The organism is Nocardia sp. NBC_01377, assembly GCF_045040005.1.
Classification (GTDB): domain Bacteria; phylum Actinomycetota; class Actinomycetes; order Mycobacteriales; family Mycobacteriaceae; genus Nocardia; species Nocardia noduli.
The window spans coordinates 3,049,964-3,280,649 of the sequence record NZ_CP109566.1 but is presented as its reverse complement, the minus strand read 5'-3'; the positions used below and the strand labels follow the sequence as shown (position 1 = coordinate 3,280,649).

General features: G+C 67.9%; 188 protein-coding genes and 14 pseudogenes (2 of these 202 cut by a window edge). 104 read left to right on the top strand and 98 right to left on the bottom strand.

The annotated features are described in order from the left end of the window. The 9 genes in view from OG225_RS15215 to OG225_RS15175 are tightly spaced (at most 55 nt apart) and all read left to right on the top strand, a layout consistent with a single transcriptional unit that may run on beyond the window. Window positions 1-6,656, top strand: partial view of a type I polyketide synthase gene (locus tag OG225_RS15215; protein ID WP_405182250.1) — the 3' end only. The gene continues 7,336 nt to the left of window position 1, outside the view; 6,656 of the gene's 13,992 nt are visible here — the last part of the coding sequence; its start codon lies beyond the left edge, outside the window; the stop codon is at window positions 6,654-6,656. Window positions 6,657-6,669: 13 nt separating this feature from the next. Beyond that, window positions 6,670-21,558 carry a type I polyketide synthase gene (locus tag OG225_RS15210; protein ID WP_405182249.1) on the top strand — a complete coding sequence of 4,963 codons (14,889 nt, stop codon included), beginning with the start codon at window positions 6,670-6,672 and terminating at the stop codon, window positions 21,556-21,558. Window positions 21,559-21,565: 7 nt separating this feature from the next. Beyond that, entirely contained in the window at window positions 21,566-33,511 is an 11,946-nt protein-coding gene (locus tag OG225_RS15205) for an SDR family NAD(P)-dependent oxidoreductase (RefSeq protein WP_405182248.1), read from the top strand. Between the two features lie 55 nt (window positions 33,512-33,566). Further along, window positions 33,567-44,066, top strand: coding sequence for a type I polyketide synthase (locus tag OG225_RS15200; protein WP_405182247.1), 10,500 nt, complete (start codon window positions 33,567-33,569; stop codon window positions 44,064-44,066). Between the two features lie 25 nt (window positions 44,067-44,091). Next, the gene (locus OG225_RS15195; protein ID WP_405182246.1) at window positions 44,092-50,223 is read left to right on the top strand and encodes a type I polyketide synthase; all 6,132 of its coding nucleotides are present in this window, start codon (window positions 44,092-44,094) and stop codon (window positions 50,221-50,223) included. 29 nt (window positions 50,224-50,252) lie between these two features. Next, a complete protein-coding gene (locus OG225_RS15190; protein ID WP_405182245.1) occupies window positions 50,253-51,125 on the top strand; it encodes a 3-hydroxyacyl-CoA dehydrogenase family protein in 873 nt (290 codons plus the stop codon). Between the two features lie 10 nt (window positions 51,126-51,135). Continuing rightward, window positions 51,136-51,411, top strand: a complete 276-nt coding sequence (locus OG225_RS15185; protein WP_405182244.1) for an acyl carrier protein — start codon at window positions 51,136-51,138, stop codon at window positions 51,409-51,411. Beyond that, window positions 51,408-52,517: an acyl-CoA dehydrogenase family protein gene (locus OG225_RS15180; RefSeq protein ID WP_405182243.1), complete on the top strand. Its 1,110-nt coding sequence runs from the start codon at window positions 51,408-51,410 to the stop codon at window positions 52,515-52,517. Before OG225_RS15185 ends, OG225_RS15180 begins: the two co-directional genes overlap by 4 nt. A gap of 13 nt (window positions 52,518-52,530) precedes the next feature. After that, window positions 52,531-53,637 (top strand): HAD-IIIC family phosphatase, encoded by a 1,107-nt coding sequence (locus tag OG225_RS15175; protein ID WP_405182242.1) that lies wholly within the window; start codon window positions 52,531-52,533, stop codon window positions 53,635-53,637. Between the two features lie 128 nt (window positions 53,638-53,765). Here the strand turns inward: OG225_RS15175 and OG225_RS15170 are convergent, their stop codons facing one another. Then, window positions 53,766-54,431 (bottom strand): class I SAM-dependent methyltransferase, encoded by a 666-nt coding sequence (locus OG225_RS15170; protein ID WP_405182241.1) that lies wholly within the window; start codon window positions 54,429-54,431, stop codon window positions 53,766-53,768. 218 nt (window positions 54,432-54,649) lie between these two features. Here OG225_RS15170 and OG225_RS15165 point away from each other — a divergent pair, with 218 nt between their 5' ends. Both OG225_RS15165 and OG225_RS15160 read left to right on the top strand, forming a co-directional pair. Then, complete coding sequence (locus OG225_RS15165; RefSeq protein ID WP_405182240.1) at window positions 54,650-55,552, top strand: metallophosphoesterase family protein; 903 nt, start codon at window positions 54,650-54,652, stop codon at window positions 55,550-55,552. Window positions 55,553-55,580: 28 nt separating this feature from the next. Next, window positions 55,581-56,357, top strand: a complete 777-nt coding sequence (locus OG225_RS15160) for a thioesterase II family protein (protein WP_405182239.1) — start codon at window positions 55,581-55,583, stop codon at window positions 56,355-56,357. Between the two features lie 22 nt (window positions 56,358-56,379). On the opposite strand, the gene OG225_RS15155 is transcribed toward OG225_RS15160, so the two are convergent. Continuing rightward, window positions 56,380-58,245 (bottom strand): BTAD domain-containing putative transcriptional regulator, encoded by a 1,866-nt coding sequence (locus OG225_RS15155; RefSeq protein WP_405182238.1) that lies wholly within the window; start codon window positions 58,243-58,245, stop codon window positions 56,380-56,382. A 1,562-nt stretch (window positions 58,246-59,807) separates the two neighbouring features. On the opposite strand from OG225_RS15155, the gene OG225_RS15150 reads away from it, so the two are divergent. After that, window positions 59,808-60,062: a hypothetical protein gene (locus OG225_RS15150; protein WP_405182237.1), complete on the top strand. Its 255-nt coding sequence runs from the start codon at window positions 59,808-59,810 to the stop codon at window positions 60,060-60,062. Window positions 60,063-60,248: 186 nt separating this feature from the next. Here the strand turns inward: OG225_RS15150 and OG225_RS15145 are convergent, their stop codons facing one another. Then, window positions 60,249-61,277, bottom strand: coding sequence for a phosphotransferase (locus OG225_RS15145; RefSeq protein ID WP_405183277.1), 1,029 nt, complete (start codon window positions 61,275-61,277; stop codon window positions 60,249-60,251). A 253-nt stretch (window positions 61,278-61,530) separates the two neighbouring features. Between OG225_RS15145 and OG225_RS15140 the strand changes: the two genes are divergently transcribed. Further along, the gene (locus OG225_RS15140; RefSeq protein ID WP_405182236.1) at window positions 61,531-62,526 is read left to right on the top strand and encodes a LacI family DNA-binding transcriptional regulator; all 996 of its coding nucleotides are present in this window, start codon (window positions 61,531-61,533) and stop codon (window positions 62,524-62,526) included. Between the two features lie 88 nt (window positions 62,527-62,614). Here the strand turns inward: OG225_RS15140 and OG225_RS15135 are convergent, their stop codons facing one another. Next, window positions 62,615-63,994, bottom strand: a complete 1,380-nt coding sequence (locus tag OG225_RS15135; protein ID WP_405182235.1) for a bifunctional lysylphosphatidylglycerol flippase/synthetase MprF — start codon at window positions 63,992-63,994, stop codon at window positions 62,615-62,617. A gap of 244 nt (window positions 63,995-64,238) precedes the next feature. Here OG225_RS15135 and OG225_RS15130 point away from each other — a divergent pair, with 244 nt between their 5' ends. Then, window positions 64,239-64,886, top strand: a complete 648-nt coding sequence (locus OG225_RS15130) for a pentapeptide repeat-containing protein (protein WP_405182234.1) — start codon at window positions 64,239-64,241, stop codon at window positions 64,884-64,886. Window positions 64,887-65,015: 129 nt separating this feature from the next. Continuing rightward, window positions 65,016-66,116, top strand: a complete 1,101-nt coding sequence (locus OG225_RS15125; RefSeq protein ID WP_405182233.1) for an AraC family transcriptional regulator — start codon at window positions 65,016-65,018, stop codon at window positions 66,114-66,116. A 13-nt stretch (window positions 66,117-66,129) separates the two neighbouring features. Here OG225_RS15125 and OG225_RS15120 read toward each other — a convergent pair. Together OG225_RS15120 and OG225_RS15115 are read right to left on the bottom strand one after the other, a co-directional pair. Next, window positions 66,130-66,406 (bottom strand): annotated as a pseudogene (locus OG225_RS15120) (enoyl-CoA hydratase/isomerase family protein); the annotation flags it as partial. 28 nt (window positions 66,407-66,434) lie between these two features. Then, a complete protein-coding gene (locus OG225_RS15115; RefSeq protein ID WP_405182232.1) occupies window positions 66,435-67,358 on the bottom strand; it encodes an SEC-C metal-binding domain-containing protein in 924 nt (307 codons plus the stop codon). A gap of 109 nt (window positions 67,359-67,467) precedes the next feature. Here OG225_RS15115 and OG225_RS15110 point away from each other — a divergent pair, with 109 nt between their 5' ends. Beyond that, complete coding sequence (locus OG225_RS15110; RefSeq protein WP_405182231.1) at window positions 67,468-68,214, top strand: hypothetical protein; 747 nt, start codon at window positions 67,468-67,470, stop codon at window positions 68,212-68,214. Between the two features lie 44 nt (window positions 68,215-68,258). Here the strand turns inward: OG225_RS15110 and OG225_RS15105 are convergent, their stop codons facing one another. Beyond that, window positions 68,259-68,726: a hypothetical protein gene (locus tag OG225_RS15105; protein WP_405182230.1), complete on the bottom strand. Its 468-nt coding sequence runs from the start codon at window positions 68,724-68,726 to the stop codon at window positions 68,259-68,261. Window positions 68,727-69,154: 428 nt separating this feature from the next. Here OG225_RS15105 and OG225_RS15100 point away from each other — a divergent pair, with 428 nt between their 5' ends. The 11 genes and pseudogenes from OG225_RS15100 (at window position 69,155) to OG225_RS15050 (ending at window position 80,460) form a co-directional block, all read left to right on the top strand. Beyond that, window positions 69,155-70,426, top strand: a complete 1,272-nt coding sequence (locus tag OG225_RS15100) for a hypothetical protein (protein ID WP_405182229.1) — start codon at window positions 69,155-69,157, stop codon at window positions 70,424-70,426. Next, window positions 70,423-71,388 carry a glutamate ABC transporter substrate-binding protein gene (locus OG225_RS15095; RefSeq protein WP_405182228.1) on the top strand — a complete coding sequence of 322 codons (966 nt, stop codon included), beginning with the start codon at window positions 70,423-70,425 and terminating at the stop codon, window positions 71,386-71,388. Before OG225_RS15100 ends, OG225_RS15095 begins: the two co-directional genes overlap by 4 nt. A gap of 1 nt (window position 71,389) precedes the next feature. Continuing rightward, window positions 71,390-72,604, top strand: a complete 1,215-nt coding sequence (locus OG225_RS15090; RefSeq protein WP_405182227.1) for a hypothetical protein — start codon at window positions 71,390-71,392, stop codon at window positions 72,602-72,604. Continuing rightward, window positions 72,601-74,988, top strand: coding sequence for a tetratricopeptide repeat protein (locus tag OG225_RS15085; protein WP_405182226.1), 2,388 nt, complete (start codon window positions 72,601-72,603; stop codon window positions 74,986-74,988). The genes OG225_RS15090 and OG225_RS15085 overlap by 4 nt, the downstream gene beginning before the upstream one ends. Beyond that, window positions 74,985-76,250, top strand: a complete 1,266-nt coding sequence (locus OG225_RS15080) for a phosphatase (protein ID WP_405182225.1) — start codon at window positions 74,985-74,987, stop codon at window positions 76,248-76,250. Before OG225_RS15085 ends, OG225_RS15080 begins: the two co-directional genes overlap by 4 nt. A gap of 22 nt (window positions 76,251-76,272) precedes the next feature. Then, a complete protein-coding gene (locus OG225_RS15075) occupies window positions 76,273-77,559 on the top strand; it encodes a VWA domain-containing protein (RefSeq protein ID WP_405182224.1) in 1,287 nt (428 codons plus the stop codon). A gap of 3 nt (window positions 77,560-77,562) precedes the next feature. Further along, window positions 77,563-78,252, top strand: coding sequence for an FHA domain-containing protein (locus OG225_RS15070; RefSeq protein WP_405182223.1), 690 nt, complete (start codon window positions 77,563-77,565; stop codon window positions 78,250-78,252). 101 nt (window positions 78,253-78,353) lie between these two features. Further along, a pseudogene (locus tag OG225_RS15065) lies at window positions 78,354-78,773 on the top strand (FAD-dependent oxidoreductase); the annotation flags it as partial. Window positions 78,774-78,822: 49 nt separating this feature from the next. After that, window positions 78,823-79,482 (top strand): hypothetical protein, encoded by a 660-nt coding sequence (locus tag OG225_RS15060; RefSeq protein ID WP_405183544.1) that lies wholly within the window; start codon window positions 78,823-78,825, stop codon window positions 79,480-79,482. Between the two features lie 89 nt (window positions 79,483-79,571). Then, a pseudogene (locus OG225_RS15055) lies at window positions 79,572-80,063 on the top strand (sodium-independent anion transporter); the annotation flags it as partial. Between the two features lies 1 nt (window position 80,064). Next, window positions 80,065-80,460, top strand: coding sequence for a MerR family transcriptional regulator (locus OG225_RS15050; RefSeq protein ID WP_405182222.1), 396 nt, complete (start codon window positions 80,065-80,067; stop codon window positions 80,458-80,460). Window positions 80,461-80,480: 20 nt separating this feature from the next. Here OG225_RS15050 and OG225_RS15045 read toward each other — a convergent pair whose 3' ends face one another. The 5 genes from OG225_RS15045 to OG225_RS15025 all read right to left on the bottom strand — a co-directional run bounded on the left by OG225_RS15045 (window position 80,481) and on the right by OG225_RS15025 (window position 84,960). Continuing rightward, on the bottom strand, window positions 80,481-81,482 hold the full coding sequence (locus OG225_RS15045; RefSeq protein WP_405182221.1) for a glycosyltransferase family 9 protein: 1,002 nt from the start codon (window positions 81,480-81,482) through the stop codon (window positions 80,481-80,483). Continuing rightward, window positions 81,479-81,784 (bottom strand): hypothetical protein, encoded by a 306-nt coding sequence (locus OG225_RS15040; protein WP_405182220.1) that lies wholly within the window; start codon window positions 81,782-81,784, stop codon window positions 81,479-81,481. Before OG225_RS15040 ends, OG225_RS15045 begins: the two co-directional genes overlap by 4 nt. Window positions 81,785-82,148: 364 nt before the next feature. Beyond that, complete coding sequence (locus OG225_RS15035) at window positions 82,149-82,433, bottom strand: hypothetical protein (protein ID WP_405182219.1); 285 nt, start codon at window positions 82,431-82,433, stop codon at window positions 82,149-82,151. Window positions 82,434-82,617: 184 nt separating this feature from the next. Further along, window positions 82,618-83,613 carry a CAP domain-containing protein gene (locus OG225_RS15030; protein ID WP_405182218.1) on the bottom strand — a complete coding sequence of 332 codons (996 nt, stop codon included), beginning with the start codon at window positions 83,611-83,613 and terminating at the stop codon, window positions 82,618-82,620. Between the two features lie 132 nt (window positions 83,614-83,745). Next, entirely contained in the window at window positions 83,746-84,960 is a 1,215-nt protein-coding gene (locus OG225_RS15025; RefSeq protein WP_405182217.1) for a glycosyltransferase, read from the bottom strand. Between the two features lie 257 nt (window positions 84,961-85,217). On the opposite strand from OG225_RS15025, the gene OG225_RS15020 reads away from it, so the two are divergent. From OG225_RS15020 to OG225_RS14975, 10 genes are all read left to right on the top strand, one after another. Then, complete coding sequence (locus tag OG225_RS15020; protein WP_405182216.1) at window positions 85,218-85,643, top strand: ATP-binding protein; 426 nt, start codon at window positions 85,218-85,220, stop codon at window positions 85,641-85,643. A gap of 3 nt (window positions 85,644-85,646) precedes the next feature. Further along, entirely contained in the window at window positions 85,647-86,429 is a 783-nt protein-coding gene (locus tag OG225_RS15015) for an RNA polymerase sigma factor SigF (protein ID WP_405182215.1), read from the top strand. A 532-nt stretch (window positions 86,430-86,961) separates the two neighbouring features. Continuing rightward, on the top strand, window positions 86,962-87,372 hold the full coding sequence (locus tag OG225_RS15010) for a hypothetical protein (RefSeq protein ID WP_405182214.1): 411 nt from the start codon (window positions 86,962-86,964) through the stop codon (window positions 87,370-87,372). A 244-nt stretch (window positions 87,373-87,616) separates the two neighbouring features. Continuing rightward, the gene (locus tag OG225_RS15005; RefSeq protein WP_405182213.1) at window positions 87,617-88,330 is read left to right on the top strand and encodes a response regulator; all 714 of its coding nucleotides are present in this window, start codon (window positions 87,617-87,619) and stop codon (window positions 88,328-88,330) included. A 170-nt stretch (window positions 88,331-88,500) separates the two neighbouring features. Next, the gene (gene ectA / locus OG225_RS15000) at window positions 88,501-89,025 is read left to right on the top strand and encodes a diaminobutyrate acetyltransferase (RefSeq protein ID WP_405182212.1); all 525 of its coding nucleotides are present in this window, start codon (window positions 88,501-88,503) and stop codon (window positions 89,023-89,025) included. Then, complete coding sequence (gene ectB, locus OG225_RS14995) at window positions 89,022-90,332, top strand: diaminobutyrate--2-oxoglutarate transaminase (protein ID WP_405182211.1); 1,311 nt, start codon at window positions 89,022-89,024, stop codon at window positions 90,330-90,332. The genes ectA and ectB overlap by 4 nt, the downstream gene beginning before the upstream one ends. Continuing rightward, window positions 90,329-90,724: an ectoine synthase gene (locus tag OG225_RS14990; protein WP_109524693.1), complete on the top strand. Its 396-nt coding sequence runs from the start codon at window positions 90,329-90,331 to the stop codon at window positions 90,722-90,724. The genes ectB and OG225_RS14990 overlap by 4 nt, the downstream gene beginning before the upstream one ends. Window positions 90,725-90,742: 18 nt before the next feature. Then, the gene (gene thpD, locus OG225_RS14985; RefSeq protein WP_405182210.1) at window positions 90,743-91,612 is read left to right on the top strand and encodes an ectoine hydroxylase; all 870 of its coding nucleotides are present in this window, start codon (window positions 90,743-90,745) and stop codon (window positions 91,610-91,612) included. 163 nt (window positions 91,613-91,775) lie between these two features. Then, the gene (locus OG225_RS14980; protein WP_405182209.1) at window positions 91,776-93,842 is read left to right on the top strand and encodes an AMP-binding protein; all 2,067 of its coding nucleotides are present in this window, start codon (window positions 91,776-91,778) and stop codon (window positions 93,840-93,842) included. A 249-nt stretch (window positions 93,843-94,091) separates the two neighbouring features. Continuing rightward, complete coding sequence (locus OG225_RS14975) at window positions 94,092-94,460, top strand: FCD domain-containing protein (protein ID WP_405182208.1); 369 nt, start codon at window positions 94,092-94,094, stop codon at window positions 94,458-94,460. Here the strand turns inward: OG225_RS14975 and erm are convergent. Beyond that, entirely contained in the window at window positions 94,429-95,280 is an 852-nt protein-coding gene (gene erm / locus OG225_RS14970; RefSeq protein WP_405182207.1) for a 23S ribosomal RNA methyltransferase Erm, read from the bottom strand. The genes OG225_RS14975 and erm overlap by 32 nt on opposite strands. A gap of 429 nt (window positions 95,281-95,709) precedes the next feature. Here erm and OG225_RS14965 point away from each other — a divergent pair, with 429 nt between their 5' ends. Next, on the top strand, window positions 95,710-96,276 hold the full coding sequence (locus tag OG225_RS14965; protein ID WP_405182206.1) for an NADAR family protein: 567 nt from the start codon (window positions 95,710-95,712) through the stop codon (window positions 96,274-96,276). Here the strand turns inward: OG225_RS14965 and OG225_RS14960 are convergent. Further along, window positions 96,261-97,262: a tetratricopeptide repeat protein gene (locus tag OG225_RS14960; RefSeq protein ID WP_405182205.1), complete on the bottom strand. Its 1,002-nt coding sequence runs from the start codon at window positions 97,260-97,262 to the stop codon at window positions 96,261-96,263. The genes OG225_RS14965 and OG225_RS14960 overlap by 16 nt on opposite strands. A gap of 281 nt (window positions 97,263-97,543) precedes the next feature. Between OG225_RS14960 and OG225_RS14955 the strand changes: the two genes are divergently transcribed. The 6 genes from OG225_RS14955 to OG225_RS14930 all read left to right on the top strand — a co-directional run bounded on the left by OG225_RS14955 (window position 97,544) and on the right by OG225_RS14930 (window position 104,330). Beyond that, window positions 97,544-98,623, top strand: coding sequence for a dihydrodipicolinate reductase (locus tag OG225_RS14955; RefSeq protein ID WP_405182204.1), 1,080 nt, complete (start codon window positions 97,544-97,546; stop codon window positions 98,621-98,623). Then, entirely contained in the window at window positions 98,620-99,099 is a 480-nt protein-coding gene (locus tag OG225_RS14950; RefSeq protein WP_109524702.1) for a carboxymuconolactone decarboxylase family protein, read from the top strand. Before OG225_RS14955 ends, OG225_RS14950 begins: the two co-directional genes overlap by 4 nt. 61 nt (window positions 99,100-99,160) lie before the next feature. Further along, complete coding sequence (locus tag OG225_RS14945) at window positions 99,161-99,598, top strand: helix-turn-helix transcriptional regulator (RefSeq protein WP_109524703.1); 438 nt, start codon at window positions 99,161-99,163, stop codon at window positions 99,596-99,598. Window positions 99,599-99,615: 17 nt separating this feature from the next. Further along, on the top strand, window positions 99,616-100,026 hold the full coding sequence (locus OG225_RS14940) for a VOC family protein (RefSeq protein WP_405182203.1): 411 nt from the start codon (window positions 99,616-99,618) through the stop codon (window positions 100,024-100,026). A 144-nt stretch (window positions 100,027-100,170) separates the two neighbouring features. Beyond that, entirely contained in the window at window positions 100,171-102,558 is a 2,388-nt protein-coding gene (locus OG225_RS14935) for an ATP-binding cassette domain-containing protein (protein WP_405182202.1), read from the top strand. Window positions 102,559-103,088: 530 nt separating this feature from the next. Then, window positions 103,089-104,330, top strand: coding sequence for a cytochrome P450 (locus tag OG225_RS14930; protein WP_405182201.1), 1,242 nt, complete (start codon window positions 103,089-103,091; stop codon window positions 104,328-104,330). 80 nt (window positions 104,331-104,410) lie between these two features. Here OG225_RS14930 and OG225_RS14925 read toward each other — a convergent pair whose 3' ends face one another. From OG225_RS14925 to OG225_RS14910, 4 genes are all read right to left on the bottom strand, one after another. After that, the gene (locus OG225_RS14925) at window positions 104,411-106,231 is read right to left on the bottom strand and encodes an acyl-CoA dehydrogenase family protein (protein WP_405182200.1); all 1,821 of its coding nucleotides are present in this window, start codon (window positions 106,229-106,231) and stop codon (window positions 104,411-104,413) included. An 890-nt stretch (window positions 106,232-107,121) separates the two neighbouring features. Further along, window positions 107,122-107,868, bottom strand: coding sequence for a GntR family transcriptional regulator (locus OG225_RS14920; protein WP_405182199.1), 747 nt, complete (start codon window positions 107,866-107,868; stop codon window positions 107,122-107,124). A gap of 46 nt (window positions 107,869-107,914) precedes the next feature. Beyond that, window positions 107,915-109,093: an acyl-CoA dehydrogenase family protein gene (locus OG225_RS14915; RefSeq protein ID WP_405182198.1), complete on the bottom strand. Its 1,179-nt coding sequence runs from the start codon at window positions 109,091-109,093 to the stop codon at window positions 107,915-107,917. 24 nt (window positions 109,094-109,117) lie between these two features. Then, window positions 109,118-110,308, bottom strand: coding sequence for a CaiB/BaiF CoA transferase family protein (locus OG225_RS14910; RefSeq protein ID WP_405182197.1), 1,191 nt, complete (start codon window positions 110,306-110,308; stop codon window positions 109,118-109,120). Window positions 110,309-110,644: 336 nt separating this feature from the next. On the opposite strand from OG225_RS14910, the pseudogene OG225_RS14905 reads away from it, so the two are divergent. Continuing rightward, window positions 110,645-111,264 (top strand): annotated as a pseudogene (locus tag OG225_RS14905) (TauD/TfdA dioxygenase family protein). A gap of 80 nt (window positions 111,265-111,344) precedes the next feature. Further along, window positions 111,345-111,443: pseudogene (locus OG225_RS14900) on the top strand (NAD(P)-dependent oxidoreductase); the annotation flags it as partial. A gap of 81 nt (window positions 111,444-111,524) precedes the next feature. Here the strand turns inward: OG225_RS14900 and OG225_RS14895 are convergent. The 3 genes and pseudogenes from OG225_RS14895 to OG225_RS14885 all read right to left on the bottom strand — a co-directional run. Next, on the bottom strand, window positions 111,525-112,094 hold the full coding sequence (locus OG225_RS14895; RefSeq protein ID WP_405182196.1) for a carboxymuconolactone decarboxylase family protein: 570 nt from the start codon (window positions 112,092-112,094) through the stop codon (window positions 111,525-111,527). Window positions 112,095-112,176: 82 nt separating this feature from the next. Next, on the bottom strand, window positions 112,177-112,719 hold the full coding sequence (locus OG225_RS14890) for a VOC family protein (RefSeq protein ID WP_405182195.1): 543 nt from the start codon (window positions 112,717-112,719) through the stop codon (window positions 112,177-112,179). A gap of 95 nt (window positions 112,720-112,814) precedes the next feature. Next, window positions 112,815-113,471: pseudogene (locus OG225_RS14885) on the bottom strand (acyl-CoA thioesterase); the annotation flags it as partial. Between the two features lie 29 nt (window positions 113,472-113,500). Between OG225_RS14885 and OG225_RS14880 the strand changes: the two are divergent. Next, the gene (locus tag OG225_RS14880; RefSeq protein WP_405183276.1) at window positions 113,501-114,094 is read left to right on the top strand and encodes a TetR/AcrR family transcriptional regulator; all 594 of its coding nucleotides are present in this window, start codon (window positions 113,501-113,503) and stop codon (window positions 114,092-114,094) included. Between the two features lie 48 nt (window positions 114,095-114,142). On the opposite strand, the gene OG225_RS14875 is transcribed toward OG225_RS14880, so the two are convergent. The 4 genes from OG225_RS14875 to OG225_RS14860 form a co-directional block, all read right to left on the bottom strand. Continuing rightward, complete coding sequence (locus tag OG225_RS14875; RefSeq protein ID WP_405183275.1) at window positions 114,143-115,357, bottom strand: CaiB/BaiF CoA transferase family protein; 1,215 nt, start codon at window positions 115,355-115,357, stop codon at window positions 114,143-114,145. A 77-nt stretch (window positions 115,358-115,434) separates the two neighbouring features. Continuing rightward, window positions 115,435-115,611, bottom strand: a complete 177-nt coding sequence (locus OG225_RS14870; protein WP_405182194.1) for a hypothetical protein — start codon at window positions 115,609-115,611, stop codon at window positions 115,435-115,437. A 25-nt stretch (window positions 115,612-115,636) separates the two neighbouring features. Beyond that, window positions 115,637-116,707, bottom strand: coding sequence for a tartrate dehydrogenase (locus OG225_RS14865; protein WP_405182193.1), 1,071 nt, complete (start codon window positions 116,705-116,707; stop codon window positions 115,637-115,639). Then, window positions 116,704-118,176 (bottom strand): NAD-dependent succinate-semialdehyde dehydrogenase, encoded by a 1,473-nt coding sequence (locus OG225_RS14860; protein ID WP_405182192.1) that lies wholly within the window; start codon window positions 118,174-118,176, stop codon window positions 116,704-116,706. Before OG225_RS14860 ends, OG225_RS14865 begins: the two co-directional genes overlap by 4 nt. A 143-nt stretch (window positions 118,177-118,319) precedes the next feature. Between OG225_RS14860 and OG225_RS14855 the strand changes: the two genes are divergently transcribed. Together OG225_RS14855 and OG225_RS14850 are read left to right on the top strand one after the other, a co-directional pair. Further along, window positions 118,320-119,561 (top strand): aspartate aminotransferase family protein, encoded by a 1,242-nt coding sequence (locus tag OG225_RS14855; protein ID WP_405182191.1) that lies wholly within the window; start codon window positions 118,320-118,322, stop codon window positions 119,559-119,561. Window positions 119,562-119,590: 29 nt separating this feature from the next. After that, a complete protein-coding gene (locus tag OG225_RS14850; RefSeq protein WP_405183274.1) occupies window positions 119,591-120,085 on the top strand; it encodes a DUF3830 family protein in 495 nt (164 codons plus the stop codon). A 64-nt stretch (window positions 120,086-120,149) separates the two neighbouring features. Here OG225_RS14850 and OG225_RS14845 read toward each other — a convergent pair whose 3' ends face one another. Both OG225_RS14845 and OG225_RS14840 read right to left on the bottom strand, forming a co-directional pair. Continuing rightward, window positions 120,150-121,550, bottom strand: coding sequence for an amidase (locus tag OG225_RS14845; protein ID WP_405182190.1), 1,401 nt, complete (start codon window positions 121,548-121,550; stop codon window positions 120,150-120,152). A gap of 13 nt (window positions 121,551-121,563) precedes the next feature. Continuing rightward, window positions 121,564-122,469, bottom strand: a complete 906-nt coding sequence (locus OG225_RS14840) for a D-2-hydroxyacid dehydrogenase (protein WP_405183273.1) — start codon at window positions 122,467-122,469, stop codon at window positions 121,564-121,566. 146 nt (window positions 122,470-122,615) lie between these two features. On the opposite strand from OG225_RS14840, the gene OG225_RS14835 reads away from it, so the two are divergent. Genes OG225_RS14835 through OG225_RS14825 form a run of 3 tightly spaced genes read left to right on the top strand, consistent with a single transcriptional unit; the run spans window position 122,616 to window position 124,768 of the window. Continuing rightward, on the top strand, window positions 122,616-123,356 hold the full coding sequence (locus OG225_RS14835) for an Asp/Glu/hydantoin racemase (protein WP_405182189.1): 741 nt from the start codon (window positions 122,616-122,618) through the stop codon (window positions 123,354-123,356). Between the two features lie 13 nt (window positions 123,357-123,369). Next, on the top strand, window positions 123,370-124,116 hold the full coding sequence (locus OG225_RS14830) for a maleate cis-trans isomerase (protein WP_405182188.1): 747 nt from the start codon (window positions 123,370-123,372) through the stop codon (window positions 124,114-124,116). Then, window positions 124,103-124,768 (top strand): GntR family transcriptional regulator, encoded by a 666-nt coding sequence (locus tag OG225_RS14825; protein WP_405182187.1) that lies wholly within the window; start codon window positions 124,103-124,105, stop codon window positions 124,766-124,768. The genes OG225_RS14830 and OG225_RS14825 overlap by 14 nt, the downstream gene beginning before the upstream one ends. Here OG225_RS14825 and OG225_RS14820 read toward each other — a convergent pair. Further along, the gene (locus OG225_RS14820; protein WP_405182186.1) at window positions 124,765-125,409 is read right to left on the bottom strand and encodes a TetR/AcrR family transcriptional regulator; all 645 of its coding nucleotides are present in this window, start codon (window positions 125,407-125,409) and stop codon (window positions 124,765-124,767) included. The two genes, OG225_RS14825 and OG225_RS14820, sit on opposite strands and share 4 nt — an antisense overlap. 138 nt (window positions 125,410-125,547) lie before the next feature. On the opposite strand from OG225_RS14820, the gene OG225_RS14815 reads away from it, so the two are divergent. Continuing rightward, complete coding sequence (locus tag OG225_RS14815; protein ID WP_405182185.1) at window positions 125,548-126,408, top strand: TauD/TfdA dioxygenase family protein; 861 nt, start codon at window positions 125,548-125,550, stop codon at window positions 126,406-126,408. 29 nt (window positions 126,409-126,437) lie between these two features. Here the strand turns inward: OG225_RS14815 and OG225_RS14810 are convergent, their stop codons facing one another. Then, complete coding sequence (locus tag OG225_RS14810) at window positions 126,438-127,268, bottom strand: acyl-CoA thioesterase domain-containing protein (RefSeq protein WP_405182184.1); 831 nt, start codon at window positions 127,266-127,268, stop codon at window positions 126,438-126,440. 218 nt (window positions 127,269-127,486) lie between these two features. Between OG225_RS14810 and OG225_RS14805 the strand changes: the two genes are divergently transcribed. Further along, entirely contained in the window at window positions 127,487-127,666 is a 180-nt protein-coding gene (locus tag OG225_RS14805; protein WP_405182183.1) for a hypothetical protein, read from the top strand. A 12-nt stretch (window positions 127,667-127,678) separates the two neighbouring features. On the opposite strand, the gene OG225_RS14800 is transcribed toward OG225_RS14805, so the two are convergent. The 4 genes from OG225_RS14800 to OG225_RS14785 form a co-directional block, all read right to left on the bottom strand. Further along, complete coding sequence (locus OG225_RS14800) at window positions 127,679-128,821, bottom strand: hypothetical protein (protein WP_405182182.1); 1,143 nt, start codon at window positions 128,819-128,821, stop codon at window positions 127,679-127,681. Between the two features lie 853 nt (window positions 128,822-129,674). Next, a complete protein-coding gene (locus tag OG225_RS14795) occupies window positions 129,675-129,995 on the bottom strand; it encodes an amphi-Trp domain-containing protein (protein ID WP_405182181.1) in 321 nt (106 codons plus the stop codon). A gap of 198 nt (window positions 129,996-130,193) precedes the next feature. Beyond that, entirely contained in the window at window positions 130,194-130,541 is a 348-nt protein-coding gene (locus OG225_RS14790) for a hypothetical protein (RefSeq protein ID WP_405182180.1), read from the bottom strand. Between the two features lie 116 nt (window positions 130,542-130,657). Further along, window positions 130,658-132,517: a DUF4153 domain-containing protein gene (locus OG225_RS14785; protein ID WP_405182179.1), complete on the bottom strand. Its 1,860-nt coding sequence runs from the start codon at window positions 132,515-132,517 to the stop codon at window positions 130,658-130,660. Window positions 132,518-132,896: 379 nt separating this feature from the next. On the opposite strand from OG225_RS14785, the gene OG225_RS14780 reads away from it, so the two are divergent. Then, window positions 132,897-133,679: a class I SAM-dependent methyltransferase gene (locus tag OG225_RS14780; RefSeq protein WP_405182178.1), complete on the top strand. Its 783-nt coding sequence runs from the start codon at window positions 132,897-132,899 to the stop codon at window positions 133,677-133,679. 64 nt (window positions 133,680-133,743) lie between these two features. Here OG225_RS14780 and OG225_RS14775 read toward each other — a convergent pair whose 3' ends face one another. From OG225_RS14775 to OG225_RS14745, 7 genes are all read right to left on the bottom strand, one after another. After that, window positions 133,744-134,796 carry a fused (3R)-hydroxyacyl-ACP dehydratase subunits HadA/HadB gene (locus OG225_RS14775; protein WP_405182177.1) on the bottom strand — a complete coding sequence of 351 codons (1,053 nt, stop codon included), beginning with the start codon at window positions 134,794-134,796 and terminating at the stop codon, window positions 133,744-133,746. A 169-nt stretch (window positions 134,797-134,965) separates the two neighbouring features. Further along, complete coding sequence (locus OG225_RS14770) at window positions 134,966-136,192, bottom strand: cytochrome P450 (RefSeq protein ID WP_405182176.1); 1,227 nt, start codon at window positions 136,190-136,192, stop codon at window positions 134,966-134,968. After that, window positions 136,189-137,475, bottom strand: coding sequence for a cytochrome P450 (locus tag OG225_RS14765; RefSeq protein WP_405182175.1), 1,287 nt, complete (start codon window positions 137,473-137,475; stop codon window positions 136,189-136,191). The genes OG225_RS14770 and OG225_RS14765 overlap by 4 nt, the downstream gene beginning before the upstream one ends. Continuing rightward, window positions 137,472-138,047 carry a GTP-binding protein gene (locus tag OG225_RS14760; protein ID WP_405182174.1) on the bottom strand — a complete coding sequence of 192 codons (576 nt, stop codon included), beginning with the start codon at window positions 138,045-138,047 and terminating at the stop codon, window positions 137,472-137,474. Before OG225_RS14760 ends, OG225_RS14765 begins: the two co-directional genes overlap by 4 nt. A 52-nt stretch (window positions 138,048-138,099) precedes the next feature. Then, window positions 138,100-138,477, bottom strand: coding sequence for a DUF742 domain-containing protein (locus OG225_RS14755; RefSeq protein ID WP_109524743.1), 378 nt, complete (start codon window positions 138,475-138,477; stop codon window positions 138,100-138,102). Further along, entirely contained in the window at window positions 138,474-138,890 is a 417-nt protein-coding gene (locus OG225_RS14750) for a roadblock/LC7 domain-containing protein (RefSeq protein ID WP_405182173.1), read from the bottom strand. The genes OG225_RS14755 and OG225_RS14750 overlap by 4 nt, the downstream gene beginning before the upstream one ends. Then, window positions 138,890-140,224: a sensor histidine kinase gene (locus OG225_RS14745; RefSeq protein ID WP_405182172.1), complete on the bottom strand. Its 1,335-nt coding sequence runs from the start codon at window positions 140,222-140,224 to the stop codon at window positions 138,890-138,892. The genes OG225_RS14750 and OG225_RS14745 overlap by 1 nt, the downstream gene beginning before the upstream one ends. 507 nt (window positions 140,225-140,731) lie before the next feature. On the opposite strand from OG225_RS14745, the gene OG225_RS14740 reads away from it, so the two are divergent. The 3 genes from OG225_RS14740 (at window position 140,732) to OG225_RS14730 (ending at window position 144,407) form a co-directional block, all read left to right on the top strand. Then, entirely contained in the window at window positions 140,732-141,448 is a 717-nt protein-coding gene (locus tag OG225_RS14740; RefSeq protein WP_216914172.1) for a metal-dependent hydrolase, read from the top strand. 789 nt (window positions 141,449-142,237) lie between these two features. Then, window positions 142,238-143,146 (top strand): SMP-30/gluconolactonase/LRE family protein, encoded by a 909-nt coding sequence (locus OG225_RS14735; RefSeq protein WP_405182171.1) that lies wholly within the window; start codon window positions 142,238-142,240, stop codon window positions 143,144-143,146. A 49-nt stretch (window positions 143,147-143,195) separates the two neighbouring features. Further along, window positions 143,196-144,407: an esterase/lipase family protein gene (locus OG225_RS14730; protein WP_405182170.1), complete on the top strand. Its 1,212-nt coding sequence runs from the start codon at window positions 143,196-143,198 to the stop codon at window positions 144,405-144,407. 21 nt (window positions 144,408-144,428) lie between these two features. Here OG225_RS14730 and OG225_RS14725 read toward each other — a convergent pair whose 3' ends face one another. Continuing rightward, window positions 144,429-145,523: a hypothetical protein gene (locus tag OG225_RS14725; RefSeq protein ID WP_216914176.1), complete on the bottom strand. Its 1,095-nt coding sequence runs from the start codon at window positions 145,521-145,523 to the stop codon at window positions 144,429-144,431. 289 nt (window positions 145,524-145,812) lie between these two features. On the opposite strand from OG225_RS14725, the gene OG225_RS14720 reads away from it, so the two are divergent. Further along, the gene (locus OG225_RS14720; protein WP_405182169.1) at window positions 145,813-146,610 is read left to right on the top strand and encodes a HugZ family protein; all 798 of its coding nucleotides are present in this window, start codon (window positions 145,813-145,815) and stop codon (window positions 146,608-146,610) included. An 11-nt stretch (window positions 146,611-146,621) separates the two neighbouring features. Here OG225_RS14720 and OG225_RS14715 read toward each other — a convergent pair whose 3' ends face one another. The 3 genes from OG225_RS14715 to OG225_RS14705 form a co-directional block, all read right to left on the bottom strand. Next, window positions 146,622-147,008 (bottom strand): VOC family protein, encoded by a 387-nt coding sequence (locus tag OG225_RS14715; protein ID WP_405182168.1) that lies wholly within the window; start codon window positions 147,006-147,008, stop codon window positions 146,622-146,624. 83 nt (window positions 147,009-147,091) lie between these two features. Further along, a complete protein-coding gene (locus OG225_RS14710; protein ID WP_405182167.1) occupies window positions 147,092-147,628 on the bottom strand; it encodes a hypothetical protein in 537 nt (178 codons plus the stop codon). A 43-nt stretch (window positions 147,629-147,671) separates the two neighbouring features. Continuing rightward, window positions 147,672-148,982 (bottom strand): hypothetical protein, encoded by a 1,311-nt coding sequence (locus OG225_RS14705; RefSeq protein ID WP_405182166.1) that lies wholly within the window; start codon window positions 148,980-148,982, stop codon window positions 147,672-147,674. A 324-nt stretch (window positions 148,983-149,306) separates the two neighbouring features. Here OG225_RS14705 and OG225_RS14700 point away from each other — a divergent pair, with 324 nt between their 5' ends. From OG225_RS14700 to OG225_RS14690, 3 genes are read left to right on the top strand one after another with little or no spacing between them, the layout of a single operon-like run. Continuing rightward, complete coding sequence (locus tag OG225_RS14700; protein ID WP_216914196.1) at window positions 149,307-149,756, top strand: DUF6325 family protein; 450 nt, start codon at window positions 149,307-149,309, stop codon at window positions 149,754-149,756. A 19-nt stretch (window positions 149,757-149,775) separates the two neighbouring features. Beyond that, a complete protein-coding gene (locus OG225_RS14695; RefSeq protein WP_405182165.1) occupies window positions 149,776-150,042 on the top strand; it encodes an SHOCT domain-containing protein in 267 nt (88 codons plus the stop codon). Between the two features lie 3 nt (window positions 150,043-150,045). Further along, window positions 150,046-151,662 (top strand): MFS transporter, encoded by a 1,617-nt coding sequence (locus OG225_RS14690; RefSeq protein WP_405182164.1) that lies wholly within the window; start codon window positions 150,046-150,048, stop codon window positions 151,660-151,662. 30 nt (window positions 151,663-151,692) lie between these two features. Here the strand turns inward: OG225_RS14690 and OG225_RS14685 are convergent, their stop codons facing one another. Both OG225_RS14685 and OG225_RS14680 read right to left on the bottom strand, forming a co-directional pair. Continuing rightward, a complete protein-coding gene (locus OG225_RS14685) occupies window positions 151,693-152,556 on the bottom strand; it encodes a hypothetical protein (protein WP_405182163.1) in 864 nt (287 codons plus the stop codon). A gap of 255 nt (window positions 152,557-152,811) precedes the next feature. After that, window positions 152,812-153,036 carry a hypothetical protein gene (locus tag OG225_RS14680; protein WP_216916863.1) on the bottom strand — a complete coding sequence of 75 codons (225 nt, stop codon included), beginning with the start codon at window positions 153,034-153,036 and terminating at the stop codon, window positions 152,812-152,814. Between OG225_RS14680 and OG225_RS14675 the strand changes: the two genes are divergently transcribed. After that, on the top strand, window positions 153,035-153,415 hold the full coding sequence (locus OG225_RS14675) for a hypothetical protein (RefSeq protein ID WP_405182162.1): 381 nt from the start codon (window positions 153,035-153,037) through the stop codon (window positions 153,413-153,415). The two genes, OG225_RS14680 and OG225_RS14675, sit on opposite strands and share 2 nt — an antisense overlap. Window positions 153,416-153,431: 16 nt before the next feature. On the opposite strand, the gene OG225_RS14670 is transcribed toward OG225_RS14675, so the two are convergent. Together OG225_RS14670 and OG225_RS14665 are read right to left on the bottom strand one after the other, a co-directional pair. After that, window positions 153,432-153,629 (bottom strand): hypothetical protein, encoded by a 198-nt coding sequence (locus OG225_RS14670; protein ID WP_405182161.1) that lies wholly within the window; start codon window positions 153,627-153,629, stop codon window positions 153,432-153,434. A gap of 116 nt (window positions 153,630-153,745) precedes the next feature. Further along, window positions 153,746-154,324 carry a PadR family transcriptional regulator gene (locus tag OG225_RS14665; protein ID WP_405182160.1) on the bottom strand — a complete coding sequence of 193 codons (579 nt, stop codon included), beginning with the start codon at window positions 154,322-154,324 and terminating at the stop codon, window positions 153,746-153,748. A 91-nt stretch (window positions 154,325-154,415) separates the two neighbouring features. Here OG225_RS14665 and OG225_RS14660 point away from each other — a divergent pair, with 91 nt between their 5' ends. Beyond that, complete coding sequence (locus tag OG225_RS14660) at window positions 154,416-154,832, top strand: nuclear transport factor 2 family protein (protein WP_405182159.1); 417 nt, start codon at window positions 154,416-154,418, stop codon at window positions 154,830-154,832. A 5-nt stretch (window positions 154,833-154,837) separates the two neighbouring features. On the opposite strand, the gene OG225_RS14655 is transcribed toward OG225_RS14660, so the two are convergent. Beyond that, window positions 154,838-155,212, bottom strand: coding sequence for a TetR/AcrR family transcriptional regulator (locus OG225_RS14655; protein WP_405182158.1), 375 nt, complete (start codon window positions 155,210-155,212; stop codon window positions 154,838-154,840). Between the two features lie 44 nt (window positions 155,213-155,256). Between OG225_RS14655 and OG225_RS14650 the strand changes: the two are divergent. From OG225_RS14650 to OG225_RS14640, 3 genes and pseudogenes are all read left to right on the top strand, one after another. After that, window positions 155,257-155,697, top strand: a pseudogene (locus OG225_RS14650) (VOC family protein); the annotation flags it as partial. Window positions 155,698-155,775: 78 nt separating this feature from the next. Continuing rightward, complete coding sequence (locus OG225_RS14645; protein ID WP_405183272.1) at window positions 155,776-156,651, top strand: TIGR03619 family F420-dependent LLM class oxidoreductase; 876 nt, start codon at window positions 155,776-155,778, stop codon at window positions 156,649-156,651. Window positions 156,652-156,813: 162 nt separating this feature from the next. Beyond that, the gene (locus tag OG225_RS14640; protein ID WP_405182157.1) at window positions 156,814-157,731 is read left to right on the top strand and encodes a fructosamine kinase family protein; all 918 of its coding nucleotides are present in this window, start codon (window positions 156,814-156,816) and stop codon (window positions 157,729-157,731) included. 65 nt (window positions 157,732-157,796) lie between these two features. Here the strand turns inward: OG225_RS14640 and OG225_RS14635 are convergent, their stop codons facing one another. The 16 genes from OG225_RS14635 to OG225_RS14560 form a co-directional block, all read right to left on the bottom strand. Then, a complete protein-coding gene (locus OG225_RS14635) occupies window positions 157,797-158,630 on the bottom strand; it encodes a DUF6390 family protein (RefSeq protein ID WP_405182156.1) in 834 nt (277 codons plus the stop codon). A gap of 15 nt (window positions 158,631-158,645) precedes the next feature. Beyond that, on the bottom strand, window positions 158,646-159,716 hold the full coding sequence (hypE, locus tag OG225_RS14630; protein ID WP_405182155.1) for a hydrogenase expression/formation protein HypE: 1,071 nt from the start codon (window positions 159,714-159,716) through the stop codon (window positions 158,646-158,648). Window positions 159,717-159,723: 7 nt separating this feature from the next. Further along, window positions 159,724-160,836 carry a hydrogenase formation protein HypD gene (gene hypD, locus OG225_RS14625; RefSeq protein ID WP_405182154.1) on the bottom strand — a complete coding sequence of 371 codons (1,113 nt, stop codon included), beginning with the start codon at window positions 160,834-160,836 and terminating at the stop codon, window positions 159,724-159,726. Further along, window positions 160,833-161,162 (bottom strand): HypC/HybG/HupF family hydrogenase formation chaperone, encoded by a 330-nt coding sequence (locus tag OG225_RS14620; protein ID WP_405182153.1) that lies wholly within the window; start codon window positions 161,160-161,162, stop codon window positions 160,833-160,835. The genes hypD and OG225_RS14620 overlap by 4 nt, the downstream gene beginning before the upstream one ends. Before the next feature lie 16 nt (window positions 161,163-161,178). Then, window positions 161,179-163,452: a carbamoyltransferase HypF gene (hypF, locus tag OG225_RS14615; RefSeq protein ID WP_405182152.1), complete on the bottom strand. Its 2,274-nt coding sequence runs from the start codon at window positions 163,450-163,452 to the stop codon at window positions 161,179-161,181. Beyond that, window positions 163,449-163,691 (bottom strand): HypC/HybG/HupF family hydrogenase formation chaperone, encoded by a 243-nt coding sequence (locus OG225_RS14610; protein ID WP_216916851.1) that lies wholly within the window; start codon window positions 163,689-163,691, stop codon window positions 163,449-163,451. The genes hypF and OG225_RS14610 overlap by 4 nt, the downstream gene beginning before the upstream one ends. A gap of 2 nt (window positions 163,692-163,693) precedes the next feature. Beyond that, window positions 163,694-164,185: a hydrogenase maturation protease gene (locus OG225_RS14605; protein ID WP_405182151.1), complete on the bottom strand. Its 492-nt coding sequence runs from the start codon at window positions 164,183-164,185 to the stop codon at window positions 163,694-163,696. A gap of 1 nt (window position 164,186) precedes the next feature. Further along, entirely contained in the window at window positions 164,187-164,306 is a 120-nt protein-coding gene (locus OG225_RS14600) for a DUF6893 family small protein (protein WP_405182150.1), read from the bottom strand. A 7-nt stretch (window positions 164,307-164,313) separates the two neighbouring features. Next, on the bottom strand, window positions 164,314-165,666 hold the full coding sequence (locus OG225_RS14595; RefSeq protein ID WP_405182149.1) for a hypothetical protein: 1,353 nt from the start codon (window positions 165,664-165,666) through the stop codon (window positions 164,314-164,316). After that, entirely contained in the window at window positions 165,663-166,322 is a 660-nt protein-coding gene (locus OG225_RS14590) for a DUF6084 family protein (protein ID WP_405182148.1), read from the bottom strand. Before OG225_RS14590 ends, OG225_RS14595 begins: the two co-directional genes overlap by 4 nt. Next, complete coding sequence (locus OG225_RS14585) at window positions 166,319-166,954, bottom strand: DUF5947 family protein (RefSeq protein ID WP_405182147.1); 636 nt, start codon at window positions 166,952-166,954, stop codon at window positions 166,319-166,321. The genes OG225_RS14590 and OG225_RS14585 overlap by 4 nt, the downstream gene beginning before the upstream one ends. After that, a complete protein-coding gene (locus OG225_RS14580; RefSeq protein ID WP_216916847.1) occupies window positions 166,951-167,898 on the bottom strand; it encodes a NifU family protein in 948 nt (315 codons plus the stop codon). Before OG225_RS14580 ends, OG225_RS14585 begins: the two co-directional genes overlap by 4 nt. A 4-nt stretch (window positions 167,899-167,902) precedes the next feature. Then, window positions 167,903-169,699, bottom strand: coding sequence for a nickel-dependent hydrogenase large subunit (locus OG225_RS14575; RefSeq protein WP_405182146.1), 1,797 nt, complete (start codon window positions 169,697-169,699; stop codon window positions 167,903-167,905). Between the two features lie 11 nt (window positions 169,700-169,710). After that, on the bottom strand, window positions 169,711-170,766 hold the full coding sequence (locus OG225_RS14570) for a hydrogenase expression protein HypE (protein ID WP_109524774.1): 1,056 nt from the start codon (window positions 170,764-170,766) through the stop codon (window positions 169,711-169,713). Between the two features lie 92 nt (window positions 170,767-170,858). Continuing rightward, on the bottom strand, window positions 170,859-171,665 hold the full coding sequence (gene hypB, locus OG225_RS14565; RefSeq protein WP_405182145.1) for a hydrogenase nickel incorporation protein HypB: 807 nt from the start codon (window positions 171,663-171,665) through the stop codon (window positions 170,859-170,861). Beyond that, window positions 171,623-172,000: a hydrogenase maturation nickel metallochaperone HypA gene (locus tag OG225_RS14560; protein WP_405183271.1), complete on the bottom strand. Its 378-nt coding sequence runs from the start codon at window positions 171,998-172,000 to the stop codon at window positions 171,623-171,625. Before OG225_RS14560 ends, hypB begins: the two co-directional genes overlap by 43 nt. A 176-nt stretch (window positions 172,001-172,176) precedes the next feature. Here OG225_RS14560 and OG225_RS14555 point away from each other — a divergent pair, with 176 nt between their 5' ends. Then, window positions 172,177-172,986 carry a thioesterase family protein gene (locus OG225_RS14555; RefSeq protein ID WP_405182144.1) on the top strand — a complete coding sequence of 270 codons (810 nt, stop codon included), beginning with the start codon at window positions 172,177-172,179 and terminating at the stop codon, window positions 172,984-172,986. 16 nt (window positions 172,987-173,002) lie between these two features. Here the strand turns inward: OG225_RS14555 and OG225_RS14550 are convergent, their stop codons facing one another. The 6 genes from OG225_RS14550 to OG225_RS14525 all read right to left on the bottom strand — a co-directional run bounded on the left by OG225_RS14550 (window position 173,003) and on the right by OG225_RS14525 (window position 177,439). Next, a complete protein-coding gene (locus OG225_RS14550) occupies window positions 173,003-173,365 on the bottom strand; it encodes an RskA family anti-sigma factor (RefSeq protein ID WP_405182143.1) in 363 nt (120 codons plus the stop codon). After that, window positions 173,362-174,075, bottom strand: coding sequence for a sigma-70 family RNA polymerase sigma factor (locus OG225_RS14545; RefSeq protein ID WP_405182142.1), 714 nt, complete (start codon window positions 174,073-174,075; stop codon window positions 173,362-173,364). Before OG225_RS14545 ends, OG225_RS14550 begins: the two co-directional genes overlap by 4 nt. Window positions 174,076-174,327: 252 nt before the next feature. Continuing rightward, complete coding sequence (locus OG225_RS14540) at window positions 174,328-174,678, bottom strand: aldo/keto reductase (RefSeq protein ID WP_405182141.1); 351 nt, start codon at window positions 174,676-174,678, stop codon at window positions 174,328-174,330. A gap of 482 nt (window positions 174,679-175,160) precedes the next feature. Further along, complete coding sequence (locus OG225_RS14535; RefSeq protein WP_405182140.1) at window positions 175,161-175,301, bottom strand: hypothetical protein; 141 nt, start codon at window positions 175,299-175,301, stop codon at window positions 175,161-175,163. Continuing rightward, window positions 175,267-175,590, bottom strand: a complete 324-nt coding sequence (locus tag OG225_RS14530; RefSeq protein WP_405182139.1) for a hypothetical protein — start codon at window positions 175,588-175,590, stop codon at window positions 175,267-175,269. The genes OG225_RS14535 and OG225_RS14530 overlap by 35 nt, the downstream gene beginning before the upstream one ends. Before the next feature lie 322 nt (window positions 175,591-175,912). After that, complete coding sequence (locus OG225_RS14525; protein WP_405182138.1) at window positions 175,913-177,439, bottom strand: aldehyde dehydrogenase (NADP(+)); 1,527 nt, start codon at window positions 177,437-177,439, stop codon at window positions 175,913-175,915. A 114-nt stretch (window positions 177,440-177,553) separates the two neighbouring features. Here OG225_RS14525 and OG225_RS14520 point away from each other — a divergent pair, with 114 nt between their 5' ends. The 5 genes from OG225_RS14520 to OG225_RS14500 are packed head-to-tail and all read left to right on the top strand — an operon-like array spanning window position 177,554 to window position 182,355. After that, on the top strand, window positions 177,554-178,711 hold the full coding sequence (locus OG225_RS14520) for a mandelate racemase/muconate lactonizing enzyme family protein (protein ID WP_405182137.1): 1,158 nt from the start codon (window positions 177,554-177,556) through the stop codon (window positions 178,709-178,711). After that, entirely contained in the window at window positions 178,708-179,733 is a 1,026-nt protein-coding gene (locus OG225_RS14515; protein WP_405182136.1) for a zinc-binding dehydrogenase, read from the top strand. The genes OG225_RS14520 and OG225_RS14515 overlap by 4 nt, the downstream gene beginning before the upstream one ends. A 14-nt stretch (window positions 179,734-179,747) precedes the next feature. After that, on the top strand, window positions 179,748-180,740 hold the full coding sequence (locus OG225_RS14510; RefSeq protein WP_405182135.1) for a hypothetical protein: 993 nt from the start codon (window positions 179,748-179,750) through the stop codon (window positions 180,738-180,740). Beyond that, window positions 180,737-181,507 (top strand): IclR family transcriptional regulator, encoded by a 771-nt coding sequence (locus tag OG225_RS14505; RefSeq protein WP_405182134.1) that lies wholly within the window; start codon window positions 180,737-180,739, stop codon window positions 181,505-181,507. Before OG225_RS14510 ends, OG225_RS14505 begins: the two co-directional genes overlap by 4 nt. Next, complete coding sequence (locus OG225_RS14500; protein WP_405182133.1) at window positions 181,504-182,355, top strand: SMP-30/gluconolactonase/LRE family protein; 852 nt, start codon at window positions 181,504-181,506, stop codon at window positions 182,353-182,355. Before OG225_RS14505 ends, OG225_RS14500 begins: the two co-directional genes overlap by 4 nt. Before the next feature lie 186 nt (window positions 182,356-182,541). Here the strand turns inward: OG225_RS14500 and OG225_RS14495 are convergent, their stop codons facing one another. The 3 genes from OG225_RS14495 to OG225_RS14485 all read right to left on the bottom strand — a co-directional run bounded on the left by OG225_RS14495 (window position 182,542) and on the right by OG225_RS14485 (window position 184,127). After that, window positions 182,542-182,895: a helix-turn-helix domain-containing protein gene (locus OG225_RS14495; protein WP_405182132.1), complete on the bottom strand. Its 354-nt coding sequence runs from the start codon at window positions 182,893-182,895 to the stop codon at window positions 182,542-182,544. A 603-nt stretch (window positions 182,896-183,498) separates the two neighbouring features. Then, the gene (locus OG225_RS14490) at window positions 183,499-183,792 is read right to left on the bottom strand and encodes a hypothetical protein (RefSeq protein WP_405182131.1); all 294 of its coding nucleotides are present in this window, start codon (window positions 183,790-183,792) and stop codon (window positions 183,499-183,501) included. A 164-nt stretch (window positions 183,793-183,956) separates the two neighbouring features. Continuing rightward, entirely contained in the window at window positions 183,957-184,127 is a 171-nt protein-coding gene (locus tag OG225_RS14485; RefSeq protein ID WP_216916841.1) for a hypothetical protein, read from the bottom strand. Between the two features lie 135 nt (window positions 184,128-184,262). Here OG225_RS14485 and OG225_RS14480 point away from each other — a divergent pair. The 3 genes and pseudogenes from OG225_RS14480 to OG225_RS14470 form a co-directional block, all read left to right on the top strand. Next, a pseudogene (locus tag OG225_RS14480) lies at window positions 184,263-184,574 on the top strand (hypothetical protein); the annotation flags it as partial. A gap of 94 nt (window positions 184,575-184,668) precedes the next feature. Further along, window positions 184,669-184,812 (top strand): hypothetical protein, encoded by a 144-nt coding sequence (locus OG225_RS14475; protein ID WP_405183543.1) that lies wholly within the window; start codon window positions 184,669-184,671, stop codon window positions 184,810-184,812. 14 nt (window positions 184,813-184,826) lie between these two features. Next, window positions 184,827-185,492, top strand: coding sequence for a helix-turn-helix domain-containing protein (locus OG225_RS14470; protein ID WP_405183270.1), 666 nt, complete (start codon window positions 184,827-184,829; stop codon window positions 185,490-185,492). A gap of 341 nt (window positions 185,493-185,833) precedes the next feature. On the opposite strand, the gene OG225_RS14465 is transcribed toward OG225_RS14470, so the two are convergent. From OG225_RS14465 to OG225_RS14400, 14 genes and pseudogenes are all read right to left on the bottom strand, one after another. Then, the gene (locus OG225_RS14465; RefSeq protein ID WP_405183269.1) at window positions 185,834-186,118 is read right to left on the bottom strand and encodes a nuclear transport factor 2 family protein; all 285 of its coding nucleotides are present in this window, start codon (window positions 186,116-186,118) and stop codon (window positions 185,834-185,836) included. 1 nt (window position 186,119) lies between these two features. Continuing rightward, window positions 186,120-186,947, bottom strand: a pseudogene (locus OG225_RS14460) (amidohydrolase family protein); the annotation flags it as partial. Between the two features lie 175 nt (window positions 186,948-187,122). Continuing rightward, window positions 187,123-187,611: a hypothetical protein gene (locus OG225_RS14455; RefSeq protein WP_405182130.1), complete on the bottom strand. Its 489-nt coding sequence runs from the start codon at window positions 187,609-187,611 to the stop codon at window positions 187,123-187,125. A 216-nt stretch (window positions 187,612-187,827) separates the two neighbouring features. Beyond that, window positions 187,828-189,003 carry an acyl-CoA dehydrogenase family protein gene (locus tag OG225_RS14450; protein WP_405182129.1) on the bottom strand — a complete coding sequence of 392 codons (1,176 nt, stop codon included), beginning with the start codon at window positions 189,001-189,003 and terminating at the stop codon, window positions 187,828-187,830. After that, the gene (locus OG225_RS14445; protein ID WP_405182128.1) at window positions 189,000-190,550 is read right to left on the bottom strand and encodes an aldehyde dehydrogenase; all 1,551 of its coding nucleotides are present in this window, start codon (window positions 190,548-190,550) and stop codon (window positions 189,000-189,002) included. The genes OG225_RS14450 and OG225_RS14445 overlap by 4 nt, the downstream gene beginning before the upstream one ends. Further along, the gene (locus OG225_RS14440; RefSeq protein WP_216917081.1) at window positions 190,550-190,870 is read right to left on the bottom strand and encodes a hypothetical protein; all 321 of its coding nucleotides are present in this window, start codon (window positions 190,868-190,870) and stop codon (window positions 190,550-190,552) included. Before OG225_RS14440 ends, OG225_RS14445 begins: the two co-directional genes overlap by 1 nt. A 26-nt stretch (window positions 190,871-190,896) precedes the next feature. Then, window positions 190,897-192,141 carry an amidohydrolase family protein gene (locus OG225_RS14435; protein ID WP_405182127.1) on the bottom strand — a complete coding sequence of 415 codons (1,245 nt, stop codon included), beginning with the start codon at window positions 192,139-192,141 and terminating at the stop codon, window positions 190,897-190,899. After that, window positions 192,138-192,473 (bottom strand): hypothetical protein, encoded by a 336-nt coding sequence (locus OG225_RS14430; protein WP_216917079.1) that lies wholly within the window; start codon window positions 192,471-192,473, stop codon window positions 192,138-192,140. The genes OG225_RS14435 and OG225_RS14430 overlap by 4 nt, the downstream gene beginning before the upstream one ends. Further along, a complete protein-coding gene (locus tag OG225_RS14425; RefSeq protein WP_405182126.1) occupies window positions 192,470-193,741 on the bottom strand; it encodes an aromatic ring-hydroxylating dioxygenase subunit alpha in 1,272 nt (423 codons plus the stop codon). Before OG225_RS14425 ends, OG225_RS14430 begins: the two co-directional genes overlap by 4 nt. 33 nt (window positions 193,742-193,774) lie before the next feature. Continuing rightward, window positions 193,775-194,614: a TauD/TfdA dioxygenase family protein gene (locus OG225_RS14420; protein WP_405182125.1), complete on the bottom strand. Its 840-nt coding sequence runs from the start codon at window positions 194,612-194,614 to the stop codon at window positions 193,775-193,777. A 61-nt stretch (window positions 194,615-194,675) separates the two neighbouring features. Then, a complete protein-coding gene (locus OG225_RS14415) occupies window positions 194,676-195,011 on the bottom strand; it encodes a hypothetical protein (protein ID WP_405182124.1) in 336 nt (111 codons plus the stop codon). Beyond that, a complete protein-coding gene (locus OG225_RS14410) occupies window positions 195,008-196,315 on the bottom strand; it encodes an aromatic ring-hydroxylating dioxygenase subunit alpha (RefSeq protein WP_308165567.1) in 1,308 nt (435 codons plus the stop codon). Before OG225_RS14410 ends, OG225_RS14415 begins: the two co-directional genes overlap by 4 nt. After that, complete coding sequence (locus tag OG225_RS14405) at window positions 196,312-196,932, bottom strand: carboxymuconolactone decarboxylase family protein (RefSeq protein WP_405182123.1); 621 nt, start codon at window positions 196,930-196,932, stop codon at window positions 196,312-196,314. Before OG225_RS14405 ends, OG225_RS14410 begins: the two co-directional genes overlap by 4 nt. Then, entirely contained in the window at window positions 196,929-197,657 is a 729-nt protein-coding gene (locus tag OG225_RS14400; protein ID WP_308165566.1) for an SDR family NAD(P)-dependent oxidoreductase, read from the bottom strand. Before OG225_RS14400 ends, OG225_RS14405 begins: the two co-directional genes overlap by 4 nt. Before the next feature lie 504 nt (window positions 197,658-198,161). On the opposite strand from OG225_RS14400, the pseudogene OG225_RS14395 reads away from it, so the two are divergent. Both OG225_RS14395 and OG225_RS14390 read left to right on the top strand, forming a co-directional pair. Further along, window positions 198,162-198,338, top strand: a pseudogene (locus tag OG225_RS14395) (helix-turn-helix domain-containing protein); the annotation flags it as partial. A 294-nt stretch (window positions 198,339-198,632) separates the two neighbouring features. Continuing rightward, window positions 198,633-199,466: pseudogene (locus OG225_RS14390) on the top strand (IS256 family transposase); the annotation flags it as partial. A gap of 15 nt (window positions 199,467-199,481) precedes the next feature. On the opposite strand, the gene OG225_RS14385 reads toward OG225_RS14390, so the two are convergent. Continuing rightward, window positions 199,482-201,554, bottom strand: coding sequence for an ISAzo13 family transposase (locus OG225_RS14385; protein ID WP_405183268.1), 2,073 nt, complete (start codon window positions 201,552-201,554; stop codon window positions 199,482-199,484). 62 nt (window positions 201,555-201,616) lie between these two features. Here OG225_RS14385 and OG225_RS14380 point away from each other — a divergent pair. The 4 genes and pseudogenes from OG225_RS14380 to OG225_RS14365 all read left to right on the top strand — a co-directional run. After that, a pseudogene (locus OG225_RS14380) lies at window positions 201,617-201,763 on the top strand (transposase); the annotation flags it as partial. A 41-nt stretch (window positions 201,764-201,804) separates the two neighbouring features. Then, on the top strand, window positions 201,805-202,851 hold the full coding sequence (locus OG225_RS14375; protein ID WP_405182122.1) for an IS630 family transposase: 1,047 nt from the start codon (window positions 201,805-201,807) through the stop codon (window positions 202,849-202,851). An 8-nt stretch (window positions 202,852-202,859) separates the two neighbouring features. Continuing rightward, window positions 202,860-203,177: pseudogene (locus OG225_RS14370) on the top strand (transposase); the annotation flags it as partial. Window positions 203,178-203,308: 131 nt separating this feature from the next. Continuing rightward, window positions 203,309-203,572, top strand: a complete 264-nt coding sequence (locus tag OG225_RS14365) for a hypothetical protein (RefSeq protein WP_405182121.1) — start codon at window positions 203,309-203,311, stop codon at window positions 203,570-203,572. Window positions 203,573-203,614: 42 nt separating this feature from the next. Here the strand turns inward: OG225_RS14365 and OG225_RS14360 are convergent, their stop codons facing one another. Beyond that, entirely contained in the window at window positions 203,615-203,752 is a 138-nt protein-coding gene (locus OG225_RS14360; RefSeq protein WP_405182120.1) for a hypothetical protein, read from the bottom strand. A 392-nt stretch (window positions 203,753-204,144) separates the two neighbouring features. Between OG225_RS14360 and OG225_RS14355 the strand changes: the two genes are divergently transcribed. Then, the gene (locus OG225_RS14355) at window positions 204,145-205,521 is read left to right on the top strand and encodes an alpha/beta hydrolase-fold protein (RefSeq protein ID WP_405182119.1); all 1,377 of its coding nucleotides are present in this window, start codon (window positions 204,145-204,147) and stop codon (window positions 205,519-205,521) included. Window positions 205,522-205,789: 268 nt separating this feature from the next. Continuing rightward, window positions 205,790-207,049: an acyl-CoA dehydrogenase family protein gene (locus OG225_RS14350; RefSeq protein ID WP_405182118.1), complete on the top strand. Its 1,260-nt coding sequence runs from the start codon at window positions 205,790-205,792 to the stop codon at window positions 207,047-207,049. Between the two features lie 104 nt (window positions 207,050-207,153). Here the strand turns inward: OG225_RS14350 and OG225_RS14345 are convergent, their stop codons facing one another. Then, window positions 207,154-207,297, bottom strand: coding sequence for a hypothetical protein (locus OG225_RS14345; protein ID WP_405182117.1), 144 nt, complete (start codon window positions 207,295-207,297; stop codon window positions 207,154-207,156). Between the two features lie 267 nt (window positions 207,298-207,564). Beyond that, a complete protein-coding gene (locus OG225_RS14340; RefSeq protein ID WP_405182116.1) occupies window positions 207,565-207,846 on the bottom strand; it encodes an ANTAR domain-containing protein in 282 nt (93 codons plus the stop codon). 320 nt (window positions 207,847-208,166) lie between these two features. On the opposite strand from OG225_RS14340, the gene OG225_RS14335 reads away from it, so the two are divergent. The 5 genes from OG225_RS14335 to OG225_RS14315 all read left to right on the top strand — a co-directional run bounded on the left by OG225_RS14335 (window position 208,167) and on the right by OG225_RS14315 (window position 212,324). After that, window positions 208,167-208,844, top strand: a complete 678-nt coding sequence (locus tag OG225_RS14335; RefSeq protein WP_405182115.1) for a phosphodiesterase — start codon at window positions 208,167-208,169, stop codon at window positions 208,842-208,844. Between the two features lie 159 nt (window positions 208,845-209,003). Next, window positions 209,004-209,819, top strand: coding sequence for a SigB/SigF/SigG family RNA polymerase sigma factor (locus tag OG225_RS14330; RefSeq protein WP_405182114.1), 816 nt, complete (start codon window positions 209,004-209,006; stop codon window positions 209,817-209,819). Between the two features lie 316 nt (window positions 209,820-210,135). Next, window positions 210,136-210,486: a hypothetical protein gene (locus OG225_RS14325; RefSeq protein WP_405182113.1), complete on the top strand. Its 351-nt coding sequence runs from the start codon at window positions 210,136-210,138 to the stop codon at window positions 210,484-210,486. Window positions 210,487-210,903: 417 nt separating this feature from the next. Next, the gene (locus tag OG225_RS14320) at window positions 210,904-211,440 is read left to right on the top strand and encodes a phosphatase PAP2 family protein (protein WP_405182112.1); all 537 of its coding nucleotides are present in this window, start codon (window positions 210,904-210,906) and stop codon (window positions 211,438-211,440) included. After that, complete coding sequence (locus OG225_RS14315) at window positions 211,344-212,324, top strand: phosphatase PAP2 family protein (protein ID WP_405182111.1); 981 nt, start codon at window positions 211,344-211,346, stop codon at window positions 212,322-212,324. Before OG225_RS14320 ends, OG225_RS14315 begins: the two co-directional genes overlap by 97 nt. A gap of 19 nt (window positions 212,325-212,343) precedes the next feature. Here the strand turns inward: OG225_RS14315 and OG225_RS14310 are convergent. After that, a pseudogene (locus OG225_RS14310) lies at window positions 212,344-212,545 on the bottom strand (gas vesicle protein K); the annotation flags it as partial. Between the two features lie 342 nt (window positions 212,546-212,887). Next, window positions 212,888-213,016: a hypothetical protein gene (locus tag OG225_RS14305; protein ID WP_405182110.1), complete on the bottom strand. Its 129-nt coding sequence runs from the start codon at window positions 213,014-213,016 to the stop codon at window positions 212,888-212,890. A gap of 272 nt (window positions 213,017-213,288) precedes the next feature. Here OG225_RS14305 and OG225_RS14300 point away from each other — a divergent pair, with 272 nt between their 5' ends. The 6 genes from OG225_RS14300 to OG225_RS14275 are packed head-to-tail and all read left to right on the top strand — an operon-like array spanning window position 213,289 to window position 220,818. Further along, window positions 213,289-214,611, top strand: coding sequence for a nucleotide disphospho-sugar-binding domain-containing protein (locus OG225_RS14300; protein WP_405182109.1), 1,323 nt, complete (start codon window positions 213,289-213,291; stop codon window positions 214,609-214,611). Then, a complete protein-coding gene (locus tag OG225_RS14295) occupies window positions 214,608-215,717 on the top strand; it encodes a polyprenyl synthetase family protein (protein ID WP_405182108.1) in 1,110 nt (369 codons plus the stop codon). Before OG225_RS14300 ends, OG225_RS14295 begins: the two co-directional genes overlap by 4 nt. A 10-nt stretch (window positions 215,718-215,727) precedes the next feature. After that, on the top strand, window positions 215,728-217,257 hold the full coding sequence (crtI, locus tag OG225_RS14290) for a phytoene desaturase family protein (RefSeq protein ID WP_405182107.1): 1,530 nt from the start codon (window positions 215,728-215,730) through the stop codon (window positions 217,255-217,257). Continuing rightward, a complete protein-coding gene (locus tag OG225_RS14285) occupies window positions 217,254-218,237 on the top strand; it encodes a phytoene/squalene synthase family protein (protein ID WP_405182106.1) in 984 nt (327 codons plus the stop codon). Before crtI ends, OG225_RS14285 begins: the two co-directional genes overlap by 4 nt. After that, window positions 218,234-219,811, top strand: a complete 1,578-nt coding sequence (locus tag OG225_RS14280; protein WP_405182105.1) for an FAD-dependent oxidoreductase — start codon at window positions 218,234-218,236, stop codon at window positions 219,809-219,811. Before OG225_RS14285 ends, OG225_RS14280 begins: the two co-directional genes overlap by 4 nt. After that, window positions 219,808-220,818, top strand: coding sequence for a DUF5914 domain-containing protein (locus OG225_RS14275; protein ID WP_405182104.1), 1,011 nt, complete (start codon window positions 219,808-219,810; stop codon window positions 220,816-220,818). The genes OG225_RS14280 and OG225_RS14275 overlap by 4 nt, the downstream gene beginning before the upstream one ends. A gap of 21 nt (window positions 220,819-220,839) precedes the next feature. Here OG225_RS14275 and OG225_RS14270 read toward each other — a convergent pair whose 3' ends face one another. Continuing rightward, the gene (locus OG225_RS14270; RefSeq protein ID WP_405182103.1) at window positions 220,840-221,172 is read right to left on the bottom strand and encodes a hypothetical protein; all 333 of its coding nucleotides are present in this window, start codon (window positions 221,170-221,172) and stop codon (window positions 220,840-220,842) included. A gap of 394 nt (window positions 221,173-221,566) precedes the next feature. On the opposite strand from OG225_RS14270, the gene OG225_RS14265 reads away from it, so the two are divergent. After that, window positions 221,567-222,778: an alkane 1-monooxygenase gene (locus OG225_RS14265; protein ID WP_405182102.1), complete on the top strand. Its 1,212-nt coding sequence runs from the start codon at window positions 221,567-221,569 to the stop codon at window positions 222,776-222,778. An 88-nt stretch (window positions 222,779-222,866) separates the two neighbouring features. Here the strand turns inward: OG225_RS14265 and OG225_RS14260 are convergent, their stop codons facing one another. Together OG225_RS14260 and OG225_RS14255 are read right to left on the bottom strand one after the other, a co-directional pair. Continuing rightward, on the bottom strand, window positions 222,867-223,724 hold the full coding sequence (locus OG225_RS14260) for a cyclopropane mycolic acid synthase family methyltransferase (protein WP_405182101.1): 858 nt from the start codon (window positions 223,722-223,724) through the stop codon (window positions 222,867-222,869). Window positions 223,725-224,018: 294 nt separating this feature from the next. Then, window positions 224,019-224,339, bottom strand: a complete 321-nt coding sequence (locus OG225_RS14255; RefSeq protein WP_405182100.1) for a MerR family transcriptional regulator — start codon at window positions 224,337-224,339, stop codon at window positions 224,019-224,021. Window positions 224,340-224,476: 137 nt separating this feature from the next. Between OG225_RS14255 and OG225_RS14250 the strand changes: the two genes are divergently transcribed. The 3 genes from OG225_RS14250 to OG225_RS14240 all read left to right on the top strand — a co-directional run bounded on the left by OG225_RS14250 (window position 224,477) and on the right by OG225_RS14240 (window position 226,028). Continuing rightward, window positions 224,477-224,911, top strand: coding sequence for an Hsp20/alpha crystallin family protein (locus OG225_RS14250; RefSeq protein ID WP_405183267.1), 435 nt, complete (start codon window positions 224,477-224,479; stop codon window positions 224,909-224,911). A gap of 95 nt (window positions 224,912-225,006) precedes the next feature. After that, window positions 225,007-225,162: a hypothetical protein gene (locus OG225_RS14245; RefSeq protein WP_405182099.1), complete on the top strand. Its 156-nt coding sequence runs from the start codon at window positions 225,007-225,009 to the stop codon at window positions 225,160-225,162. 131 nt (window positions 225,163-225,293) lie between these two features. Next, entirely contained in the window at window positions 225,294-226,028 is a 735-nt protein-coding gene (locus OG225_RS14240) for a PAS and ANTAR domain-containing protein (RefSeq protein ID WP_405182098.1), read from the top strand. A 119-nt stretch (window positions 226,029-226,147) separates the two neighbouring features. Here the strand turns inward: OG225_RS14240 and OG225_RS14235 are convergent, their stop codons facing one another. Then, complete coding sequence (locus OG225_RS14235; RefSeq protein ID WP_405182097.1) at window positions 226,148-226,327, bottom strand: hypothetical protein; 180 nt, start codon at window positions 226,325-226,327, stop codon at window positions 226,148-226,150. A gap of 384 nt (window positions 226,328-226,711) precedes the next feature. On the opposite strand from OG225_RS14235, the gene OG225_RS14230 reads away from it, so the two are divergent. The 5 genes from OG225_RS14230 to OG225_RS14210 form a co-directional block, all read left to right on the top strand. Then, the gene (locus OG225_RS14230) at window positions 226,712-228,544 is read left to right on the top strand and encodes a hypothetical protein (RefSeq protein ID WP_405183266.1); all 1,833 of its coding nucleotides are present in this window, start codon (window positions 226,712-226,714) and stop codon (window positions 228,542-228,544) included. Further along, window positions 228,541-228,726: a hypothetical protein gene (locus OG225_RS14225; protein ID WP_405182096.1), complete on the top strand. Its 186-nt coding sequence runs from the start codon at window positions 228,541-228,543 to the stop codon at window positions 228,724-228,726. The genes OG225_RS14230 and OG225_RS14225 overlap by 4 nt, the downstream gene beginning before the upstream one ends. Beyond that, window positions 228,723-229,109 carry a hypothetical protein gene (locus OG225_RS14220; RefSeq protein ID WP_405182095.1) on the top strand — a complete coding sequence of 129 codons (387 nt, stop codon included), beginning with the start codon at window positions 228,723-228,725 and terminating at the stop codon, window positions 229,107-229,109. Before OG225_RS14225 ends, OG225_RS14220 begins: the two co-directional genes overlap by 4 nt. Continuing rightward, window positions 229,106-230,437: a hypothetical protein gene (locus tag OG225_RS14215; RefSeq protein ID WP_405182094.1), complete on the top strand. Its 1,332-nt coding sequence runs from the start codon at window positions 229,106-229,108 to the stop codon at window positions 230,435-230,437. The genes OG225_RS14220 and OG225_RS14215 overlap by 4 nt, the downstream gene beginning before the upstream one ends. Window positions 230,438-230,545: 108 nt before the next feature. Further along, window positions 230,546-230,686: the beginning of a glycosyltransferase gene (locus OG225_RS14210; RefSeq protein ID WP_405182093.1), read on the top strand. The gene runs 606 nt beyond the window's last position; 141 of the gene's 747 nt are visible here — the first part of the coding sequence; the start codon lies at window positions 230,546-230,548; its stop codon lies beyond the right edge, outside the window.

Here is a 230,686-nt window from a genome sequence, read left to right as displayed (position 1 = left end):
CACCGGCGCTGGCGTCGCTGCTGGATATCGACGTCGACACGCCGCTCGATCGGGCGCTGCCCGCGCTGGCCGCATGGCGCGCCAGGGCCGAGCGGGAATCCCTGGCCGCGACCCGGCGCTACCGCGTCACCTGGGAGCCGCTGACCGCCGCGGCCCGATACCGGCTGACCGGCCGGTGGACGCTGCTGGTCCCGACGGCCGCCGAGCTCGCTGCCGCGCAGCCCGGAACGGAGGCCGCAGCCGTGTCTGTGGAGATTACCGCCGGGTCGGCGGTGGCGGAGACCGTGCGGGCGGTGGCGGAGATGTTCGCGACCCATAGTGCCGAGCTGACCGTCCTCGACGTCGGCGCCGGGACGACCCGCGTGGAACTCGCCGATCGGCTGCGCGATGCGGCACCGGCGGGAGTACTGTCGCTGCTCGCCCTGGGGGCGGACCCGCTGGCGTCGACCCTGCGGCTGGTACAAGCCGCGGGGGATACCGGCGCGGATCTCCGGCTGTGGTGTGTCACGTCCGGTGCTGCCCAGGACTCGTGGCCGGTGCCGGAACAGGCGGAGATCTGGGGTTTCGGCCGGGTCGCCGCGCTGGAGAGTCCTGGTGTCTGGGGTGGGCTCGTCGACCTGCCCGCGACCGTGGACGACGCTGCCCGGGCTCTGCTCGCGACCGTGATCTCCGGCGGGCTGGGCGACGAGGATCAGCTCGCGATCCGGCCGTCCGGGCTGTTCGGCCGCCGCCTCGTCCGGGCCGTACCGAGCGTGATGACGGATCGGGCACGCTGGATGCCGACCGGCGCCATCGTGATCACCGGCGGCACCGGCGGGATCGGCGCCGAGATCGCTCGTGACCTGGCCGCCGACGGCGCCGAGCACCTGGTCCTCGTCGGTCGGCGCGGGCCTGCCGCCCCCGGCGCGGCGGCGCTCGCCGCCGAGCTGGAACGCACGGGTGCCAGAGTCACGGTGGCGGCCTGCGATATCACCGATCGCGCCGCCGTCGCCGCACTGCTGGAGGCGTTGCGAGCGGCCGGTGATCCGCCGCGCGCCGTCTTCCACGCGGCGGGCGCGGTGGCTGTCACCCCGATCGAGGACCGAACCGCCGATGATCTGGCGACCGAGCTGGCCGCCAAGGTCATCGGCGCGTCGCACCTCGATGACCTGCTCGACGGGGAACCGCTGGAGGCATTCGTACTCTTCTCATCGATCGCCGGGATTTGGGGTAGCGGGGGGCAGAGCGGTTATGCGGCCGCCAACGCGCACTTGGACGCGCTGGCCGCACGCCGCCGCGCCCGTGGACTGCCCGCCACCTCGGTGGCCTGGGGTCCGTGGGCCGGCATCGGAATGGCGAGCGGTGACGCGGGCGCCACGTTACGCAGGCACGGATTGATCGGACTGGAACCGGGCGTTGCCGTCGCGGCACTGCGGCAGGCCATCACCCTCGGCGACACCAATGTGGTCGTGGCCGAGGTGGACTGGGCACGGTTCGCGCCGACGTTCACCACGGGCAGGCCCAGCCCGCTGCTGCGCGGCATTCCGGAGGCCACGTCGGTCGGCGCCGGAGGCGACGTCCAGCGCGATACCGCCGACGGGTGGCGGGATCGGCTCGTCGGTCTCGGCGAGTCCGAACAGCGTGATCTGCTGCGGGAATCGGTGAATCTGGAGGTCGCGAGGGGACTCGGTCACGATGCCGGTCACGCGTTCGATCCCGAGCGGCCACTGCGCGAACTCGGCTTCGACTCCCTGACCACCGTCGAGGTCCGCAACCGGCTGACCGCCGTCACCGGACTGACACTGCCCGCCTCGCTGCTGTTCGATCACCCGACCATCGCCGCGCTGAGCGCACATCTGCACGCGCTGCTGACCGACAGTGCGACCGCCGCGTCCGCGACGGTCGCCGCAACCGCGGCCGATCCGTCGGAGCCACTCGCCGTCGTCGCCATGGCCTGCCGTTTCCCGGGCGGAGTGCGAACGCCCGAAGACCTGTGGGAGCTCGTCGTCGGCGAGGTCGACGCACTGTCGCCGATGCCCGCCGACCGCGGCTGGGACCTGGGCGCGCTCTACCATCCTGACCCGGACAACCCGGGCACGAGCTATGCCACCGGCGGCGGATTCCTCACCGATGCGGGCGATTTCGATGCCGCGTTCTTCGGGATCTCGCCACGGGAGGCGCTCGCGGCCGACCCTCAGCAGCGGCTGCTGCTGGAGACCGCGTGGGAGGTGCTGGAACGCGCCGGGATGGATCCGCTGCGGCTCGCGGACAGGACGGGCGGTGTCTTCGTCGGCGTCGCCGGACAGGGGTACGGCTCCGGGTCGACCTCGGCCGATGTCGAAGGGCATCTGCTCGCGGGCACCGTGACCAGCGTCGCCTCCGGGCGCATCGCCTATCAGCTCGGACTCGAGGGCCCCGCTGTCACACTCGATACCGCCTGCTCCTCCGGACTGGTCGCCCTGCACCTGGCCGGGCAGGCGCTGCGATCGGGGGAGTGCTCATTCGCCCTCGTCGGCGGGGCGGCGGTAATGGCGGTACCGGATGTCTTCGTCGAATTCAGCAGGCAGCGCGGTCTTTCCGCGGACGGTCGCTGCCGCTCGTTCGCCGAGACGGCGGACGGCACCGGCTGGGGCGAGGGCGCGGGCATGCTGCTGGTCGAGCGGCTGTCCGACGCGCGCCGCCACGGTCACCCTGTGCTCGCGGTGATCCGCGGCAGCGCCGTCAACCAGGACGGTACTTCCAACGGCCTCACCGCACCGAACGGACTCGCCCAGCAGCGGGTGATCCGGCAGGCGCTAGCCAATGCTGGACTGGAGGTCTCCGATATCGACCTGGTGGAAGCGCACGGGACGGGCACCGTGCTCGGTGACGTGGTCGAGGCACAAGCGCTGCTCGCCACCTACGGCGCCGACCGCAGGGGCCGGGGACCGCTGCGATTGGGTTCGCTGAAATCCAATATCGGCCACACCCAGGCCGCCGCCGGTGTGGCGGGCATCATCAAAACCGTGCAGGCCATGCGGCACGGCCTGCTGCCCCGCACGCTGCACATCGACGAACCCACCTCCCGCGTCGACTGGTCCGGGGGCGAGGTCGAACTACTGACCGAGGCATTGCCATGGGAGACCGACGGACGCCCGCGTCGCGCCGGGGTCTCGGCATTCGGGATGAGCGGTACGAACGCGCACGTTCTGCTCGAAGAGGCGGTTCCGGGCCGACGTTCCGCCGGGTCGCGCGGCGGGCAGGTCGCTGGGGTGCCCGGCGAGGAGTTCGCCGCCGTGCCAGGCGAGATCGCGGACCCGGTGCCCTGGATGCTCTCCGCGCGCACCGAGGCGGCGTTGCGGGGGCAGGCCATCCGGTTGCGCGACCATCTGATCGCCGAACCGGATCTCGAAATCTCGCAGGTGGCAAGGGAATTGACGCTGCGGTCGGCCTTTCCTGTCCGCGCCGTCGTGGTGGGGGCGAATCGGGAATCTCTGCTGCGGTCGCTGACCGATCTCGCCGAGAATCCGGCCGCGCCGGGGGTTGTACGAGGTGCGGCCGGGACGGGCCGTACGGCGTTCGTTTTCCCGGGGCAGGGTGCGCAGTGGCGGGGGATGGCCGCCGAATTGCTCGGCACCGAACCGGAATTCGCCGCGAGTATCGCCGAATGCGAAGCGGCGCTCGCGCCGTGGGTCGACTGGTCGCTCACCGACGTGCTGTGCGACCGGCCGGGCGCGGCCTCGCTCGAGCGAGTCGACGTCGTGCAGCCCGCGCTGTTCGCCGTGATGGTGGCGTTGGCCGCTCAATGGCGTGCCGTCGGTGTGCGTCCCGATGCCGTGATCGGCCACAGTCAGGGGGAGATCGCGGCGGCGTGTGTCGCCGGTGTGCTGTCGCTCGCCGACGCGGCCGCGATCGTGGCCCTGCGCAGCGGAGTGCTGCGCGGTCTGTCGGGTGCGGGTGCCATGGTGTCGCTGGCGGTCGGGCGGCAGCGCGCGGAGCAGCTGATCGCCGCGCAGGGTGACAGCGTCGGTATCGCCGCTGTCAACGGTCCGGCCGCCGTGGTCGTCGCGGGAACGCCGCGGGCATTGGCCGTGCTGCTGGCCGATTGCGAACGCGAGGGTGTCCGTGCCCGCGAGATCCCGGTGGACTACGCCGCGCATTCCGCTCAGGTGGAGCGGCTCCGGAGTGAATTGCTCGACGCGCTCGCCGATATCCGGCCGCGAGCCGGTGAGATCCCGCTCTACTCGACGGTGACCGGCGAACGTGTCGACGGGGCGACGCTCGACGCGGACTACTGGTATCGGAACCTTCGAGCGACCGTCGAATTCGACAGCGGCACCAGAAATCTGCTCGACACCGGCATCACCAGATTCCTCGAGATGAGCCCGCACCCGGTGCTCACGGCCGCGATCGAGGACACCGCGGAGGAGACCGGCCGCACCGTCACCGCCATCGGCTCGCTGCGCCGCGACGACGGTGGCCGCCGACGCCTGCTGACCTCGTTGAGCGCGGCATGGTGCGACGGTGCGAGTGTGTCGTGGGGCCGGGTATCCGCGCTGGGCGGCCGACCAGCGGACATCGATGACGCCGCGCGAAGCAAGCCCGCCGTGCCGCTGCCCACCTATGCGTTTCAGCGCGAAAGGTTCTGGCTGCCGTCGCCGGGCCGGTACACGCTCGCGCGCGGCGGTACGCCCGCGACCGCCGACCAGGGCACGACCTACCGGATCGGCTGGCAGCCGGTCTCCGATCTGCCCGGTGGACGCCTTTCCGGTGATTGGCTGCTGCTGGTGCCGTCCGGCCGTCCGGAGCATCCGGCGGTCGAAATGTGTGCGCGGGCGCTGCGCCGCGCAGGCGCACGGCCCATCACGGTCACTATGGCGACCGACTTGCTGGGGACCGATCTACTGAGGACCGATGCGCTGGCGACCGATGCGCTCGGGTCTGGCTCCGAACACACCCTGCCGCGACAACCAGCGGGAATCGTCTCCTTACTCGGACTCGACGAGAACCCGGCCCCCGGCCGCCGCGCCGCGCCCGCCGGGCTGGTCGCGACCGTGGAGCTGCTGCGGGTACTCGAAGCGCGAGGTGTCACGACACCGTTGTGGTGCGTGACCACCGGCGCGGTCGCCGTCGGCGAAGACCCCCCGGCACACGCGGATCAGGCGTGCCTGTGGGGGCTGGGCCAAGTCCTGCTATTGGAACAGGAGCCGCGCTTCGCGGGTCTGCTCGACCTACCGGCGACGGCCATGGACGAATTCGCCGACCGGGTGGCGCGGGTGCTGGCGGGCGGCCACGGTGAGGACCAGATCGCGCTCCGATCCACGGGAACGTATGCGAGGCGCTTGCGGCGCAACGACATATCCGACGGGCCGGTGCGCCGCGACTGGTCGCCCGCAGGTGGCGCTGCGGTGATCACGGCTGGCATGAGCGATCTGACGGCAGAGCTGGCCCGATGGCTGGCCGCGGCGGGTGCCACGCACATCCTGATCACCGGCGGTGGCCGGACCGACGACACCGCTCCCGACGTGCAGCGCGAAATCGAGACGCTCGGCAAGGAACTGGCGGAACTGGGCGCGAGCCTGAGCGTGGTCGATCGTGCCGCGGCCGATCCGGACCTGCGGGCCGAGCTGGCCGGTGCGCCACCTGTCCGCATCGTCGTGCATTCGGCGGTGCCGGATGAGCCCGGCGCGACCGTCGCCGCGCTCACCGCCGACGAGATCGACGACACCGTGCACGCGGCGCTGGCGGCGGTGCGAAACCTGGAGGCGCTGAGCGTATCCGGCGACGCGACCTTCCTCGTGCTGACCGCCCTGAGCGGTATCTGGGGTGCGGCCAGGCACGGCGCGGCCACCGCCGCGTGCGCGGCGGTCGGAGCCAGGCTGAGTCAGCGCCGCGCGCGGGGGGCCCACTCGCTGGTTGTCGCGCTCGGTGGCGGGGACACCCGGTCGGTGGCGACCGAACGGCCGATGTCCGCCGGGACCGTCACCGCGATCCTGGGGCGGCTGCTCGACCGCGACGAGGCCGACGGTTTCGTCGCCGATATCGACGTGGAACGGATCATCGCCGCGGTGCCGAGCCGACGCGCTCTCGGCCTGATCCGGGAACTGCCGGAGGTCGTGCGGGCACTGGGCGAGCAACCGGCGGCGGATGTCGCGCCCACCGCGCTGGCAGGCCGGTTGGAACCGCTCGACGTCGCGGCACGGCACCGGATGCTGCTCGATCTGGTCACCGGTCACGCGGCGGCGGTACTCGGTCACAGCGACCGCTCGGCCGTCCGGCCGGAGCAGGCGTTCGCGGACAGCGGATTCGACTCCATGCTCGCCGTCCAGTTCCGCAACCAGTTGCGCACCGCCACCGGGGTGGCGCTGCCAGCCACGGTGGTCTTCGACCACCCGACGCCGCGCGCGCTGGTCGAGGTGCTCTACGCCGAGCTGTGCTCCGATACCGCGGCAGGTACGCGGGCGCTCACCGAACTGGAGCGCCTCGAGTCGGCGCTCACCGGTCTCGGCCCTGACGTACCGGGCGGGCTGGAGATCGGTATCCGCCTACAGCAGCTCGTCCGCCGGTGGACCGAGTCCACCGCACCCGCCGCGGATGCGGACACGCTCGAATCCGCCACCGCGGACGAACTCTTCGACCTTCTCGACAGCAACTACGGCGACAGCAACTACGGCGACAGCAACTACGGCCAGGCCTGAGGACGGACAACATATGCCGAACGACGACAAACTGCTCGAGTACCTGCGCCGTGCCACCGCCGACCTCGGTGACGCGCGACGCCGGCTCCGGGACGAACAGGACTCCCGGCACGAGCACATCGCGATCGTCGGAATGGGCTGCCGGTATCCGGGCGGCGCCGATTCGCCGGAACGATTGTGGGATCTGGTCACCGCGGGCACGGACGCCATCACCGAATGGCCGGCGAACCGTGGCTGGGACGTCGATGGGCTGTACGACCCGAATCCGGACAACCCCGGCACCTCCTACACCAGAAGCGGCGGATTCCTCTACGACGCGGGCGAATTCGATCCGGGATTCTTCGGGATCTCGCCGCGCGAGGCGCTGGCCATGGACCCGCAGCAGCGACTGCTGCTGGAGGTGGCCTGGGAAACCGTGGAACACGCGGGCATCGTGCCCGCCGCGCTGCGCGACAGCGCGACCGGCGTCTTCATCGGCGCCATGGTCAACGGGTACGGCGCCGGATGCGCGACGGTTCCCGAGGTCGAGGGCCTGCTGCACACCGGAACCACCGGCAGTGTCGTCTCCGGGCGGCTCTCGTATGTATTCGGCCTGACCGGCCCGTCCTTGACGGTGGACACGGCATGTTCCTCCTCGCTGGTCGCGTTGCACCTGGCGGTGCGGTCGCTGCGTTCAGGGGAGTGCTCGATGGCGCTGGCAGGCGGTGTGACCGTCGGGGCCGAACTCGACGCGTTCGTCTCCTTCAGCCGTCAGCGCGCTCTCGCGCCGGACGGCCGCTGCAAGGCGTTCTCCGATTCCGCCGATGGCACCGCCTGGTCAGAGGGCGTCGGTGTACTGCTGCTGGAACGGCTGTCGGACGCGGTGGCCAACGGCCACCGGGTGCTGGCGGTGGTGGCCGGTTCCGCGGTGAATCAGGACGGCGCGTCGAATGGTCTGACCGCGCCGAACGGTCCCGCCCAGCAGCGGGTGATCCGGGCAGCGCTGGCCGATGCCCGATTGTCCACGGGCGATGTGGATGTGGTCGAGGCGCACGGGACCGGAACCCGATTGGGTGATCCGATCGAGGCGCAGGCCCTGCTGGCGACCTACGGCCGGGCCAGGTCCGACGCGCGACCGCTGTGGCTCGGGTCGCTGAAATCGAATATCGGGCACACCTCCGCGGCCGCGGGCGTCGGCGGGATCATCAAGATGGTGCAGGCGCTGCGGCACGGTGTGCTGCCGCGCACACTGCACGCGGATAACCCCTCCTCGCAGGTGGATTGGTCGTCGGGCGCGGTGCGGCTGCTGTCGGAATCGCGGGTGTGGCCGGACGCGGAACGGCCACGGCGTTCGGCGGTGTCCTCGTTCGGCGTGAGCGGAACCAACGCGCACGTGGTGCTGGAACAGGCACCGGAATTCGGCACCGGTGGCTCCGCGACAGCTCTTGGCGCCGCGCCGCGCCGCTGGCCGTTCGTCGTATCCGCGCGCACCGAGGCGGCACTGAGCGCGCAGGCGCGCGCCCTGCGCACCGCGCTCGATCATGATCGCGACACGGAATTGACTGCGGTGGCAAGGGCATTGGCCACCGATCGGACCGCGTTCGAACACCGCGCCGTGGTGATCGACGACGACCGCGACGATCTGCTGGCCGGATTGCGCGCGCTCGAAACGGGTGACGACGCGCCCGCACTGCTTCGCGGTGGTGGAATCCACACCGGCCGAACGGTTTTCGTGTTCCCTGGTCAGGGTTCGCAGTGGGCGGGGATGGCGAGGGAGTTGTGGGAGCAGTCGCCGGTTTTCGCGGCGCGGATGGCGGAGTGTGAGGTGGCGCTGGCTCCGTTCGTCGAGTGGTCGTTGCGGGAGTGGGTGTTCGGGGGTGGTTCGTTGGATCGGGTGGATGTTGTTCAGCCGGTGTTGTTTTCGGTGATGGTGTCGTTGGCCGCGGTGTGGCGGTCCTTCGGTGTGGAACCCGCGGCGGTGGTGGGTCATTCGCAAGGAGAGATCGCCGCGGCGGTCGTGGCGGGTGGCTTGTCGTTGGTCGATGGTGCGAAGATCGTCGCGTTGCGGAGCCGGGCGATCGCGGCGCTCACGGGGCGCGGCGGCATGGCCTCGGTGCCGCTGCCCGCCGCCGAGCTGACCGATCGCCTGCGCGAGTGGTCGGGCCGGATCAGCGTCGCCGCCGTCAACGGGCCATCATCGACCGTGCTGGCCGGTGACGTCGATGCCATCGAGCGATTCGTCGCCGACCTCCGCGCCGGGGACATCAGGGCCAGGGTCGTCCCGGTCGACTACGCCTCGCATTCGCCGCAGGTCGAGGAGATCCGCGAGCGGCTGCTGACCGTGCTCGCCGATATCGCGCCCGTCGCCGCCGATGTGCCGTTCTTCTCCACCGTCGATGCCGCCTGGCGCGACACCCGGACCCTCGACGCCGATTACTGGTACCGCAACCTGCGCCGGCCCGTGCGCTTCGCCGACGCCACCAGAACCCTGCTGGAGGAGGGCTACACCTTCTTCATCGAGCCGAGTGCCCATCCGGTGCTCACCGTCGGCGTGACGCAGACCGCCGATGCGGCCGGCATCGATGCCACGGCCGTCGGCACGCTCCGGCGCGATCAGGGTGGTCTCGACACCGCGTTGCGCTCGTTCGCGGAAGCGCAGGTGCGGGGACTGTCCCCGGACTGGTCCGTATTCTTCGCGGGCATTCCCGACGACGGCGTGCCGCTGCCGACCTACGCGTTCCAGCACAGCTGGTTCTGGTTGCAGGGGCCAGAGGACGCCGTCGGCACGCTACCGGCCGCCCACCCCGCCGAGACGGCCTTCTGGGCGACCGTCGACGACGGTAATCTCGCGGCGTTCACGGCCACCCTCGGCCTCGAACCCGCGGATCCGGCAAGTGCTGTGCTGCCCGCCCTCGCGGCCTGGCGCGGCGGGCTGGCGGACCGCGCCACCGCCGACTCCTGGCGCTACCGCGTCGACTGGGAACCCCGCCCCGACCGGCCCGGCACCGCCCCGACCGGTACCTGGCTGCTCGTGCTGTCCGCGGCGACCACCGGCGACGCGCTGCCCGACGCCTGCGGGCAGGCGCTCACCGCGGGCGGCGCCACCCTGGTGCCGATCGTGCTCGGCCCGTCCGCCGATGACAGAGCGGCGCTGACTGCCCTGCTCACCGAGCGCATCGCCGAACTGCCGAAGCCGGTGTCCGGTGTCCTCTCGCTGCTCGGTCTCGACGAATCCCCGCACCGCCGCAATCCGCGGATGACCTCGGGCACCGCGCTGAGCCTGGTGCTACTGCAAGCGCTCGGTGACTGCGGTTGCGCGGCCCCGATGTGGTGGGCCACCAGGGGCGCCGTGACGACCGCTTCCGGCGATGTGCTGAGCTCCCCGGCCCAGAGCCTGCTGTGGGGGCTCGGACGCGTTGCTGCACTGGAACATTCGGTACGCTGGGGTGGTCTCGTCGACCTCCCTGAGATCTTCGACGACCGCGCCGCGCAGCGACTGCGTCAGGTGCTCGCCCGCCCCGACGACGAAGACCAGGTGGCGATCCGGCCCGCCGGGCTGTACGGCAGACGGCTGGTCGACGCCGGACTCGGCGACACCGTGGCCGCACCGCCCTGGCAGCCGCGCGGCACGATTCTGATCACGGGCGGCACCGGTGGTGTCGGCACCCAGCTGGCCCGCTGGTTCGCCGATCGCGGCGCGGAACACCTGGTGCTGATCGGCCGCCGCGACCCGGAGACCGTGGACGGTCTGACCGAACTGACCGAGCTATTGGCCGCCACCGGCACCCGGGTGACGACGGCCGCCTGCGATGTCGCGGACCGGGCGGCGCTGACTGAACTCGTCGCCGAATTGCGCGGCGGCGGAGCCGATATCCGCACCGTGATCCACGCCGCCGGTGCGGGTGTGCTGATCCCGCTCGCCGACACCGATCCCGATCACTTCGCCGAGACGCTGGACGCGAAGGTCGGCGGCGCCGACAATCTCGACGCGATCTTCGGCGCCGACCAGCTCGACGCGTTCGTCCTGTTCTCCTCCATCTCCGCGGTCTGGGGCAGCGATGAGCATGGCGCGTATGCCGCCGCCAACGCCTATCTCGACGGGTTGGCGGAGAATCGCCGGTCGCGCGGCTCGACCGGCACATCGATCGTCTGGGGTATCTGGGATCCGGCCGATGGCGGCGGTATGGCGGCCAATCTCGCCGAGGAACAGTTGCGGGGCCGCGGGATCCCGTTCATGCCGCCCGCGGTGGCACTCGACGCGTTCGGCCGGGTGCTGGACAACGACGACACCGTCGTCCTGGTGGCCGCCGTCGACTGGGAACGTTTCGCGCCCGTGTTCACCTCGGTGCGGCCGAGCCCGCTCATCGGGAGCCTGCCCGAAGTGCGCCGCGTCCTCGCCGTCGAGGCTGCGCCCGTCGCGGACACCGGGAGCGGCGCGGCCCTGCGCCGCAGGTTGCGCGAGGCCGTGCAGGCCGACCGCGACCGCATCCTGATAGATCTGGTGCGCACCAACGCGGCGGGCGTACTCGGCCACGACTCCACTGCCGGTGTCGACCCCGAAAAGGCCTTCCGCGACCTGGGTTTCGATTCGCTGACCGCCGTCGAGATGCGTAACCGGCTCAATACCGCCACCGGGCTGCGGTTACCCGTGACGGTGATCTTCGACTACTCCTCGGTCACCGCGCTGGCCCGGCATGTGGGTGAGCTGGTGCTGGGCACCGGGGCCGACGCGCCCGAGCCGCCGCCGGTTGTCTCGCTGGACGACAGGGACCCCATCGTGATCGTCGGCATGGCCTGCCGCTACCCGGGCGGCGTGCGCGATCCGGACGGGCTGTGGGACCTGCTGGTCGACGGCCGCGACGCCGTCGCCGAACTCCCGGCGGACCGTGGCTGGAACCTGGCGGCGCTCTACGACGCCGACCCGGCCCGGCCCGGCTCGACCTATGCGGTCGAAGGCGGATTCCTCGACGACGCGGCGGAATTCGACAACGGATTCTTCGGCATCTCGCCGCGCGAGGCACTGGCCATGGATCCCCAGCAGCGGCTGCTGCTGGAGACGTCATGGGAGGCGCTCGAGCGCGCCGGTATCGATCCGGCGACCCTGCGCGGCAGCCGGACCGGCGTTTTCGCCGGTGGCGCCTACCAGGGTTACGGCAACCACGAGGTGCCGCCCGAAGTGGAAGGCCATCTCATCGCGGGCGTGTCCACCAGTGTGCTATCCGGCCGCGTCGCCTACAGCCTCGGGCTGGAGGGGCCTGCCATGACCGTGGACACCGCGTGTTCGTCATCGCTGGTGGCGGTGCATCTGGCCGCGCAGGCACTGCGTCGCGGCGAATGCGCGCTCGCCCTGGCCGGTGGCGTCACCGTACTCGGTTCGACACTGTCGCTGACCGGTTTCAGTCGCCAGCGTGGCCTGGCGGCGGACGGCCGGTGCAAGTCCTACGCCGCCGCCGCGGACGGGTTCGGCATCGCCGAGGGCGTCGGTGTCCTCGCACTGGAACGACTTTCGGATGCCGAGCGCAACGGCCATCCGGTACTCGCCACGGTCAGGGGCTCCGCCGTCAACCAGGATGGCGCGAGTAACGGCCTCACGGCCCCGAGCGGGCTGGCGCAGCAGCGGGTCATCCGCGCGGCGCTCGCCGATGCCGGGCTGGCCGCGGCCGATGTGGACGTGGTGGAGGGACACGGCACCGGCACGAAACTCGGTGACCCGATCGAGGCCGACGCGCTACTGGCCACCTACGGGCAGCACCGGCCCGCCGACCGGCCGCTGCGCCTCGGCTCGGTGAAATCGAATATCGGCCACACCCAGGCCGCGTCGGGCGTCGCGGGCATCATCAAGATGGTGCAGGCCATGCGGCACGACCTGCTGCCCAGGTCGCTGTATGCCGCCGAACCCACACCCGATGTGGACTGGTCCGCGGGCGCGGTCACCCTGCTGGCCGAGAGTGAACCGTGGACGTCAGACGGCGCGCCGCGCCGCGCCGGAGTCTCCTCCTTCGGTCTCAGCGGCACCAACGCCCACGTCATCGTCGAGGCACCGGAACCGGCTGGCCCCGAGCCGCGGGCGGCTCTTCCGATACCGGAAACAGCGGAGCCGCAGCCTGTTCGGCCGCTGCTCTGGCCGCTCTCCGGCCGCACCGAGCCCGCGCTGCGGGCACAGGCCGCCCGGCTGGCCGAGTACCTCGCGGACCGTCCTGCGCTGTCCGCCTCCGATATCGGATACTCGCTGATCGAGCACCGGACGCGGTTCGAGCACCGGGCCGTCGTCGGCGGTGGCGATCGCGATGCCATGGTGGAGAGCCTGACCGCACTGGCCGCGGGACGCGCGGACGACCTGCTCGTGCGGGGCACGGCCGGTGCTGTCGGCCGAACGGTTTTCGTGTTCCCTGGTCAGGGTTCGCAGTGGGCGGGGATGGCGAGGGAGTTGTGGGAGCAGTCGCCGGTTTTCGCGGCGCGGATGGCGGAGTGTGAGGTGGCGCTGGCTCCGTTCGTCGAGTGGTCGTTGCGGGAGTGGGTGTTCGGGGGTGGTTCGTTGGATCGGGTGGATGTTGTTCAGCCGGTGTTGTTTTCGGTGATGGTGTCGTTGGCCGCGGTGTGGCGGTCCTTCGGTGTGGAACCCGCGGCGGTGGTGGGTCATTCGCAAGGAGAGATCGCCGCCGCCGTGGTCGCGGGCGGGCTCTCCCTCGCCGACGGCGCGCGCGTCGTGGCGCTGCGCAGCAAGGCGCTGCTCCCCCTGGTGGGACGCGGCGGGATGCTCTTCGCCGCCGTTGCGGTGGCCGCGATCACCGAATACCTGGCGCCGTGGGCGGATCGGGTCTCGGTGGCGGCGGTGAACGGTCCCGGTTCGGTGACGGTGTCAGGGGATCCCGCCTCGCTACGCGAGTTGAGCGAGCGGCTGGCCGACGCCGGAATCATGTCGTGGTCCCTGCCCGGTGTCGATTTCGCCGGACACTCCCCACAGGTGGAGACGCTTCGGGCCGAACTGGATACAGCCTTCGCCGGGGTGACGCCCCGGTCTTCGGAGATCGCCTTCTACTCGACGGCGGCGGGCGCGCGCCTCGACACCGCCGCGCTGGATGCCGGGTACTGGTACCGGAACCTGCGCGAACCGGTCCTGTTCTCGGCCGCGGTCGACGCGCTATTGCGGGACGAGCACACGGTTTTCCTCGAGGTCAGCCCGAATCCGGTGCTGTCGGTGTGGCTGCGCCAAGCGCTGGAGTCGGCGGAGGTGGCCGGATGTGTCACCGGGACCATCGCCGACGGTGACGGCGGTCTGCGGCGCTTCCTCCTCTCGCTCGCCGCGTTGCACACCTGCGGCGGTGATATCGACTGGGACGCGGTGCTTTCCGAAACCGGTGGTCGTCGCGTCGAGCTGCCGACCTACGCGTTCCAGCGTTCGCGCTACTGGCTGGAGCCGCCGGTCACAGACAAGGGCGATGCGGGCTCGGCGCTCGCCGATCCGGTCAGCGCCGGTTTCTGGATGGCGGTCGAACGCGGTGACGTCGCGACCGTGGCGAGCACATTGCGGATGGCGGACGGGGCATCGCGGGATTCGCTGCGCGCGGTGCTGCCCGCGCTGTCGTCGTGGCACCGCGACCGCATGGACCGCTCGGTGCTCGATACCTGGCGGTACCGCGTGATGTGGAAGCCGCTGCCGACCGCGGCGGAAAAGCCGGTGCTGCAAGGTATCTGGTGGCTGATCGTGCCGTCCGCTGCCGCCGATACCGATGCTGCCGATCCCGGCGTCGCGGCCTGTGCGAGCGCGCTGGAGCGGCACGGCGCGACCGTCGTCACCGTGTCGCTCGGCGACGAGGACCGGGTAGCCGTCACCGATTCCCTGCGCGAACACCTGCGCACCGGCGCGCCCGACGGCGTGCTGTCGCTGCTCGGGCTCGCGTCCGGCGGGCACGCGTCGGCGCCGGTCCTGCCAACCGGACTGGCGATGACCGTGACCCTGGTGCAGGCGCTCGGCGATGCCGGTGTCGCCGCACCGGTCTGGGGCGCGACCCTCGGCGCGGTGCGGGTGGGACGCTCCGATCCGGCCCCCGCCCCGGATCAGGCCATGACCTGGGGGCTGGGCGCTGTCGCGGGGATGGAGTATCCGCAGCGCTGGGCGGGCCTGATCGATCTGCCGACGCGGTGGAACCACCGGGTGCTGGACCGGCTGGTCCGCGTGCTCGCCGGATTCGACGGTGAGGACCAGCTCGCCGTGCGCGCTTCCGGCGTGTTCGCCCGCCGCGTCGTCCGGGCCGAGCCGGTCGCGTCGGACGCGGTATGGAGCACGTCGGGGACCGCCCTGATCACCGGCGGCACCGGGGCGCTCGGCGCGCATGCCGCCCGGTGGCTGGCGGGTGCCGGGGCACAGCACATCGTGCTCGCGAGTCGCAAGGGATCCGCCGCGCCCGGCGTCGCCGCGCTGGTGGCCGAACTGGTGGAACTCGGTGTCGACGCGACGGGTGTTGCCTGCGATGTCACCGACCGCGACGCCGTCGCCGGGCTGCTCGCCGCGCTGCCGTCGGACCGGCCGCTGCGCACCGTGGTGCACGCGGCGGGTGTCCTCGACGACGGCGTGCTCGACGCACTGACCCCGGAGCGGGCCGCCGCCGTGCTGCGCCCGAAGACCGAGGCCGCCGCGCACCTCGACGAACTCACCCGCGGTCTGGAACTGGACGCGTTCGTCCTCTACTCCTCCCTCGCCGCCACCCTGCCGGGAACCGGCCAGGGTAGTTACGCGGCCTCCAATGCCTACCTGGACGCTCTGGCCGAGCAGCGCCGGTCCCGTGGCCTGCCCGCCACCTCGATCGCCTGGGGACTGTGGGCGGGCAACAGTGCCGCCGCCGCGGTGGGAGATCGGCTCGTGCGGGCCGGGCTGCGACCGATGGAACCCGAATCGGCGCTGGCCGCGCTCGGCGCGGCGCTGGCGCACGACGAAACGCGGCTCATCGTCTCCGGTTTCGACTGGGAGCGGTTCACGCGCACCTCGGTCACGTTGCGGCCCAACACCGTTCTGCGCGATCTACCCGATGCGGTGCCGTTCCTCGGCGCCGGCCCCGCCGACTCCATCGCGGGACGATCGGCCGGACTGTCCCCGGTCGAACTCGAGGAGGAATTGACCACCATGGTCGGTGCGGAGGTCGCCGCGACGCTCGGCTACCCCGACGCGGCGGGTATCGAACCCGGCCGGGTGTTCAAGGATCTCGGCTTCGATTCACTGACCGCTGTCGACCTGCGCAACCGGCTGGCGGCCGCCACCGGGCTGCGGCTGTCGGTCACCCTCGTCTTCGATCACCCCACGATCACCGCGCTCGTGCGCCATATCGCCGAAGTACTCGGTGTCGACGCCACATCAGCGACTCCCGCCGGGAGCGTGGCCGAAACACCCGCTGTGACAGCGACCGCCATGGCCCCACCGGCCGATGACCCGATCGCGATCGTGGCGATGAGCTGCCGTTTTCCCGGCGATGTCGAATCGCCCGATGATCTGTGGCAACTCGTCGTCGACGGCGTCGACGCCATCTCGTCGTTCCCGGTGGGCCGCGGCTGGGAGCTCGACGGACTCTATTCCGACGATCCGGAGCAGCTGGGCACCTCGTACACCCGACACGGCGGATTCCTGCACCGCGCCGACGAATTCGATCCGGCCTTCTTCGGCATTTCCCCGCGCGAGGCGCTGGCGATCGATCCGCAGCAGCGGCTGCTGCTCGAAATCGCCTGGGAGGCGTTCGAAAGGGCCGGTATCGATCCGCTGTCACTGAAGGGCAGCAGGGCCGGTGTGTTCGTCGGCTCCAGCTACCACGACTACGGCGCGCGGGTGCGCAAGCCGTCCGAGGAACTGGAGGGCTACCTGGGTCTCGGCAGTTCGGGCAGCGTCGCTTCCGGCCGCATCGCGTACACCTTCGGACTGGAAGGACCTGCGGTGACGGTCGATACGGCGTGCTCTTCCTCGCTGGTGGCCATCCACCTGGCCGCGCAGGCGCTGCGCGGTGGTGAGTGCACACTCGCCCTGGCCGGCGGGGTCGCGGTCATGTCCACCCCCGGCTCGTTCGTCGAATTCAGCCGTCAGCGCGTGCTCGCCGAGGACGGACGCTGCAAGCCGTTCGCCGCCGCCGCCGACGGCACCGCCTGGGCCGAGGGCGCGGGTATCGTTGTGCTGGAACGGCTTTCCGATGCCCGTCGCAACGGTCATCCGGTGCTGGCATTGGTCAGGGGCTCGGCCGTGAATCAGGACGGCGCCAGCAACGGTCTCACCGCGCCGAACGGCCCGTCCCAGCAGCGCGTCATCGCCCAGGCGCTGGCGAGCGCGGGAGTCACCGCCGCCGGGATCGACGCCGTCGAGGCGCACGGCACCGGTACCCAGCTGGGTGACCCGATCGAGGCGCAGGCGCTGCTGGCCGCCTACGGGCCGGATCGGCCCGCGGACCAGCCGCTGCTGCTCGGCTCGCTGAAATCGAATATCGGGCACGCCCAGGCGGCCGCCGGTATCGCGGGCGTCATCAAGATGGTGCAGGCCATGCGGCACGGCGTACTGCCGGGCACGCTGCACGTGGACCGGCCGACCCCTCTGGTCGACTGGTCGTCGGGTGCGGTGCGCGTACTGACCGAGAACACCGAGTGGCCCGAAACCGGGCACCCGCGCCGGGCCGCGGTGTCCTCCTTCGGCGTCAGCGGCACGAACGCCCACACCATCCTGGAACACGTTCCCGCAGAGATCGATTCGCTCGCCACGCCGGATGGCGACAGCGGCGGGCTCTGGCTCGTATCGGCTCGCAGCGCGGCGGCCATGCGGGCGCAGGCGCGACGGCTGCTCGACTGCGTCGACGACCGGCCAGCGCTCGACCCGGCGGCGATCGGCAGGGCGCTGGCCATGCACCGCAGCGCCTTCGAGCACCGTGGCGCCGTCGTCGCGGACAACCGGCAGAGCCTGCTGGCGGGTCTGCGCGCGCTGGCGGCGGACGGCACCGCGCCTGGCGTGCTGCGCGGCAGGTCCGGCGCGGGTAAGACGGCCTTCCTCTTCGCGGGCCAGGGCAGTCAGCGCCCGGGCACGGGTGCGCAGCTCTATCGTGTGCACCCGGTCTTCGCCGACGCGTTCGACGCGGTGTGCGCCGAGTTCGACACCGTCCTGGACCGGCCGTTACACGAGGTGGTGTTCGCCGAGGCGGGGTCGCCCGATGCCGCCCTGCTCGACACCACCGCCTTCACCCAGCCCGCCCTCTTCGCGCTGGAGACGGCCATGTTCCGGCTACTGGAGCACTGGGGCGTGACACCCGCGCTGCTACTGGGGCATTCGGTCGGCGAACTGGCCGCGGCGCACGTCGCGGGCGTCTTGTCGCTGCCCGACGCCGCCCGGCTGGTCGCGGCTCGCGGACGGCTCATGCAGGCGCTGCCCGACGGCGGCGCCATGATCGCACTGACCGCATCGGAGGAAGAGGTCCTGGCGCTGCTGGCGGGGCTGGAAGACCTGGTGTCGATCGCGGCGGTGAACGGCCCGGCATCGACGGTCGTGTCCGGTGACGCCGACGCCCTGCTCGACATCGCCGCCCGCTGGCAGTCGACCGGCGGCAAGGCGCGACGGCTGACGGTCGGCCACGCCTTCCACTCGCCGCGCATGGACGCGATGCTCGACGATTTCCGCCGGGTGGCCGAAACCGTCGACTTCCTGGCGCCACAGATCCCGGTGGTATCGAATCTGACCGGCCGGGTGGCTACCGCGGAGGAGATCCGCAGCGTCGACTACTGGGTCGCCCACGTGCGCGAAGCCGTTCGCTTCCACGACGGTATGGCGTACCTGGCCGACCACGGCGTCACCCGATTCCTCGAACTGGGACCCGACCAGTCGCTGACCACCCTGGGGCGCGACAGTCTGGCCGACCACGGTACCGATCCGGACGCGCTGGTCTCGCTGCTACGCCGGGACCGGACCGAGACGATGTCGGTGACCACCGCGCTGGCACAGCTGCACACCCGGGGTGTGCCGATCGATTGGGCGCGGTACTTCGACGGACCAGCAGGCGGGCACGTGGAACTGCCCACCTACCCCTTCCAGCGCGAACGCTACTGGCTGGAGGCCGACGCCGCTCCCGGTGATGTGGGGGCGACGGGCCTGCGTCCCGCCGGGCATCCGCTGCTGGGTGGTCTGGTCGAACTACCGGACTCCGGCGGGTTCCTCTGCACAACCAGGCTTTCCATTCGCAGTCACCCCTGGCTGGCGGACCACGCCATCCTGGGCTCGGCCTTGTTCCCGGCCACGGCCTTCCTCGAACTGGCCATCCGGGCCGGGGACGAGGTGGGTTGCGACGAGGTCGAGGAACTGTTATTGGAAGCGCCCCTGGTGATAGCGCCGGACAGCGCTGTGCTGCTCCAGGTTTCGGTCGGCGCGCCCGACGCGGACGGCAGGCGTCCGATCGCCGTGTACTCCCGGCCGGAGACCACGGCCCCTGGACAGTCGTGGACCCGGCACGCGAGCGGCCTGCTCACCGCCGCCGAGCCGAATGAACCGGCGGTAGCGGGCGAGTGGCCACCGCCCGGTGCCGAGCCGATCGACGTCGCGGGTCTCTACGAGCGGTTCGAGCAGGGGGGATTCGCCTACGGGCCGGCTTTCCAGGGGCTGCGGGCGGCTTGGCGGCTCGGCGACGACGTGTATGCCGAAGCTAACCTGCCGCAATGGCACCTGAGCGAAGCGGCCGGATTCGGGCTGCATCCCGCGCTGCTGGACAGCTCCCTGCACGCGTTGACCTTCGGGATACTGGCGGGCTCGACACAGAGCTGGCTGCCGTTCTCCTGGAACGGCGTTCGACTGCACGCCGCGGGCGCGTCGGCGCTGCGCATCCGGCTGCGACCGGTGGGCCGCGACGCCGTGGAAGTGCTGGCGTCGGACGCCGCGGGCGATCCCGTCGCCTCGGTGCGCTCGCTGGTCCTGCGGCCGGTATCCGCCGATCAGGTCGGCGCGGCCGGCCCCGCCGCCGACGGGCACGAGGAGCTGTTCCGGGTCGAATGGCCCACTGTTCCCACGAAAATGCCTGGCGCGGTCGGCGACTGGGTCGTCCTCGGCGACGATATCGCCGAGTGGGCGTCGGCCGGGGTCACTCGCGCGGTCGGCTCCCTCACCGAACTGGCGGAGGGGGAGCTGCCCGCCGTCGTGGTAGTCCCGATCCCGTCCGGTCCAGCGGGGCGGGATGCCGATTCCGCGGTGTCGGCGCGGGGCGACCGGGCCTCGTCGTCTGCTTCGGATTCGCCGTACCCGCCTCCGCGCGACGAGATCACCGCGGTGCGGTCGGCCACCGAGTACGCGCTCGCGCTCGTTCAGGATTGGCTCGCGCTGGAGCGGTTCCGGGCCGCCACCCTGCTGCTGGTGACGCGTGACGGTGTGGCAGTGCGGCCGGACGCCGACGTGCCGGATCTGGCGCACGCGGCGGTGTGGGGTCTGGTGCGCACCGCGCAGGCCGAGCATCCCGGCCAGTTCGTGATCGCGGATCTGGACGGCGACGCCGCATCGGTGGCGGAACTGCCCGCCGTCGTCGGCTCCGGTGAGCCACAGCTGGCCGTGCGGTCCGGTGTCGTGCGTCAGGCCCGGCTGACCCGTGTTCCGCGCGCCGACACGCCCGCCGCGCCCGAGTGGGAGCGCAAGGGCACCGTCCTGATCACCGGTGGCACCGGTGCGATCGGCGGGCATATCGCCCGGCACCTGGTCCGCGAGCACGGCGTGCGCAGGTTGCTGCTGACCGGCAGGCGCGGACTCGCCGCCGATGGCGCCGCCGAACTGCGCGACGAGCTCACGGCGCTCGGCGCGGAGATCGAGATCGTCGCGTGTGATATCGCCGACCGGGACCGGGTCGAGGGCTTGCTCGCCGGGATCCCGGCGGAATATCCGCTCACCGCGGTGGTGCACGCCGCCGGCGTGCTCGCCGACGGCGTGATCGGCGCGCTGACCCCGGATCGGTTGCGAGAAGTGTTGCGCCCCAAGGTGGATGCCGCGTGGCACCTACACGAGCTGACGTCGGGCATCGAGCTGTCGGCGTTCGTCCTGTTCTCGTCCATCGCCGGTGTCTTCGGCGGTATGGGACAGGCCAACTACGCCGCGGCCAATGCCTTCCTCGACGCACTGGCGCATCGGCGGCGGGCGCGGGGCCTGCCCGCCGCCGCTCTCGACTGGGGGTTGTGGACCACCGAAGGCGGGATGAGCGGTTCGCTCGACGCCGCGGATCTACGCCGCATCGCCCGCGGCGGCATCTTGGCCTTCACCCCGGTGGACGGCGTGCGCCTCTTCGACCTGGCGGTCGCCGCCGACGAACCTGCCGCGCTGCCGCTGCGCCTGGATCTGGACGCGACAGCGGCTGCCGGATACCCGCCCATGTTGCGCGGTCTGATACTGCCGCGGTCCCGGCGGGTGGCGGGCACCGCCGCCACCGAATCCGTCACCCAGCGACTGCGCGGCCGGAATGCGGGTGACCGCGAACGCATCCTGTTCGAACTGGTCCGGTCGCAGGCGGCCACCGTCCTCGGGTTCGCCGACCCGGAGGCGGTGGACGACGATCGCGGGCTGCTGGAAATTGGTTTCGATTCGCTCACCGCGGTGGAACTGCGCAACCGGCTCAATGGCGCGACCGGGTTGCGTCTGCCTGCCACACTGCTGTTCGACTACCCGACATCGATGGGTATCGCCAAATATCTGGCCGCCGAACTGGCACCGGACGGCGCCGAGCCGGTCGCGGGCGGGCTGGCCGAGCTGGAGCGGCTGGAGCAGGCGTTCGCCGGCGCCCCGGCCGATCCGCTGGTGCTGGACCGATTGCAGATCCTGCTGGACAGCCTTCGCGCCGAAGCCGATCCGGACGCCGCCGTGCTGGCGCAGCGCATGGACCAGGCGACCGACGACGAACTCTACGACTTCATCGACAACGAACTCGGGACGGATTTCCGTGACTGATCATTCCGTGACTGATCACAAGCTTCGTGACTACCTCAAGCGGGTAGCGGCAGATCTGCACCACACCCGGAACCGGCTCGCGGAGGTCGAGGCGAAAAGCCGCGAGCCGATCGCCGTCATCGGCATGGGCTGCCGATATCCGGGCGGCGTCGACACCCCCGAAAAGCTCTGGCGCATGGTCGAATCCGGCACGGACGCGATCACCGAGTTCCCGGACGATCGCGGCTGGGATCTGGCGTCCCTGTACGACCCGACCCGCCAGCGGCCTGGCAGCACCTACGCGGCAGAGGGCGGGTTCCTCGACGCGGTCGCCGATTTCGAACCGGGGTTCTTCAATATCTCCCCCCGCGAGGCGCTGGCCATGGATCCGCAGCAGCGGCTGCTGCTGGAGACGACGTGGGAGGCGTTCGAGCGGGCCGGGATCGACCCGAACGCGTTGCGCGGCAGTGATACCGGAGTCTTCGCCGGTGTGATGTACCAGGACTACGCGCTGCGGCTGCACCAGGTGGCCGAGGATGTGCGAGGCTACCTCGGCAACGGTCAATCCGACAGCGTCGCCTCGGGTCGCCTCTCCTACACCTTCGGTCTGGAGGGACCGGCGATCACGGTCGACACCGCGTGCTCCTCCTCGCTGATCGCCATCCACCTGGCGGCACACGCCCTGCGCCGACAGGAATGTTCGCTGGCACTCGCGGGCGGCGCCATGGTGATGTCGACACCGGTGCCGTTCACCGAGATGAGCAGGCAAGGCGGCCTGGCCGGCGACGGGCGGTGCAAATCCTTCGCCGACGAGGCCGACGGCACCGGCTGGGGTGAAGGCGTGGGAATGCTTCTGCTGGAGCGCCTTTCCGACGCCCGCCGCAACGGGCATCCGATTCTCGCGGTGGTGCGCGGCAGCGCTGTCAACCAGGACGGCGCGAGCAGCAGGCTGACCGCCCCCAACGGGCCCGCCCAGCAGCGCGTCATCCGTAGGGCGCTGGCCGACGCGCGGCTTCGGCCCGACGCGGTGGACGTCGTCGAGGCGCACGGCACCGGTACGCCCCTCGGTGATCCCATCGAGGCGCAGGCGTTGCTGGCCACCTACGGGAAGGACCGGGACCGGCCCCTGCTGCTCGGCTCGCTGAAATCCAACATCGGCCACACCCAGGCTGCCGCCGGGGTCGGCGGTGTCATCAAGATGATCATGGCCATGCGGCACGGCATCGTCCCGCCGACCCTGCACGCCGCGCGCCCCACCACCCAGGTGGACTGGTCGGCGGGCGCGGTCCGGCTGGTGACCGAGCCGACGCCGTGGCCGGAGACCGGCCATCCGCGCCGGGCCGCGGTGTCCTCCTTCGGGATCAGCGGCACCAACGGTCACGTCATCCTCGAGCAGGTAGGGGCAGCGGAAGAAGCAGGACCGAGCACGGCCCCGGAGCGGACCGCGTCCGTCAGCGTGCCCTGGCTGCTCTCCGCTCGGAGCGGCGACGGCCTGCGCGCCCAGGCCGCGCGGCTGCGCGCCCACCTCGCCGAGCATCCGGATCTCGACCTGCCCGCGACCGGGCGCGCCTTGGCCCGCCGCACCGTGTTCGACCATCGGGCGGTGCTGCTCGCACCCGGCCGGGCCGGATCTGCCGCCGACCTGATGGCGCTTGCGGACGGCCTGCCCTCGTCCACGGTGGTCAGATCCGGTGAAATACGCACCAGCCGTGTAGTTTTCGTCTTCCCCGGTCAGGGTTCGCAGTGGGTCGGCATGGCAGCGGAACTGCTGGACGAATCACCGGTCTTCGCCGAGCGGATGGCCGAATGCGAGGCGGCGCTCGCGCCGTTCGTCGACTGGTCGCTGCTGGAGCGCGTGCGCTCGGGCGCGGCGTGGAACCGGGTCGACATCGTGCAGCCCGCGCTGTTCGCGGTGATGGTGTCCATGGCGGCGGTATGGCGGTCCTTCGGTGTGGAACCTGCCGCGGTGGTGGGGCATTCGCAAGGAGAGATCGCCGCCGCGGTGGTCGCGGGGGGTCTGTCGCTGGAGGATGGCGCGAAGGTCGTCGCATTGCGCAGCCGCGCACTGCGTTCGGTCACCGGTTCCGGCGGAATGGCCTCCGTGCAACTTCCCGCCGACCGGGTCCGAGTGGAACTGATTCCCTGGGGCGAACGGCTTTCGATCGCCGCGATCAACGGCCCGGCCGCGGTGGTGATATCCGGTGAGCTCGCCGCCATCGATGAATTCCTGGCGCACGCCGAAGCCGAGGGAACGCGGGCGCGGCGCATCGACGTCGACTACGCCTCGCACAGCGCCCATATCACCGGGCTACGCGACGAGTTGCTGACCCTGCTGGCCGGGATCGCCCCGCGCCCGGCCGACGTGCCCTTCTACTCCACGGTGACCGGAGCGGCACTGGACACGCGGACCCTGGACGCAGGCTACTGGTATCGCAATCTGCGCCAGACCGTCGAATTGCGCCGAGCCGTCGGCACCGCGCTCGACGCGGGAATACGCGCCTTCGTCGAGGTCAGCCCGCATCCGGTGCTCACCGTCGCGGTCGAGGAGACCGCGAGTGCGGCCGGGACCGACGTCATGGTGTGCGGCACCACGCAACGCGACGATGGCGGTCTGGCCCGGTTCCACGCCTCGGCGGGCGCGCTGTGGGCCGCCGGGCTCGCGGTGGATTGGCGACCCGCGTACGCCCACCTGCCCGCCGGTCATATCGACCTGCCCACCTACCCGTTCCAGCGGCAGCGGTACTGGCTGGAGGACTCCGGCCCGGTGACCGGCGATGTCGGCGCCGCCGGTCTCGCCGCAGCGGGGCATCCGCTGCTCGGCGCGGTCGTCACCATCGCCGACGGCGACGCACTCGTGCTGACCGGCCGATTGTCGACTCGTACCCACCCGTGGCTCGCCGAGCATTCGGTACTGGGCACCGCGTTGCTGCCTGGCACCGCCTTCCTCGAACTCGCGGCCCGCGCCGCCGACCAGGTCGGCCTGCGCCAGGTGCGGGAACTCACGTTGGAGACACCACTCGCGCTGTCCGCGTCCGCCGTCGACGTTCAGGTGGCCGTCGGCGCACCCGAGGCCGACGGGGCGCGCGCGATGACCGTGTTCGCCCGGCCCGCCCCCGCCGAGTCCGCCGCATCCGACTCCGTCACCGCCGAGGCCCCGTGGACCCGGCACGCCCGGGGGACACTGTCCGCCGACACGTCCGCCGTCCCCGCCGCCGTCCCCGCCGTCTGGCCGCCGCCCGGTGCGACGCCGATCGACCTGACCGGAATGTACGAACGCTTCGCCGCGGGCCGGTTCGTCTACGGTCCGGCGTTCCAGGGATTGCGCGCCGCCTGGCAGCTGGGCGACGACATCTACGCCGAGGCCGTCCTGCCGCCCGAACAGCACACCGAGGCCGCGCTGTTCGGCCTGCACCCGGCCCTGCTGGACGCCGTGCTACACGTGACCGGTCTGTCCTGTGGGGAGACCGGCCGGATGCCGTTCGCCTGGACCGGGGCGACCCTGCACGCGCACGGTGCGACCGCACTGCGCGCCAAAGTCGCGACGGCGGGGGAGAACGCCGTCGCACTGCTGGCCTGGGACGGAGCGGGGCAAGCGGTCGTCTCGATCGACGCCCTGCTCCTGCGCCCGGTGTCCGATGCCCCGCGACAGGCCGCCCGGCACGAATCGCTGTTCCAGCTGGACTGGACTCCCGTGCGGGTCACCGGCCGTTCCGCCGATGTGGCCGAACCGATCGTGCTGGGCGGCGATCGCTACCCGGACCTCACCGCCGTGCGCACCGCCGTCGCGGCGGGCCTCGCCGCACCCGAGTCGGTCATCGCGCCGATGATCACGATCGCGGGCGCCGCGGATCCGGTTGCCGTCAGCGCCGATCCGGCCTCCGATGCCGCTGTCGATCCGGCCGTCATCCACCGTGCCGTGCATGCCGCCGCCGCGCTCGTTCAGGAGTGGCTCGCCGAGGAACGGTTCGCCGAGGCGCGCCTGATCGTGCTGACCCGAGGGGCGGTCGCGGCGGTGCCCGGCGAGGACATCACCGATCTCGCCCATGCCGCGGTCTGGGGGCTGATTCGCACGGCGCAGTCGGAGCATCCGGGTCGTTTCGTACTGGCCGACGTGGACGATCTCGCTGAAATCCATTCCCCGGCTGTCGATCTCGCGGGCACCGACGAAGAACAGATGGCGGTGCGCGGCGGTGTGGTCCGCGTCCCCCGGCTGGCCAGGGCGACGGTCGCGGAACACGCGGGGCCCTTCGCCGATCCGGACGGGACGGTCCTGATCACCGGCGGCACCGGTCTGATCGGCTCCCGGGTCGCGCGCCACCTGGCCGCATCGGGGGCGCGCAGGCTGGTTCTGGCGGGCCGTGCCGGTCCCGCCGCGCCCGGTGCGGCCGAACTCGTCGAGGAACTCGCCGCCCTCGGCACCCGATGCACGGTCGTCGCCTGCGATGTCGCCGACGGCGAGGCCCTGCGAGCGCTGCTCGCAGACATCCCCGCCGAGCACCCGCTGACCGCGGTGGTGCACGCCGCAGGCGTCCTCGACGACGGCGTCGTCGCCGCGCTGACCCCCGACCGGATCGACGCGGTGATGCGGCCCAAGGTGGACGCAGCCCTGCACCTGCACCGTCTGACGGCTGGTGCGCGGCTGCGCGCGTTCGTGCTCTTCTCCTCTGCCGCAGGTGTTTTCGGCGGCCCCGGCCAGGGCAACTACGCGGCGGCCAATGCCTTCCTCGACGCGCTCGCCCAGCACCGCCGGGCCTGCGGTCTGCCCGGGCAGTCGATCGCCTGGACACTGTGGGAGCAGCGCAGCGCGATGACCGATCGTCTCGACGATATCGACGCCCGCCGCATCGCCCGTTCCGGGATGCCCGCGCTCATCGACCGGCATGGACTCGAACTCTTCGACGCCGCCACGGCAGCGGGGGATCCGCATCTGGTCGCCATGCCGCTCGACCTCACGGCGCTGCGGGCCCGAGCCGCCACCGAGCCGGTGCCGAGACTGCTGCACGGCCTCGTCCGACCGGCCGCCCGCCGGGCCGCGACGGCGCCGCACCTCGGTGCCGATGTCGCCACCACGTCCGGCCGCTTGGGCGCCCTGCCCGCGTCCGAGCGGCACCGGGAACTGCGTGAACTCGTCCGCGTCCAGGTCGCCGCCGTCCTCGGGCACGCAGGCACGGATATGGTGGAACCCGGCCGGGCCTTCCGGGATCTCGGATTCGACTCGCTCGCGGCAGTGGATCTGCGTAACCGGCTCAACCTCGTCACCGGCCTGCGGCTGCCCGCCACCCTGGTCTTCGATCACCCCAATCCGGCCGCGCTCGCCGACTTCCTCGATACCAGGCTGGCCGGTACGAGCGCGCCGCAGGCCGCGCCGGTGTCGCGGACCGCCGCCGACGAGCCGATCGCTATCGTCGCCATGGCCTGCCGATTCCCCGGCGACGCGAATTCGCCGGAGGAACTGTGGGAGCTGGTCGCCTCGGGCACCGACGCGATCTCCGGTTTCCCCACCGACCGCGGCTGGGATGTCGACAGCCTCCACGATCCGGACACCGAGACCGAGCGGCACGGCACGTCGTATGTCCGGGAAGGCGGATTCCTCTACGACGCCGCGGAATTCGATGCCGGATTCTTCGGGATCTCGCCGCGCGAGGCGCTGGCCATGGATCCCCAGCAGCGGCTCCTGCTGGAAACCTCGTGGGAGGCGTTCGAACGCGCCGGTATCGATCCGGCCACCCTGGGCGGCAGTCGCACCGGCGTGTTCACCGGCGTCATGCATCACGACTACGCGGTGCGGCTGATCGGGAACGTCCCGGCGGAGGTGGAGGGATTCCTCGGCTCCGGCAACTCCGCGAGCGTCGCCTCCGGCCGCGTCTCCTACGTGCTCGGGCTGGAGGGGCCGGCGGTGACCGTGGACACCGCGTGTTCGTCGTCGCTGGTATCGCTGCATCTCGCGGTGCGGTCACTGCGGTCGGGGGAGTGCGATATGGCTCTCGCGGGCGGCGTCACTGTGATGAACAGCCCTGAATTGTTCGTGGTGTTCAGCCGCCAGCGCGGGCTCGCGCCGGACGGCCGCTGCAAGGCGTTCTCCAACGCGGCGGACGGCACCGGCTTCGGTGAGGGCGTGGGTGTGATACTGCTGCAACGACTCTCGGACGCGGTGGCCCAGGGCCGCCGGGTACTGGCGGTCGTGCGCGGTTCGGCCGTCAACCAGGACGGCGCGTCGAACGGTCTCACGGCCCCGAACGGTCCGGCTCAGCAGCGGGTGATCCGGGCGGCGCTTGCCGATGGCGGATTGACCACCGCAGAGGTGGACGCGGTCGAAGGCCACGGGACGGGCACCAGGCTCGGCGATCCGATCGAGGCGCAAGCACTGCTCGCGACCTACGGCCAGGATCGGGGCGATAGGCCCGCGCTGTGGCTGGGGTCGGTGAAGTCCAATATCGGGCACACGTCGGCGGCGGCGGGCGTTGGTGGTGTCATCAAGATGGTGCAGGCGCTGCGGCACGGCGTACTGCCGGCGACGTTGCACGTGGATCAGCCTTCCGCGCAGGTGGATTGGTCCTCCGGCGCGGTGCGGCTGCTCACTCGATCCAGGGAGTGGCCGCGGGCGGGACGGCCGCGCCGCGGTGCCGTATCGGCGTTCGGAGTGAGCGGGACGAACGCGCACGTCGTGCTCGAACAGGCGCCGGAACCCACGATCGCACCCCGGAATCCCGACGAACTCCCCGTGGCGGCAACCGATTTCGCGCCGTCGCCGACCGCGCCCGACCGCGCCGTCGCCTGGGTGCTGTCCGCCCGATCCGCGGCGGCCCTGCGCGCCCAGGCCGGGCGACTCTCCCGCCACCTCGACGCACGGCCCGAGTCCGACAACGCCGATATCGGACTCTCCCTCGCCGTCAGCCGGACGCGGCACCCGCATCGCGCGGTACTGGTCGGCGACCGCGAGCGGCTGATCACGGGTTTGCGGGCACTCGCCGACGACTCTCCCTGCGCCACCGTGGCACAGGGCGTCACCGGGATCGTGGGCAGGACGGTATTCGTCTTCCCCGGTCAGGGCGCGCAATGGGCGGGCATGGCGGTGGAACTGCTCGACACCGTCCCCGTCTTCGCGGAGTCGATGGCCGCCTGCGAGCGTGCCCTCGCGCGCTATATCGAGCGCCCGCTCGTGGAAATCCTCCGGGACCGCGCCGCCCTCGATCTGGTCGACCACGTCCAACCGGCCCTGTTCGCAGTCATGGTCTCGCTCGCCGCGACCTGGCGCGGATACGGTGTCGAACCGGATGCCGTACTCGGCCATTCCCAGGGGGAGATCGCCGCCGCCGTGGTGGCGGGAGCGCTGTCGCTGGAGGACGGCGCGAAGGTCGTCGCACTGCGCAGCAGGCTGCTGCGCGCCATCGCGGGCAAAGGAGCGATGGCTTCGGTGGCGCTGCCCGCGAGCGATGTCCGAATCATGTTGGAGCGCAATGACGGCGGGCTCGCTATCGCCGCCGTCAACGGTCCCGCCGCCACCGTGGTCGCCGGTGATCCGAGCGCCGTTGACGAACTACTTGCCGACTGCGAGCGCGCCGGAGTCCGCACCCGCCGCATCGAGGTCGACTACGCCTCGCACTGCGCGCACGTGGACGAGATCCGTGACGAGCTGATCGCGGTGCTCGACGACATCCGACCGGCAACCTGCCGGGTGCACATGTACTCCACCCTCGATACCGGCTGGCTGGAAGGGAGCGAACTCACCGCCGAATACTGGTTCCGCAATCTGCGTGGCACGGTCCGCTTCGAACCGGCGGTCCTGGCACTCGCGGACGCGGGGTACACCACATTCCTCGAGATCAGCCCGCATCCGGTACTCACGGTCGGCATCGGCGAGACGCTGGCGGATTCCGTGCCGCACGCGGTGATCACCGGCTCGTTGCGACGCGGCGACGGCGGTCAGGACCGGCTGCTGCTCTCGCTCGGTGCGGCCCACGCGGGCGGCGTCGATCTCGACTGGAACACCCTGTTCCCCGGCGCGCGCCGGGTGGACCTGCCCACCTATCCGTTCGAGCACACCCGGTACTGGCTGGACGCGGCCACCGGCCCGGCGGATGTGGCGGCCGCCGGGCTCGCCGCCGCCGGGCATCCCCTGCTGGGCGCCGCCGTCGACCTCGCCGATTCCGACGAGCAGCTGTTCACCGGCCTGCTGTCCAGGGCGACCACGCCGTGGCTGGCCGAACACGCGGTATCGGGAGTCACCGTGCTGCCGGGCACGGCCTTCCTCGAACTCGCGCTCCGCGCCGCCGACGAGGTGGGCTGCGCCGTGGTCGACGAACTCACCCTGCACACCCCGCTCGCGGTCCCCGAGCGCGGCGCGGCATGGTTGCAGGTGCGCGTCGGCCCGGCGGCAGCCGACGGGCGCCGCGCCCTCAGCGTGCACGGCCGACCCGATCAGGACACCGCCGCCGAGTGGACGGCCTACGCCACCGGCACGCTGGCCCCGCACGGCGGCGATCCGGCGGACAGCGTCGTGGCCTGGCCGCCCGCTGACGCGGAACCACTCGACATCGCCGAACTCTACGACCGATTCGCCGCCGCCGGATACGGATACGGGCCGACCTTCCGTTGCGTGCGATCGGCCTGGCGGCGCGGCGGCGAGATCTTCGCCGAGATCGCCCTGCCCCGCCAGCGCGACAGCGACGGCTACCTGCTGCACCCCGCGCTGCTCGACAGTGCACTGCAATCCGCTGCGCTGCTCCCCGATCGGGACAGCGTCGCGCGGCTACCCTTCTCCTGGGCCGGTGTGACGGTCCGTGCCACCGGCGCGAGCGCCCTCCGCGTCCGCGTCACCGCCCACGGCCCCGAGGAAGTGTCGCTGGAGGCCCGCGACCTCACCGGCCGGATCGTCCTGACCGTCGACTCGCTGTTCCTGCGCCCGGTGCCCGCGCGCGGTCTGCGCGCGAGTACCCAGGCAGGGGAGCGGTTGCTCCACGTGGAGTGGATATCCGCCCCGGGCTCGGTCGGATCCGTCTCGGGTGTCGGTGAGTCCGCCCCCGGCTCAGACGGGTTCCCTCCCGGCCTCGGTGAATCCGCCTCCGGCCTCGACGGATTCGCTTCCGGTTCCGGTGCGTCCGTGCCCGCCGAATCCGAGCCGAAATCCGGCGAGCCGGTGGCGGCGGGCTCCTGCGCCGTGCTGGGCGACGCGCTGCGCACCGCCCTGCCCTCGGCGACGGCCTGGCCGGACCTCGAGACATTGCGCGCGGACTCGGAGTCGATTCCCGCGTTCGTCCTCGCGGACGCTTCGGTCGGCACCGGCGACGAGTCTCGGAATACACTGCACACCAACATCGTCCGCGCGCTCGAGCTGGTTCAGGACTGGCTGGCCGACGTACGTTGCGAAGAGTCGACCCTCGTGATCCTCACCCGGCGGGCCGTCGCGACCGGACCGGCGGATCGGGGTGCGAACTGGGCCGAATCCGGTGTGTGGGGCTTGCTCCGCAGCGCCCAGACCGAACACCCCGGCCGATTCGTGCTCGCGGATATCGACGCGCATCCCGCGTCGCCGATCGCGCTGGTGACCGCGCTGTCCACCGGGGCAGCCACAGAGAGTCAGTACGCGGTGCGCGGTGGGGAGCTGTTCGTGCCCCGCCTGACCCGCGACGCCGGCGCTGTGCTCGATCCGCCGGACGAACCGGCCTGGCGACTGGGGCTCGCGCCGGACAGCGGGGTCGGCGAACTGGCGCTGCTACCCGCACCCGACGCCGTCGCGCCGCTCGGGCCGGGGCAGGTGCGCGTCGCCGTGCGCGCCGCGGGTCTCAACTTCCACGACGTCGTGGTGTCCCTCGGCCTCGACCCCGACCAGCCCACCGTGGGCAGCGAGGGCGCAGGCACGGTTACCGAAGCCGGTCCCGGGGTGACCGACCTGGTTCCCGGTGACCGGGTGATGGGTGTTTTCGGCGGGGCGTTCGGTCCGGTCGCCGTCGCCGACCGGGCCACCATCGCGCGGATTCCCGCGGGCTGGTCCTTCGCGCAGGCGGCGTCCGTGCCGATCGCCTTCCTCACCGCGTATTACGGTCTGTTCGACCTCGGCGGCCTGCGTCGCGGTGATTCGGTGCTGATACACGCCGCCACCGGCGGAGTCGGGACGGCCGCGGTGCAGCTCGCCCGGCACGCGGGCGCGGAGGTTTTCGGCACCGCGAGCCCAGCGAAGTGGGATGTGCTGCGCGCCAACGGATTCGATGAAGCGCACCTGGCCTCCACGCGCACGCTCGAATTCGCTGAACGGTTCGGCGACACCACCGGCGGCCGCGGTGTGGATGTGGTACTCGACTGCCTGGCAAGGGAATTCGTCGACGCTTCACTGGGGCTGCTGCCCCGGGGCGGTGTCTTCGTGGAGATGGGCAAGACCGACGTTCGCGATCCCGACGACGTCGCGAACCGGTACCCGGGCGTGCGATACGAGGCGTTCGACCTGATCCAGGCTGGTCCGCGGCGCATCGGCGAAATGCTGACGGAGGTGCTGTCGCTGTTCGAGCGGGGCGTGCTCACCCCGTTGCCGCTCACCTGCTGGGACGTCCGGCAGGCCCCCGCGGCCTTCCGTCACCTGAGCAAGGCGCGGCATATCGGCAAGAACGTGCTGCTGCTGCCCGCGCCGATCGACCCGTCGGGCACCGTACTGATCACCGGCGGGACCGGAACCCTCGGCAGGCTCGTTGCCCGGCACTTGGCGGCTGAATACGGTGTGCAGCAACAGATCCTGATCAGCCGCAGCGGCGCGGACGCACCGGGCGCGGCAGAACTGATCGCCGAACTCGCCGAACTCGGCGCGCGAGCCGCCGTCGTCGCGTGCGATGTCGCCGATCGCGCGGCGCTGGCGGCGGTGTTCGACGCCATCGCCCCGGATCACCCACTCACGGCGGTGGTCCACGCCGCGGGCGTCCTCGACGACGGCGTCATCGGCTCGCTCACCCCCGCACAGCTGGAGCGGGTGCTGCGGCCGAAGGTGGACGCCGCGCTCGCCCTGCACGAGCTGACCGTGGACCGCGACCCGGCGGCGTTCGTGCTGTTCTCCTCCGGTGCCGCGCTACTCGGCGGCGCGGGCCAGGCGAACTACGCCGCGGCCAATGCCGCGCTCGACGCGCTGGCGGCCGAGCGGCGCGCGCGGGGGATGGTCGGCGTCTCGATCGGCTGGGGGCTGTGGGAGGAGCGCAGCGCGTTGACGGCGAGCGTGGCCGGGACCGGGGAACGCCGCATGTCCCGCTCGGGTATCAGCGCGCTGACCGCGGAGGAGGGACTCGCGCTGTTCGACGCGGCCCTGGATTCGGCGCACCCGTACGTCTTCGCCGCCCGGTTCGACCGATCCCGGCTCGTCGCGGGAACCGGGGTGGCGCCGCTGCTCTCGGGCCTGGTCCGAGCACCTAGGAAGGTATCGCTCCGGGTCGTGGACGCCGGGACCGGGGAGTCGGCGCTGGCCGACCGGCTGGCCGGGCTTCCCGGAACCGAGGCGCACCGAATCCTGCTCGATATCGTGCGCGGCAATGCCGCGGTCGTGCTCGGCCACGCGTCCGCCGACGAGATCCACCCCGCGCACCCGTTCAAAGACCTCGGCTTCGACTCGCTGACCGGTGTGGAACTACGCAACCGGCTGGCGAATGTGGTCGGTGTACGGCTACCGGCCGCCCTCGTCTTCGACCATCCGACCCCGGAAGCGCTGACCGGGTTCCTCGTCGACACCGTCTCCGCGTCCGCTCTCGCCGCCCCGCCCGCGCCGCCGCTGCTGCTGCTCACCGAGCTGAGCCGCTTCGAGGCGCAGATCGACGCGATCGTCGCGCGGGACGACACCGACGCGGCACTGCCCGCCGAACTGGCCGCGCGATTGCGGCGCGCACTGGCCAAGGTCGACGCCCTCGGCGCGGCATCCGGCGGCGAGCCACCCGAACAGGTCATCGAATCCGCCAGCAACGACGAACTCTTCGACCTCATCGACAAGGAGCTGGGGATCTCGTGAAACCAGTGACAACCGAAGCGGACCAGCGCGCATCCGGACGAACGGCAGGAGCACGGTGACCGAACAGAAGCTACGCGAATACCTCAATCGGGTCACCGTCGACCTGCGGCGCACTCGCAGGCAACTCGCCGAGGCCGAAGCCACCGGGCACGAGCCGATCGCGATCGTCTCCATGGGCTGCCGCTTCCCCGGTGGGGTCCGCACCCCCGAACAACTGTGGGAACTGCTGGCCGAGAACCGGGACACCACCACCCCGGTTCCGGAAGACCGAGGCTGGGATCTGGCGCCGCTGAGCGCGGGCAATGTGTCCTCCCGCGGCGCCTTCATCGACGGGATCGCCGATTTCGACGCCGCCTTCTTCGCCGTCTCCCCGCACGAGGCGACCGCGATGGATCCGCAGCAGCGGCTGCTGCTGACCACCGTCTGGGAAGCGATCGAGCGGGCAGGCATCGATCCGGCGTCGCTGCGCGGAACCGCCACCGGCCTGTACGCCGCAGCCGTCGATCAGGGGTACGCCCAGGTAGCGCTCGACGCCTCCGATGCCGTCCGGAATTTCATCGTCACCGGCAACTCGATGAGTGTGCTGGCGGGCCGGGTGTCGTACACGCTCGGACTGGAAGGGCCCGCGCTGACCGTGGACACCGCGTGTTCGTCCTCGCTCGTCGGCGTGCACCTCGCCGCCCAGGCGCTGCGCCGCCGGGAGTGCGCGCTCGCGCTGGCCGCCGGGGTCACGGTGATGTCGCTGCCCTTGGTCTACGCCGAATTCGGCAGGCAGGGCGCGATGTCGGAAGACGGTCGATGCAAGGCGTTCTCGGCCACCGCGGACGGCACCGGATGGGGTGAGGGTGTCGGCGTCCTGCTGCTGGAGCGGCTCTCCGACGCGCAACGCAACGGGCATCCGGTACTGGCCGTCATCCGCGGTTCCGCCGTGAACCAGGACGGTGCCAGCAATGGTCTGACCGCCCCGAACGGCCCGTCCCAGCAGCGTCTGCTGCGCGCGGCGCTGGCCGATGCCGGACTCGCCGCCGCCGACGTGGACGCGGTCGAGGCGCACGGCACCGGAACCACACTCGGCGACCCGATCGAGGCGGACGCGCTGCTGGCCACCTATGGCCGGGACCGGCCCGCCGACCGGCCGCTGTGGCTCGGCTCCCTGAAATCGAATATCGGGCACACCCAGGCGGCGGCGGGGGTCGCGGGCATCATCAAGACCGTGCTGGCACTCGGACGCGGCGTGCTGCCCCGGTCCCTGCACATCACCGAGCCCACGCCGCACGTCGACTGGTCGGGCGGCGCTGTCCGGTTGCTCACCGCGAGCCGACCGTGGCCGCAGACCGAAAGGCCCAGGCGGGCAGGCATTTCGGCCTTCGGTATGAGCGGTACCAACGCGCACGTGATCCTCGAACAGGCACCCATCCCGGAACCCGACCCCGCCCGTGCACCGATGTCGGCCCCCGAACCGGTGTCGGATCGTGAACCTGCGCCAGTCTCCGAACCTGCGCACGCTCGCGGTCCGATGTCGGCCTCTGGACCTGCGCCCGCTGTCGGACTCGCGCCTGTCGTCGGACCTGCGTCCGCTCGCGAACGCACCCCTGGGCATGCGCTCGGCAGTGTCGAGCCGCACCCTTCGGCCGCACCGTACGTACTGGCCGGACGCACGCCCGCCGCGCTGCGCGACCAGGCGGCCCGGCTGGCCGACCTGCTGACCGCCGACCCGTCCGCCGACCTCGCCGATATCGGGTTCTCGCTGGTCACCACCCGGACGGCGTTCGAGCACCGCGCAGCGGTGATCGCGGCCGACCGCGTGGAACTGCTCGACGGCCTCGGCGCGCTGGCGCGAGACCGAAGCGCGCCGAATGTCGTTGTCGGTGACAGTGAATCGGGCGTCGGCAGGACGGTTTCGGTATTCCCGGGCCAGGGCGCCCAGTGGGCGGGCATGGCCCGTGCCCTGCTCGCCGATGCGCCGGTCTTCGCCGCATCGATCGCCGAATGCGAGCAGGTCATGGCCGGACTCGTGGACTGGTCGCTGACCGATGTCCTGTCCGGCGCACCTGGCGCGCCGTCGCTCGAACGCGTCGACGTGGTTCAGCCCGCGCTGTTTGCGATGATGGTCTCCCTCGCCGCGCTCTGGCGCTCGTGGGGAGTCGAACCCGCCGCGGTCGTCGGTCACAGTCAGGGCGAGATCGCCGCCGCCGTTGTGGCGGGCGGCCTGTCCCTGGCCGACGGCGCGAAGGTCGTCGTCCTGCGCAGCCGCGCTATCGGGGCGCTGGCCGGGCGGGGCGGCATGGTCGCGCTCGCGATCGGGCACGAGGAAGCGGCGGCGGAGATCGCGTCATGGGGTGGCCGGGTCTCGGTGGCGGCCGTCAACGGCCCTGCCGCCGTCGTCGTCTCCGGTGATCCCGACGCTCTCGCCGCACTGGTCGCCCGCTGTGGCGAACGCGGCGTACGCACGACGACGGTGCCCGTCGACTACGCCTCGCACTCGGCCCAGGTCGAAACGATCCGGGACGAGTTGCTGACCGCGCTGGCCGATATCACCCCGCGTACCGGTCGCGTCCCGCTGTTCTCCACCCTCACCGGCGACTGGCTCGACACCGCCGAGATGACCGCCGACTACTGGTATCGCAATCTGCGCGGCACCGTTCGGTTCGAGGCCGCGATCGGGAATCTGGCGCGGCAGGGATACGACGTATTCGTCGAGGTCTCGCCGCATCCGGTTCTCGCCGTGCCGATCCAGGACACCGTAGCGGCCGCTGGTCCGGGTGCCGCGGTGGTCACGGGGAGCCTGCGCCGCGACGATGGTGACCTGCGGCGGCTCAGGACCTCAGCCGCCGAACTGTGGGTTCGTGGCGTAACCGTAGACTGGACAACAGCTTTCGCTGGCGCCCAGGCGGTCGGACTGCCCACCTACGCGTTCCAGGAACGGCGGTTCTGGCCGGAACCCACCGAGAGGGCAGGCCGTGCCGATATGCCCGCCGACAACGGATTCTGGGATCTGGTCGACCGTGGCGACCCGGAGGAACTGGCCAGGGTCCTGGCGGTCGACGCCGAACCGCTCGGCCGGGTGCTGCCCGCGCTCGGCGCCTGGCGTCGGGGCCGTGACGAACCCGCCGACCGGCTCCGCTATCGCGTCGTCTGGCACCGGCTCGCCGACCCGTCGGCCGCCGTGCTCACCGGCCGCTGGCTGCTCGTGCTGCCCGCCGGGCAGGGGCAGTCACCGCACGCCCGGTGGATCACGCATGCACTGACCGAGCTCGGCGCCGACGTCGACTATGTCGAACTCGCCGACGAGGACATCGACCGTGCCCGGCTCGCCGCCCGCCTGGGCACCGCCACCACCGCCGCGACCGCGCCGACCGGCATCGTCTCGCTGCTGTCGAGCGCCGAGCGGCCGCACCCCGAATATGCGGCCTTGCCGGTCGGCGCTGCTCTGACAGTCACTCTGCTGCAAACACTTTCGGATCTCGGCTGGACGGCCCCGCTGTGGTGCGTCACCTCCGGTTCCGTCACCATCGGTGCCGCCGATCCGCTCACCGCTCCCCGGCAGGCGATGGTGTGGGGCACGGGTATGGTGGCTGCTCTCGAACAGTCGCAGCGGTGGGGCGGCCTGCTGGATCTGCCACCGGAACCGGACGATCTCGCCCGGTTGCGGTTCGGCGCCGCCCTCGCCGGGACGGGCACGGTCGCGGGGGAAGACCAGCTGGCACTACGACCGAGCGGACTGTTCGCCCGCAGACTCGTGCGCGCCCCGCGCCCGCCGATCCAGGACCGCCGCCCCTGGCGTCCGCGCGGCACCGTCCTGCTGACCGGCGGTACGGGAGCCGTCGGTGCGCATCTCGCCCGCTGGCTGGCACGTGGCGGCGCGGAGCACCTGGTGCTGCCCGGCCGCCGCGGCGCGGACACGCCCACCGCCGAGCAGTTGCGCGCCGACGTCACCGCGTGCGGTGCCCGGCTGAGCATGCCCGTCTGCGACCTCGCCGAGCGCGACCAGGTCGAACGGCTGCTCGCCGATCTCGACGCCGATGGCACCCCGGTTTCCGCGGTGGTGCACGCGGCCGCGTTCATTGCCCTCGCGCCGCTCGCGACCACACCGATCCCAGCGTTCGCCGAGGTGGTCGCGGCCAAGGCGGCCGGTGCCGCGCATCTCGACGCCCTGCTCGATCGAGACCTCGACGCCTTCGTCCTCGTATCCTCGATCGCGGGTCTGTGGGGCAGTGGCGATCACGGCGCCTACGCGGCGGGCAACGCCTACCTGCACGCGCTGGCCCAGCACCGCCGCGCCAGGGGACTGGCCGCGACCACCGTGGACTGGGGCGTCTGGCAGACCGGCGATCCCGGCGCGTCGCCGGGCACCGACCTGTTCAAGCTGGACGAGCACGGCCTGCGCCGCATGGATCCGGATACGGCCGTCGCGGCTCTGCAACAGATCCTCGACGACGACGAGACGGTCATCGCGGTCGCCGACGTGGATTGGGAACGGTTCGCTCCCGTCTTCGCGTCGAGCCGCCCCAGTGCCTTGCTGCGCACTGTTCCCGAGGCGCGCGCCGCGCTGCGGGGTAGTACCGCCGATGCGTCGGATCCGGTCGCGGCGCGGCTGCGTCGGCGGCTGGACCGGCTGCCCGCGACCGAACGGGCCCGCGCCGTGCTCGACCTCGTCCGCAGCGAAGCCGCCGCGGTTCTCGGTCACGACTCGCCGCGACAGATACCGCCGGGCAAGGCATTCCAGGAGCTGGGCTTCGCCTCGCTGACCGCCGTCGAACTGCGCAATCGGCTCGATACCGTCACCGGGCTCCGGCAGCCCTCCTCGCTCGTCTTCGACCATCCGTCCGCGGGCGCGCTCGCCGCGCACCTCGAAGCCGAACTGTTCGGAGTGCGGGCCGTCGATACCCCGGTCGCCGCGCTTGTCACGGACCGCGCGGACGACGACGACACAATCGCGATCGTCGCGATGAGCTGCCGTCTGCCCGGCGGCATCGACTCCCCCGAAAAGCTGTGGCAGCTCCTGCGAGCGGGCGGCGATACGGTCGCGGGCTTCCCCGCCGACCGGGGCTGGCCAGGGGCCGAGCTCTTCGATCCCGACCCGGACAACCCCGGCACCGTGACCACTCGGCACGGCGGATTCCTCTCCGACGCCGCCGAATTCGACGCGGCCTTCTTCGGGATATCGCCGCGCGAGGCCGTCGCCATGGATCCGCAACAGCGGCTGCTGCTCGAAACCTCGTGGGAGACCATGGAACGGGCCGGTCTGGATCCGGAAGCGCTGCGCGGATCCCGCACGGGCGTCTACATCGGCGTCAACTACAGCGATTACGGCGCCGCCGTCGCCGGGTCGGGGCAGGGCGATGGGCACCTGCTGACAGGTAGCGCCCCGAGCATCGTCTCCGGTCGCATCGCCTACACCTTCGGTCTGGAGGGGCCCGCCATCACCGTCGACACCGCCTGCTCGTCCTCGCTGGTGGCACTGCACACGGCGGTTCGCGCGCTGCGCGGCGGTGACTGCTCGCTCGCCCTGGTCGGCGGCGTCGCGGTGATGTCGACACCGGGCGCGATCGTGAGTTTCTCCCGGCAGCGCGGCCTGGCAGGCGACGGCCGCTGCAAGGCATTCGCCGAGGCCGCCGACGGCATGGGCATGGGCGAGGGGGTCGGCGTCCTGCTCGTCGAGCGGCTCGGCGACGCCCGCCGCAACGGGCATCCGGTGCTGGCGGTGCTGCGCGGTTCGGCCGTGAACTCCGACGGTGCCAGCAACGGCCTGTCCGCGCCCAACGGACCGTCGCAGCGGCGGGTCATCCTGGCGGCACTGGCCGATGCCGGGCTGTCGGGCGCCGACGTCGACGTGGTCGAGGCGCACGGCACCGGAACCACGCTCGGCGACCCGATCGAGGCGCAGGCGCTGCTGGCCACCTACGGACAGGATCGCCCGGCCGAACGACCGGTACTGATCGGCTCGCTCAAATCGAATATCGGCCACACCCAGGCCGCATCCGGTGTCGCCGGCGTGATGAAAATGGTACTGGCACTGCGCCACGGGCAGGTTCCGAAGACGTTGCATGTCGATCGCCCGACCAGCCACGTCGACTGGGACACGGGTGCGGTGACGCTCGTGACCGAATCCGTGCCGTGGCCGGAGACCGGCCGCGCGCGCCGGGCCGCCGTCTCGTCCTTCGGACTCAGTGGTACCAACGCGCACGTCCTGCTCGAACAGGCGCCCGAACCCGACGCGGTCGCCGCCCGGTCGGATGCGCCGCCAGGACCGCTGGCCTGGGTGCTCTCTGCTCGAACCCCCGACGCGCTCGCGGATCAGGCCGTGCGGCTACGGGAACACCTGGCGCGGACCGGTGGCACCGACGCCGCCGATATCGGGCGCGCGCTCGCCGGGCGCACCGCGTTCGCGCATCGTCGGGTGCTGGTCGGCGACCGCGACGAACTCACCGCGGCACTGGATCTGGTCGCCGATGGAATTGACACGCCTGCAACGGTTTCCGGTGTGCAGGACGCAGAGGGGCGCACGGTCTTCGTCTTCCCCGGGCAGGGTTCCCAGTGGGTCGGAATGGCCAGGGGTCTGCTCGCCGGCTCACCGGTGTTCGCCGACCGGATGGCCGAATGCGATGCCGCGCTGTCCGCCCATGTCGACTGGTCGCTGCTTGAGGTGGTGCGCTCGGCTGCCCCGCTGGACCGGGTGGAAGTGGTGCAGCCGGTGCTGTTCGCGGTCATGGTGTCGCTCGCGGCGGTCTGGCGGTCGCTCGGCGTGCGGCCCGACGCGGTCATCGGCCATTCGCAGGGCGAGATCGCCGCTGCCGTCGTCGCGGGCGGGCTCTCGCTCGCAGACGGTGCTCAGGTGGTGGCACTGCGCTCACGCGCGCTCGGCGAACTCGCCGGGACGGGCGCGATGGTGTCGATCGCGCTGCCGCTGCCTGCGGTGCAACGATTGCTCACGCCGTGGGGGGAGCGGCTCTCGGTGGCCGCCGTGAACGGGCCGTCGGCCGTGGTCGTCTCGGGTGAGCCCGCCGCGATCACCGAACTGTCGGCCGCCTGCGAGATCGACGGCATCCGGGTCCGGCGCATCGACGTGGACTACGCGTCGCACTCGGCGCAGGTGCGCCCGATCGAGGCCGGGCTGCGCCGGGCGCTCGGCACGATCACGCCGGTCGCCGCCGAGATCCCGCTGTTCTCCACGGTGACGGGCGAATGGCTCGACACAGCCGTCATGGATGCCGACTACTGGTATGAAAATCTGCGCCGCACAGTTCGTTTCGAGTCAGGCGTGCGCGCATTGGCGGAGCAGGGATTCACCAGCTTCATCGAGGTGAGTCCCCATCCGGTGCTGACGGTCCCGATCGAGCAGACACTCGAGTCCGCCGGGCGCGACGGTGTCGTACTCGCCACCCTGCGTCGCGACGAGCCGGACCTGGGACGGCTGCTGCTTTCCCTCGGCGAGGCGTGGTCGTACGGGCGGCCGGTGGACTGGCGGACGTTCTTCGCCGACGCCAGGCCCGTCGACCTGCCGACCTATCCTTTCCAGCACCGGCACTACTGGGCGTTACCCCTCGCGGGTGCCCACGGCGCGGACGTGGCCGCTGCCGGCCTCGACGCGGCCGGGCATCCGCTGCTGGGCGCGGCCTCCGAGGTCGCCGATACCGGTGAGATCCTGCTCAGCGGCCGGCTGTCGGTGCGAAGCCACCCGTGGCTGGCCGACCACGCGGTATCGGACGCGGTGCTGCTGCCCGGTGCGGCCTTCGTCGAACTCGCGTTGCGGGCCGCGGCCGAAGCGGGCTGTGCCACGCTGGGGGAACTCACGCTGGAAGCGCCGCTGGTGCTGCCCGCCACCGAGGCGGTGCGCGTTCAGGTTCGGGTGGGTGCGCCCGCGGAGGACGGCGAACGCGCACTGTCCATCCACTCACGCCGCGACGACGGTCTCGATTCGCGCTGGGTCAGGCATGCGACCGGGACAGCGTGCGGGTCCGCCGTCACACCCGCCACCGATGCGCTGACCTGGCCGCCACCGGGTGCGTCGCCGGTGGCGGTCGATGATCTGTACGACCGGTTCGGCGAATCCGGCTACCGGTACGGTCCCGCGTTCCGTGGCGTCCGGGCCGCCTGGCGGCGCGGTGACGAGGTCTTCACCGAGGTTCGCCTGCCCGAGCACGACGGTCCCGCCGCCACGGCCTACGGCATTCACCCCGCCCTGCTCGATGCCACATTGCACGGAATCCGGCTCGGTCCCGTGGGTGATGTCGCGCCGGAACCGGGCGTCGCGCGGGTCCCCTTCTCCTGGAATCAGGTGAGCCTGCACGCGGCCGGGGCGACAGCGTTACGCGTTCGGCTGGCCTTCGACCCCGGCGGCGATGTGACGATCCACGCCACCGACTTCCACGGGCAGCCCGTGGTCTCGGTCGCGGCCCTGGCGGTCCGCCCGATCCGGACGGATTCGCTGCGCGGCACCGCCGCGCCGGACGCGTTGTTCCGGGTGGCATGGACAGCGCTGCCCGAACTCGGCGCGGAACCGCCGCCCACGGGACGGTGGGTCACGCTCGCGGCGCTGGGCGCACGCCGCGACCTCGCGGCCGGAACCGCCCGGAACACCGCCGATTTCGGGCCACCTCCCGCGCCGTCGGCCGCCGATGCGGATATGAACGGGCGCGGCACCGATTTCGGGGCAAGCCAGGGGCTGTCAGCCGACACCGATGGCTGTCGGCGCGCGACCGTGACCGGAGCGGACACCGTACTGCCGGACACTTGCACCGACCTCGCGGCTCTTGGCGCCGCGATCGACCGCGGCACGCCGGTGCCGGACGTGGTACTCATCGAATCCCGTTGCACCGGATCGGATTCCGCGTCCGTGCACCGGACGACGGCCACCGCGCTCGCGCTGATCCAGCAGTGGATCGCCGACGACCGGTACTGCGGCAGTCGGCTGATCTTCGTGACCAGGGGCGCCGTCGAGGCGATTCCCGGCGAGGGCGTGTCCGACCTGGCGAATGCAGCGCTGTGCGGTCTCGTCCGCACAGCACAGTCCGAATACCCGGATCGCTTCGTGCTGGTCGATACCGCATCGGTCGATACCGCATCGGTCGACGTCGAGTACCCGGCCGAACTCCTCGCTCTGCTGCCCCCCGGCCTGGCCGCCGGTGAACCGCAACTTGCGGTCCGTGCGGGCGTCCTGCTCGCCGCCCGGCTGGTGCGGGCACCGGCTCCCGCTGCCGAGGTGACACCGTTCGACCCGTCCGGCACGGCGCTGATCACCGGCGCGAGCGGGGTTCTCGGCGGACTGATGGCCCGACATCTGGTGCGCGAGTATGGGATTCGCAGGCTGCTGCTGATCAGCCGCCGAGGTCCGGACGCGCCGGGGGCCGCCGCTCTGGCCGCCGATCTCGGCGAACTGGGTGCCGAGGCGGAGTTCGTCGCGTGCGACGTCACCGACCGCGACCAGCTCGCCGCGGCCCTGGCACGAGTTACGCGTGCGCATCCGCTGACCGCTGTGGTCCACGCGGCGGGCGTGCTCGACGACGGCATCGTGACATCCCAGACCGCCGAGCGTCTCGACGCGGTACTGAGACCCAAGGTCGACGGCGCTCTGCACCTGCACGAGCTGACCCGCGATCTGCCGCTGTCGGCGTTTCTGCTGTTCTCCTCCGCCGCCGGTGTCATCGGCAACGCGGGCCAGGCGGGCTACGCCGCCGCCAACGCGTTCCTGGACGCACTCGCGAGCCACAGGCGCGCGCGTGGCCGCACCGCCCAGTCCATCGCGTGGGGACTCTGGGAGCGACGCAGCGAGATGACCGGCAGCCTCGATGACGCCGGACTGGAAAGGATGACCCGCGGTGGTGTGTCGGCGTTCTCGGACTCCGAGGGTCTCGCGCTGTTCGATGCGGTGCTGCGCCAGGACGCGGCGCTGCTGGTGCCCGTGCGCCTCGACCGCGGCGGGCAGCGTCCGGCGGCCGCGGTGCCCGCCCTGATGCGAAGCCTGGTTCGCGGCGTGGTCCGGCCGATGGCGGCGAGCGCCGCTGCCGCGGAGGCGAACTCGCTGCGCCGCCGCCTGACCGAAGTCGGTGCGCCGGATCGGAAGACGCTGCTGGAGGATCTCGTCCGGGAGAAGGTCGTTCGGGTGCTGCGCTATTCGGGCGTGGCCGAGGTCGATCCGGAACTCGCCTTCCAGGAACTCGGATTCGACTCACTGACCTCGGTCGAGTTACGCAACCAGCTCAACGCGGCGACCGGATTGCGAATGCCCGCCACGCTCGTCTTCGACCATCCGACCCCCGCGGCGGTGGCGGCGTATATCGCCGAGCGCCTGGCGCCCGAGGACGTTTCGGCGGAACCGACTGCGGGGGAACCGGTGTCGAGTATCGACGACGAATCGGTGCGCCACCTGCTCGCCACGATCTCGCCGCAGCGTCTGCGCTCGTCCGGCCTCCTGGACGCGCTGCTGGGTCTGCGGGAACCGGGGCAGGCGGAGCGGCCGGCACCGGACGGGCCGGAAACGATCGAACCGGAATCGATCGCGGATATGGATGTCGACGATCTGGTGCGCATGGCCCTCGGTGACCGCCGTGCCTGACCGGATCGACAGCGAAAGGACCGCTATGACAACGGACCAGGTGGTCGAGGCGCTGCGCGCCGCCCTGCTGGACAACCAGCAGTTGCGCCGGGAGAACCGCAGGCAGGCCGAACAGGCGATGGAACCCGTCGCGATCGTCGGGATGAGCTGCCGCTTTCCCGGTGGCGTTCGCACGCCCGATGAGCTCTGGGCGTTGCTGATCGCCGAGCGCGACGGTGTCACACCCGTCCCCGCCGACCGCGGCTGGGACCTGCCGAGGGAGGACGGCGCGCCTGCCCTCGCGGGCGGATTCCTGCGCGACGCGATGGAATTCGACGCCGGCTTCTTCGGGATCTCCCCGCGCGAGGCGCTCGCGATGGACCCGCAGCAGCGGTTGCTGCTCGAGGTCTGCTGGGAGAGCATCGAACGCGCGGGTATCGATCCGCAGAGCCTGCGCGGCGGCGATACCGCTGTTTTCGCCGGCGTCATCAACAGCGAGTACGGCAGCAGGCTCGCGCACGCGCCGGAGGATCTGGCCGGATTCCTCGGCACCGGAACCATTCCCAGCGTCGTCTCCGGTCGCGTTTCCTATCTGCTCGGGTTGCAGGGGCCCGCAGTCAGTCTCGACACCGCGTGCTCGTCCTCGCTGGTCGCGATTCACCTGGCCTGTCAGGCTCTCAGGTCGGGGGACACCTCCCTCGCTCTCGCCGGTGGCGTCACCGTGATGTCCGGGCCCGGTGTGCTCAGCGGAGCGTCGCGACAGGGTGGCCTCGCCCGCGACGGCCGCTGTAAATCGTTCTCCGACAGCGCCGATGGCGCGGCCTTCGGTGAAGGTGTCGGCGTGGTCGTGCTGGAGCGCCTCGGCGATGCGCGACGCCGTGGCCATCCGGTACTGGCGATCATTCGCGGCTCGGCCGTCAACCAGGACGGCGCGAGCAACGGCCTGACCGCGCCGAACGGTCCCGCGCAGGTGCGGGTCATCCGGAAGGCACTGAGCAATGCCGGTCTGTCGCCCGCCGATGTCGATGTGCTCGAGGCGCACGGCACCGGCACGGTACTCGGCGATCCGATCGAGGCGCAGGCGGTGCTGGAGGTCTATGGTCGCGACCGTCCGTCCGGGCGCCCCCTGCTGATGGGGTCGCTGAAATCCAACCTGACCCACACGCAAGCCGCTGCCGGTGTCGGCGGTGTCATCAAGATGGTGCTGGCGATGCGCCACGGTGTGCTGCCCCGGTCGCTGCACATCGATGAACCGAGCGGCCGAATCGATTGGGGCCAGGGCGATGTCGCGCTGCTGACCTCCACGCGGCCGTGGCCGGTCACCGGGCAGCCGCCCCGGGCGGCGGTGTCGTCCTTCGGCGCGAGCGGCACCAACGCGCACGTGGTCATCGAATCCGCGCCAGGGCACGCGGACGCCGCGCCGCCCGCCCGCGTGCCGGGGCCGACGGCCTGGACGCTGTCCGCGCGGACGCCCGTCGCCCTGCGCGCACAGGCGCGGCGGCTGCACGCGCATGTGACCGCCGACCCGGACCTGCATCCGGCGGATATCGGAATATCGCTGGCACTGGGCCGATCCCGATTCGCGGAACGCGCGGTAGTGGTCGGCGCCGACCGCGCCGAACTGCTCGACGCACTGGACGAACTCGTGCGCGCCGACAGTGACCGGGTCGGCGCCACCGCGCGCAAACCAGGCAAGGTCGTCTTCGTCTTCCCCGGTCTCGGCTCGGAATGGCCGGGGATGGCCGCCGAACTGCTCGACAGCTCACCGGCGTTCGCCGAGCGCATGGCCGATTGCGCACGCGCGCTGGCGGATCACCTCGACTGGTCACCGATCGCGGTGCTGCGGCAGGAGCCGGGCGCACCCGCCATCGACGACGTGGAAGTGCTACAACCGGTGCTGTTCTCGGTGCTGGTGTCGCTGGCGGCGGTGTGGCGGGCCCACGGCATCGAGCCCGCCGCGGTGATCGGGCACAGCCAGGGCGAGGTGGCCGCTGCCTGTGTCGCCGGCATCTTGTCCCTGGCCGACGCCGCCGCGATCGCGGTCGGTCGCAGCCGTGCCCTGGCCGCCGTGACCGGCGGCGGAGCGATGGCCACCGTGCTGCTCACCGCGGGCGACGCGGAGAAACTGATCGACGGATACGGCGACCGGCTGTCCATCGCCGCGGTCAACGGCCCGCGCGTGGTCGTGCTCGCCGGCGAGGCGGACGCCCTCGATGAATTCCTCGCCGAATCCGATGACGTGATGGCGTTCCGGACCCCGATCGACTACGCACCGCATTCGGCCGCCATCGATTCGGTGCGGGACGCGCTGCTCGCCTCGCTCGCCGGGGTGACACCGGGCGCGGGGACCGTTCCGATGCTGTCGACCACCGATGCCGCGTGGGTGCGACCCGCCGAGCTCGGACCGGAGTACTGGTTCCGCAACCTGCGGCAGACGGTGCGTTTCCACGAGACGCTGCGGATCATGTTCGACGCGGGATACCGGACTTTCGTCGAGGTCGGCCCGCATCCCACGCTGACCTTCAATATTCAGGACGCGGCCGCGGACGCCGGTCTCGACGACCTCACCGTGCTCGAAACGCTGCGCCGGGACGAGGGGAACGCGCGACGCCTGCTCACGGCGCTCGGTGCGGCGCACGTGTCAGGGTTGCCGGTCGACTGGCGTCCGGTCTTCGAACGTGTGGGCGCGCGGCGGGTCGACCTGCCGACCTACGGCTTCCAGCGCGAGCGCTATTGGCTCGATCCGGCCCCGGCGGGCGGTGACCCCGCCGCCATCGGACAGGACGATCCACGGCATCCGCTGCTGCGCGCCGCGGTCGAATTGCCCGATGGGGGCGGCACGGTGTTCACCGGACGGCTGTCGGTGGCGATCCAGCCGTGGCTGGCCGATCATGCCGTGCGCGGCACTGTGCTGCTGCCCGGCGTCGCCTACCTTGAGATGGCGTCCCACGCCGGGCGGCTGCTCGGCTGCGAGCTGATCGAGGAACTCACCCTCGCCGCGCCTCTGGTACTGCCCGGCGGAGCCGACGGCCGCGCTATCCGGCTGCGTCTGACCGTCGGCGCGCCCGATCGGGCCGGTCGCCGTGCCATCGACATACATTCGCGTACAGATGATTCCGAGCCCGACGCGGAGTGGACCGGTCACGGCAGCGGCGTGCTGGCCCCCGCGCCGGTTCCGGTTCCCCCCGAGTCACCACCGGCGTCGTGGCCGCCGACGGGCGCGCGGCGGATGCGAGTCGCGCGACTCTACGACATTCTGGACGCGCGCGGTGTGGAGTACGGTCCGGCCTTCCGTGGTCTACGTGACGCCTGGGCGTCCGGCGGGGAGGTCTTCGCCGAGGTCGCGCTACCGGAAACCGTGGCCGACGGGTTCGGTGTGCACCCCGCACTGCTGGACGCCTTTCTGCACACGATCACCCTGCGCGACGCCGAGGCCGACACCGATCCGGCCGCGCAGCCCGCCGCTTCCGGTGTGCCCCTGCCATTTTCGTGGCAGCACGTGCACATCCACGCCGATGCTCCCGCAGGCCGCGTGCTGCGCGTCACGCTCCGGCCGCGGGGCCCGGACGCGGTATCACTCGAGGTCGCCGACGAGGACGGGCGGCCGGTCGTGACCGTCGGCACGCTGACCATGCGCACCGCGTCCTTCGACTCGCTGCGCACCCCGACCGATTCGCTGTTCCGTGTCGAATGGCCGCAGCTCGATACTTCCGCCGCGAGCGGCACGGTGGGCCGCTGGGCCGTGATCGGCGACGACCGATTGCCGAGCGACCCGCTGCCCGGCCTGGCCCAGGACCGGCAGCTGCCCGGTGTCGGCGCCGAAACGTCAGGTCTCGACGCGGTACTACTGCCCTGCCTTCCCCCTGATTCGAGTCCCCCCGTCGCGGTACGCGCCGCCACCGCGACGGTGCTGAACCACCTCGGCGCGTGGCTTGCCCGGCCCGCGGGGGATTGTCCACCGCTGATCGTGGTGACGCGCGGCGCCGTCGACGTGGGAACACAGCCCATCGATATCGCGGGCGCTGCCGTGTGGGGTCTGGTCCGCTCCGCCCAGCAGGAGCATCCGGAGCGCTTCATACTGCTCGACACCGACGAAGCCGAGCCGACGACGGAACTGCTCGGTGCGGTGCTGGCCAGCGGTGAACCGCAGGCCGCCCTGCGGGCGGGCGTGATCCACGTCCCCCGGCTCACGCGCGTACGCGCCACCACCGCGCACACCGGACTCTTCGGCGGCGACGGCACCGTGGTGCTGACCGGCGGCGCAGGCACCCTCGCCGGAATTCTGGCCAGGCACCTGGTGACCGCACACGGGGCTCGCCATCTCCTGCTGGCGGGACGGCGCGGTCCGGCGGCGTCCGCGGAACTGGTCGCCGAACTCACGGCGCTCGGCGCGCACGTGTCCGTCGAATCCTGCGACGTGACCGATCGCGCCGCCGTCGACGCGATGCTCGCCCGCATCCCGCACGAGCATCCGCTGACCGCGGTCGTGCACACGGCGGGCATCATCGACGACGCCGTGCTGGGCGAGGTCACCGCGGAACGACTGAACGCGGTACTGCGGCCCAAGGTCGACGGCGCGTGGAATCTGCACGAAGCCACTCTCGCCACTCCGCTGCGCGCGTTCGTGGTGTACTCGTCGGTCGCCGGTGTCTTCGGCGGACCAGGTCAGTCCGCGTACTCGGCGGCCAATGTCGCGATGGACGCCATGATGGTCGCACGCCACCGAGCCGGTCTACCGGCCAAATCGCTGGCCTGGGGTCTGTGGGAGCAGCGCAGCGACCTCACCGGGGCCCTTTCCGAGGCTGACCTCGATCGCATGTCCCGCAGCGGAATTCGCGGTCTCTCCGCCGAGGCGGGTGCCGCGCTGTTCGACGCGGCGCACACCGTGACCGACCCGTTGCTGGTCACCGCCGACCTCGATCTCACCGCATTGCGCGACGGCCCGGTGCCGCCGCTGCTGCGGTCGCTGGTGCGGAGCCGGGGGCGGGTCCGGCCCGCGACCGATGACCGGCTGCGCGACCGGCTGGCCACGGCGAGCGACGGCGAACAGCAGGTCATCCTGTTGGAGACGGTGCGGCAGCTGGCCGCCCAGGTGCTCGGGCACGACGACGCCACCGCGGTCGGCGCGGATGACCAGTTCCTGTCGGTCGGGTTCGATTCGCTGACCGCGCTGGAACTGCGCAACCGCCTGGCGGCGGCACTCGGTATCGCCCTGCTCCCGACCGCCGTGTTCAGCAGCGGTACCCCCACCGCGCTCGCCGAACTGGTTGCCGCGCAGTGGAAGTCCGCGGCGGCACCGCCGGGTCCCGCGACGGCCGCACCGCCGCCGAGCGGGTCCGACGACGACCCGGTCGTCACCTTGTTCCGCAGGCTCGGCAGGCGCGGTAAGGCCGACGAGGCCATCGATCTGCTCAAGAACGCCTCGGCACTGCGGCAGGAGTTCCACACCGCCGCGCAGCTGCGCGGAAGCGACGAACCGCCGCGGCTGGTGCGGATCACCGTCCGCGACGACGCGCCCGAACTGGTGTGTCTCGGTTCCCTGGTCGCTCTCGGCGGCGGTCACCAGTACGCCCGGTTCGTCGCGCAGTTCCGCGGCGTCTACGGGGCGAGCGCGCTGTCGGCGCCGGGTTTCCTGCCCGGCCAGCGTCTCCCGTCGACCATGGCGGCGCTGTTCGACTACCAGGCTGAGGAGATTCTCGAGCGGGTGGGCAGCGATCGCCCGCTGATCCTGCTCGGTTCCTCCTCGGGCGGCATCGTCGCGCACGGCGTGGCCGCGTACCTGGAACAGCGGGGCGTCCGCCCGGCCGCCGTCGTCCTGCTCGACACCTACCTGTCCTCGGACAAGGCGATGACCCAGTTCAACAACGTGCTGCTGGCAGGCATGTTCGATCGCGAGGATCAGGCCGTCCCGATGGACGGCGCGCGGCTCACGGCGATGGGCAAGTACTTCCGGATTCTCGACGACTACACCCCGCCGGTGGTCGAGGCGGCCACCCTGCTGGTGCGGGCCTCCAGCCCGCTGGGCGATTCGGCCCCCGCGGTGGGTGACTGGCGCTCCAGCTGGCCGTCCGCGCAGGCGGTCGTCGACGTTCCCGGCGACCACTTCTCGATGTTGGAGCAGCATTCGGCCACGACAGCAGGCGCCGTCTCCGACTGGCTCGAATCGATCGTGTCGTGACTGGAGCACAAGGAAAGGAAGGCGCATTGATGAAGACGGAATCCGGGTCGGGCACCGCGGGCGGGCAGCTGATCGCCGTGGTCGGGGCCGGCGTCATGGGTGTCGGTATCGCCACTCTGGCGCTGGTTCGCGGGCTGCCGGTCGTACTGGTGGATGTCGACGGCACCCGGCTCGATGACGCCCGCACCAGGGTCGCCGCGGAGTTGCGGATGGCCCAGCTGGTGGGCAGGTTCCCCGACGACGACGCGGCCGGTGCGCCCCTGACCACCACCGCGATCGCCGACGTCGCGTCCGCCACCGTTGTCATCGAGGCGACCACCGAGGACCTCGCGGTGAAGTCGAAGGTGTTCGCCGAGCTGTCGGCGGTGGTGGCGCCCGGCACCCCGCTGGTTTCGAACACCTCGTCGATCCCGATCGACGAACTCGCCGGTTTCGCGCTGCGGCCACAGGATGTCGTCGGCACCCATTTCATGAACCCGCCGTACCTGATTCGGACGGTCGAGGTCATTCGCGGGGTGCGTACCGGTGCCCACACCATGGTGGCGCTGGAGAACGCGCTGGCGGCGCTGGGGCAGGAACCGGTCGTCGTGCGCGACAATCCCGGCTTCGTCACCAGCCGAGTCCTGCACCCGATGATCAACGGCGCGGCGCGAATCGTCGAGCAGGGCACCGCTACCGCCGATGACGTCGACACGCTGATGGAGAACTGCCTCGGTCACCGGACCGGGCCGTTGCGGACCGCCGATCTGATCGGCATCGACAACCTGGTCGATTCGCTCCAGGTCCTCTACGACCGCACCGGCGACGAGGGCTGCCTCCCCTGCGACCTGCTACTGGAGAAGGTCCGGCTCGGTCACCACGGCCGCAAGTCCGGTCGCGGTTTCTACGAGTACACGAACTGAGGAGAAGACAGTGGACGTAACGAATATCCCGGTCGAACAGGCCGAACGCGCGGATATCCAGCAGGGAGTCCTGGATTTCCTGGAAACGCAGACCAAACGCTCGTGGGATCCGCAGGCCGATCTCTTCGCCGCCGGTGGTCTCTCCTCGCTGTTCGCCATGCAGCTCGTGGTGTTCCTGGAGCAGACCTACGGCCTCTCCATTCGCGGAAAGGACCTGCGCCTGGACAATTTCCGCACCGTGGTGAACATGGCGGCGCTGGTGGATCGGCTCCGGGGCGATCAATGACCGGCGGGCTCACCGAGGCCAGGGCCGCGCTCACCGACCTCGTCGGCGACCAGGCCGAGCACTGGGACCGCGCCGGGTTGCTGCCCCGTGACCTGCTGCGGAAACTCGCCGCCGCCGGATACCTGTGCCCGCAGGTCCCGGTCGCGCACGGTGGCCTCGGCTGGGACAGCGCCGTGGACGGCGAGTTCACCGCGCACGTGGGCAGCCTGTGCTCCTCCCTGCGCAGCATCATGACCTCGCAGGGCATGGCGGCCTGGACCATCACGCGGCTCGGGGCCGAAGACCAGCGGGCCGAATTCCTGCCAAGGCTCACCGGCGGGGAATTGGCCGCGGTCGCTTTCAGCGAACCCGCCGCGGGGAGCGACCTCTCGGCCATCGGGACCAGAATCGTTCGCGACGGGGACACCGTCGTCGTCGATGGGCACAAGATCTGGTCGACGGCCGCGGCGTACGCCGATCTCGTCGTTGTGGTGGGAATCATGGACGACGGCGGCGCGGGTGCCGTGGTGGTGCCAACCCGCGCACCCGGTGTCCGGGTGGACCGCATCGCGGACCCCCTCGGTTGCCGCGCCGCCGGACACGCCGACCTGCGTTTCGCGGGGGTGCGGCTGCCCGTGGCGCATCTGCTCGGCGGCGGCGGCCAGTTCTTGCCGCTGGTGGTGACGTCCGCGCTCGCCTACGGGCGGATGTCGGTGGCCTGGGGATGTGTCGGCATCCTGCGCGCGTGCCTGGCGGCCGCCGGGGCGCACGCCAGATCCCGCGAGCAGTTCGGGCGGACGCTCGGCGGCCATCAGCTCGTCGCCCGGCACCTCGCCGACCTACTGGTCGCCGAGCAGACCGCCCTGCGCGTGTGCGAGCACGCGAGTCGCCGCTGGGACGAGGGCGCGCCGGATCAGGTGCTCGCCACCGTGCTCGCCAAACACGTCGGCGCCACCGAGGCGGCCAGGGGCGCCGCTATCGCCGTGCAGGTGCTGGCCTCCGCGGGCACCAGGGACGGGCACGCGGTGGCCCGCGCCTATCGCGACGCCAAATGCATGGAAATCATCGAGGGCAGCAACGAGATGTGTCAGCTGCTGCTGGCCGATCACGTGCTGGCCGATAGCTGACGAAGGGGTGGTCATGGCCGAGAAATCGGTTCCCGCACAACCCGCCACGGTGAAGTGCCTGGTCTGGGACCTCGACAACACACTGTGGCACGGCACGCTGCTGGAAGACGGCGAGGTGGTGCTCGCCGACGCCCTGCGCGCCGTCGTCATCGAACTGGACTCGCGCGGCATCCTGCAATCGATCTCCAGCCGCAACGATCACGACCTGGCTTGGGCCCGGCTGGAGGTGTTCGGGCTCGCGGAGTATTTCGTCCTGCCCGAGATCGGCTGGGGGCGCAAGTCCGACGCGGTGCGCCGCATCGCGGAGCGGCTGAACTTCGCGCCGGCGACCATCGCGTTCATCGACGATCAGCCCGCCGAACGGGCCGAGGTGACCTACCATCTGCCCGAGGTCCGCTGCTACCCGGCGGAGGCCGCCGCGACACTCACCGGCCTGCCCGAGTTCAGGCCGGTGGCGAGCACGGTGGATTCGCGGCGGCGCCGAGAGATGTATCAGGCGGGGTTCCGGCGCGACGCCGAACGCGCCGAATTCGACGGTGCGGACGAGGACTTCCTGCGCTCGCTGGAACTGGTCCTGCGGATCGGGCCCGCCACCGAGGAGGAGCTGTCCAGAGTCGAGGAGCTGACGCTGCGCACCAGCCAGATGAACGCCACCGGTGTGCACTACTCCGACGAGACGTTGCGCGGGCTGCTGCGGGATCCGGAGCACGAGGTCCTGGTGGCGGCCATGTCCGACAGGTTCGGACCGCACGGTGCGGTGGGCGTCGTCCTGATCGAGAAACGGCCGTCCGTATGGCATCTCAAGCTGCTGGCCACCTCGTGCCGGGTCGTTTCGTTCGGCGCCGGATCGACCGTGCTCGCCTGGCTCGGGGACCGGGCATACCGGGCGGGCACGCATCTGGTCGCCGATTTCCGGCCCACCGACCGTAACCGAATGATGGAGGTCGCCTACCGCTTCGCGGGCTTCGACGACGAGCCGTGCGAGTGCCGCGACGCGCTGGCCGCGCCCGAGGTCGCGGGGGTCGAGCGACTGCACCTGCTACCCGCGCGATGGGGCGGGTCGACCACGATTCGACTGGATGTGACCGACTCGATCGGTGCGCCCGCGATCGGCGGCTAGCTCGCGCACCGGCGTCTCTGCGCGACGCGGGATCACCACGTCGCGCAGAGGCTACGGTGATCGGTGCACGAAGAGGCTGGCGCACAAGGCTTTCCGACGTCTCGGCACGATTGCGCCGTCCGATCGGCTCAGGCCAGGCGACGGGCCAGGGTGATGCCGTCCGCCACGGTCAGCATGCTGATCTCCACGCGCTCGTCGGACCGCAGGCGGGCATTGAGTTCGCGCACCCCCTCGGTGTCCGCGTCCTGTGCGGCCGGATCGGCCACCCGCCCGAAGAACAGCGTATTGTCCACGACGATCAGGCCGCCGCGGCGCACGAGCGTCAGCGAGAGTTCGTAGTAGCGCGGGTAATTGGATTTGTCCGCGTCGATGAAGACGAGGTCGAAGCCGCCCGGTCCCTCCTCGGCCAGTAACTCCCGCAGTGTCGTGCCCGCGTCGCCGACCCGCAGGTCGATGCGCGGACTCACTCCCGCGCGCTCCCAGTACGGGGCGCCGATCGCCGGCCACCGGTCGGTGATGTCGCAGGTGACCAGACGGCCGTCGGCGGGCAGTGCGCGCGCGAGGCACAGTGTGCTGTAGCCGGTGAAGGTGCCGATCTCCAGGATCGATCGGGCGTTCACCAGTCCGGCGAGCAGACCGAGGAACTGCCCTTCTTCGGCGAGTACCTGCATGGCGGTCCCACCGGGCAGGTCCGCGGTTTCCGCGCGCAACTCGCGCAGGATCTCGTCGTCCCGCAGGGAGACGTCCCGGATGTACTCGGTGAGTTGTGCTGTGACGGCAATCTGATCGGCCACGGTAGTCCTTCGTCGGCAGCGCTCGGAACGGACGGCGCCCACCGGCGATCCCGCCCGGCGTACTCGCCGCACGCGAAGTCGATGCTGGCAGCAGCCGATAGCGTTTCCGTGGCGTGCGTGTGTCCGGCGCGGCGGATCGCGCGATATCACGGCGGAACGTCCGAGTCACAGCCCGGCAATACGCTCCGAGACGTGTCCTTTCCGCTGAATTCCGCCTCGTGCCCGCCAGTGGCGAGGCATCGTTCATGACGGCGCACGGCAACCTGCTCGCCATCAGTGATCTGCATGTCGGGCACAGGGACAATCAGGCGATCGTGGCACGGATACGCCCGGAGTCCCCGCGGGATTGGCTCCTGATCGCCGGGGATATCGCGGAACAGTTCGCCGATATCGAATGGGCGCTGAGCAGGCTCGCCGAGCGATACGCCACGGTGGTGTGGGCGCCCGGCAATCACGAGCTGTGGACGCCGCCCGGTGACCCGGTGACATTGCGCGGCGTGGCCCGCTACGACCGGTTGGTCGAGCTCTGCCGAAACCTCGGTGTACTCACCCCGGAAGACCCGTACCCGGTATGGCACGGCCCGGACGGGCCGATTCTGATCACGCCACTCTTCGTGCTCTACGACTACACGTTCCTGCCCGCGGGCGTCACGACCCAGCAGGAGGCGCTGGCACTCGCGCACGACACGGGAGTGGTGTGCAGCGACGAATTCCTGCTGCACGCCGACCCCTATCCGGACAGGGCGGCGTGGTGCGCGGCCAGGGTAGCGGCTACCGAGCGTCGGTTGCGGGGCTGCGACCCCGCACTGCCCAAGGTGCTCGTCAATCACTATCCGCTCGTGCGCACCCCCACCCGGATCCTGCGCCATCCGGTCTTCGCGCAGTGGTGCGGTACCGAGCGAACAGCCGACTGGCACACCCGTTTCGGCGCTACCGCCGTCGTCTACGGACACCTGCACATTCCCCGCACCAGCTGGCACGACGGCGTGCGCTTCGAGGAGGTATCGATGGGCTATCCGCGCGAATGGCAGCCGCGCGGTGACATGCCCGGCCGACCGCGCCAGATTCTGCCGGATACCGGCCGTCCTGCCGAAGGATGGTTCGGGGCGAGCCGTTTGTGATCACCTCCGATCAGCGAGACAGGACAGCATGGACGACGAAACGAATTGGTTCAGACGGTTGCAGCCCACAGATCGGGCAGAGCACCGACTCGTCTGCTTCCCGCATGCGGGCGGCGCCGCGAGTTACTTCCTGCCGGTGGCGCGGGCGCTGGCACCGGAAGTCGATGTCGTCGGGGTGCAGTATCCCGGCCGTCAGGACCGGCGCGGCGAGCCTGGTATCGAGGACATCGGCGAACTCGCCGACCGTATCCACGAGATCATGCGGACGTGGACATACCGGCCGCTGACGCTCTTCGGGCACAGCATGGGCGCGGTCGTCGCGTTCGAGGTGGCTCGACGCCTGCGGCGGGACAGTCCCGACCTGGCATTGCACCTGTTCGCCTCCGGGCGTCGCGCGCCGCATCTGCACGGCACCGAACTGGTGCATCTGCGCGACGACGCGGGGATCGCCGCCGAGGTTCGTTCCCTCGGCGGTACCGAATCCCCGCTTCTGGAGGACCCCGAGGTGCTGGCGATGATCCTGCCCGCGTTGCGCAGCGACTATCGCGCGGTGGAGACGTACCGATTCGCACCGGACGGCCCACCGCCGTGCCCGATCACGGTGCTCACCGGAGACCGGGATCCGCACACCACCGTCGATGACGCCCGCGCCTGGGTCCGGCATTCGCGGGACCCGTTCGATATCAGGGTCTTTCCGGGGGGCCACTTCTTCCTGGCCACCAGTCCCGCCGAGGTACTGGTGGTCCTGTTAGGCCATTTCGCCGGAGCGCAGCTGAACCGATCGGCCGATCGCCGTTCCGATTGACCGGCAGATCCCGCGTACTCCGTCAGGAAGGGGGTCGTTCCGCGGACGCGTAGGACATGTCCGTCGGGTATCCGTGCTGGCTCAGCCGTCCCAGCGCCGCGATGTAGTACCCCGACAGCTCCTCCTTGTAGAGGCGTTCGCGGGCGAAGGCCCAGCTCAGGCGATCTATGGTGTAGTGGTCCCCGTTCAGCCCGCGCAGCAGGTGTACGTCCGCCAGATCCTCCAGCAATTCTTCGGCTCGGTGCTCCGAACACTCCAGCAGAACCGCCAGGGTGTGCGGCCGGATCTGGCGGCTCGGGATCATGCCGAGCCAGCGGAAGGCCCTGCGTAGATCGTCGCCGTCCCTGGGCCGGTGGCCGAGAGTTTCGTACACCCGGCCGATCGCCGATCGCACGGCGACATCCCCGACCTGCAGTTCGTCCAGGATCCGCTGGGGATCGGCGAGCCTGCGGGCGGTCTCGTCCAGATCGCGATTCGGCCGGTTGAGCACACGCAGGCCGACGATGTGGAGCGCCAGGGGAAGGCCGGAGCAGGTTCGCACGATCGAACGGGCCGAGTCGGTGTCGGCATCGATCCGCCCCTTGCCGATGATGCCGGCCAGCAGATCCATCGCGGTATCGTCCGCCAGCGGCGCCAGCGCGACGGTGCTCGACCCTTGGAGATCGGCGAGACGCCTGCGGCTGCCGATCAAGATCCGGCTGTCACCACTGCCCGGCATCAGCGGACGCACCTGGGACGCGTCGACGACATCATCGAGCACTATCAGAACCCGGCGGCGCGTGACGACCGAACGGTACAGGGCCAGTTGCGCGGTGTCGCCGTCCGGAATGGCGGATCGGGACAGTCCCAACCCGATCAGGAAGCGCGTGGCCACACCCGCTGGATCGGCGGCCGCACCGCCGTGGCCCGCGAGGCTGGCGTAGAGCTGTCCATCTGGGAAGTCACCGCTGGCGGCGTGAGCGACTCGTAGCAACAGACTGGTCTTGCCGATACCGGCGGCGCCGGTGACGATCGCGGCCGTCGCCGGCCGCCGCGAATCCGCGCGGTCGGTGAGTAGCTCGTGCAGTTCGCGGGTCTTGCCGAAGCGACCGGTAAAACCCCGAACCTCGGGAGGAAGCTGTGCGGGCATCGGTATCTCCGCGTTTTCGACGGTATGCGGGGCGTCGCTGTGCGGCGCCGACAGTCTGGTGTGCGCCCGCTCGTCTTCTCCATGCAAGATGCGGCGCTGTATCTCGCGCAGCTCCAGGCCGGGCTCCATTCCGAACTGGCCGATCAGGTCGTCGCGGACACGCTGGAACAGCCCGAGTGCTTCCGGTTGCTGGCCGGAGCGGAACAACGCGAGCATGAGTCGGCCGATGAAGGCTTCGTTCAGCGGCTGTTCGCGAACGACTTTCCGAAGCTCGGGCAGGATCTCGGCGTGGCGGTGCAACTCCAACTGCATATCGAGTCGCCAACCTAATGTCTGCAGCCGCAGTTCTCGCAAGTGGCCGCTTTCGGACTCGTGTAGTCGTGAGTGCCGGACATCGATGAACGGGTCACCGCGCCACAACCCGAGTCCTCGATCGAGCTCCTCCACTGCTCCGGCCAGATCACCGGACTCGGCGAGTGCCTTCGCTTCCCGTCTATGTGAGAGGAAACGGCCGAGATCGGTGTCGTTCTCTTGGATCCGAATGCGATAGCCGGGTGCGCACGTTTGGATTCGTTCCACTCCGAACGGACCGAGCGCTCGACGCAACCGCATGACATAGGTGCGGATCGTGGCTGCCGCGCTCGGCGGAAGCGGATCGTCCCAGACGAATCGCGCGATGCGGTCGACAGAAACGATCTTGTTGGGGTTGAGCAGCAGCGTTGTCAAAACGATCCGCTGCCGGGGAGCCGAGATAGCCACTTCACATTCCCCTGAGCGGACAGCCAACGGGCCGAGAATCAAGAACTCCACAACCTCTCCTTCTGGAGCAGTCCGGAACAGACCCCGTTGTAACCCGGAATGCGTACGCGAACCTGTTCATGCACTGCTGTCCGGCAGCCGCCCGGTGGTTCGACACCACCCCCCGCCGACTCCCGCCATATCGCAGCTCAATACAAGTTACCTCTATTGAAATCGATGTAGATATGGGAACGGATGATATGCACGCCGATGGGCTGTCGAACAACTGATTCGATTCCGGTCGCCAAATTGCCCAAATAATTCCAAAACCTACGTGGGCACATCTGAGACAACGATTAGCCTTCGCAACCCCCGTGCCGACAGTCCGGGCGCGACCATCGGAGCATGCCCCCTGAATTATCTGTCGAAGTTGTCGTGAACTCAACTGACGTTACCAGAAGGTGCTCGCAGACGTCGATCTAGTCACCACCACTAGCTCATATCGCCCTCCCTGGTTTCGTCCCCATTTCGGGGAATCGGTCGGTTAATCAGGCATGAAACCTTCTGGTCGGAATTAATGGGCGGAGCGCTTCCCTTGTCGGTCCGGCAACCCGCTCTCGACCTGACGCTGTGCATCCACTCGTCGACTGGTCATGTGTGTCGATCCGAGATCTGTTGTCGCGCGGAGCATTCGGCCATGGTCGGGCATCGTTGTGATGGTCGGGCTCGGACGACGCGTTGGCCGTCCGGTCGCTGTAGGCCCGAATGGGTAATGATGGCGGCGTCGCACGCGACGCCCTGGTCGAATTCGACAGGTGGCCGACGGTTCGGCGAACTCGTCGGCATCCGTGAGTGCAATTGCGTCCCGGCGTATCAATAGATGCACTGCGTAGACGGTACATTATTCTTGCCTTGCGCAAACTCGGTGAGCAGGTGGATCGGTGTTGCCTATTGGTTCTCATATTCTTCGGGCAATGTCACGGCACTATCCCTGATAATGAATATGTGATCAAGCTATCGTCAGAAGAATAGCTCGACTAGTGCGAAAACTGTCAATAGACGGCAAGACCTTCATGCCGCAGTTGAACGGGTACGCACCGGTGACGCGGAATTAGCGCTCGAGAATCGCAGGACGGTACAGGCGAATCGGCCGGGTATTCGTGTCGCTCACGGCATTGCAGCGCCGTGATGTCATCCGGAAGCCGCTGGTGCTGACGATCGCGGGCGAAGGTCCAGTTCGAGAGGTCCCATGGTGCGCGGCGGCCTACGCTCGGCCCGGACGGTAGGTGTGCCTTGCCGAAGTCTCGACCAGCTTCTCCGCCCGCCCCGCTGAGCACTCCGCCCGCCTTGCCGTCGCCCGCGCCGAATTCGGCGGCTCGTGATCGTGCCGCGCGTACGGAGGGCCGTACGCAGATCATTGCCCTGCTGGAAACATCGGCCGACGCGCTACGCATACAGTGCGGCCTCGAACGCACCGCTACGTCCCAGCCTGTAACCGGTTCAGGATTCGCCGAGAATCGACGGACAAGGTGTACTGGCCGTCGCCGGAGGTGCTCATCGGGTATTCGGCGCACACCCACGTGATGACCGATTCTTTCCGTCACCGAATCGGCGTCCACGCTCAACTGCGCATCAGTCTTTCCCGCAACGGAGTTGATCAACGAAGTGTCGGGCTTCCGCAGCATCCCGCAAGCGGATCACGAACTGAGTTTCAGGCTGAGTTGCTGGAAGACTTCACGCCTGTCGTGATCTCGATGAAGCCGCCGAGGGACGTCACGAGGCTGTGGATCCTGTCGCGCGTCCGACTTCACGGCAGTGCCCGTCTGTTGCGGGTGTGACCTGCGAAGCGGAGTCCGACGTTCATGGTGAGTCTGTCGGTGGTGTCCGGTACGAGGAGAAACTCTCGGCCATCCGGCGATGCTTGGCGATCCTGCCCAGGGCGGTGGGGTGTAGCTGATGATTGCTTGGCCTGTTGGTGAGGCTCAATACGACTGGCACCGCCGGGCAGATCCGGTGTCGGTGCATCAGGGCCGAGTTGCGGTATCGAGGTCGGCGATGGCGGTGGCGGTGTCGAGATCGGCGTATGCCGCTGAATAGCGTTGTGCCAGAGCCAAGGCGATGTCGGGGCGTTGCCAGAATTCGCCCGCGCTGGCGGTGCACAACCACAGTGTCAGGCCGTGGGCGACAGAAGCGCGGTAGCCGTGGTGGATCTGTTGCGGGGAGGGTTTTTCGTCGGTGGGCAGGTCGAGCGCGTCGCGATATTCGCGCAAGAGTCTGTCCTCGCAGGCGCGGCGATCATCGATGGTCAGGGCTCCTTGCAGGAAGTAGCCCAGATCCAGCGACCAGTGACCGCGTCGGGCCACCTGCCAGTCCAGGAATCCGACGTGGGTGTCATCGATCAGGTAGGTGTTGCCGACGTGGGCGTCGCCGTGCAGCAAGGTCTGGGGGCCGTGGGTCAGGCTTCGAATGTAGGGCTTCCAGATGTTCTCGATCAGGTCCTGGATGCTCAGTGTGGTCACCGACGCGGGTGCGTCCGGGCCGAGGCGATCCAGCGCGGTCTGTAGTGGCGCGATCTGCATCCCGTCCCAGGGTTCGAACGGCTCGAGCCAGGCCAGTTCGGTGTGCGCGTCGAGTCGCGCGCCCCAGTACCGGCTGTGTAGTCGCGCCAATGCGCGCACACCGTCGGCGGCTTGATCGATGGTGAGGGGGCGGACCGCGTCACGCGGGTCTGCGCCCCTGACGGTGAGATCTTCCATGACCAGCAGAAAGTCCTCCGCCTTCTCGTCGATCAGCGCGCAGAATACTGCCGGATGCTCGACCGGCAATGTGACACCGCAACCGAAAAGTCTCGGCTCGTGGAACATTCCACTGGTCATTTTGATCAGTTCCTTGTGCGCGGGGTCGGCCCCTTTGAGAAACACCGACGCCGGACCCTGTCCGCGGTCGTAGGTCAGCGCCAGGCGCGCGCGCCGGTTGGTTCCGTCGTCACGGAGGACGACCTCGACCGAGGACACCCGGATCTCCGGATGATGCTCGGCCAGGGCGGTGGTCATCCACTCGGGAGTGATCTGGTCCCAGTCGGAGGGTATCTGCACATTGTCGACGGCCACACGAATCCTTTGCTCGAGGTGCAACAGCACTGTCGTTGTCGAGAAGCAGCCTCAACTTACTCGTGTAAGTTCTCCTCGTCCAGACGCTGATCGACGTTGTGGACCGAACTCTGCGCGGGACGTGCGCGGTGCGGCGTACCGGGATCGTCGTGCGATGATGCACGGCAGGTTGCGGTAGGTCCGGGCGGGAGGCAGCATGGACGGTGTCAAGAGGTCCGCCAGGCCCACAAGAGCCGATGTTGCCCGCCTGGCCGAGGTTTCGACTGCCACGGTCACCTACGTGCTGAACAACGTCGAGAATCAGCGAATCTCGGCGCGCACGCAGCAGGCCGTGCGCGAGGCCGCGGCCGCTATCGGATATCGGCCGAATCTGGCGGCTCGTAATCTCAAGGTCGGTGCCAGCGGGCTGGTTCTCTACGTCGTGCCGAAGATGGCGTTGCACGAACTGGCGATGGAAGTCAGCAGTCGACTCACCACCGCGTTGGCCGGACACGGCATCGTCATGTCGCTGCAATTCGAAACCGAGGACGGCGCCAACGTGGCCGAAGCGATCGCCAGCCTCGACCCCATCGCCGTGTCGAGTGTCTTCCCCCTCGGTGGTGCCGCGCTCGAGGCCGCGAACGCCGCGAAGATCCCGCAAATCCATCTCGGCAGTGCGAACCTGGACTCTCTGGCCTCGCTGCATCTGATCGTCGGTCGGATGCGTGTCCAGCACCTGCTCTCTCGCGGGCATCGACGGCTGGGCTTCGCGTTCTCCCCGAATCCCAAACTTCGCCTGCTCGGGGAGTACTGGCTCGAAGGTGTCCGTGCCGCCACCACCGATCACGGAATTCCCGCACCCGTCGCCGCGGAAATCCTCGACGACGGTTCCGATGCCGCCGAGGTTGTGTCCCGTTGGGTCGAGCAGGGTGTGAGCGCGGTGTGCGCGCAGAGCGACGAGACCGCTTTCGCCGTGCTGCACGGCATCCGCCGGGCGGGATTGCGTTGCCCGGACGACCTCGCGGTCATCGGTGTGGACGCGATCGGTCTCGGTGCCCTGAGCGACCCGCCGTTGACATCTGTCGGATTCGTCGCGGCCGCGATCGTCGACACCGCTGTCGACGCCATGATGAACGCGCTGGGTCTGCCACCCGGCGACGGCGATGACGCCGCCAGCGAACTCGCCGTTCTGATCGAACGCGACTCGACCTGAACGAGCTCAACCCGGACATCGGGAAACTGCACAACGGAGTGCAGCGATGGAAGTGCCGCCCGGATTCTCGGACCGGTCGGACCGTGGGTCAGTACTGGCGGCGATGCGGCACGAATTCCAGTGTCAGCAGCGCCAGCGCGGCCGGGAGGACTTCGCGCCACCGGACCAGCACGTAGCGCTGCTCGGCCATCGCGTGGAATTTACGCAGAAACCGATACAGCGATTCCAGCTGTATGAGTGGGTCGGCGAGGTGGACCGTGGCGTGGATCAGCTGCCCGCCGTGGGAGCGTTCCTTCTCGGCGAACAGCTCCGGGAAGGGCGCGAAGGCCAGCGAGATCCGGGTGACGCCGTTCGCGCGTCCGTAGTCGACCAGGTCGACGATCATGCGTTCGTCGAGGCCGTTGGGCGCGTCCTTACGTCGCCACGGAACGTCAAGACTCAGCTCCGTCCCCCGTGCCGACATGCCGTAGCGCTGGAATCCCGCGACCCGTCCCTGCGCGTCGCGGGCGATGATCAGCAGCATCCCGGGATGGCATCCGTCGAGCAGGTGGTCCAGGATCATCGAGAATCCGCGGTTCTGACGGCCCACTCGCCACTGGTCGACGATGTCGAGCAGTTCCGCGCGCAGCGGTTCGGTGAGCGCCGTCTCGAGCATGATCTCGGTCGTCACCCCGAAATTCGCGGTGCGGTTCACGGCTTGGCGCAGATTCCGGTACTCCCGCCCGACCATGGCGAAAGCGCCGACGTCGATCACCACATCGCGTCCGATGGGGACGGTGCGAAGGCCGCGGTGTTCGACGGCGCGGTGCCGCCACAGTTCGGCCATCTTCTGGCCGGAGCCGAGCACCGCGATCCGCCAGCCGTTCTCGGCCGCGAACACCGAGAATTCGGTCATCAACGGGCCGAATGCCACGCGATCACCGATCGGGTCGCCCGCGACGACCGCGATCCCGAAGCGGGCGCGGTAGGCGATCGCGGCGGAGTTGGTCGCGTCGAAGAAATAGCTCTTGGAGGAGTGCAGTGCGAAGGCCGCGAGCGGGTCGCGTTCGGTCCGGCCGATCAGTTCGGCCACCCGGTATCGGTGCTCGGGCTGCGGTCGGCTCGAATGCGGCAGCATGAGCACGAGCCCGGTCGAGGCGAGGAAGACGAATCCGGCCAGCGAATGTTCGGCGCGGTAGGCCACATTGGCCAGGGCGAGTACGACGACGGCGGCGGCCACGTGCGTGAGGGTGATCGGGCGGCACAGGTGCAGGCCGCGCACCACGAAGAGTCCGGCCAGCGATACCGCGACGAACCAGCCGCGATTGACTCCTTCGTGGGCCGCGCGTTCGGCCGCGTACAGCAGCAGGGCGCTGACCAGCAGTAACACAACGGTCAGCGCGGGCCGTAGCGCGGGGGCCGCGTGCACGGCGATCTGACGGTAGCCCGCGGTCTGACCGTGAACAGCGACCTTGCGTTCCTCAGGCATGCCACCTCCTCGATGCCTCAGGTGTCATTGCGCCCTCCGAATGATTGTCCTCTGCGCGAGGTCCTGCCATGGGTCATACGGGAGAACCACGAATCCCGCCAATCCATTTCCCAGGCTAACGATCTTGTTTTCGAGCGGGAAAAGCGGCCCGTGCTTCGAAAGCTGTCGGTGGGTGTCGCTAGCGTTCATCGGATGGGTAGCGGAGATCGTTCGTATCGGGGGAACCGCGTCGGGGGTGGCGAACGTGCCTCGTGACCTCGCCGACCTGCCGTGGGCGCGGCGACTGGAGCCGCTCGAGGACGACCTGCGGGCCGAGGGCGATTACGACCGCACACATCTGACCGGTGTCGATATCGCCGACGCGGATATCGGCAACGCGCGTTTCGTCGAATCGGCCCTCACCGATTTCGCGATGAATCGCGGCAGTATGCGCCACACCCGATTCCACGACGTCTGGTTGCGCGATGTGCGCTGGGTGGGGACCGAACTCGCCGACACCGTGTGGCAGGACGCCGAGATCGTCACGGGCGCGCTGGTCGGCGTCGACGCGGGCGGTGCGGTCCTGCGGCGGGTCCGCTTCGAAGGATGCAAACTCGAATCGGTCAATCTGCGCTCGGCGACATTGCGCGAGGTCGCGTTCGTCGACTGCGTGCTGCGCGATACCGATTTCGGCGGCGCGAGACTGACCGAGGTGACCTTCGATGGCACCCGACTGGACGGAGTACTGCTGAACAACGCCCGATTGACGCAAGTGGATCTGCGCGGCGCGGTCGGAATCGATATCGCCGACGGCATCGACGCGCTGCGCGGCGCGACCATCACGACCCTGCAATTGATGGACCTCGCGCCCGCGTTCGCACGGGCGACGGGAATCATCGTTTCCGACTCCTGAACGGGTACCGCGACCACGCGGCAACGATCCCGAGCGGTCGAAAGTTTGTCGTTTCACACTTGTGGTGGCCCGGTCGTTGATAAGTTGCGCCAATCCGTCTGGTACACGTTCGATCGGAATTGCGGGTTCATGTTCGACTGGGATCTTCGCCGCCGCACCTCCAGCGCCCATATTCTGCTCGGGCTCGCCGAAGAACGCGGAATTCCCGTGCCGGAAAGCTTGGAGGGAACAGGTCTGTCACGTGAGTCGCTGACGGGTTCCTCGGCCGAGATCACCGCCCGCCAGGAATTGCGGATCGTGCGGAACCTGGTTCGGCGGTGCGGTCGGGAACCGGGTCTGGGCGCACTGGCGGGCAGTCGCTCACACCTTTCCCTGGCCGGACCGTGGGGGCTGGCCATGCTCAGCAGTCGGACGGTGCGCGAGGTGATCGAGGTGGCGCGGCGCTATCTCGACGCGGCGTTCGTGTTCGGGAGATTGACCTTCGAGGAGGGTTCCGGCGAGGCCCGCCTGTATCTCGACGATTCCGAGATCCCACCGGAGTTGCGACCCTTCCTCACCGAGCGTGCGCTCGCCGGTATCCGGACGATCGGCCGGGAACTGTTCGCCGCCGACATCCCGTTGGCCCGCATCGAATTCCAGCATCCCGCGCCCGCGAGCACCGCGATCCACCGCCAGGTATTCGGCGTGACGCCGATATTCGGCGCGCGCCGCACCATGGTCGTTTTCGACCGCATGTACGTCGACCTGCCGCTACCGCGTCCGAGCGAATGGGCGCGGGCGGCGTGCGAGCAACTGTGCCGGGACATGCTGACACGCCGCCACGTCCGCACGGGTGTCGCGGGATCGGTGCGCGATCTGCTGATCCGCGATCCCGGCGCGATCCCGGACCAGATCGCGGTCGCCTCGGAAATGTTCATGAGTCCACGCACGCTGTCGCGCAGACTCAATCACGAGGGCACCTCGTTCCGTGCCCTGCTCGACGAGGTGCGCCAGACCCTGTCCGAGGAACTGCTCACCCACACCGATATGACCACCGAACAGCTGGCCGCCCGCCTGGGTTACGCCGAGGCCGCCTCCTTCATCCGCGCGTTCCGGCGCTGGAAGGGATGCCCGCCACAGGAATTCCGGATGCGCACCGCCGATATCGGCTACCGGATACCGGCGGCGTCGCGGGCCCGACGCGAGGCTGTGGCGGCCCATCGCGCGGCGGGTTCGATGGCGGCGCGCTGATGGGGAGCAGACGCTACCCGCGCAGGTCGGGGTGCACCCAGTCGGGTGATCGCCGTTCTTTGAAGGCCCGGAATCCCTCGGAGACTTCGGGTGCGCGCAGGCTGGAGCGCATCCCGATGCGGTCGTTCAAGCCCAGGTAGTTGTCCAGGCTCGCTTTGACGACGCCGCGCGATCGGCGTTGTCCGGGCGCATTGCGCGAGTACCTCGCGCGCGGTGTCCATCAACTCCTCGTGCGGCACCACGCGGGCGATCATGCCCCAGTCGAGGGCTTCCCGGGCGGACAGCACCCGGTGGTGATGGATCGTGTGGGGTGGTGGGTCAGTTGGTGGTGGGGCGGCCGCAGCATTTCTTGTATTTGATGGTTGATCCGCACCAGCATGGTGCGTTGCGTGGGGGTGGCCAGTGGACTGATTTGCCTTCGTCGATGATCTCGTTCATGCAGGCCAAGCGGGTGTCGGAGTCGGTGGGGTCGGTGCCGGTGCGTGTGGTGTATTCGAGGAGTTTCGCGACGGTGAGCGGTGCCATGGTGAGGCGGGCGATGCCGGAGTCGGCCAACTCGCGGTTGGCTTTCTCCCGGTCGGCGGCGAAGACGGCGAAGTCGGTGTGTTCTACCAGTCCTGGCCAGGTTTCGTGTGCGCGGGGAAACTCGTCGCGAGGCCAGAACAGGATCCGTGCTTGGCGCGGTGTTGTGGGCGGTGCTGGCATGTGGGCGAGTTCGTCGAGGTGTTCGGCGAAGCTCTGGACGGATTCGTCCAGCTCGTCGGGTGGCAGGCCCTGCGCTCGGCGGATGCGTCGACGGCCGGCGAGGACGTTGTTGGCGTAGGACAGGAATCCGTTTTCGGTGTCGGTCTCGGCCATCTCCTCGTCGGTGAGTCGGGAGACGGCCATGTTGAACCAGGTCAGCGCCTGCCGATAGTCGCCGCGTTGTTCCAGCAGTTCGGCGGCCATGTGACACGGCACAGGGGAATCGGTTCTGCTGTGTCGCAACGCATCGAGCTGGGTGTCGGCGTCGGCGGCACGGTCGAGATCGAACAACACCTCGGCCAGTGCCACGCGGGCGTTGCCGCCGTCCTCGCCGCCGTCTTCGATAGCTCGGGTCAACAGGTCGATCGCTCGGTCGTGGGCCCCGGCGCGGCGCCAGTGCTCGGCTGCCTCGAGCAAGATCTCGCCGCGCTGGTCGGGGTAGAGGTCGAGTTCGGCTTCCAGTTCCGCGGCGAGGGCCGCGGCCGATCGTGTGGTCACCCCGGGCACTGTAATTGCCGCGGATCGGCGGCGGTTGGACAGGCCGCTGGTAGATGGGCGGACACCGCGTGATCATGTCGTGTTTGTGTGTGACACAACTGAATTGGCGGTGACCGCGGTTGGAGTCGTAGACCCCGATCGGTGGCGCGCGGAGCTCGACGACCTGACCGGGCGTGTCGGGTCGCGGTTCGCGCGGGTCGAGACGCGGCGCACGGCGGGGCGGATGCTGGCCGCGATGGTATCGGAGCTGCCGGCCAAGAACTGCTGGTCGCTGGCCGAACACGCCGGGGACACCAGCCCGGACGCGATGCAGCACCTGCTGTCGTCGGCGGTGGTCGACGACGAAGCTCACCTGGAAGAGCTGATCGCCGGCAAGCCCGGGATGAACAGGTTCCTGCGGGTCACCCCGGCCGGGAAACTGCGGGTCGATGCGACGAAAGTGAAGGCCGAAGCCAACTTCGACGGCCAGTACTTGCTGCGCTGCTCGGATCCGAAACTGTCCGCGGCCGATATCGCGGTCGGCTACAAGCAGCTCCTCGAAGTCGAACGTGGTTGGCGTGACATGAAATCGGTGCCGGACCTGCGGCCGGTCTATCACCGGCTCGAAGAACGTATCCGCGCCCACGTCATCCTGTGCTGGCTCGCGCTGCTGCTGGTCCGCGTCGCCGAAACCCGCACCGCGACCACCTGGCAGGTCATGCGCCGCGAGCTCGACCGAATCCACGTCGGCACCTTCACCGGCCCCACCGGTGTCATCCGCCGCACCACGACTCTCACCAAGGCCCACACCGACCTGCTCGCCCGCCTCGGCGCCCCGAAACCGAAGCAGATCGTCGAACTCACCCCGGTCGCCTGACCAGCACCGATACACGCGCCTAGATACACGCCTTCACGGCGCGTTCATCCATGTATGCCCAGCTCAGGCCATAAATCCGATGCTCCAGCAGCACCGAATTCTGCGGAACCCCGGCCGGACGGGTTCAATCCGACGGTCCCGGTGAGCAGCGCGGCTTCGAAGAACACGATCTTGGCGCGGTCGACGGCGGGAGTCAGGTTGCGGCCGACGTTGACCGCAGACCACAGCAACCCGATCCCCATCACACTCCGCAACAGCAACGACGAACGCTTCGCGCGGTGATGCAACGCCCCCACCAACGCGTCCGGGTTCGTCGCCCGAGCACGATCCGCTCGAGCGTTCGCCAACCACCGGACCTGGCGCGCATCCTGCTGGCGCAACCGGCGAGCTGACCGTTGCTCTCGCGCGTGTTCGGTCAGCTCGCCACGGACCGAACGCTTGCGTCGGCGTCGCCGCTGGGCGCGCTCCCAGCAAGCCAACCCTTGCTCGGCCTCGATCTCAGCGACCGTCATCGCCTCGTAGAGCTCCGAGACTTTCTGCAGGGGAACGCAGTCGCGGGCGACCTCGACAGATTGTCCGAGGGCGGTGGGATCGGCGAGATGGTGGCGGTGGGTGCCGTCGGCTTCGGTGTCATGGTTCCTGCCTGGGGCCGGAGGGAAGGCGCAACTCGGTCACCGGGAGCGCTGAATGCACGGCCGGCCTGACATTCGGGCCGCTCTCGGTCGAAGCGGTCGCATCCGGAGTCAAGGGTGAGATCAGCGGAACATTCCGCGGCGCCCGTCTGACCCTGCGGTGAGCAGTCCGCGTGCTGTGACGAGAGACCGAGCGGTGTCAGTCGGGTGATAGGACACCGAGTACGAGGGGTATGCGCTGCAAAAGAGTGTCAGGACTCCCGTACTATCGCGGTCGGATACTCCGCCGGTGATCGAAGGGGGACGGTGTGGGACCACAGCTGCCTGCGACCATGCACCACGGTGCGGCATGGTTGCGGCGCTTCGCCGGTACGACGCCCGGTCTGATCAGCGCTCTGGTGATCGTCTCGGCGCTGTTGTGCCTGCTGGCAGGATTCACGGGGGCGAATCAGCTGGGCGGCAAGGTCTCCCGGCACGAACAGGTACTCGAACAGACCGAACCACTCGCGTTCGCCGCGCAGCGGCTTTATGTGGCGCTCTCGGCCGCCGATGCCGCCGCCGCGGAAGCGTTCCTGTCCGGTGGGATCGAGACTCCGGCGATTCGCGCCCGCTACCAGCAGGCTCTCGCCGACGCGGCGTCCGCGCTCGCCGAGGCCACCGCGGGCGCCTCCGATGCCGGGACCAGGTCGATCGTCGCGCGCATCTCCGCGGAGCTGCCGACATTCACCGGTCTGGTCGAGACCGCGCGGGCCAATAATCGACAGGGTTTCCCGGTGGGTTCGGCGTATCTGCGCGAAGCGTCGGGGTTGATGCAGGACTCGCTGTTGAAGAACGCCGAGGAGTTGAGCACCGCCAGATTCGCCGCGGTGCGCGAGGATCAGAGCCGTATCGCCGCTTTGCCGCTGACCACCGCCGGGTTGCTCCTGCTGGTGCTGCTCGCCTGCGGCGTCGGTTCGGTCCTGCTGGTGCGGCGCACCAACCGACGCGTCAACCCCGGCCTGGTCATCGCCGCGGGCGCGACCGCGCTTGCGCTGATCTGGGTGATCGCCGCCACCGTGATCGCGGCGGCGACACTGGACAACGACGAATCCGGCGCGAGCAAGGAATTCGAGACCCTTGCCCAGGCGCGGATTCTGGCGCAGCAGGCCCGCACCGACGAGACATTGCAGTTGATCACCCGCGGCGATATCGAGGCGGGGGAGAACAGTTACTCGACCCATATCCAGCAATTGCGAGAGAAGGTCGTCAGCGCGCTCGGCGCGGGTTCACCGGCGGAAACCAGCCTGGCCCAGTGGACCGAAGGGCATCGCGTGCAGGTCGAGGCCTACCGGGCGGCGAATTTCAACGCCGCGCTGGCACAGGCCATCGGAGCGAATCCGCAGAGTTCGGCGACCCGATTCGCCCTGCTGGACAAGACACTCGGCGAGGATCTCACCGATACGCGCGACGATCTGCGTGACGGTGTCAACGACGCGGGCGACGCGCTGAGTTGGAGTCCGGCGGTGACACTGCTGCTCATGGTCGGCGCCGCCGCGGCCATCGTGGTCGGTCTCTGGCCGCGGCTGAAGGAGTTTCTGTGAATCGCAGGCCTTTGCACGCCGCACTCGCCGTGGTCGCTGTGCTGATCACCGGATGCGGCGCGGGTATCTCGGCACCCGATCCGTTGCCCGCGTCCGCAGTGAATCCGATGCCGCACGAATTCGAACAGATCACGGTGCCGCCGCAGTCGGAGTCCGAATGCGACGCCGAGGCCAGTCTGCGCCCGGGCGCGCTGCCGAGTCCGGGGGCGATGCCGCAGGGTTCGACGATGGCGACGATCGTCGCCAACGGCAGGGTCCGGGTCGGCGTCGACCAGAACATCTATCTGTTCGGATTCCGCAATCCCAGCACCGGCGAGATCGAGGGTTTCGACATCGATATCGCCCGTGAGATCGCCCGCGCGCTGTTCGGTGATCCGAACAGGATCGAATTGCGGTCGGTCACCGCGGCGGAACGGCTGAGCTCGCTGCGCGAGAAGAAGGTCGATCTGATCGTGCGTAGTTTCTCGGCGACCTGCCAGCGCCGCCAGGAGGTCGACTTCTCCGCCGTCTACTACCGTGCGGCACAGCGCATCCTGGCGCCCAAGGGTTCGGGTATCCGCTCGTCGGCCGATCTGGGCGGTAAGCGTGTCTGCGTCACGAAGGGCACGACCGCGGCCGCGCCGCTTTTCGCGTTGCCGACCAGGGTGACGGTGCTCGGGGCGACCAACTGGACCGATTGCCTGGCCGCCCTGCAACAGGGATATGTCGACGCCATCAGCGGCGACGATCCGATCCTGTACGGGCTGATCGCCCAGGACCGGAATCTGGAGGTGGTCGGCGATTCGATCGGTGACGGCGCCTACGCGGTCGGCCTGGCGAAGGGCACGCCGGATCTGGTCCGCTTCGTCAACGGTGTGCTGGAACGGATCCGTCTCGACGGCACCTGGCAGCGGATCTACAACGAACGACTCGCCGTGCTCGGCACCGCCCAGACCCCGCCTACTCCCCGCTACTCGGATTGAGGTGGCCCGTGCCGCCCGCACCGGATCGGGCCCGCTGATGGTGGCGCACCGGGTACTCACCCTCGCCGAGATCGATGCCGAACTGGCCTTCCGCAGCGAGGAATTCGCCAAGATCACCTCGACGCTGCTCGAACTGGACAAGCACCGAGGTCTCACCCTGGTCCGCCGGTTCCCGCCGACCGGGCTGACCGAACGGCGCTGGGCACCGGTGCGCGAGGCACTCGACCTGATGTGGCAGGACTACGGACGGATGCGGGTCATTCTGGAATCGGCACGCGAGACGCGCGGCACGCGCTCACGGCTCGACGAGAACGTCCGCGCCGAGTTGACCCGAATGCTGCGCGGCCGCCCGCACGAGATCTCCCGTACCCCGATTCCGATGGCGCAACGTTCGCTGACCGGCCCGAGCGAATCGGTGCTGTTCGTCGGACTCGCCGATACGTTGGACCGTATGCGCCACACGTTTCCGCGCATCGCCGAATTCCTCGACGCGGTGGACACGGTGAACACCCGCGTCATGTCCGGGCTCGCGCCCATACAGGATCGGCTCGACAGGGGGGGAGTCGTACCGGGGGAACTGCCGCTGATCGAGTCCGGTGTCGCCGACCTGCTGCGGCGATCGGCCACCGACCCGCTCGCGCTCACCGCCGACGAGATCACCGCGCGCGTGGGCGCGTTGGACGCGGAGTTGCGCCGTGAATCGGCGCGTCTGTCCGAACGTGCCGCGATGGTGGCGAACTGGCCCGCCGCCGTCGCGACCACCAGAACGCAGTGGGAAACGCTGCGCGACACGACCGCGCGTGCCGCCCGCGCCCGCGCCGAGGTCGTGGCGAGGATCCGAACCGGTGCGTTGCCGCCCGCGTCGGATTCGGCCGCACCGCTCGGCGCGGAACTGGAGATGCTGGCCGTACGATCGGGCACCGCGGCGGACCTGCTGGCCCTGCGCGCGCGGATCGCGGAGGCGGCGGTGCGCGCGGCGTCCGACGTCGAGTTGTATCAGGGTCTGCTGGATCGACGCGAGGAACTGCGCGGTCGTCTGGCGGCCTATCGGGCCAAGGCGACGCGTCTCGGTGTCGGTGACGACGGTGATCTGCTGGACGCGTACGGGTCCGCCGATCGATTGTTGTCGCAACGGCCGTGTGATCTGGCGGCCGCGACCCGGGCGATCGCCGACTACCAGCAGTCGATCGGGGAGAAATCGGGGAGGAAGTCATGACCTGTGCCGAGCCCGGGTGCGCGGGCGTCGTCGGGGACGGATATTGCGTGGTCTGCGGAACCGCACCCGCTGCCACGACGTCGGTGGGTGCGCCTGCCGAATCGAGCGTGGCCGCTGTCGCCGTGACCGCTGTCGCCGGGGATGGCCGATGCGCCGAACCGAATTGCGGGGGCACGATTTCGGACGGCTACTGCGACACCTGCGGTACCGCACCCGGCCCGCCCGCGACGGCGACCGTCACCACAGCGGCCGCCCCGACCTCCAAGGCGACCGCGAGCACGCGGTCCTCGGTGCGCACCGGGCGTTCGTCGTCGTCGAAATCCAGCGCGCGCGGGCATCTGGGCGCGGGCATGGTCGACGTGCCCCGGGTTCCCCGTGTCGATCCGGTCTCGGCGATCATGGCCGATCCGCAGGTCGCCGAGTCGAAACGGTTCTGCGGCAAATGCGAACGTCCCGTCGGCCGCAGTCGTGACGGGCAACCGGGGCGTGCCGAAGGGTTCTGCCCGCACTGCGGCACCCGGTTCTCCTTCGCGCCGAAACTGTCGCGCGGTGATCTGGTCGGCGGACAGTACGAGGTCGCCGGATGTCTGGCACACGGCGGTCTGGGCTGGATCTATCTGGCCACCGACCGCAATGTCGGCAATCGCTGGGTGGTGTTGAAAGGTCTGCTCAATTCCGGGGATGTCGACGCCATGGCCGCCGCGGTCGCGGAGCGGCGCTTCCTCGCCGAGGTCGAGCACCCGAGCATCGTGAAGATCCTCAATTTCGTCGAACATCTCGGTTCGGACGGCGTCGCGGTCGGCTACATCGTGATGGAGTACGTCGGCGGCACCTCGCTCAAACAGATCCTGCGCGACCGCCGCGAACCCGATGGCGGTTCGCTGCCGCCCGCCCAGGCCATCGCCTACATCCTGGAGATGCTGCCCGCGCTGGGTTATTTGCACTCGCTCGGCCTGGCCTACTGCGATTTCAAGCCCGACAACGTCATGCAGACCGACGAGCAGTTGAAGCTGATCGATCTGGGCGCGGTGATCTCGATGGACGACGAGAGCAGCGCCATCTACGGCACCGTCGGCTACCAGGCGCCCGAGATCGCGCACACCGGACCGACCGTCGCCACCGAGGTCTACACCGTCGGGCGCACGCTGGCCGTGCTGACGATGCGAGTGCCGCAGCGGGACGGGCATTTCGGCGAGTTGCCCGGCCCGGACACCGAACCGCTGCTGGCCACCCACGATTCGCTGTACCGGCTGCTGCTGCGCGCGACCGATCCCGATCCCGAGGCCCGCTTCGCCTCGATGGAGGAACTGGCCGACCAGCTCACCGGGGTGCTGCGCGAGGTGCTGGCGGCCGAGGACGGTCGACCGCGACCAGGCATGTCGGCGTTCTTCGGGCCACCGCGCGCCGTTTTCGGCGTCGGCGGCGCGGTGCTGCCCGCCGACGTGGTCGCGGCGCTGCCGGTGCCGCTGATCGACCCCGGCGATACGGGTGCGGCACTGCTCGCGACGACCGCGGGAACCTCGCCCGCGGAACTGGAACCGGCGTTCGAAGCCGGTGTGCGCGCGGTGGTGACCGGCCGCGCGGAATCGGTGGAGATCCCGTTGCGACTGGTGCGCGCGGCGCTCGAGGTCGGTGATCCCGAGGACGCGATACGCCGGATCGACCTGCTCGCCGAAACCATGCCCGGTGACTGGCGACTGTCGTGGTACCGCGCCCAGGCGCTGCTGCTTCGCCGCGATTTCCCCGGCTGCTATACCGAATTCGATACCGTCTACCGCGCGCTGCCCGGCGAGCCCGCGCCGAAACTCGCCCTCGCCGCGGTCGCGGAACTGGCGACCGTCGCGACCGACGGTCAGGACCGCGGGGTGGGAGACGCCGGCAGGGCCACCGGTTTCTACAACACGGTGTGGCGGACCGATCGCGGTTTCGTCAGCGCGGTCTTCGGACTGGCCCGCCTGCACGGGACGGGCGGCAGGCGAGAGGACGCGGTGACCGCGCTTGATCAGGTCGAACCGGCCTCCGCGCTGTACACCGAAGCTCGAATCGCCGCGGTGGACGCGATACTGGCCGGACGCGGTGCGACCGCGTTGAACGAGGCGGTGCTGCGCGCGGCCGGGAACCGCGTGCAGCGTCTCGCGATCGATTCCAAACGTCGTGGCGCACAGGTCAGGATGCGTGTTCTCGAGGCGGCCCTGTCGTGGCTGGAGGCGGGCGGAACACCCGGCGACGATGCGCCGCTGCTCGAGGTGGGGTTGGATCGGGAAGGTGTGCGCACCGGTCTGGAACGGTGCTATCGCGATCTTGCCAGGGAGGCGGGCGACGTGTGGACTCGGATCGAATTGGTCGACCGCGCCAACGCCGTTCGGCCGAGGACGACCCTGTGAGCCCTGACCGCACCCCCGACGAGGACCGCAGCGTGCCCGACGCGCCGACGCTGCCGTTCGACTCGCCGCGCCCCGACGGCGGCGATGGCGCGGGTGGCAGGTGGGCGAAGGCAAGGGAGGAACCTCCGATCACCCGGATCCCCCCGATCGAACCGCCCGTTCCGACGACTGTCGAAAGTGCTTCCGTGAACCCGACCGCGAGTATCGAATCGAGTGCGACCACCGCGGCTCGGCCACAGGTGAGGTCGGCTCCCCGCTGTCCGGGCTGCGATTCGGTGGTCGCCGCCGCCGACCGGTTCTGCGAATCCTGCGGTCGTGAACTGGGTGCGCGCCGGATCGCGTTGCCCAGGTCCGAACCGCCGTCGGACGCCGATTGCGACAGTTGCGGCGGCGGGCTCTACGACGCCGACGGATACTGTCGCGGCTGCGGTCAACTGCGGCCACAGCCCGACCGGTTCGAAGCCGATCTGGGCGCGGTGTCGGTGGTCACGGACCGGGGTCTTTCGCATGCGCGCAACGAGGATTCGGTCGCCGCGGCCGTGGTCGACGCCGCCGACGGCGGGCCCGAGTTCACGGTGATCGCGGTCTGCGACGGGGTGTCCACCTCGGAGGATCCGCAGGCGGCCTCCGGTGCGGCGTCGCGCGCGGGGGTGGACGCCGTGCTCGCCGCTCTCGCCGAGGGGCGCACGCCCGCCGAGGCGGCGTTCGCGGGACTGGCGGGCGCGGCGCAGGCGGTGCGCGAGGTCGCGGTGCGGGAGGGGCACGCGCCCTCGTGCACGTATGTGTCGGCGATCCTGCGCGGTTACGGGACCGACACCGCGGAGATCACCGTCGCCAATGTCGGTGACAGCAGAGCGTATTGGCTCAACCAGGACGTTTCGTCCTCGGGTTCCGGGCGGGTGATCGCTTCGCAGCGGCTCACCGTCGACGATTCCTACGCGCAGGCGCTGGTGGACGCGGGCGCGATGGACGAGGAAGCGGCGATGAGGGATCCGCGTGCCCACACGCTGCTGCGGTGGCTCGGGGCCGACTCGGGGCCGAAACCGTGGTCGGACAGCTGTGTGCGGACCTTCCGCACCGGCGGCCCCGGCGTGCTGCTGTTGTGCAGCGACGGCCTGTGGAACTACCGCCCGGACGCGGCGGATCTGGCGGCGCTGACCACCGGCGCCGACCGTATGGATGTGGCCCGCCGACTGGTGGAGTTCGCGCTGCGTTGCGGCGGCAGCGACAACATCACGGTCGCGTTGGCTCCCGTTTCGTGATCGACCAGCCAGGAGAAGGACTGTGAGTTCTGTTGCGGAAAACGGCGTCTCGGTCGCCGTTGACCAGAACGAGTATTTGGCCGACGGCGCGAGCACGGTGGACGCTGTGGTCACCATCGAGACCGGCGCCGATTTCGTCACGACCGGCCGACCGCAGGAGCGCGTGGAGATCCTGATCATCGACTGCTCGGGGTCGATGGGTGTGGGCGCGAAATTCGACGGCGCCCGCACCGCGACGATGGCCGCGCTCGACGTGCTGCCCGACGGCACCCGCTTCGCGATCGTGCAGGGCACGTCGATGGCGAAGTTGATCTACCCGACCGATATGCCGTCGGTGCCCGCCAGTCGCGAGACCCGCGCGCAGGCGCGCCGTCATCTGGATCGGTTGCGTCCCAGCGGCGGCACAGCGATGGGCACGTGGCTGGGTCTGGCCAGGCAACTGGCCCGCAAGCACGAGGGCGCGATGGTGCACGCCATCCTGCTGACCGACGGCAAGAACGAGCACGAGGAACCCGCGGCGCTCGCCGCGGAGATCCAGCAGTCCGAGGGCGCGTTCACCTGCGACTGCCGTGGCGTCGGAACCGACTGGCGGGTGGAGGAGTTGCGCGCCATCGCCTCCGCTCTGCACGGCACCGTGGATATCGTCGCCGATCCCAGCCGCCTGGCGGAGGATTTCGCGGCGATGGCGCGGTCGTCGATGGCCAAGGCGATCCCGGAACTCACGCTGCGCGTGTGGACCCCGGCGGGGGCGGCCGTCCGTTTCGTGAAACAGGTCGCGCCGACGATCGAGGATCTCACCGCCCGCCGCACCGAGGCGGGCGGGCAGATCGGGGAGTACCCGTTGGGCGCGTGGGGCGCCGAGGAACGCGACTACCACGTGCAGATCCGGGTGGAACCCGCCGCGCCCGGCCGCGAGAAGTTGGCGGCGCGGGTCAGCGTGGTCGCGGGTGAGGAGGTGGTCGGTCAGGGTCTGGTGCGCGCGGTGTGGACCACCGAGACCGATCTGTCGGCCCGGATCAGCAGGCGGGTCGCCCACTACACCGGTCAGGCCGAATTGGCCCAGGCCGTGCAGGAAGGGCTGGCGGCCCGCAATTCCGGCGATGCGGAGACCGCGACCGCGAAATTGCGCCGCGCGGTGGAACTCGCGGCGGAATCGGGTAACGAGAGCACGGCCAAACTGCTGCGCGGCGTGGTGGAAGTGGACGAGCACAATGGCACGGTGCGCCTTCGCGCTTCGGTGAACGCGGCCGACGAGATGGCTCTCAATGCCCGTTCGACGAAGACGAAACGGGTCCGCAAGGAGGGGTGAGACATGGTTACCTGTCCGGACGGGCATCGCTCGCTGGCCACCGACTACTGCGATGTGTGCGGTTCGCCGATCGAGGGGGCCGCCGCCGGTGTGGCGCTGTGCCCGTCGTGCCGCCAACCCAGCGGTGGCCGGTTCTGTGAAGCGTGCGGCCACGATTCGGCGCTCGGTGTGCCCGGTGAGCCACAGCTTCCGGTCCCCGAAGCACCGCCGACGGTGGTGGGCCGGGAACCCGAACCCGCCACCGAGCCCGAGCACCCGGCCGCGACGGTGACCGAGGTCCGCCGCATCGCGTGGGTGGCGACGATCGACGCCGACCGCGACTTCTACGATCGGGTGGTGGCGCGCGAAGGTCCCGACGCGGACCGCGTCGATTTCCCGACCTACTATCCGCAGCGGCGAATCCCGTTGCGCGGCAACGATATTCTCATCGGCAAACGCAGCGTCTCGCAGGGTGTGCAACCCGATATCGATCTGGGCCTCGCGCCCGCCGACGCGGGGGTGTCGCGGACCCACGCGATGCTGCGCCTGACCCCCACGGCGCTGACGATCACCGATCTCGGTTCCACCAACGGCACCAGTCTCAACGGCAGCGACGACCTGATCCCCGCCGACACCGCGTTCCCGCTGCGCAGCGGTGACCGGATCCACCTGGGCGCGTGGACCACGATCACCCTGTCCACCGAACCCGGCTGACCCTCGCGCGGACCGTCCGCCGAGGAGCACCCGCGACCGGCTCGGAGGCCGGAGCGAACCGACCGGCCTTCTTGACGGCGTCCTCGGACGCTGCCAGCCTCATGGTGGTGACCGAACGTGCGGTGTACGACCGAGATTCTCGTATCGCGGTGATCGGTGCGGGATTCGGAGGTCTGGGTACCGCGCGTGCGCTGGCCGCCGACGGCTACCGAAATCTTGTGGTGTTCGACGCGCGTGACGAGGTGGGCGGAACGTGGAGCGCCAATCGGTACCCGGGTGTCGCCTGCGACGCACCGTCGCATGTCTACAGCTACGCGAACGGTCCGCGATACGCCTGGTCACGCCGATTCGCCGACGGCGCTCAGATCCAGCGGTACTTGCACGACTGTGTGGTCGATGCGGGACTGCTGCCGCACCTTCGACTCGGCACCCGCGTTACGACGGCATCCTGGACCGGCCGGGACTGGCTGCTGGAATTCCAGGACGGGCAGACGTCCCGTTTCGATTTCGTCGTCTGCGCGACCGGGCAACTGAGTGTGCCCGCCCTTCCGGACATTCCGGGGCTGGCCGATGCCCGGCATGCATCGGCTGTATCGGCGTGCCCCGATCCTGAGACGGCTGGTCGAGAAGACGCTGTGGCTCATGTTCGAGCTCGTCACCGCCGCGTTCTGGAAATGGCCCCGTGCCATGCGACTGTTGGAGCGTCGACACGCGACCGTGCTGGCCGACACCGTCACCGACCTGGCAACCCGCCGGGCGTTGACACCCGATTACCGGGCGGGCTGCAAACGGATCTTGATCTCGAGTACGTACCACGCCGGCTTCAACCGCGACGACGTCCGCTTGGAGACCGTACCGATCACCGCCGTCGACACCGGCGGTATCCGCACCGCCGACGATCATCACGGGGTGGACGTGATCATCTGCGGCACCGGATTCGAGACCGACACGTTCGTCGCCACGATGACGGTGACCGGCCGCGACGGGGTATCACTGCACGAGCGATGGAGTGACGGCGCGACGGCATTCCTCACCGTGTCACCCGAGGAACCGGCCGAGATGCTGGTCCGGCTGGCCACCGACGCCGAGGGCGGACGCTATTTCTATCGCGGAGCCGAGGAGACGCCGACCGAGGCCGCCCGTGACGACGAGGCCGCGGCGCGCCTGTGGATCGAAAGCGGGAAACTGCTGGCCGATCTGGGTTTCCAGCAGGCGCCCCACCCTGGGTGAGAGGTGTGCCACGGTTCGCCGATCGGGTTTGCAACCCTGCCCTCACGTGAGGGCAGGGTTGCGCTCGCTGAGCGATAGCAGCCGCGTACGGTCCGTTCCTGCTGATCCTCGTCGTCGGTCTGGGCGGGTCGGTCGCGCGGATACCGATGGGCGCGCTGGTGGCGGTGATGATCATGGTGTCGGTGGGCACGATGGACTGGCATTCCCTCGCTCCCGCGACACTGCGGCGGATGCCGATCGCCGAGACCACCGTCATGCTGGTGACCGTCGCGGTCACCGTCGTCACCCACAACCTCACCTACGGCGTCATCGTCGGCGTGCTGGTCGCCATGGTGGCCTTCGCGCATCGGGCCGCGCATTCACCGAGGTGGTCGCGGTCCACGAGCCCGACAGCGATGATGTCGGAACTCGCGTGTGCCGGGTGCGCGGGGAATTGTTCTTCGCCTCCAGCAACGACATGGTCTACCAATTCGACTACGTGGGGGATCCGGACAACATCGTGATCGACGATCGTCGGACTGAACCCGGCCTCGATGGCCCGCCACGAACGGTTGTCCGGACATCTGGCGGGCGAGCACTGATATGGGCGGCTTACTCCAGATCGGTCAGGTCGCGGAGCGAACCGAGTTGTCACCGAAGACGATTCGCCACTACGATGAGGTCGGTCTCGTACAGCCCTCGGCACGCTCGCGCGGCGGGTTCCGTCTCTACACCGAAGCCGACGTCGACCGGTTGCTGGTGATCCGTCGCATGAAACCGCTCGGATTCACCCTCGCGGAGATGAAGCGATTGCTCGACACGATAGCGGTACTCGACGACGACGCCGCGACCACCGAGCACCGGGCCGTGGCCCGCGCGGAACTGCTGATCTTCCGGGACAAGGCGTGTGAGAGCGCCGAGCGGCTCCGTCGGCAACTGGCTTACGCCGAGGAGTTCACCGACCTGCTCACCACTCGCACCGGCACCGCGCGGGCCTGATCGTCGAGCACCGGAACATCTCACCCGGGTTCGGACACATCGATCCCTTCGGTGACAGCACCCGCGTAGGCCGCTTCTCGCCGCACCCCACGCAGTTGACGTTCAGCCGCGTCGATGACCTCGATGGCGGTGATGGACAGCAGTCCCGGGTCCGGGTCGGGCGAGTGCGGGTCACCGGCGCGGCCCGACCACAGCGCGATATGGGCCATGCGCTCGGGTCGCGGGCCGGACAGGTTCGGCGGGGTGGGGCCGAAGATCAGCACCGATCGGGTGCCGAATGCCGTGGCCAGGTGGCCGACTCCGGTGTCGCCGCCGATCACCAGTGCCGCGCCCGCGACCGTGGCGGCGAGCTGGCCCAGTGTCAGTTCGCCCGCGACGACACAACTTTCGGGCAGTCCGGCGTGTTCGGCGACGTAGCGGGCCAGCGGTGCCTCGGCGGCGGTGCCGGTGACCAGGACCCGATATCCGGCACCGTGCAGATGTGCGGCGACCAGCGCGAAACGTTCGGCGGGCCAGACGCGCGCGGGCGCGGCGCCGGGGTGGATCACGACGTGGGTGCGCGTGGCGAGGGATCGCGCGGGCGGGGCGAGCGCGAGATCGGTCGGATCGGCCGGGATTCCCGCCGATTCGAGCAGCCTGCACCATCGCGCCGTCTCGTGGACGTGCGTCGGCCACAGCGGGCCGCGCACGCGGGGGAAGTCCGGGTGCCGGTAGCTGATCAGCTGGGCGGGTTCGGTGTCGAGCAGATCGGTGATCGATGCCGGTCCCGCGTCGTGCAGATTCACCGCCGAGGTGGGTGCGGGCGCGTTCCAGCGCAGATCACCGACCAGCGGTGTGGCGTGCAATTCATCGACGCAGCCGGACAATTCGACGATCGGGCGCAGCCAACCCGGTGCGGCGAGCACGAGATGATGGTGTGTGCGCGCGGCGCGGATCGCTCGCAACGCGGGCAGCGCGGTGAGCAGCCCGCCCAGGCCGCGCGTCCGCAGGATCAGGGTGACCGCCTTGGTGCGCCCGCTCATTTCGGCACCAGGATCCCGGTCAGATCCGCTTCCCGGATGGGAGTGTCGGGATTGGCCTGGGCCGAACACATCACCTGGATCGCCGCGAGGGACGCGTCGACGTACTGAGCGCTCGGCGCCGCGTCACCGTTGCTCTCCTGTTCCAGGAATTTGGTGACGGTCACCCGCCGCTTGTCCTGGTCCTGGGCGACGAATTCGCTGCACGGCGTGTCACCGCCCTTGTTGACGGCCTTCTCCGCCTCGGCGCATCCGGTGCTGCACAGCGCCACGGCGGCCGCGGCGATCAATAGGGTCGTTCTCATGTGAATCTCCTGCTGCTGCGAATGTTTCCGGGCGTCTCGGGATCAGAATCCGGCGAGTCCGGAAGCTCCAGTCGCCGATCTCGGCGCCGATCATGTCGCACAGTTGTTTCGCGGCGGCGGGAGTGATCTGATCGGTCTGCGGGAGCTGGGTGCCCGACGGTGCGGGGAAGGTGATCGACACGCTGTTGTCGCCGGGGACCGCGGGGGATTGATCGACTCCGCAGCCCGTGAGCGCGAGACCCGCGCGAGCGCGCACACCGCGAAAACCCCACCACCGGAACCGAATGATCGAATTCGGCCGTTATTCATCCGTCTATCCTTTCGGTGTTATTTCCGATCGGATACCCGGTGCCGTGATCGACAATCAGTGGCCGTGGTCGTCGAATTCCCGGTGATCTTCGTTCTTCTGGACCCGACGATGTTCGGCCCAGACGAGGAATACGCCGCCGACGAGGCACACCACGCCGACGATTCCGCCGATAACGGCCCATCCGGCGAATCCGTAACCTGCGGCGGTCAATGTCAACGCGATGGCGACGATGCCGACCGCGGCGAGGATTATGCCCGGCCAATTGCGGGTGTCCTCGATCGATTCTCCGGCGTGTGTCCGTGTGGTCCGGGTGTGGTCCGGAAAATTCTCCTCGGTCACGATGCCCTCCTCGGTGGTGGCATAGTCGAACTGGGGTCGGTCAACGGCATACCCGGAATTCCGACGGACAATCCCGGCCACCGTGCCACCGCGGGAACATTCCGTTTTCTCGTTCACGCACGAATGTGCCGCGGCCCACTGGGTGGACCGCGGCACATTCGGGGATCGATCACTCACCCGGTGATCATTTGTTCCAGACGGCGGCGACGTAGGTCTTGCTCTGCACCGTGTAGCGGTGCTCGTGCACGAGTCGGTAGCCCTGGCCGGACAGTTGGGCGGCGGTGGCGTCGAATGCCGCGACGGTGATGTCGTGGCGGGCCTGCCAGGCGCGTCCGTCGTTGCGCTCCCAGATGCCGACGAAGCGCGATGTTCCGTTGACCTCGTAGCCGCGCACCAGCGTCAGCCGGTAGCCCTGGGCCAGCAGGGTGTCGAATTCACGCTGGTAGACCGCGGAGTCCAGCCCGTGGCGGGCCTGCCACGCGCGTCCGTCGTTGCGGACCCAGGTGCTGCTGTAGCGGGGGTCGTTACCCCCGGTGACCTGGATATCGCTGATCCGGTAGCCCTGGGCGACCAGGGAGTCGAATTCGGTCTGGTGCGCAGCGCCGGTCAGGTTCGAACGGGTCACGGTCGCGGCGGGCGCCGGGGTGGGAGCTGGCGCGGCGGTGTCGGCGGCGAAGGTGACCGTCCAGTGGCGGCGTTCGCCCTGATAGATCACCGACACTCCGACCTTGTTCAGCGCGCCGTCCAGGATGATCGCGCGGTGTCCCGGCGAATTGGCCCAGAACCGCATGGCGTCGGCCGGTTCGACACCGGTGCCGTAGAAGTTGATCTCCGCGATCTTCGGCGCGTTCGTCGGGACGCCGCACTGGCCGAAACGGGTCTTGATGTCACGGCCGAGGGTGTCGACGTGATCGGCCGGGGAAACCCCGCGTGCCGCGCTGTCGTTGCTCGCCCATTCGGCGGGCCGCGCCATCACGTCGCTGTGGGTGACCGCCTTCAGGCCCGCGTCGGCGCGCATCCGGTTGATCTGGTCGAAGACGGTGCTCTCCTCACCGCGCAACGCCAGGGCGGCCTGGTCGACATCGCAGTTGGTGTACGGCGCCGCCGAGGCGGTCGGTACGGCGAGCAGTCCGGCGCCCGCGACGATGGCGAGTGCGGCGGTGATGGTCTGGATCCTCATGGTGTGTTTCCCCTGGAGTGGTGTGGTTGTTGCACTCAGGGTCCGGTGAGGTTCCAACGAGGAACCAACAGCGCGCCAACGATGCAGCGTGCGGGCACTGCACGGGCCGGAATGGGGGTTCGGCGACCCCGGTCAGCGCGCGACCGCCACGGCGTCGGCGGCGCGGTCGGGGGCCGCGCGGTGGTAGGCGTGCAGGGTGGCGGCCGCGACCCGGTCCCAGTTGTAGCCGGACCGCGCGCGATCGTCGGCGGCCGCGCCCCAGGTGTCACGCAGGGTCGGATCATCGAGCAGGGGGCGCACCGCGCGCGCGACCTCGGCGGGATCGGTGGTCTCGACCAGTCGTCCGGTTACCCCGTCCACGACGGTGTCGCGCATGCCGCCGACGGCGGTGGCCACGACCGGCGTGCGGCAGGCCATGGCCTCGAGCGGCACCAGCCCGAACGGCTCGAACCACGGCGTGCACAGCACCACGTCGGCCGAGCGGTAGAGCCGCGCCATGGCCGCGTGCGAGACCGGCCCCAATATCCGGAATCGTTCGTGCACACCGTGCTCGACCGCGACCCGGCGCAGGCGTCGTCCCTCGCCGTCGCGGTCGAGATCGTCGCCGACGGCACTACCCGCGATGACCAGTTCGGTATCGGGCAGGTCGGACAACGCCCGTATGCCGACATCGAATCCCTTACGCCGCAACAATCGACCGGCCGCGAACAGCCGATGTTTCGCGCCGCGGCTCGCTTTGCCGCCTATGCCGGAGAACTGCGCGGTGTCCACGCCGCCCGGCACCACCGAGGTCCGGAAACGGGGCAGGCCCATCCGGACCAGTTCGGCGGCCTCGTCGGAGCAGGAGGCGAGCACGTGCGCGGCGCGCAGGGCGATGAGGCGTTCGAAACGGATACGCGAGCGCGGGCTGGTGTCGGCCAATCCCTGGTGACGCCGCCGTATCGTGCCGAGTCCGTGGAAGGACACCACGACCGGTAGTCGGTGCGAGCGCGCCGCCAGTTCCGCGGCGAGCGCGGAACTCCAGTAGTGGGCGTGCACCAGGTCGGCGGGATGCAGTGACCAGTGTTTGCGCAGGAAGGTGCCCAACTCCCCGAGGTGCGGCAGGATCTGATCGCGCGACAGCGGCGCGGCCGGTCCCGCGGGCACGTGCACGACGATGTAGCCCTCGCGGGTGACCACCTCGGTCCTGGTGTGCGGATCGTCGCGACGGGTGTACACCGTCACCTGATGCCCGGCGCGCACCAGCGCCGCCGACAGCGCGGCGACGTGGACATTGCGGCCGCCCGCTTCGGGACTGCCCGGTTCGGCGAGGGGGCTGGCGTGGGCGGACACCATGGCGATTCTCACGGCTGACTCCGTTTCTGTTCGGCCCGTCCCGAGCCACGTACGGCATGTGCCGGTTATGCCCGGGGCAGGTGCCCGCAAACACCGTCGGTCCGGGCCCGCGGAACTCGGCCGGCTTGCGTCGCGGCTCGTGACCGTACGGTTTCGGTCCACACCCACCGGGTAAGCGATCTCGAGAGGAAAGCTGCGGTCACACGACTTCGGCTGCCGCCGGCAGCTCTTGACCGCCCCATACCGGCGGCGCGCGAGAGAAGGTGGTGATGGGTATGGGGGACTGGGCTTCCCGATCCTCGACGAAGACGACGACGATAGCGGTGTGCGTGCCGGCGCGGCTGGAGCAGTTGATCATGGTTCGGGCGCTCGCCGAGACCGTCTGCCTCATCGCGGATTTCGCGTTGGACGAGGTGACCGATATTCGCTTGGCACTGGACGAGGTGGCCACGACGCTCGTCCTGGACGCGGCACCGGACACAAATTTGGACTGTCGGTTCAGTTACGACGACGCCAGCATGTTCGTGCACGTGGCGGCGGTGGCGACCTCGGAGGCGGCAGTCGGCCAGGACGGATTCGGCTGGCATATCGTGCGGACGCTGACCGATTCGATCGCGGCGGTGCAGCAGCCCTACGACCACGCGATCGGCGGATACCCGACCCTCGTCGATTTCAGTTGGGTGCGCACGGGGTAGACGATGGCCGGTATTTCGAGATCTCCCGGTGACAGTTACGACAATATCGAGCCACTCTTCGAGAAGGTCACGGCCTTGGCCGCCGACGATCCGCGCCGGGCCGCCTTACGCGACGAGGTGATCCGGCGCTGCCTGCCGCTGGCCGAACATATCGCCAGGAAATTCGCCGGACGCGGGGAGATGTTCGACGATCTGCTCCAGGTCGCGCGTCTGGGCCTGGTGGAAGCGGTGGACCGGTTCGACGTCGCGCGCGGCTCGTCGTTTCTCGCCTTCGCGGTGCCCACCGTCATGGGCGAGGTCCGCAGACACTTCCGCGACCACACCTGGGCGGTACGAGTTCCGCGGCGTACCAAGGAAATCCAGCTGAGTATCGGCCCCGTCGTGGAAACCCTGACCCAACGGCTCGGGCGCGGACCGCGCGCCAGTGAGATCGCCGCCGAACTCGGGGTCGAGTTGAACGAGGTCACCCGGGCCCTGATCGCGGGCAATGCCTACCAGGCCGCTTCCATCGATGCCGTCACCGGCGACGACGACGGCACCGCGCTGCCGATGCTGGACAACCTCGGCGCCGAGGAGGCCTCGTTCCACCTGATCGAGGACTATCTCGCGGTGCGCCCGCTGATCGAGGCGCTGCCCGAGCGCGAACGCCGTGTGTTGATCATGCGATTCTTCGAATCCAAGACGCAGTCCGAGATCGCCGAATCGCTCGGCGTCTCGCAGATGCACGTCTCACGGATCCTGGCGCGAACCCTGCATTCGCTGCGCGAGCAGGCGCTGCGGGACTGAACCGGCTCGGCCCGCGTCCGGTCCGGCCCCGCACCGGGGTCAGTGCAGATCCGGTGGCGTCGGGTCGGTCGGTCCCGGCACCGGAGGCGGCGGCCGATCGGGATTCGGGTTCGGTCCGGGCACCGGCGGCAAGGGCCTGCCCGGTTCGGGCCTCGGATGGGGGACCGGTTCGGGCACCGGCGGCACCGGAGACGGATCCGGTTGCGGCGGAAAGGGTTCCGGTGACGGAATCGGGTCGGGTTCGGGGATCGGCGGTACCGGGTCCGGGGAGGGCCCCGGTGGTGTCGGATCCGGGATCGGCGGCGCCGGTTCCGGTCGATCACCGGGATTCGGGTCGGAACTGTGCATAGCGATCATGTGTCGCGGGTACCCGGTCGTTCATGGGCAAACCACAGGAAGCCCCCGGTTCCCCGTTCCGAACTCCCTTACACCGCGGCTCAGGTCACAGTCGACGCCGAGTTTGTCCGCGTATGCCATCGGGTACGCCGTCACCAACCGGATATCCGTCGTTCAGCGCTCAGAAGGGGTCGTCATGAACTATCAGCGACGACCGAGCTCCCGGCAACCGATTCCCGCGCCGGGCCGTTCACGGTCGCTCCCCGCCAGCCAGGAACTCGATTCGCTCGGAGACAGACCTCGGTACGTCCAGAGACCACCGCGCACCGTCCCGACCCTGGTCACCCGGGATCACGAGGTCATCCGCCGCTGGGCCGAACAGCGCGGCGCGCGACCGGCCACCATGCCGGGCAGCGAATACAACGGCCACCTGGGTGTGCTGCGTTTCGATTTCCCCGGCTATGGCGGCGCGGTGCTGCGCCCGGTGGACTGGGAAGAATGGTTCGCCACCTTCGACGAACGTCGACTCGAGTTCCGCTACCAGGATCAGCGTGCCGACGGCAGCCGAAGCAATTTCAACCGCCTGGAGAGTCCGCCGGAACAGTAGCGCCCCGGGTACCCGTAACCACCCGCCCCCACCTCGGACGTGGGGGCGGTGTCGTGTCCGTAGGGCGTCGACCAGCGACGACAGGTGATGTTTGTGTCTCGGATGTGCGGGTATTCCGTGGGTTGGCCGGTTGGGCCGGAAGGCGGAAATGTCGCGTCGGCACACGGATGCGGTTCTCCGCACCGGGTCGCGCGTCCGCGTGTCTGTATGGGATGAGGTCGAGGGTGCGCAGCGAGGTGTGGTCATGACGGCGAATCTGATGATCGTGGACGACGACGCCGAGGTACGCGAAGCGTTACGACTGGCGATGGAGGACGAGGGCTACGACGTGTCCGAGGCCGAGGAGGCCGAGGACGCGCTGACCCGTCTGCGCAGCAACGGCGCGCCCGACGTGATGATCGTGGAGTTGATGCTCGGCGACATGGACGGCTTCGACTGCATCCGCGAGATCCGCCGGGACCACGACGTGCCGATCATCGTCGTCAGCACGCGCGACGACACCCACGACGTGGTGGCGGCGCTGGAAGCGGGCGCCGACGACTACGTCACCAAACCGTTCGAGATCAAGGAGATCTCCGCGCGGATGCGCGCGTTGCGCAGGCGCGCCCGGCTGACCGCCGAACGGGAATCCGCGGGCCGGGAGTTGCTGCTGGACGGTCACCCGGACGCCCCGCTGATCCTGGATCGCGACGGCGGCGCGGTGCGCCGAGGCGAGGAGGAGATCCGCCTCACCATCACCGAATTCCGATTGTTGTGCGAACTCGCGGAAACGCCGGGCCGGGTACTGAGTCGTCCGGTACTGCTCGAACGCATATGGGACGACAATTTCTTCGGCGACGAACGCATCGTCGATGTCCATATGCGACGGCTGCGCACCAAGATCGAGCGCGACCCGTCCGCACCGTCCATTGTCGTCACCGTGCGCGGTCTCGGGTACCGACTCGATATTCGCCGCTGATATTCCCGTCGCCCGCGAACCTCGTTTCAAACGTCGTACGTGTCACAAAAAACGGCCTACTGCCTGCGGTTGTGTTCCGGTCGTAACACAACCGCAAAGAGATCGACCACTTCACCTCAAAGTTGCCCGGCAAACCTGGAGATGTACTGCCACCCCGACTTGGGAGTTGTATGTCATTACCAACTTTGTCCGATAGGCGCGCCACCACGGTGCTTCGACCCCCGCGGGTCGGCGACGGCGCCCAGATCTGGCGGATCGCCAAGGATTCGCACGTTCTCGACGTGAACTCCAGCTACGCCTACCTGCTCTGGTGTCGGGATTTCGCGGGCACGTCCGTGGTCGCCGAAGTCGACGGCCGCGTGGCCGGATTCGTCATCGGCTACCTGCGTCCGCAAGATCCGGAGACGGTATTCGTCTGGCAGGTGGCGGTCGACCGCTCCCAGCAGGGGAGAGGCACCGGTACCGCACTGATCGAGAAACTGCTCGACAGCGTTGCCTCACATGGTGTTTCGGCGCTCGAAACCACTGTTTCGCCGGACAATCCGGCATCGATAGCGATGTTCGCCTCGGTGGCTCGCCGTCGTGGTCATGCCATGACACGCAAGCCGCTGTTCGATTCGGGGGCCTTCCCCGATCACCACGTCGCCGAGGATCTGTACCGCATCGCACCGACCGCTCAGGAGGAACTCCGATGATCACCGCCGAAACCACCATTTTCGACGAGCTGGAATCGAATGTGCGCGGCTACTGCCGGGCCTGGCCCACGGTGTTCACCACCGCGAAAGGCAGCTGGCTGCGCGACGAGGACGGCAAGGAATACCTCGACTTCTTCGCGGGCGCCGGAGCGCTCAACTACGGGCACAACAATCCGGTGCTCAAACAGCCGTTGCTCGACTATATCGCCGGTGACGGCATCACCCACGGTCTGGACATGTCGACCGCGGCCAAACGCAGGCTGCTCGAATCGTTGCGCGACACCATCTTCGCGCCGCGCGGCCTGGACTACAAAGTGCAGTTCCCCGGCCCGACCGGAGCCAACGCGGTGGAGGCGGCGCTGAAATTGGCGCGCAAGGTCACCGGCCGCGAGACGATCCTCAGTTTCACCAACGCTTTCCACGGCATGACGCTGGGCGCGCTGTCGGTCACCGGTAACGCCGCCAAACGCGCGGGTGCGGGCGTGCCGCTGGTGCATGCCGCGCATATGCCCTACGACGGCTATTTCGACAACACCACCGCCGACTTCCAGTGGATGGAACGAGTTCTCGACGACTCCTCCTCCGGTTTCGACCGGCCCGCCGCGGTGATCGTGGAGACCGTGCAGGGTGAGGGCGGCGTGAACGTGGCGCGGGTGGAATGGCTGCGCCATCTCGCCGGCCTGTGCGCCGAGCGCGAGATCCTGCTGATCGTCGACGACGTGCAGATGGGATGCGGTCGCACCGGCCCGTTCTTCTCCTTCGAGGTCGCCGGGATCACCCCCGATATCGTGACGTTGTCGAAGTCGATCAGCGGTTACGGTCTGCCGATGGCGCTGGTGCTGTTCAAGCCCGAACTCGATCAGTGGGCTCCGGGTGAGCACAACGGCACCTTCCGCGGTAACAACCCGGCTTTCGTCACCGCGCACACCGCGTTGCAGCACTTCTGGTCCGACGACGCGTTGCAGATCTCGACCGAGACCAAGGGCGCGCGGATCGCGGGCGCGCTCGGCGAGGTCGCCGAACACTTCCCCGGCATCAGCACTCGCGGCCGCGGATTCGTCCAGGGCATCGTCTTCGAGGATCCGTCGCAGGCGGGCAAGGTCTGCCAGGTGGCCTTCGAACGCGGTCTGCTGGTCGAGACCTCCGGATCGAGCGACGAGGTGGTCAAACTGCTGCCGCCGCTGACCGTCACCGACGACGAGGTCGATCGCGGTTTGCAGGTGCTCACCGGCGCCATCGATACGGTGTGCACCGGCTGGGGCCGACTGCATCATCGCGGTACAGTCGAGGGAGGTGCGCGCGCGTGATCGTTCGCAGCACCGACGAGATCACCGGCACCGAACGCGATGTCGCGGGTACGGGCTGGCGCAGCAAACGCATCGTGCTCGGCGGCGACGGTGTCGGATTCTCCTTCCACGAGACCACCATCGAGGCCGGGACCGAACATCTGTTCCACTACCAGCATCATGTCGAGGCGGTCTGGCTGGTCGAGGGCGAGGGTTCGCTCACCGATCTGGACAACGACGTCGTCTACGAGCTGGGCCCGGGATCGATGTATCTGCTGAACGGTCACGAGCGCCATCGCCTGGTCGCACGGACCAGGATGCGGATGATGTGTGTTTTCAACCCTCCTGTCACCGGTCAGGAGGTTCACGACAGCAACGGCGTCTACCCGCTGGTCGCCGCAGAAGTCGGGTGAGGAATGGTACTGCAACACATGACCGAATTGGCCGATCGCTACCCGACCCGGCTCGGTGCGCCGGGTCGGTGGGTGGAGCGGTCCGATCCCACGGTGTGGGGCACGATCGAGACCCCCGAACTCGCGGGATTCGCGACCGAGGGTTTCGCCGCGGTGGAGGATCTGCTGACACCGGCCGAGGTGGCCGAATTCAGCGCCGAGATCGGGCGCCTGGCCGCCGATCCGGACCTCGCCGACGACGATCGGCTGATCATCGAGAAATCCTCACGGCGGGTGCGCTCGATCTTCGAGGTGCACAAGCTCAGTGCGGCGGTGGCGGATCTGGTGCGCGAGACCAGGATCGCCGGTCTCGCGCGGCAGGTGCTCGGTTCACCGGTTTACCTGCATCAGACCCGGATCAACTACATGCCCGGATTCCGTGGCACCGGTTTCTACTGGCATTCCGATTTCGAGACCTGGCACGCCGAGGACGGGATGCCCGCGCCGCGTGCGGTGAGTCTGTCGATCGCGTTGACCGACAACTATCCGGTCAACGGGAGTCTGATGGTGATGCCGGGTTCGCATCGCAGCTTCGTCGGTTGCCAGGGCACCACCCCGGCGGAGAACTACCGGGAATCGTTGCGGGAGCAGGAGATCGGGGTGCCGACGCAATCCGATATCGCCGATCTGGCCGCCCGGCACGGGATCGTGCAGTTCACCGGCAGGGCCGGGTCGGCGCTGCTGTTCGATTCCAACATCATGCACGGCTCGTCGGACAACATCACCCCGTTCCCGCGTTCGAATATCTTCTTGGTCTTCAACAGCGTCGAGAACACCCTCGTCGACCCGTTCGCCGCTCCCGCACCGCGACCGACCTACATCGCGGCCCGGGATTTCACCCCCGTGTAGGGCGTCGCACCGTGGGTGCTCCGAGGGCGGAACACGCACGGCGCGAACGCTGTAGCCACCATCGGGCAATCGCTAGCTGTTTGACCTATGTGTTACCGCTAGGTACAAATATGGGATCAGCCGACCCGACCAGAGCGGGCAGGCCCGGAAGAAATGCAAACCGTTGGTCACCGATGTCATCACCGTTGATGCCGAATACGCCGTCGAACGCCGGGCGATGTGGGATCTGCTCATGGACCCGCAGACCTACCCGCGCATGTTCCGCGGCGTCGAGGTGTACGAACGCGCCGAAACCGCCGAAGGGCAACCGATTCCGGCGGTACCGGGAGGCCGCTTGGTCGGCCCGACCGCCACGGGCCCGGTCTACCTGGTCGTCACCGACCTCGGCGAGGTCTTCGAACTCCAATGCCCGCACGCGGGCAGTTTCGCCTCGATCCGATTGCGCGACAACGCGACCGAGGACACCGTCGGCACCCATATCACCGTCACCTTCATCGGACTCGGGCGCATGGGCGAGGATATCGCCTCGCGCGAGCGCGCCGAGATCACCGAATGGACCGCCGCCGGACTCGACCGCGTCGCCGACGTCCTGCTCCGCGCGCCCACCTCGGTCCTGGTCAACGGTGAGGATTCACCGGCCCGGCTCCAGGTCGGCATCGCCCGGCAACTGGTCAGCACCGGCGTCATACGCAGCTACCGACCCGACCGCGGAATCAGACAACTCGGCGGACTCGCCAAATGGGGTTTCACCCTCGCGGGCGGGTACGCGGCCGCCGCTGCCTACACCCCGGACCGGCCCGCCGTCATCGACGCGGCCACCGAATACACCTTCTCCGAGGTGCATCGGCGCACCCACCGCCTCGCCGCCACGCTGGCTTCCCTCGGTTTCGACGAGCACACCGCCATCGGTGTGCTTTCGCGCAACAGCGCGGCCATGGTCGACTGTATGGTCGCTGCGGGCAAGGCGGGCGTGGACGCGGTCCTGCTCAATACCGGGCTCTCCGCGCTACAGATCCGCGAGGTCGTGGCCCGGCACGAACTCGCCGGAATCTTCCGCGACGACGAATTCGAACCGCTGCTGCACGGCGTGAGTCCCGATATCCCACGCTACTCCACCTCGCCCCCGGCGCCCGGCGGCCCGGTGACCGTCGACGAACTGGTCGACTACGACGCACCGCATTTCTCCCGTCCCGCGCAACCCGGTCGGCTGATCGTGCTCACCTCCGGCACCAGCGGCACGCCGAAAAGCGCGCGTAGACCCCAGCCCAAGGGTTTCGGCACCGTCGCCGCGCTGTTGTCGCGCATCCCGTTCCGGATGGACGAGACCATGCTGATCCCCGCGCCGCTGTTCCACACGTGGGGTCTGGCCGCCTTGCAGATCAGCACACCGATCCGGGCGAGTGTGGTCCTGACCGAACGTTTCGACGCCGAGGAATGCCTGCGCCTGATCCACGACCACCGGATCACCGCCATGATCGTGGTCCCGGTGATGGTGAACCGAATCCTCGATCTGCCGCGCTCGGTACTCGACCGCTACGACACCTCCAGCCTGCGTGTGGTCGCCAGTTGCGGCGCGCCGCTGGATGTCTCGACCGTGCGACGGTTCATGGACATCTTCGGCGACGTCCTCTACAACGTGTACGGCTCCACCGAGGTCTCCTGGGCCACCATCGCCGACCCCGCCGATCTGCGCACCGCGCCGACCACCGCGGGCAGGCCGCCACTCGGTACCAAACTCGCGGTACTGGACCGGAATCTGCGCCCGGTGCCGCGCGGGGTGACCGGGCGTCTCTTCGTCAGCAACCACATGCTGTTCGACGGTTACACCGACGCCGCCCCGCCGACCGAATCCGGTGACATGCTCGACACCGGCGACCTCGGCTACATCGACGCCGACGGGCTGGTCTTCGTCGCGGGCCGCGACGACGAGATGATCATCTCCGGCGGCGAGAACGTCTTCCCCCGCCCCGTCGAGGAGGCGCTGTCGCTGCTGCCGCAGGTCAGCGAGGTCGCCGTGGTGGGGGTTCCCGACCGCGAATTCGGTCAGCGTCTGGCCGCTTTCGTCGTCACCCGTGAAGGGGCGGGTCGCCTGGACCGCGACATGATCCGCGACTACATCCGTCATCGGCTGAGCCGGTTCTCGGTGCCGCGCGATGTCACCTTCCTCGACGCCCTCCCACGCAACGCCACCGGAAAGATTCTCAAACGCGTCCTGGTCCAGGCGGGTTGAGGCTCAGTTGGTCCGAGGAGCATCGGCGGCGGCTCGGCGGCGGACGGTGCGCTCCAGGATCCCGAGGGTGGCTTTGAGGGCGGACCGGGGAACTACCGGGAAGGTGGGCCGTTGTTTCAACTTCTCATCGATCTGTGACCAGTCGCCGACCGGTTACCCAACCGGGGCTTCGCTGTTCCCTCCTTCTCCCACGACCGCTGGCAGGAGATCGCGGAGGCCCGCCGAACCATCGAACCGGTCCTGCTACGCATGTCCATTGAGCGCGGCGATCTCGAGTGGGAGGCCAGGGTGCGAGCCGCCCACCATCGCCTTGCTCACACTCCCGCGTACGTGCCGGGGGAGGGTGAGCACTACAGCGAGGCATGGTCGGAGTCGCACAGCCTCTTCCATCGCGCTCTGGTCGAGGGCTGCGGCAACCCGGTCCTGCTGGAAACCTTCGACCGGATGTGGACCGCGAGCGAGCTTGCCCGCCGCTGGTCGGCCCGCCGCAATCCCGACCGCGACGGCGTGGACGAACACCGCCGACTCGAGGAGGCGGTACTGGCGCGTGACGCCGATACCGCCGCCGAGGCATTGACCCAGCACCTCACCCTGACCGCGGCCGGACTGAAACCGTAACCCCCGGAACACCGCTCGTGTCAGAGCACAAGTTCACGTGGACATCGATCCAGTTGCCCGGTGAGACCGATCCCACCGGCTGATCGAGCCGCACCCCGGCCCGCACGCAGGCGGCGCGTACCCGGCGAGCCGGGAAGGCCCGCGACAGCGAGGCGGCGAAAGAGCCTCCCACGCCGGAGAATCCGAGTTCGACCATGCGGTGGTAGCCCGGCATCGCCCGCGCGGGAAGTAGGGGAACCGGTCGGGTCCGCAGACGAAGGACGGCCGCGTCGACACGCGGGATCGGACGGAACTGCCTCCGGTCGACGCGCAATCCCAGCTCGAACGCGGTAGTGGGCCAATGGGTGACGGCGAGTTTGGTCCAGCGCCCGTAGTCGCCGGAATGTTTGCGGGCGAATTCGCGCTGGGTGAGCAGCGTCGCCGAGGTCAGATTCGGTGCCGCGACACACCACCGCACGATATCGGTGCTGCTCGCGAAGGGGATGTTGGCGACCACCGCGAACGGTTCGCGCGGTGCGGTCACCGAACGGAAATCCCGGTGGCAGCAGCGAATACGGTGGTCGCCCGCATAGCGGTCGCGTAGGCGCGCGGCGTAGTGGCCGTCTATCTCGTAGGCGAGGACGCGCCCCGCCGTGGCCAGCAGCCGGTCGGTGAGCATGCCGTCACCGGGGCCGATCTCCACGACGAGGTCCTCGGCGCCGACACCGGACGAACGCACCAGCGCCGCGGCGATGCCGGGATTGGCGAGGAAGTTCTGTGACAGGAGTTTGCGGGCACCGACCGGCCGGGTCGTGCGGGCGCGAGAAAGCGAACGGGACATGGGTGTCCTCCGGAGGGAGTGGACGAATCAGGAAAAGTGATTCGCCCGGGCCCATGCCGAGCACGGCGAAGACCACCGCCTCACGCTCGATCCGGCCTCGATGAGAAGGGGCCGTGAGCGGACCTGCGGGAATCGGCGCAACCGATCAGGACGTCGTGAAACGACGGCGCGACATCGCAGGGGTGAGCCGAACCCGGCTCACCCGATCAACGGAGCCGGAAACCCGGTGCGGCGCTGTGCGCGGGCTGAGCCCGGGCCACCGTGCGCAGTCGGATGTAATACGCGACGACCGCGCACACTCCGGTCGATGTAGGACTACCACCCATATCGACAAACCTAACTCCGACCCGGTCGGCCCCGAAAGCGATTTTCCGCCGACGTGTCGAAACTCGGATGCGACACGGCGCGCTCCCGGGCAGACTGCCCAGCATGAATGTGAGTTCGGTCGACGAACTGGTCCAGATCATCGAGGCCGGGCATCGCGTGAAATATCTGCATTTCTGGGGGCACAGGCCGGCGCGTGACGGTGGTGTGGGGCAGGGCTGCTTGAGTCAGTGGTGGGAAGCGGAGTTCACGGAGGACGACGCGGTGTTCGCCAGCGCCGAGCATTACATGATGTGGCGCAAGGCGACGCTGTTCGACGATGTCGCGACCGCGGAGCGTGTACTGGCGGCGGGGCATCCGAAGCAGGCGAAGGATCTCGGGCGCGAGGTTCGTGGTTTCGACGAGAACCGGTGGAACGCACATCGTTTCGAGATCGTGGTGGCGGGAAGTACCGCGAAGTTCGCCCAGCACGCCGAGTTGGGCGCGTATCTGCTCGGCACCGGGGATCGGGTCCTGGTCGAGGCCAGTCCGGTGGATCGGATCTGGGGGATCGGGTTGGCCGCCGACGATGTCCGCGCCGAGGATCCGCGGCGATGGCGCGGCCTGAACCTGCTCGGCTTCGCGCTGATGCGGGCCCGTGCGGCGTTGCGGGAGGCTCAGCTCATCGAATGACCCGATTGTGTGGCGCGCTCCTCGGCCGCGTGGACACGCCACCTCTCGGCTTCGGCGTGATCGCCTTGCCTGGCGAGCAGTTCGGCCAGACCGGCCATGGCGCGCGGTTCACGCAGTCGCGCGGCCGAACGCCACCAACTCTCGGCCCCGGCGACATCTCCGCGCCGTAACCGCACCACGCCCAGGTCGTAGGCGGCGATCGGATGTCCCGCCGCGGCGGCCTGTTGCCACAGTTCGCACGCCTGGTCCTCCTCGCCGCGGTTGTACATCGCTTCGGCGAGGTCGTAGAGGGCGTTCCGGTAGCCGACCTCGGGGGTGTTGGCGGGGCGCGGCGGCTCCGTGGTCGGGACGGTGGCGGGCTCGCCGCGTCGTTCGTCGAGTCGGTAGACCGGGGGCGCCTGCTCCTGCGGGTTCGGGGCTTGCTGCGGTTCGGGTAGGGCTCGCGGCTGTTCGGGTAGCGCGGCCGGTTCCGGACGTTCGGCGGGCGCGGTGCTGAAGCCGACGACCAGGTTGGCGAAATTCGGCGGTCCCTCACCGATGCTGCACCACAGCGCGATTCGCCCGTCGGGGACGTCCTCGACGAGGATGCCGTAGTTGCCCGACCAGGATTTCTTGATCCCGAGTTCGTCGACCCATACCGGGGTGAGGGTGAATGTCGCGTCGGGCCCGGTCGGGGTGAGTTCGAAGGTGACGCCGCCGTGCAGGGCGGTGCTCCACACGTCGACGTTGTCGGCCTGCCTGCCCTCGAGGTCGACGAACCCGTTCACCACCGCGAGCGCCATGCCGTGGCCGCGCAGTCCGGCGGGCGGGGCCGCCGACAGCAGGGTCAGGGTCAGGGCGAGGGGTGCCGGTCCGAGTCGCTCGGTGAACATCGGGTAGATCATGCTGCCGCTCCACCGGATCGGCTCCGCGCTCTGATAGAGGGCGGCGAGCGGTGGCTTGTTGGTCGAATTCTGGGTGTGCCACTGCGAATACGACTTGTCCATCGGTCGCTTCTCACCTCTCCACGATCTCTGCGCGTTCCTCGTCGCCCGCCGTTGACGCTGTGCGGCGGGTACAACGTACTCGCCGTGGTGCGACTCGGCGCGCCGATCGGTCGCCTATTCCCGGGCGCGACGAGGACTGTTATGAAACAGAGTTCTCCGGTTGCCCCCGAAAGGACCGCGCGGACGCGTTCGCGTGTGCGGGAGCCGGTCCGAACAGCAAGCGCCGGAGGGTGATCCGACATATCGCCGAATAACAACCAAGCGCTTGCTACGCTCGCTCGATGATCCCCACGCTCGTCTGGGGCACCGGCAACGTGGGCCGAGCGGCCATCCGCGCCGTGGATGCCCATCCGGCCCTGGAACTCACCGGTGTCCTCGTCCACGACCCGGGCAAGGTCGGGCGCGACGCGGGCACCCTGGCCGGACTCGACGAAGTACTCGGCGTCACCGCCACCGCCGATATCGACGCGGCGCTGGCGACCGGCCCGCGCGCGGTGGTCTACGCCGCCTCCGGCGATATCCGCCCCGACGACGCGCTCGCCGATATCCTGCGTGCCCTGCGCGCGGGCGCGGTCGTGGTCACCCCCGCGCTGTATGCCCTCTACGATCCCCGCAACGCCCCGGCCGAACTGCGCGAACCCGTTCTCGACGCGATCGCGCACGGCGGTGGGTCGCTGTTCGTCTCCGGCGTGGACCCCGGCTGGGGGAACGACGTGCTGCCCCTGCTCGTCAGCGGACTCGCGGGCACCATCGACGTCATCCGCTGCCAGGAGATCTTCGACTACTCCACCTACGACCAGCCCGATTCGGTCCGCTACCTCGTCGGCATGGGCCAGCCGATGGACTACGAGCCGCCGATGCTGCTGCCGTCGGTGCCCACGATGGTGTGGGGCGGGCAGATCCGGCTCATGGCACGCGCGCTCGGCGTCGAACTCGACGACATCCGCGAAACCCTCGACCGACGCGCACTCGACACCACCGTCGACACCGCCCACATGGGCGCCTTCGACGCGGGCACGCAGGGCGCGGTGCGTTTCGAGGTCCAGGGGGTCATCGACGGACAACCCCGCATCGTCATCGAACACGTCACCCGCATCCACCCGACCTGCGCACGCGACTGGCCGACACCACCCGACGGCGACGGCGCGCACCGCGTGATCATCGAGGGCAGACCACGTATCGAGGTCAGCGTCGAAGCCACCGACGAGGGCGGCAACCGCGCCGCGGGCGGCAACGCCACCGCGGTGGGCAGGCTCGTCGGCGCGATCGACTGGCTCGTGGCGGCCGAGCCCGGACTCTACGACGCATTGGATGTCCCGCTGCGGCCCGCAGTCGGCAAACTCGGAAGGAAGTACCGATGATCATCGACCTGCCCGAGGGGAAAGACCCGATCGGTTACGTCTGGGGCGAGATGGTGCCCGGTATCGGCATCGCCGCCTCGGCGTTCTCGCTGTCGGTCTACGAACATTCGACCCTGGGCCTGCGCGAATTCGAGGCCGCCCGGCTGCGGATCGCCCAGATCAACGGCTGCGTCTTCTGCCTGGACTGGCGCACCGAACGCGACGGGGTGAAAGTCGAGGCGGAATTCGCCGACGCGGTCACCGAGTGGAAGACCACCGAACTCTTCGACGACCGCACCCGTCTGGCCGCCGAGTACGCCGAACGCTACGCCACCGACCACCACAATCTCGACGACGAATTCTGGGCGCGGATGTTCGCCCACTACACCCAGGCCGAAGTCGTCGAACTGAGTATGAGCATCGGCTCGTGGCTGGCGTTCGGGCGTCTGAACCACGTGCTCGGACTCGACACTGTCTGCGTCCTGCCGGGCCACTGACCCGCCGCGCACCACACAACGCCACTGGGCATCTCCGTGCCGATATGGCACGATTTTCCAGGTGACCAGTACTCCCGCGACCGCTCATCACCTGCGTGAGCTCGCCCGGCTGCGCCGCGTCCGCGACCGGATGGACCGCGAGTACGACAAACCCCTCGACGTGGAGGCGCTGGCCCGTGGCGAGAACATGTCGGCGGGCCACCTCAGCCGCGAATTCCGTCGCGCCTACGGCGAATCCCCGTACTCCTATCTGATGACGCGCCGCATCGAGCGCGCGATGGCGCTGCTGCGCCGCGGCGATCTCAGCGTCACCGAGGTCTGCTTCACCGTCGGCTGCTCGTCGCTCGGCACCTTCAGCACCCGCTTCACCGAATTGGTCGGCGTGCCGCCGAGCACCTACCGACGCGAGGCCGCCGCCGAGACGGCGGGAATGCCCTCGTGTGTGTCCAAACAGGTGACACGACCGGTCAGGAATCGAGAAGCACCGGTAACCGGGTAGCTATTAGCCTGACTGTCATGGACATCACCATTCACTCGAGCTTCCTGCCGCAGGACGATCCGGACGCCGCCCTGGGGTTCTACCGCGACACCCTCGGCTTCGAGGTGCGCAACGATGTCGGATACAACGGTCTGCGCTGGCTCACCGTCGGCCCGGTCGGTCAGCCCGCGACCTCGATCGTGCTGCACCCGCCTGCCGCCGATCCCGGTATCACCGAGGACGAGCGCCGCGTCATCGCCGAGATGATGGCCAAGGGCAATTACGGCCACATCATCCTGGCCACCACCGACCTCGAGACCGTTTTCGACAAGGTGCAGGCCAGCGGCGCCGAAGTCGTGCAGGAGCCGACCGATCAGCCCTACGGTGTGCGCGACTGCGCCTTCCGCGACCCCGCGGGCAATCTGATCCGCATCAACCAGCTGGACTGAGCCACCGGGCGACCGGTCCCGGTCGCGCGCGGGTCGAGCCCCGGGCCGGAATCGCTGGACCGGAAACCCGGCCCGGAATCCACCGACCGCATCGAACGAGGAAGCACGCACGCACCCGTGCTCCGCCCGAACAGAGGGAGACCCATGAGCACGGCCACCAGGTCCGGGGCGAATGCACCCGAGCGGCATCTCGCCGACAGTCACGACCTGATCCGCGTGCACGGCGCGCGCGTGAACAACCTGAAGGACATCAGCGTCGAACTGCCCAAGCGCAGGCTCACCGTGTTCACCGGCGTGTCCGGCTCGGGCAAGAGTTCGCTGGTCTTCGCCACTATCGCCGCCGAATCGCAGCGAATGATCAACGAGACCTACAGCGCGTTCGTGCAGGGTTTCATGCCGACGCTGGCCCGCCCCGAGGTCGACGTGCTCGATGGGCTGACGACGGCGATCATCGTCGACCAGGAGCGGATGGGTTCGGATCCGCGGTCCACGGTCGGCACCGCCACCGACGCCACCGCGTTGTTGCGCATCCTGTTCAGCCGTCTGGGCAAACCCCATATCGGCTCGCCGAGCGCGTACTCCTTCAACACTCCTTCGGTGCGGGCCAGCGGCGCGATCACCGTCGAGAAGGGCAACAGCAAAACCGTCAAGGCCACGTTCAGCAGAACCGGCGGCATGTGTCCGCGCTGTGAGGGCCGTGGCTCGGTCACCGATTTCGACCTGACCCAGCTATACGACGACAGCAAATCCCTCAACGGCGGCGCGCTGACCATCCCCGGTTACAGCGTCGACGGCTGGTTCGGTCGCATCTTCAGCGGCTGCGGTTTCTTCGACGCGGACAAGCCGATCAACAAATTCACCAAGAAACAACTGCACGACCTGCTCTACAAGAAGCCAACCAAGATCAAGGTCGACGGCATCAACCTCACCTACGAGGGACTGATCCCGAAAATCCAGAAGTCGATGCTGTCCAAGGACGTCGACGCGCTGCAACCGCATATCCGCGCCTTCGTCGAGCGGGCGATCACCTTCACCACCTGCCCCGAATGCGACGGCACCCGCCTGAGCGCCGAAGCCCGCTCCTCCAAGATCGGCAAGGTCAATATCGCCGACGCGTGCGCCATGCAGATCAGCGATCTGGCCGAATGGGTGCGCGGCCTGGACGAACCCTCGGTCGCCCCGCTGCTGACCACGTTGGGCCACACCCTGGACTCGTTCGTGGAGATCGGACTCGGCTACCTGTCGCTGGACCGGCCCTCGGGCACCCTGTCCGGCGGTGAAGCCCAGCGCACCAAGATGATCCGCCACCTGGGGTCCTCGCTCACCGACATCACCTACGTCTTCGACGAACCCACCGCCGGGCTGCACCCGCACGACATCCAGCGGATGAACGACCTGCTGTTGCGCCTGCGCGACAAGGGCAACACCGTGCTGGTGGTCGAGCACAAACCGGAGACGATCGTGATCGCCGACCACATCGTGGATCTGGGCCCCGGTGCCGGAACCGGCGGCGGCACCGTCTGTTTCGAAGGCACCGTCGACGGTCTGCGCGCCAGCGACACCATCACCGGCCGCCATTTCGACGACCGCGCCGCCATCAAATCGACGGTGCGCGAATCGACCGGCGCGCTGAAGATCCGCGGCGCGTCGGCGAACAACCTGCGCAAGGTCGACGTCGACATTCCACTCGGTGTCCTCGTGGTCGTCACCGGTGTCGCGGGCTCGGGCAAGAGTTCGCTGGTGCACGGATCGATCCCGGCGGGCGATGACGTCGTCTCGATCGACCAGACCGCGATCCGCGGCTCACGGCGCAGCAACCCGGCCACCTACACCGGCATGCTCGACCCGATCCGCAAGGCGTTCGCCAAGGTCAACGGCGTCAAACCCGCACTGTTCAGCGCGAATTCGGAAGGCGCGTGCCCGGCCTGCAACGGCGCGGGCGTCATCTACACCGATCTGGCGATGATGGCGGGAGTCTCCAGTGTCTGCGAGGAATGCGAGGGCAAACGGTTCGACGCCTCGGTCCTCGAGTACCGGCTCGGCGACCGCGACATCAGCGAAGTGCTCGCGATGTCGGTGGCCCAGGCCGAAGAATTCTTCGGCCCCGGCGACACCGCGATCCCGGCCGCGCACAAGATCCTCGAGCGCCTCGCCGACGTCGGCCTCGGCTACCTCACCCTCGGCCAGCCGCTGACCACCCTGTCCGGCGGCGAACGCCAACGCCTCAAGCTCGCCACCCATCTGGGGGAGAAGGGCGGCATCTACGTCCTGGACGAGCCCACCACCGGCCTGCACCTGGCCGACGTCGAACAGCTGCTGGGCCTGCTCGACCGCATCGTCGATTCCGGCAAATCGGTGATCGTGGTCGAACACCACCAGGCCGTCATGGCCCACGCCGACTGGATCATCGACCTGGGCCCGGGAGCGGGCCACGACGGCGGACGTGTGGTCTTCGAAGGCACGCCCGCCGATCTGGTCGCCGATCACACCACCCTCACCGGCAAGCACCTGGCTGCCTATATCGGGGCTTGACGAGTCCGGTCCGGCAACTGCGCCCACCTCGGGCATCAGCATTGCCCGAGGTGGGCGCAGTCGTCGAAGCGATACGTCGCCAGTGGATTTCGTCGCGCGGCCGCCGGTCAGCGGTATTCCGGACCGGCGAGGGGGTCACCTCGCATGCCGACCCGCGAGCAACTCTGCCGCGAACCGGTCGGTCGGCAAAATGGTTGGTGCCCAATGGAAACAGTCTGTGAGTATGATCCTCCGACGTGGATCCTGTTGTGCCGGAACATTTCGGCGTGAGGTATCGGTTCGAGTACGCGATCACGCTGCTCAGGAGGTGCCCGGGTGCGGAACGCCGACCCGTCGCGTCGGCCGCCGTCGCCCGGTCGACAGTAGATCTACGCCTACGTGCAGAGGCGTGACATCGCGTTCACGTCACGCGGGCGTGTCTTCGACATCCACAGCTTTCGTCGGCCGACACGACAACTCCGTGCCAATGGCACACGCACGAGATCGCTCAGCACATCGTCGAATTCCTGTCCCATATCTGGAGTCGTGCATTGACAACACCACCTGAAACTCACCCGACCTCGGTCGACTATTCCGAAGCGTCGCCGACCGTCATCGGCGGGGACCATGCTCCGGTTCCGCTGTACACCCCGGAGTTCGCCGCCGACCCACACGGGTTCTACGCCGCGATGCGCAAGGCGTTCGGTCCGCTCGTACCGGTGGAATTGTCGCCGGGGATTCCGGCCACGTTGGTGATCGGCTACTCCACAGCCGTGCGGATCTCCAACGATCCCGTGCACTTTCCCGCGGACCCGCGAGTCTGGGAGAAGGATGTGCCCGCCGACTGCCCGGTCCTGCCGATGCTCCAGTACCGACCGAACGCGTTGCGTAGTGCGGGGCAGGCCCACGCGCGCTTTCGGAAGGCGAGTGTGGACAGCATCGACGCCATCTACCTGTTCAACCTGCTCGCCGACATCGAGCAGATCGCCATCCCGGTGATCAACGCGTTCTGCCTGGACGGGCGGGCCGATCTGATCAGCCAGTACGCCTTTCCGGTGACCTTCGCCTATCTCAACGCCATGGTCGGATGTCCCGACGATATCGGGCAGAATGTCGCGCGGGGGATGGCCATGATGTTCGAGGGCAGTGACGCCGGTGCGGGCAGTGCGCTGTTCGCCGGCGCGCTGGCCGAATTGGTGAACCTCAAACGGCATCATCCCGCCGACGACGTGACCACCCGATTGGTGAACCACCCGGCCGAATTGAACGACGAGGAACTCGTCCATCAATTGGTGACCATCTACGGTGCCGGGATCGAGCCACTGACGAACCTGATCGCCAACACCTTGCTGCTGATGCTCACCGACGACCGGTTTTCCGGGGTGGCCGCGTTGACGACGCGTGACGCCCTGAACGAGATGTTGTTCAAGGACCCGCCGCTGGCGAACTTCGGTATCACCTACCCCCCGCAGCCGATTCACGTCGACGGCACCTGGTTGCCTGCGAACCAGCCGGTGGTCACGAGTATGGCGGCCTGCAACAACGATCCGGCGATCGTGGGTGAGTTCACCGCGAACAATTCGCATCTGGCCTGGGGCACGGGGCCGCACACGTGCCCCGCGCAGAACGTCGCCTACCCGGTGGCGCAGCATGCCATCGACCAGTTGTTCGACACGCTGCCCGAGATCCGGCTCACCTGCCCCGCCGAGGAATTGGTATGGCGACCAGGGCCGTTCCACCGTTCGCTGGCCACGTTGCCCGTCGCCTTCCCTCCGTCGCCGAACCTGTTCTGACGCCGGTCCGGGTCGAACGTTCGCGTACCGTCCCTGGTGGCGAGTGACACCGCCACCAGGTGAACGGCCCGGATCCGTGGTCAGGCCACCGAACTCAGCGCATTCGCGCACTGCGTGACGTAGGTATCGCTGTCGAACGCGGTCCGCAGGGATCCGGCATCGAGTTCGAACGCGGCGACGAGTTCGGCGAGATGAGGAGCCAGTCGGTCGTGCAGCGTGCTGCGGATGTCGCGCAACGAGCGTGACGTCCGGGGAATCGGACCATCGGGGAACAGGTCCGCGCCATGAGCCTGGAATTGGCGAACAGCGAAGAGCGTGATCAGATCCTCGACGATCTGTCGGGAGCCGACGGGCAGCAGGGCCGCTCGCGCGGCCAGCGCGCGCGCCGCCCGATGCGTGGTGTGCGCTTCGGCTGCGGCCAGAGCCAGGTCGTAGACGCTGTCCCAGCGTTCCTGCCGATCGCCGGTGGCGGCGAGGAAGGTCTGCGACGTTTTGTGGTGCAGATAGGTCGCGCGCGCATCCAGCCAATCCAGCCAGCGCTCGGCGGAATCGATATCACAGGGCTCGGAGTCGTCCCACGAGCCCGGTTTCCATTCGTCGGGCAGCGACAGGCGCCGGTAGGCGGCGAGCAGCGCGATGACGTAGCTGTCGCCTTCAGCGGTGGCGGCGGCATCACGAAGGGCGCGGAACTCCACGATCTTGTTGTGCGCGAACACGCCCTGGGCCCCGAGCCTGTCTCGCACCTCGCTGCACACCCGCAAGGCGGTGGAGGTCGCGACGTACTTCGTCAACGACACGAGATCGGTGAGCTCCGGTGCTTGTTCGTCGAGCTGGGCGTCGCCGGCTTCGGCGAACGCGTCGACGGCGAGTTCGACCGCGGTGGTCGCGACATAGGTGTCGGCGACGGCATCCAACAGGGGCGATCGATGGGCCGGAACCTGTGCCAGCGATATCCGGGTGCCGACCATGCTCGCGATATCTCGCTGAGTGGCGTGGCGTACGGCGGTGGCGAGGGCGGCCCGGGAAACCGCGGCGGCCATGGCCGAAATGCATAGTCGACCGACCCGCACTCGGCTGATGGCACGCCAGACCTGGTTGTCACCGGGGATCGGCGAGACCAATCGGTTGTTCTCGTCGATATGTGTTCCGGTGTGCGACAGCAGGCTTTCGCGTGACAGGCGCACGTGATCGAAACGGGTCAGCGAGTTGTCCATTCCGAGGCCGGGTTTCTCGGGCAGTGGCCGAATGGTGATACCCGGACGAACCGTTCCGTCCGAATCGGCCAGCCACACCAGGAACGGATAGGTGCCGTGGTCGACTCCCTCCAGGATCAGCCGGGCGAAGACCACTCCGAATCGTGCGACTCCGTCCACCGGCGGCGGGGCCGTCGTCGGCATGAACTTGATCGCCGTATCGGTCGGTGTGTGCAGGATGAACCCGCCACCGTCGGCCGGGTCGAAGACGGCGGTCGTCTCCAGGTTGTTGAGGTCGCTGCCGTGGCCGACCTCGGTCAGGACATAGGCGCCGACGGCGCGGCCTTCCAGTAGCGCTGCCAGAGCCTCGGCCACGTCGCCGGTGTTGGAGTGTTGCTCGAGCAACGTGCCGAGAACGAGGTTGACCTGCACCGTGAGCAGGGCCCCCAGATGTGGATCGACGACGGTGGCCTGCTCGTGCAACGTCACCAGATCACGCAGATCGGAGATGCTCTCGGTGGGCGCCAAGCGGGGCAGCATCCCCAGGTAGCGTTCGTATGCCCGCTTTCCCGGATTCTGCGTGGCGGCCCACCAATCCTGGTCGAAATCCGCCTCGGTGAACATCTTGTTGTATTGCTGGGCCACGGTACGTCTGTCGCCGAACAGCATTTCCGCGAGATTACTCGCGTTCTCGTGCGAATCCATCATTCCGCCTTCTACTCATTGCCGAATCCTCTACGGCAGCAAGGTCGACCCCCGAAAGAAGCTTTGCCCCGGATATGCCAGGCAAAGACATGCACCTTTCAGATGGTAGCAAGCACGAATGAAAACGCAACTGTGAGAACAGGTTTCGGCTTTCGTTGAATTGTTTGCGGGGTCGCCGAATCGCCGCACGGGATTCGCGCCGCAGCGGCCCGCCGCCGAACGGCGAAAGCTTGCGAGAAAGTCGATAGAAGCGCAGAACCGGTGCGGGGGAGGATATTCAGTCCCCCGAACGGGGAGTAGCGATGGTCCGGTGTCGCGGGATCATCACCCACCTCTCTGCGGCAAAACACTCGGGCGAAGCCGGGCTCTCACCGCCGTCGAGACAGTCTTGCGGCGAGGATTCTCGCTACGAGGCCTTGCCGGGATGGCCGGAAGGATCCTGTCGAGGAGATCGTGACCCGGCGAACACGGGGCGACGAACAGGTCTGCCGCGCACTGCAGTTGCGATACTCACCGCGATCGGGCAGTATCTTGCTGCGACGACGCGCGTAGGGCGCGCACAGTGCTGCGACCCGGATCTTCTGCACACATTCCGAACTCCCCTGCTCATGCCACTACGGTCGGATTCGACGCCCACTCCCGACGAATCCGACCGGTCTAGCGATAACGACTCGACCGCAGTATGTTTCGGTCTGCCAGGTTCGAATCATACTCATCGACATCGAGCCCTGCTGTCCGAAACAATCGGCGGCAACCTCCCATACGCCTCCCGGCAAACACCGCGCAGGTCCCAGGACCGCCGACCACACTGTCCTGGCCCCCTGTCGACACGGGGAAGTGCTTGCCTCACATAGCGATTACGGCGCCATTGCCGTCAGCGCCGCGCATCGGCCTCAGCGGTTGTCGCGCCCCAGGGTCACGCGATACGTGTAGTGCTCGGGCAGGAAGTGGCTGATCGACAGTTCGACCGGTTCGCCCAGATCGTTGGAGTAGAGGCGGTCGACGCGCAGCATGGGATGTCCGACGGGGCAGCTGAGCGCGTTGGCGACCTCGGCGCCTGCCGGGGCGACGGTGATGGACTGTTCGGCTTCGGCGATCGGGCTGGCCAGGCGTGGGTCGAGCAGGCCGATGACGGTGGCGGTGCTCACCGCGCCCGCCTGGAGTTCCGCGACGTCGGCGAGCAGTTTGGCGCTGTGGGGTGTCAGGTGCAGGGAGGTGAGGACGAAGGGGATGTCGTCGTGCAGGCGTCGGAAGGTCAGTGAGTACTGGATGTCGGAGTCCAGTCGCAGTCTGCTCGCCGCGTCGATGTCGACCCGGCGCCGCATGGGGGTGACGATCTGCATGACCGTGTCCAGCGACAGGCTCATCAGATCTTCGATGGAGCCGAGCCTGCGCAGGTAGCGGCCGCTGTCGGCGGCGGCGAAGCTGCCACGGCCGGGCACCCGGTAGACGATGCCTTCGGCGACGAGGTCGACGAAGGCCCGCCGGATCGTCTGCCTGCTGAGCCGGTACTGCTGGGCCAGTTCGGCTTCGGTGGGCAGGCGGACGCCGTCGGGGAATTCGCCCGCGCTGATCCGGGTGCGTAGCTCACTGGCCACGAGCTGGTAGGCCGGCGCGGTGTCGCTGCGCTTCACGGTCATGGTGGCGGCCATCCTACCAGCGGGTTCGGCGTCGTTTCGGCGTGGATCATCCTGCGGGGCGCACCCGTTGGATCGGTTCGACGCCGCGTTCGACGAGTTGCGCGGCGATGACATTGCGTTGGATCTCGTTGGTGCCTTCTCCGACGATCATCAGCGGCGCGTCACGGAAGTACCGCTCGACGGAGAATTCGGTGGAATAGCCGTGACCGCCGTGGATTCGGATGGCGGACAGGGCGATCTCCATGGCCGCTTCGGAGGCGAACAGTTTGGCCATTCCCGCTTCCATGTCGCAGCGCTGCCCGGCGTCGAATCGGTCGGCGGCGGCGAGGGTCAACTGCCTGGCGGCCGCGAGTTTGGTCGCCATATCGGCGAGTTGACTGCCGACGGCCTGATGTTTCCAGATCGGCACACCGAAACTCTCACGCCCCCGGGCGTATTCGAGCGAATCCTCCAGGGCCGCGCGGGCCACGCCGAGCGCGCGGGCGGCGACCTGGATGCGGCCGGTTTCGAGTCCCTTCATCATCTGGGCGAAGCCGCGGCCTTCCTCGCCGCCGAGCACGCTGTCGAGGCCGATGCGGTAGTCCTGGAACGACAACTCGCAGCTCTCGACCCCCTTGTAGCCGAGTTTGGGCAGGTCGCGGGAGACGGTGAGGCCGGGCCCGTGTTCGACGAGCAGGATCGACATGCCGGTGTGCCGGGGGACCGCGGCCGGGTCGGTCTTGCACAGCAGGGCGATCAGCCCGGAGCGGCGGGCGTTGCTGATCCAGGTCTTGGATCCGTTGACGACGTACCGGTCACCGTCGCGGCGCGCGACGGTGGACATGGCCTGTAGATCCGATCCGCCCGACGGTTCGGTCAACGCCATGGTGGCGCGGATCTCCCCGGTCGCCATGCGCGGCAGGTAGCGGCGCTTCTGTTCCTCGGTGCCGAAGGCCAGCAATAGTTTCGCGACCACCGTGTGCCCGCCCATCGCGCCGGCCAAGCTCATCCAGCCGCGCGCCAATTCCTCGGTGACGTGCACGTAGCACGGCATCGACACCGAGGCCCCGCCGTATTCCTCGGGAATCGCCAGCCCGTAGATGCCGATCTGCTTCATGTGCTCGATCAGCGCCTCGGGGTATTGGTTGGCGCGTTCGAGTTCGGCGACGACGGGTTTGACCTCGCGGTCGACGAACTGGCGGACGGTGGTGACGAGGAACAGTTCCTCGTCGGTGAGTGCGGTCATCGTCGTGATCTCCGTTCGGATGGGTCAGATGGTTCGGTCCGCGCGCAGTCGCGCGATATCGGCGTCGGTGTAGCCGAGTTCGGCCAGGATGTCGCCGGTGTGCGCGCCGACATCGGGAATCGGTCCCATCACCGCGGGCACATCGCCCAGGATCGCGGGCGGCAGCGGTGCGCGGATCGGTCCGGCCGGGGTCTGGACCTCGCGCCAGCGGTCGCGTTCGACCAGGGCGGGGTGTTCGAGGAATTCGGCCACGGAATTCATCCGCGCGTTGGCCACGCCGGTCCGGTCGAGCAGGGCATAGGTCTGCGCGGTGGTCAGTGTCGAGAGTCGGGCGGTGATCAGCGCGTTGCATTCGGCGCGGTGGGCCACGCGCGCGGAATTGGTCGCGAAACGCGCGTCGGTGGCCAGGGCGGGATCCTCGAGCACTTCGGTGCAGAATGCGGCCCATTCGCGTTCGTTCTGGATGGCGAGCAGGACGGTGCCGTCGGCGGTGTCGAAGGGTCCGTAGGGCGCGACCGTCGCGTGTTCGGCACCGAAGCGGGCGGGCTGGTTTCCGCTGTTGTCGGTGTAGTACAGCGGTGAGCCCATCCATTCGGTCAGCGCGTCGAACAGGGAGACCCGCACCGGTGTGGCGACGCCGGTGCGCAGGCGGTGCAGCAGGGCGGTGAGGATTCCCGAGTAGGCGTACATTCCGGCGGCGATATCGGCGACGGAGATGCCGACCTTGGCCGGTGTCTCGGGTGGGCCGGTCAGCGACAGCAGTCCGGTTTCGGCCTGTACGAGCAGGTCGTAGGCTTTGCGGTCGGCCGAGGATCCGCCGCTTCCGTATCCGGAGATATCGCAGACGATCAGGTCCGGGTAGCGCTGGGCGAGCGAGTCGGCGTCGAGCCCGAGCCGGGCCGTCGCGCCGGGACCGAGGTTCTGCACGAGCACGTCGGCGCCCGCGACCAGGCGTTCGAGGATCTCGCGGCCGCGATCGGATTTCAGGTCCAGCGTCAGGGATTCCTTGGAGCGGTTGAGCCAGACGAAGTAGCTGGATTGGCCGAGCACGCTCTCGTCGTAGCGGCGGGCGAAATCTCCGACTTCCGGGCGTTCGATCTTGATGACGCGGGCGCCGAGGTCGGCGAGTTGACGGGTCGCGAAGGGGGCGGCCACCGCCTGTTCCAGGCTCACCACGGTGATGCCCTCCAGGGGAGGGCGGGCCGATGCGGTCACAGGTTTCCTTTCCACCGATACCGAACGCCGATAATGTACGGCCAATTGTCCATCGGCGCATCCCCGCCCTCGCCGTCTTGACCGATGGCCCGACCGGGCGCATATTGTGGCGCGCTCACCGGCTCGAACTCCGCCGTGACGGCAGAGCCGTATGTTTCGCTTATTGGCCACACAAATACCGTGGCGGGTGAGGAGAACACCGTGGTGCAGACACATCCTGCATACCTGAACGGGCAGGACTTCCCCGTGCCCGACACCTACGACAACATCGATCCCTCGACCGGCCGGTCGCTCGGGCCGGTCGCCCGGTGCGGTCCCGAACGGGTCGACGCGGCCGTGGCCGCCGCCACCATCGCACTGTCCCCCGGCCTGGGGGTCGAGGTCGTCGGTGTCGACGATCTGCTCGAGCCCACGGTGGTCACCCGATGCCTCGAGGCGCTGAAATGGCGTGGCGTGCTGCTGATTCGCGGCCTGCACGTCGACGGCGACGCGCGACTGGCGTTCAGCCGCGCGCTGGGCACGGTGCTCGCCCCCGGCGGCAAGGAGATCTTCACCGTCTCGCTCGCTACGAGGGCCTGCGCGTGGTGCACGGCTTCGAGGCGGCGCAACGACTGGTCAATCCCGAACCCACCGAACGACAGCTCGCGGGTCTGCGCTCGGTGCCGACGCACGAGACCTCGCTGGTGTGGAAACGTCGCGACGGGCGACACTCGCTGGCCATCGGCGCGACCGCGGACCACATCGTCGGCATCGATCCCGAGAGCAGCCGCGCGCTGCTGGACGAACTGCTGGCCTGGTCGACCCAGGAACGGTTCTGCTACACCCACGACTGGCAGGTCGGTGACGTCGTGGTCTGGGACAACACCGGCATGCTGCATCGCGCGCTGCCGTACGACCCGGCCTCCGAACGCACCATGCAGCGCACCACCATCGCCGGAGAGGAACCATGGGCGTGATCCCGGCGATCACCCACCCGAGAGCGAAGGACAGCGATGGATCAGGCGAGGTATGACGACGGACTGGCGATCCGGCGGGGGGTGTCAAAGCGGGCCTGGACCCGGCCGTCATGATCGAGGTCTTCAACGCCGGATCCGGCGCCACCCACACCAGCCGGGACAAATTCCCGCGCGCCGTCGATACACCGGTCCGATCCCGCGCGAGGAAGTGTTCTCCCCGCCGATCCTTCCGCCGGATCCCCTGAGGCCACCGACGATTGTCACCGTGACGAATATCGGGGCGATTCGTCGTCTCGGCGTTCCGGCATCGCGCAGGCCGCGCCCTCCGATATTCCGGTGGGCCGAACACCGAGCCCCTGATTGAGGCGTGCCCGCTGGTTCTCCCACGCGACGGCCGTCGCCAATTCGGTCAACTGGGCCTTGGACAGGTGCCGCAGCAGGTCCGCGCGCAGATCGTCCAGATCGACCGCGGGTGTCGCGGACATCGCCTCGGCGAAGGCCAGCACCGATTTCTCCACGTCGGTGTACGCCGCGCTGGTCCGGTAGCGCGGCAGATCGACGATCTGCTGTTCGGTCAGTCCGCCCGAACGCGCGAGCGCCGACCCGATATCCAGACAGAATTCACAATTGACCATTCCGGCGGCCTTCAACTCCGCCAAATCCTTCAGCCGGGGATCGAGCCGGTTCGACAGCAACAGCATCGACTCGTACACCCCGGTCGCGACCAGCAGTTGTGGCCGCCGGATCAACCATCCGCCCAGATCCGAGCGATGGCGTTTGGCATTGCCCAACGCCGCCAGCGTGTGCCGCATCCGTGTCAGTGCCCGCATGAGCGTCTCCCACTGTCACCGCCCGGGCCCGCTCCCGGACTCTGTCATTTCGACACTACGCCCGGTAGTAGACGGTGGACAGTCACTCGCCGTCTTCGGGTGGTGTGGTGTAGCCCTCGCGGGTCAGTATCCGGATCGGATCGCTGCCGTCCCAGTTCGCGCACGTATTCGAGATCTTCTCCAGGTTCGCCAGGAAACTCGGCTTCTCCTCGACGACCTCGGTGAAGTAGCCGAAGTCCGCGACGGTGTCGTAGAAGGCGACGCGTTGTCGCGCGGTGTCGATCTCGCACGCCAGTTCGTAGCCGAATCCGTCGTAGCGCGCCTTCGTGTCCTCGTACCGCGCGGTCAGCGTCGCAAGGTGGTGCACCCCCGATTCCGGCCGGCCGTACCGTTGGCTCAGATCACGAAAGACGCTGGGCCTACCGGAATACGGCTGGATCAACTCGATCTGCACGGGGCCCGCCTGGGCGATGCCGATGCGGATGTCGAGTGTCCCCGACCCGCCGCGATAGGCGCAGTCGGCCTGCACGCGGGGCATGATGTGGAACGGCCCGACCTCGCAGACCCGCGCCCATTTCGCCGCCGCGGCGAACAGATCCTCGACGACATAGCCGATCTGGAACACCCGCGGCCCGCGGCCGGGGCCCGTCGGGTCGAACGGCGGGTGCGGGACGGCGGTCCTCGTCGGCTCTCCGGCCCGGGCACGCGGATGAGCGCCTCCTGGGTCGTACTCGCCACGTGGTGGCCGTCCTCGTCGTGGATCGTGCCCCGGATCAGCGCGCGTTCCCCGGAGACGGTCACCAGATCCTGGGTGTGCACGTGCCAGCGATCGAATCGGACGGGCCGGTGCAGCCACACCGCGTGATCGAGGCTGACGGCGACCAGCGAGGTCAGCGGTACCGGCAGTGGGTAGGAACGCAAGGCCATGTCGAGCAGGAAGTAGTCCGTCGCGTACGCCAGCAGGGCGGTGTGCAGGACCGGGTCCTCACCCACCGATCGCGGCAGACGCATCCAATGCGACCGGGGGCCGTGGGCGCGGGCTCCGCCGAGGAAATAGGGAGCCTCGCCGATCCGGATCTCGAGTGGGGGAGGGGTGTGCACCCATCCGAGGGCGTTCGGCGCCGCGTCGGGCGGGGCACCGCGTGCCAAATCCTGGAGCAGGGGAAGCTCTTCGGGCGCGGGGACGGTGGGAGCGGGCGCGGTCGAGTGCGGGGTGGTCGACACGGTGCCGAAGGAGGTCATCGCGACCAGCAGCGGTCGGCCCGACTGCGATACCGAGACCTGCCGGGTAGCCATCGACCGACCGTCGCGCACGGCGTCGACCGTCAGGTCGAGCGTCTGATGGTTGTCGCCGGGATGGACGAAATAGGCGTGCAGCGAAGCGGGTCGACGCCACCCGCGAGGCGATCCTGGTCGCGGCCGAACGCCTGTTCGCCGAGAACGGGATCGCGCCGGTGTCGCACCGTCAGATCGGTGAAGCCGCCGGACAGGGCAACACCGGCGCGGTGGGGTACCACTTCGGGGCCAAGATCGACCTCGTCCGCGCGATCGCGCGCGGGCACGGTGAGCCGATCGAGCGCCGCCGCTCCCGGATGGTCGCCGCAGCAGCCGATTCCATCGATCTGCGCGAGTGGGTGGCGTGCCTGGTGTGCCCGACGACCGAACATCTCGCACGGCTGAAATCGCCGACCTGGTACGCGTGGTTCACCGCCCAGGTGACCTCCGACCCGCTGTACCGGGAGGTGATCGGGGAGGAGATACGCGCGTCCGGATCGGTGGCACGCATCGTCGAGGGATTCGACCGATGCCTGCCCGACCTGCCCCACGAAGTACATCGGGAACGCGGCGATATCTCCCGCCTGCTCATCGTGCACATGTGCGCCGAACGCGAACGCGCGCTGGCCGACGGCGAGCAGGTGACGCGCCCCACGTGGGAAGCCGCCGCGTCCGGGTTGATCGCGGCGATCGTCGGCCTGTGGCAGGCCCCGCACGACATTTGAGCCACCGCGCCACGCTTTCGCACCTCCGCGCCGACCGCGTCGGGGGTGTCAGGCGATCGCGCCGGAGTTCTTGAGCGCTTCGATACGCTCCCAACCGATTCCGAGTTCCATGAGCACTGTCTCGGTGTGTTCGGAGGCTTGGGGGGCGCGGGTGGTCTCGAGGGGTTCGTGGTTGAACTGGACCGGTCCGCGGACCACCTTGAACGGTGCGCCGCCGTCGGCGGCGGGCACCTCGGCGATCATGTCGTTGGCGATGGCCTGTTCGTCGGTGCCCAGGTCGACCAGGCTCGCGAACGGCGCCCACTGGCCTTTCATGGTCTTGAGGTGTTCGCGCCAGTAGTCGAAGGACTTGTCCGCGATGGCGGCGCCGATCAGGGCGACGGCGGCGTCGGCGTTCTCGAACAGGGCCGCGACCTCGCCGAAGCGTGGATCCCGCGCGGCCTCGGGCAGGCCGAGGTGTTCGAAGGCGTCACGGATGTAGCCGGTGGGGCTGACGATGCACAGGTTGATGGTGCCCCCGTCGGAGGTCGTGTAGTTGCCGAGGAGCGGATTGACCGATCCCCCGGTGGAATTCGGCATCGCCGACCGCATGGTGACGCCGCTTTCCATCCCCTGGGTGACGCTGGCGCCCGCCGCCCACCACGCGGTGCTCAGCAGCGAGACGTCGATCTCGATCGCCTCGCCGGTGCGTTGCCGATGGAACAGCGCCGCCGAGATTCCGCCCGCGATATTCATTCCGCCGATCGAGTCACCGAACGCGGGGATGCCCTGGCTGAGCGCGCCGCCGAGTTCTTCGGGGGTCAGCGCGTGTCCGACGCCGCTGCGGGTCCAGAAGGCGGTGCCGTCGAATCCGCCGGTGTCGCGTTCGTCGCCCTTGTCGCCGTAGGCGCTGCCACGGGCGTAGATGATGTCCGGGTTGACCGCGCGGATGTGTTCGATATCGAATTTGTTCTTCTGCCGTTGCGCCGGAAGGTAGTTGGTGAGGAACACATCGGCGGTTCTCGCGATCTCGTAGAGCACCTCGCGCCCCTCGGGTGCGGAGACGTCGATGCCGACGCTGCGTTTGCCGCGGTTGGGGTGCTCGATGAGGGGGTGACGGTCCGGGTCGAGTGCGAGTCCGCCCATGTTGAGGAAGCCGCGTTGGGTGTCGCCGCGGACGGGGTGCTCGATCTTGATGACGTCGGCGCCCCAGTCGGCCAGGATCGCGCCCGCCGCGGGGACGAAGGTGAACTGGGCGACTTCGAGTACCCGGACGCCCTGCATGACTTTGGTGCTCAACTCGACTCCTTACCGAAATTCTGTTCGCGGCCCGGATGCCCGGACCGTGGCGGCGCGGATGCTCAGGTGCTCGGTCCGAGCACGTAGCGCCCGGCCTCGGGGTGGTGATACCAGCCGCCCGCCGCGGCGGTGCCTCCGTCGACATCGGTACTCGGTGACCCCACCGGTCGGAGATCGGACGAACCATCCGCGGCGCGGCCGCCCTCACCGCCGTGGGATCCACCATTCCAGATAACCATGTTCTCGCCGTATGCCCGACCGGTCCTACGGCGTTGCCACGCGCGCCAGTTCGGCGGCCCGCTCGGCGATGGCCGTGCCCAGTTCCTCGGTGGTCGAGGTGCCGCCGAGGTCGGGTGTGCGGATACGCCCTTCGGCGAGGATCTCGCAGACCGCGCGGTCCGCGGCGGCCGCCGCGGCGTGTTCACCGAGGTGTTCGAGCATCATGGCCCCGGCCAGGATCTGGGCGACCGGGTTCGCGATGCCCTGTCCGGCGATATCGGGGGCGCTGCCGTGTACCGCCTCGAACATCGACGGCACGCTGCGATCGGGATTGATATTGCCCGAAGGGGCCAGGCCGAGCCCGCCGGTGACCGCGGCCGCGAGGTCGGAGAGGATGTCGCCGAACAGGTTCGAGCCGACGATCACATCGAGGCGATCCGGGTGCAGCACGATTTCGGCCGCCAGCGCGTCGACGTGCATGCGCCGGGTCGCCACGCCGGGGTATTCGGTCGCGATCCGGTCGAAGATGTCATCCCAGTACGGCATCGAATGGATCAGTCCGTTCGATTTGGTGGCCGAGCAGAGTCGGCCGCCGCGTTCGGTGGCCCGTTCGAACGCGTACCGCATGATCCGTTCGCATCCGACCCTGGTGAACACCGATTCCTGGAGGACGAATTCGTCGGGCCTGCCCGGATTGTGGGTGCCGCCGATCTCGGAGTATTCGCCTTCGGAGTTCTCCCGCACGATCAGGATGTCGAGATCGTCGGCCGTGCGGTCACGTAACGCCGATGCGGTGCCCGGCAGCAGTCGGACCGGGCGCAGGTTGACGTACTGCCCGAACGCGCGGCGCAGCGGAATCAGCAGCCCCCACAGCGAAATATGGTCGGGCACACCGGGGAATCCGACCGCGCCGAGGAAGATCGCGTCGAATCCGGCCAGCTGTCGGGGCCCGTCGGCGGGCATCATCGCGCCGGTGCGCAGATAGTTCTCACACGACCAGTCGAATTCGGTCCATTCGATTCCCGGTACCGCCGCGTCGATGACCTCGACCGCCGCGGTGGTCACGTCCACGCCGATCCCGTCGCCGGGGATGGTCGCGATTCGCCGATTGCTCACAGTCGCACTCCGATGTATTTGGTTTCGAGGAATTCATCGATACCGGTGAGGCCGCCCTCGCGGCCGAGTCCGGATTCCTTCACCCCGCCGAACGGCGCGGCCGGATTCGACACCACCCCCTGATTGAGGCCGACCATTCCGGTGTCGAGGGCCTCACAGACCCGCAATCCGCGGCGCAGGTCCTGGGTGAACACGTAGCTCACCAATCCGTAGGGTGTGTCGTTGGCCCGGTCCACGACCTCGGATTCGGAGTCGAAGGTGGTGATCGCCGCGACCGGGCCGAAGATCTCGGTGTGGAAGAGTTCGGCGTCCTCGGGCACGCCGGTCAGCACGGTCGGGGGATAGAAATGTCCGGGGCCGTCGGTGCGCGCGCCTCCGACGAGGACGGTCGCGCCGCGTCCGACAGCGTCGGCGACGAGTCGTTCGACCTTGGCGACCGCGTCGCCGTCGATCAGCGGACCGACGAGGACTCCCGCGTCGGTGCCGCGCCCGATCGGCATGGCCGACAGTCTGGTCGCCAGCCGTGCGGCGAATTCGTCGGCGATGCCGCGCTGCGCGTAGACGCGGTTCGCCGCGGTGCAGGCCTGTCCGGTGTTGCGCATCTTCGCCGCGAGCGCGCCTTCGATCGCCTCGTCGAGATCGGCGTCGTCGAACACGATGAGGGGGGCGTTGCCGCCGAGTTCCATCGAGGTGCGCATCACCGTGCGCGCGCACTGTTCGAGCAGGCGCTTGCCCACTTCGGTCGAACCGGTGAAGGACAGTTTGCGTGAGCGGCCGTCGAGGATCAGCGGTGTCATCACCGGGCCGGGATCGGAGGTGGTGAGCACGTTGACCACTCCGGCGGGCACACCGACCCGGTCGAGGATCTCGGCCAGCGCCAGCATCGACAGCGGTGTCTGCTCGGCGGGTTTCACCACGCAGGTGCAGCCCGCCGCCAGCGCGGGGCCGATCTTGCGGGTGCCCATGGCCATCGGGAAGTTCCATGGCGTGATGAGCAGGCTGGGCCCGACGGGCTGCCTGGTGACCACGAAACGCGAGCCGCCACCGGGGGCGGGCAGGTATCCGCCGTCCAGGCGTACCGCTTCCTCGGCGAACCAGCGGAAGAACTCGGCCGCGTAGGCGATCTCGCCGCGTGCCTCGGCCAGTGGTTTACCCATCTCCATGGTCATCACGAGGGCGAGGCGTTCGGTGTCGTCGAGCAACGCACGGTGCGCGCGCATGAGCAGATCGCTGCGTTCCCTGGGGGGAGTGGCGGCCCAGCCGGGTTGCGCCCGCGACGCGGCGGTGAGCGCGTCGAGTCCGTCGGTGGGTGAGGCGTCGGCGACCTCGCACAGCACCGCGCCGGTGGCCGGATCGATGACGGGCAGCGTCGCGGAGGTGTCGCGCCACCGGCCATCGATATACAGACCGGTGGGCACGCTCGCGACGGCGCGTCGTTCCGCGCCGGTCAGCGTTGTTTCGGCAAGCATCGACAACGGTCCTTCCATCCCTGCCGCAGCCGTGGACCATTGCTGCGGACCCTGCTGCCATGTTATGCATATTGTCAACAATCCGACAATAGACCGGCCCGTCGACGTTCACGGACCACCCCCACTCCGGGAGGGCGATCACCATGACCGAACTGTCGCCAGTACTCAAACAAGCCACCCCCGTGGTCGTCGACCACGGCGCGGGCTGCTACCTCTACAGCACCGACGGCACGCGCTACCTCGACTTCACCGCGGGTATCGGCGTCACCAGCACCGGCCACTGTCACCCCCACGTGGTCGCCGCGGCCCAGGCGCAGGTGGCGAAACTGATCCACGGCCAATACACCACGGTCATGCACCAACCGCTGCTCGAACTCACCGAACGGCTCGGCACCGTCCTGCCCGAGGGCCTGGACTCGGTCTTCTACGCCAATTCCGGCAGCGAGGCGGTGGAAGCGGCACTGCGCCTGGCCCGCCAGGCCACCGGACGCCCGAATATCGTGGTGTTCCACGGCGGATTCCACGGCCGCACCGTCGCGGCGGCGACCATGACCACTTCGGGCACCCGCTTCTCGGCCGGATTCAGCCCGCTGATGTCCGGTGTGCACGTGGCCCCGTTCCCCACGGCCTTCCGCTATGGCTGGAGCGAAGCCGAGGCCACCGACTTCGCACTGCGCGAACTGGACTACCTGCTGGCCACCCTCACCTCACCCGCGGAGACCGCCGCGTTCGTGGTGGAACCGATGCTGGGCGAGGGCGGCTACATCCCCGGCAACGCCACGTTCTTCCAGGGCCTGCGCGAACGCGCCGACCGGCACGGCATCCTGGTGATCTTCGACGAGATCCAGACCGGCTTCGGGCGCACCGGAAAGTTCTTCGGCCACCAGCACTTCGGCGCACGCCCCGACGTGATCACCATCGCCAAGGGCCTGGCCAGCGGATTCCCGCTCTCGGGAATCGCGGCCTCGCGCGAACTCATGGGGCGGGCGTGGCCGGGTTCCCAGGGCGGGACCTACGGCGGCAACGCCGTGGCCTGCGCCGCCGCGATCGCCACGCTCGAGGTCATCGAGTCCGAACACCTGGTCGACAACGCCGCCGCCCGCGGCGCCCGACTGCTCAGCGGCCTGCGCGACAGTGCAGGCAAGGCGATCGGCGACGTGCGCGGCCTCGGATTGCTCGTCGGAGCCGAATTCACCACGGCCACCGGCGAACCCGATCCCGAAACTGCCGCCGCGGCGCAACGGCGCGCGGTGGACAAGGGACTGCTGCTGCTCACCTGCGGCGCGTACAGCAACGTCGTGCGCATGATCCCGCCGCTCATCGTGACCGACGACCAGATCGACGACGCGCTCGCCATCTGGTCCGAAGTTCTCGCCGAGCTGTGACCGCGAGCACCGACCCGAAAGCAGGATCCATGGCCCGCTACATCACCATCACACTGACCAAATCCGGAGTGAGCTGCCGCGCGCGCCTGCTGGACCAGGACGCGCCCGGCACCTGCGAGGCGGTGTGGAACTCACTGCCCCACGAGGGCGACGCCTTCCACGCCAAATACGCCCGCAACGAGGTGTACACGCTGGTTCCCAGGATCGGCGCGGCCCCGCACCGCGAGAACCCGACCGTCACCCCGATCCCCGGCGATGTCTGCCTGTTCGATTTCGAACCGTGGGAGATCGGCAATCCCGCCTACGGTTACGACCCCGGTTCGGCGGCCCATCACGAACTCGGCGCGACCGATCTCGCGATCTTCTACGGCCGCAACAATCTGCTGATCAACGGTGACATGGGCTGGGTGCCCGGCAATGTCTTCGCGACCATCGAGGACGGCCTCACCGATATCGCCGCCGCCTGCAACAAGCTGTGGCTGCACGGCGTGCACGGCGAGACCCTGGCGTTCGCCCGCGCCTGACAGATGAACGAAATACCCCCTGCGACGATCGGTTGTCGCAGGGGGTATTTCGCGCTCGACCGGGTCAGGCGGACAGCACGAGTTCGGCGTAGCGGGCCACGGCGAGGACCAGATCGTCGGAATGACGTGGACCAACGATCTGCAACCCCACCGGCAGACCCGCCGCGGTGGTGCCCACCGGAATGCTGATCGCGGGCTGCTGGGTCATGTTGAACGGGTAGGTGAACGGGGTCCACTGCGCCCAGCTGTCCATACCGCTGCCCGGGGGCACGTCGTGGCCCGCCTCGAACGCCGTGATCGGCATCGTCGGCGTGATCAGCACGTCGTAGGCGGTGTGGAACTCACCCATCCTGACGCCGACACGCGCCGCGACGTCGCGGGCCTCGAGGTACTCGACCGCGCCGACACCGTCACCGCGCTCCCACACCGTCCGCAGCGCCGGATCCACCCGCTCACGGGAACCCTCGGGCAGTTTCGCCAGCATGGTCGCCGCCCCGGCCGCCCACAGCGCCTCGAACGCCTCGCGTGGATCGGCGAAGCCGGGATCGGTGTCGATGACCCGCAATTCGGCCTCGGCGAGACGCCGCACGGCCGCGTCGACGAGTCCGGCGACCTCGGAGTCGACCTCGGCGTAACCCAGTGTCGGCGAATAGGCGACGGTCAGGCCGCGCACGTCACGCGTCATCTGCCCGCGGAAGGTGGTGATCATCGGCGCGAGCGCGGTCGGGTCGCGCGGATCGGGTAGCGACAGGATATCCATCAGCAGTGCGGCGTCCTCGACGGTTCGGGTCATCGGGCCCGCGTGCGCGAGTGGTCCGAACGGACTGGCCGGATACAGCGGGATCCGCCCGTGGGTCGGCTTGAATCCGACGATCCCGCAGAACGACGCCGGAATACGGATGCTGCCGCCGCCGTCGGTGCCGACCGACACCGGTCCCATTCCCGCCGCCACCGCCGCCGCGCTGCCGCCCGAGGAGCCGCCCGCGGTGGTCGTGGGATCGGCCGGATTGCGGGTGATGCCGGTCAACGGGCTGTCGGTGACCGCCTTCCAGGCGATTTCGGGGGTCGTGGTCTTGCCGAGGAAGACCATCCCGTCCGCGCGCAGCCGCGCCGCGACCGGACTGTCCTCGGTCCAGGGCCCGCTCGGATCGATCGAGGTCGATCCGCGCCTGGTCGGCCAGCCCTCGGTGAGGAAGATGTCCTTGATCGAGATCGGCACGCCGTCGAGCAGGCCGCGCACGTGGCCGGACTGCCAGCGCGCCTCGGAATCCTTGGCCTGCACCAGGGCACGATCGGGGTCGACCAGGCAGAAGGCGTTCACGGCCTCGTCACGCGCGGTGATCGTTGCCAACACGGCCTCGGTCACCTCGACGGGGGACAGGACTCCGGCGGCGTAGGCCGAGACCAGTTCGACGGCTGTCATGGCGACCGGATCGGTAGGCGGAGTGTTCCGGGGGTTGCTCATGGCGTGGGCTCCTTCAGCCGGGCACATACCCCAGCTCCTTGTCGACGACGTTGTCCAGCGGCCGGTCGGCGATCCAGTTCTCGAAGTTCTCGACGAACGCGGTGACGACTCCGCCGCGCCAGCCCATGAAGTCGCCCGAATTGTGCGGGGTGATCATCACATTGGGCAGCTGCCACAGCGGGTGCCGAGCCGGCAGCGGCTCGGGATCCACCACGTCCAGGGCCGCACCGGCGATCGATCCGTCGCGCAGCGCGGCGACGAGATCGTCGGTGACAACGAGTTCCCCACGGCCCACGTTCACAAACCTGGCGTGTGGTTTCATCGCGGCGAAAGCTCTCGCGTCGAACATGTTCCGGGTTTGCGGGGTCAGCGGCGCGATGGCGACGACGTAGTCCGCACCGGGGAGTTCGGCGTACAGGTCGACGCCGACGGTCCCGAAATCCGGATCCTCGGCGCGGGCGCGACGGCCCACGGCCCGCACCGTCATCCCCGCCGCGCGCAACAAGCGCGCGATCGCCCGCCCGATCGGCCCGGTGCCCACGACCAGCACGGTCGCGCCCGAGATCCGTTCGGACTCGCGATGGCGCCACACGCCGCGCTGTTGCAGTCGCAGCGAACCCGGCAGATCCTTGGCGAAGGAAAGGATCTGTCCCAGTACGTATTCGGCGATGGCGGAGTCGAACAGCCCACGCGTATTGGTGACGACGACATCGCTCGAGCGCACCTCGGGGAACATCACCGGATCCACCCCGGTAGATCCCATGTGGATCCAGCGCAGCGCGTCGGCCGCGTGCCACGCTCCGGGCAGCGCTCGGGTGAGGAAGTCGTAGACGAACAGGACCTCGGTGCCGCGCAGTGCCGTACTCAGGCCCGATGCGTCGGTGTAGCGGACGGCGGCACGCTCACGGACGGGGGCCATGAGATTTTCGTCGGGCAGGCTGTCGCCGTGCAGGACGGTGATAATCGGACCCTGTTCCACATTGACACACTAAAAACCCATCGTATGATTGTCAACAATCCGATCGTGTTCGGAGGTCTGCCCGGCTGAGCGCGAGAGGGGCCGTAGTGGAACTCAGCTTCCCAGAGATAGAGGGACCCGTAGCCCAACGCGGCATCGGGATCATCGCTCCGTTCGACCTCGCGCTCGAACGCGAACTCTGGCGGTGGGCACCCCTGGAAGTGAGTCTGCATCTGGCTCGCACACCCTACGAACCGGTGCCGGTATCCCTCGCGATGGCCGAACTGGTCTCCAACCCGCTGCACCTGACCGCCGCGACCCGCGACATCATGCACGTGGAACCGGAGGTCATCGCCTACCTGTGCACCTCGGGCAGTTTCATCAACGGCCTCGAGCACGAGCGGTCACTGCGCGACACCATCTGCGCGGCGGGCGCCCGCGACGCCGTCACCACATCCGGCGCGCTCATCGAGGCCATCCGTCATCTCGACATCCGCAGGATCTCGGTGATCACCCCCTACGACGAGGTCCTCACCCGCAAACTGCACGACTTCCTCGGCCAGGCCGACTGCGCGGTCATCCGCTCCGACCACCTCGGATTGGGCGGCGGCATCTGGAAGGTCAACTACCGCACCATCGCCGAACGAATCATCGGCGCCGACGATCCCCGGTCCCAGGCCGTGTTCGTCAGCTGTACCAACCTGCCTACCTACGATGTCATCGAGCCGCTCGAACAAGCACTGGGCAAACCCGTACTCACCGCCAACCAGCTCACCATGTGGGCTTGTCTGGGCCGGATGAAACTTCCGATGATGGGTCCGGGAAAGTGGCTACACAACGTCTTCTGAACGGAACCGACCCATGCGCGCACCCACCATCGGCTTCATCTACCCCGACCACGCCGCCGAGGACGACTATCCCTTGGCGGCAACGGCATTGGGCGCGGCGGGGCTCGACGTGGAATTGCCGGTCGCGCACATCTACGGCACGGATCTGCACGCCGTCCCCGAACTGCTCGACCTCGGCAGCCCCGACAAACTGCGCCACGGCGCCGACCTGCTCGCCCCGCACCGCCCCGCCGCGGTCGTGTGGGCGTGCACGTCGGGCAGTTTCGTCTACGGCCCACGCGGGGCCCGCGACCAGGTCGAGGCACTCGCCCGAGCCGCGGGAGTACCCGCGACCAGCACCAGCCTCGCCTTCGCCGACGCCGCCCGACACCTCGGCGTGCGCGCCGTCGCGGTGGCCGCGAGCTACCCCGACGACGTCGCCGAACTGTTCGTCGAATTCCTCGCCGACGCCGGCGTGGAGGTCGTCTCCCTGTCCAGTGCCGGGATCGACACCGCCGCCGAAGTCGGCACCATGACCGCCGACGAGGTCAGGAAACTGGCCGAGTCCAACGATCATCCCGACGCCCAGGCGATACTCGTCCCCGACACCGCCATGCACACCCTCGCGGTACTGCCCGAACTCGAAGCGGCCCTGGGCAAAACGGTACTCACCGCGAATCAGGTCACCATCTGGGCGGGACTGCGGCTGGCCGGTCTCACCCCGACCTGCCCGGCACTGGGCACCCTCTTCGCCGAAGGAAGACCCCATGTCGATCGTTGATTTCGAACCGGTCAACAAACGCTCCACCGCGGAGATGATCGCCGACCGGCTGCGCGAGGCCATCATGCGCGGCAGCCTCGCGCCCGGATCCCAACTCGGCGAGGCCGACCTGGCCGCACGATTCGAGGTGTCACGAGGCCCCATCCGCGAAGCGATGCAGCGTCTGGTCTCCGAAGGCCTGCTCTACAGCATCCGCAATCGCGGCATCTTCGTCATCGAACTCACCATCGACGACGTGATCGACATCTACCGAGCCAGAACCGCCATCGAAGGCGGCGCGCTGGAACTCATCCTGACCAGTTACCGCGACCGCGCCGAGGCGGCACTGGGCCCGAGCGTCGAGTCGATGTGCGCGGCCGCCGAACGCGGCGACCCCGTGGGAGTCTCCGACGCCGACCAGGCATTCCACGAGGCGCTGGTGGAATGCGCGGGCAGCCCGCGCCTGGTCCGCGCCGCGCGAACCCTGCTGATCGAGACCCGGATGTGTCTTGGCGCCCTCCAGACCACCTACCCTGATCTGCGCGATCAGGCCCGCGAACACGTCGACCTGCGCGCGGCGGTCGCCGCCGGACCACCGCAGCGGGCGCGGGCGCTGCTGGTCGAACACATGGAGGACGCCGTCCAACGGCTGGCGGGCCGTTCCGCGGTCTAACGCGTCCGCGCGCCCCGCAGGAACAGATCGACCGCGTGCACCAGGTGACGCTGTCGTTCCACGGGACTGCGGTACACGCCGAAGTCGGCCAATCGCGCGGGCAGGATCTCCACCACCGCGATGAAGTGTTCGGCCGCCAACTCGATGTCGTCGAGATCGAGGACCCCCGCCTCGACATGGTGGCGCAGCACGTCCATCACCTGCTGTTGGCGGCGCGACCAGCCGAACGAGTCGGCGGCGAGCGCGAATTCGGGGAATCGGTGCGCTTCGGTCCTGGCGATCTTGTGCAGTTGCACGATATCGGGATCAAGCGCGTGGTCGAGCGCTCCGCGACCGATCGCTATCAGGGTGCCGCGCAGGTCGTCGTCATCGGTGGGGGCGGGATCGGGCGGCACGGCCCGGCTCAACGCCCAGGGGATGACATCGAGGAAGACCGCCCGTTTGTCGGGATAGCGTGCGTAGAGGGTGGCCTTCGCGGTCCCGGCGGCTTCCGCGATCGCCACCATGGTGGTCGCGTCGTAGCCGTTCTCGAGAAATGTCCGGACCGCCGCGTCGCGCAGTCGCTGATGAAGCGCCGCGGCTTCGGCGTGCGTCGGACGGCCGCCTCGTCGCTCCACTCCCACCGGACGGTTTCGCACCACCTCACGACTCTACGACGTCGCGGGCGCCGACCGTGCCGAGATGTCGAAATAACTAGACACCTATGTATAGTTATCGGTGCGGCGACACCGACGCTGATCGCGGTCGCATCGTCGCGACGCCCCGCGAAGGAGATCTTCATGCCCCAATCCCCAGCGCCACAATCCGTTTCGGACGCGACCGACACATTGAAGACGGTGGACCTGACCCCGCGTATCGCCACCGCGATCCACTCCGACAAGACAGCGCTGCTGAGCGGCGTCCACGCCGCCGAGCTACGCGACCTCCTCGAACAACGAGGAGTGCTGGTGTTCCCGCAGATCGGATTCACCGACAGCGAGCACATCGCGTTCACCAAGACGTTGGGCACATTCGCCCCCGAACGCAGCGGCGAGGAGGTCTACAACGTCACCCTCGACACCGCGGTCAACAAACAGGCCGACTACCTCAAGGGTTCGCTGTACTGGCATATCGACGGCACCATGAACGAGGTCCCGATCCGGGCCTCGCTGCTCTCGTCGAAAGTCCTGCCCGCCGACGGCGGCGGCGACACCGAGTTCTGCAACACCTACGCCGCCTATGACGACCTGTCCGAGGAGGACAAGGAACGTCTCGAGCAGTTGCGGGTCATGCACTCGGCCTGGAACACCCTGTTCTACTACGACCCCGAACCCGACTACCGGACCCTGCGCCGGATGATGGCCATCGGCGACCGCGAGCTGCCGCTGGTGTGGACACATCAGTCCGGACGCAAATCGCTTGTCCTCGGATGCACCGCACGCCACGTCATCGACACGGAATTCCGCGAGAGCGTGGACCTGCTGGTGCGCCTGCGCGACTGGGCCACCCAACCGCAGTTCGTCTACCGCCACAGCTGGTCTGTCGGCGACCTGGTGATCTGGGACAACACCGGAACCATGCACCGGGCCACGCCCTACAACCCGGACTCCGGGCGACTGCTGCACCGCACCAAACTCGAAGGCGAAGAACCGTTCGAGTGATCGGACGGCTTCAATGCCGCTGACCGAGATCAGGTCGACGTGGCGGCACCGCGCGCGCCGGTCGGACGAAAGCCGCCGTTGGCGATGCCGACCGTCACGGCGGTGCCGATCGGGCCGCGCCTGTCGAACAGGGCGACCGAAGCCGTGGCGATCCCGGCTTCGCTGTTGTGCGTCAGCCCCGCCATGCCCACCGAGGCACCTTCGGGTAGTCGAGACAGCGTCAGCGTGTAGTCGGCGTTGATGAAATGCAACCCGCTCGCACCGTAATTCGCGACGGCACTGGCGGAATCGGCCACCATGACCGCACGCGTCAGCGGCGTCAACTTCTCGCCGCTGACCAGGGGAGTGAGGTAGGTGAGCCAGATGAACTTCTGGCTCGCGCTCTCCCACGACCCCAGATCCACGCCCGGCACGCCGGGGTCGTCGGCGCTGTAGATGAGGCCGTGGCTCGCCGAACCGGCGGGCGGAGCCGTCGGAATCTCCGGTGGCGGCGGCATCTGTATCGGCGACGTCCAGACCTGGTTGGGTGACTGCTCGCCGCGCCGCAGGTAGACCGCACGCGCGTGGGCGACCTCGGTGCCGTCTTGAACCATCGCGGCGTCGACCACGCAGATACGTCTGCCTCGGCGACGGATCGTGGTCTTCACGGTGACCGGTGCGAGCAGGGCTCGACCCGACAGGTCGACCGTCACCCTGGTCGGATGCAACTCGGTGTCGTTCACGCACCGTTCGATCGCCCTGCTCAGTAACCCGCCCACATACTGTCCGCTGATGAAGTCTCCCCAGGGGCCGCGGGCAAGCGGGGTGGGAACACAACTCTCACCCTCTGCGACGAATACGCCGTGCGGAGACTCGCTCATGAACAACCTCACCCTCCGACGTGATCGTTCGTGCCGATCCGGCCGTCGAGACAGCACGGAGTCGAACCGTCACCGACCACGAAACAGTTCGGACAACTGTCCGCACAATAGTTCAGATTCGAGTGGTGCACAAACGGTCGACCCCGGATCCCCCGTAGAGTCTCGTCGCGTTGCTGCTGTTCCTGATGAACCTGCACCTGCGCGCCTGATACCTGCCGGTGATCGCCGTCGCGGACCTCGGGTCGATGGTGGCCTCCTCCGCGACCGCCGCCTCCTTCGCTGAACACGCCGACACCGCGGGACTGCGCGAACTCGCGTGGGTCATGTTCGGCGCGAGCATCCTCTACCTGCTGCTCACCGTCTTCGACCGTTCCCTCGGCCGTGTGGCGCGGATCTAGACGTGCGTCGTCTCAGTGTTCACGACCGGACAGGCGGCGATACTCCCGCGCTATGGACCGACGGAGCGGGGAGTAGTCGACGGCGAACAGTGCCCAGATTCCAGCCAGGGGCACGACGGTGGTGATGATATGTGTTGTGGAGAAGCCGATTTGCGCGAGCGCGGGCACCAGCGCGGCGACGCTCGCGGCGGCCGAGATCGCGAACAGACCCTGGAACCGGCGTAGTTCGACCTCGCTGCGGTAGTCGCCGAGCTGGCGAGTGTGGCTTTCCAGGGCGCGCAGCCGGGCCTGTGCGGTGTCGTGATGCTTGCTGACTTCGAAGTGGGCTTCGAGATCCTCTGCCACGCGCAGCATCTCGGGGTCTTTGAGCATGACGTTGAGGTTGCGGGTCTCCGCCAGATACGCGGCCGCCAGTGCCAGTTGGCTGGCCGACAGTACGTGTGCATCGGCGTGTCGCCACCCCGCACGCAGTTGCGAGGTGGTGACCTCGTGGGCGTTGATCCACATCTGGCAGACACACCAGTGCGTGTGAATGAGATTCAGCAACCCGAGAACGGACGCCGTGTCGATATCGGAGGCCCTGGTCAGCCCACGGATCACCGTCGACCATCCCGAGCTGGCGACTTCGACGGTGCCCGCGCGGAAGAATGTGGACTCGGCGTCGTCGGTGGTGTCGCCGGTGCTCGACAGCCAGAGCAGTTGGCGCGCGGTCGAATCCGCGAGGTCCTGCCGGTCACCGATCCAGCAGATCCGGTAGTCGTGGAACGCGTAGAGGAACGGGCGCGGCTCGACGAACCGAGCGACCGCCTCGCGTAGCCGAATGATGATGCCCGCGTGCAGATCCAACTCCGATTCGGGAGCGATCGCCACCTGGTTGCTCAAGCTCGCGCCGAGTGCGCCCATTCTGTCCAGATATGGGATGTAGTCCCGATTCTTCCAATCGATGATGTCGTCGTAGACCCTCAGCAGGTCGGCCACCGCCTCGTCGGAGGACAGTCGATAGTTGATCGACGCGATGCCCAGCCAGGGAAACAGTTGCAGTTGGCGCGTATAGCGCCACACGACACCCCCGAGGTCGACCCGCCCCTCGGGAAGTGTGTGGCGAATGATCGGCGCGTGACCCGCGAGATAGGAAAGGTTCCAACTGCGCAGCAAGGCCGGATCGGGGGTGGACGGTCCGTGCCGAACAGCGAAATCCCCACCTACTCAACAGTACACAGACCTGGTCGGTGGGCGAGTCGTCCGAGATCGGCGTCGAATCGCGCGGTGTGTGGAGGCGCCGCGAATGATCAGACAACGTGTCGGCGCGGTCCACCGTGAAAGTGCAGACCACTCTCTACACCCATTAATTCGTCACAGTGACGTAATTCTACGTGCAGATCGAAGCAGGGGGGAGGGGGCTCGGATCGACTCGAGCGCACAGGCAAAGATGGCTCGATTCGCCGAATGAGAGTGGCCACGATCGCGCAACTCGGATCGCCGACGACCATTTCAAGATCCGCGCTGACAGAAATCACACCGGGCCCGCCGGGCTCGAAACCGCATCGGCGGCACCGAATCGTCACCGTGACGAAACTGAGTGGCTGGATGGTTATTCATCGAGTCATCAGCCACACAAGCAACTTACGTCACTGTGACACAACGAAAACTGCATAAATATACGAAGATCAACAGAAACAGTCGACCAACAACCACCTTTTATCGGAAAACACCACACATCCGGACACTGCCAACTCTTCCCGGATCACTACCAACTTTTTCCGGAACGGACAACTGACTTCAGACTATTTCCATGTGGCATAAATGAGGCGGATTTTAACGCCGATAATCTACATTATGTCAACTTACCGCTCACCCTCGGCCGACCCACCGACCCACGGGATCGACCACAGCTAGGCCGCGGCCTCGGCGTCCAGTGCGGTCAGGGTGTCTGCGTAGCGAGTGAGGTAGTCAGTGATCTGCCCGTGGCTGATACCCATATCTCAACCGTGGACACAAAGCGCGCGAATCACTTGGCCGTGGCCTTACGTGCCCGGGCCCGCCGAGCGGCCTTACGCGGTACCGCGGGCACCGCATCCAGGTCGCCCCCGGATTCGCCGGACGGATTATCGCGCCAACTGATCTCGATCTCGATTTCCGTCTTGTCGCCGTCGACTTCGATCTCGAGTTCCCATTCGACGTGGTCGCCGACGACGATTTCGATCGAATCGCCACCCGACCCCATTTCCACCTCCGAGCCACTCGCGAGGGCATGTCCGATCGCGATGAGTCGCTCGGAGACCTCTTTGCGGGAGAGTTCGGACTTACTCTTGATCTCCAACTTCGGCACGACGACTCCTGACCTGGGTTCAGTGTGGACGTGCACTCACCGTAACCGCCGCAGCGGGCCGAACAGCGCGAACCGGCGATAAAACCGACGTGTTGGTACCGCCGGGTGTGGGCGACGGATGTGCGGTTCGAACTCGCGCCTACGGGCAACCGCACGGCGGATCTGCGGCACCCGACCGGTGCGGCCGACTCCCCCGGCTCAGTGTTGCCCGGGACGTCCCCACACCGACGGATCCGGTGGATCCCAGCCGTCGGCACCCGGCAGTTCGGAGTCCGGCACGGGCGGTGGTCCGGCGGCGCGACGCTGCGGAGGCAACGTGGTGGGCCTCTGGTTTCTCGGCCGTGATCGACGAACCCTCGGGCGAAGCACCAGGATCAGTGCGACAACTCCACCGATGACCACCGGTACCAACAGGATCGTCAGCCAGATCAGATAACGCGTCAGCTGTAGAAACCGTGCCGAGTCGGGAGGCGGTTCGAGTTCGGGACCCTGCTGTGCGAGCACGTCGCCGACGATGTCTTGGGCGGCGAGAACGACGGTATTCACGGACCCCCCCCCAAAAAAAAGTCCGTTACTTCAACTGAATACGCTTCATTCTGGCATGCACGTCACCGGGCAGATCATCAACACCGAAGGCGGCTTCCGCCGATCGAACTGATCCCTCAGCGTGTCCGTGCACGCGAGCGATTCCACGAACTCCACGAATCGTCGGGTATGTCGGCGCGAATCGAAGACTGGATCGGGGTGCCCATCGGGGCGGGTAAACGAGTCAGCGCGGGCAGGATATCCGGGGACAGCGTTGTCAGGTATTCGGTGTCGAGTGATTCGCCGTGTTCCCAGCGGTCGATGTTGCGGTCGGCGATCAGCCGTTCCGGGTCGATGAGCGCCAGTGCGAGCAGTGTCGCGAAGGCGGTGCCGAGGGCGGCGCGCGGCAGCCAGGTGAGGTCCAGCCGCGGCAACGCGGCCAGTATGAGCACGAAGATCAGGCCGAGCCAGAGTTCGAAGACTTCGACCAGTAGCCGAAGCACCGTGAACCCGTACGCCTGCTGGTAGGTCCACATTCGCGCCAAGGCCGACGCGACGATCACCAGCGACAGTGTGCTCACCGCGCCGGTCAGGGTTCGCAACCACGCGCGGTCGGTGGCGTTGTCCCTGCCCGCGAGGTGCAATACGACCATGATGACGGCGAGGGTGAGCACCGAGACGATCGACAGCTGCCAGAAACCCGTGCGGGCGTATTCGGAGTAGGTGAGACCGGAGGTGCGCTGCACATAGTCGTCGCCGCCGAACAGTGCGACGAATTGGACCGCGACGAACAGCGCGAACAGCACGGTCAGTGCACCCATCGGCAGCGCCCATTCCTGGCGACGCAGACCACGCTCGGGGGCGGTGTCCACGGCCGTGGGCGGTGGTCCCGCCAGCAGATACATCGCCCCCAGCGAACCTGCTCCGACCACGACGAACAGTGAAATCCACCGCAGGACCGTGCCGGTGCCGATTTCGGGCACCACATCACCGACCAGTGCGCCGAATGTCGCGTCGGCGCTTCCGAGCAGCGGGACCAGCACCGCGAGCAGCGCGCCGGTGACCAGGATCGACCAACTGGTTCGTACGGAGGGCCCATTGCCGCGAATCCCCTCCGCTCGCGCGTAGGCCCACGGGACAGCCGCCGATATCGTGGCCAACGGTACCGCCACGACGTCGTGCCAGGTGCCCCGAGCCGTGCGCCGTCCGATCACCGCGAGGGAGCCCGCGACCGACGCCGCGATCGCGCACAGCACGAACAGCCACCCCGCGGCACGGAACGTACCCACCGACAGCAGGCCGAGACCTATCGCGGTCCACCAGATCCGTTCACGATTGCGCACCACGCGGGCCAGTGGTGACACGCTTCGATTGTCCTGGGCCGCTTCGGAATCGATCACGGCGACGGCGGCCGCACTCCCCGATACCGTCGACGTGGACGGGACCTCCGCCGCGCGCGCCGCCGGTACCGAAAGGTTCGGCTCGGCGGACCTTCTCGCCCGCCGATCGACCTCGAATATCACCACCGCGGTGACGGCGGCGGCAAGTAGCCAGCCCAGGCCGGGGCGATCCAGCGGAATCGCGGCCGCCGCGACGGTTCCGCTGACAACCGCGGCGGGCAGCACTCCGGGTGGGCACACGACCCGACGCCAGCGCGGAACATGTTCGTACGGTGCGGAGCCGCCGGGCGCGGTCGGCCATCCCGCGGGGGCCGGACCACTCGGCACGGAAACCGGTGTCACCGAGGGCATCGGCCCCGGCGGTGGAATCGGTGTGTGGTCCGCGTCGGTGACGGTGGACCGCTTCTCCGTCTCGGGTTCGGGGGCCGACGGTTCGGATTTCGGCGCGGCCCGTTGCACAGTCGTTGTCGTCACGGCGCGGTGGTCGTCCGAAGATTTCGCGGCCGCGTCGTCGACGGTGGTGTGCGCGGTGCTGTCCGACGTCGGCTCGGCCGTGTCGGCCGCGCGTTCGTCCGTCTGGTCGCCGTGGTCGGTCATCGACCCCTCCCCGTCACCGCTGCGCTGTGTGCCATGAGGGGGACCCTAGCCAGACGGTGTGGAGAGCAGACGCGTCAAATGTGGAGATTCGGCGTGGGTCCGCACCGAGATCGCCACGGCCCGAGCCGTTGTCGGTCCCCGCGCGCCCGGCCGCACGCATACCATCAGGCATCCAAACCGCCGCGGCCCTCACACCCGACGCCGTCGATCGGCCAGCGATGGCACAGCCGGTGGACGGCAAGCCGGTCCGGCCACGCGGCGAAACCGAGGCTCAGCGCGGGCGAACTGTTCTGCCCGTGAGCAGAACGCTCGGCAGCTACGAAGGGATCGCGTCCGGATAATCCGTTGCCGCCACGCTCACCGACGGACAGTATTCGGTATGACTTCCGATCTCGTACAACACTATTCGACTGTGTCGGAGGGCGATCGCCTGTTCAGGACCGCACACGGCCGTCTGGAATTCCTTCGAACGCAACAATTGGTGCGCCGTGTCCTGACGTCGCCGGTGCGGGTGCTCGATGTCGGTGGCGGGACCGGCGTGCATGCCCGATGGCTGGCCGCTGACGGTCATTCGGTACATCTCCTCGACCCCGTCCCCGAACATGTCGAGGCGGCCGCGGCGCTGCCCGGAGTCACCGCACAGGTCGGCGACGCACGACGCCTGCCGACCGCCGACAACTCGGTCGACGCCGTCGTGATGCTCGGTCCGCTGTACCACCTCACGGACTCCGCCGACCGGACGACCGCGTTGCGCGAGGCTGTGCGAGTTCTTCGCCCCGGTGGGATTCTCATCGCGGCGGCGATCAGCCGCTACCTGTCGGCGTTGGAATCCGGCACGAACGGCTCGCTCGACGACACCCTCGCCTCTTCGGTACGGAAGGTGATAGCGACCGGCGAATACGACGGCCACGTCGGTTTCATGCCGACCCGCTGGCATACCGCCGACGAGTTGCGTTCCGAGGTCGAAGCGGCCGGTCTCGTCGACGTCCGGATCTACGGCGTCGAGGGCCCCGCCTGGATGGCCCTCGACCAGGCAGGCCCGGGCGGCGACCCGGCACTCACGACAGCCGCCCTACGATGCGCGCACCTGCTGGAGCAGGACCCACGGATCATCGACACCAGCGCGCACCTCCTGGCCATAGCCCGAACCGCGTCGACCTGACGCAAGTCCCTGGAACTCGCTGGTGGCGGCCGACGATGGTTCGTCGGCCCTCGCACCGGTCTGCTCAGCGGAACTGCATATTGGTGGTCGCCAAGCCGAAGATCTTGCGGCCACCGGACTTCGCCACGATATTGACGACCGCGCCGCGGGTCGCCGGATCGAGGGATTTCACGCGGCCGGTGTATTCGATATCCCCGCCTTCCTTGGCGTCGACCAGGGCGAAATTCGACAGGCGGACACCGTATCGGGTGACGGCTCCCGGGTCGCCCGACCAGGTGGAAACGAAGCCGGCGCCCAGGCCCATGGTCAGCATGCCGTGGGCGATGACGTCGGGCAGACCGGCCAGCCGCGCCACCCTGTCGTCCCAGTGGATGGGGTTGCCGTCACCGGAGACGCCGGAGTAGTTCACCAGGTCACCGCGGGAGATGCGCGCGTTACGGATCGGGAGTTCGTCGCCTACACTCAGATCATCGAACGAGGCTGCGGTGCAAGGGATCCGGGCGGCACCTTCCAAGGACAGGGTCAGCTCCCCCTCCGGGCGGCGCGGAGTCGGCTGCGCGCGGATGGCGGCGATCTCCTCGGCGGTCCGGCCGCGACCGAGGATGTTCACGCCGTGCACCATGATGTTCTCCACGGCGTGGGTGATCTCCGGATCCACCCCTTCACCGGCGATGCCGACGACGGTGGTGTGCATGATGTGCACGACCTCGCCGGACCCGTCGGTGAAGGTGTTGGTGACGGTGATGAGGTCCTTGCCCGCGATCCGGCGCACCGAGGACAACTCGACGTCGGTGACGAGCGTGTCGCCCGCGACGATCGGCTTGTACTGCTCGAAAACCTGCTCGGTCTGCACGAACATGTCGTAGCCGACCACCACGGTCTCGAACAGCAGCCGATTGGCGGCCATCGCCGGAATCGAGGTGAAGGTCAGTGGCGCGACCAGACCGCTGTAGCCGAGTTCCGCCGCCGCGTCCTCGTCCCAGTGCGCGGGGTGGTAGTCCTGCACCGCCCGCGCGTATTCGCGGATCTTCTCCCGCCCGACCTCATAGGTGCTTTCGGCCTGGTAATAGTGCCCCACTTGTGACGCGACATCGGGTGCATCGACTACCGAACTCACGTGAACCTACCCTTTGCTCGAGGAACGGACCCCCGGCACGATATCGGAAAGCCGGGTGCGATCGTGCCAGGACAGACGGATCCGAGCGAGCACGACAGCGCGTCGGACGAAACGATGTGACAGATCATGGCGGTGTCGCAGCCCGCGACGACACCGCGACGACGTTCGATCAGCCGAGGCGAACCGGGAACGCCGCCAGATCGTTCTGTGTCAGGACCGGAAGGTTGTGGATCTCCTCCACCGGTGTCGCCAGCCGCAATCGCGGGAAGCGGGCGAACAGCGCGGGCAGGGCGATACCGCCCTCGAGCCGTGCGAGCGCGGCGCCGGGGCAGATATGCGGACCGTGACCGAAAGTGATGTGCCGGTTCGCCGTCGGGCGATTGACATCGAAGACGTCGGCGTCCGGACCGTGCACGGAACTGTCGCGCCCGATCGCACGGTAGGACATGACGACACCTTCGCCCTTCTCGATCGTCATACCCTCGACGGTGATGTCCTCGGTCGCGAAACGCATCAGCAGATGCGTGACCGGGCTGTCCCAGCGCAACGTCTCCTCCACCGCGACATCCCAGCCGACATCACCGGAGCTGACCTGCGCCAACTGCTCCGGATTGGTCAGCAATGCGCGAACCGCGCAGAGGATGAGCCCGATCGTGGTCTCGTGGCCCGCCGCGACGAGGGCCTTGAGGTTGCCGACCACTTCTTCCTCGGTCAGCGGTTCGCCGCCGTCGGTGGCCTGGACCAGGGCACTGGTCAGGTCGTCGGTCGGATCGGCGGTCTTCTTGCGCACCAGGGTGGTGAAATAGGCGTCGAGTTCGTCGATGACGCGCAACCGCTCGTCCTGCGGGGTCAGCAGCGAGAAGAACGCCTTGTACCAGTCGAGCAGCATGGCGTGATCGCTGCGGTCGACCCCCATGAGCTCGCTGACCACTCGCATCGGCAGCGGATAGGCGAAGACCGACTTCAGGTCGACCGTGGCTCCCGCGCGCCCCGCCTCCTCGAGATCGTCGAGCAATTCGGCGGTGAGCCGCTCGACCACCGGGCGCAGCGCGTCCAGCCGACGCTTGGTCAACGCCTGCGTGGTCTTGATACGCAGCCTGCGGTGTTCGGGACCGTCGACGGTGAACATGGAACGGCCCGCGTCGATCATGCCGATCAGCGGCCACTGCCTGGTCACCACCCCGTTCTGCCACAGCGACCACGCGTTGATGTCCTTGACCAGGCGGGTATCGACCAGCAACTGCCTGGCCAGCGTGTGACGGGTCACCGTCCACGCGGGCACCCCGAGTAAATCGATGCGCTCGACCGGCTCCCCGGCCACCAGCCGGGCGGTCTCGCCCGCGAGATCGGCGACCATGGGATCGATGACGAGAGCATGTGGGCAGACCTGACTCACGGAGTACCTCCAACAGCACGGACCGGGGTGAAACGGACTGGCAGTGATGTCATTCCGCGAAGGAACGCCGAAGGCCGACGCACCAACGTCTCGGCGGGAATCGCGAGATCGATATCGGGCAGGCGGTCGAGCAACACCTCCAGACCGGTGCGCGCGATGATCTCGGCGATCTGCTGTGCCGGAAACGGGCACCGGTACTCACCGTGGGAGAACGCGAAATGCGCGCAGTTGCCGGTGTAGGCGGGTTCGACCGAATCCGCCGCGTGCTGACGCACATGCGGATCGGAATTCGCGGCCGCCAGCCCGAGCAACAACATATCGCCGCGTCGAATCACGCTGTCGCCCAACCGGGTATCGCGGGCAGCCCAGCGACCGGACAGGATCTGGGTCGGCGTGTCCTCCCACAGGACCTCGTTCATCGCCTGACCGACACTGTGGCGGCCGCCGCCCATCGACTCGGCGAACCGGTCGTCGGTGAGCATCAGACGCACCGAATTGCCGATCCAGTCCGACGTCGGCAGATGCCCGGCCGCCGTGATCGCCATCAGATCGAGCACGTACTCCTCGTCGGTGAACGATCCTTCGTGCTCGAGCATCCGCGAGACCAGACTGTCCCCTGGCCGCGCCTTGGTCGACGCCAGCAATTGCTGCATATGACCGAAGAACTGCCCGTGCGCGGCCTGGGCGTCCGCGCCGCCGTCGGCCAGGGCCTTCATCGTCCACGCGAGCTGCCCGCCGACCTCGTCGGGGAACCCGAGGATCCAGGCGAGCGCGAGAATCGGCAACGGCTCGGCGTAGTCGGCGACGAGTTCGGCTTCGCCCTTACCGCAGAAGTTATCGATCAGCCGGTCGGCCAGGTCCTCACAGACGCGACGCAACGCGTACTGGTCGACTGTGTCCATCGCCGACTCGACCATCTCGATATGCCTTCGATGTTCCGCGCCCGCGGTGTAGTACACCGACGGCATCGGCTGCCCGACCATCGGCCGCAGCGGCCAGTCCTCGGGAATCTCGGGCCACTGGTTCCACAGCGCGACATCACGCGGGAACAACTCCGGATCACTGGTGACCTGATGCATCTCGCGATAGCCGATGACCAGCCAGGCCGGAACACCGCCGGGCAGTTCCACCGAGACCACCGGACCGTGTTCGCGCCGCATATCGTTGTACAGGCGCTGCGGATCGGAATGGAAACGCGGACCGCTCAGCGGAACCGAAGCTTTCCCGGCCGGCGCGGCACGGGTGCCCGCGCCGGCCGCGGAGACGACGTTCGGGTTGGTCACGACACGCTCTCCGGGGTCCGACCGACGAAGGATCGACGCTCACGCGCGACGGCGCGGCACGCGAACAGCCGCTCGACCAGCGCGACCAACACATCTCTACAGGATTCACGCGACCGCGCGTCGCAGTCGATGAGGGGCACATCCGGGTCCAGATCGAGCGCGTCGCGAATCCTGGCCGGGTCCAGCGATCCGCCGAAATTGTTGCAGGCGACGATGAACGGAATCCCCTGGTGCTCGAGTCGGTCGATGGCGTACCACGAATCGGCGATCCGCAGCGGATCGAGCAGCACGATCGCGCCGAGCGCGCCGGTGAACAGTCGATCCCACAGGAACCAGAACCGTTCCTGTCCCGGCGCGCCGAACAGGTACAGGACGTGTTCGGCGTCGATGCTGATCCGCCCGAAGTCGAACGCGACCGTGGTCGTCGTCTTACCGGTCACCCCGGTGAGATCGTCGACGTGCAGACCTTCCTGGGTCATCGTCGCCTCGGTGTCCAGGGGGCGGATCTCGCTCACCGAACGCACCATGGTGGTCTTGCCGACACCGAAGCCGCCGACGATCACGATTTTCAAGCCCTGACGGGTGTCCGAGTGCAGCGGCGCGTCGGCACGGGTCGGCCGAGCGTCAAATATTGCGGAGTCCAACGAGCACCTTCTCGAGGGTGGTGGTGTCCGGCATCGAATTCCACGGCGCACCGGGGGTAGTCGCCTTGCCGATCTGGGGGTGACGCACAGTGATCTTGCCCGCGTGCAGCAGGTCCGAAAGCAGAATCGTGGTGATGCCGACGGGAATTCGCAGTTCCGCGGCGATCTCGACCACCGCGGTCGGCGCCCGGCACATGGTCAGGATCGCGGCGTGTTCGCTACTCATCCCCGATGTCGGCTCGGATTCGCTGACCACCAGGGTGACGAAGTCGAAGCGCTCGTAATCCGGTTTGCTTCGGCCGCCGGTCAGTGTGTACAGCCGGTCGGGATCCTCGTCACGGCCTGGTCTACTGCTCACGACACGCTCTCCTCCCCGAAGCGCGGGGTGGTCGCCAAATGATCACCGAGCTGTTCGACCAACTCCCGCATGTTGTGGCCGACCAGGCCCGCGTCCGAGTCCTCCCCCGCGACGACCGCGATATGCGCGCCCATGCCCGCGTCGACGATGAACAGGATGCCGCCGTAGAACTCGGTCATCGACTGACGCACGCCCGAGCGTCCGTCACCGAATTCGATCGACGCGCCGTGCGAGAGGCTCTGGATCCCGGCGGCGATGGCCGCCAATTGATCGGCACTGTCCTCGGTGAGCCGTCCGCTGTGGCACATCTTGAGCCCGTCGCTGGACAGCAGCAGCGCATGCCTGGTGCCCGGGGTGCGGGACAGGAGTTGTTCGAGCAACCAGCTCAGCTGCGAGGGCACGGAAGTTGTCATCAGTCGTTCTCCTGGGCGGCAGATGGGGCGGATACGGCGGGCTCCCGGCCGGTGATCGCCCGCTGGAACGCACCGAGCGCGGCGGGTTTCGTCGTCGTCGGCGGGGAGCTGATCTCGGCGGGCTTCTTGTCGCTCAGACCTTCGGGATGGACAGCGGCGAAAGTACTTCCACGCCGCCGTTTGGGCAGTTCGATACCGGTCGAGGACGGAGCGGGCGTGGCCGCGACCGGTGTGGCGACCGCGAGGGCCCTCGGTGCGGGCGGACCGACCGGGGGCTCGACCACGGAGATGTCGACCCTGGTGGTGAGATCTCGCGGCACCACGACAACGACAGCGGTGCCGCCGATCGCGGAGGGCCGGTAGGACACGGTGAGCCCGTGTTTGCGGGCCAGGTAGCCGACGACCGCGAGACCGAGCCTGGTCCCCGACAGGGTCGACAGATCCGTTCCCGAGGTGTTCCGGCTACCGGGCGCGACAGACGAGACGGACGCTTCGGCGCGGCGCAGCGCGGATTCGCTCATCACCAGGCCGCTGTCCTCGATGGTGATCACCACGCCCGCGGGAACCTCGGCCGCGTAGAGATGCACCTCGGTGGTCGGCGGTGAGAAGTTACAGGCATTGTCGATCAATTCGGCGAGGGCGTGCATGACGCCCTCGGCCGCGTGGCCCGCGATCGCGATATTCGCGACGGCGCGTAACCGGACCCGTTGATAACCCGCGACGCGGCCCATCGCGCCACGCAGAATCGACTGCATGGCGATGGGTTTGGCCCAGCGCCGACCCGACCGCGAACCGCTGAGCACAGCGATACTGTCGGCGAGGCGGCCCGCCTGGGCGGTGTGATGGTCCAGTTGCAGCAGGTCGGCGAGCACGGACGGATCGGAGTGCTTGTGCTCCATTTCGCGCAGTTCGGCGAGCATACTGGTCGTCATCGCCTGCATACGTCCCGCGGCGCCCGCGAACGCCGCCATGGCCGCCACGCGACGACTCTCACTGCTCCTGGCCGCCGAATAATGTTCCGCCGTGGCTTTTTCCGCAGCCACGACCTGGGAACGTAGCTCGGCGGTCGCCGAGACGATGGTGGCGTGCGCTTCGTCGCGCGTGTCGAGCACATCGCCGCGTGCGGCGGCGAGTTGTTCACGGGTACTGACGACCTCGGCGCGGGCATCCAGGGAAGCCCTCCGGAAATACACCGCCGCCGACACCGCTACCGAAAGTACGACCGCGGTCGTTCCGCCGCCGATGGCCAACGGAATTCGCATTTCCTCCGGCGCGTAGTACACCGCGACTCCGACGCCGCCCGAGGAGATGAGAAGGCATCCCCACCATGTCACGTGTGGGAGGCGTCTACCACGGACCGGAGGGTCCCCAACGCCGTCATCCACTTGATTCGATGACTGTGACAAAGTCCGTACTACCACCCTCGCGCGCTCGCCTACCGGGGAAAATGTCGTTGTCCCCTGACACCTCACTTCTTGTTCGGACATTGTCAAATAAGCAGACCGACAAGCAGTTTCGAATATCGGGACACGAGCATAGCGGTAGCCGGGAATGCACGCGACCGGTAGGTCACGAGAAGATGTCGATCAGCGGCATTGCGCTGGCTACGGCCACGAAATCGGCGTCTGCGACAGGAGTTGCCACGAGGTCGCCCACGTCTCGTGCCGGAAATGCCACGGCGACAAGTCGTTCGCGGGGTCCGAGGACGGCAGGATCGTCCACTTTCGCCGATCAGCCAGTTGGTGATCTTGATAACATGGCCGTATCACCTTGTGCGCCAACACTATCCGACGCCAATGCGGCTACTGTTCGTTCGCCTGTTCGACTAGCGTTGAACCATTATGCTCGGACACTCACATGCGACCAGTGGCGCGTTGGCCTGGTCGGGGGCAGCAGTGGCGCTACCCATCACCGCGTTGACCTATCCGGCCGTGCAGGCGGGCGTCGGACATCTCGGCATCGCCGACCTGTTGCTCGGCACCTTCCTCACCGCGGGAGCCGCACTGCTCCCGGACGCGGACCACCCCAACAGCTCCATCGCACACGTGCTCGGACCGATCTCCTACATCCTGTGCACGATCATCTCGAAGGTGTCCGGCGGACATCGGCACGGCACGCACTCGCTGCTGTTCGTCGCTCTCGTCACCTACGGAACGTGGGCAGGCGTGCACTGGCTCGGCAAACCGTTCACCCTCGCGCTCGTATTCTTCCTACTGGCCTTGGCCGTTCGCGCCCTGCACCTGTGCCCCGGCGGCGACAGTGTGAAAGCCTGGGGCACCGTCGCCGTCCTGGCCGCCGCCGGAACATTCGCCATGGATCACTGGCTGGCAGACAAACCGTCGTGGCTGCCCTTCGCCGTAGGACTCGGCGCTCTCGCGCACATCCTCGGCGACTGCCTCACCGACAAGGGGTGCAGGCTCTTCTGGCCGTTCGACATCCGGGTGCGGTTCCCGATCATCGAACGCACCGGCAACAAGGTCGAGACCTGGCTCATCTCACCGCTTTTCGTCGCGGGCACGCTCGCGGTGCTCTGGTACGCGATCACACGGCAGCCGTGAGAGTGGCGTCGATTCCCGATCGGCGCCACCACCGCGAGTCGACCGCCGAGGACGGAAACGTACTCCGCGTGGAGCCTTCGCCGTCTCGAGCTTTCTTGGGTAGTGGAAGGTATTCGATGAAAGTCGACTGGATATGGCATTGATGCATTCATACGCATATCCAGATAGCGGGATTTATCGAATGACCTGTCGTGCGACTACGGCATAGACGACGAGCCGAAGCAGGACATAGTCCGACAGAGTACAGGTGCGCGGTGCCGCCGAGAGTTCCTTCGCCAGGCCGCCGTTCGGGACGACACTCCCCCGGCGCAGGAAGGCCGTAGGTCTCCCCCACGATCCGGATGCGACCGCGACATGTGTCGCGAGATCCGCGGCCGTCGATCAGCCGAATCCGTCGTCATGCGATCGATGCCCGCAGTCAGCAAAGCAGCAACCGACTCACACCGCAGCACAAGAACCCGAAAACCGTGCCCTACCAGCGCCCTACGCGATATCCGCCCGAAATTCGGCCGATGCTACGGCTACCCCAACGGGGTGACCCCCGAGTCTCTGCGGTCTTTTGGTGTGAGTTTCAGCCGTGGTCGACCGATGAAATAGAAAGCTTATATGCGTTGGTGCGCATATCTACGTAGCACTATTTATCTTTTGGTTCAACCGACCATGCGATGCGTGACGTCCGAGCTAACCTGAGCCATGACCGCCGGACCGACAATGAAGCCGCAGCGCTGGCAGCCTCCCCGAGCCACGGCTCGCGCACGCCGAACCAGCAGCACTCCTCCCCTGCCCCGGGTGAGCCGACTCGAACTGCCCGGCGACGGGCCCGAGGATGTCGTTCGCTCCCCCGATGGCAAATTGATCGTCGGAATACACGACGGTTCCATCCTGTCGATCGATCCGGCCGACGGGTCGGTACAGAAGCTGGCCGACACCGGCGGCAGGCCTCTCGGTCTGCACGCCGACGCGGACGGCAGTCTGCTCATCTGCGATTTCGAGCGGGGGCTGCTCGAACGGCATCCCGATGGCACGGTGGAGGTGCTCGTCGACGAGATCGACGGCGAGCGGTTGAAGTTCGCGAGCAATGTCGTGCGCGACACCGATGGCACGATCTACTTCTCCTCGTCCACGAGTCGGTACTCGCTCGCGGAATACACCGGCGACCTGCTGGAACATTCAGGCACCGGCAGGCTGATGCGGCGGGATCCGGACGGTAAGGTCGAAACCCTCATCGCGGGATTGCAATTCGCGAACGGGGTGGTGCTGGCGCCCGACCGCGCCTGCGTGCTGGTCGCGGAGACCGCGGGCTACCGGGTGGCGCGGTATTGGCTGACCGGCCCGAAAGCGGGTACCCACGACATCCTCGTCGAGAATCTGCCCGGGTTCCCGGACAATATGGCCCTCGGCAGCGACGGTCTGGTCTGGATCGCGGTTCCCGCTCCGAGGGATCCGCTGCTGGATCGTCTGCTTCCGCTGCCGGGCATCCTGCGGCGCATCGTCTGGGCGCTGCCGGATCGGGCCCGCCCGAAGCCGAAACGCACGGTGTGGGTGCAGGCCGTCGACTTCGACGGCCGGTTGGTGCACGACCTGCAATGCGAAGGCACGGATTTCTCGATGGTGACCGGTGTCGTCGAGCAGGACGGGACGTTGTATCTGGGCAGCCTCACGGAGTCCGCGGTGGCGGTCACACGGGTTCCCTCGTAGTCCGACGCCACCGCAGCCTATTTCAGTGCACGACTGTACACTGAAATATATGAGTGGCACCCACCCGCAACGCAAGGCCGAAGTGCGGGCGCTGGCGCGGTTGGCCGGAGACGAACTCGGCGGCGCGGTCGACGGTATCGGGGCGGTCCACCGCGCGATCTCGGACCGGGTCTTCGCCGCGGTCCGGCTCGGCGTCGGACCGGCGGCGCAGCCGGTGAAACTCCTCCACGACGCGATCACCGACGGCGTGTATCGCACGGTGAGCGGAGCGGCGGTCGCCGCGGGTGCGGTCGCGGAGCATACGGCCGACGTGCCCGGCATCGCGCCCTCGCACACCGTCTACGGGTCGGGATTGCTCGCCGCGTTGCAGGGTCTGATCGGTGACGCGCTCGCCGACGAGCGGCCGATTCTGGCCGGACCCATGACCTTCCGGTGCGCGGGCGCGCCGGTCGCCGCCGAACAGGTCGCGGCGGGGCTCACGCGGCCGAGCGGGCATATCGTGGTCTTCCTGCACGGGCTGGTGGAGACCGAACATGCCTGGCATCTCGGCGGCAGGCCCAGCTATGCCGAGCGGCTCGACACCGACATGGACTGTTCGGCGCTACAGATCAGATACAACAGTGGTCTGCGTATCCCCGACAATGCCGCGCAGCTGAGCCAACTGATGCAGCGACTGGTCGATCACTGGCCGGTGCCGGTGGAGCGGATATCGCTGGTCGGTCATTCGATGGGCGGGCTGATCGTGCGCGGCGCGAGTTTCGAAGGTGCCGAAGCCGGGCAGACGTGGGTGCGCGCGGTGCGCAAGGTGGTGTGCCTCGGTTCTCCGCATCTGGGCGCTCCGCTGGAACAGGTGGTGCACTACGGCTCGTCGCTGCTCGGCCTGCTGCCGGAGACACGCCCGTTCGGGCGGTTGCTGCGCAGGCGCAGCGCGGGAATTCGGGATCTGCGGCGGGGATCGGTACTCGAGGACGCCGAAGCCGCCGATATTCCGCTGCTCGAAGGCGTCGACCACTACTTCGTGACGGCGAGTATCACCCGCAGTCCGCGTAATCCACTCGGGCACGTACTCGGTGACGGCCTGGTGCTCACGCCCAGCGGCGCGGGCAGGAACCGATCCCGTCGTATCGGTTTCGAGGAATCGAACGGGCTACATCTGCCCGGGGCGAACCATTTCACGCTCCTCAACCACGAGGCCGTGTACGCGGCGCTGCGTGACTGGCTCGGCGCCTCGGAGGCTGCCCGGGCCGACACCACCGGCTGAGGCGGCGAATATTCGGTCCGGTCAGAACAGTTGGTCGGAGTGGGCTTCCGCTTCGGCGCGCACGTCGACGGCGAACTGTTCCTCGATCGCGTCGTCGTCGCCCGCGCTGTGTGCCGCGTAGAGCAGCAGGCAACCGCGGATTCCGTCGAGCAGATCTTCGAGCAGGTCCAGCGCGGGGCGGACCGGGTCGAGCCTGCTGATCCGGAATTCGGCGAGCATCGCGGCGCGCGTGGCGCTGTCGACCTCGTATTTGCGCGCCTGCTCCTCGATTTCGGCCACGCGTGCGACGACGCCCCACGGCGAGGGCACATGTCCTTCGGATACCGCGATGGCCTCGGCGATCAGATCGACGACGATCTCGGTGGGGCTCTCCCCCGCGACCGAGCGTTCCAGGACCAGCGTCGGGGTCTGGACCTGGAGCGCCTCGATGTCGTCGGCTTCGACCACGACTTCGGCGGCGGGTACGTCGGCGATCTCCGCGGTCACCTCGGCGGCGGCGTAGAGCCAGTGGGCGGCCGCGACCGAGGCCGAAGCCGGGTCGAGCTCGGTGAACAGTTCCAGGGAGCCGAGCGGGTCGGCGCGCAGCAGTTCGTGGGCGGCCTGGACCTGCGCCGGGGAGACGTCGGGACGCGACATCTCCACAGCTTGGCGCGAGCGGCCAGACAGATCTCCCAGTTCGGCGGATTCGATCGCCGCCTGTTCGTGCTCGACCTCGGAGACGATGACGTCGGTCAAGGTCTCGATGTCGATTCCGTGCAGTGCGCGTCCGACCCGGTGCGCGGATTCGACGACGCCGCTGTAGGAGACGATCAGTCCCTCTTCGGTGGGTAGGTGCGGGGCGCGTATACCCGCCTCGACCTCTTTGAAGTTGCGGCGTTCCTCGGCCCGTCGCCACGCTTCGCTGTTGGGCACGTCGGGGTCGCCCGCGGCGCTGGCGGGGTGGGTGTAGGTGCGCCATTGGAATCGCGACAGGGTGGTCAGATTCGACGCGAGGCTCGTCGCCTGATCCGAACTGACCGGTGGGAGCACGGCCACGGTCTCGGACAGGTCGCCGCGTCCGGTCGCCCAGATTGCCACGAGTGCGTTGCGGCCTGCGTCGAATGCGTATCGGGTCACGTCGCCCAGTCTTGCCGATATACCGTCGCGGCGCTTGCGCAATACGTCCCATTTGCGACACGGGGCCGGGCGTTTCCACGCCGCTCGGTGACCGGTGGCGACAAAACCCTTGCTGACGACGTGTTTTCGAGAAACGGTCACGGCGGTTTCCGGTGTAGGACGCGAGATGTGTCACGTCGGCGCGCCGGTGCGTCCGCGAGCGGACGCACCGGTCGGGGACCGGTGGTCGCGGTGCGACAATCGACGGCAGGCACCGGGCAGTCCTGCCCGGCCGGACCAAGGATGGCAGATGACTCTCGATCACGGTGACCCGGGCGACGCGCCTTCGATTCCGGTGCCCACCGCGCCGGTGGTGAATTCGGCGCGTCCGGCGGCAGCCGAGGAGGCGAGGACCATCGCCGCGTCGACCAATACCGCGACGCTGGCGAGTCTGAGCGAGGACGGGACGCCGTGGGCGTCGTTCGTCACCTACGGTCTGCTCGACGGTCAGCCGGTGCTGTGCGTGTCGCGGATGGCCGAGCACGGTCGCAATCTGGAGGCCGATCCACGGGCGAGTATCGCGGTGGTCGAGCCGAATCCGCCGTCCGATCCGTTGGCGGGAAGCCGGATCACACTGGCCGGTGTGGTGGAACTGCCGGTCGGCGACGAAGCGGCGGCGGCGCGGGAGGCGCATCTCGCGGCGGTGCCCGCGGCGAAGTACTACATCGATTACAGCGATTTCTCGCTGTGGGTGCTGCGGGTGCGCCGGATTCGCTGGGTCGGCGGGTACGGACGGATGGATTCGGCGAGCGCCGAGGATTACGCGGCGGCGGCGCCGGATCCGGTGGTGCCGAGCGCGACGCGCGCGATCGAACATCTGAACGCCGATCACGCGGATTCGCTGCTGTCGATGGCGCGGGTCCTGGGTGGCTATCCGGATGCGACCGAGGCAGCGTGCGAACGGGCCGACCGGTACGGGCTCGATCTTCGCGTGGTCACCACGCGCGGTGTCGCACGCACCCGCGTGGGGTACGCGCAGCGGATCGACTGCGCCGATCAGCTCAGGGCGGCGACGGTGGAGTTGGCTCGGCGGGCGCGCGAGGCATGAGCCCGGCGCCCTCACGCTTCGTACAGTTCCAGCGGCAGATCGTCGGGGTCGTAGAAGAAGGCCATGTGCTTGCCGGTCGCGGCGTCCACGCGCAGTTCCTCGGTGCGGACACCGCGTGCGGCGAGTTCGGCGAGTGTGGCGGCGACGTCGGTGACCACGAAGGCGAGGTGGCGCAGCCCGCACGCCTCGGGTCTGGTTCGCCGGGGCGGGGTGACCGGGAAGGAGAACAGTTCGACGCGGCCGCCGCCGGGGATCGCCAGATCGAGTTTGTAGGAGCGACGCTCGGCGCGGTATTCCTCGGCGATCACCCCGAGCCCGAGGGTGCCGGTGTAGAACTCCTTCGATTTCCGGTAGTCCGAGGCGATGATCGCTATGTGGTGGATCCCGAGGAATTCCATGGGCGCAGACGGTAGCGCAGGGCCGGGGTCGAGCGGGCGAGGTCGGGGCGTATTCGCCGCGATCCCGCTACTCGGGCTCGCGGTCAGTGCGTGAGGATTACTTTCACCACGACGACGGTGGTGGCCACGGCGGTGAGCGCGAGCGCGGCCAGCACCGATCCCCTGGTGGGGCGTTCGCCTTTGAGTCGGCCGATGACGAAGACGATGCCGCCGATGCGCAGCAGGATCACGATCTCGGCGACCAGTTGCGCGGTTCCGTGGTCGAGCCACCCGAGCAGGCCGGTGGCGAGGATGACGCAGGGCAGCAGCGCTGAGGTGAGAATCGGCACGGAATTGCGCAGGCCGCGCAATTGCTCGGCGCGGCTGCCGATGCTGCCCTCACCGACGCTGCGACCGACCGCCTCGGCGAACAGGTGCGCCACGAACGTCGACAGCGCCGTACCGAGCACGATCAGGATTCCCGCGTGGACGTCGGTGGTGACGACGGGGACCAGCGCCGCGAGCACGAGAACGTTGCCGTAGATGTAGGCGCTGATCCGCCCCGCGGCGTGCTTGCGGTCCAGTGGCTTGTCGCGCGAGAACAGCGGACGGTGCAGGAAGGTGTCCGCGACGGTCTTCACGCGGCCTCACCCCCGCCGTGCGGGCGAGAGCGCACCCGGCGACTCACGGCGTAGGGTGCTCTGCGGTGACGGCGGGGCGGGCGACCAGTTCCACGAGGAGCAGTGCGGCCGCGGCGATCACGAGGGTGACCATGACGACGAGCCCGGACGGGTACTTCCAGAACACCAGGGTGACGGCGGCGATCGCGACGATGGCCACGCGCAGTGCGATCCGGTGCGAGGCGACGGCGACTTCGACCGGATGCGGGGCACGGCCGTCGGCCGAACCCCGTACCCGGTCGGTGATCGAGCCGAATCCGCGCCGGACCGAGCGGGCGGATTTCGAGGATCCGGCGAGGTAGCCGACCGCCGCGATCGCCACGGCCAGCACGAATACCGCGCGCACGGCGGTGCGCAGCGGCAGGGCCAGTGTGTCGAACAGGGCCGCGGCCGCGTCGCGGGACAGTGCCTCGGCGGGCACGTCCCCGAGATAGATCGCACGGCCGATGCTGATCGCCACGACCAGCAGCAGCATGGCGACGGCGATGGCGACCCCGACCAGTGAGAAGGCGCGCAGGCGACTGCCTCCCGGCGCGAGCAGTACGGCCCCGGCCGCCACGAGCAGTACCGCGAGCGGCAGGACGGTGGCCGCGTTGTTCAGCGCCGACACCGCTCGCTGGGCTTTGACGAGTCCTGGTGATTCGAAGAGTACGAAGGTCGCGTCGACGGTGGGGATCTTGTCGGCGAAGGTGAATCCGCGCTCGTCGAGTTCGGTGCGCACGCCGTCGATGATCGGTGCCAGCGCGATGGCGACGGTGCCGTCGTCGCCGATGCGGACGCCGGGCCTGGTCTCGCCGGTGACGACCGCGACCATCGTCTTGTGCGCTTCCCGGTTGGCCCGGATCCACAGTGCCTCGAATCGGTCCGATGCCACGAAGGAGTCGACGGTGTCGTGGACGAAGGAGCGGGCTTCGTCGGCGAGGACGGGGGCGAGGCCGATGACGGCGGTGGGCACGCGGGGCGCGTTCTCGGTCAGTGCGGTCAATGCCTCGGTGGTCAGGCGCTGCACGTCGACACGAGTCATGATCTGGTCGGTGATCCGGTCCGACAGTTCGGCTTGAAGGACCGGGTCGGCGGCCAGCGGTGTCATCGTCTGCACGTATCGGTCGGTGTCGAGTACCTCGGCGCGGACGTAGCGCGCGGGGACAGTGGCGAATGCGAGGACGGCGACGAGTACGAGCAGGATCGCCGCGCCGGTCCAGCGCAATCCGCGGTGGCCCCGCGTTTCCGCTTTTCGGGTGACTTCGCGACGTAGGCGCTCGAGTTCCGTGCGTTCGTCGGCATCCAGTGGTGCGCCGACTTCCGGAGAATTCATGGATTTGTCCGTATCCGTGAGGTCGAAACGAATAACACGGCGGAATACATCGTTCGAAATCAACAGTCGCGCAAACAGACCGTAGCAAGATTATCAGCATCCGTATCGAGGTCGATGACACTATTCGGGACCGATCGAGAGTGATCATTTTGTGCTCTATCCCCACATTGCCGTCCGTGGAATACTCTGATCCACCGGCTGTCGACGCGGGTATCGGTTCGTGAATCCCGTACCGCGTCCGACGGTCCGGCGCACACTTACCCCCGCGGTGGTGGCGATCGATGGCTGACCATCACCCTGATCTGTCCGAAACGAGGATCCATGGTGAACGAGACGGATATCGAGGAACTCGGCCCCATCGATTATCTGGTGGTGGAATTCCCCGCGGACCGGCAACCCGATGGTTCGGCATTGCCGCTGCTGCGAGATCTGGTCGAACGGGACATCATTCGCGTACTCGACCTCGGTTTCGTGCGGAAGCAGCAGGACGGTTCACTGGTCGGGCTCGAGATCAGCGAAGTCGGACTGGAGGGCCAGGTCGACATCACGCTGTTCGCGGAGGCAACCTCGGGGCTGCTGGATCGCAACGATCTGGCCGAGGCGGGCGCGGCGCTGGAACCGGGCTCGTCGGGGGCTGTCGTGGTCTACGAGAACCGGTGGGCCGCACCGTTCGCTGTGGCATTGCGGCGCAGCGGCGCACAGCTCGTCGCGTCCGGCCGTATTCCCACCCAGAGTCTGCTCGGTGCGCTCGACGCACTGGAAACCGCCCGCTGACGGATCGAAGGAGCACATCATGCCTGGTCTTTTGCGAGGAGTCGCCCGCACCGCCGCCATTGCCGGCACCGCGACGGCGGTGTCCAATCGCGTGTCACGACGGCAGGGGCAGCGGTGGTCCCAGCAGGCGCCCGCGCCGCAGCAGGCGCCGCCCCCGCCACCGCCGCAGGCCGCACCCACCACCGATCCGCTCGAGGCCTTGCAGCGCCTCGGGGAGCTCAAAGCGCAGGGTGTGTTGGACGAGAACGAGTTCAATGCCATGAAGGCAAAGATCTTGGCGTCCTGACCGGTGGGCGACGCGCCGACGCGAACGGGCGCGGGCCTGGTCCTCGCGGTTCTCGGCGCGGGCCAGTTCCTGATGACCCTGGACAGTTCCGTGATGAATGTGTCGATGGCGACGGTGGCCGCCGACGTCGGCACCACGATCACCGGTATCCAGACCGCGATCACGCTGTACACGCTGGTGATGGCGACCCTGATGATCACCGGCGGCAAGATCGGCGCGATGCTCGGCCATCGCCGAGCGTTCGGGATCGGGCTGGTGATCTACGGCATCGGCTCGACCACCACCGCGCTCGCGCCGAATCTCGCGATACTGCTGCTGGGCTGGTCCCTGCTCGAAGGCCTCGGCGCGGCGCTGATCATGCCCGCGATCGTGTCGCTGGTCGCGTCGAACTTTCCGTCCGAACGCCGTGCGGGCGCATACGGGTTGGTGGCGGCGGCGGGTGCGGCGGCGGTCGCGGTGGGGCCGCTGCTCGGCGGCGCTGTCACCACCTTCGCGTCCTGGCGTTATGTGTTCGCCGGTGAGGTCGTTCTCGTCGTCATGATCCTGGCGGTCCTGCGGCGTATCGAGGACGCGCCGGCCTCGTCGGCGGTGCGCCTGGACATCGTCGGCTCGGCCCTTTCGGTGCTCGGGCTGGGCATGGTGGTGTTCGGTGTGCTGCGTTCGAGCGAGTGGGGGTGGGTGCAGTCCAAGCCGAACGGCCCGCAGGTGTTCGGGTTGTCGCCGGTGGTGTGGCTGCTGATGGGCGGGATGGTGGTCCTCTACGGGTTCATGCGCTGGCAGATCAGGATGACGGCGAAGGGCCGGGAGCCGTTGGTGCGCCCTGGCATCCTGCGCAACAGGCAATTGGGGGGCGGGCTCACGATGTTCTTCGCCCAGTTCCTGATCCAGGCCGGTGTCTTCTTCTCGGTTCCGTTGTTCCTGTCGGTGGTGCTCGAACTCAGCGCGCTGGAGACGGGTCTGCGGATCCTGCCGTTGTCGGCCGCGTTGGTACTGGCTGCGGCGGGAATTCCGAAATTCCTGCCCGACGCGAGTCCTCGGCGCGTGGTCCGGGCCGGACTGGCGTCGATGATCGTCGGGATCGTGATGCTGGTGGCCGGGGTCGATCCGGCGGCCGACGCGAGCGTTGTGATGGTGCCGATGCTGTTCATGGGGTTCGGGTTGGGTGCGTTGTCGTCGCAACTGGGGGCGATCACGGTGTCCTCGGTGGCCGATTCGGAGAGCGCCGAGGTCGGCGGATTGCAGAACACCGCGACCAATCTCGGTGCGTCGCTGGGGACCGCGCTGATCGGCTCGATTCTCATCGCGACGCTGACCGGTTCGGTGCTCGCCGGTATCGAGGACAATCCGGCTGTCCCGGCTTCGGTGGCGGAGCGCGCGTCCATCGAACTGGCCGATGGCGTGCCGTTCCTGTCGACGCCGCAGTTGCAGGACGCGCTGACCTCCGCGGGTGTCACCGGTCAGACGGCCGACGCGGTCGTCGAGATCAACGCCGATGCCAGGCTCGACGCGCTGCGGGTGGCCTTGGCGGTGACCGCGCTGTTGGCCATCACCGCGCTGTTCGTGACCGGCCTGTTGCCTCGGCGCGCGATCGGTCGCGCCCGAGCAGCATCGGAGCTGTGACACCGACGCGAATCCCTGCGTGGGACAGGTCTATTCGTCGTCGTCGCGGCCGCGCAGGAACCTGCCGACGATGGTTTCGTCAAGGGCGAAGGCCTTGACGATCGCGGCCGCGCCGACGATCACGAGCGACAGCACGAAAAGCCAGCTGATCGAGGTGAACGCGAGGCCGAGCGGACCGAATTGCTCACGCGCGTTGGCCGCGAGGCGAGGCAGCACGACCCGGCCCGCGATGTGCACCAGGCACAATCCGATCGCGGTGAGAATTCCCGAGGTCCAGAGCAGCCGTCCGTTCAACGCGCCCTTCGTCAGCAGGAAGGGCACGAGAATCCACACGAACGACCAGACGATCAGCTCGATCACCAGCGACAGCGGCGGGCCGATGTAGGAGATCCGGCCGAGTTGGCGGGTCTGGCCGACCACCCCCGCGGCGAGGGCGACCGTCAGCAGCGCCGCCAGCCACCGCCACGCGTCACGCCCGCCGATAGCCGGGACCTTCCACACCACCTGATAGAGGCGTCCGAGCGCTCGGGCGAAGGAGGTGCCGCCGATCAGGACGACGAATAGTCCGACCACGCCGAACGCCGCGACCGTGGGGTCGGCGACGGTGGCGTCGGGGCCCGCGCCCAGGGCCGCCGAATCGAATCCGAACTGGTCGCGAATCGTGTTCTCCGCGGCGTCCCAGCCGCTGATGACCGAGGCGGCGATGATGACGGGTAATACCGAGGTGAATATCTGCGCCGCCAATGCCAGCGAACGATCGGCGATCTGGATATCGGCGAAACCCTCGAGTACTCGGCGAAGGGTGCGCCCGTAGGGTGTTCCGCGTAGCAGGCCGGTCACCGACTGGGTGCGGGCCAGCGACATCTCCCGGGCCAACGCCATCGATAATTTCACGGACCGCACCCTGGCTCACTACCCTTCGTCGTGAACGAGTCGGATTCACCCGACCGAACCAACTGGAATCGACGCTACGCTGTCGCGGCATCGGCTACGCCCCGTCGGCTATTCATTGTTACGGTCCCGACCCGGACATATCCGCCACGAAACCCGTGCGGCGGTGGAAAAGACACCCCACGCGTCACACGTGTGCGAGGATCGGTACACGGGCACATCGGGTCATCCGCGCGATCGGGATGGCATGTGTTCCGTTCATTTCCAGGTATCGCATCGATATGACGCACACGGATTCTCCGACGAATTCAGGAGCAGACCGATGATATCGAGGAAGAGTGTTTGTGGAATCGCCGCCACGGCGGTCGTTCTGACGATGATCACCGCATGCGGATCCGACAGCGATTCGGATTCGTCGGCGTCGGCGACAACGGCGACGACGACCACCGCCGCCACCGCCACGTCGAGTTCGACGAACGACATGCGCAGCAGTATCGCCGCCACCGCGTCCTCCGCGGTGAGTTCGGCGCTGAACACCGCGCAGCAAGCCATCCAGAACACCATCAACGCCGCCGTCGCCGCCGCGCCGATCAGCTTCGACAGCGGAAGTTCCGACCTCGGGGCGCTGGATGTGGCGACCATCAACGCGGTGGCGATCCCGCTCAAGGGCAACGACGCCAAGATCCGCGTCACGACCTACGGTCCGGATCTGGCCTTGGCGAAAGCGCGCGGCGACAACGTCGCGGCCGAACTGGAATCGGCGGGAGTGGACAAGGATCGCATCACCGTGCGCGCCGAGACCGCGCCGAACGATCCGGACGTCGCCGTCGACAACGCCAAGATCGAGGTCGTCTCGAAGTAGCCGCGAGCCGTCGAACTCAGCGGTGCGGGACCGCGTCGGGGAAACGGTGCCGCAGCCGGTCCATGTATCGGTGCACGTCCCGTAGCTCGGTCTCGAGCCGCTGGGTGGCGGAACTTCCGGAACCGGTCAGGGCGATCTCGCGGGTGAGGCTGCCTACCTGGACAGCGAGCAGCTGCAGGAAGACTCGGGCTTGGGCGCGGTCGGCGTCGTCCATCGATCAGGGCCGATCTGTCGGGGTCGTATCGGGTATGCCCGTGGTTTCGCGGCCGAGGTCCACAGCCGCAGAACCGATTCGGACGGTACCCGTTCCGACGCCGTGTGACGGGCGGATTACGGGGAATCGCAACGGTGTCGAGTTGTTTCGCGCCGGTCGATGGTGGCCAGTGCGATGTCGGCCCAGCGGATGTTCTCGCGTTCGAAGGCGATGCCGCGCAGCAGGGTGAGGTAGGGGCCGACGGCCTCGGCTTCGAGCAGGTAGGTCTGTTCGTTCCGGTCGCCGAGCATCGCGGCCCTGCCCCGTTCGTAGCGGGCCAGTTTCGTTTCGGCCCGGAGTTTGCTGTCGGCGACGGACGCGCGGATCGACGCGGTGTCGCAGACGTCGATCGCTCGGACCTGCACCAGCAGTTCGTCGCGGATGGCGGTGGGTTTCGGCGTTCGGGCGGTGAACGCCCGCAATGCTTCCCAGCCCGCCGGGGTCAGCGAGTGCAGGCGTTTGTTCGGCCTGCGTTCCTGTTCGACGACGCGGGTGTGGATGAGTCCTTCCTCGGCCATCCGGTCGAGTTCGCGGTACAGCTGCTGCGGGGTGGCCATCCAGTAGTTGGCGACCGAGGCGTCGAAATCCTTGGCCAGGTCGTAGCCGGAGGCTTCTCCCTCGATCAGCGCGGCCATCACCGCGTTGCGTAGCGCCATCGGCCAAGGCTATCGGCATCTGGACATCGGCGCGGAACCTGGTTAGCGTGCCGGAGGCATAGTCAACAAATTGAGTAATCGAGGTGTGGGAATGCATCCTTTCCGCAAGGCCGTCGAGGACCGTGACATGGCCGCCGTCGAGGCACTGCTCGCCGAGGATGTCGTGTTCACCAGCCCGGTGGCGTTCTCGCCGTATCCGGGCAAACCCATCACCGCGGCGATCCTGCGCGCGGTGATGCGGGTCTTCGAGGACTTCCGCTACGTACATGAGATCGCGGACGAGGGCGGCCGTGATCACGCCTTCGTCTTCGAGGCGACGGTGGCGGGCAAACGCCTCAGCGGCTGCGACTTCCTACATTTCGACGAGGAGGGCAAAATCGACGACTTCACGGTCATGGTGCGTCCGCTCTCGGCCGCCACCGCCCTGGCCGAGGCGATGGGCGCGCAGTTCGAGCGGATCAAGACCGAGGCAGCAGCCGCGATCGAGAATGGCAACGCGGGACTGTAGGGCGCTCAGTCCGCGGCGGTGGTCATCGAGTGGGTGCGCACGACCTCGAGGAAACGGCCGTAGTGGCTGACCCCGGAGCGGTCGAGGAGTTCGAGGATCGGGTCGGCCAGCATGGCGACCAGCGCGCGCAGGTCGTGCGCGGTGCCGTCGGTCTCGTGGGCGGCGAGCAGTTCCATGCGGCGTTGTTCGAGCCAGTTCATGCGACGGTCGACGATGGCCTCGATCAGCTCGGTGCGGGAGTCGAAGTAGTAGTGCACGGCCGAGTTGTTGCGTTGACCGGCGGCCGCCGCGATATCGCGCAGCGGTACCTCGACGCCGCGTTCGGCGATGAGTCGTTCGCCGGCGTCGAGCAGCGCCGAGCGCGAATCATCGGTGTGCATGAGCCAACCCTACTAAATCGCAGTCTTGACGATGTTAAGCGCTGATGATTGATTGGGATGGTGCAATTAGAACGCGTTGCAGTCTTGTCCGATATCGGCCGCTCGACGGCGGCCGACGGGACAGCTCTGCGCGCACGAGGCGGCGCCCGATGACCATCGCCGCCGGACCGATCTTCCAGCTGGGCTGGGTGGTACCCGATATCACCTCGGCCACAGCGGAATTCGCCGACCGCTACGGCGTCACCGAATGGTTCGCGCTCGACGAGGTGCGCTTCGGGCCGCGCACCTGCCGCTACCGGGGACGGCCCGCCGACTACACCGTCGCGGTGGCACTCGGCTACGCGGGCGGCCAGCAACTGGAACTGATCGCGCCACGCGCGGGTGACAGCCCGTACTCCGAGTACCTGACCCGATCCGGCGCGGGACTGCACCACATCGCCTACATACCGGACGATTTCGACGCCGCACTCGCCGAAGCGCGCGCCGCGGGCACGCGAACCCGTGAGTATAGCGGCCCGGAACCGTATCAGCCACGAAAACTACAGGGACGAAAGGCAATCCAGATGCGATTCACCTATGCCGAGGCCATGACCGACCCGTCGTACTATGTGCCGCTGGCACAGGCCGCCGAAGCCGCCGGATACAGCTCGATCACGGTGGCCGACAGCATCGCGTACCCGAAGGAATCCGATTCGACCTATCCCTACACCCCAGACGGCAATCGCGAATTCCTCGAGGACAAGCCGTTCGTCGAGGCGTTCGTGCTCTCCGCCGCGATCCTGGCGGCGACGACCACCCTGCGGGTGACGCCGTTCGTGGTGAAATTGCCGATCCGGCCGCCGGTACTGGTGGCCAAACAGGCCGCCTCGCTCGCGGCGATGAGCAACAACCGGTTCGGATTCGGCGTCGGCATCAGCCCGTGGCCCGACGACTTCGAGATCATGGGGGTGCCGTTCGAGAAGCGCGGCGCCCGGATGGACGAATGCATCGACATCGTGCGCGGGCTGTGCGCGGGCGGCTACTTCGAATTCCACGGCGAGTTCTACGACCTGCCGCCGATCAAGATCAACCCGGTCTCCACCGAACCGGTACCGATCCTCATCGGCGGCCACAGCAAACCCGCGCTGCGCCGCGCCGCCCAGCGCGGCGACGGCTGGATGCACGCGGGCGGTGATCCGGCCGAGCTGGACCGGCTGCTCGCCGAACTCGACACGTTGCGCGCCGAATACGGCACGCGCAAGGATTTCGAAGTGCACGTCATCTCGCTGGACGGATTCACCGTCGACGGCATCAAGCGGCTCGAGGACAAGGGCATCACCGATGTCATCGTCGGCTTCCGCAATCCCTACACCACCGAACACGACACCGAACCGCTCGACGTCAAGATCAGGAACCTCACCAAGTTCGCCGAACGGGTCATCGCCGAGACCGGGAACTGAGACCCGCGAAAAGCCCGGTCGACGTCGATACCGGGACGTGGGATCGACCCGTGCGTACGCTCGGCTACGGCCCGACACGCTGCGTGCAGGCACCGGGCGGCAGGCCGGGGTCGGGTGCGAGGCGGGTCGAACCCGTCGGGTGCTCACGTCCACGGAGGTGTCATGAGTTTGGCGGTGCGGCTCGGTGAGCTGCTCGGGGGAACGGTACGCGGGATAGCCGACCTCGGCCCCAGCCACGGATGGACGCTGCATCGGGCGATCCTGTCCGACGGGCGCGACGTGTTCGTCAAATCCGCGCCCGACCACGCCGAGGTCCTGACCGCCGAAGCCGCGGGCCTGCGCTGGCTGGCCGAGGCCGTGCCGAAGGCCGTACCGCAGGTACTCGCCGTCGACGACCACCTGCTGGTGCTGCCCTGGCTACCGGAGACCACCCCCACTCCCGCCACCGCCGAACAACTCGGCCGCGACCTCGCCCAGCTGCACGCGAACTCCCCCGGCGTGTTCGGCGCACCGTGGCCGGGCCGCATCGCCGAACTGCCGCTGGACAATACCGAGGTCCGGGATATCGAGGCACCGACCGCCGTGAACGGATCGTCCACGGCGGCGCCGACGCTCGGCTGGCCGCGGTGGTACGCCGAATACCGGCTCGCCCCCTTCCTGCCCGCTGCCGCGAAACACCTCGGGACCGAGGGCACCCGGCTGATCGAGCAGGTCATCGACCGCGTCGAGACCCTCGCGGGACCGCCGGAACCATCCGCGCGCATCCACGGCGACCTCTGGTCGGGAAATCTGCGCTGGAGCCGCGACCGGACCCGGCTCATCGACCCCGCGGCCCAGGGCGGGCACCGCGAAACCGACCTCGCCACGCTCGCACTGTTCGGCGCGCCGCAATTGCCCAGGATTCTCGCCGTCTACCAGCAGATCCGTCCCCTGGCCGACGGCTGGCGCGACCGGGTTGCCCTGCACCAACTGCACCCACTGCTGGTGCACACGGCGCTCTACGGCGCCACCTATCGGGAACAGACCCTCACCGCCGCCGGCGCGGCGCTGGCGGCCGGACACAGTTCATCCCGCGAGTAACGCGCGACGGGTGGCCGCGTCGGCCGGGAAGAACGATTCCACGGCCGGTTCGGCCCCGGTGACGTTCATCGATGTACAGAACACGCCGGGTCCGGTCCGCCTGCGGCGGCCAGGCGCGCATTCGTCACCCGCAGTTGGTGTTCGGTGGCCTCCGCGAGCACGCGGGTCAGGTTCTCGTCGATCCGACCGCACACTCTTCCCCAGTGCAGTGCGACCCGATCGCCGACATCGGCTTCGGTGGCGAGGCGACGCGCGGACGACACCGCGGTGACTGATCGCGTCTCCGGCGCGGACAGACGCAATCGGGAGCCGTCGAGGAGCAGGCGGCGGCATTCCACGGTGATCTCGTCGCCACGGCGTGCGCGCACCACGGCCCAGGTGATCCGGCAGTCGTCGAGGATGCGCAGTGGATGTTCGCCGGTACCGACGCCCAGCAGCCGGGACCACGGGTATACGCCGAAGACGTGGAAGCAGTGGTTCGGGGCGGCCTCGCGCCCCAGGTCGGGGGTCAGGTGTTTCCAGTAGTGCCCGGCGGCGGGACCGAGCATCGCGAGGAGTTCGTGGGCGAACGACTCGTGGTCGAGATCGGCGCCGAGGCCGCCGCCCAGCCAGTACGACTCGACCAGGCGGTGATCGAGCGGATCGGTGATGCCCGTCATGCGCGCCATCACCCGCAGGTACGGCCACGCGCCGGAGAATCGGCGGGCGGCCGCGCGGACCTGCGCGACGGTGCCCTCCCGTAGCGCGGCCGCGTCCGGTGGACCGCAGTAGCCGAGATCGTTCGGCGCGTAGGCGAATCGGGCGAACACGTCCGCGCCGCTGCCTGCCGCGACCTCGGGCGCCGAAGCGCCGTTCGTCGGGTGGCCATCGGCCCGCGCGTTCGCTCGACCGCCGATCATCTCCCGGGCTCGCTCTCAGCAGATCCGCGGCAGCTGCTCGCCCGCGGGCAGGTCCACCACCCGGGTGCCGCCGAGGGCGGTGCGCGCGACCACCATGCCGGGATGCTCGGCCACACAGACACCGATGATCTCCGCTTTCGCGCCGAGGGGATGCGCGCGCATGGCGGCGAGGATCCTGTCCGCGTCCTCACGGGCGACGAAGGCGATCAGTTTGCCCTCGTTGGCCACGTACATGGGGTCCAGGCCGAGCAGGCCGCAGGCGTCGCGGACCGCGGCGGGCACCGGCAGTCTGCGTTCGGTCAGCGACACGCCGACCTTCGCGACCCCCGCGATCTCGTTGAGGGTCGCCGCGACTCCGCCCCTGGTCGGATCGCGTAGGACATGGATATCGGCGCCGGTCGCCAGCATCGCCGCGACCAGGCCGTACAGCGGTGCGGTGTCACTGCACACGGTCGTCCCGAATTCCAGACCTTCCCGGCAGCTCATCACGGCGATGCCGTGCACGCCGATATCGCCGCTGACCAGGACGACGTCACCGGGACGCGCCCGCTGCGGCCGGATATCGACGCCGTCGTCGAGCACGCCTATACCCGCGGTGTTGATGAAGATGCCGTCGCCGTGTCCGGCGTCGACCACTTTGGTGTCACCGGTGACCAGCGTGACCTCGGCGGCGAGCGCGGCCGTGCCGACCGCCTCGGCCACGTGCGCGATCTCGGCGAGCGCGGTCCCCTCCTCGAGGATGAACGCCGTCGAGAGGACCATCGGCCGCGCACCGGACATGGCCAGATCGTTGACCGTCCCGTTGACCGCGAGATCACCGATCGAGCCGCCGGGGAACACCAGCGGTTTGACCACGAAGGAGTCGGTGGAGAACGCCAAGCGCGCCCCGCCGATCGTGACGACCGCGGAATCGCCGAGACCGGCGTCGGCGGCCGCGCCGAAGGCGGGCAGGAACAGATGCTCGATGAGTTCACCGGACATCGCGCCGCCGCCGCCGTGGCCCATCACGATGGTGGGCGAATCACGCAGCGGCATCGGGCAGACCCATCCGTTCATGTCGACGGCGGGTTCCCCGGCGCCCCTCATCGGCTCCTTACGCATGCGCCACCTCCGCCGGAAGGTCGAGTCGGCGGTACAGGTAGTACGCCGCGCAGGCGCCCTCGGAGGAGACCATGGTGGCGCCCAGCGGATTTCGCGGTGTGCACTGCTTGCCGAAGGCGGCGCACTCGTGCGGTTTGATCAGCCCTTGCAGTACTTCGCCGGAGCGGCAGATCGCCGATTCCTCGGTCCGCAGATCGTCGACGGAGAACCGCTGTTCGGCGTCGTAGTGCCGGTAGCGCGGGGACAGTCGCCAGCCGCTGCGCGGGATGACGCCGATCCCGCGCCAGGCGCGGTCGGTGACCTCGAAGACGTCGGCGAGCATGGTCTTGGCGGCCGGATTGCCCTCGGCGCGCACCGCGCGGGGATAGGCGTTCTCCACCTCGTGCCTGCCCTGTTCGAGTTGGACCACGGTGCGGCGGATGCCCTCCAGGATGTCGAGCGGTTCGAATCCGGTCACCACCATCGGCACCCGGTACTTCTCGGCCAGCGGCGGATATTCGGCGGTGCCCATCACGCTGCACACATGTCCCGCCGCCAGGAACGCCTGGACGCGACACTCCGGCGATTCCATGATCGCGGCGATGGCAGGGGGTACCAGCACGTGCGAGACCAGCAGCGAGAAGTTCTCGATGCCCAGCTTCTTTGCCTGGTAGACCGTCATCGCGTTGGCGGGCGCGGTGGTCTCGAATCCGATGCCGAAGAACACCACCTGCCGATCGGGGTTCTCCTTGGCGACGGTGAGCGCGTCCAGCGGTGAGTAGACGACGCGGACGTCGCCGCCTTCGCTCTTGACCCGGAACAGGTCGCGTTCACTGCCCGGGACGCGGAGCATGTCGCCGAAGGAGCAGAAGATGACGCCGGGCGTCGCGGCGATCTCGAGCGCTTTGTCGATCACTTCGAGCGGGGTGACGCACACCGGGCATCCCGGTCCGTGGATCATCTCGATCTCGTCGGGCAGCAACTGGTCGATGCCGTGGCGGATGATCGAATGAGTTTGTCCGCCACAGACTTCCATGATCGCCCAGCGACGGTTGGTCGCCGCGTGGATCTGGTCGAGCAGCTTCTTCGCCAGTTCCGGATCACTGAATTCGTCGAGATATTTCATGACGTCACCTCCGGGTCGTCGTCACGGGTTTCCGAATCGGTGGGATCGGGGAGTCCGGCCTGTCTGGCGGCGAGGGCGAACCCGTCGCCGAATTCCTCGTTCAGCACACCGAGATGTTCGAATTCGGCCAGGGTGCGCAGCGCGGACTCCTCGTCCAGCCGTTGGATGGCGAACCCGACGTGGACCACCACGTAGTCACCGACGACCGCGTCGGGAATGTATTCCAGGCACACATCCTTGTGCACGCCGCCGAAGTCGACGGTCGACATCAGCGTGCCGTCACGTTCCCGCAGGCTGAGCACTTTCCCCGGAACTGCCAGGCACATCGTTGCCTCCTTCCGCTCAGCCCGCGTTACCCGCGAGCAGTTGCCCGAACGAGAGACCGCCGTCGTTGGGTGGCAGCCTCCGATGGGTGATGACGTGGAAACCTCTCTCGCGCAGCAGTCTTCTCGCGGTCGACAGCAGTAGCGCGTTCTGGAACACCCCGCCGGTCAGCGCGACGGCGGTGGTCTCGGCCGCGAATTCGGCCGCGAGCTCGACGATCGATCCGGCCACGGCGGCATGGAAGCGCGCACCGATCACGGCCGCGGGGACGCCGGTGAGCACGTCGGCCGCGACCTCGGTGATCACCGGGGCCGGGTCGATCCCGACGGGGTCGGTCGAGTGATCCATCGTGAAGCGATACCGGCGCGCGCCGGGGTCGACTCCGCGCGAGCGTCCCTCGAATTCGATCGCCGCCTGCGCCTCGTAGTCGACGCGGTGGCATACCCCGGCCAGCGAGGACACCGCGTCGAAGAGACGTCCCATACTCGAGGTCGGGACGCAGCCGAGTCCGGTGCGGAACTGGTGGGACAGGATCGCGCGTTCGTCGGCGGGACAGGCGCGCACAGAGGGAATGCCCTCGGCCCAGTCCAGTCCGGCGGCCCACAGGTGGGCCAGCGCCATCCGGTAGGGGCGGTGTACGCTCGCGTCGCCACCGGCGAGCGGCACGTATTTCAGGTGGGCCAGCCGCCGATAGCCCTTGTATCCGGCCGCGAGCACCTCACCGCCCCAGATGGCGGCGTCGGGCCCGAATCCGGTGCCGTCGAAGGCGATTCCGAGCACGGTGTCCTCGGCTCCGAGGCCGTGTTCGCCCATGACGGCGGCGATATGGGCGTGGTGGTGCTGCACGGTGCGCACCGGTCGGGTACCGGCGTGCTCGTGTGCCCACCGGGTGGAGCGGTAGCGCGGGTGCGCGTCGGCGATCAGATGTTCCGGTCGCACGCCGGTCAGGGCGCACAGGTGCGCGGTGGCGTCGTCGAAGGCGCGCAGGGTCGCGAGGTCGTCCATATCGCCGATGTGCTGACTGAGCCAGGCGTAGCGGCCGTCGCCGACCGCGCTGGTGTTCTTCAGGTCGGCGCCGACGGCCAGGGTCGGCGGAACCGGCGTCGGCAGGGTCAGCGGCAGCGGGGCATAGCCGCGCGAGCGCCGGACCGGCAGTTCCTCGCCGTCGACGAGTCGGACCACCGAATCGTCACAGGGCACGAGAATCCGCCGGTCGTGCGACAGCCAGGCGTCCGCGAGACCGGCGAGTCCGCTGCGCGCGTCGCGATCGTCGTAGCAGATCGGTTCGCCGCCGCGATTGCCCGAGGTCATGACCAGATGCTGGGGGCCAAGTTCGTCGCCGGGCAATCCGAACAGCAACAGGTGCAGCGGTGTGTAGGCCAGCAGCACTCCGATATCGGGTATCCCCGGTGCCACCGATTCAGCCAGCGTCGTTCGACCGCCGCTGAGCAGCACGATCGGGCGTTGCGGGCCCGTGAGCAGCGGCGCGGCCCGGTCGTCGACGTCGGCGACGGCGCGGGCGCGCGCGAGGTCGGGCACCATCACCGCGAACGGTTTGTCGCCGCGGCGTTTGCGGTGACGCAGGCGGGCGACCGCGGCCTCGTCGGTCGCGTCGCAGGCCAGGTGATAGCCGCCGATACCCTTCACGGCGAGGATTCCGCCGTCGCGCAACAGGTTTCGCGCTGCGGTGATCGGGTCGCCCGGACCGGGGCCGTGGTAGGTCAGGCGTGGGCCGCAGTCGGGGCAGGCGATGGGCTGGGCGTGGAACCGGCGGTCGGCGGGGTCGTGGTATTCGGTCGCGCAGCGCGGGCACATCGCGAAATCGGCCATGGAGGTCCGGGCGCGGTCGTAGGGCAGGCCCGCGATGATGGTGAACCGAGGACCGCAGTTGGTGCAGGTGATGAACGGGTGGCGGTAGCGCCGGTCGGCCGGGTCGCGCAGTTCGGCGACGCAGTCCGCGCAGATCGCCACGTCCGGCGAGGCCAGGGTGCGGCCACCGTCGTGGCGGGTGGTGTCGGCGATGTGGAAGCCGGTGCCGCCGCGTACCGCGACGGTGTGCTCCTCGACGGATTCGACGACCGCCAGCGGCGGTGGCCGTTCCCGCAGCCGACGAGAGAAGGCGTCGACCTCGGCGGGCGCGCCCTCGACCTCGACGACCACTCCTGAACTGTCGTTGTACACCCGCCCGGTCAGGGCGAATTCGGCCGCGGTGGTGTAGACGAAGGGCCGGAATCCCACGCCCTGCACCACGCCGCGGACCAGCAGCCGCCTGCGCAGGCGCGGCGCGGTCACGGCTGCTCTCCTCGTCCGAGCAGCCGGAGTCCTGCCATCGCCTCGACCGCGCCCGCCTCGTCGGTCTTCTCCACCGCGAAACCCATGTGGATGATCACCCAGTCGCCAGGTCGGGCCGGATCGTCCTCCAGCAGGCCGATATTGACCTTGCGGCTCTCACCGGAGACGTCGACGAGCCCGATCTGTCCGTGGTAGCCGTCGGGGATCTCCACGACCCGGCCGGGAATGCCCAGACACATGCTCACACCTCCGGTCGGGTCGTGAGCGGTTTCGCCGCCATGAGGTCGGTGAGCACCTCGCCCACCGCGTCGAGGGCGGGCGTCACCGCGGCGGCGACGGGTTCGGACAGTCCGATGCCCTCGGCCACCGTGGCGATCCGGCAGCCGACGACGACCGTCGGCGGCAGCGTGCCGCCCAGCGCGCGGACGCCGGCGAACACCGCGGCCGGATCCATCGCGTGCGCGTCCAGACCCGTCGCGCCGGTGGTGCCGGGGTCTGCGGCGAACACCTCTATCCGTCCCGGCTGCTCCCGTCGCGGCAGCGCGTCGACGAGCACCAGTGCCTGCCACGGGTCGAGCAGGTCGTAGGCCAGGTGCATACCTCGGATGCCGTAGTCGACGACGCGCACGGTATCGGCCGGATAGTGCGGCAGTCGCCGTATCACTTCCGGTCCGAAGCCGTCGTCGCCGAGGAAGATGTTGCCGATCCCGGCGACGAGTATCCGCGCCGTCATCTCACATCCGGCGTATCTTCATGTACCGCTTGACATCCGGTATCGAACGCACGCCCACCAGCACGCCGAATACGGCTCCGGCGGCGACCAGGGCGAGCGCGATGACTCCCACCGTCTCCATGACGGACCTACCTTTCCTCTGTCGGGCCGTCGAGCGGCTCGATCTCGTCGGGCGCGAAATAGAGATAGCGGCCGTACCATTCGTGCAGTTCGGCGGCGGGGTCGTCCTCGATGACCACGCCGATATGGGCGTCACCGTCGACGTCCTCGTGCACCGTCACCACCCGTGCGGCCCGGCCGTCGTAGAACAGGTCGTGCGCGTCGGCGCGACGCGACGGACGCAGCCGCACCCGACTGCCTTTGCGCACCATGACCCCGGCCACGGCGACCGCGTCGGATTCGGGGCGCACGGCGGCGTCGGCGAGTGGATCCCACCAGTCCACGCCCTGCGGGACCTCGGGTACCAGCCCGGGCGGTTGCGGCAGGTGCGGGTCGCGCAGGACGCCGTGCAGTCGCGCCATGGCGTCGGGGGTCATCGCGTCGCAGCGGTCGATGACGGCGGCGGCGTGCGGATCGGTCGCGCGGGCCTGGGCCTTCTCCTCGTCGGTCATCGTCATCACGCGCAGGGTCAGGATCTCGTCGATCTCGGTCGAATCGAACAGCGAGCCCTCGCTCTGTTCGGCGATCTCGGGGTGGTCGTAGAGGATGATCGGCGAGACGAGCATCAGCCGGTGTTCGCCCGGCGGACCGGCGAGTACCGGGAAACATCGGTGCCGGGTGCATTCCGCCGCGGCCCGCTCGGCGTGCGGCGGGGGTTCGAGCAGCGAGTGGAATCGGCCCTCGGCGACTTCGGCGACGATGTGCGCGCCGATCATGGATCGGGCGATGGCGTCGTCGCTGTCGGAGGCGGGCGCGCCGGTATTGGCGAGCGCGAGGTTCGCGCGCAGGAATCCGTCGACGGGTTCGACCGACAGCGTCAGTTCGCCGGTCAGCGCACACCTGGTGCGCACCACCTGTCCGGCCGGGGTGCCTTCGGCGTGTGTGAGCGGTTCGCTGTCGACGCCGCCGGGGATGTCGAACGGTGTCGTCGCCGCGGTCAGCGGCACCGGGCCGATGACGACCTCGCGTTCGACGGCCTCGTCCCAGCTGATCCACGTCCGCTCGCCCACCGTCAGTTCCGGTACCGGGTTCGCGTCGGCGTCCCGCACCTGCCGCCGCTGCAATTGCAGGAACCGGACGGTCAGGGTGAGCGTGGCCGCTGCGCTCGCTTCGAGCAGACATTGCGCGCCGAGCCCGGCGTCCTCCCCGAATCCGGCTTCGGCGGCGCCAGGCGGTCCGAGCACACCGAACTGCCAGCGCGACTGGTTCTTGCGCGAGTTCGCGCGGTAGGGGTAGAGCAGATAGCCCTCGTACAGCACGGCGTCGGCCACCGCGCGAGCCCTGGCCCGCGCCGCCGCCGTCCCCGCGAGTTCGCGCGTCACGGCGAATCCTGTGCCGGATGGGAGACATCGGTGAGCAGGCGATCGATCGCGCTGTCGAAATCGAGCAGGCCGTGACCGGATTTGTAGGCGGCCAGTGCCGCGATGGTGGCGTGGTTGAGCCGCAGCCAGCCCGCGTCGGGAAAATTCGCGGCGACCAGATCGCGCCACACCGACACCGGCATCGCATACCTGTCCTCGCGATCCCAGGGGATCTGCTGCACGGCGAAACCGCTGGTGCCCCTGATGAACACGGTCCCGCTGAACAGGAAGACCAGGGGAACGACGCCTTCGCGCAACGCGTGCAGGTATTTCGACGCGCTCACCTCGAAGTCGTAGGTGCACGGCAACGGCAGATCCACCTCGGCGCCGCCGCTGAATCCGGGAACCGTGGTGGCGCAATGCATCCAGAGGAACGAGCGTTGGGTGTCGCGCCAGCGTTCCCTGGGTCCGAACAGATCGGTCAGGCCCGCGCCCTCCTCGTCGGTGTAGGGCCTGCGATGCGGTTCGATCCGCACCTGGGCGCGGAGCACGAGGGCGTGGACCGGTTCGTCGCCGATGGCGGCGATGCCGATCCGCGCCGACAGTGTCGGGGTCACCGCGTAGGGCTGCGGGGCCATGCCGAGCACCGCGAAGGTCGTCGCGTACGCCGGACTCACGCCGCACCACCGGGGCGGGCTCGGGCGGAGATCTCGGTGAAGAATTCGTCGAGATAGCGGTGCACGTCCTGGCCACCGTCGAATCCGCGCCACAGCATCCGCATCCGTCCGACGAATTCGTAGCAGGTGTCGATCGGCAGCAGCACGCACGCGGCGTGCGCGGTGCCGCGCGCCGGGACCCGGATCATCAGCGCTTCGACATCGGGCACGATCACGTCGAGTTCGGGGTGCGCGGCGAGCAGATCGCGCCAACTCTGGAGCGACAGTTCCGATTCGGTGGCTCCCGCGGGCCCGGGATAGAAGGCCACGGTGCGATCCAACGCGGAGTTGACGAAGAAGAAGGCCAGGCCGACGGGGATGTCGAGCGCGTCCCACTCGGCTTGGGCGATGGTGAAATCCGGGAACGACAGGTAGCGGTCCGGCACGGCGCGATACCGCAGTGCCGCGGCGCTGTCGGTGAACAGCAGATAGCAGCCGCGGCATACGCACATCAGTTGTCGCCCTTCGACATTCACGACATGCTGATGTCGGTCGCCGAGCGGATCGGCGCACATCTCGCAGCGTTCGCCCGCGCGCGTGGCCGGGGTGCGGTCGGCGGCGATCCGGCGCAGCACGCGCAGCGGCGAGGTCATCCGCTCACCCCCGCCGGGACCGCGACCGCGGGCGCGCCGTCGCGGACGAGGACGGGCAGCGGTTCGAGATGGCCGTCCCCGTCGACCCGCGCGCCCGCGCGCACCACGTCGTAGTGCGCGTGACAGACCGGGCAGCGCAGCACGGCGTCACCGACGGCGAATCCCATCCTGCGGTGCAGCGCCGCGCCCGCCAGCGAGTTGTCGCACGAGGGGCAGTGATCGCGGTAGACGTACAGGTCGTCGCCGACCCGGCAGGCCAGCACCTGCTGTCCGGCGACCGCGAACCCGCCGACCTCGCCCGGGCCGATGGCGCCCAGTTCCGGCACCGTGACCCAGCTCCCGCCCTGATGCGGCGGGTGATCGGTTCGTGCGTGCACGTGGGAGAACAGCGAGTCTGCGGAGATCACGCCGGATTCGGATTCCGGTGCTGCGGCGACCACCTCGATCGACTCGATCTCCGGCGCGGCGGCGCGCACCGCCTCCTCCACCGCGAGTTCCAGGGTCACCGACGAGGACGGGCAGGTCTTGCAACTGCCCGTCAATTCGAGGCTGACCACCCCGTCTGCCACCCCGAGCAGGGTGACGTCGCCGCCGTGCGAGCCGAGGTAGGGCCGCACACTGTCCAGCGCCGTGGCGACCCTGGTGTGGACGTCGTGCGGGTGCAGGCCGTGCACGAGCAGCAGGCTCGCCACCAGATCGTCGCGCAGCAGCCGCTCGACCGAGGCGGCGTCCACCAGTTCCAGCACCCGACCCAGTCCGGCCCCGTAGAGGTCGGACACCTCGCGGACCAACTGTTCGGCCCGTTCGCGCGCCATCGCGCCGCCCGCCGAACTCGCGTCGAGCAGGGTTTCGATCCGTTCGCCCGCCCCCCGCCAGTGGCCCTCCTCGTTCCGTGCGCCTTCCTCGATCGCCGCACCGTCCCGGTCCCACGGACGAACGTCCATCGGCCTACTCCGTGGTCGTGATCTGGGTCGGTGAGTGCAGCATGTCGAGCGACTTCCCCTCGCCGAGATACATGTGCACTCCGCACGGCAGGCAGGGATCGAAACTGCGCACGGTGCGCATGATGTCGATGCCCTTGAAATGTTCGCGATCGTTCTCCTCGAAGATCGGCTGGCCCTGCACGGCGTCCTCGTACGGTCCCGGAGTGCCGAAACTGTCGCGCGGATTGGCGTTCCACGGCGTCGGCGGATAGGGGTGATAGTTGGCGATCTTGCCGTCCCTGATCACCATGTGATGCGACAGCACTCCGCGCACCGCCTCGGTGAATCCGCAGCCGATCCCTTCGTCGGGCACCTCGAAGCTCTCCCACGTCTTGGTGCGTCCGGCGCGGATCTCCACCAGGGCCTGCTCGGCGAAATGCAGCGCGCACGCGGCGGCATAGGCCTGGAAATAGGTTCTGGCGCGGTCACGTTCGATGGTGTTGCTGCCGTGTTCGGGAATCTTCCACTCGAACGACACCGGACCTTTCAACGCGGTCTTGGGCAGGTTGATCTGCACACTGCGCCCGGTGGATTTCACATAGCCGATATCGACCAGACCCGCCAGCGCCGTCGACCACAGCCGGGCCAGGGGTCCGCCGCCGGTGTCCAACGCGAGATGTTCCTTGCCGTCGAACCAGCGCGGCGACATCACCCAGCTGTACTTGTCGTCCATATCGCGTTTCTGCGGCTTGGGATTGGTGTGCTGATTCCAGGGGTGACGGCGATCGACCCGGTTGCCGAGCGGATCGGTGGTGACGAACATTTCCTGGTCGGTCCAGTCGTCGTAATAGGAACTGCCGAGCAGGATCCGGATGCCGAGGTTGATATCGAGCAGCGAGGTGGTGATCAGGCGTCCGTCGACGACGATGCCCGGGGTCACGAACATCTTGCGGCCCCAGCCCTCCATGTCCTTGTAGGCGAAATTGCACACTTCCGGATCCTGGAACGAACCCCAGCAGCCCAGCAGCGTCCGGCGCAGCCCGACCTGTTCGTAGCCGGGGATCGCCTCGTAGAAGAAGTCGAACAGGTCGTCGTGCATGGGCACGACCTTCTTCATGAATTCGACGTAGCGCATGAGTCTGGTCATGTAGTCGGTCATCAGCTGAATCGTGGCGACCGTGCCCACACCGCCCGGATACAGCGTCGACGGATGGACGTGTCTGCCCTCCATCAGGCAGAACATCTCGCGGGTGTACCGGCTGACCTGCAGCGCTTCGCGATAGAACTCGCCGGTGAACGGGTTGAGGGCGCGCATGATGTCGGCGACCGTGCGGTAGCCGTGGGCGTCGGAATGCGGCGCGAGGGATTTCTCCGCACGGGCCAGCACCGCCGGATTGGTCTCGGAGACCATCTTCTCGCAGAAATCCACGCCGACCAGGTTCTCCTGGAAGATGTTGTGGTCGAACATGTATTCCGCGGCCTCGCCCAGGTTGACGATCCACTCGCCCAGATGCGGCGGTTTCACCCCGTAGGCCATGTTCTGGCAATAGCACGAGCACGTCGCGTGGTTGTCACCGCAGATCCCGCAGATGCGGCTGGTGATGAAATGCGCGTCGCGCGGATCCTTGCCCTTCATGAAGATCGAGTAGCCGCGGAAGATCGAGGACGTGCTGTGACACTCGATGACTTCGCGGTTCTCGAAATCGATTTTCGTGTAGATGCCGAGGCTGCCGACGATTCGCGTGATCGGATCCCAGGCCATCTCCACGAGAGCATCGGGGTCGATCTTCTTGTGCGACGGCTCGGGAATGATGGCTGTCATCGAAGATTCTCCTACCAGGTCCGGGTGGCGCCGGTTTCCAATCGCTCGCCCTTGTGCCGCCAGCGCGGCTCTTTGTCGACCGTGCGGCCGGTGATGTGACGCAGGCTGCGGATCACCGACCCGTAGAGCCCGGACGCGGTGGACGACAGTTTCCCGCCCGGCGGCTCGTCCATGAACGGCATGAACTTGTCCGGGAAGCCGGGCATCGTGCACCCGATGCAGATACCGCCCACATTCGGGCAGCCGCCGACGCCGTTGATCCAACCGCGTTTGGGGACATTGCATTTCACGACCGGGCCCCAGCAGCCCAGTTTCACGATGCATTTCGGTGAACCGTATTCGGTCGCGAAATCGCCCTCTTCGTAGTAGCCCGCGCGATCACAACCCTCGTGGACCGTCGCGCCGAAAAGCCATTTCGGGCGCAGTGCTTCGTCGAGCGGGATCATCGGAGCCTGACCGGTGGCCATGTACAGCAGATAGGTCAGGGTCTCCGACAAATTGTCCGGGTGGATCGGGCAGCCCGGTACGCACACGATGGGAATTCCGGCCTTGCTCTTCCATTCCCAGCCGAGATAGTCCGGAACGCCCATCGCGCCGGTGGGGTTGCCCGCCATCGCGTGGATGCCGCCGTAGGTGGCGCAGGTGCCGACCGCGACGACCGCGGTCGCCTTGGGCGCGAGCCGGTCGAGCCATTCGCTGGTCGTCATCGGCTGGCCGGTCGCCGGATCGTTGCCGAAACCGCACCAGTAGCCGTCCTCGTGTAATTTCTCGTTCGGAATCGATCCCTCGACGACCAGGACGAACGGTTCCAGTTCGCCGCGGTCGGCTTTGAAGAACCAGCCGAGGAAATCGTCGGCTCCTCCGGACGGGCCGCATTCGAAATCTATGAGCGGCCAATGTACGGCGACCTTGGGCAGGCCGGGGAGCGCGCCGAGCGCGATCTCCTCGACACTGGGCTGGGTGGCGGCCGTCAACGCCACCGAATCACCGTCGCAACTGAGGCCCGCGTTGATCCAGAGAACATGGATCAGGGTCTCCTCGGCCTGTACTGCTTCCTGAGTGGGCATGGGCTGTGCCGCTTTCCGATCAATCGAACATCCGACCGGTTCCCCCCGACCCGAAGTACCCGGGCATCGAATGTGATCCTGATCACGTAAGTTTAGGTCTGCACCGAAAGATCATCAATAGCTCGACGCTTGCCGGACAGCTGTTTGGCGCGCAGCCAGTCGTACCAGCGTTCGAGTCCGTCGCCCCCGGTCGCCGAAACCGGGATGATCTCGATCCCCGGATTCACCGAATTCGCGTATTCCGCGCATCGCGCCGGATCGAAATCCACGTGGGGTAGCAGATCGATCTTGTTGAGCAACACCAATCGCGCCGCCGCGAACATATGCGGATATTTCAGTGGTTTATCGGTCCCCTCGGTCACCGAGATCACCACGACCTTGCCGCTCTCACCGAGATCGAACAGCGCGGGACAGACGAGATTGCCGACATTCTCGATGAACAGCAGCGTCTCCGGTTCCGGATCGAGCGCGTCGAGAGCGCCCGCGATCATCTGCGCGTCGAGGTGGCATCCGGCGCCGGTGTTGACCTGCACGACCGGTCTGCCCGTCGCCCGGATCCGTTCGGCGTCGAGCAAGGTGGCCTGGTCACCCTCGATGACCGCTGTGGGCCAGCCGGGCAGATCGAGAATGGTGCGTTCGAGCAGCGTGGTCTTCCCCGCGCCCGGCGAACTGGTCATATTCAGCGCGAGGATGCCCAGGCGCGCCAGCCTGCGGCGGTTACGCGCGGCGAGTTCGTCGTTCTTGGCGAGCACCTTCTGTTCCAGCGTCACGGTTTCGGTCACCGGAAGGTGCACGTGATCGTGCGAATGGCCGTGCCCGCCGTCGGGATCGTGGCGGTGCTCGTGCGGGACGGTGATCACCGCCGCCGCGTCGTCCCCGCATCCACAGGTTGCGCACATGTCGACTCCACTTCCATCGAGGTGATCCGAAGTTCCTGACCGGACCGCACCTCGACATCCGCGCCACCGCAGGCGCGGCACAGCAATATCGGATAGGTCAGTTCGAATTCCGTACCGCAACCACGGCACCGCGCCGCACCGGCGACCTCGACGATCTCGAGATCCGCGCCTTCGGTGACGGTGCCTTCGGCGGCGAGTTCGAAACAGAAACGCATCGCGTCCGGCACCACCGCGCACAACGCGCCCACCGTGACGGTGACACAGTGCACCCGCCTGCCCGCCGCGTGCTCGCACACCGCGTCGATGACACTCTGTGTGATGGCCATTTCGTGCATCACGGTCCCGGTTCATCGTGGGCGACCCCGAATATGAGGCTACTCCCGAGCAACCCGCTCCGAGACGACTTCGGGGAGCACCGCCGGACTTCGTCGCCGGCCGAGGTCTACCCGCCGGGTAATCGACAACACGGGCGGGCGAGGATGATCATCGGCGCAACGAAAGGATCCACCGGATGACCACGACGACGCGTTACGCCTTCGACACCGACACCGCGAGCACCCCGGTCGGCGAACACGAATACGCCATCGACCTGTCCCGGCGCTGGACCACGATGGCTGGCACCGCCAACGGCGGATACCTGCTCGCCACCTGCCTACAGGCGCTGCGCCGCGAGATCCCCCAGCCCGATCTGCTGTCCGCGTCCGCGCACTACCTGCGCCCTGGTGTGACCGGCCCGGCCCGGATCCGCACCGAGGTCGCGCGCATCGGTCGCCGCACCGCGACCGGAACGGTGGTACTCACCCGCGAGGACCGCGAGATCGTCCGCGTCCTGGCCACCTTCACCGATCTCGCGCAGGCCGAAGGACGCACCTTCGAATCCGGGGAAGCGCCGGTCCTGCCGCCGCCGCAACGCTGCGTGAACCCGCTGGAGAGCGCGGACTGGTCGGCCTCGACCATCGCGGGCCAGATCGAATTCCGCATCCCCGAAGTGCCCGGATTCTTCCGCGGCGCACCCGGCGGCACCACCTCCACCGAATTCTGGCTACGGTTCGCCGACGGCAGGCAACCCGATCCCGTCGCACTGGCCCTGCTCGTCGACTCCACCGCGCCGGTCGTGTTCGATCTCGGAGTGTCGGGCAGTTCGACCATCGAGCTCACCGTGCACATCCGGCGTCGCCCCGCACCGGGGTGGCTGGCCTGCCGGGTGCGCACCAACCACCTGATCAACGGATTCCACGAGGAAGATTTCGACATCTGGGACAGCACGGGCGCGCTCGTGGCCCAGTCACGTCAGCTGGCGATCATCCCGGCCGATTCCTGATCGATGTGCCGGACGGTCACGGGGGCGGTCGGCGCGGATGACCTCGGCAGCGGTGAATCGCACCCGTGATCGCGGACGTCAGGCATCCGAACAGCGACGGCGGCCTGCGACCGCGGCCCCGCTGACCCGACATCGTGTCGAGCGCCCGCTGCACCTGTAGCTCCACGGCCGGTGGTGGTGCGACGACATCGAGGACCGTCATCACCGCGACCGCCTCCCGCGTTCCCCGCAGTACGGCGGTGAACGCCGCGGCGGTGGCCGCATCGGCCGTGTGCAGTCGCCGCTCGATGTGACGGCGTTCGCGTTCGGTGGTCGCGTCGATCGCGTACGGCACGGCCGATTCGAGCAGGTCCGGATGGGACCGCCCGGAAGCTGTCACGGGGTGTCACTTCCCGCCAGACACAGCTCCAGCCGTTTGAGTCCGTCCCTGATGCGGGTTTTCACCGTCGGCAGCGGCACATCGAGATATTCGGCGACCTCGCGGTAACTGCGGTCGCTGTAGAAGGCCAGGGCGATGGCCTCGCGCTGTTTGCTCGTCAGATCGGCCAGCGATTCCACGACCGACTGCTCGTCGAAATGCTGTTGGGCCACCTCCGCGACCATGTCGTGGTCGCGACCACGGTGAATATGTCCGTAGGTCGCCTCCCTGCCACGCGCCGACTCGTCGGCGCGGACGCGATCAACGGCCCTGCGGTGGGTCAGCATGATCAACCAGCCGATCGGACTCGACAGGGCGGCGTCGTAGCGATCGGCCAGCATCCACACCTGGAGATAGACCTCCTGCGCGATCTCCTCGGCGATCGAGCCGTTGCGCAGGATCCGGACCGCCACACCGAACACGCGGGGACTGGTCGCCTCGTAGAGTTCGGTGAACGCGGCGCGGTCACCCCGGCTCACGGATCCGAGCAGTTCGGCCAGATGGTGATTGTGTGCCCGCGTTTCCCCGGAGATCGCGCCGACCCGCGCCGCGCTGAGCACCGGCGTCGTGGATTCGGGCGTCGGTGTCGAGCCGGATCCCAGGGCGCGATCACGGTCGGCGGGTCGTTCGAGCAGCGCGTTACCCACGGCGACCACCGCCCAGCGACCCACGCATGACCCGCCGTGGTGAGACGCACTCCGGATATCGCGTGCCGAGCCTCTCGGACGGCGAAATCCGCCGCTGGGCCGTAGGCAGTTCTCCCGAATGTCGTCTCACCGTCATCGCTCTTCACGCCTCCGTCGACGCGACCCGGCGGGCCGCATTGTGCATGGACGGATCGGAATTCGCCCCGACGGCGGCACCGGATTGGTGGGGTGGGAGGGAAATCGGCCCGCCCCACCGATCCGGCGGCGACTACGGCGTCAGCGGTTGATCCAGCGCTGCATCTGCTCGGGGTAGCGCTCCCCTTCGGTCTCGACCTTCCCGGCCGCCGCGGTGATCTCGGCCATGTCGTCGGGGCCGAGTTCGATATCGGCGGCAGCGGCGTTCTCCAGCAGGCGGGGGATCTTCGTGGTGCCGGGGATGGGCACGATCGAGGGATGCCTGGCGAGCAGCCACGCCAGCGCGACCTGGGCATTGGTGGCGCCCTTGCGGGCGGCGATCTCCGACAGCAACTCGACCAGGACCGCGTTGGCCGCGCGGGCCTGTTCGGTGAACCGTGGCAGGCTGCCCCGCGGGTCGGAACTGTCGAAGGAGGCCCTCGTACGGATCACCGCTGCCGCCCGGTTCCAGCGCGTCCACGATGCGGTCGAAATCGTCGCGCAGGATCCGCTGCGCGTGCATGCGCACGCTGAAGACGTTCGGAATGGCCATCGAGCTGCCCGGCACGTACGGGACGAACCCGTCCCAGATGCCCACGGTGTTCTCCGCGCCGCCCAGGGTGCGATACGCGCCGCCGCTGCCGCCGTAGGCGTACCCGTAGGGGCGATGGTCGCCGTAGACCGAGCGCGCGACGACGCGCGAGTATTCGGCCGACGCCGCGTTGGCGCGATACGCGCCGACCGTCGGATCGGTACTCGATCCCGGCGTGCCGACCACGCCGCCGCCGTTGGTCTCGAGGAAATAGCCGCCCGCGTGGAACGCGAAGCCGATCTTCTCCTCCTGACCGGTTCCGGACCGCGCGAGATTCTCGCTGTCGGGCACGGGGGTGATGTGCTGGAAGAAACGCCCGCCGTATGTCGCCTCGGGCGGGAAATTAGAGGGAGAACCGGGCGGCGGTTCCTTCGAATCCACCGTGCACGTAGCGGTGCCGTACCGGCTCGTCACGCCATTCGTCGATATCGATGAACGGTCGTTCGAAATCACCGGTGAGAATTGTTTCCGGCCCGTCGGGCACAGTTGCTCCTTTCGAAGGCTGCGGGCCTGCCGTCAGCGGTATGCGCCTCGACGATCCTGTCCGCGGTATCGCGATGGCTCTCGTGGGTCGGGTGCATGGGGACCGGCGCGTCGGCGCTGACCGGCAGTGCGCCGACCATCCAACTCTGCGGCCCGGCGCAGATATCGTGCGCGAAGGTGGACTCGGACACGTCGATGAATGTCGCCCCGTGCGGGGCCGCCTGTCGGGCCATTCCGGTATCGAGTTGGTCGATCTCGGACTGTAGATAGGTCGCGGCGCTGGCCGCCATCGGTTGGACATCCGGGCAGCCTCCCTCTCGCACCGCCGTCGGACAGCCGACCATGACGATATGCGCCCGGGGTACCCGGCGACGATTTTCCTCGATGACGGTGCCGTAGGTAGGGGGCGAACTCGTCGATGCGGTCGCCGACGGCGTCACGTCCTGACGCGTCGGGCTGCCCGCAGTTCGGAGTCGACGCCGGCCGAGACGCAGGCTGCCGGCGCGGCGGCCGAGTGGACGAACGATGGTGTGGATGTGGTTGTCGGCATTGCTTTCGCGACTTTCATCGGCGGCCCGCGGTGTGGTGTCGATGTCTGTGGCCGGGCCGTTGTCATACGAGGTGTCCGTCGACCCGGCGCGGCAACCCGTACGGGTTGGCTTCGCGTAATTCGGCCGGTAGCAACGAATCCGGGCTGTTCTGGTAGGTGATCGGCCGCAGCCAGCGTTCGATCGCGGTGGTTCCCACCGAGGTCGAGGTGGACGTGCTCGCGGGATACGGGCCACCGTGGTGCTGCGCCGGTTTCACCGCGACCCCGGTCGGCCAGCCGTTCACCACGAGCCGACCGGACCGTCGTGCCATATCCGCCAGCACGGGGGCCAGCGCTCGCGGGTGCGCGGCCTCGTCGTCGCCGACGTGGACGGTGGTGGTCAGACTGCCGGTGAGGGCGGCGAGGACGGTGAACACCTCCTCGATGTCGCGGTAGCGCACGAGGACGGTCACCGGTCCGAAGCATTCCTCCAGCAGCAGCCGGTGCGTGTCCCCCGCCTCGAACGCGTGCGCGGGCACTTGCAGCGCTGCGACACCGACACGGTGCCGATCCGCGACGACGAGCGGTACGGGTTCGGTGACCGTGGGCAGCGCGGCGCGGGCCCGCACGCCTTCGACGAACGCGTCGCGGATCCGGTGATCGAGCAGGACACCGGGTGCGGAATCGGCCAGCGCCGAGGCGAATTCGTCGACCAGACGGTCACCGGAGTCGTCGCTCGGCACGAAGACCAGTCCGGGTTTGACACAGAATTGGCCGTGCCCCGCCGTCATCGACGTCGCGAGCCCCGCGGCGATCTCCCCGCCGCGTTCCTTCGCCGCGTCTTCGGTGACCAGCACGGGGTTGAGTGACCCGAGTTCGCCGTGGAACGGGATGGGGACCGGCCGCGCCGCCGCCGCGTCGTGCAGCGCCCGACCGCCGCGCACCGAACCGGTGAAACCCGACGCCGCGATCAGGGGGTGGACGATCAGATCGACACCGGCGTCGAAGCCGTGCACCAATCCGACGACCTCCAGGGGCACCCCGCACGCGACGGCCGCCTCGCGCAGCACCGCCGCGACCGCTTCCGACGTCGCGGGGTGATCGGGGTGGACCTTGACCACGACCGCGCATCCGGCGGCCAGCGCGCTGGCCGTGTCGCCGCCCGCCACCGAGAAGGCGAACGGGAAATTCGATGCCGCGTACACCGCGACGACACCGAGCGGGATCTTGTAGCGGCGCAGGTCCGGGGTAGGCACCGCGCCGGAGCCGTCCGGGTGGTCGATGACGATGCCGAGGTATTCCCCCGCGTCGACCACCTCGGCGAAGCCGCGTAATTGATCGCGTGTCCGCACGATCTCTCCCGCGAGCCGGACGGTGCCCAATGCCGTTTCCGCGTCGGCCGTTTCGGCCAGTTCGGCTGCCCGCTCCCCCAGCAGATCCGCGGCCGTGCGCAGGAAAAGCGAGCGCCGCTCCCGATCCGCGAGGGCCGGGGTGCTCGCGTGCGCCGCGCGCACGATCCGATCGACATCGGCTGTCTGCGATTCGGCGGCGACTTCGTGTCGTCGCCTGCCTGTACGTGGATCGACACTCCATACGGGAGTCGACGTCATTGTTGCGCTCCTTCACGCGCTCCGACGGCGAGCACGTTATTTCGTATGATAAACAGTGTGTTCGAAATGTCGATATGTGTTCGAAATATCGAACCAGGGATTGAGGGTGCGGCGATGCGCATAACCCGGTTGGAAACCCACGTGGTCGGCACACCCTGGCGGAACCTGACCTATGTCCTGGTGCACACCGACGAAGGCCTGGTCGGAGTGGGCGAGAGCCGAATGCTCGGCCACACCGACGCGCTGCTGGGATACCTGCGCGAGGCCGCCGCGAACCACATCGTCGGATCCGATCCCATGGCGGTCGAGGATCTGGTCCGGCGCATGAAATACGGCGACTACGGCCGCGCGGGCGAAATCGTCATGTCGGGGATCGCGTGCGTGGAAACGGCGTGCTGGGATATTCGGGGCCAAGCCCTCGGAGTACCGGTCTGGCAATTGCTCGGCGGCGCCGTCACCGACCGGGTCAAGGCGTACGCCAACGGCTGGTACACCACCGAACGCACCCCCGCGGAGTACGCGCGCGCCGCGGGCGAGGTCGTCGCACGCGGATACCGGGCATTGAAAATCGATCCGTTCGGCGCGGGCCGATTCGAACTGTCGCACCAGGAGACCATGGCCTCGATCGAATTGATCGACGCCGTTCGCGACGCCATCGGACCCGATGTGGAACTCATGATCGAAATGCACGGCCGGTTCAGCCCGGCCACCGCGATCCGGATCGCCAGGGAACTGGCACCGTTCCGGCCGGAATGGATCGAAGAACCCGTGCCACCGGAGAATCTGGCCGCGCTGGCCAAGGTGGCGGCGAAAACCGATCTGCCCATCGCCACCGGTGAACGCATCCACGACCGCATCGAGTTCAGGGAACTGTTCGAAAGCGGGGCCGCCGACGTCATCCAACCCGATCTGGGCCATATCGGCGGCATCGGCGAAACCCGCAAACTCGCCGCCACCGCCGAAACCCACTATGTGCTCATCGCCCCGCACAATGTCGGCGGCGCGGTACTCACCGCGGCCTCGCTCCAGGTCGGATTCTGCACGTCGAATTTCAAGATCCTCGAACACTTCAACGATTTCGCCGACGCGGACATCACCGGCGTCGTCGAAGGCGCTCCGCGCGTGATCGACGGATATTTCCACCGCTCGGACCTTCCCGGCCTCGGCGTGCGATTCGACGCCGACGCCGCGGCCGAATTCCCGCAGCAGAAGGCACATTTCGATCTGTGGGCCGACGGCTGGGAGAAACGCGCGCCACAGGTCACGCCGTGAACGCGGCAGCCTCCCGCGCGCTGGTCGTCCAGCGTCCCGGCAGTTTCCGATTCGTCGAGCGGGAGCAGATCCCTCCGGGCCACGGCGAAGTCGTGATCGACGTGCACGCCGCCGGGGTGTGCGGCAGCGATTACGACCTGTGGCGCGGCACCCGACCGGACGGCCTGGTGCGCTTTCCCGTCGTGCCGGGGCACGAATGGTCGGGCACCGTCGCCGCGACCGGACCCGGAACCGACCCGAACCTGCGTGGACGCAAGGTGGTCGGTGAGGGCTTCCGCAACTGCCAGGTCTGCCGTCGGTGCCGCGCGGGCCAGACCACGCTGTGCGAGGCCGCCTACGACGAGACCGGCTTCACCAGCCCGGGCGCGATGGCCGACACCCTGACCATTCCCGCGCGCCTATTGCACGTCCTGCCCGACGACGCGGATCTCACCGCCGCCGCGCTGCTGGAACCCGCCTCGTGTGCCGCGGTCGCCGCGCACGCGGCGGGGATCGAACCCGGCGACCGCGTCGCGGTGATCGGCGCCGGCACCCTCGGCGCACTGACCACCCAGTTGGTCGCGGCCCGAACGCCCGCGGACCTGCTGGTCGTCGGGATCCACGATCGCCACCGTACTCGCGCGCGGGACTGCGGCGCGCACCGTTACCTGTCGGCCGGAACCCTCTCGGGTGAGGGCGATTTCGACGTCGTGATCGAGGCGGCCGGTGCGCCGGATTCCGCCGCGACGGCGCTTTCGCTGACAAGACGGGGTGGGCGTGTCGTCCTCACCGGCATCCCCGCCGCCGGAGCCGTCGGACTGTCACCCACCGATCTGGTGGTCTCGAATACAGAGGTGCGCACCGTGTTCGGCGCCACGTCCGCCGCCTGGGTTCAGGCCGTGCGGGCGTTCGAGGCCGGGATCCTGCGGCCGCACAGTGTGATCACCCACCGCCTGCCGCTCACCGAATTCGCCACCGCCATGACGCTGTTGGGCGAACACGACCCGACGGTCGGCAAGATACTGCTGCATCCCCACCCGTGAAAGGCCCCAACCCCATGACACTCTCGTGGTCACACCCCGTCCGCCCCGGTGACGTCGCGCTGAGCGCCCTCGATCTCGTCGGCGGAGACCCCGCCCCGCAGAACAGTTCGGCCCACGCCTTCCCCGACGGTGGACGCTGGCGCACCGAGATTCCCTCCGTCGAGGGACCGCACGCCCTGGAAGCCGTCCTCGCGGAATCCGAGCGGCTCGAGGTTCCGATCCACCGGATCAGTCAGGGCAGCGGCATCTGGATGCTCACCGACGGCGAGATCACCGACATGGTGCGGGCCTGCGCCGACCGCGACGTCGAACTGTGCCTGTTCACCGGACCGCGAGCCAACTGGGACATCTCCGCGACCAACCGCACCGGCAACGGTCCTGGCCCCAGGGCCTACGGCCACGCCGCGGTGAGCGGTTGCGTCGAGGACGCGCTGCGGGCGACGGCACTCGGCGTCCGCTGCCTGCTCGTGGCCGACGAGGGCGTGCTGTGGGCGCTGCACGGACTCCGCGGCGAGGGGATCCTTCCGGCCGACCTCACGCTGAAGGTCTCCGCGCTGATCGGACCGGTCAATCCGGTCTCCTTCACCGTGTTCGAACGGCTGGGCGCGGACTCGATCAATGTGCCCGCCGACCTGACCACCGCCCATCTGAGCGAGATCCGTCGCCTGAGCCGCGCCCCGCTCGACATCTACGTCGAATCACCCGACGATCTGGGCGGATTCGTCCGCTTCCACGAGACCGCCGAACTCATCCGCTGCGGCGCGCCCCTCTACCTGAAATTCGGTCTGTCCCGCGCCCCCTCGATCTATCCGGCCGGAGCGCACCTGCGCGAGACGGTCCTGTCCACCGCCCGCGAGCGGGTGCGGCGCGGACGGCTCGCCCTGGACATCCTCGAACGGCTCGGCATCACCGGCATGTCACCGCTCGGCGCGCGCCTGCCCGGACCGTTGCGACGGTTCGACGCACCCGACTCGACTGCCCGCCCCGGCGTGGCGCGACCGGCGTGAGCCGCCTGGTCCCCGCGGTCACCAGGGCGCTGGACATCCTGGAACTGTTTCTCGGCGTGGAGGATTCGATGACGGCGTCGCAGATCCAACGCATGACCGGACTGCCGCGCACCACCGTGCACGAACTGGTCACCACCCTGGTCGCCCGCCGCTACCTGAGCGCCGAACCCGGCGGCGGCTACCGTCTCGGCGTCCGGCTGCACCAACTCGGCAGCCAGTACGGCGAGCAATTCGACCTCGCCGCCGCGGGCCGCGAGGTCGCGGCAAGCGTCGTCGCCGAATGCGGTGAAACCGTCCACGTGGCGGTTCTCGAGGACACCGACGTCATCTATATCGCCAAGGTCGACTCGACCCACACCGTGCGGATGGTCTCCGCCAGCGGCCGTCGCCTGCCCGCACACTGCACGGCCGTCGGTAAGATGCTGCTCGCCTCGCTCGCCGAATCCGAACTGGCGCAACTGTTCCCGGTGGAGACCGCACTTCCCGCGATGACGTCCCAGACCATCACCGGTGCCGCCGCGCTCGGCAGACAACTCGCGGCCATCCGCGCCCGGGGCGTCGCGATCGAGGAATGCGAATCCAATCCCGACGTGTGCTGCCTGGCGGCACCCGTTCGCGACCGCTCGGGCACCGTGATCGCCGCATTGTCGATCTCGGTGCCGCTGCCCCGCTGGAACGCGCGACGACGCGACGAACTGCAACCGCTCGCCGTCGCCGGAGCCGCACGGCTGTCCGAACGCCTCGGCTACGAACCGCGCCGCCGATGACGGCCCCACGGATCGAGGTCGCCGTCACCGCGAGCGCGGTCCTCGGCGAGGGCCCCACCTGGGACCACACGACCGGGCGATTGATATGGGTCGACATCCTGGGATCCCACGTCCACACCTACACCCCGGCTTCCGGCGCCACCACGACATTCACCACCTCTCAGCACGTCGGTGCCGCCAAACCCCGCGCAGGCGGAGGGCTGGTCGTCAATCTGCGCGACGGCATCGGCGTCCACCGGCCCGACGGCGGATTCGACTGGCTCCACCACCAGCCGGTGACCGGACGTCGCGGCAACGACGCCGCCGTCGCCCCGGACGGAGCCCTGTGGGCAGGCACCATGCGCTACGACGAAGCCCCCGGTGGCGGCACCCTCGTCCGCTTGGCGGCGGACCACACCGTCACCACCTGCCTCGACGACGTCGCCGTCAGCAACGGCATCGGCTGGAGTCCCGACGGGACGCGGATGTACTACGTCGATTCACCCACCCGCCGCGTCGACGTCTTCGACTTCGCCGACGGGCACGCCCGCGACCGCAGGCCCTGGGTCCGCATCCCCGAGGGCTCCGGATGGCCCGACGGTCTCACCGTCGATGCCACCGGCGCGGTCTGGGTCGCGCTCTGGGACGGAGCCGCGCTGCAACGCTACACACCCGACGGGACACTCGATCGCGTCGTGGAACTACCGATGGCCAGACCGACCGCCTGCGCGTTCGGCGGCGACGACCTGACCGACCTCTACGTCACCACCGCGCAACGCACCGGACGTGAACCGCACCGGTTCGACGGATCATTGTTGGTACTGCCCGACATCGGAACAGGGCTGGCGCAACCACTGTTCACGGGATGAACGAAGGACGCGTCGCCAGGCCGACCCAGGACGATTGTCGCCGGACCGGTACCCGAGAAGGGGGAACTGCCATTACACAGTTCGGTCACCGACGGCACAGACCTATCAGCGTGACTCGCGACGAGGGCGAACTACGGCACCCCTGGGAGGCGTCGGAAATGCGCGAAGTCGCAGGGTCGCATGATGTCAGCTGTTGCCCGTGGCGGGTTCGGGTGGCTGGTCGTGATCGTGTTGCAGTGCGGTGTTGATTCGTTGGGCTTCGGCGAGTTGGTCTTCGAGGATGATGATTCGGCAGGCCGCGTCCAGGGCTGTGCCCTGATCGACCAGTTCGCGTACGCGTGCGGCGATGCGCAGTTGGTAACGCGAGTAGCGGCGATGCCCGCCTTCGGAGCGGTGCGGGGTCAACAGTCTCGCGGTGTCGAGCGCGCGGAGGAAGGCTTGGGTGACGCCGAGCGCGGATGCGGCGGCGCCCATGCTGTAGGAGGGATAGTCCTCGTCGTCGAGGTTGCCGGTGTGGTTTTCGGGTTGCGCGTGTTCCATGTACACCTGTCCGGGGAAACGGGTATCGGCCCCCGGCGCGTGGTGCGCCGGGGGCCGGAGGGGGATTTACTTCACCAGCCGTATCCGATGATCGGCGTGGCGCTTTCGCGTCCCAGGAAGAACAAGACGCGAGGGGTGTTGCGGCGTGACTGTCGATCACCTCCTTTCGATCCGGCGTGCGCGGCGCCTTCCTGCCCCGGTAGGGGGTGGTATCGGGCACCGCCTCTGTCACTTCCTGCGCCCTCCCGGTGTGGAGCTGCCGTGCCTCGGGAGGGGGTGTTGCTGTACTTCATCTCATTCCGGGAAGTTCATTCTCTACCCGGCCTATGGGACTTTCTTTCTCTGTGATGGACACGAAGGTATAGCAATCCGTCACGGATGTCTATAGTCACCGGTGAAGATTTTCTGGCCCGGTTCGGGACTTCTCGGGCGGTCGCGCAACGGGTGCCGCTCTCGTGCGGATTCGTCGAGTTGTCGTGACCTTCGCGAGTCGGGTAGCCGCCGTGGGCGAGAACCCGAATCAGTCGGCGCGTGAGCAGTCGGTGCAGGCCACGGCCGATCGATCCGGATTCCCGATTCCCGGCCTCGCGAACCGCGACGGAATCAGTGCGCCCCGGGCTGAGGGGTGGGCAGCTCGCCGATGAGTTCGCGCAGTGCCCGGTCGCGGGGTTCGCGTGCGGCCTCGGCGCGCAGCAGGGCGGCGGTCGCATTGCCGGAGACGGCCCGGTCGACGAAGAAGTCATGTGCGTCGAGGTCGAGGAAGACGTAGCGGGCGATATTTGGGGCGGCCGTGCTGGTCGATGGTGGCGCTGTCGAACATCGGCGCGTGCAGTGCTCGGGCCAGGGGGTTCCGGCGTCGACGTCCGTGCGGCTGTTGCGTACGAACGCCGAGGACATCGTCATGGAGTCGAGCAGCCACTGGACCTGGGGCGGGACCTCGACGTCCCTGCGATGCGATGCGATTCGCGGGCCGCGATGACCGGGCAAGTCGAACAGACCGCGACCTCTTATCGAGGCATGCTCCGGCTGGCCCCTCTGCTCATGTGGCTTCGAGGACGGGCCTACCCGCCGTAGAGACGAATGGAGTCCTGGGTCGGGTCGACGGCGGGCACCGTGTAGCTCGACGAACTTCCGTCGAGGTGGGTTTCCTCGACGTAGTAGGCGGGTTCGGCGGGCAGACGGCGCCATCGGGCGCGCGGATCATCGACCTGCTCGGGATGACTGTTCGACATGATTCCCCCTTCCGAATCGTGTCACCACATGCTAATCGAAGGCAGCCTGGTTGAGGGAGGCGTTGCCGCACAATCCAAGTCGGACCGGATGGTGCGGTCGCGCCGGGTCGCGGTGAACTCGACTGTCGCAGTGTCATGTGCGGTCACGGCGACTGTGTCCGCTTCAGTTCGTTGATGGAAGCGACGGCCCGCGGGATCGCGGATGCTGAACGGGATGAGAACGAGAGTCGAGGGATGTTCCCGTGGGTGGTTCGATCCGGGCGGGACGCCGAGGGCGGGGCGGGTGTCCGGCATCGGTACCGCGGAGCGGACATGCTGAGGGTCGCGATGCTGGTCGTGGCCGGTGTGTTCTTCGCCGGCATGGGGGCCTACGGCTTGGTGGCCCCCGCTCGGTTGGTGGCGCCGTTCCTGCTGCGGGCCGACACTTCGCAGGGCAGGTCGGAGGTGCGCGCCGTCTACGGCGGCTTCGGGATGGCCGTCGCCGGGATCCTGGGGTGGGCCTCGGTCGCCGGACCCGGCGGGGTGAGCACGGGGGGTGGTCGTGACGGTGGGTGTGGCACTCGGTGGGATGGCCTTCGGACGGATCGTGTCGCGGATCGTCGACGCCGCAACCCCGTTCTATCCGGTCGGCCTGTATCTGCTGGTCGAAGCCGACGGCGCGGCCGGGCTGCCGGCGGTCGCATGAGCCATCATGGAGATATGGGCACCGGTGCGAACCATCGGACGGCGGCGATCTGGCTGTGGCCCGAATTCGTCGCCTACCTGGGTCCGTCCCTTCACCTCGACGCGCACGCCACCGCGGTGAACTGCCATGCCGTGGGCGTCGACTCCCTCTTCGACCTTTTCATCGACGATAGGCACCGACGAGTGCGCAGCGCACTGATCCCGGCCCGCACCGCGCACCGTGTCATCGCGAGCACCGGCCGAATGCTGTTCTTCTATCACTTCTCCGCCGACCGGCCCGCGTATCCGGACGAGGCCGCCGTACTCGCACACCTGACCGGCACTCCCGACCCGCGCACACTGTGCCGTCCGATACTCGGCGACCGCCCCGCGGCGCCACGGGATCCCCGCATCGCGCGCGCGGTCGAAATGCTCACCCACGCGCCGGAAGCCCCCAACAGCGCCGCCGAGATCGCGGCAGCCCTGCATCTTTCACGCTCCTACTTCCTGCACCTGTTCACCGTCCACACCGGAACCAGTTTCCGCCGCTACCGCCTCTGGGCCCGTCTGATCCGCGCTGGGCGATCATTGGCGGCGGGACACGAACTCACCCGAGCCGCCGCCGACGCCGGATTCGCCCCCCGAGCTGCTTCAGCGACACCTTCCACGCCCTGTTCGGTCTCACCGCCACCGCCCTACTGACCACGGGCCCCCGGATAGTCGTCCCCGACGACCTCGCCGACCCACGAACCGGCCTACCGGGGATCTCATCGATGTGAACGGTCGACCGGGAGTCGCGCGGCGTCGGTCGCGGAGCGGGTCCGCCGATGACTTCGGTACATATCGAGTTCCGTCCGGGCCTCCTCTCCGGACGCCGTCCCGTCGGCAGCGTGTGGCCCGACGGAGACGTATTCGGTATCCATGTCATCGGGCGGTGGTGCGGTGGGAACGTCGCACACCACACCGCGTCTCGTGGCCGTTGACGAGACGCTCGGCGACGGGTTCATTGGCGCGCATCCCGGTGCGGGATACGCGTCCGAGGCTCAGAACATGCCGTGCGGTATCTGCTCGGGTTCGGGAACAGCCTGAACCACATCCCAATGCTCGATCATCTTTCCCTCGACCATCCGGAAGATATCGACAACCGCCGTACCGCGCGCTTCGCCCGCCACCGTCATCCGGTAATGCACGACCACGTACTCCTCGTCGGCGATGATCCGCGCCAACTCCAACCCGGCCGAGGCGAACGCGGACTCGGCGATGAATTCGATGAAAGCCTCCTTGCCGGAAGGGTTTCCGGGGCTGTGTTCGATGCAATCGCCGTGCACACGAGGCGACCGCGTCGGTGACCGGACGCCACTGGTTGGTCATGGCGAAGGTGTTGGTCTTGAACGGCAGCATCTCCAGCCCGCTGCCCTCCCACTCGGCGTCGAAACGCGAGTAGCCCGAGTCCGAGGAGTGCATGGTGACCAGCACGTCGAGTTCGACGACCCGCTTCCAGAACGGATCGAACTCCGGCAGCGCGAACGAACGCATACCGCGCAGCCCGGGAACCGGGGCCGGGCGGATCAGGATTGCCTTGGCGCCGTGCTCGACGACGGCCCAGTTCAACTCCTCGATCGCCTTCTCCACGATCGGCAGCGTGATGACCGGGATCGTGAAAATCCGATCCGAATGCACGAAGTTGCCGTCCTGGCCCCACTCCTCGAGCATCCACTCGTTGAGCGAGTGGATCACCGCGTGAATGAGCTCGGGATGATGACGCATACGCTCTTCGACCAGACTGGCCAAGGTCGGGAACATCAGCGCGCGCTGCAACTGCAAGTCGTCCATGACCTTCAAGCGGGCGACCGGATCGCGGAAGGCCTCGATCGCCTTCATCGACTTGCCGAAGATCTCGCGACGGCTCTTGCCCTCGGGGTTGCCGTACTTGAAGTAATCCTCCATGGCGCCGGGACGCGCCACGACATCGAAGGTCGGGTTCGGGATGTACTCACTGATCTGGCCCAGCACCGCGATCTTGGTGCGGCCGTTGATCTCGACGTACTGGATCGCACCCTCGTACTGCTCGGGCAGATGCCTGGTCAGCGCGTCCTTGGTCTCGTAGAGATGGTTGTCCGCGTCGAACAGCCGATACGGCAAATCAATTCGGGTCATCAAATCCCCTTCGGGTCGAAGATCTTGTCAAGCCCCGAGACGTTGTTGGTTACGGTGCGCTGATGGGGCCTCGGGAGGCGGATGCTCGAGTCCGGAGCGGCCCGTAGGTGCCCTACCGGACTCGGTTTCGTGGTGATCGACGATCGGTTGATGGCGGCCGGCAACCCACACCCCCTCAGCTGCGCGTCCGAGTAGGGACGGTTTGAAGTGCGCGCTTGTGTGGGGACCACATGGTTTCGGTGGTGGTGCTGGTCTCGTCGGGGTATCCGGCAGCGTGGATGGCGGCGGTTTTGAATGCCAGCGCGGCCGAACTCGGTTGATGGGGCTGGACGGTCGCCGAACCGTGCAATTCGCTCGGCAAGTCCGATCCCCACAATGTCGTGACGCTGTCTGCCTGACGCAGACTGCGTACCACCGTGTCGCGCAGTTTTTCCTCGCGGCTGTAGAGCTCGGTGGCGACGGTGAGATGATCCGCTTCGAGTGTGAGAATTCCTTTGTTCAGTGCCTGCTTCAGGTCCAGCGCCGACGCACCGAGGATGCGCGGGGAGTTCTGATGGTCGAAGGTCGGGAGTGACCACCGCGACCTGCCAACCTGCTGCGGTGATGTCGAATATCCATCCGCCCAGATCGCGTACTGCGGCCAGGGATTCGGGTGCGACGACAATGGCGCGATGGATCAGCGGACGTTCACGGATGCCGGTCAGCCAGTGTTGGATCGGCACGGTGTTACCGCGGGCGCGGGGAGGGTTCTGCGCAGGTGTGACGTCCATGAGGCTGTCCTGATTCTGTGAGTCTCCGCTCGGCGGATTCTTTCTGTCTCCGGGGCAGGTCGGCCTGAATGCGCCCAGTGGCCGGTGCAGGTCGATGGCCAGGTCTGTCCTCAGCGTCTGGGAAGGCCCAAGACGTGTTCGGCGATGATGTTGCGTTGGATTTCGGAGGTGCCGCCTGCGACGGTGTGGGCAAAGGTGCGGATGTAGCGTTCGAACCAGCCGGGTGCGAGTTCCTCGGGGTTGAGGGGGCTGAAACGTGCTGTGACGGTGGGCTGGTCGAGACCGTCGACGCCGAATCCGGTCAGCGCGTGTTCGGTGGCGTTCTGGACGGCTTCGGATCCGAACAGTTTCAGCACCGATACCGCGGCGGTGCCGGATTCGCCGCGGGCGGCGCGGGCCAGCGCGGCCGACCCGAGCAATCGCAGGGCGTAGGCGTCCATGACGAGACCCGCGTGATGGTCGGCGTCGAGTTCGGTGACGGGCCGGAAGTCCTCGACGAGATGGTCGAGACGTTCGGCGTAGCTGAGCCACAGCAGGTTTCGCTCGTGACCGAGTGAGCCGTTGGCGACTTTCCATCCCTGGTTCAGTTCGCCGATCAGGTTCTCGGCGGGGACGATGACGTTGCTGAAAGTGACTTCGTTGAAGTCGAGATCGTCGGGAGAGCAGATGGTGGCGATGGGTCGGCGTTCGATCCCGGGGGTATCGGTGGGAATGAGCAGAACCGAGATGCCGCGATGTTTGGCGGCGTCGGGATCGGTGCGGACGAAGGTGAGCACGACATCGGCGTGGTGGGCTCCCGAGGTCCAGAGTTTGTGCCCGTTCACGACGAAATTGTCGCCGTCGCGACGGGCGCGGGTGCGCAGTCCGGCGAGGTCGGACCCGGCCTCGGGTTCGCTCATGCCGAGCGCCGCGGTGAGATCTCCGCGCAGGATCGGGATCGCCCAGCGCTCGTGCTGTTCGGGAGTGCCGAAGGTGATCAGCGATGCCGCGACGATGCCGAGACCCTGGGGGTTGAAATTCTGATGGATGCGGCGTCGGGCGAGTTCTTGTTTGTGGACGTACTGCTCGAGGATGCCCGCGTCACGACCGCCGAATCGCGGCGGGTGACCGGGGAGCAGCCAGCCGTGGTCGAATTGGAGCCGTTGCCAGCGCCGCGCCCACTCGGGGATGTGGGCGGTGGAACGCGGATGTTCGACCGCGTCGGATTCCGGTGGCAGGTGCTCGTCGAGGAATGCCACGAACTCGGCCCGGAACGCTTCGACGTCGTCGTCGAAAGTCAGTCTCACGGTGTCGCCCTTTCCGCCCGGTCGCCGGTCTCGGTCGAAATCACCTGTTCTACACCACTATTCACTGGTGCCGCGCGCACGGAGATGGATTTGGTGTCGAGGTAGGCGCCGATGCCTTCCGGACCGAACTCACGTCCGATCCCGCTGTTCTTCACGCCGCCGAAAGGCCCGGCGGGATCCATGGTGTAGGGCTGGTTGATGCCGAGGGTTCCGGACCGGATGCGGCGGGCAAGTCCCAGCCCGCGATCGATGTCGGCGGTCCACACCGAGCCGGACAGCCCGTACTCGGTGGCGTCGGCGATCGCCACGGCATCGTCGTCGTCGGTGTAGGTGAGCACGCTCAGGACCGGACCGAACACTTCCTCCCTGGCGATCCGCATCGAACTGTCGACGTCGGCGAAGACGGTGGGCCGGACGTACCAGCCGCGATCGACCGTGTCCGGCAGTTCGGTGCCGCCGGTCAGCAGGCGCGCGCCTTGGTGTCGCGCGTGCTCGATATAGCCGCGAATGCGGTGTTGTTGTCGCTGCGAGACCATCGGCCCGACCCTCGTGGCCGGATCGAAAGGGTCTCCAACGGTGAGATTCTCGATCCGGTCGACCAGGGCGTCGAGGAATTCGTCGCTACGGTGCCGTGGCAGCAGCACTCGGGTCTGGGCGACGCATGCCTGGCCGCTGTTCATCAATCCGGCCACGAGCATGCCGTCGGCGACATCGGCGGGGTCCGCGTCGTCGAGAACCACGGCGGCGGATTTGCCGCCGAGTTCGAGACTGACCCTGCGCAACGCGGCCCCACACGTTTCGGCCACCAGCCTGCCCGCGGCGGTGGAGCCGGTGAACGACACCTTGTCGACCCCAGGATGCGCCACCAGATGACGGCCGATCTCCCTGTCACCGGGCAGAATACTGACCACCCCCGGCGGCAGGCCGAGTTCATCGAGCAATTCGGCCATCAGATAGGCGTCCAGCGGGGTCTCCGGCGAGGGTTTGAGCACGATCGCGCACCCCGCGAGCAGGGCCGGAATCAACTTGGCGACGATCAGGAACATCGGCATGTTCCAGGGGATGATCGCGGCCACCACTCCGACCGGTTCGTGCACGACCAGAACATCGCCGCCGAGGAAGCCGGATCGCGTCCGCTGCCACGGATAGTTCTCGGCGATATCGGCGAACGCGCGCATCATGACACCGGGGAGCTTGGCGTGCGCCGATCGGGCGAAGGTGATCGGCGCGCCCATCTCGGTGGTGATCAGCTGGGCGAGTTCCTCTTCACGCGCGCTGTAGAGTTCGGCCAGCCGCCGCACCAGCGCGATCCGCTCGCTCGGATCGGTATGCGGCCACGGCCCGTGGTCGAAGGCTGTGCGCGCCGCGGCCACCGCCCGATCGACATCGGTCACCGACGCGGCGGGAACCCGGGCGACGAGCCGCTCGGTGTGGGGCGAGATCACCTCGATGGTCTCGGCGGTCGTCGGCGTGACCCAGCCTCCGGCGATGAAGAGATGTTCGGATGTCACCACGGGTGTACCTCGTACGAGATCGTCTCGGCTCATCACGGCGCGGGCGCGGTGATGTCGCGGTAGAAGCGGACGGTCGGCGGCGGGTCGGTGGACAGCCCGACGGGCGGTGAGAAGCCACCCGCCTTGGTCGTTTCGCCCAAGCGGGCCTGCACGATGGCGATGTCCTCGGCCTCGATCTCGTAGACCGCGACGAATGGCCCGTCGCCGGTGACGGGGGCGAATCGTCGGGCGGAGACGATGCCGTCGATTCCCAGCATCTCCTTCATGTGGGTCTGGTCGTACCAACTGTTGAACGCCGCGGCTTCTTCGGGCGAGTTGGGCCGGGACTCGACGTAGAGGATTCCCTTGGCCATGTCGTACCTCCTGGTATCGGATGAGCTCAGCAGTGTTTGTGGACCCGGCCGTCCTTCATCACGAACCGCACATCCTGGACGGTGGTGATGTCGGCGGTGGGATCGCCCGGCACGGCGATGATGTCGGCGAGCAGGCCGGGGGCGAGTCGTCCGCGGTCGTCGACGCCGATGAGTTCGGCGCTGGTGATCGTGGCCGCACGCAGGGCCTGACTCGGTGTCATACCGCGATCGACCAGTGCCCACAGCTCTTTGGCGTTGTCGCCGTGGGGAACAGCGGGCGCGTCGGTGCCGCAGGCGATCTTGACTCCGGCCTTGATCGCCTTGCGCAGGGTCTCGCGCGCGCGGGGGAAGACTTCGGCGGCCTTCTTCTGTAGCGCCGGTGCGGCTTTGGAGACGTCGAGACCTTCCGACAGGTAGCTGGTCGGGACGAGGAAGGTGCCGTGCTCGACCATCATGGCGATGGTGTCGTCGGTGGCGAGGGAGCCGTGTTCGATGCAGTCCACGCCCGCCCGGATGCAGGCGACGATTCCGGCGTCGCCGTGCGCGTGCGCGGCGACCTTGACACCGGCGCGATGGGCTTCGTCGACGATCGCCGCCAACTCCTCGTCCGAATACTGTTGCGCGCCGGCGACGGTGCCGTGGGACATGACTCCGCCCGACGCCGAGATCTTGATGACCTCGGCGCCGTATTTGATCTGATATCGCACGCATTCCCGGACTTGGGGAACGCCGTTGGCGCGACCCTCCTCGACGCTGAGCGGCATGATGTGCGGCGCGAGGCGCTGGAACATGGTCGGGTCGAGGTGCCCACCGGTCGGCGTGATCGCGTGCCCTGCCCCGACGATGCGCGGACCTTCGACCCAGCCCTGTTCGATGGCGCGGCCCAGATCCACGTCGAGCAGATAGCCGCCGGTTTTCACCATCAGGCCGAGATTGCGGACCGTGGTGAATCCGGCGTGCAGAGTCGTGCGGGCGTTGACCGTGCCGCGCAGGGTTCGATAGACCGGGTCGTCCTGCACGCCGTGCATCGGATTCGGCAGCCCCGAGGGATTGTCGGGCCCGCCGATGAGCAGGTTGATCTCCATGTCCATCAACCCGGGCAACAGTGTGAGCTCGCCCAGATCGATGACCTGGGCGCCGGCGGGCAGTGCGGGTGGATCGATCGCGGCGATGAGATTGTCTTCCACGACGATCACTGCCGGAGCGTGTATCTCGCCGGTCGCCACGTCGACCCATCGCGCCGCTTTCAATACGACGACGTTACGGCTCACAGGGCCGGCTCCACGACACAGGTCAGGGTCGCCGTCCCGGTGTCGGGGATGCGCGGCTGGCTCCACACCTCGACCGGGAAGGACACCATGATCATCGAATACAGCAGATACATGAGGTTCTTGGTGTCCTCGGGCATGTTCTCGATGGTGAACTTGTCGCAGTAGGTGAGTGCGTCCTCGGCGCGAGGAGTGATCGCGTCGTAGAACCGCTGCATATCGGCCATCGAACTGGACAGACGTCGGTCGTAGCGTTCGGGCTCGGTGGGCAGACACCACGTCGAGGCGAACTGCTCGAGATCGGCGAAGTCGGTGGGCAGCAGGGTTTCACTCATCGCTCGGTCTCCTCGCGCTCACGCCGGTAGTCGGCGACCCAATCCGCGGTGACCTTGTGCAGGTGCCGAAGAAGGATTTCCTGGTCGTTCAATTGGAAAGTCGTGACCGCACGCGATTCCAGCATCATCTGGGTCGCTTCCAGGGTGCTCGAGTCCTGTAGCCCGTATTCCTTGAAGGTCAGCGCCGCCATTTCATGTGCGACACGGTCTCGGGGGCTACGTGCGGGCACAAAATACAGATTGCCCTCGAAAGTGTGGGTGTTGTACGAGGTCGGCCAGTACTGATATGTCAGGTACCAGCCGCCCGACCAGATGAGGATCACGAAATTGGGCCACAGCTGGAACGAATCCAACCCCCACGGATCGCAGCCCGCCGGGTTGAGTCCCTTCGGCATCGGTCCGAGATCGGGGACATCCCAGGGGCCGAACAGGCCGCTGCGGGTGATGTCCTCCATGGGTTTGCGCATGGTGGGATCGAGTTCCCAGGTGACGACACCGGAGGTGCTGACCAGCCGGTGCGGTCCGTCGAGTTGATAGTGCGGCGCCTCGAAACCGGCCTGCTGTGCGGCGACAGAGAAGTTGTCGGGCGTCTGCTTCCCGTGCAGGATCGGCGCGTGATAGAACTCCTGGAAAGCGTCCATGTACAGCTTCCAGTTCGCCCCGACCTCGGACCGATACGAATAGCGCTCGGTCAGCTTGTCGAAGGGGTAGCCCTCGAGGTCGGTGACCATCGGTCCTAGGAACTCGCGCAAGCTCTGACGTGGTTGGGAAGCGAGGTTGACGAAAATGAATCCGGCCCAGACCTCACAATGCACCTTCGCCAATCCGAGAGCGCTCTTGTCGAGGTCGAAGAACTCTCCTTCCTGCTGCACGAACGCGAGCGCTCCGTCGAGCCCGTAACGCCAGCCGTGGTATTTGCAGGTGAACTGGCGACAGGTGCCCGAGGTCTCCTCGCGCGGGAATTCGTCCCACACGAGCTTGTTGCCGCGGTGACGGCAGATGTTGTGGAAGGCGTTGATACCGCCGTCACGATCGCGCACGACGATCACCGAACTGTGCGCGACCCGGATCTCCTTGGTGAAATAGCTTCCGGTGCGCGGAAGTTGCTCCACCCGGCCCACATTGAGCCAGGCGCGTTTGAAGATCGCCTCCCGCTCGAGTTCGAAGAACTCCGGCGAGATCGAATCCTCGTACGACATCGGTTCCGTGCCGAGCTCGGGATAGTGCTGCGTCCAACTGCCTTCGGCGGGTTTGGGCCAACGAGCCATGGTGTAACTCCTGAAACGGGCTGTGTAACGGGGTTATACGATCGGTTCTTCACCGAGCACGGTGGTGCGCAGCATCTCTCGCGGCGAGTCGTGCGGATAGGGGGCGGCACGGTGGATGACACCCCGGTTGTCCCAGATCACGGTGTCACCGACCGACCACTCGTGGCGGTAGACACGTTCGGGTGCGGTACCGCGACGCAGCAGTCCATCCAGCAGAGCCCGGCTTTCACTCGGCGGCAGACCGACGACATGGTCGGTCGACGCGCCGAGCACCAATGAGCGCCGCCCGGATTTATGGGTCCAGATCAGCGGATGTTCCTTGGCCGGACGGCGGCGCCACGCGGCGAGTTGTTCCGGTGTCGGATCCGCGGTCACTCCCCGCTGCGACGCCTCGAGCGAATGCACGACCCGCATCGGCGCGAGATACTTCTGCTCGCCGGCACTCAGATTGTCGAAAGCCTTGTAGGTACTGGCGAATTCGGTCTCGCCACCACTGGTGGCGACCGCCTTGGCGGTGAGCATCGTCGCCATCTGAGGGTAGGCGTCGTCCTCCGGGGTGCAGCCGTCGATATGCCAGTCGAAGGTCGCGCGCAGATAGCTCGCCGACGAATTCTTCGTCGTGTCCAGGCTGACCCGGTAGATGCCCTCGACGGGATGGTGTCCGGGTGAGGTGTCGACCTGGCCCAGTTTGCGGCAGAACGCCACTTGCGTCTCCGGGTCGAGATGCAGGTTTCGGAATACCAGGACACCGTGCTGCTCGAGGGCGTCGAGGATGGTGTCGGGCAACGTCGGGTCGGTGAGCAACCTGTCGGCGTCGACGCCGTCGACCTCGGCGCCGACTTCGTGGCTGAGCTTGGCGATGGTGATTGTCATGAGTGTGTGATCCTTCCGGCCGAATCCGCTCGCGGCGGCTCGGCCGAGGTGGAGGAACAGGTCAGGGCCAGGGTTCAGCGACGCGTTCGAGCTCGGCGTCCGCGCTGTCGACAGGTTTGGGCTGTTTGAAGATCTCGATCGCCATCGCGACGATCACCAGCGAATACACCATCTGCAGCAGATGGATCGCATCGTCGGGTAACTCCTCGAGCGGGAATTTGTCGCAGTAGGTGATCGCGTCGTCGACCCGCGGGAAACAGGCGTCGTAGAACGCTTGCATCTCCGCCATGGATTTGCTGAGCCGCTGCTTGTAGCGCTCGGATTCGACGGGCAGACACCAGGCTCGCGCGAACGGCTCGAGGTCGGCGAACGCGGCGGGCAGCATCGTCTGTGTCATCGCGTACTCCCCTGCGCCAGGTCCCCGCGATATTCGTCGACCCAGTCGGCGACCGCCTTGTGGAAGTGACGGACCAGGATCTCCTGGTCGTTGACCGGGAAATGCGTCATTCCCGCGGTCCGGTAGGCCGACTCCAGCGCGGTCTGGGTGCCTGTGAGCATGCCGGCGTCCTGGAGGGCGAATTCCTTGAATACGACCGAGGCGACCTCGTGTTCGACTCGTTCGCGCACGGTGCGGGCGGGCTGGAAACACAGCATGCCCTCGAAGCGGTGACTGTTGTACGAGGTCGGCCAGTACCGGTAGAGCAGGTACCAGCCCCGGTAGATGAGGATCTCGATATTGGGGAAGATCTGGAAGTTGTCGATACCCCACGGTTCGACCCGGCCGGGATTCAACCCTTTCGGCGCCTCACCGAGATCCGGAGATTCCCACGGCCCCACCAGACCGCTGCGGGTGACCCGTTCGATCGGATACATGAATTCCGCGGGCATCGTCCACCGTCTCGCACCGCCGGTGGACACCATCCGGTGCGGACCGTCGATCTGGAAGTGCGCGCACTCGAAACCCTTTCCCGGAGTGCGCACCGCGCTGGGCACCTGCTGGGAATGCAGGCCCGGCACGTGGTAGTACTCCTGGAACGCGTCGGCGAACAGTTTCCAATTGCTCTGGTTGTCCGCCTTGAATTCGTACCATTCGGTCATCTTGTCGAACGGGTAGCCGTCCAGGTCCGTCACCATGGGGCCCAAGAATTCCCGTAGCGTCTGGCGGGGTTCGGCAGCCAGATTGATGAAGATGAATCCCGCCCACACTTCGCAGTGCACGGGGGCGAGTCCGAGTTTCTTCTTGTCCAGGTCGAAGAACTCGCCTTCTTGCTGCACGAACGTCAGGGCGCCGTCGAGGCCGTAACGCCAGCCGTGATACTTGCAGGTGAACTGCCTGCACGTACCGGAATCTTCCTCACGCGGGAATTCGTTCCATACGAGCTTGTTGCCGCGGTGGCGGCACACATTGTGGAATGCGTTGATATTGCCGTCGCGGTCGCGCGCCACGATGAGTGACGCGCGTGCGACATCGAGTTCCTTGGTGAAGTAGCTTCCGGTGCGGGGAAGTTGTTCGACGCGTCCGACATTGAGCCACGCGCGTTTGAAGATCGCTTCCCGCTCGAGTTCGAAGAACTCCGGGGACACCGAGTCCTCGAACGACATCATGCCGGTCCCCAACTCCGGATAGTGTTGGGTCCAGCTACCTTCGGCCGGTTTGGGCCAGAGTCGCTGGGTGGTCGGTTCGCTGGCGAGTTCGGTCACGGTTGTTCCTCCATTTCCGGGTGGGCGGATGGTCGTGGCCTGTCGTTTTCCGGTTCCGGTTGCAGGTCAACGCTGTTGAACACCATCGCCAGGCACAGATAGGCGCCTGTAACGAACAGCAATTCGATGAGCTGACGTTCGTCGAAATGCAGGGCCAGTTCGGTCCAGGTGCGGTCGGTGACGCGGTGGCGTTCCATCAGTTCGTCGGTCATGGTCAACAGCAGTCGCTGCACGGGGGTCCACCCCGGTGCGTCGGGACCGCGGCGCACCGCCGCGACCTGTTCCTCGGTAAAGCCGAGACCGGCCGCCATCCGTGCGTGCTGACGCCACTCGTAGTCCGAGTCGCTACACCACGCCACCCGCAGGACGACCAGTTCTCGCTCCAGCGGATCCAGCGAGGGGTGCTCGAGCAGCAGGCCGTTGAAAGCCAGCCACGCCGATGCCAATTCGGTGTGATGAGCGAGAACGCCGAGGATATTGGGCACCGGTGGTGCGTCGGGATCGCCCGACAGGTACCGATCGGCTGCGCGCACATGCCCGCGCAACATCGCCCGTGTCGTGTCGTCCCATTTCTCGAGCGGTAGCGGAGCCAGACGGGGAGAGACGGATTCGGTCATATCACCGATCCGCCGTTCACCCCGAGCACCTGGCCGGTGATGTAGCCGGCCTGATCAGAGCACAAGAACACGCAGGCAGCGGCGATATCTTCTCCGGTGCCCAGATGGCCGACCGGGATCGCCTTCGCCATCACGGAGTCGTCCGGAAGATATCCTTCTGCTTGCGAATTCCGTTGCATGGGGGTGTCGATACCCGAAGGCGGAATGGTGTTGACGGTGATCCCGCTCGCGGCGTACTCGCGCGCCAGGCCCTTGGTCATCGCGACCACCGCGCCCTTGGCGGCGGTGTAGTGCACCATCCGCGGCGAGCCGCGCTGCGCGCTCGAGGAGGAGATGGTCACGATCCGGCCCCATCCCGCCGCCACCATGTCCGGAATCGCGGCCTGCACACAGTGGAATACGCCGTTGAGGTTCACATCGACGACTCGATTCCACGCCTCGGGCGAGATCTCGGTGAACGGTGAGAAGCCGACCAGACCCGCACTGGTGACCAGGATTTCGATCGCGCCGAACTCGGCACGGGTCTTGCGCATCGCCTCGTCGACCGCTCGGCGATCGGTCACATCGACCTCACACGCGATAGCCGCGCCACCCGCGGTCCGCAGTTGTTCGGCGGCTCGCTGAGCGGCGGCGCCGTCGATGTCGAGAATCGCGACCCGATATCCGCTCCCGGAGAACGCCTCACAGATGGACAACCCCATCCCCGAGGCTCCTCCGGTCACCACCGCGACCCGAGAGCGCTGAACCGGACGCGGGTCGTCGCCCCCGGGACCGGGCGCCGGGAGCGGGCCCTTCACAGGTCACCGGCCGGTATACGGCGCACAACGAGGTCACCGGGAATGCGACGCAAGCGGGCGCCGCGGACAGGCATCGACAGTCGGAGCTGTCGTATCACCGAGTTGAGGAGCGGGAGATTTTCCACGCGCAACACCACATTCTTCGTTCGGACCAGCGGCGATCGGCGTCGCGCCGGAGACATCGAATGACCACGAAGGCCCAGAGGAGGAGTCTTAAGCGACTGATTAATTCAATCGGGTGATTAAGTAGTACGTGACGCTATTCACCCCTGTCAAGCACCTTGCGCAAGCCCGGTCGCCCGGATCTCGGCGTTCGCCCGGCAGCTGGACGTCCCACGGGCAACGGTGCGGGTTACCTTCTATACGAGCAACCACGACCTACGTGACGCCACGCGACAGGCTTCGTGCCTCACTATCCGGGAGGTCACCGTCATGAAGCCCGCCCGTGGCTCCGATGAGGATTCGCCGACGCGCACCGCGCTCCTCGACGCCGCCGAACTGATCATGCGAGAAGAGGGCTACGCCGCGGTCAGCACCCGACGGCTCGCGGCGCGGGCAGAGACGAATTCCGCCCTCTACCACTACTACTTCGGCAATATGGACAATCTGTTCATCGAACTCTTCCGCCGCGGGGCCGAACGCAGCTACCACCGCCAACTCGAAGCGCTGGCCTCACCCCAACCACTGTGGTCGCTGTGGGAAGCCATCCACGACCAATCCCACACCGCGATGACCATGGAATTCGTCGCCCTCGCCAACCACCGCAAAGCCATCCGCACCGAGATCGCCGACTCCTCGCGACGCTTCCGAACCCTCCAACGTCGAAGGCGAGCGTCGCCGGGACTGTGGATTTATCGGTGTTTCCGGCCTGATTCGCTGAGTGATGCTCAGCGGGAAGGTGCCGTGATGGCGACACTTGATGCCGTGACGAGGAAGAAGAAGCCAGCCGAGGCTTCGGCCGAGAAGTTGGCCGCCCAGGAGCTGGTCCGGATGGCCAAGGAACAAGGTCTGTCGTTGACGGGGCCGAACGGACTGCTCAAACAGTTCACCAAGACCGTTCTGGAGACGGCGTTGAACGAGGAGATGACCGAGCACCTGGGCTTCGACAAGAACGAGGCTCCCGCGGATCGGGACTCGACCAACGTGCGTAACGGGACCCGGTCCAAGACGGTGTTGACCGAGGCGACCGGCCAAGTCCCGATCGAGGTGCCCCGCGACCGGGACGGAACTTTCGATCCGCAGATCGTCGAGAAGCGCCAACGCCGGTTGACCGGGGTGGATGAGATCGTGTTGTCGCTGTATGCGAAAGGCCTTACCACTGGCGAGATTTCGGCGCATTTTGCGGAGATCTACGGGGCGTCGGTGTCGAAGGAGACGGTCTCGCGGATCACCGACAAAGTTGTCGCGGAGATGCAGGAATGGTCGGCCCGGCCGCTGGATGAGATCTATGTGGCCGTGTTCATCGACGCCATCGTCGTCAAGGTAAGGGACGGTCAGGTCGCGAACCGTCCGATCTATGCCGCGATCGGGGTCACGGTCAACGGCGAGAAGGACATCCTGGGATTGTGGGCCGGCAGCGGCGGTGAAGGCGCCAAGTTCTGGCTCGCCGTGCTCACCGATATCCGCAACCGTGGGGTCAAGGATGTGTTCTTCCTGGTCTGCGACGGGTTGAAGGGCCTGCCCGACGCGGTCGGGAACGTGTGGCCGCTGGCGACGGTCCAGACCTGCATCATTCATTGAGGCTGTAAAGATTCAACTTGGTGTTTCGTTGTGGTTTGTGGCGAAGGCGAGAACCTGAGCAGCGGTGGCGAATTGGCGTGCGGAGGGTTCGATGCGGTGGCCATCTCGTTGGAGCAGGGGTGCGACGTCGTGAAAGGCGTTGCGTAGAGTGTTTCTGCTGACGTTGAACAGTTCGGCGAGGGTGTGCAGGTCGCAGAGTTGTCGTTGCGCGAGCACGGTGGCCAGGACTCGGTCGGTGTCGGTGATCTTCTGGCGGAACACGCCGCCTCGGCTGCCGGGACGAGGTTGGCCGCCGCGTTGATGGTGTCGCCGTTGTTGGATCGCTGCGTGGTAGGACAGCGAGATCCGGTCGAGCAGTGCCTGGAACTCCTCGCGTGAGGTTCCGGTGAGTTCGGGATGTGCGAGCGCTGTTGCGTTGTCCATTCGGGTTGTGGCGGTGTCATTTTCGAGCCAATCGCGCAGCGCAGGAGCACTGGAGAAGTAGTGCGAGGTCTGGTCGAGGACGATCTTGTATTCCTCGAAGAGGGTTCGGGTCTGTTTGATCGTCTTGCTGATGGTGACCGGATTGGTGTCCAACAGTTCGACCAAGACCTTCTGGGGGCAGACCCCGCGCAGATAGAGCACGGTGATCAGCACTTTGTCGGCGGGGCGGAGCAAGGGGCGACCGTGGTTGCCGCGTTGCTGACGACGGGGTCCGCCGCGTTCGAGGAATTTGCGTTGTTCGGCCAGCGCTGCTTGCGCCGGCGCGAGACGAGCACAGAGTTCCCGCAGTTCGCCGCTGGTGATGCCGGTGGCTTTCGGGTCGGCGAGCAGTGTCAAGGTCCGGGTGCGGGACTCGGTTCGTTCATCGGCGCTGACCACATGGGCGCGGGACCGGCTCGGGTCGATGGTGTAGTTCCAGGTCCCTCGCTGATCGTGTGGGGTGATGGGCAGTGACTTCAGGTAGTCGCGACTGATCGAGATCCCAGTCGGGTAGGTGCCGGTGTCCAACTCGGCGTGGACGCGCAGCCCGGTGCGGGTGCGTGTGGCCGCGATGCTGTTGACCACGACTTCATGGCTGGTCAGAGGGCGGCCGCGCCAGTTCATGGTGATGTGGGAGAACAGTCGATGCTCGATCTTGTTCCACTTCGATGTGCCGGGAGGGAAGTGGCAGACAGTCACCGTCAGTCCGGTCTCGGTGGCGAACGCGGCGAGTTCGGCTTTCCAGAGCCGATAACGGTAGCTGTTGGAGCCGCCGCAGTCCGCGGTGATCAACAGCCGATCCGCGCCCGGGTGATCCAAGCACCCGCGCGAGCGCCACCAACGTCGAACCGATTCCACGGCGAATACCGAGGTGTCGTGGTCGGTTCCGACATTCACCCAGCCGCTGTCGTTGGCGATGTCGTAGATGCCGAACGGAATCGCGACGTCGACCTCGGGTCCGATGAAGAAGAAACTGTGGTCCTCGACCTCGACCGGATGACCTCGCGGGCGCCATTGTCGCCCGGGGTTGGGTAACCGCCCGATTTGTTCCTTCTTCTTGGCATCGATGCTGATCACCGGCTGTCCAGCGGCCTGATGCCGCTTCACTTGTTCGTTGATATAGCGGAACTGGATATCACGATCGGGGTGCTGGGATCCCTCCAGCGTCTTGACGTTGGCCTGCAAGCTGAAACCCTGTCCCCGAAGCAACCGGCCCACCGTCGGTGCCGAAACCGTATGCCCGGCCCGGGTCAACTCCGCGGCCAGATTCCGCAACGACTTCACCGTCCACCTCAACGGCGACATAGGATCCCCACGCTCGTCGGGCTCGACCAACTCCAACAGTGCCGTCACCAGACCGGAGTCAAGTTCCTCCGCCGGTTTGCGGCCCCCACCTGCGCGGCGCACTCGCCCTCCGAGCATAGGTTCGACACCGGCCCGCAACTCGAAAACCCCTTTGCGGACGGTGGTTTCGCTTACCGCTGCGGCCCGCGCCACCGCCCGGACCCCACCGTGCCCGAGCGACCACGCCTCGCTCGCCAAGACCAGACGGCGCTGCCGCTCGTTCAGATGCGGCAGCAACACCGCGAACCGCTCCACCAACCCTGCACCGACTCCACTCACCACGGCCAAAACATAGCGAAACCCTCTGCCCTACAAAGCAACACATTGTTTCTTTACAGCCTCATTTGATTCGGAATACGTTCCGGCTGGCGGGGCGTCAGGATTGGGACGCGTTGCGTCGGGATGTGAAACCGATCTACACCGCGGTCAATGCCGCCGCGGCACAGGCGGCATTGGATGATCTGACCGAGAAGTGGGGCTCGAAATATTGACATGAAACGGATTGGTTGCGGTTCTTGATGTTTCGGGGGTGGGCGATGATCTCAGGATGGATATGCGCAGGCTTTCCCCGGGGCAGCAGGAGGCGTTGCGGATGCGGGTGATGGGTGCGATGCGCGATGGTATGACCGCTTCGGAGGCGCAGCGGGTGTTCGGGGTGTCGGAAGGGTCGATTCGTAACTGGCGCAATAGGTTGGCCGCTGGTGGTGTGGAGGGTTTGGAGTCGGGGCGGCCGGGCCGGCGTGCGGGTGACGGGGCGAAGCTGACGCCGTCGCAGGCCGAGGCGCTGGTGGAGGCGTTGATCGTGTTCGTTCCGGAGCAGTTGGAACTGGGTGGGTTGTTGTGGACGTTGCGGAAGGTCGCCGAGCTGGCGCGTCGGTTGTTCGGGGTGTCGTTCACCGAGCAGGGGATGGGGAAAGTACTGCGCCGCATGGGTTTCACCTTTCAGCGGCCGGACCGGCGGGCGATCGAGGCGAACCCGGAGGCGATGGCCGAGTGGGTGCGGCGCACGTATCCGGCGCTGGCGGCGCGGGCGAAAGCCGAGGATGCGGTGATCCTGTTCGGTGACCAGGTCGGCGTCCGCTCCGACCAACTGTCGGGGCGCACATGGGGCCGCCGCGGACAGACACCGACCCTCGCGCGGACGGGGAAACGGTTCTGTCTCAACGCGATGTCGACGATCTCCCCGCGCGGTGACCTGCACTTCACCGTCTTCCGGGGCCGGTTCAACGCGAAAGCGTTCCTCGAGTTCCTGACCCGGCTGCTGGGCCAGCACGAGAAGAAGATCCACCTGGTCGTCGACGGCCACCCCGTGCACCGGTCGAAAGCCGTCACCGCCTGGGTCGCCGACCGCGCCGACCGGATCGAACTGCACTTCCTGCCCGCCTACGCCCCGCACCTCAACCCCGACGAACTGGTCAACGCTGACCTCAAACGCACCCTCGCCGACCAGATCATCACCACACCGACCCGGATGGAGACCTCCGTACGCTCGTTCTTCCACCGCGTCCAGAAACTGCCCGGCCGGGTCCGCGGCTACTTCCAGGCCCCACACACCATTTACGCTTCAACCATTTAGTTTCTGGTCAATATGCTGCGATCACGCGTCTTTGGGAGAACGCGTGGGAGGAGTTCATTCCTTTCCTCGACTACGACGTCGAGATACGGCGGGTGATCTGCTCGACGAACGCCATCGAATCCCTCAACGCGCGTTACCGGCGAGCGATCAAAGCGCGTGGTCATTTCCCCACCGAGCAAGCCGCCCTGAAATGCCTGTATCTGGTCACCCGATCACTGGACCCGACCGGCGCGGGTCGGGCACGATGGACCATGCGCTGGAAACCCGCGGTCAACGCCTTCGCGATCACCTTCGCCGACCGCTGGCCCGACGCCCAAACCTACTGAGATAACAACGCCGGAAACACCCTTGGCGATACAGACCCCTCGCTCGGGGAGCCGACAGTGCGTTCGCGCGGGCAGTGCTCGACGTGGGAGGCCAACTCGAGGTAGTGTTGCCGTCGCGGAACTACCGGGCCGTGAAGGTGAAGCCCGGCCACGCTGCAGAGTTCGACGATCTCATCGCCCGAGCGGCGGAGGTGCGGGTGATGTACTTCGACGATGCCGGTCGCCGAGCCTGCGAAGCCGCCAACGAAGCGGTCTTGGGAAGCATCGCTGAACTGGTGGCGGTGTGGGACGGTGAAGCCGGCCGGGGAGGCGGTACGGGTTCGGTTGTGGAGCTGGCCCGAACCCGCGGTGTGCCGGTGACCATTATCTGGCCGACAGGTGCGACACGCGAGTAGAGGTCGTCGACCAAGGGGGGATCTGGAACCTGCTCATCGGTGTCAAAACGCTGCACTTCGCGCGCGATGTCCACTGTCGCCATGGACATGGTCTTCCGCGAAATCGTTCAGGCACACGTCGATCCATACGACGGTGTCGACCTGAACAGCATCGACACCGTCGCGATCACCCACCTGCATGCCGACACCTCGACCTGTGTCAAAACGCCTCGACCCGTCGCATCCGGCAGAGCTGGTCAGCAGCAGAGACCGCCACGGCATGCCGGGGCGCCTTTCCCGTACTGCCAGCTCACTCAGCGGTTGTCGACCCGCAAGAGTCGTGCAGCGAGCAGGGGCCCATCCGCAGAGCGGGATCGCTCGGAGCAGCGCTTTCGAGTTGGTGCTCACCGAGGACCGCAACACCGGGCGGCCGAAGTATCCCGAACCGATCGCATCCGACCGGTCGGACCGAATCGAGCGCGAGACGACACTCCGCCGCAACGACTTTCACCTCCCGCAGTCGGCTGAAGTACTGGACAACGAATCCCCAGCGGCGGACACTAGAGCGAATTGCTATCAAAGGGGTGAGTCGAATGGTCAGAACACACACCGTGGTCGCCGGGGAGACACTGCCGATGTTGGCGTTGCGCTTCTACGGAGACCCTGAACTACATACCCTGATCGCCACCGCCAGCGGGATCTCCGGCTCCGACAGTGTGGGCGCGGGCCGACAACTGATCGTTCCCGATTACTCGAGGTACGAAGTCCTGCCCGGAGACACGTTGTCGCAGATCGCACTCCGCTACTACGGCGACCCCGCACTCTCACCACTGATCGCCACCGCCAGCGGCATCCCCGACCCCGACCACATCGACGCGGGCCGACAACTGATCATTCCCGATCTCACGCGATACGAAGTCCTCGCCGGAGACACGCTGTCGCAGATCGCACTCCGCTACTACGGCGACCCCGCACTCTCACCACTGATCGCCACCGCCAATGCCATCACCGACCCCGACCACATCGAACCGGGCTACACACTGGCCATATTCGTCGGGCGCGGCGACGGGTTCGGACTGTCGATCGTGGACCGCAACGAGAACGATTCTCGCCTGTGGTACTACCGCTTCCACACGGCGGCGATCGGCTGGAATCCCGGAGTCAACGTCCTGCTGCCCGAGGACTACCGCACCAGCACCGACACCTATCCCGTCCTCTACCTGCACCACGGCGGAGGCAGCGACCAGGACTTCCGCACCTTCGACCAACTCGGTATCCGCGAGCTGACCGCCGGTAAGCCGATCATCGTCGTGATGCCCGACGGCGGACACGCGGGCTGGTTCTCCAACCCGGTCAGTTCGTTCGTCGGTCCGCGCAACTGGGAGACGTTCCACATCGCCCAGTTGCTCCCCTGGATCGACGCGAACTTCCGAACCTACGCCGAATACGATGGTCGCGCGGTCGCCGGATTCTCCATGGGTGGCTTCGGCGCGCTGAAATACACCGCCAAGTACTACGGCCACTTCGCTTCGGTCAGTAGCCATTCCGGCCCGGCGAGTCTGCGCCGCGACTTCGGCCTGGTCGCGCATTGGGCGAACCTGTCCTCGGCGGCGATGGACCTGGCGGGCGGCACGATCTACGGCGCACCGTTCTGGAACCAAGCCAGAGTCAGCGCGGACAATCCGATCGAAAATATCGAACGCTACCGCAACAAACGGATTTTCCTGGCCGCGGGAACCAGCCCGGATCCGGTCAACTGGTTCGACAGCGTGAACGAGACCCAGGTGCTCGCGGGCCAGCGAGAATTCCGGGCACGCCTACGCGACGCGAATATCCCGCACGAATGGCACGAATTGCCCGGCGGTCACACTTTCCGGCCCGATATGTTCACCCTGGACCTCGACGGCATCCTCGCTCGGCTACGCCCTGCGGCACTGGCGTCCTCCACGAGCATGGTGCCGCAGTTGTGACCGGCCGCCGTTCGGGTGTCGACCGAAATGTCAGCGACACACCGTGATCTCGGTTCGAGCCCACGGCCCGCGACCAGCCGACACCCGAACGGCGCACCCACTGATACGCGGTGACACAAACGACCGCCGGGGCGGCCTGCCTACCCGCTCCCACACGGGTCATTCACGACGGCAGGAGCAATTTCGTCGCACCATCTGATGGCGTGACGAATCGCGGCCGCGCCTGATTGTGCGACGATCCGAGCCGTCCGCTTCGTAGGGTGGTCGCATGGAGTTTTCCGCGTCACCGCGAGCCGCCGAGCTCACCGAAGCAGTCCGCACATTCATCGACGAGCACATCGCGCCGGTCGAGGAGGACTATCACCACCGGGTGAGCCGACTGCGCGCCGAAGGCGAGGACCCCTGGCAGCCGCTGCCGATTCTGGGCGAACTGCGGGCGCGGGCGCGGGCCGAGGGATTGTGGAATCTGTTTCTGCCGGTCGGGCACGAGGGCCCCTATGCCGAGCGTTACGGCACTCGTGGCGGCGTCGGGTTGAGCAATGTCGACTACGCGCCGATCGCGGAGGTGATGGGCCGATCGTTGATGGCCCCGTACGTGTTCAACAGCAACGCCCCCGACACCGGCAACGCCGAAGTGCTGCTGAAATACGGGTCGGAACAGCAGCAGCGACAGTGGCTCGACCCGCTCTTGGCGGGAGATATCCGCAGTGCGTTCTGCATGACCGAACCGGCGGTGGCTTCCTCCGACGCCACGAATATGGAACTCACCGCGATCCTCGACGGCGACGAGGTCGTGCTCAACGGCCGCAAATGGTGGTCGACGGGTGTCGGGCATCCCGATTGCCGGATCTTGATCGTGATGGGCGTGAGCGATCCCGACGCCGACCGGTATCACCGCCACTCGATGGTGCTGGTGCCGCGCGAGACTCCCGGTGTTCGGGTGGAGCGGATGCTCGACACCATGGGGTGGCAGGACGAGCCGTACGGGCACGGCGAGGTCGCCTTCACCGATGTCAGGGTTCCCGCCGAGAACATCATCGCGGGCCCCGGCCGGGCGTTCGAGATCGCGCAAGGCCGCCTCGGGCCCGGCCGCGTGCACCACTGCATGCGGCTGATCGGTCTGGCCGAGCACGCCCTGGAACTGGCCTGTCGACGCGGGCTCGAGCGCACCGCCTTCGGGAAACCGCTGATGAGCCTCGGTGGCAACCGGGAGCGGGTCGCCGACGCGCGTATCGCGATCAACGCCATGCGACTGCTCGTTCTCGACGCCGCGTGGAAACTCGACGAAGGCGGTGCGCTCAACGCGCTCTCGGAGGTCTCCCAGATCAAGGTCGCGGTGCCGAACATGGCGCAGCGGGTCATCGACTTCGCCATGCAGATCCACGGTGGCGGCGGTCTGAGCAGCGATTTCCCGCTCGCGTCCGCGTGGACCGTCGCCCGCGCGATCCGCTTGGCCGACGGTCCCGACGAAGTCCACCGCGGGGTGGTCGCGCGCATCGAACTCGGCAAATACGGAGCCGCCCGGTAATCGCCGCCGGTCAGTCGGGGGGTTCTGCGGGGCCACCCGCGACCGCGCCGGTCGCATCGATGGCGATGCCCTCGCTCTGTTCTGAGCCTGCGGCGCGACACCGGTCACGTAGGGAGTTCCCGAACCGGGTCGCCCTCGACGGCGACGGCCCGTTCGGTGCGCGGACGATCGGCGGTCGCGCGGTCACCTGCGTCGTCGGCGGTGGTGATGTCCCGGTGCAATTGCGCGATCAGATCTCGGGTAGTCATCAATCCTCCTCGTAGACAGTGCACACGTCTCGTCGCGAGGACCGGCCTCGGACTCTGTCGCCTACCCGCCCCCGAACGCCGAACCCGAGGTGCGCACGCGGTGGCTGTTTCACCCACACGCTCACGGGCACGGCGCGACAGCCGGTCGAAAATCCGAGGGAGGAGCTCCCATGCAGGCTGTGACATGGCAGGGCAGACGTAAGGTCACGGTGGAATCCGTGCCGGATCCACGGCCGCGCCTTCGTGGTGACGCCGCCGGTTCGCACGTCACTTCCGTGGTGTGTCCGCCCGCGTGCCGAACAGTAAGTCCTCCAACGCCTCTCGAACGGATTCCAGGTCCGGAGTGATGCAGAGATCAGGAAGTTCCGCGACGACCGAGGTGGCGATCTCACGAACCTTCACATTGGTGTCCTGGGAGGCCGCGCGCAGAATCGTGAACGCCTGCTCGGCGTCCACGCTGTACACCAGCATCACCACACCTTTGGCCTGCTCGATGGTCTCGCGCGCGGCGGCGACCACTGCTTCATCGACCGCTGCCTTCTTCTGCATGGTGTGCAGCTACCCGCCTCACCCGGTTCGAACCAGGCCGGATCCCCCTTTTCACCGCGATTCGGCCCCCACTGCCGGGTACGCCCGGTTTCGTCTCGTCATCGACAGGTAGACAGCCTCGGGGAAACGGTCACGTGCCGTCCAGCAAACGGTCGGCTCCGGGGGACTCATCATGATCGCCCGGGTGTCGCCCTGCCTGGCTCGACCGAACCCGGCGGGCGCTCGTCGCAGGCGGGAATCGTCGACCGACCGATCGCCGCCTCGGCACGTCCGTGTGAACGGGCCGAGGATCTACCTCGATCACGCCGAAGGAGCAGACCTTGACCGATCTCACCTCCACCTTCGTGAAATCCGTCTTCGACGCAGGCGCGCGGGTTCGCCGCGCGCGTGTCTTCCACCCTCGGGGGATCGAACTGTCGGGGCGTTTCCACGCCGACACCGAATTCGAGCCCTGGTTCGGGACGGGAGAACGTGCGGTCATCGCCAGGCTCTCCAAAGGAATCGGAACGCCAGGAGCTGTCCCCGATGTGATGGGCCTCGCCTTCCGCGTCCTGGATCGCGACGAGAACCCCTGGGATTTCACACTCGCGACCACGGGGACCAGTACCGTCGGGCGGTTCGTGATCACCGCTGCGCGCGGCTGGTCCAGCGCCCGTTACGGCAGTCTGCTCCCCTACCGCTTCGGCGATGCCGGGCTCACCTGGCTGTTCGCCGAACCCGCCGTACAGCAGCCCGGCTCGGCCTCGTTGCAGGCCATGAGCGAGCATCTGCGTGACCACGATGTGCGATTCGAGATCACCGCGAGTGGTCTGGGCGCGGCACCGCGACGGGTGGGTGAGCTGACGTTGCACCACGCCGATCCCCATGAACATCGGACCGACTTCTTCGACCCGATACTCAACCATCCGGGCGATATCGCGCTCGAACCCGGAGTCGTCAGCCGCCTTCGCGAGTTCGCCTACGAAGGCAGCAGGGAGGGCCGCGGGGAGCAGAACTGACGCGGGGACGAGGCCGCCGGGATCGCGGCGAGATCCTTCTCCGGCCCGGCCCGGCCGTTCACAAGTGTGCGAGACTGGTATGACGGCTCGCGCACGGAGCCGGTTCAGTCACAAGAGCCCGTTCCGTGTCTGCTCCCACATGGGCCGTCCGAGGTTGCTATGACCAGCCGATACTCGCACACCGATGCCAATCCACGACGTCGAGGACAGCCCGCCGACTCGTATGACGGCATCGAAGATCTCTTCCAACTGCTGACGGCGCTCGAACCGCGGTCGCCCGATCGGATCCGATTGCGCGAGGACATCGTACGACGATGCCTGCCGTTGGCCGATCACATCGCCCGCCGCTTCACCGGACGCGGCGAACGCCACGACGACCTCTACCAGATCGCCTCCCTCGGACTGGTTCTGGCGATCGATAGATTCGACGCCGACAAGGGCACGTCGTTCCTGGCCTTCGCGATTCCCACCATCATGGGCGAGATCCGGCGCCATTTCCGCGACCATACCTGGGCGGTGCGGGTCCCGCGCCGGATCAAGGAACTCCAGCAGAGCATCGGCCCCACCGTCAACCGGCTGTATCAGGACCTCGGCCGCGCTCCCACGGCCCTGGATATCGCCACCGAGCTGGGGGTGGACCTCAACGAGGTCACCCAAGCTCTGATCGCCGACAACGGCTATCGCACCGACTCGATCGATACGCTGAGCGAGAACAGCAACGATCAACGCGCGACCGATCATCTCGCCGGACTCGGCCATATCGAGCCTGCCTACGACGTCACCGACGAGGCGCTCGCGATCGCCCCGCTACTCGCCCGACTGCCTGCCTTCGAAGCCCGAGTCCTGCACCTGCGTTTCTTCGACGATCGCACCCAGAGCCAGATCGCCGACGAACTCGACGTCTCCCAGATGCACATCTCCCGCGTCCTCTCTCGGACGCTTGACCAGCTTCGACGGCAAGCCGAACGCGAATGATCGGCGCAATCCGGTTCGGCTCCCGCTCGATCAGTCGATGATCATCGCGATCAGCCCGATCGCGATGACCGCGAACAGCGCCAGCAGGGTGGCGATGATTCCGGTCGGTGGGAACCGATTGCTCGTCCGCGGCTCCGGTTCGGAGGTCTCCCCTTCCTGTCGTGGGGACTTCGCCGGGCGACTACCCCGTACCCGCTACCCGAACCAGCGCGGTTCGCACGGTCCGGCCCGGCCGGGGCTGACGGTCGGATCTCCCCCGCGCCCGGCTGTCGATGATTTCGTGATCGAGCCGCGACCGATCGGGTAGCGCACTCGCATGAATAGCACACCCGGATCTGAAACAACTACGCGCGCAGGCCGATCCACCGAGCAGCAGCCGACGGACCGTTCCCTCGCCTCCAACGTCACCGATGTACTCGACTTCTTCGAGAAGTGCCCGAGGTGCGGGTACGCGGCACAGGCGACGTCGACGGTGCGCCGATACGACAGCGGACGCGTGGTGACGCTGTTTCACCCCACCTGCGCACTCCCCTGCGGATGGAGGGGTACGGTACGGGTCACCGAACAACAGAGCATCTCCGCCTTGCCGTCGCCGAATCCGCCACCTACGGTGCATATCGAAAACCAGTGCGACGGCGAGGATCCCGGTACCGCGCTCATCGCCTGACCGCGATCGGAAATCCCGCGAACGCGCGCGACGGCACCTGGATGTACCGATTCCCAAGGGGCCGAACGCCTCGATTGATTGCGCCCGCTCGTAGTGGGCGATCGTGGACGACGAACGATATCCGGCCCCGGATCTCCGGTGACCCGTTGCGGTCTCGGCCGCACGGCCGGTGTCACGCGAACGCAGGAGGTATGCATTTGTCTGTCGACCGGCACGACCCGGATGTCGTGATCGACGCCGACCGCCCCCGTGCCGAGCACGCGAGAGAGGTGGCCGCCGCCGAACGGTTCGCGGCCCGCGGCGGCGTCGCACTGGTGGGTGTCGCGGCCGTCGGAATCGGGTTCGGCGTGCTGACAGCACTCGTCAGGGCGCGCTGGGAGCCGCTGTTGTCCGCGGATCAGGCGGTGACCGACACGCATGAGTTCCCTGGTGTGTTATGGCATCGTCCTGCTGGTTTTCGCACCCACCCTGCGGACGAACACCCGCCGTGTCACGGTCGGGTTCGCGGTCGTGATCGTGACCGCCGTCGGTCTCAGCCGGATCGGGCTCGGCGTGCATTACCTCACCGATGTCCTCGCCGGTTGGCTACTCGGAACGCTGTGGCTCGTGCTGGCCACGATCGCGTTCCACCGATGGCGTGGTGACTCCCACGTCGAAGGCGCCGGTCCGCTGCCCGGTGACGTGCCGCCCGCCGATCGAGACGACCTTCGGCCGGTCCCCGATCGGCGTCCACCCCTGGCTGCCCACCCGTGGCGCGAGGTGGGTGAACTCGCGGTCGCCTGGGTCCTGCTCGTCGGAACGCTCATCGGTCTCGGCATGCTGGTCCGCGGCCCGCGGGGCCACACCCCCGCGCTACGGTGGGACCACAACGCGGTGGCGACTCTCGCCGAACACCGCACCCCCGACCTTCCCCCACCTCGAGTTTCCCTTCCGGGCACGTCGCCGCCTCCCTGACGCTCTACGCCGCCACGGTCGGACTCATCGTCGCGACCACCCGACGATGGCCCTACCGGCTCGTCGCCGCCGCGGCGATGCTGATTCCCGTCCTCGTGGCGGCGCAGCGTCTCTACGCGGGTGCGCACTATCCGACCGACGTCGTCGGCGCGGTCCTGCTGTCCTCGATATGGACGGCCATCGCCTGGTGGGTCATCGAACCCGTGGCGCACTCCAGCCGATCGTCGCGGGCGGGTACCGCCTCTCCGGACAGCGCACTGTCACGCCCCACCGGCCCATCGATGGCCGAGACGCTGCCACCGGCTCCCTGGGCGTTCACTCGACGGGAATCCATTCCAGCACAGCGGGTATCGGTCGTATCCGGCATCCGCTGCCGAATGCTCGGCACGGTTCGGTTTCGAATCTCCGGGGCAGGGTATGCCGACCGCGCCGATACCGTGGCCGCGCAGCCCGCGGTTCTGCCGCCTGCCAGCTCTGTTGTATTCGAGGACGCCATGACCGCCACCATTCGCTCCGACCAGACGATCCACGCCGCTACCACCGGCCCCGCTGCCGACCACCACCACCGAATGGTCACCCGGATGGCCGTGTCGCGCGCCGCGCAACTCGGCGTCGTACTCGGCCCGACCGAACACCTCGACGCGACCACCGAACACGACCTGCTCAATGCGGTACAGAACGCCGCGCTCGCCTTCGACAACATCGCCCACGGCATCGACCAGCAGTACAACCGTCAGTGCTACCGGCAATCCCGTCGCGCCCTTGTGTCGCTGCTCATAGCAGCCGGTATCGGTGCCGATTCCCTGAGGACGGTCTGCTCGCTGCTCGACGACTACGCCCGTGAAGCCGAACAACTCGGAGAATCAGCCCCGACCCCGGCCTGATGTCCCGAGTTCGCGCGCCTCACGGGTCGGTCGGATCACGCGGGAGCAGGGTGCCTAGCGGCCCGAGGTCGATATTGAGGTCTTGCGGAGTGAGCCCGAAATGGTCACATAGTTCGTCCGTGCGCTGTTCGGGCAGCATCAGGGTGGTGCCGACGCATTCGATCTGGGTGTCTGTCAGGTCGCCCGCGTCGACGACGCAGCGCTTGACGCTCCATCAGCTGGCTCGGGACGACAGCCTCTCCTCGAATTCGACTGTTCCACTGACCCGCTTCTTCGTGCAGGACGACCCCCGCGAACGCGCGACAGCCTCCCGATGATCCGCTGCGACGCACCGACTCGCAGGCCACGTCGCCGCTCGACGGCCGTGCCGCACTCCCGCGCACTCGATACCACCCGGCACTCACACACCGTTGGCAAATCACGGACCTGCGGAATCGCCGCGCTCGAGCATCGAGGCGAGTTGTTTGAGGTCATCGCCTGCGGGTAGGGCATCGCGTAGATCCCACCGGATCTCCATCGCCCGACCGACCGACGACAGTGGTCGACCGGCGGAAAAGCGCACCTCACCGCACAGACGAGGGTGCGACGACGTCGGCGGCGCGGATGATGGACAGCCGGTGCGCGATCACCAGGGCGCTCGGGCATCCGATGCCGGACGACGCGCGATGCCAATCGTCGGCACCGCGGATCATCGCGTGGCTTCGAATGCGACGTCCCTGTTGTCTGACCCGGGCAACAGCGACCACCATCTCCGCACACTTCGCCAGGCGCATCGAAACTGCATCGTTTCGCGTAGGATGAACGAATCCGCCTCGGAAAGGGGTCGTCGTGAACAGCACCGGCACAAATCTCCGCGCGCGTGCCCGACTCGCTCGGCCATCCTCACCGGGGCCGTCGCGGACGGTGATGCGGATGTCACGCGCACCGAAATATCGACCGATCCGCCGAGTGCGGGATTGACGCCGTGGCCCGGTACCTGCTCGCCGCCACCCCCGTCCCCGGACATGTGACGCCCATGCTCGCGGTCGCCGCCGGCCTCCGTCGTCGCGGGCACGAGGTCGCGCTGCTCACCGGCGCGGCATTCCACCGGGCGGCGACCCGGGTCGGCGTCACGCCGCTCCCGCTACCCTCGGCGGCGCAACCCGCTCCGATGTCGTCCCGGCGTGGTGCGCTGCCAGGGATGGTCCGCCGCTGGCTGATCGGCCGTTCGGAATTGCGGGCGGCCTTCCTCGCACCGCTCGCATCGCAGTACCGGGCGTTGAGCGCGGCGATCGACCACGATCGCTACGACGCCGTCCTGGTCGACGTGATGTTCACCGGAGCGATTCCGCTGCTGCTCTCCGCCCGGACACGACCGCCACTGCTGGCATGCGGTGTCGTGCCGCTGATGTTGTCCAGCGTGGATACGATGCCTTTCGGTGTCGGGTGGCCGCCACGCAGAGGTCGCGATCACACGAGGATGAACAGATTCGTGCACGAGGTGCTCTTCGGTGCGGAGCAGGCGCGACTGGACACGATCCTCGGTGAGCTCGGGGTGCGGCGCGCGCCGGTCTTCTTTCTCGATTGGCCGGTACTCGCCGACCGTCTCCTACAGTTCGGCTCCCCCGCTTTCGAGTATCCGCGTCGCGATCTGCCGCCCTCGGTGGTGTTCACCGGCCCCCTCCCGCCGCCGGACACCGGGATGACACTGCCCGAGGGATGGGAGGTGTTCGCGAGTGGGCGGACGGTGGTGCACGTGACACAGGGGACGTGGGACAACGAGGATTTCGGTCGGCTGATCCGGCCCACCCTGTCGGCACTCGGCGGACGCGACGATCTGGTCGTCGTGGCCACCACCGGCGGGTCGTCGGCCCCGCTCGGCCCGGTGCCGTCGAACACATTGGTCCTCGACTATGTGTCGTACGCGAGGCTGTTGCCCCATGTGGACGTCATGATCACCAACGGCGGGTACGGCGGTGTACAACAGGCCCTCGGCCACGGTATCCCCGTCATCATCGCCGGAGATACCGCCGACAAGCCCGAAACGGCCGCCAGAACAGCGTATTTCGGCGTCGGGATCGATCTCGGAACAGCGCTCCCGAGCGCCGCGAGAATCGCCGCGGCACTCGATCGCGTACTGGAAACCGACGACTTCCGCGCACCGGCGCGGCGAATGGCCGACGAAATGGCCGACGAAATGGCCGAACATACGCCATTCCGAACGATTTCGGATGTTCTGGCCTCGCTGACACGGCCCACGCGGCCGCGCACAAGTGAGCGGACTACACGGAAAGAGAGACTCCGGTGAGCATCGCACCTCCGGGCCCGGCGTGGCCACCGACACCCACAGTGGCCGATTCGGACGCCATCGGATTCGATGATTGGCGCGCGGACGTGCGCGGCCGCGTAGTCGGCGAAGTCGTCGACTTTCTCCGCGAAGTGCGGATCGATGGATCGCTCTGGCCCGGTGCCGACGACGTACTCCGGCAGTACGCCACCGGCGGTAAGGGCCTGCGATCGACCTTCATGTACCTGGGATGGCTGTGCGGCGCCGAGCCGGACGTCGCCGCCCTGCGCGCTGCGGCCAGTCTGGAACTGGTGCATGCCTTCGCCCTGCTCCAGGACGACGTCATGGACGACGCTGTCCTGCGCCGGGGTGAACCGGCGGCGCACGTCCGCTTCTCCCGCGGCTATCGGCACGACGACGCCGCGGCCGCACTGCGTTTCGGCGAATCCGCGGCGATCCTGCTCGGCGATATGTGCCTGGTATGGTCCGAGCAGATGCTTCGCCAGAGCGGGCTGGAGGCGAGCGCGTCGGCGCGGGTGTGGCCGCGCTACGACGCCATGCGGATCGAACTGGCGATCGGTCAGTACACGGATCTGACCAACGATGTTCGTCGTCGCCCGACGATGGACGATGTACTGGCGATCGCGCGGGCGAAATCCGGCAACTACACTGTCGCGCGGCCGTTGCAGCTCGGCGCGGCGATGGCCGGATGCGACGATGACGTACTGAACATGTTGACCCGCTACGGAACTCGCATCGGCGAGGCGTTCCAGCTACGGGACGACCTGCTCGGGATATTCGGTTCCGCCGCGGTCACGGGCAAGCCCGAGGACAGCGACCTCGGGCAGCACAAGGCCACCACCGTCGTGGTGGCGGCACTCGACGCGGCAACCCCGGCGATTCAGCGAGAACTGTCCGAACTGGTCGGCCGCCCCGTTCTCGACCACGCCGCGCTCGAGCGTTGCCGGGACCTGATAGACGCCTCGGGCGCGCCCGAACGCGTCGAGGCGATGATCACCGATCGGGTCGACGAGGCGCTCCACGCGCTCGACGATGGTCCGCTGGCCCCCGGGCGGCGGACCGCACTCGAACAGATGGCGCTGCTGTGCACCGCACGGCAGCAGTGAGGAGCCGGTCGTGCGCGTAGTCGAACGCAATGCGGAGCATGTCGTCGTCGTGGGCGCCGGGTTGGCGGGACTGTCGGCCGCCATGCATCTGGCAGGCCGCGGACGGGCCGTGACGGTGGTGGAGCGAGCCTCGGTGCCCGGTGGTCGCATGGGCCGCCTCGACGTGGACGGCTACCGGATCGATACCGGTCCGACCGTGCTGACCATGCCGGATCTGGTCGATGACGTCTTCTTGGCGGTCGGGGAACGGACCGCCGATCGCGTCGAACTGATGCCGGTCGCGCCCGCCTATCGCGCGCACTACGCCGACGGGCGCACCCTCGATGTGCACAGCGACCGGGACACGATGCTGCGGTCGGTCGCCGAATTCGCCGGTCCCGGCCAGGCGGAGGGCTATCGGCGGCTGCGCGACTGGCTGACCCGGCTCTACCACGTCGAATTCGATCGTTTCATCGCCGCCAATTTCGATTCACCGCTCTCGATGCTGACCCCCGACCTCGCCCGACTGACAGCTCTGGGCGGCTTCCGCGGCTGGGATCGTCGCATCGCCGAGTTCATCACCGATCCGAATCTACGACGCATCTTCACTTTTCAATCGCTGTACGCGGGCGTCGCCCCCGACAAGGCGCTGGCGATCTACGCGGTCATCGCCTACATGGACACCATGGCGGGTGTGTACTTTCCGCGTGGCGGGATGCGGGCGTTACCCGACGCGCTCGCCGCCGCGGCCGAAGCCGCCGGGGTGCGGTTCCGCTACGACACCACCGTGACGAGCCTGGTGCGCGAGGGGTCGAGTATCCGCGCCGTGCACACCGATCACGACGAGCGAATCGACTGCGACGCCGTGGTGCTGACCACCGAGCGGCATCGCGCCCACACGCTGCTCGGCCATCGTTCGCGTCGCCCGTTCCCGGTTCGGGCCGCCCCCTCGGCGGTGGTGCTGCATGTGGGGTGTGATCGTGGCTCGCTCGACCTCCCACACCACTCGCTGCTGTTCGGCGCCGCCTGGGAATCGACCTTCCGACAGATCATCGGCGACGGCCGGGTCATGTCCGATCCTTCGCTGCTCGTCACCCGCCCCACCGCGAGCGATCCGACGCTGGCCCCCGAGGGTCGCGAACTTCTCTACATACTCGCCCCGGCCCCGAATCTCGAGCGAGGCGAGATCGACTGGCCGAATTTCGCCGCCGAGTACGCCGAACGGATTCTCGCCACCGTCCGGCAGCGCCTCGGAACCGCCGCGCTCGCCGATCCCGAAATCCTGCGCGTGGTCACCCCTGCCGATTGGGCCGCCCAGGACATGCTGGCGGGCAGTCCGTTCGCCTTGGCGCACACGCTGTCCCAGACCGGCCCGTTCCGGCCCGCCAACATGATTCGCGGCATCGACAATGCCGTACTCGCAGGCGGTTCCACGGTACCCGGCGTCGGAATCCCCCCGGTACTGATCTCCGGACGTCTGGCAGCGGACCGCGTCACCGGCCCCGTACGGACCGCCTCCACCTCACCCGTCCGCCCTTACAGCCGATCGGAGCCGAGATGACGCGCACCGAACTCGACGCGGCGGGGATCACCGATCCCTCGCTCCGCGATTCCTACCGAATCTGCCGCGAACTCAACGCTCGCCACGGCAAGACCTTCTTCCTGGCGACCAGGCTGCTCGCACCGGATCAGCGCCCCGCCGTACACGCGCTCTACGGCTTCGCCCGCCGTGCCGACGACATACTCGACGAATTCGATCCTCGGCTCACCACCGGCGATCGCGCCGCTCGGCTCGGCACTCTGGCAACACAATTCGAACAGGGCGACGCGGACGGCGACCCGGTGCTGGCGGCGGTCCTGCACACTGCGGAGAGCTATCGTATCGGCGACGATCTCTTCGGGGCCTTTCTGACCTCGATGCGGATGGACCTCGCGGTCACCGATTATCCGGATCGTGCCGCACTCGATGTCTACGTGTACGGATCGGCCGAGGTGATCGGGTTACAGCTACTGCCGATCCTGGGTACGGCCTGCCCGGAGTCCGAGGCGGCACCGTACGCGGCGGCGCTGGGCAAAGCATTCCAGCTCACGAACTTCCTGCGCGACATCGACGAAGATCTGGCGCGCGACCGTGTCTATCTGCCCGCCGACGAACTGGCCGCCTTCGGTGTGGATCGCGAACTGCTCGGGTGGTGCCGAGCGAACGGCAGAGTAGTCCCGAAGGTTCGTCGCGCGCTCGCCGCCCAGCACGAGACGACAAGGCGCATATATGAATTCGCCCGCGAAGGCATCCGATACCTCGCGCCGAGATCTCGGCCGTGCGTATCGACGGCAATGCTGCTGTACTCCGACATCCTGGGCTGCATCGAGGACCGCGACTTCGACGTGTTCGGACGCCGCGCCACCGTCGGAAACCGGCGGCGCGTCCGAGTCGGGGCCGAGGGGCTGCTGAGGGCATGGTGGGCGCGCCACGCTGCGCGCGATCCCCGTCCTTCCACTCGCGCAGGTTCCCGGTCGACCGGAACAGGGACGATGCGGTGAGGCCCGCACCCACCGTCTACGGCACCGACGAGCGGAGGGTGCGCTACCCGGGTGTGCCCGGACTCGCCGACGTGGCGGTGGACGGAGTCCGGCCGCGCGCGGTGGTGATCGGAGCCGGGATCGCCGGTCTGGCGGCCGCGACCGGACTCGCCGAACGCGGTTTCCACGTCGAGGTCATCGAACGCGAACGATATCTCGGCGGACGAGTGGGCGGCTGGACCGAGCGACTGCCCGACGGCACCGAGGTAGCGATGAACCGCGGCTTCCACGCCTTCTTCGCCCAGTACTACAATCTCCGAAAGTTGTTGGTACGCAGCGATCCGGAACTGAACCGATTGCGTCGCGTGCGCGACTATCCACTCGTCGACTCGGAGGGGCGCCGCGACACATTCCGCGATCTGCCTCGCACGCCCCCGTGGAACGCGCTGGCCTTCGCCTTCCGCAGCCCGACCTTCCAGTTGCGTGATCTGATCCGCGTGAACGCGCGTGCCGCCGCACCTCTCGCCGCGGTCTCGGTCCCCCGAATCTACGAACAACTCGATCATCTCGACGCGGAGACATTCCTGCGCGACATCAATTTCCCCCGCGCGGCACGCCATCTCGCCTTCGATGTCTTCTCCCGCAGCTTCTTCATCGAGCCGCACCGGATGTCGGCCGCCGAACTCGCGACGATGTTCCACATCTACTTCCTCGGATCGAGTGAGGGACTGGTATTCGACGTGGCACGGGACAATTTCGATGTCGGCCTATGGATACCGCTGGCGGAATATCTCACCGTCCCCGGCGTCGCGGGTCGGCCCGGGCGCGTGGAATTCCGTACCGGCGTCAGCGTCACGGGTATCGACAACCGCGACGACGACACCTTCCGGGTGAGCGTCGACGACGGCTCCGCCCTCGACGCGGACGCCGTCGTCATCGCCACCGATATCGCGGGTCTACGTGAAATCGTCTCCGCGTCATCGGCGCTCGGCGATGCCGACTGGCGCTCGCGTGTCGCGGCAGCGGGGGTCGCGCCCGCCTTCGAGGTGCTGCGATTGTGGCTCGACCGGCCGGTGCACCCCGACCGGCCCGCGTTCCTGGCAACCGGAGACCTCGCACCGCTCGACAACATCAGCGTGCTCGACCGCTACGAGAGCCAGGCGGCCGCGTGGGCGCGCCGCAATGACGGAAGCGTCGTCGAGTTGCACGCCTACGCCGTGCCCGACGGCGCACGAGACACGCTGCGGGGCCGTCTCTTGGCGCGTTTGCACGAGATCTACCCCGAAACCGTCGACGCCGACATCGTGGGAGAGTGCTCGGTGTGGCGCAGGGACTGTCCACGGTTCGGCCCCGGTGATTTCGCTCGACGCCCCGGCATAGCGACACCGCATCCTCGGCTGATGCTGGCGGGCGACGGCATTCGCGTCGACCTGCCCGTCGCCCTCATGGAACGCGCCGCCACCACCGGATGGCTCGCCGCCAATGCTCTGCTGCGGCAATGGGGCGCGGCCGAGCACACCGTGCAGACCGTCCCCGCCGACGGTCGCTCGGCGCTGTTGCGCACATTGGCCACCCGCGGGGGTGGACCCCGATGAGCCCCGGTCGCGATCGTCCGAGACGCCCGAGCCCATTACAGCGCTTCCCCTCCGAGCGGTGGTCGAAGCAGGAGCCCACCTATCGCGACGCCGACCCCGCCTTGATCGCGGCCGCACTGCACTGGTCCCAGCAACGCCCCTCCGGCAACTGGTTCGCCTTCGCCGCCGCCACCGATGTCAGCGGTGATCGTCCCTTCGGCGCGGAGGTCGGCGGCACCGAGATCGTCGCGTGGCGAGACGCCGCGGGTACCCTCCGTGTCGGATCGGGCGCGTGTCCGCATCTGGGCGCGCCGCTGGCCCTCGCCGCGATCGAGGACACCGTGTTGATCTGCCGCTGGCACGGCATGCGCGTCGGCGCGGACGAATCAGGCCGCTGGTGTCCGTACCCGGCCTTCGACGACGGCGTCCTCGCCTGGGTTCGGTTGGACGCGCTCGGCGGCGAAACACCGACGGAAGCGCCGATTCTGGGCCCCCGACCGGCGGACACGACAGTGCACGCGGTGACGCGCGTGGTCGGCGTATGCGAACCGCGCGACATCATCGCCAACCGTCTCGACCCCTGGCACGGTGCCTGGTTCCACCCCTATTCCTTCGCCCGGCTACGGGTCACCGAGACTCCGCCACGGAAGGGGATCACCGTCGACACCCACCCCTTCGTGGTCGAGGTGACCTTCCGGGTGACGCGCCGATTCGGGGTGCCCGTGGAAGCCGAGTTCAGCTGCCCCGACCCGCGCACCATCGTCATGCGCATCCTCTCCGGCGAAGGTGCGGGCAGTGTCGTCGAAACACATGCCACGCCGATCGGCCGCGGCCACGACGGCAGGGCACGTACCGCGGTGATCGAAGCGGTGATCGCCGACTCCGACCGACCGGGGTTTCGGCACGCGCGCAAGGTTCTACCGCTGCTGCGCCCCCTGATGAACTACGCGACGACTCGGCTGTGGCGCGACGATATGGCCTACGCGGAACGGCGCTACGATCTGCGCCTTCGAACCGACAGCGTATGAATTTCGTTCATACGCGCACTGTCAATGTCCTACTTGATCGGTCAGGGCGAGGCCCTCTTTGGCTTTGATCCGACGGTGCTCGAGGACCAGCCAGCCCGAACCGCCCAGGATGCCGACGGCGCACACGATCGCGGCGATGATCGCCCACCCGTTGAAGCCGTACGCCGCCGCGGTCAGGGTGAGCCCCAGAGCGACGATTCCGATCGCCCACAACACGATCCCGGGAATGTTGTAACCGTCCTGGATGCCTTCACCGGCGTGGCTACGCGAGGTACGCGCGTGATCCGGGAAATTCACATAGCCCTCGGGAGCCGCGCCCCGGTCGTGGGTACGTTGCGTTTCACTATCCGGCATGACAATTCTCCTTCGATCGCTGTCCCGCCCATAACCTGGGGCTTCACCGTTTCGACGCGGGTAAACCGGTTCCCGATCATCGATCCCATTACGATCGAGACATCACCGCTTTTCTCGGACCCGAAGCGGTCGTACTATACCCGGTGCGGTTCGAAACAGTTTACTTCAATGAATACTTCATTGACAATTTACGGAGCACCCGGGTACATTTGCGGACACTAAAATTGTTGCAGGACGGCCCATTCGGCATCTGAAATAACCACCCGCCGAATGTCGACAACGAAAAGACCGGTCGCGTAGCGGGTACGAGACCGGTACCAGGTCGTCATGAAAGTCGCCGGTGAGCAGATCGGGCGGCAGCAAGACTTCGACGGACGTAATTCGACTCACATGGATGGCTGTTATGGTCTTCGAGGATTCGGAATCTCGCGACCCGAAGCGCTATCTCTGGATCATGGGCACGATAGCTCCGGGTTGCGCACTACTTCCAGTAATTCTGGTTACCGTCACCGGTCTGCAATTATTCTGGTGGACCGGCCCGATCATCGTCTTCCTGCTGATACCGCTGCTGGATCTGGCGATAGGCGACGACCACAGCAACGTGCGCGACGAAGACTATGAATCCCTGTCCGAGGATCGGTACTACAGGTGGTGTACCTATCTGTTCCTGCCGCTCCAGTTGACCGGTCTCATCGTCGCGGGATACCTGTGGTCCGACATCGGCCTGAACCTGCTCGACAAAATCGGGTTGGCGACGACCCTGGGCGTCGTATCGGGTATCGGTATCAACGCCGCTCACGAACTCGGCCACCGTTCCGAACACCTCGAGCGCCGGATGGCGAAGCTGGCCTTGGCGCAATCCGGATACGGCCACTTTTTCGTCGAACACAACCGCGGACACCATGTCCGCGTCGCGACCCCCGCCGATCCGGCGAGCGGCCGCTTCGGCGAGTCGCTGTGGGAGTTCTTGCCGCGCACCATATTCGGAGGCTTGCGCTCGGCGCTGACGCTGGAGCGCGAACGCCTGTCCCGCAAGGACAAGCCCTGGTTCAGCCCCGACAACCACATCCTCCAGGCCTGGTCGTTGACGTTCGCCTTGTTCGCGACCATGATCCTGGCCTTCGGCCACGCCATCATCCCGTTTCTCCTGCTGCAAGCGCTGATCGGGATCGTACTGGTCGAAGCCGTCAACTACATCGAGCACTACGGATTGCTGCGCCCACGCCGACCCGACGGCCGCTTCGCCCGCTGCTCGCCGCGCGACAGCTGGAACAGCGATCGCCTGGTCACGAACGTATTCTTGTTCCACCTCCAGCGACACAGCGACCACCACATCAACCCCGGTCGTCGCTATCAAACGCTGCGTGGCCACGAGCAGGCGCCACAACTCCCCGGCGGCTACGCCTCGATGATCCTGCTTGCCGCCGTTCCCCCGCTCTGGCGTGCCGTCATGGACCACAGGGTGCTCGCCCTCTACGGCGGTGACATCGCACTCGTCAACACCAAACCCGCACCACATCGCCGACTGCCACGACTGCTGCGAAGGACCGGTCGGCACCGCGGCGGGGGCGGACCACCGGTGCTGTCACCAGCGGATTCACGGTAGCTACCCCGCCTGCGGGCATGGCTTGACTCACGGCCCGCGGATCGCCCGGCCGGAGCGTTCGAGAAGGACGAAGTCACGCCGTCGAACGTCAGGTCGTCAGGGTGAACTGCATGACGTCGAGATGCCCGCTGCGGAAGCGTGCCGCGCAGCCGGTGAGGTACCTCATGTAGCGGTCGTACACCTGCTCGGAAGTCATGCGCACCGCCTCGTCTCGATGCGCCATGAGCGCCTCGGCCCACAGATCGAGGGTCCGCGCGTAGTGACTCTGCAACGGCTGGATCCGCTCGGTGCCGAATCCCGCGCGCCCGGCCAGCCGCGTGACTTCGGCAGCCTGAGGCAACTGTCCACCGGGGAATATCTCCCGTTTCACAAAGATATGAAACAGGGCATCTTCGCGGGTCACCGGAATGTTCATCCGCCGCATATCGTTCAGCGAATGTCCGATTATGGTGTGCAGCAGCATTCTGCCTTCCTCGGGCAGAATGCGACGACACTTCTCGAAGAAATCGGCATACCGTTCGTGCCGGAAATGCTCGAAGGCCCCGATGCTGACGATCGCGTCGACATCGTCGTCGAACTCCTCCCACCCCTGGAGCCGCACCTCTGCGTTCTCGAGACCTCGGCGCTCGATCTGACCCGCGACATGATCGCGCTGGTTCCTGCTGAGCGTCAGGCCGATCACCCGCACCCCGTAGCATTCGGCGGCACGCAATAACGTTGCACCCCAACCGCATCCGATATCCAGCAGGAGCGTACCCGGTCGCAGGTCCAGTTTGCCGAGGGCGAGGTCGATCTTCGCCAACTGCGCCTGTTCCAGAGGAAGGTCGGGGGGTTCGAAGTAGGCGCAGCTATAGGTCATCGACGGGTCGAGGAACAGTCGGTAGAACTCGTCGGACAGGTCGTAATGCGACTGCACATCCTCGTAGAACGGCTTCAACGCGGCCATAGAAGATCTCCCTGTGATCGAGACAGATTTCTGACTGCAAACAAAGCGGACGAACGGCCGAACTTTCGTACACGCGGCACAGACCGTCGTCGGGTCCAAGTCCCCGTAATCACGGGAAGCGCACGTCGGTACTCGTGGAGGCAGCGTATACGTCGACATCGACGGGCAGGCCGATTTCCGCGAGAAGTTGCGAAACCGCCTGGAAACGCTCACAGAATTGCACAGTGTGCCAATTCAGGAGCGAGCACCGGACGGATTCATAGCCGCTGCGCCGGACCCAGCCGGGTGTCGTGGTCAGGTCTCGTCCTGATCGACTCGGAGACGATCGTTGTCGGCACCGAGTTCGGCGTTGACGTCTTCGAGATCGAGGATGCGCCCGATGCCCGCGAGGTTGACTCCCTGGGAGACCAGAACCGTGATCCGATGCAGGCGCGCGAGATCGTCGCCGCTGTAGCGCCGCGTCCCTCCGCCGCTACGCACCGGCGTGATGAGACCGTGCTGCTCGTACAGCCTCAGGGTTTGCACGCCGATCCCGGCCAGCTCGGCGGCCACCGAGATCGCGTACACCGCATGCCCGGGACCGGGCAGCCGACTCCCTTGCTGCTCGCTTGTCATTGCGCCCCTCACTCCCACACTGCCATATCAGGTTTCCTATCGTAACCCCTTGCACTCACCTTACGACAGTGCTAAAACAAATCTATGCCGAATAGCAGAGGTTATCCGGCAACCACTACTACCGAGAACGGAGTGTGTTGGAGGTGGCGACCATGCTGATGCGTACCGATCCCTTCCGCGATCTGGACCGACTCACACAGCAGGTATTCGGCACCGCGGCCAGGCCCGCGGTCATGCCGATGGACGCTTGGCGCGACGGTGACGAATTCCTCGTCGAACTGGACCTGCCCGGCATAGATCCCGAATCCCTCGACCTCGACATCGAGCGCAACGTCGTCACCGTGCGCGCGACCCGCCCGCCCCTCGACGGCAGCCGCTCGATGATCGCCGCGGAACGCTCCCGCGGCGTATTCAGCCGCCAACTGTTCCTCGGCGAAGGTCTGGACACCGACAACATTCGCGCCGACTACACCGACGGAGTACTCCGACTGGTGATCCCGGTCGCGGAGAAGGCCAAACCCCGCAAGATCGAGATCGGACACAACGACAACCGTCAGGCAATCACCGTCTGACACCGACGTAACTCTTCGTCGGCACGCCGACATGGGGTGGGTCCGAATTTTCGGACCCACCCCATGCCCACCGGGAACGCATCAGGGAGGTGCCCATGACGACGCCCACTCGCGGTGACGCGCCGCGCGCCGCCACGCCGACAGTCACCGTCGACACCGAACATGCACACGAGGGCGATGATCCTGTCTCGACCGACATCGGCTACACAGCCCCGTACACCGATGACGACCGATACGCGCTCGCCTACTGATCTCGACCGTTTTCGTCTCCGCAGCATCGAGGAAATTCGTCATGACCGAGAAGCCGCTCACCGACGACGACACCGAAGGCCGTCCGGTTCACCACAACACATCGATCCCCTCATTCCAGGAATGACCGGTCGTGACCACCGATGAAGCGGCGGGCCGCAACCCGACGGCACCGCCATCCAGACGCCTGACCGGCAGCTACCGTTTCTGGTTCGCCGACCAACGATGGGAATGGTCCGACCAGGTGGCGGCTCTGCACGGCTACCGGCCGGGCCAAGCCCGACCGACCACCGAACTGCTACTGGCGCATAAACATCCGGACGACCGCGCCAAGGTCGCCGATACCCTCGCCATGGTCGTCCGTACCGGACTTCCGTTCAGCAGCCGACACCGCATCATCGACACCGCGGGGATCACCCGGCACGTGCTGGTCGTGGGCGATCAACTGCGCGACGACGCCGGCGAGGTCGTCGGAACCGCGGGGTTCTACATCGACGTCACCGACAACGTCCACGACCAACGCCGTGAAACCATCGACGAGATACTGCCCGACCTCGTCGCCGCGCGGGAGGTGATCGAACAGGCCAAAGGCGCGCTGATGGCGATCTATGGCATCAACGCCGAACAAGCCTTCGATGTGCTGATCTGGCGTTCACAGGAAACCAACACCAAACTCCGCGCTCTCGCGGAAGGACTCGTCTCGGCACTTCACGACTTCCGAGGCGCGGAGGTCCACACACGTGCGCGCTTCGATCACCTGCTGCTCACGGTGCACGAACACACCGACACGCGAACTCCGCACTCCAGGAGGACCCATCGCCACAATGGACAGCGACGTCGGCAATCGACCGACAGTCCGCAGCGATAGCCGACAGTACGCGCACGCTTCGTTGGACCGCTCTCCCACGGCGGTGTGATCACCGGACATCCAGGTGCTCGGTGTCGATGTTCGCCCCGCGAAAGATGTTTCGCGATTCGGAACCGAAGTCAGCCTGCCAGGCGATGCTCGACCGGCGCGAGTTCGTGCTGACGCGTATCGTCCGGGCGCTCGGTTTCGAGCCCCATGACCCGTTTCCACCAGTTATTCAGAGGGCTGGGATCGGGCCACACCACCACCGGGTCGTTCTTCTGGCCTACGTTCGCGGTGATCTTGGTCGTCTCGCGCATATTCGCGTCCCTCGCTGATACTGGGCGGTGAGCCTCTGCTACTCGTATCACTCACCGATGAAACTTCGGCTGGATTAGCGTTCTACCCGCTCTTTTCGCGCTCAACCAGCATAGTCGGAAAGTTTTCCCGGCGGACACGAATTCGTCACGCGCTCGCGAGGGTCCACCAACTTGTTGCGCGGCCAGAACTCTCGTCTCGAGACAACGACGCGTCCGATGATTCATCGAACGATAGCGGGTATCCGCCTCGTGCGCGCGGGTCAACGCAGGTACGCCGAAAGCACGATGCGGGTAGCGCCGCGAAACACGCCTTTCATGCTACCTTGCGTAACATATACTTGCGCTTCGCGATGGAGGTCTTCTGTGCTCGACGGTGTGCACCGGATGTGGCTGGCCCAGTCGGGTGGCGAGGGCGGTGGAGCCGCCTTGGATCAGGTCGCCGCCATGACCGGCGGCGCGGGCGTGATCGCGATCGCGCTGTTGTGGGTGGGCCATCTGCACCGCACCCGGCGGATCACGTGGTTGCGGCGACTCGCGGACGGTCTCGGGCGGAAGTTCAACCGGCCCGGGTGGGTGGCGCTGCCGCTGACGATGTTCCTGGCGACGATCCTGACCGCGTTACTCGGCTTCATCTGGGATGTGAGCCTGCATGTCGGCAACGGCCGTGACGCGGGCCCGCTGGCCAATCCGGCGCACTATTTCATTCTCGTCGGGCTGTTCTTCCTCTTCACCGCGGGGATGTCGGCGATCGTGCTGCCGCTGGACGAGAAGCCCGGCGCCGCCGCCGTGCGCATCACCCGCACCTGGTACGCGCCGGTCGGCGGAATTCTGCTGGCGGGCGCGGGGCTCTACGCGCTGATCGGATTCCCGCTCGACGATATCTGGCACCGGATGTTCGGCCAGGACGTCACACTGTGGGGCCCAACGCATCTCATGCTCATCGGCGGCGCGGGACTGTCCCTCGGCGGCGTTCTGCTGCTCGAGTTCGAGGGCAGGAACAACCGGCCCGAACCGGATCAGCCCGACGGACGGTCGATGTGGCTGATCCGCGGGTTCGCCTTCGGCGGTCTGCTGATCGGATTGTCGGTCTTCCAGGTCGAATTCGATTTCGGGGTCGAGCAGTTCCGGCTCGTACTCCAGCCGATGCTGATCGTCGTCGCCGCGTCGATCACCTTGGTCGCCGCGCGCATGACTCTGGGCCCGTTCAGCACGCTGGTCGTCGTCGCTTTCGCCGTCGCGGTCCGCACCGTGGTCGCGGTTCTCGTCGGCGGACCGATCATCGACACGCCCCGCAACGTCTTCCCGCTCTACGTGGGCGCGGCCGTCGTGGTGGAACTGCTGGCGCTTGCCGCACCGCTGTTCCGTCGCCCGCTGTGGTGGGGCGCGGTGAGCGGACTGGGTATCGCGACGATCGGGCTGTGGCTCGAATCCCTGTGGGTAGACGCGATGTTCATCGATCCGTGGCCCACGGCGATGTGGCCGGAACTGCTCGCCATGGCGGTGCCGGTCGGCATCGCGGGCGGGGTGATCGGCGCGTTGCTGGCGAACGTATTGCTCGGACGGCCGCTGCCTCGGCCTCCGGTGCGCCGCGCCCTGGTTGTCGCCGCGGTTCTGATCACGGCCGCGGCCACCACCAACGGGCTGCTCGTCGAGGTGCCGGACAAGGCGGAGGCCACGGTAACGCTCAGCGACACAACACCTTCGGCGGGCGGGCGGATGGTGCTCGCCGATGTCAGGCTGTCCCCCGGCGACCTCGTCGGCTCCGATCCCGAATGGATCCAGATCCTGTCGTGGCAGGGCGGGATCGGCGGCGACAGTCCGGGTCGCGGTCTGGTCGTCGACCACCTGCGCCGGGTGGACGAAGGGCACTACGTCTCCACCGAACCGGTTCCGGTACACGGCTCGTGGAAGACCGTGCTGCGCGTGCAGGACGGTCGGCTCCAGGCGGCACTGCCGATCTTCATGGCCGCCGACCCCGGCATCGGGGCGCAGGAGGTCCCGGCGTCGACTACGTTCACCCGTCCGTTCGTCTCCGAGATCACCGTTTTGCAGCGGGAACGCTCGTTCGACCATCCGTCCTGGCTGTTCGCCGCGGCGGGCCTGCTGGTGCTGCTGTGCAGCCTGCTGCTGGTGTGGGCGCTGTCGTGGGGTGCCGCCCGGATCAACGAGCGGTATCCGCACAGCGTCGTCAGGACGCCGGAACCGGTCGCCGGATGAACGCGGGCGAGGACCACGTCGACGTACTCGCCGATCATTCGGTCCTGCTCGCCATCCCGGCCTTCCTGCCCGCCCTGCTCGTGGTCGGCGTGGTGGTGTTCATCGCCGTACGCGACCGACGCGGCGACCACGACGACGAGCGACACGACGACGCCGAAGACCGTGACGAGGAACTCCGATGACACTGCGACGCCGAGCCGCGACGGTCCTGCTCGGCTGCCTGTTGACCGCGGGCTGTGCCGCCGCCGATCCGGTGGGAACCGAGTCGAAGACCGCGACGGCGCCGGGAGATCCGGCCTCGGTCGTCGTCGAGGTGCGTCTCGCCGCGGGCTCGGTGAGTCCGGTCGATGAGCGGCGTGAGGCGAAGGTCGGGCAACCGGTGGAGATCGTGGTCGACAGCGACACCACCGACGAACTGCACGTGCACGGAACCCCGGAACACACCTTCCCGATCGTCGCCGCGACCGGACAGCGTTTCCGTTTCACCGTCGATGTCCCGGGAAGGGTGGAACTCGAACTCCATCGCGCCCACCGCACGGTGGTGACGCTGCTCGTGCGCGGATGACGGTTCTGGCCCACGGGATCGGCGGGGCGAGCGATCTGCCGATACCCCTGTCCTACGCGCTCGTCGGCGCGGCCTGGGCGTTGACGTTCTCGTTCGCGATCCTGCTCTTCGCGTGGCGGGCACCACGACTGGATCCGCGAAGCCCCGGAATCGCGCTGCCCCGGGTGCTGACGCGGGTGGTCGACGCGCCGATCGTCCGCGCGACCATCTCCACGCTCGGGCTGGCCGCAACGATCGCGGTGCTCGCGGTCGCGTTCTTCGGGTCCTCCGATCCCGCCGACAACCCTGTTCCCGGCGTCCTCTACATCTTCCTGTGGGTCGGCGTCATGGTGGCCTCGCTGCTGCTCGGACCGGTCTGGAAGGTGTTGTCCCCACCGCGCGCGTTGCACCGGCTCGTCTACGGGCTGGCCCGTCGTCCCCTGGAGCACGGTCTGCTCCGCTGTCCGCGACGCTGGGGCCGATGGCCCGCCGCGCTGGGCCTGTTCTCCTTCGTCTGGCTCGAACTGGCCTACTCCGACCCCGGCTCGGTCGCCGCGGTGACGACCTGGCTGGTGGGCTATCTCGTGGTGACCACGACCGGATTGCTCCTCTGCGGCAGCGCGTGGTCGCGATACTGCGATCCGCTCGAGGTCTACAGCACACTGCTGGGCAGATCGAGCGCCATCGGCCGTGGCCGCGACGGCGAATTCGTCCTGCGGTCACCGCTGGACAACCTGGCGGGCACCCCCGCGCGAATCGGTTCGGTCGCCGTCGCCGCGACACTGCTCGGTTCGACCGCCTTCGACAGTTTCTCGGCCTTCCCGTCGTGGCGCGCGCTGCTGGCCGACGCGGGCGGCGGCGAATTCACCTCGACCGTGCTGCGCACGCTCGGACTGCTCGGATTCATCGTGATCGTCGGCGCCGGTTTCCATTTCGCGGCGCGGGCCACCGGCGGGGTCACCCGGGCCGAGCGAGCGCGGCTGCCCGCCCGGCTCGCCCACGGTCTCACCCCGATCGTCGCCGGATACCTCGTCGCGCACTATCTCACCTTCCTGGTGGAGAAGGGTCAGGCCACGGCCATCCTGTTCGCCGACCCGTTCCAGCGCGGATGGAATCTCGCCGGACTCGCCGATCGCGATGTCGACTACCTGCTGTCCACACACCCCGCAGTGCTCGGCACGGTCAAGGTGCTCGCGGTGCTCACCGGCCATATCCTCGGCGTCGCCGCCGCCCATGACCGCTGCCTCCGCCTGCTGCCGCCCTCGCACCGCCTCACCGGCCAGCTGACCTTGATGCTGCTCATGGTCGGTTTCACCTTCACCGGGCTCTACCTGCTGTTCGAGGCATAGCGGCGGGACGGGTGGCGCGGTGTGCGCGCTGTTTGCCCCCGGCGGGCGGGGGTAGATCCCCGTTGTCCTCGAAGCAGGTCGAAGGCGGTGCCCGAAGGGTTGAAGGTGATGTCATCTCCGGTCGAAATCTCCGACACCGACGGTGAGCCCGCGCGGCGGGCCGCGCCGACCGCCGTCGTGGTGGTGGTCCCCGCCCACAACGAGGAATCGCTGCTGTCGCGATGCCTGCGCTCGTTGAGGCGCGCGGCG

Coding starts and splice junctions, on each gene's coding strand:
- OG225_RS15210 (WP_405182249.1), top strand. CDS start 6,670: ATGCCGAACGACGACAAACTGCTCGAGTACCTGCGCCGTGCCACCGCC.
- OG225_RS15195 (WP_405182246.1), top strand. CDS start 44,092: ATGACAACGGACCAGGTGGTCGAGGCGCTGCGCGCCGCCCTGCTGGAC.
- OG225_RS15190 (WP_405182245.1), top strand. CDS start 50,253: ATGAAGACGGAATCCGGGTCGGGCACCGCGGGCGGGCAGCTGATCGCC.
- OG225_RS15180 (WP_405182243.1), top strand. CDS start 51,408: ATGACCGGCGGGCTCACCGAGGCCAGGGCCGCGCTCACCGACCTCGTC.
- OG225_RS15175 (WP_405182242.1), top strand. CDS start 52,531: ATGGCCGAGAAATCGGTTCCCGCACAACCCGCCACGGTGAAGTGCCTG.
- OG225_RS15160 (WP_405182239.1), top strand. CDS start 55,581: ATGGACGACGAAACGAATTGGTTCAGACGGTTGCAGCCCACAGATCGG.
- OG225_RS15150 (WP_405182237.1), top strand. CDS start 59,808: ATGACCGATTCTTTCCGTCACCGAATCGGCGTCCACGCTCAACTGCGC.
- OG225_RS15145 (WP_405183277.1), bottom strand. CDS start 61,277: ATGACCACCGCCCTGGCCGAGCATCATCCGGAGATCCGGGTGTCCTCG.
- OG225_RS15140 (WP_405182236.1), top strand. CDS start 61,531: ATGGACGGTGTCAAGAGGTCCGCCAGGCCCACAAGAGCCGATGTTGCC.
- OG225_RS15135 (WP_405182235.1), bottom strand. CDS start 63,994: ATGCCTGAGGAACGCAAGGTCGCTGTTCACGGTCAGACCGCGGGCTAC.
- OG225_RS15125 (WP_405182233.1), top strand. CDS start 65,016: ATGTTCGACTGGGATCTTCGCCGCCGCACCTCCAGCGCCCATATTCTG.
- OG225_RS15105 (WP_405182230.1), bottom strand. CDS start 68,726: ATGACGGTCGCTGAGATCGAGGCCGAGCAAGGGTTGGCTTGCTGGGAG.
- OG225_RS15085 (WP_405182226.1), top strand. CDS start 72,601: ATGACCTGTGCCGAGCCCGGGTGCGCGGGCGTCGTCGGGGACGGATAT.
- OG225_RS15070 (WP_405182223.1), top strand. CDS start 77,563: ATGGTTACCTGTCCGGACGGGCATCGCTCGCTGGCCACCGACTACTGC.
- OG225_RS15060 (WP_405183544.1), top strand. CDS start 78,823: ATGCCCGGCATGCATCGGCTGTATCGGCGTGCCCCGATCCTGAGACGG.
- OG225_RS15050 (WP_405182222.1), top strand. CDS start 80,065: ATGGGCGGCTTACTCCAGATCGGTCAGGTCGCGGAGCGAACCGAGTTG.
- OG225_RS15045 (WP_405182221.1), bottom strand. CDS start 81,482: ATGAGCGGGCGCACCAAGGCGGTCACCCTGATCCTGCGGACGCGCGGC.
- OG225_RS15040 (WP_405182220.1), bottom strand. CDS start 81,784: ATGAGAACGACCCTATTGATCGCCGCGGCCGCCGTGGCGCTGTGCAGC.
- OG225_RS15030 (WP_405182218.1), bottom strand. CDS start 83,613: ATGAGGATCCAGACCATCACCGCCGCACTCGCCATCGTCGCGGGCGCC.
- OG225_RS15020 (WP_405182216.1), top strand. CDS start 85,218: ATGGGTATGGGGGACTGGGCTTCCCGATCCTCGACGAAGACGACGACG.
- OG225_RS15015 (WP_405182215.1), top strand. CDS start 85,647: ATGGCCGGTATTTCGAGATCTCCCGGTGACAGTTACGACAATATCGAG.
- OG225_RS15010 (WP_405182214.1), top strand. CDS start 86,962: ATGAACTATCAGCGACGACCGAGCTCCCGGCAACCGATTCCCGCGCCG.
- OG225_RS15005 (WP_405182213.1), top strand. CDS start 87,617: ATGACGGCGAATCTGATGATCGTGGACGACGACGCCGAGGTACGCGAA.
- ectA (WP_405182212.1), top strand. CDS start 88,501: ATGTCATTACCAACTTTGTCCGATAGGCGCGCCACCACGGTGCTTCGA.
- ectB (WP_405182211.1), top strand. CDS start 89,022: ATGATCACCGCCGAAACCACCATTTTCGACGAGCTGGAATCGAATGTG.
- thpD (WP_405182210.1), top strand. CDS start 90,743: ATGACCGAATTGGCCGATCGCTACCCGACCCGGCTCGGTGCGCCGGGT.
- OG225_RS14975 (WP_405182208.1), top strand. CDS start 94,092: ATGTCCATTGAGCGCGGCGATCTCGAGTGGGAGGCCAGGGTGCGAGCC.
- erm (WP_405182207.1), bottom strand. CDS start 95,280: ATGTCCCGTTCGCTTTCTCGCGCCCGCACGACCCGGCCGGTCGGTGCC.
- OG225_RS14965 (WP_405182206.1), top strand. CDS start 95,710: ATGAATGTGAGTTCGGTCGACGAACTGGTCCAGATCATCGAGGCCGGG.
- OG225_RS14960 (WP_405182205.1), bottom strand. CDS start 97,262: ATGGACAAGTCGTATTCGCAGTGGCACACCCAGAATTCGACCAACAAG.
- OG225_RS14955 (WP_405182204.1), top strand. CDS start 97,544: ATGATCCCCACGCTCGTCTGGGGCACCGGCAACGTGGGCCGAGCGGCC.
- OG225_RS14950 (WP_109524702.1), top strand. CDS start 98,620: ATGATCATCGACCTGCCCGAGGGGAAAGACCCGATCGGTTACGTCTGG.
- OG225_RS14940 (WP_405182203.1), top strand. CDS start 99,616: ATGGACATCACCATTCACTCGAGCTTCCTGCCGCAGGACGATCCGGAC.
- OG225_RS14935 (WP_405182202.1), top strand. CDS start 100,171: ATGAGCACGGCCACCAGGTCCGGGGCGAATGCACCCGAGCGGCATCTC.
- OG225_RS14925 (WP_405182200.1), bottom strand. CDS start 106,231: ATGATGGATTCGCACGAGAACGCGAGTAATCTCGCGGAAATGCTGTTC.
- OG225_RS14920 (WP_405182199.1), bottom strand. CDS start 107,868: ATGACCGTGAAGCGCAGCGACACCGCGCCGGCCTACCAGCTCGTGGCC.
- OG225_RS14915 (WP_405182198.1), bottom strand. CDS start 109,093: ATGACCGCACTCACCGACGAGGAACTGTTCCTCGTCACCACCGTCCGC.
- OG225_RS14895 (WP_405182196.1), bottom strand. CDS start 112,094: ATGCGGGCACTGACACGGATGCGGCACACGCTGGCGGCGTTGGGCAAT.
- OG225_RS14875 (WP_405183275.1), bottom strand. CDS start 115,357: ATGCAGGGCGTCCGGGTACTCGAAGTCGCCCAGTTCACCTTCGTCCCC.
- OG225_RS14870 (WP_405182194.1), bottom strand. CDS start 115,611: ATGGTTATCTGGAATGGTGGATCCCACGGCGGTGAGGGCGGCCGCGCC.
- OG225_RS14860 (WP_405182192.1), bottom strand. CDS start 118,176: ATGCTTGCCGAAACAACGCTGACCGGCGCGGAACGACGCGCCGTCGCG.
- OG225_RS14855 (WP_405182191.1), top strand. CDS start 118,320: ATGACCGAACTGTCGCCAGTACTCAAACAAGCCACCCCCGTGGTCGTC.
- OG225_RS14850 (WP_405183274.1), top strand. CDS start 119,591: ATGGCCCGCTACATCACCATCACACTGACCAAATCCGGAGTGAGCTGC.
- OG225_RS14845 (WP_405182190.1), bottom strand. CDS start 121,550: ATGAGCAACCCCCGGAACACTCCGCCTACCGATCCGGTCGCCATGACA.
- OG225_RS14840 (WP_405183273.1), bottom strand. CDS start 122,469: ATGGCCCCCGTCCGTGAGCGTGCCGCCGTCCGCTACACCGACGCATCG.
- OG225_RS14830 (WP_405182188.1), top strand. CDS start 123,370: ATGCGCGCACCCACCATCGGCTTCATCTACCCCGACCACGCCGCCGAG.
- OG225_RS14825 (WP_405182187.1), top strand. CDS start 124,103: ATGTCGATCGTTGATTTCGAACCGGTCAACAAACGCTCCACCGCGGAG.
- OG225_RS14815 (WP_405182185.1), top strand. CDS start 125,548: ATGCCCCAATCCCCAGCGCCACAATCCGTTTCGGACGCGACCGACACA.
- OG225_RS14810 (WP_405182184.1), bottom strand. CDS start 127,268: ATGAGCGAGTCTCCGCACGGCGTATTCGTCGCAGAGGGTGAGAGTTGT.
- OG225_RS14785 (WP_405182179.1), bottom strand. CDS start 132,517: ATGACCGACCACGGCGACCAGACGGACGAACGCGCGGCCGACACGGCC.
- OG225_RS14780 (WP_405182178.1), top strand. CDS start 132,897: ATGACTTCCGATCTCGTACAACACTATTCGACTGTGTCGGAGGGCGAT.
- OG225_RS14750 (WP_405182173.1), bottom strand. CDS start 138,890: ATGACAACTTCCGTGCCCTCGCAGCTGAGCTGGTTGCTCGAACAACTC.
- OG225_RS14740 (WP_216914172.1), top strand. CDS start 140,732: ATGCTCGGACACTCACATGCGACCAGTGGCGCGTTGGCCTGGTCGGGG.
- OG225_RS14730 (WP_405182170.1), top strand. CDS start 143,196: ATGAGTGGCACCCACCCGCAACGCAAGGCCGAAGTGCGGGCGCTGGCG.
- OG225_RS14720 (WP_405182169.1), top strand. CDS start 145,813: ATGACTCTCGATCACGGTGACCCGGGCGACGCGCCTTCGATTCCGGTG.
- OG225_RS14715 (WP_405182168.1), bottom strand. CDS start 147,008: ATGGAATTCCTCGGGATCCACCACATAGCGATCATCGCCTCGGACTAC.
- OG225_RS14705 (WP_405182166.1), bottom strand. CDS start 148,982: ATGAATTCTCCGGAAGTCGGCGCACCACTGGATGCCGACGAACGCACG.
- OG225_RS14695 (WP_405182165.1), top strand. CDS start 149,776: ATGCCTGGTCTTTTGCGAGGAGTCGCCCGCACCGCCGCCATTGCCGGC.
- OG225_RS14675 (WP_405182162.1), top strand. CDS start 153,035: ATGCGCAGCAGTATCGCCGCCACCGCGTCCTCCGCGGTGAGTTCGGCG.
- OG225_RS14680 (WP_216916863.1), bottom strand. CDS start 153,036: ATGTCGTTCGTCGAACTCGACGTGGCGGTGGCGGCGGTGGTCGTCGTC.
- OG225_RS14670 (WP_405182161.1), bottom strand. CDS start 153,629: ATGGACGACGCCGACCGCGCCCAAGCCCGAGTCTTCCTGCAGCTGCTC.
- OG225_RS14665 (WP_405182160.1), bottom strand. CDS start 154,324: ATGGCGCTACGCAACGCGGTGATGGCCGCGCTGATCGAGGGAGAAGCC.
- OG225_RS14660 (WP_405182159.1), top strand. CDS start 154,416: ATGCATCCTTTCCGCAAGGCCGTCGAGGACCGTGACATGGCCGCCGTC.
- OG225_RS14655 (WP_405182158.1), bottom strand. CDS start 155,212: ATGCACACCGATGATTCGCGCTCGGCGCTGCTCGACGCCGGCGAACGA.
- OG225_RS14645 (WP_405183272.1), top strand. CDS start 155,776: ATGCGATTCACCTATGCCGAGGCCATGACCGACCCGTCGTACTATGTG.
- OG225_RS14640 (WP_405182157.1), top strand. CDS start 156,814: ATGAGTTTGGCGGTGCGGCTCGGTGAGCTGCTCGGGGGAACGGTACGC.
- OG225_RS14635 (WP_405182156.1), bottom strand. CDS start 158,630: ATGATCGGCGGTCGAGCGAACGCGCGGGCCGATGGCCACCCGACGAAC.
- hypE (WP_405182155.1), bottom strand. CDS start 159,716: ATGAGGGGCGCCGGGGAACCCGCCGTCGACATGAACGGATGGGTCTGC.
- hypD (WP_405182154.1), bottom strand. CDS start 160,836: ATGAAATATCTCGACGAATTCAGTGATCCGGAACTGGCGAAGAAGCTG.
- OG225_RS14620 (WP_405182153.1), bottom strand. CDS start 161,162: ATGTGCCTGGCAGTTCCGGGGAAAGTGCTCAGCCTGCGGGAACGTGAC.
- OG225_RS14610 (WP_216916851.1), bottom strand. CDS start 163,691: ATGTGTCTGGGCATTCCCGGCCGGGTCGTGGAGATCCCCGACGGCTAC.
- OG225_RS14605 (WP_405182151.1), bottom strand. CDS start 164,185: ATGACGGCGCGGATACTCGTCGCCGGGATCGGCAACATCTTCCTCGGC.
- OG225_RS14600 (WP_405182150.1), bottom strand. CDS start 164,306: ATGGAGACGGTGGGAGTCATCGCGCTCGCCCTGGTCGCCGCCGGAGCC.
- OG225_RS14585 (WP_405182147.1), bottom strand. CDS start 166,954: ATGACCTCGCCGCTGCGCGTGCTGCGCCGGATCGCCGCCGACCGCACC.
- OG225_RS14580 (WP_216916847.1), bottom strand. CDS start 167,898: ATGGACGTTCGTCCGTGGGACCGGGACGGTGCGGCGATCGAGGAAGGC.
- OG225_RS14575 (WP_405182146.1), bottom strand. CDS start 169,699: ATGACAGCCATCATTCCCGAGCCGTCGCACAAGAAGATCGACCCCGAT.
- OG225_RS14570 (WP_109524774.1), bottom strand. CDS start 170,766: ATGCCCACTCAGGAAGCAGTACAGGCCGAGGAGACCCTGATCCATGTT.
- hypB (WP_405182145.1), bottom strand. CDS start 171,665: ATGTGCGCAACCTGTGGATGCGGGGACGACGCGGCGGCGGTGATCACC.
- OG225_RS14560 (WP_405183271.1), bottom strand. CDS start 172,000: ATGCACGAAATGGCCATCACACAGAGTGTCATCGACGCGGTGTGCGAG.
- OG225_RS14555 (WP_405182144.1), top strand. CDS start 172,177: ATGACCACGACGACGCGTTACGCCTTCGACACCGACACCGCGAGCACC.
- OG225_RS14530 (WP_405182139.1), bottom strand. CDS start 175,590: ATGGCGGCCAGCGCCGCGACCTATCTACAGTCCGAGATCGACCAACTC.
- OG225_RS14525 (WP_405182138.1), bottom strand. CDS start 177,439: ATGACGTCGACTCCCGTATGGAGTGTCGATCCACGTACAGGCAGGCGA.
- OG225_RS14520 (WP_405182137.1), top strand. CDS start 177,554: ATGCGCATAACCCGGTTGGAAACCCACGTGGTCGGCACACCCTGGCGG.
- OG225_RS14510 (WP_405182135.1), top strand. CDS start 179,748: ATGACACTCTCGTGGTCACACCCCGTCCGCCCCGGTGACGTCGCGCTG.
- OG225_RS14500 (WP_405182133.1), top strand. CDS start 181,504: ATGACGGCCCCACGGATCGAGGTCGCCGTCACCGCGAGCGCGGTCCTC.
- OG225_RS14495 (WP_405182132.1), bottom strand. CDS start 182,895: ATGGAACACGCGCAACCCGAAAACCACACCGGCAACCTCGACGACGAG.
- OG225_RS14490 (WP_405182131.1), bottom strand. CDS start 183,792: ATGTCCTCGGCGTTCGTACGCAACAGCCGCACGGACGTCGACGCCGGA.
- OG225_RS14485 (WP_216916841.1), bottom strand. CDS start 184,127: ATGTCGAACAGTCATCCCGAGCAGGTCGATGATCCGCGCGCCCGATGG.
- OG225_RS14470 (WP_405183270.1), top strand. CDS start 184,827: ATGGGCACCGGTGCGAACCATCGGACGGCGGCGATCTGGCTGTGGCCC.
- OG225_RS14445 (WP_405182128.1), bottom strand. CDS start 190,550: ATGAGCCGAGACGATCTCGTACGAGGTACACCCGTGGTGACATCCGAA.
- OG225_RS14440 (WP_216917081.1), bottom strand. CDS start 190,870: ATGGCCAAGGGAATCCTCTACGTCGAGTCCCGGCCCAACTCGCCCGAA.
- OG225_RS14430 (WP_216917079.1), bottom strand. CDS start 192,473: ATGAGTGAAACCCTGCTGCCCACCGACTTCGCCGATCTCGAGCAGTTC.
- OG225_RS14425 (WP_405182126.1), bottom strand. CDS start 193,741: ATGGCTCGTTGGCCCAAACCCGCCGAAGGCAGTTGGACGCAGCACTAT.
- OG225_RS14420 (WP_405182125.1), bottom strand. CDS start 194,614: ATGACAATCACCATCGCCAAGCTCAGCCACGAAGTCGGCGCCGAGGTC.
- OG225_RS14415 (WP_405182124.1), bottom strand. CDS start 195,011: ATGACACAGACGATGCTGCCCGCCGCGTTCGCCGACCTCGAGCCGTTC.
- OG225_RS14405 (WP_405182123.1), bottom strand. CDS start 196,932: ATGACCGAATCCGTCTCTCCCCGTCTGGCTCCGCTACCGCTCGAGAAA.
- OG225_RS14360 (WP_405182120.1), bottom strand. CDS start 203,752: ATGCAGGTGGGTGATCGCGACGGTGTCGATGCTGTTCAGGTCGACACC.
- OG225_RS14355 (WP_405182119.1), top strand. CDS start 204,145: ATGGTCAGAACACACACCGTGGTCGCCGGGGAGACACTGCCGATGTTG.
- OG225_RS14350 (WP_405182118.1), top strand. CDS start 205,790: ATGGAGTTTTCCGCGTCACCGCGAGCCGCCGAGCTCACCGAAGCAGTC.
- OG225_RS14345 (WP_405182117.1), bottom strand. CDS start 207,297: ATGACTACCCGAGATCTGATCGCGCAATTGCACCGGGACATCACCACC.
- OG225_RS14340 (WP_405182116.1), bottom strand. CDS start 207,846: ATGCAGAAGAAGGCAGCGGTCGATGAAGCAGTGGTCGCCGCCGCGCGC.
- OG225_RS14330 (WP_405182114.1), top strand. CDS start 209,004: ATGACCAGCCGATACTCGCACACCGATGCCAATCCACGACGTCGAGGA.
- OG225_RS14325 (WP_405182113.1), top strand. CDS start 210,136: ATGAATAGCACACCCGGATCTGAAACAACTACGCGCGCAGGCCGATCC.
- OG225_RS14320 (WP_405182112.1), top strand. CDS start 210,904: ATGAGTTCCCTGGTGTGTTATGGCATCGTCCTGCTGGTTTTCGCACCC.
- OG225_RS14305 (WP_405182110.1), bottom strand. CDS start 213,016: ATGATCCGCGGTGCCGACGATTGGCATCGCGCGTCGTCCGGCATCGGA.
- OG225_RS14285 (WP_405182106.1), top strand. CDS start 217,254: ATGACGCGCACCGAACTCGACGCGGCGGGGATCACCGATCCCTCGCTC.
- OG225_RS14275 (WP_405182104.1), top strand. CDS start 219,808: ATGAGCCCCGGTCGCGATCGTCCGAGACGCCCGAGCCCATTACAGCGC.
- OG225_RS14270 (WP_405182103.1), bottom strand. CDS start 221,172: ATGCCGGATAGTGAAACGCAACGTACCCACGACCGGGGCGCGGCTCCC.
- OG225_RS14265 (WP_405182102.1), top strand. CDS start 221,567: ATGGCTGTTATGGTCTTCGAGGATTCGGAATCTCGCGACCCGAAGCGC.
- OG225_RS14260 (WP_405182101.1), bottom strand. CDS start 223,724: ATGGCCGCGTTGAAGCCGTTCTACGAGGATGTGCAGTCGCATTACGAC.
- OG225_RS14255 (WP_405182100.1), bottom strand. CDS start 224,339: ATGACAAGCGAGCAGCAAGGGAGTCGGCTGCCCGGTCCCGGGCATGCG.
- OG225_RS14245 (WP_405182099.1), top strand. CDS start 225,007: ATGACGACGCCCACTCGCGGTGACGCGCCGCGCGCCGCCACGCCGACA.
- OG225_RS14235 (WP_405182097.1), bottom strand. CDS start 226,327: ATGCGCGAGACGACCAAGATCACCGCGAACGTAGGCCAGAAGAACGAC.
- OG225_RS14230 (WP_405183266.1), top strand. CDS start 226,712: ATGTGGCTGGCCCAGTCGGGTGGCGAGGGCGGTGGAGCCGCCTTGGAT.
- OG225_RS14225 (WP_405182096.1), top strand. CDS start 228,541: ATGAACGCGGGCGAGGACCACGTCGACGTACTCGCCGATCATTCGGTC.
- OG225_RS14220 (WP_405182095.1), top strand. CDS start 228,723: ATGACACTGCGACGCCGAGCCGCGACGGTCCTGCTCGGCTGCCTGTTG.
- OG225_RS14215 (WP_405182094.1), top strand. CDS start 229,106: ATGACGGTTCTGGCCCACGGGATCGGCGGGGCGAGCGATCTGCCGATA.